Annotated in this window: 214 protein-coding genes, 3 tRNA genes and 6 pseudogenes (2 of these 223 only partly in view); 102 read left to right on the top strand and 121 right to left on the bottom strand. The window is 44.0% G+C overall.

Annotated features, from left to right (window positions below):
- The 12 genes and pseudogenes from BMX02_RS03085 to BMX02_RS03030 form a co-directional block, all read left to right on the top strand.
- Positions 1-569: the 3' end of an adenosylcobinamide amidohydrolase gene (locus BMX02_RS03085; RefSeq protein ID WP_091688945.1), read on the top strand. The gene continues 628 nt to the left of window position 1, outside the view; the window shows 569 of its 1,197 coding nt (coding positions 629-1,197); its start codon lies off the left edge, out of view; the stop codon is at positions 567-569.
- Positions 566-1,606: a magnesium chelatase ATPase subunit I gene (locus BMX02_RS03080; RefSeq protein WP_091688943.1), complete on the top strand. Its 1,041-nt coding sequence runs from the start codon at positions 566-568 to the stop codon at positions 1,604-1,606. The genes BMX02_RS03085 and BMX02_RS03080 overlap by 4 nt, the downstream gene beginning before the upstream one ends.
- Positions 1,579-3,543, top strand: a complete 1,965-nt coding sequence (locus BMX02_RS03075) for a VWA domain-containing protein (RefSeq protein WP_091688941.1) — start codon at positions 1,579-1,581, stop codon at positions 3,541-3,543. The genes BMX02_RS03080 and BMX02_RS03075 overlap by 28 nt, the downstream gene beginning before the upstream one ends.
- A gap of 35 nt (positions 3,544-3,578) precedes the next feature.
- Positions 3,579-4,589 carry an apurinic/apyrimidinic endonuclease family protein gene (locus BMX02_RS03070; RefSeq protein WP_135643996.1) on the top strand — a complete coding sequence of 337 codons (1,011 nt, stop codon included), beginning with the start codon at positions 3,579-3,581 and terminating at the stop codon, positions 4,587-4,589.
- A gap of 86 nt (positions 4,590-4,675) precedes the next feature.
- Complete coding sequence (locus BMX02_RS03065; RefSeq protein ID WP_091688937.1) at positions 4,676-5,896, top strand: ABC transporter substrate-binding protein; 1,221 nt, start codon at positions 4,676-4,678, stop codon at positions 5,894-5,896.
- Entirely contained in the window at positions 5,893-6,966 is a 1,074-nt protein-coding gene (locus tag BMX02_RS03060) for a FecCD family ABC transporter permease (RefSeq protein ID WP_210409167.1), read from the top strand. Before BMX02_RS03065 ends, BMX02_RS03060 begins: the two co-directional genes overlap by 4 nt.
- Positions 6,963-8,033, top strand: coding sequence for an ABC transporter ATP-binding protein (locus tag BMX02_RS03055; protein ID WP_091688935.1), 1,071 nt, complete (start codon positions 6,963-6,965; stop codon positions 8,031-8,033). The genes BMX02_RS03060 and BMX02_RS03055 overlap by 4 nt, the downstream gene beginning before the upstream one ends.
- A gap of 84 nt (positions 8,034-8,117) precedes the next feature.
- A complete protein-coding gene (locus BMX02_RS03050; RefSeq protein ID WP_091688933.1) occupies positions 8,118-10,313 on the top strand; it encodes a nitrogenase component 1 in 2,196 nt (731 codons plus the stop codon).
- A complete protein-coding gene (locus BMX02_RS03045) occupies positions 10,310-11,590 on the top strand; it encodes a nitrogenase component 1 (RefSeq protein ID WP_091688931.1) in 1,281 nt (426 codons plus the stop codon). Before BMX02_RS03050 ends, BMX02_RS03045 begins: the two co-directional genes overlap by 4 nt.
- 140 nt (positions 11,591-11,730) lie before the next feature.
- Positions 11,731-12,567 (top strand): sirohydrochlorin cobaltochelatase, encoded by an 837-nt coding sequence (locus BMX02_RS03040; protein WP_167879285.1) that lies wholly within the window; start codon positions 11,731-11,733, stop codon positions 12,565-12,567.
- A 238-nt stretch (positions 12,568-12,805) separates the two neighbouring features.
- Positions 12,806-16,552: pseudogene (gene cobN, locus BMX02_RS03035) on the top strand (cobaltochelatase subunit CobN).
- A 98-nt stretch (positions 16,553-16,650) separates the two neighbouring features.
- Positions 16,651-17,514 (top strand): HD domain-containing protein, encoded by an 864-nt coding sequence (locus tag BMX02_RS03030; RefSeq protein WP_091688927.1) that lies wholly within the window; start codon positions 16,651-16,653, stop codon positions 17,512-17,514.
- 50 nt (positions 17,515-17,564) lie between these two features.
- Here the strand turns inward: BMX02_RS03030 and BMX02_RS03025 are convergent, their stop codons facing one another.
- Positions 17,565-18,074: a DUF6141 family protein gene (locus tag BMX02_RS03025; protein WP_091688925.1), complete on the bottom strand. Its 510-nt coding sequence runs from the start codon at positions 18,072-18,074 to the stop codon at positions 17,565-17,567.
- A 252-nt stretch (positions 18,075-18,326) separates the two neighbouring features.
- Here BMX02_RS03025 and BMX02_RS03020 point away from each other — a divergent pair, with 252 nt between their 5' ends.
- Positions 18,327-19,757 (top strand): tripartite tricarboxylate transporter permease, encoded by a 1,431-nt coding sequence (locus BMX02_RS03020; RefSeq protein WP_167879284.1) that lies wholly within the window; start codon positions 18,327-18,329, stop codon positions 19,755-19,757.
- A gap of 194 nt (positions 19,758-19,951) precedes the next feature.
- On the opposite strand, the gene BMX02_RS03015 is transcribed toward BMX02_RS03020, so the two are convergent.
- Entirely contained in the window at positions 19,952-20,293 is a 342-nt protein-coding gene (locus BMX02_RS03015) for a PRC-barrel domain-containing protein (RefSeq protein ID WP_091688923.1), read from the bottom strand.
- A gap of 117 nt (positions 20,294-20,410) precedes the next feature.
- Between BMX02_RS03015 and BMX02_RS03010 the strand changes: the two genes are divergently transcribed.
- Positions 20,411-20,686: a metal-sulfur cluster assembly factor gene (locus BMX02_RS03010; RefSeq protein ID WP_091688921.1), complete on the top strand. Its 276-nt coding sequence runs from the start codon at positions 20,411-20,413 to the stop codon at positions 20,684-20,686.
- 537 nt (positions 20,687-21,223) lie between these two features.
- Here BMX02_RS03010 and BMX02_RS03005 read toward each other — a convergent pair.
- Positions 21,224-21,586 (bottom strand): hypothetical protein, encoded by a 363-nt coding sequence (locus BMX02_RS03005; RefSeq protein ID WP_135643993.1) that lies wholly within the window; start codon positions 21,584-21,586, stop codon positions 21,224-21,226.
- An 880-nt stretch (positions 21,587-22,466) separates the two neighbouring features.
- Here BMX02_RS03005 and BMX02_RS03000 point away from each other — a divergent pair.
- On the top strand, positions 22,467-22,829 hold the full coding sequence (locus BMX02_RS03000; RefSeq protein ID WP_091688917.1) for a class II SORL domain-containing protein: 363 nt from the start codon (positions 22,467-22,469) through the stop codon (positions 22,827-22,829).
- A gap of 53 nt (positions 22,830-22,882) precedes the next feature.
- On the opposite strand, the gene BMX02_RS02995 is transcribed toward BMX02_RS03000, so the two are convergent.
- Entirely contained in the window at positions 22,883-23,563 is a 681-nt protein-coding gene (locus BMX02_RS02995; protein WP_091688915.1) for a 4Fe-4S binding protein, read from the bottom strand.
- A 108-nt stretch (positions 23,564-23,671) separates the two neighbouring features.
- On the opposite strand from BMX02_RS02995, the gene BMX02_RS02990 reads away from it, so the two are divergent.
- On the top strand, positions 23,672-24,232 hold the full coding sequence (locus tag BMX02_RS02990) for a YbhB/YbcL family Raf kinase inhibitor-like protein (RefSeq protein ID WP_091688913.1): 561 nt from the start codon (positions 23,672-23,674) through the stop codon (positions 24,230-24,232).
- 59 nt (positions 24,233-24,291) lie between these two features.
- On the opposite strand, the gene BMX02_RS02985 is transcribed toward BMX02_RS02990, so the two are convergent.
- Together BMX02_RS02985 and BMX02_RS02980 are read right to left on the bottom strand one after the other, a co-directional pair.
- Complete coding sequence (locus tag BMX02_RS02985; RefSeq protein ID WP_091688911.1) at positions 24,292-24,654, bottom strand: cupin domain-containing protein; 363 nt, start codon at positions 24,652-24,654, stop codon at positions 24,292-24,294.
- The gene (locus BMX02_RS02980) at positions 24,641-25,417 is read right to left on the bottom strand and encodes an ATP-binding protein (RefSeq protein ID WP_091688909.1); all 777 of its coding nucleotides are present in this window, start codon (positions 25,415-25,417) and stop codon (positions 24,641-24,643) included. The genes BMX02_RS02985 and BMX02_RS02980 overlap by 14 nt, the downstream gene beginning before the upstream one ends.
- Positions 25,418-25,586: 169 nt before the next feature.
- Here BMX02_RS02980 and BMX02_RS02975 point away from each other — a divergent pair, with 169 nt between their 5' ends.
- Both BMX02_RS02975 and aroC read left to right on the top strand, forming a co-directional pair.
- Entirely contained in the window at positions 25,587-26,456 is an 870-nt protein-coding gene (locus BMX02_RS02975) for a cation diffusion facilitator family transporter (protein ID WP_091688907.1), read from the top strand.
- Between the two features lie 27 nt (positions 26,457-26,483).
- On the top strand, positions 26,484-27,581 hold the full coding sequence (aroC, locus tag BMX02_RS02970; RefSeq protein ID WP_091688905.1) for a chorismate synthase: 1,098 nt from the start codon (positions 26,484-26,486) through the stop codon (positions 27,579-27,581).
- Between the two features lie 129 nt (positions 27,582-27,710).
- Here aroC and BMX02_RS02965 read toward each other — a convergent pair whose 3' ends face one another.
- The 3 genes from BMX02_RS02965 to budA all read right to left on the bottom strand — a co-directional run bounded on the left by BMX02_RS02965 (position 27,711) and on the right by budA (position 31,120).
- On the bottom strand, positions 27,711-28,868 hold the full coding sequence (locus BMX02_RS02965; RefSeq protein WP_091688903.1) for an LL-diaminopimelate aminotransferase: 1,158 nt from the start codon (positions 28,866-28,868) through the stop codon (positions 27,711-27,713).
- Between the two features lie 161 nt (positions 28,869-29,029).
- Positions 29,030-30,148 (bottom strand): IS200/IS605 family element RNA-guided endonuclease TnpB, encoded by a 1,119-nt coding sequence (tnpB, locus tag BMX02_RS02960; RefSeq protein ID WP_091689120.1) that lies wholly within the window; start codon positions 30,146-30,148, stop codon positions 29,030-29,032.
- 141 nt (positions 30,149-30,289) lie between these two features.
- Positions 30,290-31,120: an acetolactate decarboxylase gene (budA, locus tag BMX02_RS02955; protein ID WP_091688901.1), complete on the bottom strand. Its 831-nt coding sequence runs from the start codon at positions 31,118-31,120 to the stop codon at positions 30,290-30,292.
- A 406-nt stretch (positions 31,121-31,526) separates the two neighbouring features.
- On the opposite strand from budA, the gene BMX02_RS02950 reads away from it, so the two are divergent.
- The 7 genes from BMX02_RS02950 to gatD all read left to right on the top strand — a co-directional run bounded on the left by BMX02_RS02950 (position 31,527) and on the right by gatD (position 41,563).
- Positions 31,527-32,399, top strand: coding sequence for a metal ABC transporter solute-binding protein, Zn/Mn family (locus BMX02_RS02950; RefSeq protein WP_244625049.1), 873 nt, complete (start codon positions 31,527-31,529; stop codon positions 32,397-32,399).
- An 8-nt stretch (positions 32,400-32,407) separates the two neighbouring features.
- Positions 32,408-33,157: a metal ABC transporter ATP-binding protein gene (locus tag BMX02_RS02945; protein ID WP_091688897.1), complete on the top strand. Its 750-nt coding sequence runs from the start codon at positions 32,408-32,410 to the stop codon at positions 33,155-33,157.
- Positions 33,158-33,168: 11 nt separating this feature from the next.
- A complete protein-coding gene (locus BMX02_RS02940) occupies positions 33,169-33,996 on the top strand; it encodes a metal ABC transporter permease (RefSeq protein ID WP_091688895.1) in 828 nt (275 codons plus the stop codon).
- A gap of 393 nt (positions 33,997-34,389) precedes the next feature.
- The gene (locus BMX02_RS02935; protein WP_167879282.1) at positions 34,390-36,570 is read left to right on the top strand and encodes an ATP-binding protein; all 2,181 of its coding nucleotides are present in this window, start codon (positions 34,390-34,392) and stop codon (positions 36,568-36,570) included.
- 146 nt (positions 36,571-36,716) lie between these two features.
- Positions 36,717-38,612, top strand: a complete 1,896-nt coding sequence (locus BMX02_RS02930) for a PAS domain S-box protein (protein ID WP_091688891.1) — start codon at positions 36,717-36,719, stop codon at positions 38,610-38,612.
- Positions 38,613-38,791: 179 nt separating this feature from the next.
- Positions 38,792-40,267: an argininosuccinate lyase gene (gene argH / locus BMX02_RS02925; RefSeq protein WP_091688889.1), complete on the top strand. Its 1,476-nt coding sequence runs from the start codon at positions 38,792-38,794 to the stop codon at positions 40,265-40,267.
- 45 nt (positions 40,268-40,312) lie between these two features.
- Positions 40,313-41,563, top strand: a complete 1,251-nt coding sequence (gatD, locus tag BMX02_RS02920; protein ID WP_091688887.1) for a Glu-tRNA(Gln) amidotransferase subunit GatD — start codon at positions 40,313-40,315, stop codon at positions 41,561-41,563.
- Between the two features lie 563 nt (positions 41,564-42,126).
- On the opposite strand, the gene BMX02_RS02915 is transcribed toward gatD, so the two are convergent.
- From BMX02_RS02915 to BMX02_RS02895, 5 genes are all read right to left on the bottom strand, one after another.
- Positions 42,127-42,507: a type IV pilin domain-containing protein gene (locus BMX02_RS02915; protein WP_091688885.1), complete on the bottom strand. Its 381-nt coding sequence runs from the start codon at positions 42,505-42,507 to the stop codon at positions 42,127-42,129.
- Between the two features lie 41 nt (positions 42,508-42,548).
- The gene (locus BMX02_RS02910) at positions 42,549-42,755 is read right to left on the bottom strand and encodes a DUF5371 family protein (protein WP_091688883.1); all 207 of its coding nucleotides are present in this window, start codon (positions 42,753-42,755) and stop codon (positions 42,549-42,551) included.
- A 318-nt stretch (positions 42,756-43,073) separates the two neighbouring features.
- Positions 43,074-44,231 carry a formate--phosphoribosylaminoimidazolecarboxamide ligase family protein gene (locus BMX02_RS02905; protein WP_091688882.1) on the bottom strand — a complete coding sequence of 386 codons (1,158 nt, stop codon included), beginning with the start codon at positions 44,229-44,231 and terminating at the stop codon, positions 43,074-43,076.
- Between the two features lie 140 nt (positions 44,232-44,371).
- Positions 44,372-45,061, bottom strand: a complete 690-nt coding sequence (locus tag BMX02_RS02900) for a stage II sporulation protein M (protein ID WP_244625047.1) — start codon at positions 45,059-45,061, stop codon at positions 44,372-44,374.
- A 5-nt stretch (positions 45,062-45,066) separates the two neighbouring features.
- Complete coding sequence (locus BMX02_RS02895) at positions 45,067-45,918, bottom strand: DUF63 family protein (RefSeq protein ID WP_091688880.1); 852 nt, start codon at positions 45,916-45,918, stop codon at positions 45,067-45,069.
- 109 nt (positions 45,919-46,027) lie between these two features.
- Here BMX02_RS02895 and BMX02_RS02890 point away from each other — a divergent pair, with 109 nt between their 5' ends.
- From BMX02_RS02890 to alaXM, 10 genes are all read left to right on the top strand, one after another.
- Positions 46,028-47,083 (top strand): NAD(P)-dependent glycerol-1-phosphate dehydrogenase, encoded by a 1,056-nt coding sequence (locus tag BMX02_RS02890; RefSeq protein WP_394328879.1) that lies wholly within the window; start codon positions 46,028-46,030, stop codon positions 47,081-47,083.
- Positions 47,084-47,201: 118 nt separating this feature from the next.
- The gene (locus BMX02_RS02885) at positions 47,202-47,654 is read left to right on the top strand and encodes a UPF0179 family protein (protein ID WP_091688876.1); all 453 of its coding nucleotides are present in this window, start codon (positions 47,202-47,204) and stop codon (positions 47,652-47,654) included.
- A gap of 81 nt (positions 47,655-47,735) precedes the next feature.
- A complete protein-coding gene (locus BMX02_RS02880) occupies positions 47,736-48,356 on the top strand; it encodes a DUF2150 family protein (RefSeq protein WP_091688874.1) in 621 nt (206 codons plus the stop codon).
- 251 nt (positions 48,357-48,607) lie between these two features.
- Positions 48,608-49,003: a sirohydrochlorin nickelochelatase gene (gene cfbA / locus BMX02_RS02875; RefSeq protein ID WP_091689116.1), complete on the top strand. Its 396-nt coding sequence runs from the start codon at positions 48,608-48,610 to the stop codon at positions 49,001-49,003.
- A 17-nt stretch (positions 49,004-49,020) separates the two neighbouring features.
- Complete coding sequence (gene cfbE / locus BMX02_RS02870) at positions 49,021-50,415, top strand: coenzyme F430 synthase (protein ID WP_091688872.1); 1,395 nt, start codon at positions 49,021-49,023, stop codon at positions 50,413-50,415.
- 29 nt (positions 50,416-50,444) lie between these two features.
- Positions 50,445-51,560 carry a Ni-sirohydrochlorin a,c-diamide reductive cyclase catalytic subunit gene (gene cfbD / locus BMX02_RS02865; protein WP_091688870.1) on the top strand — a complete coding sequence of 372 codons (1,116 nt, stop codon included), beginning with the start codon at positions 50,445-50,447 and terminating at the stop codon, positions 51,558-51,560.
- A 15-nt stretch (positions 51,561-51,575) separates the two neighbouring features.
- On the top strand, positions 51,576-52,370 hold the full coding sequence (gene cfbC / locus BMX02_RS02860; protein ID WP_091688868.1) for a Ni-sirohydrochlorin a,c-diamide reductive cyclase ATP-dependent reductase subunit: 795 nt from the start codon (positions 51,576-51,578) through the stop codon (positions 52,368-52,370).
- Between the two features lie 14 nt (positions 52,371-52,384).
- A complete protein-coding gene (gene cfbB / locus BMX02_RS02855; protein WP_091688866.1) occupies positions 52,385-53,857 on the top strand; it encodes a Ni-sirohydrochlorin a,c-diamide synthase in 1,473 nt (490 codons plus the stop codon).
- The gene (gene endA, locus BMX02_RS02850; RefSeq protein WP_091688864.1) at positions 53,854-54,909 is read left to right on the top strand and encodes a tRNA-intron lyase; all 1,056 of its coding nucleotides are present in this window, start codon (positions 53,854-53,856) and stop codon (positions 54,907-54,909) included. The genes cfbB and endA overlap by 4 nt, the downstream gene beginning before the upstream one ends.
- A gap of 61 nt (positions 54,910-54,970) precedes the next feature.
- The gene (gene alaXM / locus BMX02_RS02845; RefSeq protein WP_091688862.1) at positions 54,971-55,675 is read left to right on the top strand and encodes an alanyl-tRNA editing protein AlaXM; all 705 of its coding nucleotides are present in this window, start codon (positions 54,971-54,973) and stop codon (positions 55,673-55,675) included.
- A 65-nt stretch (positions 55,676-55,740) separates the two neighbouring features.
- On the opposite strand, the gene ccsA is transcribed toward alaXM, so the two are convergent.
- From ccsA to BMX02_RS02830, 4 genes are all read right to left on the bottom strand, one after another.
- The gene (ccsA, locus tag BMX02_RS02840; protein WP_091688860.1) at positions 55,741-56,814 is read right to left on the bottom strand and encodes a cytochrome c biogenesis protein CcsA; all 1,074 of its coding nucleotides are present in this window, start codon (positions 56,812-56,814) and stop codon (positions 55,741-55,743) included.
- The gene (locus tag BMX02_RS12100; protein WP_244625045.1) at positions 56,811-57,245 is read right to left on the bottom strand and encodes a hypothetical protein; all 435 of its coding nucleotides are present in this window, start codon (positions 57,243-57,245) and stop codon (positions 56,811-56,813) included. The genes ccsA and BMX02_RS12100 overlap by 4 nt, the downstream gene beginning before the upstream one ends.
- An 18-nt stretch (positions 57,246-57,263) precedes the next feature.
- On the bottom strand, positions 57,264-57,797 hold the full coding sequence (locus tag BMX02_RS12095; RefSeq protein ID WP_244625036.1) for a hypothetical protein: 534 nt from the start codon (positions 57,795-57,797) through the stop codon (positions 57,264-57,266).
- 204 nt (positions 57,798-58,001) lie between these two features.
- On the bottom strand, positions 58,002-58,493 hold the full coding sequence (locus BMX02_RS02830; protein WP_091688858.1) for a rubrerythrin family protein: 492 nt from the start codon (positions 58,491-58,493) through the stop codon (positions 58,002-58,004).
- 250 nt (positions 58,494-58,743) lie between these two features.
- Between BMX02_RS02830 and BMX02_RS02825 the strand changes: the two genes are divergently transcribed.
- From BMX02_RS02825 to BMX02_RS02790, 8 genes are all read left to right on the top strand, one after another.
- The gene (locus BMX02_RS02825; RefSeq protein ID WP_244625034.1) at positions 58,744-59,271 is read left to right on the top strand and encodes a CDP-2,3-bis-(O-geranylgeranyl)-sn-glycerol synthase; all 528 of its coding nucleotides are present in this window, start codon (positions 58,744-58,746) and stop codon (positions 59,269-59,271) included.
- 28 nt (positions 59,272-59,299) lie between these two features.
- Positions 59,300-59,845: an orotate phosphoribosyltransferase gene (gene pyrE, locus BMX02_RS02820; protein WP_091689114.1), complete on the top strand. Its 546-nt coding sequence runs from the start codon at positions 59,300-59,302 to the stop codon at positions 59,843-59,845.
- 268 nt (positions 59,846-60,113) lie between these two features.
- Positions 60,114-61,733 (top strand): hydroxylamine reductase, encoded by a 1,620-nt coding sequence (gene hcp / locus BMX02_RS02815; protein ID WP_091688854.1) that lies wholly within the window; start codon positions 60,114-60,116, stop codon positions 61,731-61,733.
- 27 nt (positions 61,734-61,760) lie between these two features.
- Positions 61,761-62,075 carry a cupin domain-containing protein gene (locus BMX02_RS02810; protein WP_091688852.1) on the top strand — a complete coding sequence of 105 codons (315 nt, stop codon included), beginning with the start codon at positions 61,761-61,763 and terminating at the stop codon, positions 62,073-62,075.
- A 586-nt stretch (positions 62,076-62,661) separates the two neighbouring features.
- On the top strand, positions 62,662-63,963 hold the full coding sequence (purD, locus tag BMX02_RS02805; RefSeq protein WP_091688850.1) for a phosphoribosylamine--glycine ligase: 1,302 nt from the start codon (positions 62,662-62,664) through the stop codon (positions 63,961-63,963).
- A gap of 22 nt (positions 63,964-63,985) precedes the next feature.
- Positions 63,986-64,891 carry an ornithine carbamoyltransferase gene (gene argF, locus BMX02_RS02800; protein WP_091688848.1) on the top strand — a complete coding sequence of 302 codons (906 nt, stop codon included), beginning with the start codon at positions 63,986-63,988 and terminating at the stop codon, positions 64,889-64,891.
- Between the two features lie 388 nt (positions 64,892-65,279).
- Complete coding sequence (locus BMX02_RS02795; RefSeq protein WP_091688846.1) at positions 65,280-65,474, top strand: hypothetical protein; 195 nt, start codon at positions 65,280-65,282, stop codon at positions 65,472-65,474.
- 214 nt (positions 65,475-65,688) lie between these two features.
- Positions 65,689-65,776: transfer RNA gene (locus BMX02_RS02790), tRNA-Leu, on the top strand.
- Positions 65,777-65,973: 197 nt separating this feature from the next.
- On the opposite strand, the gene BMX02_RS02785 is transcribed toward BMX02_RS02790, so the two are convergent.
- Positions 65,974-66,246 (bottom strand): hypothetical protein, encoded by a 273-nt coding sequence (locus tag BMX02_RS02785; protein WP_091688844.1) that lies wholly within the window; start codon positions 66,244-66,246, stop codon positions 65,974-65,976.
- A gap of 128 nt (positions 66,247-66,374) precedes the next feature.
- On the opposite strand from BMX02_RS02785, the gene BMX02_RS02780 reads away from it, so the two are divergent.
- The 5 genes from BMX02_RS02780 (at position 66,375) to BMX02_RS02760 (ending at position 70,847) form a co-directional block, all read left to right on the top strand.
- On the top strand, positions 66,375-66,908 hold the full coding sequence (locus BMX02_RS02780; RefSeq protein WP_091688842.1) for a DnaJ domain-containing protein: 534 nt from the start codon (positions 66,375-66,377) through the stop codon (positions 66,906-66,908).
- A 422-nt stretch (positions 66,909-67,330) separates the two neighbouring features.
- On the top strand, positions 67,331-67,672 hold the full coding sequence (locus BMX02_RS02775) for a hypothetical protein (protein WP_091688840.1): 342 nt from the start codon (positions 67,331-67,333) through the stop codon (positions 67,670-67,672).
- Between the two features lie 133 nt (positions 67,673-67,805).
- Complete coding sequence (locus BMX02_RS02770) at positions 67,806-68,381, top strand: flavodoxin family protein (protein WP_091688838.1); 576 nt, start codon at positions 67,806-67,808, stop codon at positions 68,379-68,381.
- A 331-nt stretch (positions 68,382-68,712) separates the two neighbouring features.
- A complete protein-coding gene (locus BMX02_RS02765; protein ID WP_091688836.1) occupies positions 68,713-70,479 on the top strand; it encodes a hypothetical protein in 1,767 nt (588 codons plus the stop codon).
- A gap of 92 nt (positions 70,480-70,571) precedes the next feature.
- Positions 70,572-70,847 (top strand): hypothetical protein, encoded by a 276-nt coding sequence (locus BMX02_RS02760; protein ID WP_091688834.1) that lies wholly within the window; start codon positions 70,572-70,574, stop codon positions 70,845-70,847.
- Positions 70,848-70,884: 37 nt separating this feature from the next.
- On the opposite strand, the gene BMX02_RS11780 is transcribed toward BMX02_RS02760, so the two are convergent.
- Complete coding sequence (locus BMX02_RS11780; RefSeq protein ID WP_167879281.1) at positions 70,885-72,183, bottom strand: DUF5667 domain-containing protein; 1,299 nt, start codon at positions 72,181-72,183, stop codon at positions 70,885-70,887.
- A 354-nt stretch (positions 72,184-72,537) separates the two neighbouring features.
- Here BMX02_RS11780 and BMX02_RS02750 point away from each other — a divergent pair, with 354 nt between their 5' ends.
- Both BMX02_RS02750 and BMX02_RS02745 read left to right on the top strand, forming a co-directional pair.
- Complete coding sequence (locus BMX02_RS02750; RefSeq protein WP_245725350.1) at positions 72,538-73,029, top strand: DUF134 domain-containing protein; 492 nt, start codon at positions 72,538-72,540, stop codon at positions 73,027-73,029.
- A gap of 67 nt (positions 73,030-73,096) precedes the next feature.
- Positions 73,097-74,077: a radical SAM protein gene (locus tag BMX02_RS02745; protein WP_091689112.1), complete on the top strand. Its 981-nt coding sequence runs from the start codon at positions 73,097-73,099 to the stop codon at positions 74,075-74,077.
- 28 nt (positions 74,078-74,105) lie between these two features.
- Here the strand turns inward: BMX02_RS02745 and BMX02_RS02740 are convergent, their stop codons facing one another.
- On the bottom strand, positions 74,106-74,357 hold the full coding sequence (locus BMX02_RS02740) for a DUF2769 domain-containing protein (protein WP_244625032.1): 252 nt from the start codon (positions 74,355-74,357) through the stop codon (positions 74,106-74,108).
- A 394-nt stretch (positions 74,358-74,751) separates the two neighbouring features.
- Here BMX02_RS02740 and BMX02_RS02735 point away from each other — a divergent pair, with 394 nt between their 5' ends.
- Both BMX02_RS02735 and BMX02_RS02730 read left to right on the top strand, forming a co-directional pair.
- Positions 74,752-75,267 (top strand): gamma carbonic anhydrase family protein, encoded by a 516-nt coding sequence (locus tag BMX02_RS02735; protein ID WP_091688827.1) that lies wholly within the window; start codon positions 74,752-74,754, stop codon positions 75,265-75,267.
- Positions 75,268-75,327: 60 nt separating this feature from the next.
- Entirely contained in the window at positions 75,328-76,131 is an 804-nt protein-coding gene (locus BMX02_RS02730; RefSeq protein ID WP_091688825.1) for a 4Fe-4S binding protein, read from the top strand.
- A 74-nt stretch (positions 76,132-76,205) separates the two neighbouring features.
- On the opposite strand, the gene BMX02_RS02725 is transcribed toward BMX02_RS02730, so the two are convergent.
- Positions 76,206-76,505 (bottom strand): carboxymuconolactone decarboxylase family protein, encoded by a 300-nt coding sequence (locus BMX02_RS02725; RefSeq protein ID WP_091688823.1) that lies wholly within the window; start codon positions 76,503-76,505, stop codon positions 76,206-76,208.
- A 66-nt stretch (positions 76,506-76,571) separates the two neighbouring features.
- On the opposite strand from BMX02_RS02725, the gene BMX02_RS02720 reads away from it, so the two are divergent.
- Positions 76,572-77,114, top strand: a complete 543-nt coding sequence (locus tag BMX02_RS02720) for a M23 family metallopeptidase (RefSeq protein ID WP_091689109.1) — start codon at positions 76,572-76,574, stop codon at positions 77,112-77,114.
- Positions 77,115-77,129: 15 nt separating this feature from the next.
- Here the strand turns inward: BMX02_RS02720 and BMX02_RS02715 are convergent, their stop codons facing one another.
- The 5 genes from BMX02_RS02715 to BMX02_RS02695 form a co-directional block, all read right to left on the bottom strand.
- Positions 77,130-78,644 (bottom strand): protease inhibitor I42 family protein, encoded by a 1,515-nt coding sequence (locus BMX02_RS02715; protein ID WP_167879280.1) that lies wholly within the window; start codon positions 78,642-78,644, stop codon positions 77,130-77,132.
- A gap of 20 nt (positions 78,645-78,664) precedes the next feature.
- Entirely contained in the window at positions 78,665-78,994 is a 330-nt protein-coding gene (locus tag BMX02_RS02710) for a hypothetical protein (protein WP_091688819.1), read from the bottom strand.
- Positions 78,995-79,028: 34 nt separating this feature from the next.
- On the bottom strand, positions 79,029-79,556 hold the full coding sequence (locus BMX02_RS02705) for a YbaY family lipoprotein (protein ID WP_167879279.1): 528 nt from the start codon (positions 79,554-79,556) through the stop codon (positions 79,029-79,031).
- 135 nt (positions 79,557-79,691) lie between these two features.
- On the bottom strand, positions 79,692-80,489 hold the full coding sequence (locus BMX02_RS02700) for an ABC transporter permease (RefSeq protein ID WP_091688815.1): 798 nt from the start codon (positions 80,487-80,489) through the stop codon (positions 79,692-79,694).
- Positions 80,490-81,119 (bottom strand): ABC transporter ATP-binding protein, encoded by a 630-nt coding sequence (locus BMX02_RS02695; protein ID WP_091688813.1) that lies wholly within the window; start codon positions 81,117-81,119, stop codon positions 80,490-80,492.
- Positions 81,120-81,360: 241 nt separating this feature from the next.
- Here BMX02_RS02695 and BMX02_RS11775 point away from each other — a divergent pair, with 241 nt between their 5' ends.
- The 3 genes from BMX02_RS11775 (at position 81,361) to BMX02_RS11770 (ending at position 82,009) form a co-directional block, all read left to right on the top strand.
- Entirely contained in the window at positions 81,361-81,531 is a 171-nt protein-coding gene (locus BMX02_RS11775; protein ID WP_394328873.1) for a hypothetical protein, read from the top strand.
- Between the two features lie 79 nt (positions 81,532-81,610).
- Positions 81,611-81,790 carry a TfoX/Sxy family protein gene (locus BMX02_RS02690; RefSeq protein ID WP_091688811.1) on the top strand — a complete coding sequence of 60 codons (180 nt, stop codon included), beginning with the start codon at positions 81,611-81,613 and terminating at the stop codon, positions 81,788-81,790.
- Positions 81,791-81,844: 54 nt separating this feature from the next.
- On the top strand, positions 81,845-82,009 hold the full coding sequence (locus BMX02_RS11770) for a hypothetical protein (RefSeq protein WP_167879277.1): 165 nt from the start codon (positions 81,845-81,847) through the stop codon (positions 82,007-82,009).
- A gap of 29 nt (positions 82,010-82,038) precedes the next feature.
- Here the strand turns inward: BMX02_RS11770 and BMX02_RS02685 are convergent, their stop codons facing one another.
- The 3 genes from BMX02_RS02685 to BMX02_RS02675 all read right to left on the bottom strand — a co-directional run bounded on the left by BMX02_RS02685 (position 82,039) and on the right by BMX02_RS02675 (position 86,160).
- A complete protein-coding gene (locus BMX02_RS02685) occupies positions 82,039-85,086 on the bottom strand; it encodes an FAD-binding and (Fe-S)-binding domain-containing protein (RefSeq protein ID WP_091688809.1) in 3,048 nt (1,015 codons plus the stop codon).
- A gap of 108 nt (positions 85,087-85,194) precedes the next feature.
- Entirely contained in the window at positions 85,195-85,812 is a 618-nt protein-coding gene (locus tag BMX02_RS02680; protein ID WP_177165238.1) for a 4Fe-4S binding protein, read from the bottom strand.
- Positions 85,813-86,160 (bottom strand): MarR family transcriptional regulator, encoded by a 348-nt coding sequence (locus BMX02_RS02675; protein WP_091688807.1) that lies wholly within the window; start codon positions 86,158-86,160, stop codon positions 85,813-85,815.
- A 303-nt stretch (positions 86,161-86,463) separates the two neighbouring features.
- Here BMX02_RS02675 and BMX02_RS02670 point away from each other — a divergent pair.
- Positions 86,464-86,733, top strand: a pseudogene (locus BMX02_RS02670) (transposase); the annotation flags it as partial.
- A 79-nt stretch (positions 86,734-86,812) separates the two neighbouring features.
- Positions 86,813-87,112: pseudogene (locus BMX02_RS02665) on the top strand (transposase); the annotation flags it as partial.
- Between the two features lie 44 nt (positions 87,113-87,156).
- Here the strand turns inward: BMX02_RS02665 and BMX02_RS02660 are convergent.
- The 9 genes from BMX02_RS02660 to BMX02_RS02620 are packed head-to-tail and all read right to left on the bottom strand — an operon-like array spanning position 87,157 to position 100,363.
- Positions 87,157-87,882 (bottom strand): ABC transporter permease, encoded by a 726-nt coding sequence (locus tag BMX02_RS02660; protein ID WP_091688805.1) that lies wholly within the window; start codon positions 87,880-87,882, stop codon positions 87,157-87,159.
- Positions 87,879-88,655 carry an ABC transporter ATP-binding protein gene (locus BMX02_RS02655; protein ID WP_177165237.1) on the bottom strand — a complete coding sequence of 259 codons (777 nt, stop codon included), beginning with the start codon at positions 88,653-88,655 and terminating at the stop codon, positions 87,879-87,881. Before BMX02_RS02655 ends, BMX02_RS02660 begins: the two co-directional genes overlap by 4 nt.
- Positions 88,643-89,536 carry an energy-coupling factor transporter transmembrane component T family protein gene (locus BMX02_RS02650; protein WP_091688803.1) on the bottom strand — a complete coding sequence of 298 codons (894 nt, stop codon included), beginning with the start codon at positions 89,534-89,536 and terminating at the stop codon, positions 88,643-88,645. The genes BMX02_RS02655 and BMX02_RS02650 overlap by 13 nt, the downstream gene beginning before the upstream one ends.
- Positions 89,533-91,188 (bottom strand): ABC transporter ATP-binding protein, encoded by a 1,656-nt coding sequence (locus BMX02_RS02645; protein ID WP_091688801.1) that lies wholly within the window; start codon positions 91,186-91,188, stop codon positions 89,533-89,535. The genes BMX02_RS02650 and BMX02_RS02645 overlap by 4 nt, the downstream gene beginning before the upstream one ends.
- Positions 91,185-92,747 carry a hypothetical protein gene (locus tag BMX02_RS02640; RefSeq protein WP_091688799.1) on the bottom strand — a complete coding sequence of 521 codons (1,563 nt, stop codon included), beginning with the start codon at positions 92,745-92,747 and terminating at the stop codon, positions 91,185-91,187. Before BMX02_RS02640 ends, BMX02_RS02645 begins: the two co-directional genes overlap by 4 nt.
- On the bottom strand, positions 92,747-96,565 hold the full coding sequence (cobN, locus tag BMX02_RS02635; RefSeq protein WP_091688796.1) for a cobaltochelatase subunit CobN: 3,819 nt from the start codon (positions 96,563-96,565) through the stop codon (positions 92,747-92,749). The genes BMX02_RS02640 and cobN (BMX02_RS02635) overlap by 1 nt, the downstream gene beginning before the upstream one ends.
- 10 nt (positions 96,566-96,575) lie before the next feature.
- A complete protein-coding gene (locus BMX02_RS02630) occupies positions 96,576-98,258 on the bottom strand; it encodes a WD40 repeat domain-containing protein (RefSeq protein ID WP_091688794.1) in 1,683 nt (560 codons plus the stop codon).
- Between the two features lie 4 nt (positions 98,259-98,262).
- A complete protein-coding gene (locus tag BMX02_RS02625) occupies positions 98,263-99,759 on the bottom strand; it encodes an outer membrane protein assembly factor BamB family protein (RefSeq protein WP_091688792.1) in 1,497 nt (498 codons plus the stop codon).
- Between the two features lie 13 nt (positions 99,760-99,772).
- Positions 99,773-100,363, bottom strand: coding sequence for a hypothetical protein (locus BMX02_RS02620; RefSeq protein ID WP_244625024.1), 591 nt, complete (start codon positions 100,361-100,363; stop codon positions 99,773-99,775).
- A gap of 239 nt (positions 100,364-100,602) precedes the next feature.
- Between BMX02_RS02620 and BMX02_RS02615 the strand changes: the two genes are divergently transcribed.
- From BMX02_RS02615 to BMX02_RS02595, 5 genes are all read left to right on the top strand, one after another.
- Positions 100,603-102,276, top strand: coding sequence for an S-layer protein domain-containing protein (locus tag BMX02_RS02615; protein WP_218138493.1), 1,674 nt, complete (start codon positions 100,603-100,605; stop codon positions 102,274-102,276).
- 2 nt (positions 102,277-102,278) lie between these two features.
- Positions 102,279-104,288, top strand: a complete 2,010-nt coding sequence (locus BMX02_RS02610; protein ID WP_091688788.1) for a putative cobaltochelatase — start codon at positions 102,279-102,281, stop codon at positions 104,286-104,288.
- An 882-nt stretch (positions 104,289-105,170) separates the two neighbouring features.
- Positions 105,171-106,976, top strand: coding sequence for an indolepyruvate ferredoxin oxidoreductase subunit alpha (gene iorA / locus BMX02_RS02605; protein WP_091688786.1), 1,806 nt, complete (start codon positions 105,171-105,173; stop codon positions 106,974-106,976).
- The gene (locus BMX02_RS02600; protein WP_091688784.1) at positions 106,973-107,563 is read left to right on the top strand and encodes an indolepyruvate oxidoreductase subunit beta; all 591 of its coding nucleotides are present in this window, start codon (positions 106,973-106,975) and stop codon (positions 107,561-107,563) included. Before iorA ends, BMX02_RS02600 begins: the two co-directional genes overlap by 4 nt.
- A 35-nt stretch (positions 107,564-107,598) precedes the next feature.
- On the top strand, positions 107,599-108,438 hold the full coding sequence (locus tag BMX02_RS02595; RefSeq protein WP_091688782.1) for a DNA-3-methyladenine glycosylase family protein: 840 nt from the start codon (positions 107,599-107,601) through the stop codon (positions 108,436-108,438).
- A 6-nt stretch (positions 108,439-108,444) separates the two neighbouring features.
- Here the strand turns inward: BMX02_RS02595 and cca are convergent, their stop codons facing one another.
- Complete coding sequence (gene cca, locus BMX02_RS02590; RefSeq protein WP_091688779.1) at positions 108,445-109,785, bottom strand: CCA tRNA nucleotidyltransferase; 1,341 nt, start codon at positions 109,783-109,785, stop codon at positions 108,445-108,447.
- Between the two features lie 265 nt (positions 109,786-110,050).
- Between cca and BMX02_RS02585 the strand changes: the two genes are divergently transcribed.
- From BMX02_RS02585 to BMX02_RS02550, 7 genes are all read left to right on the top strand, one after another.
- Entirely contained in the window at positions 110,051-110,581 is a 531-nt protein-coding gene (locus tag BMX02_RS02585) for a ferritin (protein ID WP_091688777.1), read from the top strand.
- A 5-nt stretch (positions 110,582-110,586) separates the two neighbouring features.
- Positions 110,587-110,946, top strand: a complete 360-nt coding sequence (locus BMX02_RS02580) for a carboxymuconolactone decarboxylase family protein (RefSeq protein WP_091688775.1) — start codon at positions 110,587-110,589, stop codon at positions 110,944-110,946.
- A gap of 306 nt (positions 110,947-111,252) precedes the next feature.
- The gene (locus BMX02_RS02575; protein ID WP_091688773.1) at positions 111,253-111,444 is read left to right on the top strand and encodes a hypothetical protein; all 192 of its coding nucleotides are present in this window, start codon (positions 111,253-111,255) and stop codon (positions 111,442-111,444) included.
- A gap of 3 nt (positions 111,445-111,447) precedes the next feature.
- On the top strand, positions 111,448-111,879 hold the full coding sequence (locus BMX02_RS02570; protein WP_091688771.1) for a hypothetical protein: 432 nt from the start codon (positions 111,448-111,450) through the stop codon (positions 111,877-111,879).
- Positions 111,880-112,911: 1,032 nt separating this feature from the next.
- Positions 112,912-114,000, top strand: coding sequence for a hypothetical protein (locus BMX02_RS02560; RefSeq protein WP_091688768.1), 1,089 nt, complete (start codon positions 112,912-112,914; stop codon positions 113,998-114,000).
- A gap of 174 nt (positions 114,001-114,174) precedes the next feature.
- Positions 114,175-115,788 (top strand): HEAT repeat domain-containing protein, encoded by a 1,614-nt coding sequence (locus BMX02_RS02555; RefSeq protein WP_091688766.1) that lies wholly within the window; start codon positions 114,175-114,177, stop codon positions 115,786-115,788.
- 235 nt (positions 115,789-116,023) lie between these two features.
- Positions 116,024-116,416 (top strand): hypothetical protein, encoded by a 393-nt coding sequence (locus BMX02_RS02550; RefSeq protein WP_091688764.1) that lies wholly within the window; start codon positions 116,024-116,026, stop codon positions 116,414-116,416.
- Between the two features lie 74 nt (positions 116,417-116,490).
- On the opposite strand, the gene ahbC is transcribed toward BMX02_RS02550, so the two are convergent.
- The 6 genes from ahbC to BMX02_RS02520 form a co-directional block, all read right to left on the bottom strand.
- Positions 116,491-117,693: a 12,18-didecarboxysiroheme deacetylase gene (gene ahbC / locus BMX02_RS02545; protein WP_091688762.1), complete on the bottom strand. Its 1,203-nt coding sequence runs from the start codon at positions 117,691-117,693 to the stop codon at positions 116,491-116,493.
- A gap of 42 nt (positions 117,694-117,735) precedes the next feature.
- On the bottom strand, positions 117,736-118,539 hold the full coding sequence (locus BMX02_RS02540; protein WP_091688760.1) for a uroporphyrinogen-III synthase: 804 nt from the start codon (positions 118,537-118,539) through the stop codon (positions 117,736-117,738).
- 142 nt (positions 118,540-118,681) lie between these two features.
- On the bottom strand, positions 118,682-119,434 hold the full coding sequence (gene cobA / locus BMX02_RS02535; protein ID WP_091688758.1) for a uroporphyrinogen-III C-methyltransferase: 753 nt from the start codon (positions 119,432-119,434) through the stop codon (positions 118,682-118,684).
- A gap of 200 nt (positions 119,435-119,634) precedes the next feature.
- Positions 119,635-120,033, bottom strand: a complete 399-nt coding sequence (locus tag BMX02_RS02530) for a DUF1699 family protein (protein WP_091688756.1) — start codon at positions 120,031-120,033, stop codon at positions 119,635-119,637.
- A gap of 104 nt (positions 120,034-120,137) precedes the next feature.
- Positions 120,138-121,418: a histidinol dehydrogenase gene (hisD, locus tag BMX02_RS02525; protein WP_091688754.1), complete on the bottom strand. Its 1,281-nt coding sequence runs from the start codon at positions 121,416-121,418 to the stop codon at positions 120,138-120,140.
- Positions 121,419-121,501: 83 nt separating this feature from the next.
- The gene (locus BMX02_RS02520) at positions 121,502-123,721 is read right to left on the bottom strand and encodes an ATP-dependent DNA helicase (RefSeq protein WP_091688752.1); all 2,220 of its coding nucleotides are present in this window, start codon (positions 123,719-123,721) and stop codon (positions 121,502-121,504) included.
- Between the two features lie 116 nt (positions 123,722-123,837).
- On the opposite strand from BMX02_RS02520, the gene nth reads away from it, so the two are divergent.
- Positions 123,838-124,449: an endonuclease III gene (nth, locus tag BMX02_RS02515; protein ID WP_091688750.1), complete on the top strand. Its 612-nt coding sequence runs from the start codon at positions 123,838-123,840 to the stop codon at positions 124,447-124,449.
- Positions 124,450-124,481: 32 nt separating this feature from the next.
- Here the strand turns inward: nth and BMX02_RS02510 are convergent, their stop codons facing one another.
- The 4 genes from BMX02_RS02510 to BMX02_RS02495 form a co-directional block, all read right to left on the bottom strand.
- The gene (locus BMX02_RS02510) at positions 124,482-125,003 is read right to left on the bottom strand and encodes a GDYXXLXY domain-containing protein (RefSeq protein WP_091688748.1); all 522 of its coding nucleotides are present in this window, start codon (positions 125,001-125,003) and stop codon (positions 124,482-124,484) included.
- Positions 125,000-126,286 (bottom strand): DUF2157 domain-containing protein, encoded by a 1,287-nt coding sequence (locus BMX02_RS02505; protein WP_091688746.1) that lies wholly within the window; start codon positions 126,284-126,286, stop codon positions 125,000-125,002. The genes BMX02_RS02510 and BMX02_RS02505 overlap by 4 nt, the downstream gene beginning before the upstream one ends.
- Before the next feature lie 195 nt (positions 126,287-126,481).
- The gene (locus BMX02_RS02500) at positions 126,482-127,786 is read right to left on the bottom strand and encodes a TrpB-like pyridoxal phosphate-dependent enzyme (RefSeq protein ID WP_091688744.1); all 1,305 of its coding nucleotides are present in this window, start codon (positions 127,784-127,786) and stop codon (positions 126,482-126,484) included.
- A 253-nt stretch (positions 127,787-128,039) separates the two neighbouring features.
- On the bottom strand, positions 128,040-128,606 hold the full coding sequence (locus BMX02_RS02495) for a hypothetical protein (RefSeq protein ID WP_091688742.1): 567 nt from the start codon (positions 128,604-128,606) through the stop codon (positions 128,040-128,042).
- 442 nt (positions 128,607-129,048) lie between these two features.
- Between BMX02_RS02495 and hmgA the strand changes: the two genes are divergently transcribed.
- Entirely contained in the window at positions 129,049-130,293 is a 1,245-nt protein-coding gene (gene hmgA, locus BMX02_RS02490) for a hydroxymethylglutaryl-CoA reductase (NADPH) (protein ID WP_091688740.1), read from the top strand.
- A 66-nt stretch (positions 130,294-130,359) separates the two neighbouring features.
- Here hmgA and BMX02_RS02485 read toward each other — a convergent pair whose 3' ends face one another.
- From BMX02_RS02485 to BMX02_RS02470, 4 genes are all read right to left on the bottom strand, one after another.
- Positions 130,360-132,045 (bottom strand): ATP-dependent DNA ligase, encoded by a 1,686-nt coding sequence (locus tag BMX02_RS02485; RefSeq protein WP_091688738.1) that lies wholly within the window; start codon positions 132,043-132,045, stop codon positions 130,360-130,362.
- A gap of 51 nt (positions 132,046-132,096) precedes the next feature.
- A complete protein-coding gene (locus BMX02_RS02480) occupies positions 132,097-133,092 on the bottom strand; it encodes a homoserine dehydrogenase (RefSeq protein ID WP_091688736.1) in 996 nt (331 codons plus the stop codon).
- Between the two features lie 13 nt (positions 133,093-133,105).
- Positions 133,106-133,612: an amino acid-binding protein gene (locus tag BMX02_RS02475; RefSeq protein WP_091688734.1), complete on the bottom strand. Its 507-nt coding sequence runs from the start codon at positions 133,610-133,612 to the stop codon at positions 133,106-133,108.
- A 123-nt stretch (positions 133,613-133,735) separates the two neighbouring features.
- Positions 133,736-134,662 carry a helix-turn-helix transcriptional regulator gene (locus tag BMX02_RS02470; RefSeq protein ID WP_091688733.1) on the bottom strand — a complete coding sequence of 309 codons (927 nt, stop codon included), beginning with the start codon at positions 134,660-134,662 and terminating at the stop codon, positions 133,736-133,738.
- 359 nt (positions 134,663-135,021) lie between these two features.
- Here BMX02_RS02470 and BMX02_RS02465 point away from each other — a divergent pair, with 359 nt between their 5' ends.
- From BMX02_RS02465 to htpX, 3 genes are all read left to right on the top strand, one after another.
- Positions 135,022-136,392, top strand: a complete 1,371-nt coding sequence (locus tag BMX02_RS02465; RefSeq protein ID WP_091688732.1) for a hypothetical protein — start codon at positions 135,022-135,024, stop codon at positions 136,390-136,392.
- Complete coding sequence (locus BMX02_RS02460) at positions 136,392-136,643, top strand: hypothetical protein (protein ID WP_091688730.1); 252 nt, start codon at positions 136,392-136,394, stop codon at positions 136,641-136,643. Before BMX02_RS02465 ends, BMX02_RS02460 begins: the two co-directional genes overlap by 1 nt.
- 377 nt (positions 136,644-137,020) lie before the next feature.
- Entirely contained in the window at positions 137,021-137,878 is an 858-nt protein-coding gene (gene htpX / locus BMX02_RS02455; RefSeq protein WP_091688729.1) for a zinc metalloprotease HtpX, read from the top strand.
- 5 nt (positions 137,879-137,883) lie between these two features.
- Here htpX and BMX02_RS02450 read toward each other — a convergent pair whose 3' ends face one another.
- A complete protein-coding gene (locus BMX02_RS02450; protein WP_091688728.1) occupies positions 137,884-138,330 on the bottom strand; it encodes a DUF488 domain-containing protein in 447 nt (148 codons plus the stop codon).
- A 179-nt stretch (positions 138,331-138,509) separates the two neighbouring features.
- Between BMX02_RS02450 and BMX02_RS02445 the strand changes: the two genes are divergently transcribed.
- Genes BMX02_RS02445 through BMX02_RS02435 form a run of 3 tightly spaced genes read left to right on the top strand, consistent with a single transcriptional unit; the run spans position 138,510 to position 141,694 of the window.
- A complete protein-coding gene (locus tag BMX02_RS02445) occupies positions 138,510-139,163 on the top strand; it encodes a thymidylate synthase (RefSeq protein ID WP_091688726.1) in 654 nt (217 codons plus the stop codon).
- The gene (aroA, locus tag BMX02_RS02440) at positions 139,164-140,447 is read left to right on the top strand and encodes a 3-phosphoshikimate 1-carboxyvinyltransferase (RefSeq protein WP_091688725.1); all 1,284 of its coding nucleotides are present in this window, start codon (positions 139,164-139,166) and stop codon (positions 140,445-140,447) included.
- Between the two features lie 47 nt (positions 140,448-140,494).
- Positions 140,495-141,694, top strand: coding sequence for a geranylgeranyl reductase family protein (locus tag BMX02_RS02435; protein WP_091688723.1), 1,200 nt, complete (start codon positions 140,495-140,497; stop codon positions 141,692-141,694).
- A gap of 29 nt (positions 141,695-141,723) precedes the next feature.
- Here the strand turns inward: BMX02_RS02435 and BMX02_RS02430 are convergent, their stop codons facing one another.
- Positions 141,724-142,227 carry a TrpY family transcription regulator gene (locus BMX02_RS02430; protein WP_091689101.1) on the bottom strand — a complete coding sequence of 168 codons (504 nt, stop codon included), beginning with the start codon at positions 142,225-142,227 and terminating at the stop codon, positions 141,724-141,726.
- Positions 142,228-142,562: 335 nt separating this feature from the next.
- On the opposite strand from BMX02_RS02430, the gene BMX02_RS02425 reads away from it, so the two are divergent.
- Entirely contained in the window at positions 142,563-143,840 is a 1,278-nt protein-coding gene (locus BMX02_RS02425) for a homocitrate synthase/isopropylmalate synthase family protein (protein ID WP_091688721.1), read from the top strand.
- Positions 143,841-143,977: 137 nt separating this feature from the next.
- On the opposite strand, the gene BMX02_RS02420 is transcribed toward BMX02_RS02425, so the two are convergent.
- Positions 143,978-145,417, bottom strand: coding sequence for a dicarboxylate/amino acid:cation symporter (locus BMX02_RS02420; RefSeq protein WP_091688720.1), 1,440 nt, complete (start codon positions 145,415-145,417; stop codon positions 143,978-143,980).
- A gap of 396 nt (positions 145,418-145,813) precedes the next feature.
- Between BMX02_RS02420 and BMX02_RS02415 the strand changes: the two genes are divergently transcribed.
- A complete protein-coding gene (locus tag BMX02_RS02415; RefSeq protein ID WP_091688718.1) occupies positions 145,814-149,395 on the top strand; it encodes a NosD domain-containing protein in 3,582 nt (1,193 codons plus the stop codon).
- Positions 149,396-149,915: 520 nt separating this feature from the next.
- Here the strand turns inward: BMX02_RS02415 and cas1 are convergent.
- Entirely contained in the window at positions 149,916-150,926 is a 1,011-nt protein-coding gene (cas1, locus tag BMX02_RS02410; protein ID WP_091688717.1) for a CRISPR-associated endonuclease Cas1, read from the bottom strand.
- A gap of 5 nt (positions 150,927-150,931) precedes the next feature.
- Between cas1 and BMX02_RS02405 the strand changes: the two genes are divergently transcribed.
- Together BMX02_RS02405 and BMX02_RS02400 are read left to right on the top strand one after the other, a co-directional pair.
- A complete protein-coding gene (locus tag BMX02_RS02405; protein ID WP_167879276.1) occupies positions 150,932-151,348 on the top strand; it encodes an HNH endonuclease in 417 nt (138 codons plus the stop codon).
- Positions 151,349-151,715: 367 nt separating this feature from the next.
- Positions 151,716-153,215 carry a right-handed parallel beta-helix repeat-containing protein gene (locus BMX02_RS02400; protein ID WP_177165236.1) on the top strand — a complete coding sequence of 500 codons (1,500 nt, stop codon included), beginning with the start codon at positions 151,716-151,718 and terminating at the stop codon, positions 153,213-153,215.
- Between the two features lie 39 nt (positions 153,216-153,254).
- Here the strand turns inward: BMX02_RS02400 and BMX02_RS12355 are convergent.
- The 5 genes and pseudogenes from BMX02_RS12355 to BMX02_RS02385 form a co-directional block, all read right to left on the bottom strand.
- Positions 153,255-153,391, bottom strand: a pseudogene (locus tag BMX02_RS12355) (CRISPR-associated endonuclease Cas1); the annotation flags it as partial.
- A 30-nt stretch (positions 153,392-153,421) separates the two neighbouring features.
- The gene (locus BMX02_RS02395; RefSeq protein WP_091688713.1) at positions 153,422-153,724 is read right to left on the bottom strand and encodes a DUF3303 domain-containing protein; all 303 of its coding nucleotides are present in this window, start codon (positions 153,722-153,724) and stop codon (positions 153,422-153,424) included.
- Positions 153,725-153,944: 220 nt separating this feature from the next.
- Positions 153,945-154,070: a DUF2099 family protein gene (locus BMX02_RS11985; protein ID WP_135643982.1), complete on the bottom strand. Its 126-nt coding sequence runs from the start codon at positions 154,068-154,070 to the stop codon at positions 153,945-153,947.
- 495 nt (positions 154,071-154,565) lie between these two features.
- Positions 154,566-156,791: an NADP-dependent isocitrate dehydrogenase gene (locus BMX02_RS02390; RefSeq protein ID WP_091688711.1), complete on the bottom strand. Its 2,226-nt coding sequence runs from the start codon at positions 156,789-156,791 to the stop codon at positions 154,566-154,568.
- A 55-nt stretch (positions 156,792-156,846) separates the two neighbouring features.
- Positions 156,847-157,029: a hypothetical protein gene (locus BMX02_RS02385; protein ID WP_091688710.1), complete on the bottom strand. Its 183-nt coding sequence runs from the start codon at positions 157,027-157,029 to the stop codon at positions 156,847-156,849.
- 198 nt (positions 157,030-157,227) lie between these two features.
- Here BMX02_RS02385 and BMX02_RS02380 point away from each other — a divergent pair, with 198 nt between their 5' ends.
- On the top strand, positions 157,228-158,076 hold the full coding sequence (locus BMX02_RS02380; protein ID WP_091688709.1) for a TatD family hydrolase: 849 nt from the start codon (positions 157,228-157,230) through the stop codon (positions 158,074-158,076).
- Positions 158,077-158,121: 45 nt separating this feature from the next.
- Here the strand turns inward: BMX02_RS02380 and BMX02_RS02375 are convergent, their stop codons facing one another.
- Positions 158,122-158,550 carry a desulfoferrodoxin family protein gene (locus BMX02_RS02375; protein ID WP_091688707.1) on the bottom strand — a complete coding sequence of 143 codons (429 nt, stop codon included), beginning with the start codon at positions 158,548-158,550 and terminating at the stop codon, positions 158,122-158,124.
- Between the two features lie 161 nt (positions 158,551-158,711).
- On the opposite strand from BMX02_RS02375, the gene BMX02_RS02370 reads away from it, so the two are divergent.
- Both BMX02_RS02370 and uvrA read left to right on the top strand, forming a co-directional pair.
- Positions 158,712-159,803, top strand: a complete 1,092-nt coding sequence (locus tag BMX02_RS02370) for a hypothetical protein (RefSeq protein WP_091688706.1) — start codon at positions 158,712-158,714, stop codon at positions 159,801-159,803.
- 265 nt (positions 159,804-160,068) lie between these two features.
- Positions 160,069-162,894 (top strand): excinuclease ABC subunit UvrA, encoded by a 2,826-nt coding sequence (uvrA, locus tag BMX02_RS02365; RefSeq protein WP_091688705.1) that lies wholly within the window; start codon positions 160,069-160,071, stop codon positions 162,892-162,894.
- Positions 162,895-162,957: 63 nt separating this feature from the next.
- Here the strand turns inward: uvrA and BMX02_RS02360 are convergent, their stop codons facing one another.
- On the bottom strand, positions 162,958-163,542 hold the full coding sequence (locus BMX02_RS02360; RefSeq protein WP_091688703.1) for an FmdE family protein: 585 nt from the start codon (positions 163,540-163,542) through the stop codon (positions 162,958-162,960).
- 9 nt (positions 163,543-163,551) lie between these two features.
- On the bottom strand, positions 163,552-164,892 hold the full coding sequence (gene purB, locus BMX02_RS02355; protein WP_091688702.1) for an adenylosuccinate lyase: 1,341 nt from the start codon (positions 164,890-164,892) through the stop codon (positions 163,552-163,554).
- A gap of 197 nt (positions 164,893-165,089) precedes the next feature.
- On the opposite strand from purB, the gene BMX02_RS02350 reads away from it, so the two are divergent.
- A complete protein-coding gene (locus tag BMX02_RS02350; protein ID WP_091688701.1) occupies positions 165,090-165,497 on the top strand; it encodes a hypothetical protein in 408 nt (135 codons plus the stop codon).
- A gap of 39 nt (positions 165,498-165,536) precedes the next feature.
- Here the strand turns inward: BMX02_RS02350 and BMX02_RS02345 are convergent.
- Positions 165,537-165,608: transfer RNA gene (locus BMX02_RS02345), tRNA-Arg, on the bottom strand.
- 347 nt (positions 165,609-165,955) lie between these two features.
- Between BMX02_RS02345 and BMX02_RS02340 the strand changes: the two genes are divergently transcribed.
- On the top strand, positions 165,956-167,575 hold the full coding sequence (locus BMX02_RS02340; RefSeq protein ID WP_091688699.1) for a PAS domain-containing sensor histidine kinase: 1,620 nt from the start codon (positions 165,956-165,958) through the stop codon (positions 167,573-167,575).
- A 12-nt stretch (positions 167,576-167,587) separates the two neighbouring features.
- Here BMX02_RS02340 and BMX02_RS02335 read toward each other — a convergent pair whose 3' ends face one another.
- From BMX02_RS02335 to coaBC, 21 genes are all read right to left on the bottom strand, one after another.
- Positions 167,588-167,788 carry a MarR family transcriptional regulator gene (locus BMX02_RS02335; RefSeq protein WP_048195084.1) on the bottom strand — a complete coding sequence of 67 codons (201 nt, stop codon included), beginning with the start codon at positions 167,786-167,788 and terminating at the stop codon, positions 167,588-167,590.
- 199 nt (positions 167,789-167,987) lie between these two features.
- The gene (gene rpsJ / locus BMX02_RS02330) at positions 167,988-168,299 is read right to left on the bottom strand and encodes a 30S ribosomal protein S10 (protein ID WP_048195085.1); all 312 of its coding nucleotides are present in this window, start codon (positions 168,297-168,299) and stop codon (positions 167,988-167,990) included.
- Positions 168,300-168,331: 32 nt separating this feature from the next.
- Complete coding sequence (tuf, locus tag BMX02_RS02325; protein WP_091689099.1) at positions 168,332-169,603, bottom strand: translation elongation factor EF-1 subunit alpha; 1,272 nt, start codon at positions 169,601-169,603, stop codon at positions 168,332-168,334.
- 128 nt (positions 169,604-169,731) lie between these two features.
- Entirely contained in the window at positions 169,732-171,924 is a 2,193-nt protein-coding gene (locus BMX02_RS02320; RefSeq protein ID WP_091688697.1) for an elongation factor EF-2, read from the bottom strand.
- Between the two features lie 47 nt (positions 171,925-171,971).
- On the bottom strand, positions 171,972-172,532 hold the full coding sequence (locus BMX02_RS02315; RefSeq protein WP_091688695.1) for a 30S ribosomal protein S7: 561 nt from the start codon (positions 172,530-172,532) through the stop codon (positions 171,972-171,974).
- A 4-nt stretch (positions 172,533-172,536) separates the two neighbouring features.
- Positions 172,537-172,965 carry a 30S ribosomal protein S12 gene (locus tag BMX02_RS02310; protein ID WP_091688693.1) on the bottom strand — a complete coding sequence of 143 codons (429 nt, stop codon included), beginning with the start codon at positions 172,963-172,965 and terminating at the stop codon, positions 172,537-172,539.
- Positions 172,966-173,033: 68 nt separating this feature from the next.
- Positions 173,034-173,459, bottom strand: coding sequence for a NusA-like transcription termination signal-binding factor (locus BMX02_RS02305; protein ID WP_091688691.1), 426 nt, complete (start codon positions 173,457-173,459; stop codon positions 173,034-173,036).
- Positions 173,460-173,477: 18 nt separating this feature from the next.
- Positions 173,478-173,765: a 50S ribosomal protein L30e gene (locus BMX02_RS02300; protein WP_091688689.1), complete on the bottom strand. Its 288-nt coding sequence runs from the start codon at positions 173,763-173,765 to the stop codon at positions 173,478-173,480.
- Between the two features lie 80 nt (positions 173,766-173,845).
- Entirely contained in the window at positions 173,846-174,961 is a 1,116-nt protein-coding gene (rpoA2, locus tag BMX02_RS02295) for a DNA-directed RNA polymerase subunit A'' (RefSeq protein WP_394328878.1), read from the bottom strand.
- 53 nt (positions 174,962-175,014) lie between these two features.
- Entirely contained in the window at positions 175,015-177,660 is a 2,646-nt protein-coding gene (locus BMX02_RS02290; RefSeq protein WP_091689097.1) for a DNA-directed RNA polymerase subunit A', read from the bottom strand.
- Between the two features lie 11 nt (positions 177,661-177,671).
- Positions 177,672-179,486, bottom strand: a complete 1,815-nt coding sequence (gene rpoB / locus BMX02_RS02285) for a DNA-directed RNA polymerase subunit B (protein WP_091688685.1) — start codon at positions 179,484-179,486, stop codon at positions 177,672-177,674.
- The gene (locus BMX02_RS02280; protein ID WP_244625019.1) at positions 179,483-181,075 is read right to left on the bottom strand and encodes a DNA-directed RNA polymerase subunit B''; all 1,593 of its coding nucleotides are present in this window, start codon (positions 181,073-181,075) and stop codon (positions 179,483-179,485) included. The genes rpoB and BMX02_RS02280 overlap by 4 nt, the downstream gene beginning before the upstream one ends.
- Before the next feature lie 242 nt (positions 181,076-181,317).
- A complete protein-coding gene (locus tag BMX02_RS02275) occupies positions 181,318-181,554 on the bottom strand; it encodes a DNA-directed RNA polymerase subunit H (RefSeq protein WP_091688682.1) in 237 nt (78 codons plus the stop codon).
- A gap of 45 nt (positions 181,555-181,599) precedes the next feature.
- Positions 181,600-181,676, bottom strand: a tRNA-Lys gene (locus BMX02_RS02270).
- A 395-nt stretch (positions 181,677-182,071) separates the two neighbouring features.
- The gene (locus BMX02_RS02265; RefSeq protein WP_091688680.1) at positions 182,072-183,307 is read right to left on the bottom strand and encodes an adenosylhomocysteinase; all 1,236 of its coding nucleotides are present in this window, start codon (positions 183,305-183,307) and stop codon (positions 182,072-182,074) included.
- A 69-nt stretch (positions 183,308-183,376) separates the two neighbouring features.
- Positions 183,377-184,681 (bottom strand): amidohydrolase family protein, encoded by a 1,305-nt coding sequence (locus BMX02_RS02260; protein WP_091688678.1) that lies wholly within the window; start codon positions 184,679-184,681, stop codon positions 183,377-183,379.
- 17 nt (positions 184,682-184,698) lie between these two features.
- Entirely contained in the window at positions 184,699-185,337 is a 639-nt protein-coding gene (locus BMX02_RS02255) for an HD domain-containing protein (RefSeq protein WP_091689095.1), read from the bottom strand.
- A gap of 8 nt (positions 185,338-185,345) precedes the next feature.
- Positions 185,346-186,098: a 4-phosphopantoate--beta-alanine ligase gene (locus tag BMX02_RS02250; protein WP_091688676.1), complete on the bottom strand. Its 753-nt coding sequence runs from the start codon at positions 186,096-186,098 to the stop codon at positions 185,346-185,348.
- A 14-nt stretch (positions 186,099-186,112) separates the two neighbouring features.
- On the bottom strand, positions 186,113-187,063 hold the full coding sequence (locus BMX02_RS02245; protein ID WP_091688674.1) for a prohibitin family protein: 951 nt from the start codon (positions 187,061-187,063) through the stop codon (positions 186,113-186,115).
- 103 nt (positions 187,064-187,166) lie between these two features.
- Positions 187,167-188,048 carry a pantoate kinase gene (locus BMX02_RS02240; protein ID WP_091688672.1) on the bottom strand — a complete coding sequence of 294 codons (882 nt, stop codon included), beginning with the start codon at positions 188,046-188,048 and terminating at the stop codon, positions 187,167-187,169.
- The gene (gene coaBC, locus BMX02_RS02235) at positions 188,038-189,213 is read right to left on the bottom strand and encodes a bifunctional phosphopantothenoylcysteine decarboxylase/phosphopantothenate--cysteine ligase CoaBC (protein ID WP_244625052.1); all 1,176 of its coding nucleotides are present in this window, start codon (positions 189,211-189,213) and stop codon (positions 188,038-188,040) included. Before coaBC ends, BMX02_RS02240 begins: the two co-directional genes overlap by 11 nt.
- A gap of 163 nt (positions 189,214-189,376) precedes the next feature.
- On the opposite strand from coaBC, the gene BMX02_RS11555 reads away from it, so the two are divergent.
- Genes BMX02_RS11555 through BMX02_RS02220 form a run of 3 tightly spaced genes read left to right on the top strand, consistent with a single transcriptional unit; the run spans position 189,377 to position 191,788 of the window.
- On the top strand, positions 189,377-190,390 hold the full coding sequence (locus BMX02_RS11555; protein ID WP_135643979.1) for a Vms1/Ankzf1 family peptidyl-tRNA hydrolase: 1,014 nt from the start codon (positions 189,377-189,379) through the stop codon (positions 190,388-190,390).
- 11 nt (positions 190,391-190,401) lie between these two features.
- A complete protein-coding gene (locus BMX02_RS02225) occupies positions 190,402-190,977 on the top strand; it encodes a DUF7109 family protein (RefSeq protein ID WP_091688671.1) in 576 nt (191 codons plus the stop codon).
- Positions 190,978-191,008: 31 nt separating this feature from the next.
- The gene (locus BMX02_RS02220) at positions 191,009-191,788 is read left to right on the top strand and encodes a 23S rRNA (uridine(2552)-2'-O)-methyltransferase (RefSeq protein WP_091688670.1); all 780 of its coding nucleotides are present in this window, start codon (positions 191,009-191,011) and stop codon (positions 191,786-191,788) included.
- 51 nt (positions 191,789-191,839) lie between these two features.
- On the opposite strand, the gene BMX02_RS02215 is transcribed toward BMX02_RS02220, so the two are convergent.
- Positions 191,840-192,139 carry a DUF211 domain-containing protein gene (locus BMX02_RS02215; protein WP_167879274.1) on the bottom strand — a complete coding sequence of 100 codons (300 nt, stop codon included), beginning with the start codon at positions 192,137-192,139 and terminating at the stop codon, positions 191,840-191,842.
- A 189-nt stretch (positions 192,140-192,328) separates the two neighbouring features.
- Between BMX02_RS02215 and BMX02_RS02210 the strand changes: the two genes are divergently transcribed.
- The gene (locus BMX02_RS02210) at positions 192,329-192,967 is read left to right on the top strand and encodes a histidinol phosphate phosphatase domain-containing protein (RefSeq protein WP_091688668.1); all 639 of its coding nucleotides are present in this window, start codon (positions 192,329-192,331) and stop codon (positions 192,965-192,967) included.
- Positions 192,968-193,168: 201 nt separating this feature from the next.
- On the opposite strand, the gene BMX02_RS02205 is transcribed toward BMX02_RS02210, so the two are convergent.
- Genes BMX02_RS02205 through BMX02_RS02190 form a run of 4 tightly spaced genes read right to left on the bottom strand, consistent with a single transcriptional unit; the run spans position 193,169 to position 195,917 of the window.
- Entirely contained in the window at positions 193,169-193,759 is a 591-nt protein-coding gene (locus BMX02_RS02205) for a hypothetical protein (RefSeq protein ID WP_244625018.1), read from the bottom strand.
- A 37-nt stretch (positions 193,760-193,796) separates the two neighbouring features.
- Positions 193,797-194,342: an XTP/dITP diphosphatase gene (locus BMX02_RS02200; protein ID WP_091688666.1), complete on the bottom strand. Its 546-nt coding sequence runs from the start codon at positions 194,340-194,342 to the stop codon at positions 193,797-193,799.
- Positions 194,335-194,907 carry a Kae1-associated kinase Bud32 gene (locus BMX02_RS02195; RefSeq protein WP_091688664.1) on the bottom strand — a complete coding sequence of 191 codons (573 nt, stop codon included), beginning with the start codon at positions 194,905-194,907 and terminating at the stop codon, positions 194,335-194,337. The genes BMX02_RS02200 and BMX02_RS02195 overlap by 8 nt, the downstream gene beginning before the upstream one ends.
- The gene (locus BMX02_RS02190; protein ID WP_091688662.1) at positions 194,907-195,917 is read right to left on the bottom strand and encodes a bifunctional N(6)-L-threonylcarbamoyladenine synthase/serine/threonine protein kinase; all 1,011 of its coding nucleotides are present in this window, start codon (positions 195,915-195,917) and stop codon (positions 194,907-194,909) included. The genes BMX02_RS02195 and BMX02_RS02190 overlap by 1 nt, the downstream gene beginning before the upstream one ends.
- Positions 195,918-196,031: 114 nt before the next feature.
- On the opposite strand from BMX02_RS02190, the gene BMX02_RS02185 reads away from it, so the two are divergent.
- Positions 196,032-196,295, top strand: a complete 264-nt coding sequence (locus BMX02_RS02185; RefSeq protein ID WP_091688660.1) for a hypothetical protein — start codon at positions 196,032-196,034, stop codon at positions 196,293-196,295.
- A gap of 96 nt (positions 196,296-196,391) precedes the next feature.
- Here BMX02_RS02185 and BMX02_RS02180 read toward each other — a convergent pair whose 3' ends face one another.
- The 6 genes from BMX02_RS02180 to BMX02_RS02155 form a co-directional block, all read right to left on the bottom strand.
- Positions 196,392-197,513, bottom strand: a complete 1,122-nt coding sequence (locus BMX02_RS02180; RefSeq protein WP_091688658.1) for a DNA topoisomerase IV subunit A — start codon at positions 197,511-197,513, stop codon at positions 196,392-196,394.
- A gap of 1 nt (position 197,514) precedes the next feature.
- Complete coding sequence (locus BMX02_RS02175; protein WP_091688656.1) at positions 197,515-199,383, bottom strand: DNA topoisomerase VI subunit B; 1,869 nt, start codon at positions 199,381-199,383, stop codon at positions 197,515-197,517.
- A 281-nt stretch (positions 199,384-199,664) separates the two neighbouring features.
- Entirely contained in the window at positions 199,665-200,084 is a 420-nt protein-coding gene (locus BMX02_RS02170) for a nucleoside deaminase (protein ID WP_244625017.1), read from the bottom strand.
- A 76-nt stretch (positions 200,085-200,160) separates the two neighbouring features.
- A complete protein-coding gene (locus BMX02_RS02165; protein WP_091688652.1) occupies positions 200,161-201,381 on the bottom strand; it encodes a peptidase U32 family protein in 1,221 nt (406 codons plus the stop codon).
- Between the two features lie 78 nt (positions 201,382-201,459).
- Entirely contained in the window at positions 201,460-201,930 is a 471-nt protein-coding gene (locus BMX02_RS02160) for a GyrI-like domain-containing protein (RefSeq protein WP_091688650.1), read from the bottom strand.
- 76 nt (positions 201,931-202,006) lie between these two features.
- Positions 202,007-202,345: a hypothetical protein gene (locus BMX02_RS02155; RefSeq protein ID WP_091688648.1), complete on the bottom strand. Its 339-nt coding sequence runs from the start codon at positions 202,343-202,345 to the stop codon at positions 202,007-202,009.
- 208 nt (positions 202,346-202,553) lie between these two features.
- Between BMX02_RS02155 and BMX02_RS02150 the strand changes: the two genes are divergently transcribed.
- Positions 202,554-202,916, top strand: coding sequence for a hypothetical protein (locus BMX02_RS02150; protein ID WP_091688647.1), 363 nt, complete (start codon positions 202,554-202,556; stop codon positions 202,914-202,916).
- Positions 202,917-202,937: 21 nt separating this feature from the next.
- Here BMX02_RS02150 and BMX02_RS02145 read toward each other — a convergent pair whose 3' ends face one another.
- The 15 genes and pseudogenes from BMX02_RS02145 to BMX02_RS12080 form a co-directional block, all read right to left on the bottom strand.
- The gene (locus tag BMX02_RS02145; RefSeq protein WP_091688645.1) at positions 202,938-203,717 is read right to left on the bottom strand and encodes a dihydroorotate dehydrogenase electron transfer subunit; all 780 of its coding nucleotides are present in this window, start codon (positions 203,715-203,717) and stop codon (positions 202,938-202,940) included.
- The gene (locus BMX02_RS02140) at positions 203,717-204,619 is read right to left on the bottom strand and encodes a dihydroorotate dehydrogenase (protein WP_091688643.1); all 903 of its coding nucleotides are present in this window, start codon (positions 204,617-204,619) and stop codon (positions 203,717-203,719) included. The genes BMX02_RS02145 and BMX02_RS02140 overlap by 1 nt, the downstream gene beginning before the upstream one ends.
- A gap of 22 nt (positions 204,620-204,641) precedes the next feature.
- A complete protein-coding gene (gene hemC, locus BMX02_RS02135; protein WP_091688641.1) occupies positions 204,642-205,571 on the bottom strand; it encodes a hydroxymethylbilane synthase in 930 nt (309 codons plus the stop codon).
- A 20-nt stretch (positions 205,572-205,591) separates the two neighbouring features.
- Entirely contained in the window at positions 205,592-206,860 is a 1,269-nt protein-coding gene (hemL, locus tag BMX02_RS02130) for a glutamate-1-semialdehyde 2,1-aminomutase (RefSeq protein WP_091688639.1), read from the bottom strand.
- Between the two features lie 78 nt (positions 206,861-206,938).
- Positions 206,939-207,913: a porphobilinogen synthase gene (gene hemB, locus BMX02_RS02125; protein WP_091688637.1), complete on the bottom strand. Its 975-nt coding sequence runs from the start codon at positions 207,911-207,913 to the stop codon at positions 206,939-206,941.
- Positions 207,914-207,924: 11 nt separating this feature from the next.
- Positions 207,925-209,193, bottom strand: a complete 1,269-nt coding sequence (gene hemA, locus BMX02_RS02120; protein ID WP_091688635.1) for a glutamyl-tRNA reductase — start codon at positions 209,191-209,193, stop codon at positions 207,925-207,927.
- A 92-nt stretch (positions 209,194-209,285) separates the two neighbouring features.
- Complete coding sequence (locus BMX02_RS02115; RefSeq protein ID WP_091688633.1) at positions 209,286-209,966, bottom strand: precorrin-2 dehydrogenase/sirohydrochlorin ferrochelatase family protein; 681 nt, start codon at positions 209,964-209,966, stop codon at positions 209,286-209,288.
- On the bottom strand, positions 209,967-210,446 hold the full coding sequence (gene ahbB / locus BMX02_RS02110) for a siroheme decarboxylase subunit beta (RefSeq protein WP_244625015.1): 480 nt from the start codon (positions 210,444-210,446) through the stop codon (positions 209,967-209,969).
- On the bottom strand, positions 210,436-210,891 hold the full coding sequence (ahbA, locus tag BMX02_RS02105; protein ID WP_091688631.1) for a siroheme decarboxylase subunit alpha: 456 nt from the start codon (positions 210,889-210,891) through the stop codon (positions 210,436-210,438). The genes ahbB and ahbA overlap by 11 nt, the downstream gene beginning before the upstream one ends.
- 455 nt (positions 210,892-211,346) lie before the next feature.
- Positions 211,347-211,466 (bottom strand): annotated as a pseudogene (locus BMX02_RS12085) (IS5 family transposase); the annotation flags it as partial.
- Positions 211,454-213,730: a carbamoyltransferase HypF gene (gene hypF, locus BMX02_RS02100; RefSeq protein WP_091688629.1), complete on the bottom strand. Its 2,277-nt coding sequence runs from the start codon at positions 213,728-213,730 to the stop codon at positions 211,454-211,456. The gene hypF and the pseudogene BMX02_RS12085, both read right to left, overlap by 13 nt.
- A gap of 59 nt (positions 213,731-213,789) precedes the next feature.
- Positions 213,790-214,284, bottom strand: a complete 495-nt coding sequence (locus BMX02_RS02095) for a hydrogenase maturation protease (protein WP_091688627.1) — start codon at positions 214,282-214,284, stop codon at positions 213,790-213,792.
- 47 nt (positions 214,285-214,331) lie between these two features.
- Positions 214,332-216,119 carry a nickel-dependent hydrogenase large subunit gene (locus tag BMX02_RS02090; RefSeq protein ID WP_091688625.1) on the bottom strand — a complete coding sequence of 596 codons (1,788 nt, stop codon included), beginning with the start codon at positions 216,117-216,119 and terminating at the stop codon, positions 214,332-214,334.
- 2 nt (positions 216,120-216,121) lie between these two features.
- Positions 216,122-217,009 carry a hydrogenase small subunit gene (locus BMX02_RS02085; protein ID WP_280176513.1) on the bottom strand — a complete coding sequence of 296 codons (888 nt, stop codon included), beginning with the start codon at positions 217,007-217,009 and terminating at the stop codon, positions 216,122-216,124.
- A gap of 33 nt (positions 217,010-217,042) precedes the next feature.
- Positions 217,043-217,183: a hypothetical protein gene (locus BMX02_RS12080; RefSeq protein WP_244625011.1), complete on the bottom strand. Its 141-nt coding sequence runs from the start codon at positions 217,181-217,183 to the stop codon at positions 217,043-217,045.
- Positions 217,184-217,357: 174 nt separating this feature from the next.
- On the opposite strand from BMX02_RS12080, the gene BMX02_RS02080 reads away from it, so the two are divergent.
- From BMX02_RS02080 to BMX02_RS02055, 7 genes and pseudogenes are all read left to right on the top strand, one after another.
- Complete coding sequence (locus BMX02_RS02080; RefSeq protein ID WP_091689087.1) at positions 217,358-217,588, top strand: HypC/HybG/HupF family hydrogenase formation chaperone; 231 nt, start codon at positions 217,358-217,360, stop codon at positions 217,586-217,588.
- 4 nt (positions 217,589-217,592) lie between these two features.
- The gene (hypD, locus tag BMX02_RS02075; protein ID WP_091688623.1) at positions 217,593-218,681 is read left to right on the top strand and encodes a hydrogenase formation protein HypD; all 1,089 of its coding nucleotides are present in this window, start codon (positions 217,593-217,595) and stop codon (positions 218,679-218,681) included.
- A 1-nt stretch (position 218,682) separates the two neighbouring features.
- Entirely contained in the window at positions 218,683-219,066 is a 384-nt protein-coding gene (locus BMX02_RS02070; RefSeq protein WP_091688621.1) for a hydrogenase/urease maturation nickel metallochaperone HypA, read from the top strand.
- 21 nt (positions 219,067-219,087) lie between these two features.
- On the top strand, positions 219,088-219,741 hold the full coding sequence (hypB, locus tag BMX02_RS02065) for a hydrogenase nickel incorporation protein HypB (protein ID WP_210409165.1): 654 nt from the start codon (positions 219,088-219,090) through the stop codon (positions 219,739-219,741).
- A gap of 29 nt (positions 219,742-219,770) precedes the next feature.
- Positions 219,771-220,832: a hydrogenase expression/formation protein HypE gene (gene hypE / locus BMX02_RS02060; RefSeq protein WP_091688619.1), complete on the top strand. Its 1,062-nt coding sequence runs from the start codon at positions 219,771-219,773 to the stop codon at positions 220,830-220,832.
- A 481-nt stretch (positions 220,833-221,313) separates the two neighbouring features.
- A pseudogene (locus BMX02_RS12350) lies at positions 221,314-221,526 on the top strand (ISH3 family transposase); the annotation flags it as partial.
- A 149-nt stretch (positions 221,527-221,675) separates the two neighbouring features.
- Positions 221,676-222,317: a class I SAM-dependent methyltransferase gene (locus tag BMX02_RS02055; RefSeq protein ID WP_210409164.1), complete on the top strand. Its 642-nt coding sequence runs from the start codon at positions 221,676-221,678 to the stop codon at positions 222,315-222,317.
- Between the two features lie 692 nt (positions 222,318-223,009).
- On the opposite strand, the gene BMX02_RS02050 is transcribed toward BMX02_RS02055, so the two are convergent.
- The 6 genes from BMX02_RS02050 to BMX02_RS02030 form a co-directional block, all read right to left on the bottom strand.
- Positions 223,010-223,720: a radical SAM protein gene (locus BMX02_RS02050; protein ID WP_244625007.1), complete on the bottom strand. Its 711-nt coding sequence runs from the start codon at positions 223,718-223,720 to the stop codon at positions 223,010-223,012.
- 44 nt (positions 223,721-223,764) lie between these two features.
- Positions 223,765-223,977, bottom strand: a complete 213-nt coding sequence (locus BMX02_RS12075; RefSeq protein WP_244625005.1) for a radical SAM protein — start codon at positions 223,975-223,977, stop codon at positions 223,765-223,767.
- Between the two features lie 50 nt (positions 223,978-224,027).
- Positions 224,028-224,846: an Mrp/NBP35 family ATP-binding protein gene (locus tag BMX02_RS02045; protein ID WP_091688617.1), complete on the bottom strand. Its 819-nt coding sequence runs from the start codon at positions 224,844-224,846 to the stop codon at positions 224,028-224,030.
- A 263-nt stretch (positions 224,847-225,109) separates the two neighbouring features.
- Positions 225,110-225,889, bottom strand: coding sequence for a zinc transporter ZupT (gene zupT, locus BMX02_RS02040; RefSeq protein WP_091688615.1), 780 nt, complete (start codon positions 225,887-225,889; stop codon positions 225,110-225,112).
- A gap of 271 nt (positions 225,890-226,160) precedes the next feature.
- Positions 226,161-226,913, bottom strand: coding sequence for a metal ABC transporter ATP-binding protein (locus BMX02_RS02035; protein WP_091688612.1), 753 nt, complete (start codon positions 226,911-226,913; stop codon positions 226,161-226,163).
- A gap of 264 nt (positions 226,914-227,177) precedes the next feature.
- Positions 227,178-227,852, bottom strand: coding sequence for a NifB/NifX family molybdenum-iron cluster-binding protein (locus tag BMX02_RS02030; protein ID WP_091688610.1), 675 nt, complete (start codon positions 227,850-227,852; stop codon positions 227,178-227,180).
- Between the two features lie 773 nt (positions 227,853-228,625).
- Between BMX02_RS02030 and BMX02_RS02020 the strand changes: the two genes are divergently transcribed.
- Positions 228,626-229,546, top strand: coding sequence for an ATP-binding cassette domain-containing protein (locus BMX02_RS02020; protein WP_091688608.1), 921 nt, complete (start codon positions 228,626-228,628; stop codon positions 229,544-229,546).
- A gap of 287 nt (positions 229,547-229,833) precedes the next feature.
- Entirely contained in the window at positions 229,834-230,289 is a 456-nt protein-coding gene (locus tag BMX02_RS12345) for an ABC transporter permease (protein ID WP_210409163.1), read from the top strand.
- 136 nt (positions 230,290-230,425) lie between these two features.
- Here the strand turns inward: BMX02_RS12345 and BMX02_RS02010 are convergent, their stop codons facing one another.
- Positions 230,426-230,686, bottom strand: partial view of an MBL fold metallo-hydrolase gene (locus tag BMX02_RS02010; protein ID WP_342210521.1) — the 3' end only. 390 nt of this gene lie beyond the right edge of the window; only the last 261 of its 651 coding nucleotides appear in the window; the start codon falls outside the window, past its right edge — the gene reads right to left on this strand; its stop codon occupies positions 230,426-230,428.

Raw genomic sequence — 230,686 nt, 5'->3', positions numbered from 1 at the left:
CCAATGGTGTTGCCACGGGTTCAGGAACAGATATGATAGCCGTGGTCGTGGATAGCACAAGTTCCATGACACTAACAGATGCAGGAAAGCATTCTAAACTCGGAGAGATGATCGGCAAGTGTGTGCTGGAAGGAGTGCAGGAAGCAGTAGGGCTCCAGTCAGAACTAACTCCCCTAACACAGCGGGACATGCTGGTAAGACTTGATCGTTTCGGCGTGGATGAGAGCAATTACTGGAAAGTTGCATCCGCAATGGATGGAGATAACAAGAAAGCACGTTTTCTCAAAGATCTTCGGGAAATTTCCTGCAATCCATCCCTTGTAGGATATGTTGCATCCGTGCTCCACATAATTGATGAGATCTCGTGGGGGCTCATTCCAGAAAATGCCGGAAGGAAAGCTGCTCTTGCAATGATGCGTGAACTCCCACAGCTTTTGGGAGCACAGGAAGATGTTCCAATGGATGTGCTTCTGAATGAACGTGAATCCATTATGGACAATTGGATCTCCATAACAGCATGGATAGTCAAGAATGGAAAATGCCCCAATTTATATGGTGATAGGCAATGAGCATGGAAAGACCTGTTTACCCGTTCAGTGCGATCGTGGGTCAGGAAGCCATGAAAGAAGCACTACTGATGAACGTGATCGATCCATCTATCGGTGGCGTACTTATACGCGGGGAAAAAGGAACTGCAAAATCAACTGCAGTCAGAGCTCTTGCAGATCTCCTCCCGGAAAGAAAGGCAGTTCATGGCTGTGTTTATGGTTGTATATCATCTGATCATGAACACCTCTGCGCAGATTGCAGGCAACGTGTTGAGAGAGGGGAGCAGATCGTATTTGAATCGCGCCCCATGAGAGTCGTAGAACTTCCCCTGAGTGCTACAGAAGACAGAGTTGCCGGAACCCTTGACATCGAGCATGCACTTACTAGTGGGAAAAAACGTTTTGAGCCAGGAGTTCTTGCCCGGGCAAATGGCAACATACTTTACGTTGATGAGATCAACCTCCTTGATGATCACCTGGTAGACCTGCTTCTCGATGCAGCAGCGATGGGTGTCAATTTCGTAGAAAGGGAAGGTGTTTCCTTTTCACATCCTTCACGTTTTGTTATGGTCGGGACCATGAACCCGGAAGAAGGAGACCTGAGACCTCAGCTTCTGGACCGTTTTGGTCTGGCTGTTGATGTAGCCGGTGAACAGGACACGAATCGGCGCATGGAAGTGATCCGGCGAAGACTTGCATTCGAAGCAGACCCACATACGTTCATATCCGAATATATGGATGAGCAAGAACAAATTACACAAGCCATCATCAGCGCCCGTGAGAGATTAGCTCAAATCAAACCTGATGAAGATCTTCTCCGCACAGCGGTGGAGATATCACTTCATCTTGGAGTGGATGGTCACAGGGCAGACCTGACATTGGTAAAAGCAGCAATTTCTGCAGCTGCACTGGATGGTTCAGATACAATTGGATTAGAACATATTCTAAAAGCAGCACGCTTGGCTTTACCTCACAGGATGAGACGCCGTCCATTTGAAGAAGGCTATCTTGACATGGAGGAGCTTGAAACTTGGCTTGTAAAAAGACTGGACGATTGAACTGGCAAAGTTATCCATTTACTGCCATAGTAAGGCAGGAAAATGCCAAAAAGGCCCTTATCTCTGCATTGATATGCCCGGAAATAAATAACGTACTCCTAATGGGAAGAAGGGGGACAGGGAAATCCACGCTTGTCCGTTCAATAGATCGCCTTCTACCTGAGATGCCTTTTGTGAACCTTCCCCTTAATGCTACGGAAGAGCGTGTGTTAGGTTCTGTGGATATTGAGTCAAGCATTATCGAAGGACGAAAAAATGTGCTTCCTGGTCTTCTGCATGAAGCACATGACGGAATTATCTGTATCGATGAAATAAATCTGCTGGACGAACGTATTGTAGGATCTGTCCTCGATGCTGCAGAAAGAGGCCAGAACATCGTGGAAAGGGAAGGAATCTCATGGAAACATGACTGCAGGTTCCTGCTGGTCGGTACCATGGACCCTTCTGGAGGCATGCTTTCAGCTCATGTCATGGATCGTTTCGACCTTTGTGTGCAAATGGACTCCCTCGATAATATAGATGATCGAATTGAAGTTATCAGGAAACGTCTGGCCTATGAAGCTAATTCAACTGCTTTAGTGATCGACTCCCAACAGGATATCCTATCCCTACGTGAAAAGCTGATAAAAGCAAAACAAAGAATTAGCTATGTGATCCTTCCTGAAGGGCATATGGAACTGATAGCGCGCCTTGCCACCGAAATGGGTGTACAAGGTCATAGGGGTGATATCGCAGTTGCCAGGACTGCCAGGGCTATTGCAGCTCTTGAAGGAAGGGATCAGGTCATTTTTGAAGACCTTAAAGAAGCTGCTTTACTCTGTCTGGAACACAGGCGCAACGAGCCACAGCCTTCAAACGCCACTAACAAGAACGAGTCTGAAAAACAGAATGAAACTGATAAAACCGATGATGAAAACCAAAACGAAGCTGATGGTCCGGACAATGGAAACCAAAATAATGAGAGCCGTGAAGAAGAGGGAAATGAGAATGACATATCTTCAGAATTAACTGACGATGGATCTTCAGGAACAGAAGATGACGAACCTCCCACTTCAGAACCACAGACATTTGGTTCCCTTGATGATAGTGTCGCCGATGTCGGAGATCCTTTTGTGGTCATCGATTATCTTGCAAACATAGACAACTCCCATTTGAAAGAATCGCTTTCAAGAGGTAGAAGAGATAATGTGATCTCAAAAAGTGGTTCGGGAAGGTACGTTGCATTTCGGTATCCTCGTGACAGAGTGCATGATCTGGCATTTGATGCAACATTAAGGGCAGCTGCACCGTACCAGCATTTGAGAGAAAAAAAAGGTCTTGCTGTGGCTCTTGAACGATGTGACCTGCGGGAGAAGGTACGGGTAAGTAAGAAGGGGACGAACCTCCTGTTCCTGGTGGACGGTAGCGGTTCCATGGGTGCGAGGAAAAGGATGATAGCGGTCAAAGGTGCCATCCTATCGTTGCTCGAAGATGCATACCGCAAACGTGATGCTGTGGGCATGATGGTATTCAGGGACCAAAGCGCCGAACTTCTTTTGCCACCAACACGAAGTGTCGATCTTGCCTACAGGAAGCTTCAAACCCTGCCAACCGGCGGCAAGACACCTCTTGCAGAAGGCCTGACCCGGGCTGTGACATTAATGACAGGCAGCAGTATGTCCTCGGAAAATGATTCTGTTATTGTTCTGGTCTCCGACGGCAGGGCAAATGTTTCAGCGGGTGGATCCGATGCCTTTGAGGAAGCTCTTGACATAGCAAACAAAGCTGCAGACCTGCCAGTTCGTTTTGTGGTCGTCGATACCGAATCAGGATTCCCACGCCTGGGTCTTGCAGCAAAATTATGTTCGACTCTCCAGGGAACCTATTTCCGCCTGGAAGATCTGAATTCAGCAGCTCTGGCAGGTTCTATCAGACATCTGGTCCATAGGGATCATTGATCCCAGCAATACTGAATATAAAAGGAAATGCCAATATGATAAAGCAGAAGGAAATAAAGGAACTGGTGAATTTTTCCATCTATCCCTGTGATATCGAAAGGTTTGGAGGGGACTGGAGCTCACTGGAACAATTCGTTTCAGGACATGGACTTAATGGGCTGGAACTTCTGGTAGGAAATGAACCTCTACCGGAGATACCTGCACACCTTGTACATGGAGTTCACCTTCCAAGTCCCTTTGCTTATTTCAAGCTGCTAACAGGCGACCCTGATCTTGAGGGTCTGGAGGAATGGGAGATCAATATCATATATGGTGGCCGCAACAGGGAAGAATTGATCTCAAGGTTTTGTAACACCATGGAAAATGTTTCAGCGTTTGATCCTGCATACGCAGTTTTCCATGTTAGCTATGTTGAAACGGACCAGGTCTTCACACGCAACCACGGTTGCACAGATGAAGATGTCCTGTGTGCTACCGCTGACCTCCTTAATGAAGCAGTCTCACATTTTCCTGATGGGGAACCTCCGGTAAGACTCTTCTTCGAGAATCTCTGGTGGCCAGGTCTTACCTTGCTTGATCCCGAACTGACCCTTCGTTTTAGTGACATGCTTGATTTTAACAACTGGGCGTTCCTGTTGGATACAGGTCATTTTATGAATGCCACTATGTGCTGTAATGAGGAAAATTGTGCTGTAGGTACTGTGCTGGACAGGCTTGATAAACTTCCACGTGAGATCATCGAAAAGATCGAAGGAATGCACTTTCATTACAGTCTTTCAGGAGATTACCAGAAAGAGAGCATACTGCCACAGCACCCCCCTCATCTTCAGGAAAAGAACTTTTCTGAAAGCTATATGGACATAATGGAACATGTGGGGAAGATCGATCAACATATGCCTTTTAGCATAACTAAATGTAAAGATATCGTGGATATTGTATCACCGAATTACCTTACTCATGAATTCGTAACCAAGGGACTGGATGAACTTGATCGGAAGTTAAGATTACAATGTGGATCACTAAATGGCAATCAGTGGACTCGTTAAAGATAAAATTATTTTAATTTAAATCCATCTATTTTTATATCATGAGCTTCTTTGCTAAGAAAGATTATTTACAGAGGTAATGGTTTATGATGAAACATCTGGTATTGGTTGCCATCCTGCTAGCTGTCATAGCAGCAGGTTGCATTTCGGATCGATCCTCCCCGAATGATGAACAGGCTTTCGGCAGTGAAGTAAATATAGATAGTAATATAGTTAAAGAAGGAGACCTGTTCCCTGAAAAGGTAGAGGTTGAATATTCCAGCCGTTTTTCAGTGGAATATTACGATTCATACAAAGTAGTAACTGTCAACCAGCCCTGGCGCGGAGCCGAAGAATCCTTAGTATATCTTCTGGTCCAGAGAGGAACCAGCATACCGGATGGATATGAAGAAGCTACTGTTTTTGAGATACCCGTTGAAGGCATAGTGACCATATCCACAACTTACCTGCCACATCTGGAGATACTTGGTGTCACAGACCATCTCAAAGGGCATAAGGATATTCGATACGTGAACAGTCCGTATGTACTTGAAATGGTAGAGGATGGCAGTGTTGTGGAAGTTGGCGGAGCCGATTCAATCAATCTCGAAGTGATCATGGACATTGACCCTGATGTTGTCATGACATATGCAACAGGCAATCCTGCCTATGATGTTCATCCAAAACTGGAAGAGGTTGGGCTTGATGTTGTCATTAACGCAGATTATATGGAGGAACATCCTCTCGGCAGAACTGAATGGGTCAAGTTCACATCCCTTTTTTTCAACAAAGAACATGAAGCAAACCTCTACTTTGATGAAGTTGTCACAGAATATGAATACATTTCATCCCTTGCAGATCAGGTGGAAGACAAACCTACAGTATTTTCCGGAGTATCATGGCAAGGCACCTGGTACACCCCGGGTGGAAAAAGCTATGCTGCCCGCCTGATGGAGGATGCTGGTGCTTCATACCTGTGGTCTGAGGACAATTCAAGCGGAAGCATGACCCTTGGTTTTGAATCAGTATATGACAGGTCACTGGATGCGGACTACTGGATAGATACAGGAATCTGGTCCAGTCTTGACGAAGCAAAGGCAGATGATGAACGCTATTTTGATTTTGTAGCCGCCAAATCCGGGAACGTCTACAATAACAACCGCAGGGTAAACGAATGGGGAGGCAATGATTACCATGAATCGGGTATTGTCCACCCTGAAGATATCCTTGCAGATATGGTAAAGATCTTCCATCCGGAACTTTTGCCTGAACACGAATTTGTCTATTACCAGCAGCTTGCACCTTTAACCGGAGGTACACAGAATTGAACTATGATGACCGGGGTCCTGAGACAAAAAGGAAGATCTTTCCTCTAATGACGCTGTTCATAGTACTCTTAAGTACATTTTTCGTACTGGATCTTGTACTGGGATCTGTAAAGATTCCTGTTGATGCGGTCATCTCAATACTCTTAGGACAGGATGTGCAGAAAGAAAGCTGGGAGGGGATCATATTGAATTTCCGCCTCCCTCGCGCCTGCGCTGCTGTCTTTGGCGGCTCTGCACTTGCGGTAGCCGGTCTACAGATGCAAACCCTTTTCAGGAATCCACTTGCAGGACCATATATATTGGGAATTAGCTCCGGAGCCAGTCTGGGTGTTGCCCTGATAGTTCTTTCTGCAGGTGCTTCAACTGCCTCAGCACTGGTATCCGGCATGGGACTCATGGGGGATGCAGGGGTTGCCATGGCAGCTTTCATCGGGTCCTCTACAGTAATGCTCATTGTGCTGTTCGTTTCCCGGCGTGTGGAGAACAGCATGACCATTCTCATCCTTGGCCTTATGTTCGGATACGTGACATCTTCTGTTGTGACAGTACTTATGCATTTTAGCGCTGCAGAACGTGTCCAGGCTTTCATCATATGGACATTCGGAAGCTTTGCAGGAGTCACATGGCAACAGGTATACATAATGACATTATTTTCAATTACAGGACTGGTTACATCTTTTCTTCTGGCAAAGCCTTTGAACGCCCTCCTACTGGGTGAGCGATATGCTACAAGTATGGGTATGAACTTCTCAAGGACACGTAGTCTAATAATAATAAGCACAGCACTGCTGGCTGGAACAGTGACAGCTTTCTGCGGCCCCATAGCTTTTTTGGGTGTTGCTGTACCACACCTGTGCAGAGGCATATTTGTAACAGCTGATCATCGGACCCTTGTGCCTGCATGTGCTCTGGTTGGCGCATTCCTTGCACTTGCTTCCGACCTTCTGGCCCAGATGCCCGGAAGTGATCTTATGCTTCCCCTAAACTCGATAACATCACTGCTAGGTGCCCCGGTCGTCATCTGGGTCGTCATTCGTGGAAGCAAGAGTGGCAGAGGTGTTTCCATATGAACCATCGCCTTCTCATGACCAATGGTCTTTCCACAGGTTATATTTCCGGAAAACAAAAACCTACTATTATATCCAGCGGGTTGGATATCCAGCTTAACGAAGGAGAGCTGGTATGCCTTGTAGGTCCCAACGGAGCAGGCAAATCAACACTTCTGCGAACTCTTATAGGTTTACAACCCCCTGTAGCAGGGGATGTTTTTCTCAAAGGAAAGAACATAGCAGACCTGACAACTTCTGAAAAATCCAGATTATTAAGCATAGTCATGACAAGTCCTGTAAGTGCCGGTCACCTGACAGCTTATGATGTAGCTGCACTGGGAAGATACCCCTATACCGGATGGTCCGGTTCCTTATCCAAAGAAGATAGGTTCATGGTCAGCAGTTCTCTTGATGCAGTTGGAGCTACCAACCTCTCCCATCGGTTCATCCATGAGCTAAGTGACGGTGAAAAGCAGAAGGTAATGATCGCAAGGGGACTTGCACAGGATCCATCGTTATTGATACTTGATGAACCTACAGCTTTCCTTGACCTGCCACACAGAGTGGAGGTCATGAGAATACTCAGATCACTTTCCAGACATCCGGGAAGAGCGGTCCTTCTATCAACACATGACCTGGATCTGGCCATAAGGTCTGCAGACAGGTTGTGGCTGATCGATGGAAATAATAATTTTATTTCCGGTGCACCTGAAGATCTCGTACTAAGAGGAGTCTTTGGATCTGCATTTGATGTGAAAGGTGTGCACTTTGACAGGGAAAAGGGCGTATTTGTCATATCTCCTGAAGAAAAAGGACATGCCTGCCTTAGTGGTGCTAAAGGAATGGAGCATATGTGGACCACAAGAGCCCTTGAGAGAGCAGGTTATAAAATAGTAGGCCCGGAAAACGCAGAACTACACATTGAAGTGGGTATTGATAGTGATATTGCATTCTGGGATTGCAGGTTCGAAGATAATACAAATCGGTTCAACTCCATAGGAGATATGGTCCATTTCCTCAGGAAGCTCACGGCAACAGAACAACAGACTGAAGGTCTGGATCCAGTTCACCATAGAAGAGGAGAATGAGGATCTCTTTGTAAATTGACCAGTTTTGCAATTCCAAGGTTATTAAATAATAAGACATAAAACGAATATCAATTCAGGGAAAATATGATACAAATAGCACTTTATGGTAAAGGTGGAATTGGGAAATCCACTGTTTCATCAAATCTGTCGGCTGCCCTGGCAGAATCCGGAAAAAAAGTACTCCAAATAGGCTGTGATCCAAAGCACGACTCCACCCGTCTTCTTACGAACGGGAACAGCATAACCACCGTTATGGAATATATACGCGATACCCTTCCAGAAGACCGCCTCCTTGGAGATATCCTTTTCGATGGCTACAAGGGAGTGTCCTGTGTTGAAGCAGGTGGTCCTGAACCCGGTGTCGGATGTGCAGGAAGAGGTATCCTTAGCATGTTCGAATTGCTGGACCGGCTGGGCATACATGAAATACCATTTGACCTGTCACTATATGATGTACTGGGTGATGTTGTATGTGGAGGTTTTGCAGTACCCTTACGAAGGGAATATGCTGATGCTGTATTCCTTGTAACTTCCGGGGAATACATGGCTTTGTATGCTGCCAATAATATCCTGCGCGGGATACTTAATTTTGATGGGAGTTCACCCAGGGTGGCAGGTATAATCCACAATGGCAGGGGATTGGAACACGAAGATGAACGAGTTGATGCTTTTGCCAAAGCTGTCAAATTACCTGTGGTAGCATCAATACCCAGAAGCGAGCTTTTTGCAGAGGCAGAAAAACAGGGAAAAACCACATTAGAAGCATTCCCTGATTCCGATGTTGCAACCGTCTTTCGGGATCTTTCCGAATATATATCCCATCTTGTCACAGGTTCTAACCGACTGTATCCTTCTAAACCTCTGGAAAATAGTGAAATGGAAACACTTGTGCTTGGAAGGAATATACCTGTTATTAAGCCGGACCAGATAAGCTCTACTCATATACCTAAAGGACCAACAGATGGAAAAGATACTCTGCCAGTCCGAAAGAACCTGTATTCCAAAAGTGTGCGGAACAAAGAACCACTGCATGGTTGTGCTTTTGCCGGTGCGGTAACCACTACATCCCAGGTGAACGGGTCATTGACAATAATACACGGTCCCCGAAGTTGTGGTCATATAGTGACCCACTTCCTTTCATCCAACGTGCTTGCAGCAAGATCGCGACATGGAACTGATCTTCCTTGCAAAGGTGAGATCGCATCAACTGACATGGGTGAGACTTCATTCATATTCGGTGGACTGGAAGAGCTCAGGAATAAACTTGAAGAAGCCGCATCCCAGGGTTGGGAAATTGTATTTCTGGTAACGACATGCCCTGCAGGCCTTATAGGAGATGATCTTGAGACAGCCGTATCAATGGTGCAGGAGCAATATCCGAGAACTAAGATAATCCCGGTACCTGTGGACGGGAATCTTGCAGGTGATTTTGCACAGGGCCTTGTAGAAGGGTGGAAAAAGGTATCAGAACTGATAGATAATAGCGTATCTCCTGAAAAAGGGTTTGTCAATATCGTAGCCGAGAAAAATCTATCTGACAATGTTGAAGTTAATTTCCAGACCATCGAATCCCTCCTTGATGACATCGGATTGAAAGTGAACTGCCGTTTCCTGAACAGTACCACTATTGATTCCATCCGTCAGTTCAAAAAAGGTGAGATCAATATCCTTGCAAAGAAAGATGATTCAAGCCAGCTTGTCAGGGACCACCTTGAGAACTGCTTTAATGCCTCTTTTACAGATATGAACTTCCCGATAGGATTTAATGAGACATCAAAATGGCTGGAGGAACTTTCTCACCTGAGTGGCAGGAAAAATGATGCAGAGATGATCATTGAGAAAGAAAAGCAGATATACGATGCTGAAATGACGCGCTTGCGTCCCTTCCTTCAAGGTAAAAAAGTACTGATAAATACATACAGCCGGAGCATTGACTGGTTACTTGACATTATCTTCGACCTGGGCATGGACGTTCTTAAGATCGGACTCCTTCATTCATCAGCAGAGGAAGGGTTTTCCAGTAAATATGCAGGGAAGGTCCATGTGGAAGATAATTATACTGCACAACAGAGAGAGAAGGATATATTGGACCATCGACCCCATCTTGTTCTTTCAAATTATCCGCCAATGTTTGCCTCGGATGGCGTACACTATGACTCGATCCCCTTCTGTCCGGAAGTGGGTTTCAGGAATGATATATTCATGGCACAAAGATGGAGTCGCTTGTTGAGGCTCCCTGAGATCGAAGGATGGAAAATTGACGGAGAGGTGATAAGATGACATTTATCCCGGATGCATTGACAGGTTCCATTTTTGCAGCGGAAAGTATTGAAGATTGCTGTGTAGTACTGAACAGCCCGACAGGATGCAAATTCTACCATGCCCACATATCGAACCAGCAATATCCAAGGGAGTCTTCGCTTGATCCGCTCTCTTTTGCTGAGGAATTCTATTTTGGACAACCACGCATCCCCTGCACCTATCTTGACGAGGATGATTATGTGGCAGGTTCATCGGAGAAACTGTTAAGCATTCTTCCAAACGTGGCACCCAGACAAAAAGGAGCCATCGTGGTGATCAACTCACCGGGTGCAACATTGATCGGGGATGACCTCAAATACACATTCAAGGAAACGGGACTTGAAGATCAATGTGTGGCCATTGAAAGTGTGGATTTCTCACGCTCGGCACCTGAAGGTTTTGAAAAAACATTGCTGGAGATATTGAAGAAATATGTACGTGAACCCGGCAAAAGTTCATCGGAAAAAGTGAACATTTTAGGACTTTCCATATCCCATAAGCACTGGGAGGGGACGATCAAAGAAATAAAGAGACTTCTGGACCTTATGGGAGTGGAAGTCGGTTCTGTTATACCGGCCGGCTGTAGCATGGATGAAATAAAAGCTTCAGGTCAGGCTTCATTTAATATCGTCCTGTGTGCAGAATATGGACTTCAGGTCGCAAAATGGTATGAAAATAAGTTTGGGATTCCCTATATATATTGTCCGGAAGGAGCGCCTGTAGGATTTGATGCCACTGTATCATTCTTAAATTCAATAGCTGAAGCAATGGATATTGATGCATCCAGAGCATTGGAAGATATATCCCAAGCCAGAAAGACCGCTTACAGGAAGATAGCAAGATATAATTCACTTACAGGTCTGCCGAAAGGTGCTACATTTTCAATTCAGGCAGACAGTTCCCTGGCACTCCCACTGACCAAATGGCTTTATTATTATCTTGGGATGGCACCCATGGCAGTAAAGACGCTTCCCGGAGGGGATCCTGAATATGAACGGGCTCTTTGCGAGTTTATGAAGGAGATCGGTTTTACTGATGAGTGGGATATTTTCCCCGGTGATCAGCCGGTAGATATTGCAATCGCAGACGGTCATACCGTAGGATCTTTGCGTAACCAGAATATGTGCAGGAATGGAATTGAGATAGCCCTTCCAGCCGGAGAATATCTGGACATGGTCCAAAAAACATACATGGGTACAACCGGTGCCCTCATGATCCTTGAAGAAGTTCTCAACGGCATACGCATGTTATCTTAAAAGAATAAACTTTTCATGCATAGCCTTACTTATAATATAATAAAAGATTTCATATAGTATGTTCCCTAGACAAATAGATGAAATTAGAATCTATTGATAGGCATTTTAATTTTTCAAAAGTAAGTATGGAGATCAGTAAAATGACAGAGAATATTCCAGGACATGGTGCTCCTAAAGAGGATAAAGGAGCAGTTGTTGCAGTAATTGAAGGGACAACATCACCAGAGTGTGATGAATTTGTGAACAAATGTGTCTCAAAAATGAAGGAAGCCTATCCGGATGTAGAGTTTAGACTTGCAGTTACTTCTGATGTCATAAGAAAAGTTCTTGCAGAGCAGGGTGAAAGAAAAAACAGTGTTCTTGGTGCACTGGCAGGTTTGATCGATGATGGTTATTCACAGATAGTAGTACAACCATTGTATATTACACCAGGTAATGCTTTGCATTCGATCTACCCAGTCGTTTCCGGAATTAACAATCTTGTTGGTCCACACGGAATGCTGGACATCGATGGAATACTTATCAGCAACCCACTTCTTCTGAAAGCAGAAGATTATAGCAATGTTGCAGAGGCATTAGCTTCCATATTCAATGATGGGACTGTTGTGCTTGTGGCATCCAATGAAGAAGGTAACGCTGACCCAACACTATGTCAGTTACAGATGGTTCTGGATGAGATTACCGGAGGACGCATAGTTATTGCCACAAACAATGGCTATCCGGGTATTGAACAGGTCAAGAACCGCCTTGCACATATCAATGCCGAAAAGGTCATACTTGCACCTTTCACCATGGTAGCCGGCTATCATGCAAAGATGGACGTCTATGGGGACAAGGAATCTTCATGGAAGAACGTACTGGAATCAGCAGGTCATGATGTAAAGGTAGATGAAAGGGTCCTTGGAAAAGAAGATGCGATCCTCGACCTTTTTGTTGAGCGTCTAAAACAGACAGCACAAAGCCACAATTTCCTTTGAGATAAATGAAAGGGTATCCAGCGCATACAAACTTATGCATTCGTTTCTGGATACCCTTCTATGAACACTATGATATGCAAAATTGATGTATTTCCCACATTGATGTAGGAGATAGATTTAATATTGCATATTTATTCAGTTTTTCTACCAATTTTTAGGACTTTTATTGATGAAAAGGAAGTCTCCCAATATAATTTGAAAAACTTCTGATTTTAAAAAATATTCTGTGAATGATAACATGAAGATCGTAAGTATTGGATCAGGAACAGGCGGTAATCCATCCCTTTCAAGAGCTGCTGTGACCCTTCAAAATGAAGGTATTGATATTGAACTTTTCAGTTATACATCTGAAGATGTTGATGGAGACGAAAGGTCCTTTCAACAAATGCTGAAACATGTTAAAGACGCCGATCTTATTTTGCTGGTACTTCACGGTGGAGTTCCATATTTTAAGAAATTCCCACGTTTAAGAGAACATATTGAGCAGACAGAATCTCCGGTTTTCGTTCACAGTGAAATACTTGAAGAATCTCTCGAACTACGACCATATTTCAGACTTCCGGATAAAGAATACGAACTGGTCGATAGGTTTATCCAGCTTGGTGGTGAAACGAATTCCAGAGGTCTGATACTCTGGGCTTGCAACCACATTGCAAAGATGGATGTTGAAACAATTGAACCCGTTCGTCCAAGGATCGAGGGGATCTATCACCCGGACCATCCCGACATACTGGACCTTGAGGATCATCTTGCAAGGATGGATCCAGATAGACCAAAAGCAGGAATTCTTTTCTGGCAGGGGCAATGGCTCACCGGTGACTTGAAAGCCATAGATGCACTTATAAGGGGGCTTGAAGACAAAGGAATGGAAGTACTGGCCATATTTACACAATCTGCTCCGAATCCCATAACAGGGGCTGTGGGAGTGAAAAATGTAATTGAACGGTACTTCATGGATCAATGTAATTCACTGATCGAGATCCTTGTTCTAAATATGGGCTTTTCCCAGCTATCACTTTCATCACCGGGAGACGGGACTACAAAAGAAATTACGTACAATTTCTTTGATGCACTGGATGTACCGGTGCTACAGGCTATGACAACCTACTATTCTTATGAACAATGGCAGGAGGACATACAGGGGATTGGAACCATGGAACTATCATCCAATGTCGTCTGGCCGGAGTATGATGGACAAATAATAACAGTGCCTATAGCAACTACCGAGACCAGTGGAGATCAGGGCTCCCGGGAAGCGGTTCCCATCTAGGAAAGGGTCAATAAGGTAGTTTCCCTTGCAAGGAATTGGGCAGACCTGCGCCGAACACCTCCTTCGGACAGGAAAATCGCAGTTATCCTTCACCAGAACCCTCCACGTAGTGATGGTATAGGAGGTGCTTTTGGACTTGATGCCCCGGAAAGTGTGGTAAATCTTCTTGCGGAAATGAAAAAGAACGGATATCATGTTGAACGGATCCCGTCCTCAGGTAATGAAGTCGTAGAAGAACTACTTGCAGGCGTTAGCAATGATACTGAATGGCTGTCAGCTGAACAGATGGTCGAACAGGCATCCGGTCTTGTAGAGAAGGACATATACAGGCAATGGTTCGAAAAAATACCTGCCACATGTCAGGAAGTCATGTGTCGTGATTGGGGAACCCCTCCGGGCGAAATGTTCGAGGTTGACGGCAAGCTTGTGATCCCGGGTGTAAAGAATGGAAATGTCTTTATCGGGATACAACCGCCAAGAGGGTTCCTTGAACAGGTCGAGACATTGTATCACAATACTGACCTTGTGATGCCACATCATTATCTTGCTTATTATCGATACCTTGCTGAAGATCTTGGAGTTCAGGCCGTCATTCATATGGGTACCCATGGTACACTCGAATGGCTACCCGGAAAAGCTGTGGGATTGTCCGGAGAATGTTTCCCGGATGTAGTACTTGGAGAGATCCCACACCTCTATCCTTATATCATTGATAATCCAGGAGAAGGGATACAGGCCAAGCGGCGAAGTTGTGCAGTTATACTGGACCATCTGGTCCCTGCAATGAACCGTGCAGATAGCTATGCAGAAGTTGCAGACCTTGATATGAACCTTCAGGAATACTTCCGATCTTCAAGGAGTGGTGAGACCGGTAAAGCAGAACAGGTACTGGAGAGCATCTATGAGATCGTTAAAGAGCATAATTACCTGAACGACCTTGGCCTGCCGGAAGAAGCTGATATACAGATGCTGGCAAAGCGCGTTGAGGACCTGTACGATTATATCTGTGAGTTCAGAGACAACCTGATCAAGGACGGACTTCATATTTTCGGTCGCCCTCCGACAGACGAACGTTTTGCAGAGATGGTGTATTCCCTGTCAAGATTATGCAATGGACTGGTTCCTTCTCTCAGGGAAAGTATTGCATCATACAAAGGTCTTGATCTGCGTGACCTTCAGGATGATCCATCGGGATCGCATGAAGGAACGGGTGTGCTCAAAGGTACCCTGCTTGAAGATGTGGATGAAAGATCAAGACTCCTTATACATGAGATGGATATCCAAAATTATGAACACGAGGAGTGTGTCCAATATACACGATCCCTTTATCCAAACGGATCAGAAATTGAAATGGCGGTGTCCCATATTTGTGAAGTGATAGCGCCCAATCTAAGGCTTACGACCGATGAGGTCATGAACTGCCTGCGGGGTATGGATGGCGGATATGTACCACCTGGCCCGTCCGGCTCTCCATCACGAGGGAACTCACACCTGCTTCCCACAGGAAGAAACTTTTATTCCATAGACCCTTCACTGATCCCTACACCTGCTGCATGGGAGGTTGGCCACAAGCTTGCAGACCAGATGGTCAACAGGCATATCGATGAAGAGGGAGGCTATCCTGAAAATGTAGGGATTATCGTGTTCGCCACGGATACCATGAAAACAGGTGGAGATGATATCGCATACATACTCTGGCTCATGGGATTAAGACCGGTATGGTCTTCGGCCGGAGGACGGATCACAAAACTTGAGGTCATACCCATTGAGGAACTTGGTCGCCCGAGGATCGACGTGACGCTTCGCATTAGCGGTCTTTTCAGGGACGCTTTCCCAAACCTTGTGGAAATGATCGATGAAGGAGTGGAAATGGTGGCATCACTTGATGAATCGGAAGATGAGAACTACTATGTGCGCCACCTTCTGGAAGAACTGCTTGAATCCATAAAGTCCGGGATGAGTGAAGAAGAAGCCCGTGAGAAAGCACTTATACGCATATTCGGATGCCCGCCCGGAACATACGGCGCAGGTGTGGACCAGCTGGTCGAATCTTCCCGCTGGACAGAAAGAGAGGAACTGGCAGAAATGTATGTCCAATGGGGAGGACATGCTTATGGACGTAAGTTAAAAGGAAAGAAGATGCCGGAACTTTTCACACAGAGACTCGCAGATCTTGATGTGACGATCAAGAACCACAATTCCAGGGAGATCGACATACTTGACAACGATGATGATTACATCTATCATGGCGGCATGGTGGCTGCAGTGAAATCATTTGGAGAAAAGGATCCCCTGTCAGTGGTAGGAGACAGTTCCGATCCCGACCGCCCGAAAACCCGGACAACACAGGAAGAAGGGCGTTTTATTTTCAGAAGCCGTATCTTGAACCCGAAATGGCTGAACGGGCTTAAGGAACACGGTTATCGCGGCGCCCAGGAACTTTCAATACTTGTTGATTACGCTTTTGGATGGGATGCAACATCTGATATGTTAGATCCCTGGATGTACCAGTCATTGGCAGATCATTTCCTCTTTGATGAAGAGACACGGAAATGGATAGAAGAGAACAATCCATATGCGATGCGCCAGATGGCAGGGCGTCTGCTTGAAGCGATACAACGTGGTATGTGGGATGCAGATGATGACACCATCGAGAAGTTGCAATCCATTTATCTGGATGCAGAGGATATTCTGGAAGGATTTACAGAAGATTGAACCAGAACGTATCCGGAATTGGAGCGGACGAAACCTTTATCCGTAGAATACCATCCAGTATAACAAAAAACAGACAATTAAAATATGGAGTCCTTATCATGAAAATACGCGAGCTTATCATCCAGAACTGTGACAACACTGAAAATAAAGGAAATGGACTTATCATCCATACCGGTAATGTTTCCGAGCCTGTAGAAACCCCTGAACTTTTCAGCTATCTGGATTTCCTGTCCGAGGAACCTTCCAGGAGGATCTGGAACAGTGATGATTACAGGATGATACTAACAGAGATAGATGGGAAGATCACCGTCTACGAACATGTGAGGTTGGCAAACTACAGGATACAGTTACTTGATCTCCAGGAAGAATACGGAGAAAAGCAGGAGAGCGACCTGAACGAGCTTGCAGACGTATTCGCTTTCGTCAGCTATGAGCACAGAAATAATACAAGGAAGTCAGGAGTGCCATATATATCCCATCCAATGGACGTAGCATCCATACTGATTAAAGAAGATGCACCATCGGAACTTATTTTTGCAGGATTGCTCCATGATATCGTTGAGGATACGGACGTTGACCTTGTGACCATAAGAAGAAGATATGGACCGGCAGTCGGTGATTATGTGGAAGCTGTTACCGAACCTGCTGAGCTCAGACAGGCTGCAGAGGGCGATAAGGCACAGACCTGGAAAGAACGAAAGCAGTACACCATCAAAAGGATAGGCAGGGCAAGTAGCGAGATCAGACTCCTGGCATGTGCGGACAAGCTTGCCAACATCAGGGACCTTATCAGCGATATAAAGCAGGATGGTGATGATTTCTGGAGCAAGTTCAATGCACCAAAGGATGAGCAGGAATGGTATTATCGCTCAATGCTCGAAGCTTTTACCACCGGTCCACAGAATATCGCAGACACCCGTGCATACCGTGATTACAAGGATTGTGTAGATGAGCTGTTTTGAACAGCATCCATACACAAAATAAGACTTTTTTTGAATTTCAGGCTGCCATTTCAGGCAGCTCTGGTACTTTGATCCATTGCCATCAGCAATTCGTGGACCTTTTGTGAACCGATGAGCAGATGCATTCCGTTCCTGAATTCCACCATGATCCCATCGTTGCCGCTTATGTTGTAAGCCTTACCATTTTTTCCATAGCGTATACCCCAGCCACCATAATCCCGAAGTGCACTGTAATGCACTGCTTTATAGCCGGCAATGTCTGTGTAGCCGATCTTCTTGAAGGACAGGTGGAATGGGAAGAAACGAACATAAAGCCCATCGCTGCGCACCTCGGTCACCAGTTTCATCGAAAAGATGAATAACGGGAACAGGAAACCAAAGATGATCGTCAGAATTATCATTGTGGTATCCGAGGCAGGGTTGTCGCCAAAAGGCTGACCTAGCACCAGTTGCTGGTAAGCTCCATAGAGTGTCACAACCGCAGGAATAAGTACCAATGAACTTACCCAGAATTGCCTGAATTTCTGCACTTCCCTGAATGAAGGACTTTTGTTGAACATATTGATTCTCAAGTAGGACTATATTTCGTGTATAATTTCCATATATCGTCAATTGCATAAATATTTGTTGTATGACTGGTAAAAAGACCAGAATACAGGAGAGCTACAGGAAAGCCCAACTAAAATATTTCAACCCCAATAAAAACAGGAAATTCTTATATCGTAACACACCGACTAAGAGCAAAAACCTTCGAGCTGCCGGATGCAAGAAATTGCACCTATTCTAAAAAACGATACTTAGAAGGAACTCAAATGCCCTCCGACATCACCATCCCGATGTTGCTACTGTCAGTGCTCATCGGATATGCCCTCGGGATATTCTCGGGACTGATCCCGGGAATACACACGAACAACTTTGCCCTGATGCTGGTAGCACTCTCCCCCATGCTCATGGACAGCGGCATCCCGCCAACCTACATAGCCATAGCCATTCTGGCAAACTCACTGTCGCACACCTTCCACGACATTATCCCCGCTGTGTATCTTGGAGCACCAAATGACGACATGGCTCTGGCAGTCCTTCCAGGACACCGGCTGCTGCTCGAGGGCTTCGGGTCGGAGGCCATACGCCTATCAGCGCTGGGAAGCGCAGGTTCAGTGGCATTCTCATTAATAATTGCAGTCCCCCTCGCGTTTGCTTTCAGCAACATCTACCCGATACTCCAGAACTATCTCGGATTGCTCCTCCTGCTGATATCCGTAAGCCTGATACTGAGCGAGAAAGGTGAATATATCATCAACCAAGGTTCCCTTGTAAAGTACAAGTACAAAGCCTACGCGCTCATCCTCTTCGTTCTGACCGGATTCCTCGGCCTGTTCGCGTTCAGGATGGAAACCTCAATGCACCCATTGATCGACTTCGGATCTCCATCAATACTCCTCCCGCTTCTCAGCGGACTTTTTGGTGCATCCCAATTGCTCATCAGCCTGTTCTCAGGCTCCCACATTCCACCCCAGAAATATTCAAAGATCGAGCTGCCTGCAAAAAGGATCATCAGAGGAGTTATCACCGGCAGTGCAGCTGGCTCCATCGTAGCCTGGCTCCCGGGGATATCTTCATCCATTGCAGCAGTACTTGCAAGACTGTTCATCAAAAGCGATTTTGACAGGAAAGGGAGCACCAAGAATAGAGAAGAAGACAAACAGGATTACGGATGCGGATCCGAATGTGAATACGATAATGAAAATGGAAATTATTATCGCTACGAAGATGACGAGTTCTACATTGATGAGACCATGGAAAGCTCCAAAGAGTTCATCGTCTCGGTTTCCGGCGTCAACACAGCCAATGCGATCTTCGGCCTGTTCGCCCTCGCAGTGATAGGAAAAACAAGAAGTGGCGCAATGGTTGCCGTAGACGAACTTCTGGAAGCCGCCAGCCTGACCGCCCAGGACATCATCCTGTTCCTGCTGGTCATTGCCATCACAGCACTACTCTCATATCTCTCAACAATAGCCATCGGAAACAACATCCACAGGATGCTCGCAAAGCTCGATTACTCAATGATCTGCATCACAGTCCTCCTGGGCCTCGCACTGATGAGCCTGCTGTTCACCGGCTTCTTTGGTCTGCTCATCTTTGTGATCGCAATCCCCCTTGGCATGTCTGCCTCATTTATGAAGATCAGGAAGTCGCATGCAATGGGAGTGATACTGTTGCCGGTGATCTTGTATTTTTTGTGATTTAATGAGTAACTATTGAGGTTCAATGGCGGACCTCACAATTGGCAGTGTGACAGATTTGTCTTCAATGAGTGGTTTTTCAGAGTGGATAGTGGATTGAATTTATGACATGAAGTAGGCTGTCACTTTGGGTTATAAAAAGGAAAGTTCAGGAAACGTCACATGACGTCACTGTAATACAAAATTGATGTGATTTAGCAGCTCACACACAACGGACAGCCAAAGTGCTTGTAAATCTTTTCTTCGTATTCGCGAGTAGATATATCAGGCCATTTATCTTCTGAAAAACCCGGTGCATTATCAAGCGTGGAGCTAGCAACATCCAGAATAAAACTGTGTTTTTCCCCTAATTTGAAAAGTCCCCAGGGAATGCCAACGTATCCATCTCTACTTTTAAGCGACACAATGACGTATGGAATACAATTTTGCTCCAAGTCTATCATAAAGTCTACGAAATTCCCAATTTCTTTTCCTTCTGCATCCTTTATAGGATCTCTGGCTATGGTTTCTATAGATAACATCTTAGGTTTTGCCATACTCGAATTACCCCCATTTAACGAATTAAATAGGCATTTATCATGCCCGTAATAATTATTCAGGATTAAACTATTTAGTCATTACCATAATATGCAAAAGATAAGGAGTGAGTGCCGATGGTAACTAAAGAAGACGTGATGGAAGTTCTTAAGAAATGCTACGATCCCGAGATTCCGATCAATATCGTGGACCTTGGGTTAGTGTACGATGTAGATGTTGAAGGCGACCGAGCCCATATCAAAATGACCTTGACAACGCCCGGCTGCCCGATGGCTGCAATGATCGTGGATAATGTCAAGCAGAAGGTTGAATCGATTGACGGTATAAAGAAGGCAGAAGTCGAGTTGGTCTGGGATCCTCCATGGACACCTGATCGGATATCAAAAAAGTAAAAAACGACTGAGAATGAAATAATGGAAAATATGACTTAGTTGCTCCATGATGTGATTTCCGGCTTGTATCATTTTCTTGAAGCAGCTGCTCCGCCGTAGAAGCAGATGTCAGCAGTTGATTCCACGATTTGATATTGTGATCCGGGCTGTGCTCTATTTCAATCACTAATATATTCCTCTTCGATTACTCCATGTGGAAATGTTTATATAGTTGTGTAATGTTTAGTGAATTCAGCGAGTTCTTTAAGGGCTGTACCCCCACCCCCCATAACTAACTTTTTTGCCCTTTTAGAACTCATTTCAACATTCTGTTTCTTCATAATTTTGTGTCCTTATTCCAATCATTGACATCCCAGTTCTGTTTTTTGTAAAACAAATCTGGATTCTTATTAATGACAACTATTGCCTTTGGCATCAACAATTAAAATGAAGCACATAGTGGTCTTCCTTGTTGACGACCAATTCTGAGTACACCGATTTCAATTTCCATCCAGTTGGTTCTTTGAATAATTCAATTTCTCGAGTTTCCAGAAAGTCCTAGATTGATCCAGATTCATTCAATTCAGACTCATGGAAAGCTGAAATGTTTGACTGCTCTATAAAATGAATTCGTACAGTTGAATAATTACCCACAATCACTTCAGTTTCATTAAAATATTCGACTAATGCGTAATTATCGAGAGTTTTGTCATTAATTTTCAATTGATCCATGAATACTTCAAAATCATGATCATTTTGATAATCTTCAGACATCAAATCGTAGCATTCCTGATACTTCCCCATCTTTTGAAAATTGACAAACTGCTCAACGACATCAGATGGTGTTTCTTCTGTAGTACTCACACATCCAGATATAATCACCATAGAGAGTATGAATGAAAATAAAATAATTTTTGACATTTTTTATTATTTTTAATATTGATATTAAAACTTATGCAAAACGTGATAACTATCACTACAGCACAACATATGGACACAATTATGCAAAGAATGGTCAAGGTATTGATATGTGTGAACAAATGATATAATAAATCAAGGAGGAATAATATCATGACAGGGGCAAACATAAACAAACAGAATCTAGTAGACGGTTCCATATGTGCCATCATAATCATGTTCACAGTATGGGCCGAATGGATGATCGTGCGTGTGTAAAGATGTGTCTTTCCAAAACTCACCTCAACCTTCTGTTTCCTAATAACTTTGCATCAATATTCCAATCATTAACATTCCATATCTGATTTTTTAAAATGCTCACATATAAATAAAAAAACAGACATCGAATTTAATGAGTTCTTTAAGAAGATTTCCTCTTAATATACCACGCCTTGGTGTACTATTCTTAAAGAACTCAGTGGTAGTATCCTGTTTTTTCGCAATCAACTAATAGTATGCCCAACATTTTCAAAGTGTTTCTTAAATAACCGTTTATTTTCGAATTAATACGGTTTTAATAGCAGATATAATTAGGAACATTGTAAGTGCAGTAATCGGAATTTCAATATGACCAATAGCTACAGAAATCACCAGCAACAATAATAGAAAGGGAACAAAAACGATTACCCGATTGCGAGTAAAACCAGCATATCTACACCGCCTTCTCAGTTCAGATTGCCATCTTGCATTCATAATGTTAACCCATACATAATCAATTTTTTACTATTTCGTGGTTTCGGCAAGTTTCCAGTGACCTCAAGTTTGCATCCCACAACAACCATAAAAAGCATATACCTCAACCAATGATAAATAATGAAGAATAAACCATAAAGGAGTGAAATCTTTGAATTTTGGAGAGTTAGTCAAAGGAAAGGACATTGAAGCAGAAAGCGCAATGAAGGAGAAACATGTACCTACCATTGAGATCCTCAAAGGACATGGGGGGACAGATGCTGACCTGATTCGGGTAATCGTAGGCAAGGAGACAGCACATCCAAATACCGTTGAGCATCACATTGCATGGGTAGAGCTTTATGGCAAGAAAGATGGCGGCGAAGTCGTTAACCTCGGAAGAGTGAACTTCAGCCCGGGTAATACAAAACCTGACTGCTGGTTCAAGCTTGAGAACATTGGTGAATACAAGGCATTCTGTGCTCTTGGGTACTGCAACATCCACGGCCTGTGGGAAAACTGCATTGAAGCATGATCGGGTTTAATGCCTGATCACTTTTTTTCCTTAAATTTTCAGCTTCATTTAATTCATTCAACTTTAAGCGCATCTACAGGACATTTTTGAACACACTTCATGCAACTGATACAGACAGTGTCCCTGACAACATCCTTTTTTGAAACATCGATCCACATCGGACACACCCTGTCACATATACCACACGAATTACAGATCGAAGGGTCACGCCTGATCATCCTGATCTTAACAAGGTTTGTCAGCGAAGCAGCTGCACCTTCCTTACAGAAGTACCTGCATGCGGCCCGGTCCACGAAGAAGGACAGAAGTATCGAGACTACCATCACCACGATCAGGCCATCTGTTACCACCGATTCCATGATGATATCGTCAATGACCTGGAGCTCATGCAGCACCATGACGGTCAGCAGGAAGAGCAATACTACATAGCGGAAATATAGCAACGGCTTATGGATCCTTTTTGGGACCAGTTTGTTGTATCTTTTACCGAGGACCCTTTTTCCCATAGAACCAATGATGTTCTGGAACATGCCCCTTGGGCACATCCAGCCACAATAGACCGGACCGAATAGCAGGGCAACAGGAACGGACAGGAGAACAACATAGAATGTTGACTGCGAACCAAAATATATGAAGATAGCAAGGCCAACGAGCTGAAGGGACAGCCTGAACCTCTCAACCTTTTCGGTCTTTTGCAACCTTGATATGATATTTCCTGCCGCTTTCAACAGCATTGCCCCCCAATGATCGTTAGGAATGTATCGAACAATATAGTTGAAAACCACCTATTCGATATATAGTTTATTAAAGGTACAGGCAAATGTAGGATTGGGGTAATTGAAATGCATACACTTACGAAGATCGTTACATTAGCTGCAATAATACTGATCATATCAATATCGGGCTGTACAACCACAGATACTGACCCGGAACCGATACCTGATATAATTGAGAACGATAAGCAGAATACATTCACAGTCTCTACCAGCGCCTTTGAGAACAACGGAGAGATCCCCTCACGCTACACCTGCGATGGGGATAACGTTAATCCGGAACTCATTCCCGGCATCCTGTCTGAAGATACCGAAAGCCTTGTGCTGATAGTTGATGATCCCGATGCTCCGAGAGGGACGTTCACCCACTGGATAGTATGGAACATCGAGCCGGGATCTGTAATCAGGGAAAACACAATTCCGGGAGTACAGGGACTTAACGATTTTAAGACCACAGACTACGCCGGACCATGTCCACCTTCCGGAACTCATAGGTACTTTTTCAGAATCTATGCTCTGAACACCATGATTGATATTGAATCAGGATCCACAAGAACAACTCTGGAACAGGCAATGCAAGATCACATAATTGCAGAGGCCGAGCTAATGGGAACTTACTCCAGAGAGTAAAGAGAAGGAGGAAAAAGAATAGAAAGAGAAGAAAGAGCAAGAACAAAACGAAGACGTGTTCATTCCAGCAGTTCAGTATCTTCATGTGAATACGCCGGAGAGCAGCAACACAGGATCTTCAGCTCTTCGCCCTCGGTATTTTCTATCTTGTGTCTGACACCCAGATCGATCAGCACAGTGTCACCGGCACTCACCTCGAAAACCTCATTTCCCAAGGTCATGACACCGCTTCCAGTTGTTATATAATAGATCTCTTCTGATCCATGATGCCGGTGCTCAAGGGTCTTGCATCCCACAGGCACGGTGGCTTCTGCAAAGCTTTGACTGTTGCTGCCACCAACGTTTGGATGCATCAATTCACGGATTGTCGAGCCATCCTTTGTGGTGAATGGTTCGACCTGTGAGTACTCAGTTATCTTCATCCTTACTGAAGCTCTCGATCATTTCGAGCATCTTTTCCTTAATTTCCACAAAGGAAGCAATGCTCTCGCTGCCTGCATCGATCGGGGATTTCCCTTCAAAATCAGCATTCATAAGATCAGGAGAGAATGGGATCTCGCCAAGAACGGGAATACCAAGCTCAGCAAGTTTTGGCTTGACATCAGCAGAGGTCCCCTTGTTGACAACCGCAGCAAGGTTCTTCACACCGATCCCGCCTGCAAGTTCCTTGATCCTTCCGGCGGTCTCAATGGAGCGCATTCCCGGTTCCACTACAATGATCATGAGATCGATACCACGGGTCGTTCCGCGACCAAGGTGCTCGATCCCGGCTTCCATGTCCATGATCAGTGCACTGGTATCCTTTAGCACCACATGGCGAAGCAGTGCTCTCAAAAATGCAGATGCAGGACACATGCAACCGCTTCCTCCACGCTCAACGGTACCCATTACCAGCATCTTAACACCATCAGGACCGACAACGCCGAACTTGTCCACGATATCGTCCACTTTCGGGTTATACTTGAACATGCCACCAACCTCGCCGGCACGCTCGTCGATCATCTCCTTGTACTCCGTGAGCGGACGTGGTGGTTCAGCTATACCCAGTGAAGATGCAAGGTTCATATCCGAATCAGCATCAATGGCAAGTACTTCGTAACCGTCCCTGGCAAGCAGCCTTGCCAGAGTTCCGGACAGGGTGGTCTTGCCAACACCCCCTTTGCCTGTAACTGCGATTTTTACCATTAATAAGACCTCATTGGTTTCTATGATGTTACTGTATATCGTCTTTGTATCTTCTTTTTTTGTCGGCATATTGTATTAATGACATATAAGTAATATAATTATTTAAACAGGTCTGGAATTTCAACATAACTATATATGTCACGTCAAAGATATTGTTGGAAAGATTTCCATGGATGAGCGTTCGAAGAAGATACAGCAGATACTGGTAATTATATTAGTCCTGAATCTGATAGTAGCTTTTGCAAAGATAATCTATGGTACAATTACAGACACCCTCAGCATGAAATCCGATGGTTACCATTCCCTTTTTGACGGAATATCGAACATCGTCGGGATCGTAGCCATCTTTGTTGCAGCAAAACCTCCTGACAGGACACATCCTTATGGACACCAGAAGTTCGAGACCCTTGCATCCATCGTCATTGCAGTACTGATCATCTTCGTCGGGTTCGAGATAATCCATAATTCCATCACAAGGTTCACATCGGACATACAGCCCACCGTAACCGGCCTGAGCTTTATCGTCATGATAAGCACAATGGCTGTTAACCTGATGGTAACCGAATATGAAAGAAGAAAGGGTGAAAAGCTTAACAGCGAGATACTGCTGGCCGATTCCATCCACACCAGAAGTGACATATTCGTTTCACTTTCAGTCCTCGTGGCACTTGTAGCAATAGAAGCAGGATATCCAATAATAGATCCTTTAATATCACTGATAATAGCAGCCGTAATTGTCAGGGCAGGTATCAAAATAATAATGGCAAGTTCCAATACATTATGTGATGCAGCCCAGCTTGAAGAGGAAGTTATCTGTTCACTTGTCTATGAGATAGACGGGGTTCGTGACTGCCACAAGATCAGGACCAGAGGATGTAAAGGCAACATACATATCGACCTTCATATTATGGTAGAACCTGACATGACCATTTCCGAAGCTCATGCGATCTCACATCAGGTTATGGACCATCTTAAAGAAAAACTGGAAGGTGTAGCCGAAGTATTGGTTCACATCGACCCATTGAATAAAAAAAAATAAAATAATATCAAATGGAATTAGATCAACATGCCAGGAAATACCTTTGGACACTCTTTCAGGATCACAACCTGGGGAGAATCACATGGAAAAGCATTGGGAGTCGTGGTAGATGGAGTTCCGGCAGGACTTCCTCTTGAGCCGCAGATGATCCAGAAAGAACTGGACAGGCGACGCCCCGGACAGAGCCAGGTTTCCACCCCGCGCTCCGAAGCAGACAGCGTAGAGATACTTTCAGGTATTTTTGAAGGCAAGACAACCGGCACACCAATTTCCATGATGGTATGGAACAAGGATGCAAGATCAAGTTCTTACGACAACATCAAAGACCTTGCAAGGCCGGGACATGCCGATTACCCATACATGAAAAAGTATGGCATCCGCGACTACCGTGGTGGCGGACGTTCATCGGCTCGTGAGACCATTGGCAGGGTAGCCGCCGGAGCGATCGCAAAAGAGATACTTGCCAGATTCGGTATCGAGATCGTTGCCCACGTAATAGCACTTGGCACAGTAAGTGCAAGACCAATGCCCCTGGATGCTATCAGGGAAAACCTGGAAAAGACACCTGTCAGATGTGCAGACCTTGAAGCCGCAGAGAAGATGCTCAAAGAGGTCGAAGCAGCAAGAGAAGAGCATGACAGCATCGGAGGCGTGGTTGAGATCATTGCAACCGGTGTTCCGGCAGGCATCGGTGAACCGGTCTTTGATAAACTGGATGCTGATATTGCAAAGGCCATGATGAGCATCGGTGCGGTCAAAGCTGTGGAGATAGGTGCAGGTTATGAGGCCTCACGGATGAAAGGCAGCCAGATGAACGATCCTTTTGTCATGGAAGATGCAATGGTAGCAACCCGGACCAACAATGCAGGCGGAATACTCGGTGGCTTATCCACGGGAATGCCCATAATCTGCCGCACTACTGTCAAGCCAACCCCATCCATTTCACAACCGCAGCAAACCGTGGACATGAAAGAGATGAAGGAGACTGAGATCAACATCAAAGGCCGCCACGATCCGACGATCCCACCAAGAATGGTCCCTGTGGCAGAAGCCATGATGGCACTGGTGATCGTTGACCATATGATCAGAAGTGGTCACATCCATCCGGATTCGCTTTTGAAGTGATTAAAAAAATCAATCAATCAACCAACCAAACCTGCGGCTGGTCCAAAGTTCACAAACAAGTAAAAAAGAAGAGATGATGCCACCGAACATTGGTGGCATTACTCATTTTGATATAACTTTGATCTGATCTTAAATGGTCAGTTTTTCCATTCTTGCAACAGCTTCATCGAGGCGGTCAACGGACTGTGTAAGAGCAAATCTCACATAACCTTCTCCGTATTCACCGAAGCCGACACCTGGTGTTGCTACAATTCCTGCTTCCTCGAGCAAGAGCTTGGAGAATCCGATGGAGTCATAGCCATCAGGTATTGGTACCCACATGTAGAAAGTTGCCTTTGGTGCTTTGGCATCAAGACCAATGCTCCTGAGACCTTTAAGAAGCACGTCTCGCCTCTCCTCATACATAGAGTTCATATCTGCAACACACTGCTGTGAGCTTGAGAGAGCTGTGATACCTGCCCTCTGGATAGCATCAAATGCACCGGAATCGATGTTGGACTTAGCCTTTCCGAATCCTGTTATGAGGTCCTTGTTACCCACAGCGAATGCAAGTCTCCAGCCGGTCATATTGTAGGTCTTGGACATGGAATAAAGCTCCATTCCGACATCCATTGCACCATCTACGCTGAGGAAGCTTGGTGCCTTGTAATCATCATAGACCATCTCAGAGTAAGCATTGTCATGAACTACAACAACATCGTTCTCTTTCGCGAATTCCACGACCTCTTCAAAGAACTTGACATCAGCAGTTGCAGATGTTGGGTTGTTAGGGTAGTTCAGGAACATGAGCTTGGCCTTTGCAAGCTTGTCTGCAGGGATAGCTTCAAGGTCAGGAAGGAAGCCGTTCTCCTCAAGAAGAGGCATGATGTAGGGCTCCCCACCGGCGAACTGTGTTCCGATCTTGTAAACAGGATATGCTGGATCCGGGACCAATGCCACATCACCAGGATTGATGAATGCAAGAGGAATGTGTGCAACACCTTCCTTTGAGCCGATAAGTGTAAGGGTCTCTGTTGCAGCATCAAGCTCAAGACCGCGGGATTCCTTGCACCAGTCTGCTACTGCTTCCCTGAACTCCATCATGCCGGTGTAGGAAGGGTACCTGTGGGTGCCAGGGTCCCTTACCGCTTCACACATGGCATCAACAATATGAGATGGGGTTGGCTGGTCCGGGTCACCCACACCGAGGTCGATAACATCGACACCTTTTGCCTTCTGGGCTGCCTTTGCTTCATCGATTGTTGCAAATAAATAAGGAGGTAATGCGTTGATTCTGTCTGCGTACATATGTTCACCTTGGTTTAAATTAAAAAGATCTCTTAGGTATTGTAGCGCTTCTATTGCTACAAACCTATGTGAACTACTCGTCCTTACGGACGGAGCTTCCTGCTTCATTCTTTGAACCATCGTTCACAAGTCCACAGGCTCTTCCCCTCGTTCCGAGGGTGTCAAATGTTTAGTAAATTTTGATTTTGAAGTGCAAACTTCTTGACGTTAATTGCAGCATTGATGTCCCTATCATGTTTTGTACTACAATCCGGACATTCCCATTTTCGATCTGCAAGTGTCATTTCACCGTTATAGTGTCCACAAATATTGCATAATTTCGAAGATGGTTCAAACTGACCGATCTTTAACAATGTTTTCCCATACCACTGTGCTTTGTATTCAAGTTGTCGGAAAAACTCACTCCATGAAACATCACTGATCGATTGTGCAAGACAATGACTTTTCAGCATACCAGATACATCCAGAGATTCCACTGCTATTGCTTGGTTCTCGCTTACCAGTTTAGAAGAGGTATTGTGCAGGAAATCTATCCTCTGGTTTCGTATCCTTTCATGAAGTTTTGCCACTTTTAGCTTTGCTTTGTCACAGTTCTGTGAGCCTTTTTGTTTTTTACTCAACCTTTTTTGCAGGACTTTCAATCTTTTAATGCTATTTTTGAGATGTTTGGGGTTGTCGATCTTTTTGCCGCTGGAGAGTGTAGCAAAATGGGTTACACCCACATCTATTCCCAATGTTGAATTATTATCAAATTTTTGTGTTTCAGGAAGTTCCTTTCCATCATCTACAAGGACACTGATATAGAACTTCCTCGTCTTTGTAATTGATACCGTTGCGGTTTTCAGTTTCCCTTCAAACTTCCTATGCAGTTTTGCCCTGATCGGTTGTTTTATTTTCGGGAGTTTGATCGTATTGTTCTCAAAATCCACGACATAGTGCTGTGGAATCTGGAACGATTGGAAAGGGACCTTCCTTGACTTGAATCTTGGAAATCCTTTCTTTTCCCTGAAAAATCGGGTGAAAGCGGATTCAAGGTTGATTAGTGTATTCAACAACGCTTGTGAATTAACTTCCTTGAGCCATGTGTTCTCTGGCTTCAGCTCATGAACAAGACAGCTCTGCAATTCGAACCTTGACAAATGCTTCTTATCAGTTTCGTATGCTTTGATCTTCTGTTCTAATGCCCAATTATATGTAAACCTACATGCACCGATATGTTTCAGAAGGATCTCTTTTTGAGATCCAGTAGGGTATAATCGATATTTGTAAGCTTTTAGCATTATTATGTCAATGGTTTTAACAATGTATATACATTTCGCATAAAAATTTAGGAGTGGTACGGCTTTCATCCTCCAACTCACACAAGGGGATTTCTCGCCTTAGAATTAAAAATCATGGGTGACCGGAAAACAGGCCCACCTTCATTTATCATCCTTTTCCACAGTGTGCAGCTCATCACCTTTGTCACGTGAAATATCCCCATTCATAAACTCAGCAGACTCTGGAAGTACTAATTCAAAACCTGCTGTCTGATCTATATATATAGTACCATTCCGGATCACATACTCAAGTACATGACCGCCTTTTTCCCTGCCAGTGTCAATGAAATGGAAATGGTAACCCGGCACATTTATGCCTTCAACATAGTAAGGCAGCCAGAAACCTACAATACTGCCCTCAACGTCCTCAAGCTCAAACACAGCCTGCTCATCAGCGATCACATCGACCAGCAGAGGATATGGCTCTTCCTGAACAGGGACACTGCGTACTTTCATATGCTCAAACGTACCGTCAATTCGTATAGCGTACATCAAGTTCTTTGAAGGAAACAATTCCCCTATCAATAAAGCAACTTCAGAGGAGTAGGATGGTTCTTTCAATACAATGGACTCATCCGTCTCAAAATAAGTTACAGCGGCAAAGGGCGTAGTGACGGTATCGTCCACAGAATAGGCATATCCATCGGTTTTCATCTGGTAGACCTCACCATCAATAACGATCATCTCGCCATCTAAAGCATCGAATGTCCCAAGACCAAGATCTCCTTGCTCTTTCAGTTCACCCATGCTCAACTGCCCATCATACAAACCCTCAAGCAAGGCATCAATGGTCGATACCTGATACAGGACATCATTCTGCAACCCGCTTTGCGTAACATCCGGCATATCCGGAGAATCATCAACACAACCGGACAGTGTCAATATTCCAGAAACGATCAATAAACAGATAAATAATTGAAATTCTTTTTTCATTTTCTACCTCATTCATTATAACATAATTAATATGTTTATAAATAATTAATCAAATGGTACTAGTTATTTGGATCTTGAAGCCTGGAAAATAAACGTGAAACATATGAAAGCGCATCTAAAAAATAATGTACGTTCCTAATAAAAGAGGCTTGCAATATCAAAAACAGTCATAAATACCAAATTTGGGGTATGGCAAAATTATTGAATGAAATGTGAACAATTCGTTTTGAAGGCGGAATACATATATAAGTAATATGTTTTAACTATAAAGTGAAAATATGAAATTGGTTTTTTTTGGTATAATGCCAAAAATGTGTAAAAAAGGAAAAGCCGAAACTAAAACCGCTGCAAGATGGATAGCATGAACAGAAATATTAAACTCATATTGAGCCTCTTCACTTTACTGATGGCAGTATTCATATCCGGTTGCATTGACCAGACAGAAGAGAACACCAATCAGGATGAAAGTATCGTTGTTGCGGTAAGCATACTGCCACAACAGGAATTTGTAGAAAAAATAGCTGGCGACAGAGTTAATGTCGTTGTCCTGATACCGCCCGGAGCAAGTCCTGCCACTCATGAACCAACAGCCGGTCAACTGAGGAATGTAGCAGATGCAAAAGCATATTTTACAGTGGGATCAGGATTGCCTTTTGAGAACGTCTGGCTTGAGAAGATAGAAACGGTAAATGAAGACATGCTGATAGTGGATTGCTCAGAAGGAATCACGATAATTGAAATGCATGAAGAAGAGCATGAAGGTGAGGAAGAAGCTGGTCACGACCATGGAGGAGTTGACCCTCATATCTGGACATCCCCGATGAATGCTAAGATCATGGTCGAGAACACATGCCTTGGCCTTATCGAGATCGATCCCGATAACATCGAGCTCTACTTGCAGAACAAAGAGGCTTACCTGAAAGAACTGGACGAAGCTGATGCCAGAATAAGAGCCACTCTTGGTGAAGAAGGCGGCAGTTTCATGACATACCATCCTTCCTGGAACTATTTTGCAACTGAATATGGACTCGATATGATAACTATCGAGGAAGAAGGAAAGGAGCCAAGCCCAAGGGATATGCAAAGGCTTATTGATGAAGCCGAAGAGAAAAATATCAAAGTGATATTTGTGCAGGCACAGTTCAGCACACAGAGCGCTGGGGCGATCGCATCTGAAATTGGTGGGGAAATCGTAACTGTGGACCCGCTTGCAAAAGATTACATAGACAATCTTGACATTATCACCGAAGCATTTTCGCAGGGCATTACAAAGGAATGAGGGGTGGAATGGCAGAAGTGATCAGTCTTAAGGACGTATGGGTAAAATATGACAAACTCGCCGTACTGGAAGCTGTGAACCTGACAGTTAACGAAGGGGACTTCCTGGGAATTATAGGACCTAACGGTGGTGGGAAGAGTACCTTACTAAAGGTCATCCTGGGATTGATAAAACCACAAAAAGGGGAAGTGAAAGTTCTCGGAAAAATTCCGGAGAAGGCACATCAGGTAATAGGATATGTGCCACAGTACGGCCCCTCGAACATTGATTTCCCCATAAGCGTATGGGAAGTCGTGCTTATGGGACGCCTGGGAACAAAAGGATTGTTCCAGCATTACACTGATGAGGATCGGGAAGCAACACATAAAGCACTCGAAATTGTTGACATGCTCGAGTTTCGTGACAGGCAGATAGGAGAACTTTCAGGGGGTCAGCGCCAGAGGGTATTCATTGCGCGTTCTCTCGTAAGCGATCCAAAGGTCCTCCTTTTAGACGAACCGGTAACGGGTATTGATACCAGGATGCAGAAAGAATTCTATGAACTTCTGGAGAAGCTTAAGTCAGAGGTGACCATTATCATGGTATCCCACGACCTGAGCGCAGTATCGGTCCTTGTTGACAAGATCGCATGCCTTAACGGGAAACTACACTACCACGGCTCAAAAGAGCTGATCCCCGAAGATATTGAAGAGTCATACGGATGTCCTGTGGAGCTTATCGCTCACGGAGTCCCGCACAGGGTATTACATAAACATTGAGAGGAACTTCAATGATAGAGCTTTTACAATACGAGTTCATGACAAATGCCCTTGTTGCAGGATTACTGGCAAGTATCGCATGTGGCATAATCGGTGTTTATGTTGTGGTAAAGAAGATCGTATTCATCAGTGGCGGTATCGCACACGCTTCCTTCGGAGGTATTGGTATCAGCTACTTCCTCGGGATCAACCCGATGTTCGGAGTTCTCCCCTTCAGCCTTTTCTCAGCCCTGACAATGGGAACCATCAGTAAAAGATCGGATGTTCCGGAAGACACCATCATTGGAATTCTCTGGTCCCTTGGAATGGCAATCGGGATCATATTCATCGGATGGACACCCGGGTATGCCCCTGACCTTATGACATACCTGTTCGGGAACATATTGACCGTGCCCGGTTCGGATATCTACCTGATGCTGGCACTCGATGCAGTGATCATGGGGACTGTATACGTACTTTACAAAGAGTTCATGGCACTGTGCTATGATGAGGAATTCTCCAAAGTGGCAGGAGTTCCTACAGAAAAGTTATACATTCTACTACTATGCCTTATTGCACTGACAGTCGTAGTGATGATACGCGTGGTCGGACTGATACTTGTAATAGCCCTTCTTACAATTCCTGCAGCATTGAGCCGTCAGTACACCAGCAACATGAAGATCATGATGTATCTCTCCATACTTTTCGGTGCTATATTCACCACAACCGGATTGATACTATCATACTATTTTGATATCGCATCCGGAGCCACCATAATTATTGTAATGGCTACTGCATACCTTTTAAACATAGTATTACAGAAGTGGAAAAGCGTTTCAGGAAATCGAGTTGATAGCTGAAATCAATATCAATAGATATAATGACCAGCAATATCGGACATGGAAATAGATGAGCTTGTGAATATTGCCGATACCTTCGCAACAGATGTGTCAAGCTTTATGGAATTGAGATCGAAAAGCTTGAAGCACATAATCCCACAGGCATTTACACCATCATTAAGATGGTTACTTACAATTTCAGCATGCTCCTAACAAATTATTAGTTTCGGAGTAACTCTTTTTGCATAATATGCATCGAATTTGACAAATTCATGTGATTTGAAATATAAACAGATGTGACAGAATTAAGTGCAATAATGCGAGAATTTGGCATAAAAATGTAAAAATATAAAAATTGTTCAGAAACGTTAATATCGCATTATCCGCTTTTAAGAATGGAGTCACATGAATTGGATGCAGATCCCATTAAGATCTAAACTTGTTCTTGCTGCTGTTACAGGAGTTCTTCTTGTAATGGTACTGACAACTACTATCACGATAACAACTCAGATCTCAGTGCAGGAAGAGCTTGCCCACCAGCAAGCTTTTGAGATCACAAAGAGCAACGCGAACAAGTTCGATGGAGATATGCGTTCCGACCTTGCGATCGCCCGCTCTATCAGCTCCACATTGAGTGAATATGATTCATCTGACAGGGATGAGATAAACAGGGTCCTATCTGCGATCCTGGAAGACAATCCACATCTTTTGGGAACGTATGTATCCTATGAGCCAAATGCTTTTGATGGCAAGGATAATGAATTTGCAAACATTGAAGGTTACGACAGCACCGGCAGGTTCGCACCATACTGGCACAGGATCAGTGAGAATATTGAAAGAGATCACTTGCAGGATTGCGAAAGTTATGATTACTACCTTTATCCAAAGGTCTTCAAAGAGGATATAATCACCGACCCATACTTCTACGATGGTATATTCATGGTCAGCTATGCTTCACCGATCATAAGAGACGGAGAATTCATCGGTGTCGGAGGAGTTGATGTCTCGTTGGACTATATGGATGAGATTGTAAGCCAGATCACAGCATTCGATACAGGATATGCCATCATGACCGGCAGTTCCGGACTGATACTCTCCCAACCTTATAACAAGGACTGGATAGGAAATAAGACGATCTATGATTATGGGAATGATGAATTCTCCAAAGCTGCAGAGGATATCAAACATAAGAAAAGTGGTTATGTCAATACGATAGACCCGGACACAGGGAAAGAGGTCGTCGTGTTCTACGAGCCCATAGAGTCAAAGAACTATGGATTCTTCCTCGTAATACCAAAAGAGGAAATGCTTGAAGGTACTTTTGCATTAAGGGATAAGCTGATCGCGATCGGAATCCTTTCTATTTTCTTTACCAGTATTGCAGCATACCTTGCTTCACGAACTGTAACCGGGTCTATAGACGATATTGTAAACGATTTCAAGGAAATGGCGGATTCTGTAGCTGATGGAGAATTGAACATCAGGGCTAACACATATATCGATGAGGATTTTAAAAAGATACCGGAAGGTCTCAACCACATCCTTGACGGAGTAGTAGTCCCGATACATGAAACTACAAGAGTCGCAGTTGAACTTTCAAAAGGTCATTTAGATACCCGATTCGAAGGTAACACCGAAGGGGAATTCAAGCAACTTGCCCAATCGATCAATTATTTTGCCAAGCTTTTGGATGTCATTATCAATGAGTCAAATGAAGTCCTTTCAGCAATGGAAAAAGAGGATTTCTCCCGGAGAGTACATTTCCATGGCCATGGTGACCTGAAATTACTTACAGAAGGTATCGAACAGACACGCCTGTCACTACAGCAGGCAAGTATCGATCGCCAGAAAGCAGAACAGGAACTTAAAGAATATGCCAGGAAGCTGGAGCAATCCAATGAACTTAAAGACATGTTCACCGATATTATGCGCCACGACCTGTTAAATCCTGCAAGCGTTATAAAAGGCTTTACTGAACTGCTTCTTATGACCGAGAAGGATGACCAGACAAAGCTGTTCCTTGAAAGGATCCTGAAGAACAACAATAATCTCATCGAAATGATCCACTCTGCAGCAGAATTTGGCAAACTGGAAAGCTCCGACGAACTCGAACTCAAGATACAGGACATTACCATTATCATCGAGCATTCAATCGAGATACTTACCACACAGGCCAGCAGCAAGGAGATAATGATAACTTTCAACGACGAAGAGCCACATTATGTGCTGGCCAACCCGATCATTGAAACTGTGTTCACTAACCTGATCTCAAATGCGATCAAGTACAGTCCTGAAAAAAGCGAAGTGGTCATCGAGATAAAGGAAGGCAGTGATTTCGCAGAAATTACGATCACTGACTTTGGTGAGGGGATCAAGGATGAACATAAAACAACTGTCTTTGACCGCTTTAAGAGGGTGAACAAAACAGGAGTGAAGGGATCCGGACTTGGGCTTGCCATCGTCAAGAGGACCATTGAGCTCCATGATGGAGATGTTGGTGTGAGGGACAATCCTTCCGGAAAAGGTTCTGTCTTCTTTGTGAAGTTAAAGAGATACACCGATGAGCTCGAAGAGCAAACTGCCAAAACTTATTAATTCGAGCAAGATCAATTTAATAATGGGATTAGTTGTAGCTATTTAAGCGGACCTCCACATGAAATGATCGTTCCCTACGAAGATCGATGTCCAGTGCCCACTAGCATTAGCTTCAACAAGTAACCGACTATGTGCGGGGAGATGTTATGAAAGGTTTGCCAGACAAATTGCTCAACAACCTGTGTAAAGGGATATGGGCTGTTGATATCAACAATAAATTCATCTATTTCAATGAAGGAATGGAAGAAATAATTGGCCTTTCCCGAAATAAGATCATTGGAAAAGATCTTAAGTACTTCATGGAGCTGGCACACCTCAGTGTAGGGGATGAAGGACATTTCAGGGAACTGGCACTTCGTGTAAAAGATACGCTGAAACCTTCCAGTTACCACTCATTACAATTTCTGACACCCGAAGGGAAGCTTAGTATCCAGAGCGGGCATATTTACCCGATGATAAACGGAGATGACAAGTACTCCGGAATAATATGTACTGTGGAAAGCTTTTCAGAGCAGAAGATACGCGAAAAGACCTTCAAGGATATGTTAAGTTCAAAGAAAAAACTTGAAGATATCTACAAGAATAGTCCCGTGGTCGCATTCCTCTGGACAGCAGAAAAGGACTGGCCGGTAGAGTTCGTTTCAGATAACATATCCCAGTTCGGATACACAACTGAGGATTTTACATCCGGAAAACTGATATATGGAGATATAATCCATCCGGATGATCTTGATTTTGTGCGCAATGACGTAACACAGCTTGAAGTTGAAGGAAGGCAGTTCTTTTCTAAGGAATATCGTATACTGACCAAATCCGGCGAGATAAGATGGGTAGCTGAAAGATCATTACTTGGATTTGATGAGGATAATAAGCCATCCTATTATCAGGGTATAATGATAGACATTACCGAACGTAAACTCGCCGAGGAAGCACTTCTTCAAAGTGAGAAAAAGTACAGGTTCATTTTTGAGAACTCACCGCTTGGAATATTCAATTTCGATGAAGATGCAACCATAACCCACTGTAATGATAATATTGCAAAGATCATGGGTGTGCCAAAGGACAAGATCGTTGGCATGAACATGCTAAGCGACATCGATGACAGGGAGATGAAAGAAGCTGTCAAGGCGATCTTCTCGAGAAAGTCCGGGCATTACGAGGGAAAATACAGCCACCCGTTAAGCGATAAGATCACACCCCTAAAAGCTGATTACAGCCCGAACATCTCGGATGATGGAAAACTTCTGGGTGGTATCGGGATCGTTGAGGATATCACAGCCCGCATAGAAGCAGAAGAAGCACTGAAGAAGTATGCAGAGGAACTTGCAGCTGCCAATGAGGAACTCAAGACCCTCGACAGGATGAAGGACCAGTTCCTGTCCAACGTAAGCCATGAGCTGAAAACGCCCCTTACATCGATCAAAGGTTATACCGAACTTATCTCTGAAGAATCCCTGGGACCACTGACCGATAAGCAGAAAGAGGTGGAAACCACCGTACTTCGAAATGCTGAAAGACTGAAGAGACTTGTGGAGTCCCTGTTATTCATAAGCAGGGTGCAGTCCGGCAATGTGAAATACCTGTTCGAGCCAACCTCCATTGCAGAGATCATCGACATGACACTCCTTGACCTTAAGATACAGATAGAACAGAAAATGCTCAATGTGGAGAGGAAGATCCCGGATAATCTACCGTTGATAAACGGCGATAAGGACAAGCTCACAGATATGTTCACTAACATCGTGGACAATTCCATCAAATTTACGCCAGAAGGCGGAACGCTTACCTTCACTGTTGAAGAGGAGGATGAATACCTCCATCTCATCCTGAAGGATACAGGCATAGGTATCCCGCCAGACCTTATTCCAATGCTCTTCCAGCGATTCTACCAGATAGATGCTACCAGAACACGCAAATATGGCGGTACCGGTCTGGGCTTATATATCTGTAAGGAGATCGTCACAGCTCACAAAGGCAAGATCCGGGCAGAAAGCGAAGGAGAGAACAAGGGAACAGAGATCCACATCCAGCTTCCTAAATAACCACCATCCCCGCCTCCTGATTCTGCTTTTCCTTTTTTCAGTTATTCTCCATTTTTCTGTATTTTCATCAATGAACGTCGGGATGTATAAGGGAAACCGATTCGTTTTTAAGTCTTTGTGGCATACCACGCTACATAACCTGACAAATTTATAGATATTAGATCATCCCGAGGTATTTAATGAGCGATATTTTAAGAAGAGGGCGACTGGCGTCCGTCCCTGATGAAGAGATCATAGAGTACACCTCATCAATGAGCGCTGACAAGTGGATATTCAATTCGGATATCCTCGTAGACCTTGCACACACGGTCATGCTCAAAGAGAGAAATGTGATAAGGGCAGAGGACTGCCAGAAGATACTGGAAGGTCTCCTGACGATCAGAGAGGAAGGCATCGAGAAGCTCGACCACACTTATGAGGATATTCACATCTCACTTGAATCAAGGCTTATTGACATAGTAGGCGAGGATGTCGGCGGACGTATGCATTCCGGAAGGTCACGCAACGACGAGGTCGCTACCTGCATCAGGCTTACGCTCAGGGATGAACTGTTATTGGTCATGGAAGACCTGATCGGACTTCGCAACACGCTGATAGATGTAGCTTCGGAAAATGTTGACACGCTTATGCCGGGATTCACACACCTGCAGCACGCACAACCAACAACGCTGGCACACCACCTGACAGCGCATGCAAATGCCATCGGTCGTGACTTCGAGCGTACAAGGGACTGCTACTCACGTGTGAACATGAGCCCGCTTGGTGCTGCTGCTTTTGCATCCACAGGTTTTGATCTTGACAGGGAAAGGACAAGAACACTCCTCGGTTTTGACGGAATTGTTGAGAACTCCATGGATGCCGTAAGCTCACGGGATTTCCTGATAGAGACAGCATCGGTTTTCGCAAATCTTATGATAAACCTGAGCAAGATGGCCGAGGAGCTCGTTATCTGGTCTACATCCGAATTCGCGTTCATTGAACTGGATGACAGGTATGCTTCCACTTCATCCATCATGCCGCAGAAAAAGAACCCCGACACTGCCGAACTGCTGAGAGGAAAGAGCGGTGTTGCCATCGGTTCACTGATGTCGCTGATATCCATCTGCAAGGCATTGCCGTTAAGCTATAACCGTGACCTTCAGGAAGCAACACCAAACATCTGGCGCTCCCTCAGGACAACAAGGGCATCTGTCAGGATCATGAGCGGAATGATAGCAACGATGAAGATCAACAAGGAGAACATGGCAGGTCTGGCAACAGCAGGCTTTACAACTGCAACCGAACTTGCAGACACCATGGTTCGTGTCTGTGACATCCCGTTCAGGACAGCACATCAGATAGTTGGAGTGCTTGCACGTGGAAATGGCGAGCCTACCCTTGGCGAGATCGATGCGGTCGCCCACAATGTTATCGGGGAGAGCTTAAGCGGAAGAGGACTTACCGAGGAGATGGTCAACGAGGCACTAGATCCGATACTGAATGTCAGGAAGCGAACTGTGACCGGTGGACCATCCCCGGACACCATGCAGCAGTTGATCAGCAATTGCAGGGCAAGATCAACAGAGGATGAGAACAGCCTCAGGGAACTGAAGGCTAACGTTGACAGCGCTATGGAAGCACTGTTCGGCGTCGTAGATGACTGCATGAGTACCTGAGAAATGGCTGAAAATAACGAAAGATCATATTGATGAGGGATGATGATGGAATTTGAACTTGGTGACAGGATTAGGATAGAGAAGGACGGAAATGTTTACGAGGGCATTGTGATGCCAACCACCACCGATCATGTTGTGTTCAAGATGGTCAGTGGCTACAATGCGGGTATTGACCCTGAAGGCGCAACCATAACGCTGCTTGAGAAAGCTCAACCGAAAAGCGCAGCGAAGAAAGAAAAAGCTGAAAAAGCAAAACCATCAAAGAAGCTCCCAAAGGTCACCATCCTTTCCACCGGCGGCACCATTGCCAGTAAAGTGGACTACCGCACAGGCGCTGTCACCGCACAGTTCTCTGCTGACGATATCGTGGATGCCATCCCGGAGATCACAGAGATCGCAAACATCAGCGGAAGGGTTGTGTACAACATCCTGTCCGAGAACATGAAGACCGAATACTGGACAGAACTTGCCCGCGCTGTTGCTGAAGAGATCGAGAATGGCGCTGACGGCATCATCGTTGCCCACGGAACAGACACCATGATGTACTCCGCAGCAGCCCTTTCATTCATGCTCAAAACCCCGGTACCCATCGTCTTCGTGGGTTCCCAGCGCAGTGCTGACAGGCCCAGCAGTGATAATGCCATGAACGCTATCTGTGCCACAAAGGTCGCGGTCAGTGACATTGCAGAAGTATGCGTGGTCATGCACGATACCACCTGCGATGACAGGTGTGCCATCCATTACGGCACAAAGGTCAGAAAGATGCACACATCCAGAAGGGATGCGTTCCAGTCCATCAATTGCAACCCGATCGGCTATGTGGACTATTCCACAAAAAGAATCGAGACGATCCTGCCATACACAAAACGCGGCACCCACGAACTGGAAGTTAAAGCCACCCTTGAACCAAAATGCGCCCTGGTAAAATTCGTACCCGGTGCCGACCCGGACATCCTCTCATACTACATCGACTCCGGCTACAAAGGCATCGTCATCGAAGGAACCGGACTTGGCCACGTTTCCACCGACTGGATCCCGAATATCAGGCGTGCCACAGAAGCAGGCATCCCGGTGGTCATGACATCACAGTGCCTCAACGGACGTATCTGTGACCGCGTTTACGATACTGGAAGGGATATCCTGAAAGCCGGCGCAATAGAAGGTGAAGATATGCTGCCAGAGGTTGCTCTGGTGAAGTTTATGTGGGCACTTGGACAGGGCGGGGATGTGAGTGAGATCGCTGCGGTTATGAGTACAAGTGTTGAGAACGAAATAACGGAATGCACGTTGAAGTGAGAGGATCGCTTCAACAGCTTTTTTTAATGTAAATTGAATTTAAAATGAATAGTTGGTGCAGTTATTGCACCATTCATTTCTTAATTTTAGAATATTCGACTGTGGTGCTACATCGGGAGCTCACATCCCAAGTGCGTACGCTGCAAGAACAGCAGCAATAATTATACCAATCGCAAGCATCGTAATCTCAGCGATGGCCAGAGATGCTGCATTTTCGTTATTAATTATCTTAAACATTTTAGATTCTCCAATATGTGTACAATGTGCAATTCCCATTTAAATATTGGTATGTCCTCAGAACTTAATAATTCATTTCTAATTATCAGTAGATGTAATCTAAGAACAAATCGTGTAAATTATAAATCCAGACATATGATTGGGCAAAAATAGAAATTATTGCAGTTATTAGACATCAGATTATGAATCTCAAAGAACCGATCCAATGGTTTGCGAGTAGAGGTAAGGCACCGCACAAAAGCTCATCAATAAATGTATTGCGGCATTAATTAGAAAAGAAAAAAAGAATGGTGCTAATTTAAGCACCATGTTGCAAATATTTAAATTTAAATATTTACAGTAAAGTCTGAAATCAACTGCTGGCTGTTTATATCAACGATCTTGACAGCATCAAGATTAGCTACAGTAGTTGATATGTATATAGTTTCACCAGCACTCAGAGTACCTGTAGAACCATTGATTGCACCGATATCGGAACCATCGACAGTAATGTTAATACCATCATATTTGATTATATCTCCACCCTGATGTTCCAGTGAGAAACCGGATGTGGATACGTTACTCATCCTAAGACTTGACTGTGGTGCCATCTCGGATGGTCCCATTCCAAACACGAATGCTGCAATAACAGCAGCAAGGATCACAGTGATTGCGACCATCAGGATTACACCGATGACCGGAGATACTGCGTCTTCATTTCTGTTCATTTTAAACAAATTATATTCCTCCACTTTTATATAGGTTAGGTTTAATTAATACTTTTCTGTTGCTTCTTCTGTACTACTTTCTCTAGCTTGTGAGTCCACATCTCATCACTCATTTCAGTGTACTCGCACTCAAGATAGTGCTGAACCGCTGTACTCAGGGCATCCTTTGTAGAGGGTTCTTTGCTCTTTTTCTTAAGTGCTTCAAGCTGGTCCTCAGTAAGTACAGTTTGTGCATGTACAATTTTCATGAGAACCTTCTCCTGATAAGAACATCATGTGAACATACACACAACCAGTCTCATCATAATAATAATTATTATAATAATTGGTATAAAACCATTTCGGCAAAAATATCAGACAAATATAATCCTATTAAGAGATATGAGGAATGAAATATAATAACTATTGCATACTGTTAAAACTGATCAATAACCGGGATCAAGGATTAAGGAATAAAATCAAGAGCAAGCTCCGGTTATAAAGAGAAGTGCAAATAACTAATGTACAACAAAATAAAAAAATAAAAACTCCTTTTGAAAGGAGCTTTTCAACTGATGTGGATTGACTTATGTGATGATCTTGTCGAGCTGACCGGACTCGATGGCACGGCGGACCTCGAGTGCCACACGCCTTCCGGTGCTCATAGGCTTGCGCCAGAGGGTGTTGCCATATGGATGACCTACGGACATGTGGACGTTGGTACCGCCACCTACCCTTGGGGCAACATCATAGATGTAGAAGTTCAGGTCCTTGTCAATGCAGGTCTGGAGACAGAACGGACCGATAACTCCGGGGTCGTAGTATTCCTTGGATGCTTTTATGTATGCCTCTGAGAGCTTAAAGACTTCCTCGAGGAGAGATTCACGAAGTGTTGCGGAATTGTGTCCACAGACAGTGTACTCAGGAGTAAGCTGGTGCTCTGCGAGGGTCATCTGCTGTGGTGCAGGAAGCCTTACATGACCGTCAAGGCTTGTCTCGAACCTCCAGTCGATTCCGAGCAGCTCGGTCTTGTTCATCTCTTCCTCTATCGGAGAGTAGAACAGGTCGAAGTTGAACACAGGACCAATGATGTAACGCTCGATCCTTGCATCCTTGAGAGCTTCTCTTGTGATAACGCCCTGCTTGATCAGGGACTCGGATTTCTCCACGTATTCGCTGTATGTTCCTGCGGTGAAGAAACCGCGTTCGAGCTTTTTGACTGCGTGAGGGAGTTTTACCATCACAAGCTCATCGATGTCTTCCGGATCGTTGATACGCTCAGGGAAGGGGAGACCTGCCTTTTCCAGAAGCCAGTAGTAGTCCTGGTCAAGACCTCTTTCCTCACTGCGGAGCATGTTCCTGCTACCGACCATAGGGACACGGAAATCGTTCTCGACCGCATCGATGTCGCAGTATGAGGTGAAGGACCTGTTAGGGACGAAAAGAATGTTGTCGTCCACGAGCTTCTGCTGGTTCTCAGGACGCAGGATCTCATCGAACCTGTCATAGACAGCATAGTCATCAACGATACCGCGTACAACATTGTTATCGGCATCCCTCTTGGACTTGAAATACTCGGTGTATGTCTTCTCACGTCCGGACTGGCATATCGCGAAGGTCTCAAAACCTTCCTCGATAGCGCCGTCATAAACATCCAGCCCTGAATGGGAAGCAACTGCTCCGATCTTGATATTATCAGTGTAATAGCTCTCAGCAATCTCAATAATCTCTTTCCTGTCGATCATCCTTTGTTCTCCGGGTTTTTGTGATAGAATAGTTCAGTGGTTATAAAAGACTTATTATCGCATATCAGATAAAATCCTGCATTCCAATGACAAAGCAATAACAGAAAAACAATAACAAAAAATGACCACTCACAATGTGATCATATAGTACCTGTGAACAGACCGATCACCACAGGCGTTATAAATGTTTCAATTCCGGCTGCCAGCAAAAGCATAGGCGCAATAAAGCGGAAGAACACACTTATCCCCTGCTTAAATTCCCCTTTTATGTCAACATCATTTCCTGCCATTGCGTTCAGGACATTAATCCCCATCCGCAGACCCATAGCTGCAGAGATCAGGATCATCGGAAGCTCAATGATGCCATGAGGCAGGATACCCAGGAATATGTAAGTGAAGCCGTTCTCCTGAGATTCAAGGTAGGTCACAACACCAAGGATATAACCATTGGAGATCACGAACAACAGAGGAATAAGACCAAAACCCAGCCCCAGGACAAAGGCCATCAGGCTCTTAATGGCATTGTTGAAGAATATGAACAGCAGGATCTCTATGGGCGTCATGTTCATGATAAGTTCAATTAGATCTTCCAGACCCTCCAGCGCAATATCAGACGATGCAGGATTCAATGCCGTGTAGAAATAGCCGGCAATACCGGATAGTACGAACAGCACGACCACTGCTGAGATCTCAGGCATCAATCCGGAAATGTAGTTGCGTACATCGCACAACCCTCTTTTACAGATCTGCCTATCCTCAAAGGCCAAATTATCAACATCTTCCACTGCAGCATCGTCCATCGCAGTCTCGTCAATTGCAGTATCATCCATTGCTATCAGATCCCAAAAGCCATACGAATAGTGTTCCTGCATGCAGGGGACAGGCCCAGTATTATGATCACCATCTTCACGAATGTCCTCAGATTCCTTGACTCTTCATCTGCCGTGAACTGTGTGTCCAGGAGATATATCACCGGCAGGAATATGGCCAGTTTCAGAGGATACATCACCAACGCTGTACCTGTCAGATCAATAAGATAGGCAGGTACGACATGTTTCTCATAATAACCAAGGGTATCAACTCCGATAAAGGTTGAGGATGCATCCAAGAGATGTGCCCAGATGATCATCAGATTGAGATGGTCATTTATGTAAGGCCAGCCGACCTTTTCCAGCAGGAAATACATTGCACCTGCAAACAGTGTCCCGGAAGAAAGTATTGCAATAAGGCTGAAAGGGCGCTCTATATCTTCCACAACGAGAAGGACTATGATGTTCAGTGCGAACCAGCCAAGTCCCAGTAATGCAAAGGACCTGTTCCAGTCAGTGACCCTGCCTGAGGAATAAAGCCATCTTGAAAAAAGAAGGCATATGACAGTAGCAATGAACACGACGAAATAGATGTTCGGGGTTATGAACAGGTAACTAAGAGGTGGTTCAAATATACCGGCATCCTCCATGACCCTCAGGGAAGAACCTGCGAGAATAAAAGGAACAATGGAGAATACAAACCTTTCATCCACCTTAACATCCCATTTGTCGAGCAGTTTTGCCACTGCAAATACACAGATCCCCAGAATCAGTGCCCACGTAAGGGTATTCACGGGATTATATCCACTATCCTGAAAAATGGGATCGAGATAGTACTCGTTAACAAATTGCATAATTTTATCTACGAACGGACACATTGATTATCACTTGACAGAGCTATAGGAACAACCTAATAGCACTAATACTTATTAATATATGGTTTCGAGAATACCAGAAAACCATACACATATGGACGTGACGCAGGATATGAACGCACAGAAGAAATGGATGCAACTCCCAAGGGATGTCGTGGTCGGACATGGCGTCATCGATGATGTCAAGAATGTCTGCGCAGACCTGAAACTTGTTGACAATGCATTGATAGTCACAGGCAAGAGCACAAGAAAGATAGCCGGCGACATTGTCCATGATTCATTGGTGGACAGCGGACAGAACGTGGAAATGATCGTTTCTGAATCAGCATCCCTGAAAGAGGTTGACAGGGTAAGAAGACAGGCGGTCGATTCAGGCGTGGAATACCTGCTTGGGGTCGGCAGCGGCAAATCCATAGATGTTGCAAAACTTGCAGCAACCGAGATCGAAGTACCATTCATAAGTGTGCCAACAGCTGCATCACATGATGGTATCGTCTCATCCAGAGCGTCCATAAAAGATGGCACAAAAACAGCATCGATCCAGGCAAATGCACCCATGGCGGTGGTTGCTGATACAGAGATCATTGCAAATGCCCCTTACCGGCTTCTTGCATCAGGCTGCGGAGACATAATTTCCAACTGCACGGCAGTCCTGGACTGGCAACTTGCAAATCGCCTCCAGAATGTTCCTTTCAGCGAATATGCTGCAGCACTCTCAAGCATGACAGCACAGATACTGATCGATTCCGCTGATACCATAAAACCGGAACTGGAAAGTTCTGTGCGTATGGTGGTCAAGGCACTTGTATCAAGTGGTGTTGCAATGAGCATTGCAGGCTCCTCAAGACCTGCATCAGGATCCGAGCACATGTTCAGCCATGCACTTGACAAGGTAGCACCCATACCGGCACTTCACGGTGAACAGTGTGGTGTTGGAACGATAATGATGATGTACCTGCACGGCGGTGACTGGAAGAGGATACGTGATGCACTGAAGATCATCAATGCTCCGGTAACCGCAGAGGAGATGGGAATTGAAGATAAGTATATATTAGAAGCACTTGTACTCTCACATACCATCCGTCCCGAAAGATATACGATACTTGCCACAGGCCTGACACCTGATGCTGCCGAGATAGTTGCGAGGAAAACAAAGGTAATATCCTAATAAAGCTATTATAAGCAGATAGGATAAGCAATATTATCGGAACATGGGAACATAATACTCACGATAAACATCATACTCACATACATTATTACAGTTTCATAATACACAAGGTGATTAAATGGAGGACATGGATACCGCTATAACACTCATTGGAACCAGGCTTGCAAAGGAGGGCGAAGAGTTCTTTTTCGAAGGTGAGACACCTGAATGCCAACATTGCAAGTTGAAGAACACCTGCATGGGTCTTGAAAAAGGAAGAAGGTACAGGATAGTCAAGGTAAGGAACCAGACCACCCGTGAGTGCTTTGTCCATGATACCGGCGCATTGGTAGTGGACGTTATAAAAGCACCCATAATTGCAGCTATCGACTCCAAAAAGGCGATCAAGGGCGCAACTATTCGATACCAGGCACCAAATTGCGATGGTGAACTGGATGCTGAGACATATGACCTGTGCTATCCAAAAGGCCTGCGTAATGGGGACAAATGCACCATCAATAAAGTGATGGAGAGTGTGGATCTCGAATCAGAACAACCAGTTTCACTTAAAAAAGTAGAACTATTGCTCTGAAACGGTTCGAATGTCTTTTATATGAATACTGGAAACATGTCCTACATAAACCTATAAGTGACAATAAAACGAGGTATCAAGATGCCAGAATCTCATGAAAAGATCGATCATGAATTTTATACGACGGACCGCTGGAACAACTGGCTTGGACAGGTAAAGGAAAGCGGATTCGAATTTAAGGAAGAAGAAAGCTCTGAGAAGGAAGGTGCTGTATTTGTGAACATGGCGGATGATGTCATTCTCTCATGTCTCAAAGTAATTGCAAAATATGAAAGCAATGCACTTCCTGCAGAAGATGCCATGGCAATACTTGATGATATCAGGGAAATTGCGCTGACAGAGGTCGAACCAATGTCCGAAGATATTGACCTTATGATCGAATCACTCCAGACATCCCTTATGGGAAGCTTTGCTGCATGTGAATGCTACATTGGCAAAGGCTTCGACAAGAAAGCAAAGCTCGATGAACTTATCAGTGCAGCAGTGGAAGCTGAAGAAGCAGAAGACATTGATTCCGCAATTGGTTACGTAGCTCAGGTAGGAGCACTTGTGCTTGACGGTAAGACACTCCCAGAATCTTCAATGGAGGAACTACCATACGGACTTGTTGCAGAATGGCTTGACGGCATTGATTCCATCGAAGCTGCCATGATGGGAGCTGACAGTTATAAGGAGGATGATGGCAAATACGACGCCGTCTGATCATTTTTAATTCTTTTGTGGGCTTTTTTTATTGAGCCTTACTGTCATTCTTTTCTTTTTCGTTCTTTAGTTCTTTTTTTTCATATTTAACAATCAGTCAATCAGTCAATAGTTACTCAGTCAGTTCTCCAGATGTCCAGCGGATAAAATCCGAATTGTTTTTATGTAATCACATTATCTAGTGAGTAACACAAATGGTGTGCAAACGTATGAACACCATGGACATAAAAATTAATATCAGAGGTATAAAAATGAGCGAAAAGATAGGAATCTTAGCTATTGGACACGGAAGCAGACTGCCTTACAACAAGGAAGTTGTTACAGAGATCGCAGACACCATTGCAAAGAAGCACCCCGAATATATTATCAAAACAGGCTTCATGGAGAACTGCGGCCCATCCGTAGAAGAGGGACTCGCATCTTTTGAAGGCACAGGTGTTACAAAGATCGCAGCAGTACCAGTATTCCTCGCATCAGGCGTACACATCACAGAAGATATCCCTGAGATCCTCAAACTTGACCCTGAAACAAACGAAGGTAAATTTGCAGTAGATGGAAAGGAAGTTCCTGTCGTCTATGGTAAACCACTGGGTCACCACGAACTCCTCGCAGACCTTGTGTTCGACAGAGCATCAGAAGTACTATAATTTACAACATACAGAATATGACTGCAGGCCAGAGGGACGCTATTGTGCTCGATCTGACGCACGCCGGCATACCAATTGCAAAAGAAATGGTGCGACTTGGATACAATGTTCGTGCCATTGATGTCTATGATACACTGGACAAAAATACAATTTATGGTCTGCAGCAGATATTCCCTGTTCTTTCTTCAAATGAAATTTTTGAACTTAAACCTGCAGAAATAATTGTTTCACCTGTGCATCTGAATCCCGAATACCATGTACTGAAAAGTGCAAAGGAAAAGGGGAACACTGTCATTACCCATCATACGATGGTTGGAAAACTTATTCTGGAAAGTGGCAGGCTTTCGGGTTCAAAGGTCATCGAGCTGACCGGTACAAAAGCCAAGACCAGTACAGCTTCGATCCTTGCAGACATCCTTTCACGAAGTATGGATGTCGTGCTCCACACATCAAGAGGACTTGAACACTGGAAGGACGGTGTTGCGACCATCATTCACAAAGGTCTCAGCATAGCTCCCGGAAGTATCCTTTCTGCTATCGGAAAGATAGAAGAGGAAAATATCAGGCCTGACGTGTTCATCTTTGAAACATCCATAGGCGGCACAGGATGTGCTGATATCGGTGTCATAACATCTCTTGAACAGGATTACGGGATAGCAAATAATACTGCCCTTGCAAGCGATGCAAAACTGCAAATGCTGGACAACGCAAAGGATGGAAGCCTTGCCGTAATTAACCTCAGTGCTGAAAAAGCACTACAAAGAGCCGCAGAGAAAAATCTTAAGATGACCACATTTAGTGATGGAAATCAGTCCAGTGATGCTAACAAGAGCACTGCAGATGTAAATCTTGAGAGATATGGCGATCGTATTGTCATCTCCACAATTGATCGAACAATGGAAGCGATCATGGAGGATGGATTCGACCTCTCCGCCTATAGAACTGCATTTTCCGCTGCTACTGCCATCTCACTTGCCATGGGAATTGAAGAAGAACATATCATTGATACATTCCGGAATTTCAGAGGCCTTACAGGCAGGATGGTAAGAGGAGAACTCGAAGGCAGGATACTGATAGATAATTCCAATTCGGGCATGGACATCCGATCTGTAAAAAGAGCTCTTGATTATGCATCCGGGATGACCTCAGACACTAACGATGGGAAACTCGTCATGGTTCTGGGAGAGGAAGCTGAACAGGTATGTGAAGGCCTTCCGCCTGAAGATGTATCTGACTTCTTGCTGAAAAATGGCAGATCTCTGGACAGAGTTGCACTGGTAGGAAGCCGGATGCGTGATATAAAATATGATGACGCATATTATGCGGGATCATTTGAGGACGGACTATCCGCAGCTTTGCAATATACCAGTATTGGCGATATAATTATATTATGTGTTAAATGTTTCAGATAAAACGGATCAATGAAAAATGAGGAACTGTCATGGACAACAAGAATATTTCGATCATACACCCACGACCAAGCTCCATCGTGGCCGCATTGTATACTTTGAGGGACCTGAACGTTGATGTTGCAATACTTCACGGCCCACCTGGATGCTCTTTCAAGCATGCAAGATTGCTGGAAGAGGACGGGATACATGTTGTAACAACAGCCCTTGATGAAAGTGGTTTCGTTTTCGGAGGACATGATGCACTTGTCAATATACTCCATAAGGTAAACGATATGTTCCACCCAAAGCTCATCGGAGTTGTGGGAACCTGTGCAAGCATGATCATTGGCGAGGAAATGCATGAACCTGTAATGGAAGCCAATCTTGATGTACCTGTAATTGAAGTGGAAGTTCATGCAGGATACAGGAACAACACTAAAGGTGTGCTCTTTGCACTGGAATCCGCCCTTGATGCAGGGATCATCGACAGAGAGGAATTCAAGAGACAGCAGCACCTTCTGGAAGAAGCGACCAATGTCGAACTGCGTCACGGTGCTGCAAGTAAGGAATACCTTGCACCATCCCGCGGTGATGTGAAGTACAAGGTAGCACAGAGGATCATCGAGCTGCTTAAAGAAGGAAAACGTGGAATTACCATCATGAACGCCAAGAAAGAGACCGGATACATGTTCGCAGATATCACACTTGCTGTGAACGAGGTCGCTGAGCAACTTGGCAAAGCTGATAATATCATTAACATGGCTAACATCGACCAGAACCTGGGACTTCCAAGGGTACGCCATCATGCAGAGTGCATTATGAAGGACTTTGAGGAAAAAGGTCTGAAGGTCCATGAGATCATTGGCGGCCTGGACGAGTATCCAATAACAGGAACTACCATAGACCAACTGATACAGGAGAAATACAGCGACTATGACTTTGCTGTTATCACCGGAGTTCCACACGCCATACCAATGGACCATCTCTCTGACATGGAGATCATCTCTGTCACCAACGGACCAAGACAGGTACTGCCTCTCAAGGAACTTGGACATGAACATGTACTCGTGGAGATCGACCTCCATCCAAAGACACTTGGTGTTAACCATATCGTCGAGTCAGAGTTCGGTGCCACATTAAGGGAAGTTGCAAAGGAATCACTTTAAACGGAGCATTCACAGATGAACGTACACAAAAGAATAGCCATCTATGGAAAAGGCGGTATCGGCAAATCCAGCACCGCGTCCAACGTTGCAGCTGCCTGTGCAGATGAAGGATACAAGGTAATGATCATCGGCTGTGACCCTAAGAGCGACTCATCCATCACATTGCTTGGAGGCAAGCGCATACCAACCATTCTTGACCTTCTGCGTGACGGGGTCGATGTGAAAGAAGAAGATGTGATCTTTAAAGGCTACAAAGGCGTACAATGCGTCGAGGTCGGCGGTCCAGAACCTGGTATCGGATGCGCAGGACGTGGTATTATCGTTGCCATCCAGACCCTTAAGAAGATCTCAAAATCACTTAATGAAATGGACCTCATCATCTATGACGTCCCCGGAGATATCGTATGTGGCGGCTTTGTCGCACCTATACGCAAGGGACTTGTGAAGGAAGCCTACGTGCTGACCTCCGGTGAATACATGCCCCTCTATGCAGCGAACAACATATGCAGAGGACTTGCAAAGATCAACACGCCACTTAGCGGCATCATCTGCAACTCCCGCAGTGTCAGCCGTGAAGAGGAGATAGTCACAAAGTTCGCAGCAGAGATCGGAAGCGAGCTTATGGCATTCATTCCAAAGGAACAGATTGTGCAGGACTGTGAGAGGGATGGTTTCTCTGTTATAGAAAAAGCACCGGATTCCAATATAGCACAGATCTATCGCAAACTTGCAAGGGCCATCATGGAAAGGGATACTTCGGTCATGCCAAAAGCCCTTGACGATGAACGCCTTAGAGAACTTACAAGGTAAAAAGAGAACATCTCATGCCAGCAGAAACAGCGGACAGAAAAATGGACATGCCAAGAATTCTCCTGGCAGCCGACAGGTCATCTTCAGGCAAGACCACCATCACAGCAGGACTTCTTGCAGCCCTCACTTCAAGAGGTTACAGTGTGCAGCCATTCAAGGTCGCCCTTGACTACATCGATCCAAGCTACCATTCCGAGATCACCGGTCGACGGGCACGCAACATTGACGGGTACCTCATGGAAGAGGAAGGGGTACTTGATGTGTTCACACATGCATGCGAGGTCGATGGGAAAGCCGATATCGCTGTTATCGAAGGTGTGAGAGGACTTTTCGAAGGACTGGAAAGCCTTGGTGAGATCGGGAGCACTGCCCAGATAGCCAAGATGCTCAACTGCCCGGTAATACTGATAATCAATGCCCGCAGTATCACACGTTCTGCCGCCGCCCTTGTCAACGGCTACAATAACTTCGATCCTGATGTCAACATCGTCGGGGTGATACTGAACAACATCGGTGGCATGAGACATGCCAGCAAAGCAAAGGAAGCTGTGGAACACTTCACAGGCCTCCCTGTGCTGGGAATAATCCCAAGGGACAATGCAATGCAGATATCCATGCGTCATCTGGGACTTGTTCCGGCCATTGAAGAGAGACGCCGGATAAATGATCTTGATGAGCGTATCGCTGCCATTGAAAAGAGGGTATCTGAAGGCATAGACATCGATAAAGTACTGGAGCTTGCAAGACAGGCTGAAGCCGTGGAAATACCGAAAACTTCCGTGTTCACATCACGCAAACCAGAAGGTGAAGAACCGGTTATCGGAATTGCACTTGATGAGGCATTCAACTTCTACTATCACAATAATCTTGAACTTCTTGAGCTTGCAGGAGCCAGGATCGAGTATTTCAGCCCTATTCATGACAGCCATCTGCCGGATGTAGACGCCCTTTATCTTGGAGGCGGGTATCCTGAACTTTTCGCATCCGAGCTGGAAGCCAACGAGAGCATGAGGCAGGATATCAAACAGGCATCCGAGAACGGACTTCCCATATATGGGGAATGCGGTGGCCTGATGTATCTTACAGAGCGTATTACCACAGGTGTGAAAGGAGAGGGAACATACCATATGGCAGAAATGCCTGAGTCCACACATGAGATGGTGGGAGCACTTCCCGGCCATTCACTTATGGGTCACAAACGTGTGGTCAGCTACAATATCGGAGCACTTGATGTGGATACGATCATTGGCAAATCCGGAAATTCTTTCATTGGACATGAGTTCCACCATTCCGAGATAACTGAGATACCATCCGACGCAAAGTTCGCGATAAAACTTTCACGGGGAACCGGGATAAAAGACGGATGGGATGGCCTGATCACAAATAATACACTTGGAGCATATGCCCATCTGGAAGCAGTTTCATACAGGGAATTTGCCACATCTTTTGTAGACGCAGCAGCAAAATACAGGAGTGAAAAAGCTTGAGAGCAGAGATAATCAAAGACCGTGTACTTGTAGAGAAGAAAGCAATAAACGAACTTTACAATACAGGTTATTACGGCAGGCCCAAGGACAACGGGCTGGAACTTACACTTATTGAAGCTGCCTATCTTGCATACCGCGGGAAGATCGAAGTGGAGAATGAGGGCAAAGTGCTTGATTTTGCCGGATTTTTCAAAAAGGCTTCAACCCTGCAGCCAGCATTCGAGCTAAAGTACATTGTTTACAAGGACATCAGGGAAAGAGGATTCTACGTCCAGCCCGGAGTTACTGATTTCCGGGTCTACCCACGTGGAAGCCATCCTGGAAAAGGTGCTGCAAAACAGTTCGTCTATGTCAGGTCTGAAAGGATACCAATGCCACTCAGGGATCTCCTTCGATCGCTGAATGCGGCGGAAAATGTCCGCAAACAGATGATACTTGCGATCGTGGATGAAGAGAGTGACATCACGTTCTACGAGGTAAAGAGACCGAGGATAAAAGGAGGAATGGGAGATTCGCTTTACCCGGACATCACTGCCGATGCCACGTTCCTCGAGGACAGGGTCATAATCTGGGATGAGGATGCATCCACCACGCTCTTTGAAAATGGTTTCTATGGCAAACCACTTGATAAGCAAAGGCTACAGCTTTCACTTGTGGAATCACGCTACCTGATGGAGAACAACGTGATCAATATCATGGACCGTCAGGATAATGCACTGGATAGCGAGTCGTTCACAGAGATCGCATCGAAGATCGAGCCGGAGTTTCTCCTGAAGAACAGTGTATACACAGACCTTCGTGAGAAGGGAGTCGTGCCGAAAACAGGATTTAAGTTCGGCAGTCATTTCCGTGTTTATGCACAGGTGGAATCACCTACAAAGATACCTCACTCGGAATATCTGGTACATTCAATTCCGTCAGACCATGAATTTGCACTTCCTGTAATGTCAAGGGCCATCCGCCTTGCGAACAGTGTCAGGAAAAGCATGCTATATGCGATCCCTACAGAAGCTGGTATCGACTACATCGATATCGGAAGAGTGAAGATGTGATCATGTCCATGATCACTTTTCCAAAATAACATTTATTAAGTACCTTTTTGAATTATTTAGTATGGAAGCACTTTATCTGAAAGACTGTTACGTCAAAGAATTCGAAGCTACTGTGACGAGTGTGAAGGACGACAAATTCGTTGTCCTTGACAGGACTGCCTTTTATCCGAAATCCGGTGGTCAGCCACATGATACCGGCGTTCTGATCAATGAAGGAAAAGAGTACAAGGTTGTCTTCACGGGGAAGTTCGACGGACATATCAGCCATGAGGTCAGTGAGCCGGGGCTGAAAGAAGGAGACAAGGTAAAGGGGATCATTGACTGGGACAAGCGTACCCTGTTCATGAACTACCATACTGCATCCCACATCCTCAGTGCCATCATACACAATGAGACCGGCGCGAAGATATCCGGAAACCAGATCGCAGAGGAAAAAACACGTGTGGATTTCAATCTGGAGAACTTTGACAGGGATCAGATCAGCTCATACGAAGCAAAGGTCAACAACGTGATCGACAGAGCACTGGATGTGAAAATTGATATCCTTCCAAGAGAAGAAGCACTTACAATACCTTCCGTGATCAAGCTCAAGGATGCTTTCCCTCCGGAGATAGAAGAAATACGTGTGATCAGAATTCCTGATGTTGATGATCAGGCATGTGGCGGAACACATGTAAGAAATACCGGGGAGATCCCACACATAGAGATATTCAAGGCAGAGAATAAAGGAAAGAACAACAGGAGAATCTATTTCAGATTCACCTGATCATCTTTTTTGGGAAGACTATTTTCATTGCCCTTGATTTTCCCTCAGTGCTCTTCGTCATTATACTAACATCGATCTTCATTTTCCTCGAAGTATCTTCTCACAAGCAGTACAAGACTTGAACCAAGCAGTACCAGCAGGAAAATTGCGATAATCATGCCTTCGAGAGTAAAGTCCTGCCACGAATGAACCGACACCCACATCCCACTGCGGGTAACAAATGTCGCGAATATGACCAGTATAAAAGACACCACTGCAAGCATCGGTGCAAGGAATCTGTATTCCCCTTGCTGGACCCTTGTCTGGGAATGCAGATAAGCAGTCGCAGTTATCCATGGGATCAATGATGAGGTCTCCACAGGGTCCCATGTCCAGTACCATGCACCCCATCCAAGAACCTCGTATGCCCAGAACCCGCCAAGACCAATACCTGCTGTAAGGAAAAGCCATGCTAGACGCATCCAGTCCCTTGATATCTTGATCCACCTTTCATCATCGATGAGCAGTGTAGCAAGGGCAGCTGCAAATGGAAGGGTGAAAGCTGCATAGCCAAGGAACAGCACGGGAGGATGCACTGCCATCCAGGGATTTCTCAGAAGAGGGTTCATACCCTGTCCGTCCACAAGCGGGTATGCTGATACAAATGGGTTCCAGTTGGAAATGTCGACGTATGCACCTACACCCCCGTAATACATGGAAAACGGATTCTTCAATACCAGCAACATAAGGAAAACTGTAACGATGCACAGGCATATTGCACGTGTGATGTTCATTAGCCTGGTATCGGACAGCTCTTTTGTGTGGCCTGTATACTGCATTGCCAGAAGCATCAGCAGGGTGAACCATGTCCAGAGCAGGAATGAACCTTCCTGGCCTGCCCACAATGCGGAAAGGCGATAGACAAATTCAAGGTCGATACTTGAATGCATGTAAACATAAACATAGGATGCTGATACCGTGAGCAGGTAGTAGATAAGCATCAGGATGGCGAGTGTAATGAGCACTGTGCAGCCCAACTCAAGCTTTCTGGAAAGTGAAACTGCATGAGCATTATTTGTACGCAGGTGGATGATGGAATATATCACTGAGCCGGCACCCAGAATGAAGGCTATCCATATGAGGATCATTCCAAAGTTCATTTCTTCCCCCCCTTCCGGCTTTCTGAAGCCTTTTTCCTTGTTCCTTTTATCTTAGCCATAGGAGTTGTTACCTTTCCGTCAGCTGAATAATCGATCACTCCAAGAACTATCATACCGGCGAGCATCAGGAACAAACCACCCCAGATGAATGTTATGAACGGTACGGTCCTCACATATATGCTGACCTCCCCACTGGTCTCGTTAAGTGCTTTAGGTGCGATGAACAGTTCTTCGAATATACCGCGATGTACGTAGGTGGTTGTGTACGTCTGACCCCATTTGAAATCGGTGATGTATTTGACCTGTCCGCTATCAAAATAAATGCCTTTTTTGTAGACATCGAAGTCCACATAGGTTGCATAGGAAGAACCTGGATACTGCTTATATTGGGAGCCTTCGAAAGTGGAATCCATTCCGGTCATCGAAACCATGTAGTTCTGCCCTTCGAACTAGCCGGCAGAATCCATGGAAACCACAGCAGAACCATCTACTTTCAAATTACTGCTGGCAACGATCCCGATCAGGATAAGGATTATCCCGAGATGGATCACATGTGCACTGACACCGCGCAGTTTCATTGCACGGGAATCCCTTTGCAGAGACATATATATCTTATAGGATGTAGCGACCAGAGCCATGCTCACCACAGGCACGGTCACATCAAGAGGAAGGTTTCCAAAAGGGGATAGAAAAGCAAATGCTATGGAGATCGCCACAGTGAGACCGCCAACGAACAACGTTCTCTTCGCACCAAAATAACCATAAAGCAAACCCATCGTAAGCAGTATTACCAGCGCTGCTGTTGGAAGAGCGCTCCTGTTGTTAAAATACTCAGCAGTCATGCCCATCTCAACACCTGTGGTCAGCCTGACTATAAGTGGAGTCAGCATGCCCACAGTTATAAGGGCAGCAAGGAGCAGCATGGTCAATACCGCTACCAGCATGATGTTACTGCTGTTTACGAGGTCTTTGCTTTCTTTCATGGAATTCACAATTGTTATTTCTATTAAAATATGTATCGGTACTATCCTGAAACTGCTGATATGAATAACATCTGCAAACTAATTAAATGCAAGTAAAGGATATTAAAATCATCCCGAGTCAGTACGTTTCTCTGGAAAAGAAAAGATAAAATGAAATAAAATAAAGGACGGTAATACCCGCCTTTAAAGAAAAGTCATTTTGATTCAGTCTACCTTCGTGAACTTTGAATGTACAGCTCCGCATACCGGACACCTTTCAGGTGCTTCACCTTCTACAGTATACCCGCAGACCTCACAGACATAGTAGTCAACTTCTTCATTGTCATCCATATTGTCAAGTGCTTTCTGGTAAAGTTCAGCGTGGACCTTCTCGACCTTATTTGCCAGATCAAAGCTACGGACAGCTTTCTTGTTGCCTTCTTTCTCTGCTTCTTCGATAAAGGCAGGATACATTTCGCTGAATTCCATAGTCTCGCCAGCTATTGCTTCCTGAAGATTTTCCTCAGTGCTCTTTACTTCTCCCAGAACCCTCAGATGATTGTGAGCATGTACTGTTTCTGCAGCGGCTGCAGCCCTGAACAATTTGGCGATCTTTGTGAAACCTTCTTTATCAGCCATTTTTGCAAAAGCAAGGTACTTCCTGTTTGCCATTGATTCACCGGCAAACGCTTCTTTCAGATTTTCTATTATGCTCATGATATACCTCCATTTTTTACTGTATTGCAAGATAACTGGGTACATATCAAATATATGATTAATTGAAGGAAGAATCTAAAGAAGAATGGGTGAATGAAAGAAAGGAAGGGAAGAAGAGAGGAAGAGAAGCAGGTAGAGAAAGAAATAGAAGTGGATATTAGAGTTGGTTTTATATATCAATGAAGCAGATTATAGCAAAATCTACTGAGTTGATAACACGATCGAGCTAATTGTTCTTGCAATATGGTTAATGCTTCCTGCATATCTTCCGAATCCTTTTGCAGCTGTCTTTGGAGGCGGCAGGCCCATCGATGGAGGAAAAACAATGTCCGACGGCAGGCGCATCCTTGGTGATGGCAAGACCTTCCGCGGCTTCTTTGGAGGGCTTATATGCGGTACTCTCGCAGGACTATTACAGATGAGGCTGATCGAAAGCTATCCGGTAATACTGGGAGCGCAACTCCCCACATTCGGAACAGGTGGACTGAACTCTACCATCCTTGTATTCGCACTTGCCTTTGGTTCCCTTTTCGGGGATATGTTCATGAGCTTCTTCAAGCGTCGTATGGGATTAAAACGTGGAGCTCCGCTACCTGTTGTAGACCAGCTTGATTTCGTCTTGGGAGCATGGTTATTTGCTTACCTTGCATCACCCTACTGGTTCTCCGAACAGTTCACATTCAAGATCATATTAGTTATACTGATCATCACGCCCCTGCTTCACCTTGTGACGAATGTCATAGGATATTTCATGGGTGTCAAGAAAGAGCCATGGTGAAAACACCAGAAAAAAGGAAAGGATCACAATGACAACATCATCAAACGATAAGGAAGAGCTTATAGATGCACTCAAAGCCTGCGGGGCTGTCAAGTTCGGGGACTTCACACTCGCATCAGGAAAGAAGAGCAAGTATTATATCGACATCAAAAAAGCCAGTTCCGACCCGGGCACATTGAAGATAATTGCAAAGCAGGCTGCTGCAAAGATCAAAGAAATGGACATCGATATTGTTGGTGGTGTGGCATTGGGTGGCGTTCCAGTAGCCACAGCCGTATCTCTTGAGACGAACATGCCACTCCTGCTAATACGCAAATCTGCCAAAGAGTATGGTACCGGCGGCAGGTTCGTAGGTGATGTTACAGAAGGTGACAGGATCATACTGCTTGAAGATGTGACCACCAGTGGCGGTTCTGTTCTGGAGGCCATCGGTGCTATACGTGAAGCCGGATGTATCATTGATAAAGTGATCACTGTTGTGGACCGTGAAGATGGTGCAACAGAGAACCTCAATGAGATCAATGTTAAGCTGATCCCCCTTGTACGTGCCAGTGATCTGCTTGCTGACAACTGAAAATATGCATGCAGCAGTGAATTTGTACTGCTGCAACAGACTTTTTTGACTTGATTTAACATTATGAATTTTTGCTGTTCGCATTATAAATAGATGCAGCTACATAGCCTATACCGGAGTGGGCTTAGAAGTATTCGTTTTGAAGTATCAAAGTGGAAACTACCTTTATAAATACCAGTATCTCAAATATACCGGTACTGACCATAATTTTGAGCTAATGAGTCCCCCTACCTACTGACCGACCGACCTGCAAAATAAAGGTGATAAAATGTTCTGTTACCAGTGTGAAGAAACAATGAACGGAGAAGGCTGCACAAAGAACGGAATGTGCGGTAAGAAAGGTGAGGTCGCAGACCTTCAGGACGATCTCATCTATGTGCTTAAGAGCATTGCATTCTACAACCAGAAAGCAAGAAAGGCAGACATTTCTGAAGAGAGCACTGATGATTTTATGCTCGATGCACTGTTCTCAACCATAACGAATACCGATTTCAGAGCGACCGGAATTCAGGACCGCATTGACAGAGGATTCAAGCTTCAGGATGAGATCAAGCAGAAACTTCTGGATAACAATGCACTTGATGAGAACGATCTGCCCGAGATCGCAACTTTGAACCCTGAAAACCTCAAGGACAGGAATACCGGCATACTTGCAACAGAGAACGAAGATATCCGATCATTAAGAGAACTGTTGATCTTTGGTATCAAAGGAATTGCAGCATATGCACATCATGCTATGATGCTTGGGCATACCAATAAAAAAGTTAATTCATTTATAGAAGAAGGCCTTGTGGCAACCACGGATGACGGCCTAAATGATAAGAACCTCATGTCACTGGTCCTAAGATGTGGGGAAAAAGGTTTTGATGTAATGGCAACACTTGACATGGCAAATACCACTACATTCGGACATCCAGAACCTACGCAGGTCAATATTGGAACAAGAGGCAATCCCGGAATTCTCGTAAGCGGTCATGATCTAAAGGACCTGAAACAACTATTGGATCAGACTGAGGGAACCGGTGTCGATGTTTATACTCACGGTGAGATGCTGCCTGCAAACTCATATCCTGAACTTAAAAAGTACGAACACCTTGTCGGGAACTACGGCGGATCATGGTGGCATCAGAAGCAGGAGTTCGAGAGCTTCAACGGACCTATACTGATGACAACTAACTGTATCGTACCTCCAAAGAATACATATCTTGACAGAATATACACTACCGGTTCTGTTGGTTTTGATGGGGTTGCACATCTTACCGGAAAGGACGGACAAAAAGATTTCTCAGCGATAATCGAACAGGCTAAGAAATGCGAACCCCCTGTCCAACTTGAAGAAGGTACCATCATGGGCGGTTTTGCTTACAACTCCGTACTCTCTGTTGCAGACAAGGTCGTTGATGCCGTCAAAGCAGGCAAGATAAAGAAGTTCATTGTCATGGCAGGATGTGACGGTCGCCACAAGGACAGGCAGTATTATACGGATTTTGCAGAAGCACTGCCAAAGGATACTGTCATACTTACCGCCGGATGTGCAAAATATCGCTACAATAAACTTAACCTTGGGGACATTGATGGAATTCCAAGGGTACTGGATGCAGGACAGTGTAATGATTCATTTTCACTGGTCATCATTGCACAAGGACTTATGTCTAGACTTGGATTTACAGATGTTAACGAAGCACCGATCTCGTACAATATCGCATGGTACGAACAAAAGGCAGTCCTTGTGTTGCTTGCCCTGTTAAGACTTGGAATACAGGATATTACCCTCGGACCAAAGCTTCCGGCCTTTGTGTCACCGAATGTCCTCAACGTGCTGGTCGATGAGTTCAACATAACTTTGAACACCACCGTAGAAGAGGATATGGAGAGACTCTTAAAATAAACATTGATTAATGGAGACGAGGAAATTATGAAAATTGTAGATTTGGAGAAAGCACCTGAGAAAGAAAACCCTCACAAAGTACTTGCCAAAGGACTCTTTGATACCGATCAGGTACAGGTCGTACACCTTGAGCTTAAACCCGGAGAAGCCCTTAAGTTACACAAGACACCAATGAACGTGTTCTTCTATGTGCTCGAAGGGACCGGGATTGTTGTGATCGGAGATGAGGAAGAAACGGTCTCAAAGGATATGCTTATCGAAAGCCCGAAAGCAATACCTCATTTATTGAGGAATGAAAGTGATAGCCTGTTCCGTTTCCTCGTTGTAAAACTGAAAGAGTGAAGAAATCATATGTAGAGGTCAGTCTTAAATCTAAGAAGACCTCTAGATCTTTTTTTATTGTTGAATTTACGATCTGATTCTTTTGTAATTAGTTAATATCAGACAGTTATCTCGCCTACGCTTATATTGCCATTATATACTATTATACGAGGATTGTTCCATAGATGATAATTTATGGTCATATTTTTGGTGGTATTGTTGTCCAACGTAGCACAGACCGTGTATCTGTATTCTCCTCAAGAGAAAACAGATCTTGGCACCATATACAGCGGCTTTGAGTATGAACAGTTTTTGCGGGAAACCATTTCGTGTTCACTCCAGATTTAATTAGAAAGCTATTGGACTTCATTCGATAGAAATGTACGATAATTCGATTGTTTTTTATAATGAAGCGGAGATATCAGCCCAAATTAACGAAATGCAGACATTAACAAAGCAACCATGTCGGAAACTATTTATTTAATACAAAGAAAACTAGCTCCCTTAATAGATTTAAATAAACAGATCAACGTTATTTTTCAATAATATAATAAAATAAATTTATTATTAATATCGATACATTTTTTGATCAAATGAGGTTATACAGATGAATGTTCTAATCGTTGGTGGCGGCGGCAGAGAAAATGCTATTGCAGATGCTGTTGCAAGAAGTGAACGCAAACCCACTATGTTCTCAGTTATGGCAAAGAAGAATCCGGGAATTGCCAGCTTGTGCGAAGATGTCCTTTTGATTAAAGAGACAGAAGTGGAAAAGGTAGTCGAGTACGCAAGATCAAAGAACATAGAGATCGCTTTTATCGGACCGGAAGCACCTCTTGCAGCCGGTCTTGCAGATGCCCTTGAGGATGTCGGGATCGGAGCAGTGGGACCCAGGAAAGATGTTGCACGTATCGAGTTCGACAAGGCATGGGCACGCAATTTCATGAAGGACAACAACATCGAAGGCTGTCCTGCATTCAAGGTATTCTCCAGTGAGGAAGGACTTGAAGAATATATTGAGGAATTAGGCAACGTTGCGATCAAGCCTGCAGGACTTACCGGTGGCAAAGGTGTCAAGGTCATGGGTGACCAGTTGCCTGACACAAAGGCTGCTTTTGAATATTCAAGATCACTCCTTGATGGTGACAATGTCGTTGTGGAAGAGAACCTGATCGGTGAGGAGTTCACATTACAGGCATTTGTTGATGGAAAGAACCTTGCATTCACACCATGTGTGCAGGACCACAAACGTGCCTTTGAGAACGACCTTGGACCAAACACCGGTGGAATGGGATCATATTCCAATTCCGACGAGCTTCTTCCTTTCATGAATGTTGATGATATCGAACCTGCAAGGGAGATAATGAAGGCAACCGTGAAAGCCCTCCATGAAGCAACAGGCACACCATTTAAGGGAATCCTTTACGGGCAGTTCATCCTTACAAAGGAAGGACCAAAGGTCATCGAGTTCAATGCAAGATTCGGTGATCCGGAGGCAATGAACGTACTACCACTCCTCGATACCGACATGGTGGATGTCATGTCCGCAGTTGCCAATGGAACACTTGATGAACTTGAAGTGAAGTTCGCTCACAAGGCAACTGTTTGTAAGTATGCAGTACCTGCAGGATATCCTGACGAACCGACAAAGGACAAAGAAGTCATCGTTGGCGATATCGGTGATGCGATATTATTCTATTCAAGTGTATATGAGAAAGATGGAAAAGTCTATACTACCGGTTCCAGGGCTGTAGCTGTTGTGGGTATCGAGAACACCATCGATGAAGCTGAGAAGATCGCCCAGAATGCACTTGAGAACATTATTGGAGACCTCCATTTCAGAAGTGATATTGGAAAGCCTGAGCTTATCCAGAGAAGAATAGACCACATGGAAGAGATCCGTGGTTAACTCTCAAACCTGAGTTGATAACATGAAACATCTACTATCAATAACCGACCTTACATCCGATGAGATCATCGAGATCCTTGATATGGCAGAAGACCTCAAGGAGAAGAGAGTACGCGGAAAGGTCACAGACCTGCTTAAGAACAAAAGCCTTGCGATGATATTCGAAAAATCATCCACAAGAACAAGGGTTTCATTCGAGGTTGCGATGAGCGATCTTGGTGGACACTCCATTTATCTTAATTCAAGGGATATACAGATCGGACGCGGTGAAACCGTTTCAGACACTGCCCAAGTGCTCTCCCGCTATGTTGCAGGGATCACTGCAAGGGTGAACAGCCACAAGACCGTAGAGGACCTGGCTGAACATTCACAGGTACCGGTCATTAATGCACTTTCCGACCTTGAACACCCATGCCAGATCCTGTCGGATTTCCTGACCATCCGCGAATACAAGAACCGCCTTAAAGGATTGAAGTTCGCATGGATAGGTGACGGTAACAACGTCTGTAATTCACTTATCCTCGGTTGTGCTCTCGTTGGCATGGAGATCGCTGTTGCATGCCCTGAAGGTTATGAACCAAATGCCGATATCGTGGCAAAGGGCAGGGAACTGGGCGGAAATATCAACGTCACGAACGACCCACAGGAAGCCGCAAGGGATGCAGATGTACTGTATACCGATGTATGGGTATCCATGGGTGATGAGGAAGAGAGAGAGAAAAGGCTAAGCGACCTTGCAGACTATCAGATCAATTCCGAACTGGTCGGTCTATCAAAACACAATGTGATCGTAATGCACTGCCTGCCTGCACATCGAGGCGAGGAGATCTCAGCAGAGGTCATGGAAGGTCCTCATTCCGTAGTATTTGACCAGGCAGAGAACCGCCTGCACGCACAGAAGGCCCTTATCCTGAAACTGATGGCATGATATGCCATCCACCTTCTTTTTTTAGGCCATTCAAAAGGCTTTGTACTATTTTAAAGCCGTTGTCCATTTTGATACCACATTCCATTTTACGCATCAGTCGCCGATTCGAAATGGATTATACTATATATGAACGACAACAATCTATAAATTAGATCAAGAGTCCTGTTTCTTCTTCTCTTGATCGACTCCTTTATTGACTCTTTTGAAGACCGGGGTATTCAAGACAACCTCCAAACCTCTTTTGAATACGCCCCCGGATCTTTTTTCAGTATTGAAAGCTTTTAGTTGTAACTTTTCTAATTATAAGATAATAGATAACACTGACAACTTCCTAAACTTAGGATAAAGTATATTACCCAGAAAGTATAATGTAATACTGGTGATAGATATGTGGACATTCTCAAAATTAAGTAAAGAAAATATGGACGCTATTGGTGCTGCAGAAGGAAAGCTGGGTGTAACCCTTATTGCTTTTTCAGAAGAGGGTACCAAATATGCAGCTCTCGGCGATGACGCTGTCAAAGAAGTAAAAGAGCTTGAAAAGAAATTAGGCCTTTCTCTTGTAGCTCTTGAAACAAACTAAAAGTGGATGTAACACCTTACATCCCTCTCTTTTTCTTATTTTCCTCAATATCAAAGGTCTAGTTCTCTAAAAATAACTATATTCCCCTAGATCATAAAGAAAAGAACGGATTTTCTACTTTCTATAATTGGTTCCAGGCAATCGAATTAAGCCAACAGATTCCCATAACCACAACGCTTAATAATGAAAAACGCTACTATTGGCTAACCGCGTTGCGAGGGTTGCCCAGCCAGGCCAAAGGCGCTAGGTTCAGAGCCTAGTCTCGTAGGAGTACAAGGGTTCGAATCCCTTCTCTCGCACCAATTCTTTTGGATATAGGTAACAGCAAAAAACGAACTCTTATAATAATTTCTTAATCTTTGTGAAAATAAAAAAGTAAAATAATGAGCTTATCCAAAACACCAATACGCAATTATGTTATTACTTAAATAAAATTGCCAATACGTATTTTGTATTAGGCAAGAAATATGGGATAGCTCAAAAAGTTATCAATTGCAGATTATTCGTCATGTTCCTCGTGGTATTTCTTAATCTCCTCAGGAGTAAACTTGTTTAACGCGATTGCCCGTGCTTTACTACGCAGGAAACTGGGAACAACTTTTAAAGCTTCTGATTCATTTTCAGCATCTAAAATAACCCAGCCTGTGTGTACACCAGCCATGCAACCGAAATCATACTGTTTCAATACGTCAGTTCCCATTGCGAGCACTTCATCCACCGCTTTTGGACATTCCTCCGAAGTGTGTGGCGATTCTACAAAATATTTTACCATGATTTTTGCCCCCACTATCTTTAAATTTTATTGGTTTTAAGCACCAATAATACCCCAGAATATGCATATGATTTTATAAAGGAGCATAGTACTAGTGCAGTCTTCAAAAACGAAAATGAGTGAATTAAATGGTAAAAATAAAAGGACACGAAATCGATTCGATCATTATTAAGGATGCTGGCAATCGAAGAGCTATGCAATTTAAGAATAATATTGTTACGGTTTTAAGAAGGATCGGTGTTAACGAAAATGACATTGATATCCCTCTTGAACGTATAGCAATGAAAAAAGCTAAAGCTTCTGCAACCTGGTACCTATCAGACCATCGAATGCATTACAGCCATAACCTGCAAAGTAAATATGTCGAAAATCTTCATGTCCTATCCAAAGTAATTGAGATCGAAGTAAATCGGGTCCTTTCTGAAGAAAAAACATTATCCGATTTTATTTCAGAGTTCAAAGAGGATTCAGATGTTTATAATCGGCGCAAAGAGGCGCGAGAGTTTTTTGACTGTGACCATGATGAGACCGATTTTGAGATCATTAATAAAAAATACAAGTCGATGGCAAAAAAGTTGCACCCGGATATGCCAACTGGAGACACTGAGAAATTCAAGAAGCTAAATATTGCACATAAGATACTGAAGAGAGAATTAACATAAGATCTCTTCAGCCCTCAATGCATTGAAAATTATTTCAATGCTTATCGTTTAATTATGCGGTGATTTCGAGTTTTGCTGTTTCAACGGGTACAAAGTAGATCAATAACCATCTTCCCCAACAGATCTACCTTGAGATCTTCCAATAAATATATATTAAATTGAACACATTTTTTATTCTAACGGGGAAATGCAATTAGGGGTATTGTAGATTTTTTGGATCAATACAGTATTGACGTTCATATTTATGCTGAAATATTGAAGAATGGACATGATACAGAGATCAGTGTCTGGCAGAACAGTTGTGGCCACCATATGTGTTACAACCAACCTATTGCACCCTGCAAGAACCCGATAAGCAGCTTTAATAAAATAAAAAGTAAGCTCAAAAGTATATTATAAATAAACAGTGGGAGTGAAAATAAATGGACAAGATGAAGAAAATGGGTCTGTTAGGGGCAACAGCTTTGATTGGTGCAGGACTGGCAGCACTATCTGAAGAAAGAATTAAGGATTTCGTCAAGGAAAAGATCGAACAGGGTGCAATGAGCAAAGAAGAAGGAAAGATCCTTGTTGAAGACCTTGTGAGTGAAACTAAGAAGCAGAGGCTTAATCTGGAGAAGAACATCATTGAAAAGCTCCACGGTACGATCAAAATGGCTGATAAGGAACTGGAAAGCCTTTCAGATAAGATCGATGAAATGAAGATCCAGGAACTTGAGGCTGAGCTTGACAAGATGAAAAGTATGAGGAAGGCTAACGATTAAATTATTAGTCTACTGATAGTATATTGATAATAAAGCCACTTACTTTTTCTTTTTTTAATTGATCCTATTTCGTATCAATAATGTTCGTATCATATTGTTAATTCTATTTGTTTCGGAAAAGGGGAGGACAATAATGAAAGTTGTAGCATTCAATGGAAGTCCCAGAAAAGAAGGGAATACATCACGCCTTGTCGGACATGTACTGGAAGAACTTGAGAAGGAAGGAATTGAGACCGAAATTGTCCAGCTTGGTGGTAATGCCGTTCGTGGCTGTACCGCCTGCATGAAATGTTTTGATAAAAAGGACAAGCGTTGTGTCATTGAGAATGACATTATCAATGAATGTATTGAAAAGATGATCGAAGCCGATGGCATCATAATTGCAACCCCGACATATTTTGCAGACCTGAGTGCAGAAACAAAAGCCCTGATCGAAAGGGCTGGATTCGTTGGTAAAGCAAATGGAGAGCTTTTCAAACGCAAGGTCGGAGCAGCTGTAGTGGCTGTAAGAAGAGCAGGGGGAATCCATGCTTTCGACTCCATCAACCATTTCTTCACGATATCTGAAATGATAATCCCGGGCTCAAGCTACTGGAACGTGGGACTGGGGCTCATGCCTGGCGATGTGGATTCAGATGGAGAAGGCGTCCAGACCATGGAAACTCTTGGTCAGAACATGGCATGGCTCCTGAATAAGATCACTGATTGATGGCTGAACTTGACCATACTCGGTCATTCAGCTTTACTTTTTTTGCCTATACCTTAAGAGGAATGAAAAAACATATCAGTTATTCTCAGTCTTTTGATCATTATGAGAAAAGAATTCCTCAAACATTTTTTTAAAAATTTTATAAAAATTATATTAACTGTCGGCAATGTTTATATCCGACGAGGCATATAAAAGTAAACTGGTCACCATGTTGACCGGGGAGCAACAAACAGGATACTTGCAGATACTGTAATGTATTATTTTATTTTGTATTTAGACAGAGAATTTGTGTTGTATTCTGTAGATCGATCTTAAGATAGGAGGCAATGTTATGGGATGGTTTGATGTCGTTGCGGGTGTTTGTACAGGCGGTCTATACACTGCCGGGAAAGCTATTTACCAGGCAGGTAATGCGGCAGAGTCTGCCGGAAATGCAGCAGAAGAGGCAGGACTGGCACTTGCGGTCATTGGTTCGACCATTGAAGCTGTCGGGGAACAGCTCGAATCAACACTTAAGGAAGCAGAAGAGCTGCTGACAATAAGAAGAATGACACCAAGGGATGAAGATGATCTCTGGGATGAGGAAAAGGACAGGCTGAATGCACTTCGACAGGAAGAGACACGTCTTAAGAACAAGCTTGCTGAAATGGGAGTTGAAGACGTAACCGATTTCAGCTTTGATTTCTGGGACATGTTGTCCAATATGCAGGATGTCATTAAGAAGTTCCAGATAATGGCAAGACTTGCATCTGTCAGAAAAGAGATCCATGATATATTCTATCAGGAACCGGGTGTCCTTGCCAATGGTATCTACAATGCAAAAGAAGCACTTGAACGCTTCAATACCATTGAACAGCCAATGATCGAGGATATACTTGATTCCCTTGATGATAATCTGGAAGTTAGCGAAGAAGTGCTTAAGGAAATCAAGAAACTTTTTGTGACGAAAAGAAAAGTGCCGGTTTCAATAGCCGATCTCAGCCCCAGCGTACAGGGTCAGCTGGAGATGATCCGGAAGGACAAGCAATATTATGAAGGACTGATTGCAAGAAAGGATACGGTCACTTCCCAGCTTGCAAATGTCATTGAGCTTTTCCCGGAGAAGAAATTCGACATAAACATGGGATCCATATCCATTGCCGGAGCAAATATTCATGCAGGTGATATCGTAAAGGAAGGACCCTATGTCGAAGACATTGCAACGGAAAGACCTCACCGGGACGATTTTGTAAGGGAAGGAACACGTGCCGAGGATATTGCAAGGGAACGAGTTCATGCAGAAGACATCAGAGAGGAAGAAACACACCGAACCGATATTGAAAGAGCAAATACGGCGATAAGGCATGAAAGAATAACTGACAATGGTTTCATCGAAGAGGAAGAACCACACCGAGCCGAGATCGAAAGGACAGGTACAGCGATCAGGCATGAAAAGATAACTGACGATCATTTCATCAGGAGAGCAGAGAGAACCTCCGGAACGGACATTGACAGGGAAATTTCAAGAGATATGGCCGTTGAAGAACGTGAAATGCGTACAGCAGCAGCCACTTACACTCCCGAAATAGCAAAACCCAGCATGGAAGCCATTTCAAAAATGAAAATGGCTGTTGCGAAGGGGCCTAAATACTCAATGATGTCGATGCAGCCACACGGTGCCATAATATCTGCTTCACTCAGCACAAAGTTCGATGGCTACCAGAGGAACTACGACCTGCTCAAAGCTCAGAAGACCTTCTACTACAGGCAGTCCCTGAAGCTCGAAAGGAAGTACGAACTCCTATCAAACAAGTGGGTGGAAGAGCCCGGAATAATCCCAAAGACACTGGATGAACTTCACGGAGTGCTGAAGAACGTCAGGACAGAAGAGCAGCCACGCATAGACCAGCTACTTGACAACCTGAATGCGAATCTGACGGAATCCCAGGAAACACTTTCAAAAGCAAATGACACAATGGATTCCATCCAGAATGCCCTTTCCATCCTTGACATGGATACCGGAAAGATCAAGATGGGTGCCATGGTGATCGGTGGATTGATCGTGCTCAACCTGTTCGTTGGACTGATAGTGCTTATTCGGATGGCACTTGGGTACTAAGGGCTTTTTTGGTGAATTAATGCTGAATGGCGCTTTTTGGTCATCCGGTTTCTTTTTTTAGTGGCGCTGGATAGCAATAAGAAATTAGACAGATGAAACGCAGGTATATCCATACTGATGGCGTTGTTTACATTGGGAAGGAAGCCAACAATATTGATATGCAGGAGCTTGAAGGAAATGCGGTTGAGACCTATCTTGATATCAAGAACTTTCATGAATGGGTACTTGGTCTGACTCCTGATGATGTGCGGGAGATAGGTATTGAACACAGGAGTACATTGAAGAGGATCAAGGATAAAATAAAGAATGGGAAGAAATTAAATTATGGGAAAGGTACGGTGAAGGTGTTGGTGAGGTATTTTGAATAAAAGTGAAAAAGGTTAGGTTTTTGATAAACATAAACCTTTAGTCTTTCTCTTCCTCGTCCTTTACCTCATCACCCTCTTCATGTAGTTCCTCAGTTTCGACCTCATCCGACTCTTCCCCATCTTCATCGTCTTCTTCTATCTCAAACTCCATATACTGATCGATCTGTTCATCTGTCAATGAGGTTCTGTTCTTGATCTCGGATATGATCTCTTCCATATTAGTAGTATTGAGAATAAATTCATCCTTACTCTTATTGATCTTTATTTTTACTTCTGCCTTGTCATCCTTTACTTCTACCTCGATGTCAATCTCTTCCTCATCCTCATCTTCGTCGGATTCCTCTTCTGCAGCAGGACACTCTTCATTATTGCTCCAGAATCCGATTCCCCTTCCATATTTCTGGTTTACCTTGTCCGCAAGGTCCTTTGCCAGTTCTGCTGTGTCTTTTGCATCCTCCCAGTTATCCTTTGTTTCGGAGTCATTTAAGATATCCCATGCAAGCTGGAGCGTTTCATTTGGGGAAAGTTCGGTTTCTTCAGAATACTCTGAAACATCAACTGGAATGACGACAGAAGATGGCAACAAGCCACAGTTGACGTTCTTCTCCAGAGCAGAGATATGTTCCTGCGCTTTGCTTTGCATGTCATTCATCCTTCTGTCGTGGAGTTCGAAAACCCCTACATCACTTTCGATCCTCTGGATCTCATCATCTATTTCTTCGTCACTCTTCTGGGTTTCTTCTTTCAATTTTATTTTTGTCTTTTCCTTCTCATTTTCAATTTCGATCTCCACCTCTGCGGCACTTCTCCTCATATCAGCTAGAAGGGAATTGATGAGTTCCTGTTGTTGAGATGTCAAGTCGCCTTTTATCTCGATCTTGATCTTTGTTTCTTCAATTACATCTTCTATCTCTGTGATATGCTCCTCAACTTCCTTGTCGATTATGATCTCATCCTCTATCTCTTCCATTGAATCATCCTGTTCAATTTCACCAACGGAAGACTGAACTGCATTCATCACATCTTCATGACCAGATCTGGCAATTTGTGCCCCTTCCACATTATTTTCATTGATCATTTCCCTGGTTTCCAGCAACCGCTCCCTTGCAATGTTCAGTCCCTTCTTTGCCTTTTCGTCCTGGTCGAAGGTCAGTGCAAGATTGATGTTATCTGTTGCTTTGTCAAGAAAATACAATTGGGAATTCGGTGTGATCCCCGCATCAATAGAAGTATCATCAGTCTCTATTGTATTTTCAGTAACAGGGTAACAACTCGCAGTACTTACCGCTGCTACGGTCAGAAGCATAAATATAAAAAATCGAATAATTGTTCTCATTCTGTATCCCCCTTTGTGAAATGGAATTTATTATATATGGTGTATTTATGTTAAAGCACTTATTTATTTGCAACCCACATACTATTTAAAAAATAATAGAATGTACTATTTAGATTTAATAATTCATTTTAGAGGGCATATTCTATTGTGCGAATTATATGCAAAACCCCGTTGCCATATTTTTCTTTGTATATATCCCCAACGTGCTGTGCGGGGGGTAAGATCTGCACCTCCCCTACCCCACCCACATTAAACATTCTCCCATTAACCGTTACATCCATAGAATAAATCCAAAAGCTTTATCTATATTATGCATTATAATGCATAACTATGGGACGCCCGAGAAAAAGAAGAATGGTTAATTTTGACCACAATGTAAGGCATTTCAAACCATCAGGTGTTTACCTGAAAGATCTGGAAGAGGTCAACATAACCATTGACGAACTGGAAACCCTTAGGCTGAGCTATCTTGAAAAGATGAAGCAGGACAATGCAGCTCAAACAATGGAAATACACCAGTCGACCTTTCAAAGGACGCTCCAGAGAACACTGCAGAAGATTGCAGATGCTCTCGTACATGGAAAATCAATTCGAGTAGAAGGAGGAGATTATACAATGCCAGGAAAGGACGGAACAGGACCGATGGGTCAGGGACCAGTTGGAGGACAGAATCAGGGTCAGGGAAGGGGACAAAGAGGATTCCGCGGAGGTAAAGGCGCCGGAACTGCCGGACCCGGAGGAGAATGTAAATGCCCGAGCTGTGGTTATGAACAAGTTCACCAGCCAGGGGTTCCCTGTGCCCAGATGACCTGTCCGGAATGCGGGAAGCCTATGATCAGGAAATGATCAGGCAGAGAAGTAAACTGCAGAATCGCACAGAAAAACCGGAATGCCATCAACAGATGTGATAAAAATGAAATCAAGGATCATCTACGGACCAATCCTTTCAAGAAGGCTTGGAAGGTCGCTTGGAATTGATGTGATCAAAAAGGGCGAGTTCAGGAAGAACTGCAATTTCGACTGTGTCTACTGCCAGCTCGGACATGTGGACTGGAAAATATCAACCCCTTCAGAAGCTACAGGTCTTGTAACAACTGAAGAAGTGATCGATGGCATCACAAACTATCACAAGAAAGTGGATGACCTTGATTACATAACATTTTCAGGAACATGTGAACCTACACTGAACCTGGAACTGGGTAACATGATCGAACAGATAAGAAAGATCAGCGATGTTCCAATTTGTGTAATTACGAATTCATCCCTCATGAACAGAGAGGATGTCAGGAAGAACCTTTCAAAAGCAGATCTTGTGGTTGCTACGCTGGTATCAGGAAATGAAGATACTTTCCAGGCCATCAACAGACCTGCACCCGGGATCGAACTTCAGGATATCATCGAAGGCCTGAGAGAACTGCAGAAAATGAAAGGTCCGAAGGTTGCCATAGAGGTCATGCTACTTGACTCGAGTAATGACTATCCTACAAATTCAAGCGAGCAGGAGATCGAGAAGCTGGCCGAAGTTCTCAGGTACATCGATCCGGATGAGATCGAGGTACTGACCACAAGCCGACCACCTGCTGAGGATTTTATTGTCCCGGTATCTGAAACACGGCTCAAGGAGATCGCACAGAAGTTCGATGAAGAACTGGGAAGGGAAAGAGTAAGACTGGTACTGAAAGGCCTGAAAAGAAAGAGATCGAACATAAAACATGAGAACCTTGTGGACGAGGTCTATGACCTCATACTTCGAAGACCCTGTACATTTGAGCAGGTCGTTCAATCTCTGGATATTGATAAAGAAGACCTTTCCCCGATAATTGAAGGACTTGTCGAAGAACAGAAGATCATTGAGATCCTATCCGAGAATGGAATGTACTACCGGGCAGCATAACTAAAAAAGAATTCAAAAGGGATGAACATTACATCCCAAGCTGTTCTTTTTCAGAACCACGTGTGCAGTAGTATACGTTCTTAAGACCCATTTTTTCAGTAACAGGGCAGCCTCCACAGATACAACCCTTTTCCTCGGTTATACAGCCACTTTTAGCAATCGTAGGGAAACAATATCCGCCCTCTTCCCCACATTCCTCCCACGAGGGACAGTTGGCGCAAACACACATCGATAATACCATTTCCTTTTTCTTCTGCATTTCTTCCGGGCTCATTTCCATAGATATATCCTCCCATTTCTCCCAATTTAGTCTTTCATACGATCTTTGGACCACTCATAGGAATATCCTCAGGTCCTGCTACACTACAATGCTGTGGAAAACTGCAGCCCATCCGGTCAATATCTGATAAATATCCGGTAGTGATCCGCCACAATGTACCTTCCCCAATATGACTTTTCAGATCATCATATAAACAGATAATGGAAATTGAACATTGGATATCGTTCAGGAGAAACTCAGGCTAGTATCTGACCATTATGGAACATATGTGAACAGACAGGAAATGGTTTCATAGAGATAAGTTCATATAATAGCTACAAGACGAATTTGCTACAATTCTGAGAAAGAAAGACCATTCCCAGATAAAAATAAACAATCTAATCAGGTGATACACATGCTGTCAAAATTCAAAGACAAGGAACCTCTTGTCGCTGAAACTGCTTTTGTTGCGGATTCTGCAGAGATCATCGGAGATGTTGTTGTCGGTGATCACTCAAGCATCTGGTTCAATGCAGTTATTCGAGGAGACATGGACAGGATACAGATCGGAAACCGTACAAGCATCCAGGACAATTCAGTGATCCATACCGACCCTCCCCTGAAGGTCGAGATCGGGGACGACGTAACTGTGGGTCATGGTGCAGTCCTGCATAGCTGCAGGATCGGGAACAATGTCCTCATAGGCATGAATTCCACAGTGCTTGACGGGGTCGAGATCGGAGAGAATTCGATCGTTGGTGCCAATGCCTTAGTTCCCCCCGGAAAGAAATTCCCGGCTAATAGCGTGATCACAGGAGTTCCCGGAAAGGTCAGAAGGGAAGCCAACCCTGAGGATGTTAGTATGATCAAAGAAAACGCTGCAGCATATGTGGAGCTTGCAGCTGAATATAAGAAACAGCAGAAGAGCTGATAGCTTTTCACATACCTACTAATTAATTCAAGGGAATGCAATTCAAAGGAATGAGGTCCTATGGAACAGCAACTGAAGGAAGCCCTTCTGGATAAGTGCAGGGAAATGGAAATACCTGTGGTAGGGGTAGCCAATGTTGAACGCTGGGAAAAGCCCCTGTTCCAACCATGGATACCGGAAGAGTTCTACCCACATTCCATCTACCCTGAAGCAAGGTCTGTGATCGTCATCGGACTGCCGGTCACCCTCCCGGTACTGGAGACCTCCCCGTCGATATATTACAGGGAACTCTACAAAACCATGAACAGCCTGCTGGACCAGTACACTTACCGCCTGTCCAGCTTCCTTACTGAGAAAGGATACCCCTCAGTCTTCGTTCCAAGGGACGGATACGGCTCTATCAAGGTACTTCTGGATAATCCCGTTGCTTTCTTTTCACATAGACATGCTGCATTCCTTGCCGGGCTTGGGAACTTTGGAGTGAACAACACGATTCTTACTCCTGAATACGGCCCAAGGATACGCTTTGGGACTATTTTCACCACTGCTGAGCTCGAATCGGACAACACCATGGAAGAGCAGCTATGCAACCATTGTATGCGTTGCGTTAGAATGTGTCCATCGAATGCACTTGAGGAAAAGAATTATCCTCAGGGAATAACCGACAAGAAAGCCTGTGCTTCCTTTAGCGATGAATTGAACAAACGCTATGTATCGCCCTGCGGGATCTGCATAAAGGTCTGTCCGATAGGAGAGGATCGCAGGACCTACAGAAGGGAAGATGCTTCAATGTATGAAAATAAGGACGATTTTAAAGAATACCACAATACATGGGAACATGTCCGTCCTTATGGCGGAAGATGAGTGAAAATGAACGGATCAAGAACAACTGACCTGCACTGACTGATAAGATCAGGAAAGGAAAATAGAAAAAAGGATCAAAGGACATCCTTTAAAGCATTTGCAGCAACATAGACACTTCCGACACCGCAGATGTAATGGGTGACCTTTACTGCCTGCATGACCTCTTCCTTTGTTGCACCTGCTTCCATGGCCTGTACTGCAAGAGAGGTTACACCGTTCACGGCACCTTTTGATGCATCAAGGGCCATTGCCATAAGAAGCTTGTATTTCAGGGGGATGCCATCTTCCGGGAAAGAAGTCTCGCGTGTTTCCTCAAGAAGCTGGAAAAATTCTGCATCGGAATCGATAATTACCTGAAGTGGATTTTCTGACATATTATGATCGACCTCATGTTAAGACTGACAGGAATATATATGAATTTGTTCATAATCAACAAATACATGAGAACATTTCCCTTACCTGACAAGACAGAGAACATTCTCCGGGAAAACGGAGAAAGCGGGAGCTTCTGGGAAGACAGAAAAGACCGGCATCATTGTGGTATCGATCTTTATGCACCTGAAGGTGAACCTGTCATTGCTATTGAGAACGGGGAAGTTACCGACATTGGGATAATGACATCTCCTGAAATGATCTCTTACTGGAATGAGACCTACTACATCATCATCAGGAACCATTCCGGACTTTTCTGCAAATACGGCGAGCTTGGTTCCTCGAACATAAAGGTCGGGGATACAGTTGAAGCCGGCCAGGTGATCGGTCACGTCGGGACTGTGCTGAACAGTGACAAGATCGATGGGAATGCTCCCGAATATATCCAAAAATTAAAAAATAAGAATCCCAGCATGCTCCACTTTGAGCTATGGGAAGCTGATCCTGTCGTTGAAGACAGCGATTATCTCGGAGGCAATTGGTTCGGGGACAAAATGCCTCAAAAACTACTGGACCCTACTGAATACTTGAGGTCCATTGAAATTAATTAAAGTTTAAGAAATAGATCACAGGACCCTGACCGTAAGGTCAAGGGTCTGTTCGTATCCTGTAAGGTTCACCTCTGGCTGCATGTAGACAGCAGAGACATTCTGCCCACCTACTGCAATTGCCTCAATTTCCCATTCATGCTGCCCATAAAGGGACCCCTCTGATTGCGGGATGAATTCATCCCCTCTTACCTGGAGACCATCCGTCAATGTCATATTCCAGGTATATGTATCGGCTGTGGATTCGAACAGCCGGATAAGCATCCATTCACCTTCTTTGATCTCGATCGCATTACCGAAATAGTAGCCATCCACGATGAATGAAGGATAAAGTTCATGATCCCCTTCCACGACCAGGGTCATTTCGAAATCTTCCGGAACAGAGGACTGGCCGTTCCAGGAATTGTATTCCACCATAATGGATTTCTCACCAATGGACAGGGCCTCAAAGGTCCATCCATAGACTGAATCATCATCCACAGGGCTATATGATGATGAATATCCATATCCCTCTTCCTTTATGGACAGGTCATCACGTCCTGAAAGATCCCAGTAGCCATCCGAAGGTGCATCAAGATCGATACGTACAATACTTCCAGCTTTTACTGATACTGTACTGCCATTGTCCTCTTCCGTGAAAACATAGTCCGCGGGCATCTTCTCGACCTCAGGGAAAACGAATTGGTCATCTTCTGCCGGAACCATTCCCACAGAAAGTGCAGCCATCACCACACCAACAAGCATCACCGGCAGTAGATAGCGTTTTACGGACCTCTTTGTAGAACTGCTGGCATTGTCATAATAGCGCCCTTTTATTACCATTAGCAGGACCGCAAAAAGACATCCCAGGAAGAACCAGAGACCGATGTTATCGGAAAGGTCCGAAAAGAACGTATGAACGCTGTCCATAAGTTGAGGAGCCGCTTCTTCAGGAACTGCCTTTGCAACTTCTTCTACGACCTCACCGGCTTCAGGTGAAGCCAGCATATCCATAGGTGCTTCACGGAGGACTTCCTCTTCCATATCATACGCCATCATTGCAGGTGCTGTGAAGGCATCTCCATTCCCTATAGCAACCGGTCTTGACAGATACTGAAGCCCTGCAGCACCAAGGAATGCAGCACCGATAACACCGATATACTGTTGTAGCATGCTGATTATGGAAGCCCTGTTGACATTCATGTTCCCCGGAGCTACTATGATCAGTTTCTGTACCGGCTCGTATATCTTGACCTCACGACCTTTGGAACTCCATTTTATCCTGTGTACCTTGATAAGATCGGCTTCCAGCAAACTGTCAATGTTGTACTTGATAGTGGTAATGGAAAGACCGAGCTTTTTTGAAATGTCCGTTGCAGACATGGGCTCTTCGGAAAGAAGGTCCAGGATCTTCAGGGACTTCTCATTGGAAAGCGTCTGGGTGATCTTCTTTGAATCTTCGTTGAGCGGAAGCACAACTACATTGTCCGAACTTTCCTGATCTGCATCTTCAGTTTCAGCCTTGTTCTTATTTTCAACGTTTTTAGTGACCATGTTCGCACCAGAGGTTGATCTCATACAACCATACTATTGTCTTCAGAAGAGAATGCAACAAACCTTTTAGCAGGTCCGTAGATATCTTCTTTCCCCTCCAGACCGGAGGATGTGCTCTTTATCTCTACAAGATCGGACTCCATCAAAGCCAGTACCTTATTTTCAACCTCCACAAAAGGAAGACCGGTCTTCCGGGAAATTTCCCTGACAGAAAGCGGATATTCCGAAAGCACTTCCAGTATCCTGAAAGAACCTTCTCTTGAAAGCACTTCAGTTACAGTCCTTGACCCTTCAGCAATAGGAAGGATCAGGAACTTATCAACGTTTACGGGATTTGATACACAGTCCATAATGATAGTCCCCTTTTTTCTTTAGACGTTATTATCAGATCATTTCCACATGAACATCAAGATCATGTACCCCGGGATCTGTAGGTACAGAGTTGTGCCAGGTACTGTAATAGTCACCATTTGAAAGGCTTCCATCCCCATCCACGTCCACATGTACTGACAGTGAATATGTCATTCTTTCGTCAAGTTCCGGGTGATTGATCAGGTATGATACCGGCTCAATATTATCACTATCCATGGAAACACCAGTAATAGTATCCTCTGAGATCACAACTGATGCAACATCCTGAAGGCTTACATCCTCAACTTTCAGGTAGATAGTCGCATTAGAGAAGGACTCCACAGGTTCATCGAAGATAATCATTCCCTGAACAGCATTTTCTTCTGATCGCTGATCTTCAGCATCTTCATCGGCTTCATGGTCTGTTCCTTCATCTGCTACTTCATCAGCTCCAATTACCTCATCTGCCGGCCCATCGGAGGCGGTTTCCGTGCAGCCCATTGAAAATGCAACGACCATTACTAACAAAAGTGTCAGGCCTAATGCAAAATATCTATTCATTTTTATCATTTCCTTAATGTTAACTAAATGAACAAATGGCTCGTAGATATATATCATTTATTTAAGCTACAAAATAATTCGTAGTCTTAGAAGCAGGAAATTCAACAAAAGAACAAAAAGAAGAGAATGGTATGATCAGGCATTTGTTGACTTGAAGACATCTTGCTTAAGGATACCATACTCGTCAAAACTTGAACGGATCGTCATAAATATGCCAATGGCTACCGTCATCACAGTGGATACATATATCCCGACCATTATAGCCATCTGGTACTTGATAGCAAGGATCGGACTGGAACCTGCAATGATCTGACCGGTCATCATTCCCGGCAATGCAACTATACCGATGGTGGACATATTTGCAATGGAGGGTTTCAATGCCAGATCGAGACTTTTTCTTGCATAGGGAAGAATTGCTTCATGCTTCTTCGCACCCAGCGACAAACTGTACAGATAACGATTCTCGTTCCTTTTTATAGCATCATAAAAGCTGCTAATGCTTATGATATTGCCACGAAGGGAATTTCCAAGGAACATTCCGAATATGGGTATCAAAAATCGGGCATCAAAAAGGTTCTCGAGGTTCACCACAAACATATTGAAGTAAAGAAGTACCAGGAAATTACCTATTATAAACGAAAATATAGTTGGTACCAGCAACTTCTTCAGATCAAGCCCGACATCGCTTATTGTAGTATGGGTTGCCATGATGAGCATGACCAATAACCACAAAAGGTTCACAATTGAGTTGTTCAGATCAAAGAGCACTGTCAGGAAAACACCCACAAAAGCAAGTTGTACGACCATCCTTGAAACCGAAACAACTGTATCCTGTATGATCCCGAGTTTAAGGTACTGACTTACAAAAACAGGTATTACAAGCAAAAGAAAACATGCTACCAGAGACAGATAGCTAATATCATAGATTTCCATTCAAACACCCACCGGTACGACCTTTACATTTTCCTTTTCCCATACATCATCGTGGGAAATTATCACCAGGGTCCATTCCTTGCGTTCCAGGAAATAATTAGCGACCTTTTCCTTTAATGCAGCATCAAGGGAGGAAGTGATCTCATCAAGCAGGTAGATGTCCTTTCCTATGAGCACTGACATTATAATGCCGATCCTCTGCTTTTCACCACCAGAGAGCTCTTCGAAATTCATATCAAGAACATCCTTCTCAAAACCCAGATAAACAAGAAGTCTTCTGAGCTTGGTCCGGTCAAGTTTTCCTTCATTGAACGAATAAGAAAATACTTCCTCGATAAATTCATCAACGGAACCTTCATAGATGTCAAGGTCCTGAGATACATAAGCGATCCTTTTCCTTGCATCCCATACAGTATTGCTATCAAGCAAACTGTTGTTAAAATATAGGTTTCCACTTGTTTGATGGGCAAAGCCCATTGGCATCTTTAAAAGTGTGGACTTGCCTGCACCGGACCTGCCTTTCAACAGGATCCGATCCCCTTGTTTAATATCAAGATCGAAATGCGATAATACTTTTTTCTCACCATAACTGATGGAGATATCTTTATAATTCAAAAGTTCTGAACTCATGAGCTTTTGGTCACCTTATGATGTTGAGATAGGTTTATAGGAAAATCCTTATGACCCAGCAGGATAATACACCAGTCACTGCCAGTAAATGATTTTAAACACTACTGCACACGAATGTTATATGAAAGTAGTTATCCAAAAATAACATGTTTTGCATATTCATTCATACAGAGTTATTATTTTGTGTTATTTTCGTTGAATGAAAATAACACTTGTAATATATGACTAATTAAATAACGATATGATTGGAATGAAAGCAGAGAAGCTGCGCTTAACTCTACTGAAAGACAGACTTGGAATTTCTCGGCTGGAAAAAACCATCCCTACACCAGTCCGGGCAGAAAAGAAAGGATTTTGCTCCATCAGAAGAGCAACAGAGGAGCTATCGATCGTCTGTCCACAGAAAATATGAGATGCCGGATGAGAACGAGAACTGACATTACACATTTCTGACGTTACTTATATATCCCATCTTCCCAATCTTTTTTATTATGACAGCGTGGAAGAAAGCTTCAGAGGAACTTGGGGAATTGATCGGAGAAGCAGTTTCCGAATATGATGTTGAGTTTCGGAAGATGTTCGGCAGTCCTGTCTATTTTGTAAATGGTAACATGTTCATCGGCGTTCATGGCGATGGCATCATGCTGCGCCTGCAAGAGGAAGACCAGTAAAAGCTCTATGAAGAGTACGATGAAGCAGCTCCTTTTACACCAAACGGCAGGCGCATGAGAGAATATGCACTGATACCACCGGCAGTATACGATGATGAGATCGAGTTCCGTAAATGGCTTGACATATCGTACAGTTACGTAAGTTCCCTTCCGAAGAAAGAGAAAAAGGAAAAGAAGAAAAAAACAGCTTCCAAGAATACAAAAAAGAACGAGAAATGATGCTAAGAAGCATCTTTCCCATTCCTGTTTTACATATCTTCCTTGATATACTTGATCATCCTCGGCGTCAGCAGTGGGATGATCTGCGGAAGCATGTTCGGCATCAGGTTCTCCATTGACTGTGGCATGAGATCAGGCATCTGTTCCTTCATGTCATCGGACATCTGAACACGTTTCTCGACAGCTTTGAGCATGTCAGGCATCACCTTTGGCATTATGGATGGCAAAAGCATTGGCATCATGACAGGCATCATTGGCTTCATCATGAGGTCCATGCCCGGCACGTACTTGACCATCTTCATCATACCACGCAGCGGAGCAGGCATTGCAGCCATCATCTGAGGCAAGAGTTCCACCATCAGGTCGGTCATGTTCTCAGGTTTGAGGAGCGCGATCATCTGGTCGAATGTCACCCATGCTGTAAGTGCGGTGTTCGTCGTATCGGGAATATCATATCCCATACTTCGGGCAACGGTTGCTGAAAGGTCCTGGACATCCACCGGACTGCCACTCTTCTCTGCAGCTATTCTCAGCTGTACCTGACAGCATGGACAGGCAGCTACCATAATGTCAGCACCGATATCCTCAGCCTCCTTCAGCCTCATGTTACCGACTACGTTGGCAATATCCGGATCTGCAACCAGTGTCAGCACTGAACCACAGCAGTGACCTTCTGCCCTGTTGTGCTCCATTTCACGCAGTTCGACGCCTGGAACCGATTTGATCAGGTCCCTTGGTGGCTCATAGATACCACCGGCACGACCCATGTGACATGCATCGTGGATTGTGACGACCTTGTCAAGAGGTGTTACGAACTTCTCAGAAAGGACGTCAAGCTTGTCCTGAAGCACCTGTGAATAGTGCTTTGCCTCGAAATCATACTCGATGCCGAGCTTCTCCGCCCACTGGCGATAGAAAGTGTCCCAGACCAGCCAGCATGCAGGACAGGATGTGATAACGGTCTTTACACCCTTCTTCTTCATGTTCTCGATGTTCATTCTCATGATCTTCTCGAAAACATCCCACTTACCGGCAGCAAGCATTGGGATACCACAGCAGGATTCTTCCTTGCCAAGATATGTTATCTCCATACCTGCATCTGTCAGCAGACGCACTGAAGCTTCAGCAATATCCTTCTCCACAAAGGAAGCGGTACAGCCTGCAAAGTAAGCATATTCGGCCTTGTCCTTGATCTTGGGCTTAAGGTCCTCAGGCAGCCATTCTTCCCTGTTCTTGAGGTATTCTCCCCAGATGTTACGCTCTTTAAGCAGGCTGGAAGCCATGATCTCGAACGGCGGGATGGTCATCATGCCACGTTCTACGACCAGTTCTTCCCTCATGGTCATCCAGGAATCATTGATTGGAAGGTCAAGCTGGCATCTGTGGTCACAAAGCTCACAGGTCGTACAGGCAAGGAAAGTGTCGACCTGCTCCTGTATCATCTTGTCCCTGCCGGCAAGGTATTCCTTGATGAAGAACCACTTACCCCTCGGGGACTGGGATTCCCAACCGCGACCGTAGTACTGGTCACATTCCTCAACACAGTAACCACACTGTGCACAGGTGTATGCATGGGACACGATGTCTGCAGGGATATCCTTCTGTTTTTTGAACGTCTCGTTCCCTACACCGCTTCTGTTTCCGACGAATCTCATGATCGGTTCGAAAGCCTTGGAGAATGCAATTCCGGTCTTAAGGATGCCTTTACCGGAGATGGTCTCCGGGTTCATGATATCATCCGGATCTACCTGCTGCTTCAGTGCCAGCATCTTCTTAAGACGGTCACCATAGACCTTTTCTGCCTCCTTAGCAAAGTAAAGTCCTGAAGCATAGATCCTACCACCATTCTCCTCGGCGATCTTGATAATGCTGATACCAAGTGGGAATGCAAGGTTGAACTTGAACGATCTCTCGGAATGGGGAATAAAACAGAGGAGGATCACATTCCCGTCCTTTGCGACCATACCTTCCATAAGTACAGGAAGATCGATCTTAGCTTTGATCTCATTGAAGACCTTACCGACCTTTTCAACAGGTACGATGATCTCCGCAGGGATGAACGAAGGTCCAAGCCTCTTGACCTTCATGGAACGGAACCATTCACTGGCTTCATGTTTGGAAATATCTTCAGAAAGGATCTTGCCACCATTGCGGGTTATGATATTTTCAAGGGCACTAACATCCCTTGATCCAGGATAAATGAAGTTACAAATATATGACGCAGGCAATTCCGGCCTGTCCTCGACAACCGTTTCGCCGTGGTGGGTAGAAAATGGCATTTCATTCTTCATGCCTGCCCAATCGGGATTTATAAATGAGATAGACCACAGTGGCACTTTTTCTTCAGCTACTTCCAGGAGAGCCTTCTGCATGGACCCTGGATCAGCAAAATCCGCAGAGATAGATGCAGTATCTTCCTCATTGCGTATCTTCAGGGTGATCTGGGTAATGATACCAACAGTACCCATACTTCCGATGAGGCTGTCCATTTCATCGCCTGTGAAATCCCTGACCTCGCCGTTTGGAAGCACTGCTCTTGCAGAGACCATGGTGTCCTGTGACCAGCCGTATTCATAGCTACCATAACCGATACCGTTCTGTGCAAGCCAGCCACCTACTGTTGCAGCCGGGGCACTTGAAGGCATGGCACAGACCGAAAGGTCCTTTTCATTGAGCTTTCTCTCAAGGCGTTCCCATACGATACCTGCTCCGACAGTTACGGTCATATTCTCAGGATCGATGGATATGATGTCGTTCATCAGGTTGACATCTGCAATGATACCGCCTTTTGTAGGAATAACACCACCATAACCGGATGATGCTCCGGCACGGGGGACAATAGGAATAGAATATTTTCGTGAGAAATCCATGAGCTTGACAATGTCGTCCTCTGTACGCAATTTTACTATCGCGGCCGGATCAGTGTTGCCTAGCATCATCTTTGCCATTGACGGAAGTGCTCCGACATCATGACAGTAGAAGTGTCTTTCACGTTTGCTGAAATTCACGCGGTCGCCAAATATACCGCCGAGTTCCTCCTCCTGGGAGGAGGTGAGGTTTGCTGTGCTTTTTGCCATATGATCTTCCCCCTTACAATGTGGGTCGTTTTTCAATATAAACTTTATAGATTATTTTTGAGTTTTATCCAACTTAAAAAAGGAAAAATTGGAAACAATGTTCTCCATTTAGAATGACAGTGAATCCTTCGGACATTTGTCAACACATCGTCCGCATTTGATGCAGTCCGGGTTGTTGCCGATATCACGAACTTCAAGTTCCATCGGGCAGACCTTCTCACAAAGCTTGCAGTCAACACATGACTCATGATCCATCTTAAGCTGGTGTTTGTTACCGCCGATGACCCTCTGCATTGTTCCCATTGGACAGGCGTTACACCAGGACCTTGTGTTGAAGTAGCCTCCAAGCATGGTACCGATGATGGTTGTCATAAGACACATTGAGACAAGGATGGTACCGATGAGCTCAAAGGTGTTCTGTGCAGCAAATGTTACCGAGATACGGTACATCATGAGAGCCATCATGAGCGTGAATGCAGGAACCCTGACCCACATGCTTGACAGGATCTTCGGGATCTTCCTTTTCTTTGAGATCTTGATTATACCGTAATCGAAGTAGCTTCCACGCGGACAGAGATTCCCACAGAACCAACGCCCTCTGAAGAGGCTGGTTATGAACAGTGTTCCCATAACAAGGAACATGAAGTAACCAAGGATCGGATACCAAAGACCCCCGAGAGAGACTATGACCACCAAAGAACCAAGATAAGGTGTTATCTTAAGCATTTACCAGTCCTCCAGTTCCTGTTCGACCTTCGTTACCCATTTGCTGACAATGTCCATGATCAGCTCTTTGATCTCTGTTTTGCTGTTTATCCTGTAGATGAATGAATATCCGCCTCCGTCGAGGTTGTTCTGTGATTTTGTCAGTATGCCTTTCTCATGCAGCTTCTTGACAGACCTCTGGACGGTTGAAAGATCGAGTTCTGTAAGAATTGCGATCTGCTCCGTTTTGCTCCAGATATCAGGCTCTTCAAAGAAGTACTCCAATACTTTCATGTCAGCCCGCGTCAGGTTCAGAGCACATTTTATCACATCTTTAATTTTGAATTCCTTACATGCGAAATCGATCATTGAATCACCTTCATTTATTGTCAGTACTGCTACATTATTACAGTTCTATATAAACATGGTTAAGTACTGGAGGAAGATGGATGGTTTTGGCAGTACCGTGGGAATTGAATGTTAATCGATGTATTTTTACATTATCACATATCCTAATTCGAAAAAATATTATAATATAAGAACCATGAAAATTTAATCTGTTGGGAATAAAATCAAATTTTAAACCACATGGTAAGATTTAAAAATATAGAGATTTCGATAAACCGCTCCAACAGAAGCAAAATTTATAACCTATTATGATAATTTTATATTATATCCTTAACGAATTTTGCTTTTAACGAAGAGTACAAGCGTCTTGAAAATCTCGGAGACAAGCTCTCTGAAATCGAATCTCTCATAGATTGGAAATCATTTCGTCCAATTATAGCAGAGATGTATAACAACAAAACAGAGTTAGGTGGCAGACCAAACATCGATGAAATGGTCATGCTTAAGGTGCTAGTACTACAACAATAGCATGGTTTATCTGATTCTGAACTTGAAAAGCAAGCTACTGATAGAATTTCCTTTAGGAAATTACTGGAAATAAAGAGAAATGCTCAAAAAATTAGCCAAAAAAATTTGCTTTGAAAAAATCAGCAGTTAATCGCAATTCTCTGGACTTCAACGATTGTGGGAAATCAAAAATGTAGAAGTAATAAGAGAATATCTTGAAAAATGGCATTATTGGGGAACACACAGCAACATCAAGGAAATTATCACATTAGCAAAGATGATAAAAAGGATTTCTTATGGGATACTGGAATCAATTAAGGAAAATATCAGTAATGGTGTTGTTGAAGGATCGAACAACAAGATAAAGACTGCTTTTAAGAGATTGTACGGGTTAAAGACTGAGACGTATAGGAATACAATGATATTCTTAATGGCAGGTAAACTGAGTTTACCCACACGATGTTAAAGAGAAACAATAAAAATATGGAAGTTGGTTTTCTGCAGAGTTCTTCACACAGTGGCTTTCCTGAATTGATAGATACCAATAATCAACATTATTGCTGCAGCAACTGCAAGTCCTGCTATTCCTTCAAACGGTATTCCTCCTGTGAACAGTTCCCGTGTGCTGTCTATAGCATAGCTTACAGGATTCAGGTGTGCCATAAACCTTAACCATTCAGGCATGACATCATAAGGCATGAGCGCACTGCTTGTGAAGAAGAGCGGCATACTCACCATGCTGCTTACTGCCGCATATCCATCGTGGTCGCTAAGATGAAGGGCTACCGTTGTGGAAAGGGACGAAAATAGCACTCCGAATAGGAACAGTGTAATATAGATTAGAACAATGTTCATCGGATTTTCCAACCTCACCCCAAGCAGTGTGGCAATTATGAGTATCACGGTTGTCTGGAGCAGGCCGCGGGTGGTGATGAACATGATCTTTCCAAAGAGAATGCTCTCCCGGGGTGCAGGCATTGCAAGGAATTTGTTCAGAAAACCCAGCATTTTCTCAAATATCATAAGCGACCCTCCTTGAAGTGAGGAGAAGAGCATGGTCATTACCAGTATTCCTGGTGTTATGAATTCAAGATAGTTATCCGTGAACTTTGTGGGAAGAGTAAGCCCTACCAGTATAAGCCATGCAGCCGGCATCATAAGTGAACTGAAAACATTTATCCTACCGCGTGTCCATTTCTTAAAGTCCCTCTCAAAGTAATGTATAATTGCCCTCATGTCCTCCTCCTCAACATACTTCTAAACCTGAATGCATCAAAACCTTCCTCTTCTGCAGTTTTGATATTTTCAAGGAAAACATCGTTCATTGAAGCACCAGTCCCAAGACGTTGTTTCAGGTTCTTTGGCGAATCCACAGTTACAATGTTACCTTTATCGATGATAGCAACCCTGTCACAATACTCATCCGCCTCTTCCATATAGTGCGTGGTCATGAAAATAGTCATGCCTCGCTCTCGTAGCATGGATATATGTTCCCATATCTTTTTGCGTGCAGCCACATCCAGTCCCAAGGTAGGCTCATCCAGGAACAATACATTAGGTTTGTGCACAAGGGCCTGTGCCAGTTCCAGTCTTCTTCGCATACCGCCGGAATATGTTCTTACAAGGTCATCTGCACGCTCGGTAAGTTCCATCAGTTCAAGTACATTATCCACCTGATTTTCCCTGTCAGGCACACGGTATATCTTGGCATAGAGCCGTACATTCTCACGTCCGGTCAGTTTTATGTCAACTGCCATATCCTGAGGCACATAACTTATGGACTCCCGTACCTTGTTGGGTTCTTTTACAACATCATATCCACAGACCCGTGCTGAGCCGCTATTGGGTGTTAGCAGTGTGGTGAGCAACCTGACAGTGGTACTTTTTCCTGCACCGTTTGGACCAAGAAGACCAAATATCTCATTTCCAACTTCAAGATCTATATGGTCAACAGCACATAGATCCCCGAAATACTTTGTTAAACCGTTAATTTCTATCAAAGGTACCATCTCGCGAATGCATAAATCTCTCTTAAATACGTGGAATAATAAACCTCACTTGTGTACAGGTTAAAGAGTATCTTGACACTTATGATGGCTATTGCAAGTGAAACTGTGATCGTTATGATTGCAATGTCAAAATTGGAACATCTAAGTTCCTTAAGATATGTGCGTGTCGGGTTAGCACGGAACGCCCTGCTTTCAATCGATACCGCAAGGACACCTGCCCGCCTCACACAATTGGCAAGAGTGGGGGTAAGTATTCCCAAAGCTGTCTTGATCATGCCATATCCGAATTTTGTAGGTTTAAAGCCCTTGAGCCGCTGGACCGCTACCACAGTTGCCACCTCTGCAATAACGATTGGCAGGAAACGTACGGCTGTGACCACCATAAAAGCCACGCTGTATGGGATCTTAAGTCTCACAAGACCGTTTAACATATCTCTTGGATCGGTTGTCCAGCCCATCAATAATCCAAGTGACAGTACGGTAGCTGACCGCAGGGCTTGTACGGCTCCGTAATGGATTCCTTCTTTGTATATGAACAATCCACCATGCGTGAACCAGCCAAGGAACGGGAGGTCCGGGCTTATTATCGTGAAGATCACAGTTCTTGGAAGCTGGGAATAGAACAGGGCCTGGGAATACATAGTACCCCAGATCAAAAGTAACAATAAGAAACCCAGGGTTTTCAGCTTTATGAGCGGCATTTTTGCAGGTATGAACCCACCAAGAACTGTCAGGAACAGGATCAACATGGTTTCAGGATTATCCAGGGCTACAACAATAAATGAAACCGCCACCAACATTATGATCTTTGCTCTGGGATCCATCCGATGGATTATTGTATCCTTGATCGTGGGTTCTGAAATAGATCTTGCACGTATCATAATATCTCCACCAGTTCATCCACACAAAATGCATCCAGCCCAAGACTTCGAGCTATCTGCATAGCACAAGGCTGTTTCAAGGATGCCCGCTCAAGCACTTCTACATCCTTAAAGACACCTCTACTGTCACCATCCGCTAACACGGTTCCCTCGTTCATAACAACGATCCGGGTTGCATAACGTATAGCGGTCTCAACATCATGTGTACAGAAAACCAAGGTGTTGTCATTTTTCACAAAGTGTTCCATCATCTGTTCGATATGAAGCTTATCCTGTCCGGTAGTTGGCTCATCAAGAAGCATGAGCTTTGGCTGGACGGATAATACAGAAGCCACAGCCGTTCTCAGCCTCTGCCCCCTGCTCAATGCCTGGGGAGGGTCTAATCGCAGATCAAGGATCGACATGGATTCAAGAGCGTTCCCGGCCATCTGTACCGGGTCCTCCAATCCCAGATTTGAAGGTGCAAACCTTACTTCTTCCTCAACGCTGTCACAAAAGAGCATAAGGTCAGGATTCTGGAAAACCAGTCCCACTTTACTTGCAAAGGAATAGGGACCTTTAGATCCGGTATCAATTCCCATGATCTCAACACTTCCTTTATCGGGCTTTAACATCGCTGAGAGATGTAGCAGCAGAGTGGACTTTCCCGAACCGTTGGTTCCCATCAATGCAACGCGTTCTCCTTCATGGATATCAAGGTCTATACCTTTTAGCACCATTGTATCCTTTTCATATCCAAACCATACGTCTGTTATGGATATCACAGGATCTCCCCTGTTGCATTGTTCATTGGGGTAGTCGCTGCTTTCGTAGAGTGGAACCGTATTACATCCTGACTGTTTGCCAAGCATGTCCAATGCATCATCGACCAGAAGCGGCAACCTGTCATATCCAAGCCTGTGGAAGAGTTCTACAGTTTCAGGGATCCTGAGTCCAAGACTGTGGAATAGCCCTATGTGTTCAAATGCTTTTGAAATGGGCGCATCGAGCACGATCTTGCCTTCATCCATTACAACTATGCGGTCGACAAGATGTGCAATCTCATGGAGACGGTGCTCCACAAGAACAATGGTCAGGTCCAGTTTCCTGTTGAGCTCCCGGATCGTGTGCATGACATCGGCAGCACCCTTTGGATCCAGCTGGCTGATCGGCTCATCCAGAACCAGAATTCCCGGCATCATTGCCAGCATGCTTGCAATACATATACGTTGTTTCTGGCCACCTGAGAGTTTGCTGGTCTGTGCATATCTGTGATCAGACATACCTACCATCTCAAGCGAATCCAAAACCCTTCTGTCAATCTCGCTTTTTGAGAAACAGAGATTCTCAGGTCCAAAAGCAATCTCATCTTCAACAACAGTCGAGAATATCTGGTCATCAGGATTCTGGAAGACCAGTCCCGTAAGCTGGGCAAGGTCCATCATACAGGAATCAGCAGTATTCACATCATTGATGTTGACCTTTCCCGTCATTTCCCCGCCCGACTCATGCGGGATGATACCGTTGAGCATTTTTAGCAGTGTACTTTTTCCACATCCCGTTGGACCTGTTATTAGCACGAACTCCCCTTCCTCGATGGTGAGATCAATCCCTCTTAGTGTGGGTTCGTTTCTTCCTGGATAAGTGTACCATAGATCTTCAATAACAATCATTCAACCACCTTCTTGAGTTTGCTACCAAGTTTTATCCCTAGCCATGCCCCGATGAAAGTGTAGATAAAACCGTCAATGAGGATATTGGCTTTGAGGTACCAATCACTGTAGAACAGTCTGTACAAAACCATCCAGAGACTGAAGGAGACATACTGGGATATCGCATCTGCAACTCCACATGCCAGCCCTGTCTTGAGCTTGTCCATATTTCCTCTGGTTGTACCTGCTGCATACAGCATGATTTCCAGAATAATTGCATTGACAGAATAGGATAACAGGAATACCGGATTAAAATGTCCAAGCACTATACCATTTAACAGGTAACGGACCATCAGCAGCAGGAACACAACACCCGGTTTTGGTATCAGCACCACAGCTGCAACAATCAGCATGTACAGGATCACTTCATAAAAGATGCCCGTGAAAAGGAAACTGAAGGGTCCAAATACAGCATGGGATATCTCCCATAGGAAGGTCATGGGGATATTTACCGCCGCAAAGGAGGCAGTACCAAAGAGGGATATCATCACAAGATGACGAGTTTTAAAGCTGTTCATGATTTCGTTTGAACGTGACACAAATATCCCGATGGTAGTAATGCTCAAGAAAAAGGCAACTAAACTGACAACTACTGAAGTCCAGTTTCTGGAGATAGCAGTGATCTTATTATCAGACGTTGCGGCATCCCAGTTACTTCCAGTGACCGTTACCCGGGCACGAAGCAGATACTCGCCGCCCATTACCGAATCTGTGGTGTAGATAGGCAGGCCAACGACCTTACTTGATCGTGCAGGCAGTATGATGTTAGAATAGCTGAATGTTTTGCTTGACATGCCCATAAGGGTTGGTTTGAACTCTCCGATCTCCTGCATGGTCTTGATATCAAGGATCTCATAGGACACAATCAGTGGTACTGCTTCATCACCATTGTTTTCGATCTCAACTCCAACATAGCTTACCCTGACATCCTCATTGCTATCACCCATACCAGCTATCTTTTTAATTTTGTTGATGAATGGGGAGGCTTCCTGCAGAATGATGGAGTTTTCCGGTCTGCTTGGATCGCCCACTCCATCTTCATCAGATGGTATCACCACACTGACTATGGAGATCATGTCAGAAATTTCATTCTTTGATGCGACCCTGAGCGTGGTCTTGCGCTCGATTATCTCATGCTGGTCCCCAAAATCAATGTATGCTGTTGTGTTAATGGTATATATCCCGCAAGGTACATCAGGCGGAACATGAAAATCGATGAACCGATACCAATCATCATACTCGGTGTGAAGCCTGAACATCTGCACGGTTTCGTCTTTTACCTCGAACTCATCAGGAAGGTCCAGATGTACTCTGACATCCATGTCCCCGTGTTGGAAGCTCTCCACAAAAAGATATGCTGAGAGGTTGCTGCCCTGTACTGCAAGTCCACCCTCTTTAGCACCATAGGGGACCTGCACCGAAAAGGAGAACATCTCCTCTGGTGCAAATCCTACGTCCTGTGCTGTGCTCAGGGGAAGAGTGAGAAGTACCAGAACCAGAGCTAACAGTATCGGTTTCATCAGTCTGCCTTGATCTTCATTCTGATCTCTTGCATTTTCTCATTCCAGTCGGGAACATCTTCCGTCGTCATGATATCCACGGCTCCGCCCTGGAACTCCCCTTCCCCTGCTAGGTCTTCCATCCAGCCTTCTATTTCAAGGTAAGCATTTTTAAGCCCATCAAGCACATCCGGATCAGCATCCCATAATCCCCTTGACTCGGCTTCCAGTAACCTGCGGCCGATCTCTTCCAGAGCATACGGGTTATTTTCTTCAAAGAACTGCCGCGTCTCATCATCCAGCACAAAGGTCTTTGTTATGTCATCAAAGATCCAGTCATCGACCTCCTGAGTGGATGCCTCCCAGCCATATACCCTTCCAATCCTCTTGGAAATATCGCCTGCCCCTTTGTATCCGTGCTCCTTCATCCCCTCTATCCACTTGGGATTCAGAAGTTTTGTCCTGACCACACGCCTGATCTCGTCGGCCAGGTCTCTGACCTCAACATGTCCGGGCTCTCTGGTATCACCATAGTATGTTTTCACCTCCTTTCCTGAAAGATGTCTTGCAGCCGCGGTCATCCCGCCATGGGCGCCAAAATAACAACAACATCCGCACAGATCATATTCATCAGTTACAACTTTGTTGAAGGTGGCGTCAACCGTTTTCAGATTATTAGCAAGATGCTGGTGAGCCTCTGTCCCATTTACGTCCTTTCCATAGGCATAGCCGTTCCAGTAAAGGAATATTTCAGCAAGGTCCTTTTCATCTTTCCACGCACTGGCATACACCGCAAGCTGTACACCAGCGGAATATGTCCCGGGTTTGCTTGAAAATATCCTCAGGGTCGCATCCCGCCAGCTTGTACCCTCCTTTGCCATCTCAAGGGAATGCTTGCGTACATAGTTCATGTCCAGTGGTTCATCCAGTGATGCGACAGCCTGTATGGCTTCATCTATAAGTTCGATACAGTTGGGGAAGTTATCACGAAGGATGCCCGATACCCTGAGAGTAACGTCTATTCTGGGTCTTCCAAGCTTGTCCTGCGGGATGATCTTAAAACTCTTGACCCTGCCGTTGCCCTGCCAGACAGGTTCAACACCCAACAAGCTCATTATCTGTGCCATCCCTTCACCATCTGCCCACATGATGTCGCTTGCCATCCAGTAGAATGCCAGATTTTCGGGAAGCTTGCTTTCTTCGTTTACATATTTATCAACCACAGCCTGTGACAATTTCTTCCCAACTCGCCAGGCGGCTTTGGTAGGAACCTTATACGGATCAAGAGAATAGAAATTCCTGCCTGTGGGCAATATGTCATCCCTGCCCCGTGTAATAAGGCCTGAAGGACCCGCAGGAATATAACCTCCATCGAACCCATGCAACAGGCTTTCAATCTCTTTTGAATCTTCTATCCGCAGGTTAAGGTCAGCGATGCGTTCACTGATTGCTGCAAGCCCTGTCTCTGTACCTAGCAAGCGGTCGCCGAGTATCTCTCCCACAATTGCAGATACATCCGTTGTGTTGTCCTCCAGACATTTCCTGATGAAATCTTTGCATAAGGCATCTATTTCCTCAAGGATCTGACCTGTGGACCTGCCGTCTGGCAATACCGCACCCTTATCAATAATGAGTTTGTCAAAATCCAGTTCCATCAGACCTGCCATGATCCTGCGAAGTGAAGCACCTCCATCAGCATCATCATATCGCAAAATGGAGTTTATGAACTCGACACGTCTTTCCCCCTTTGGCAGTTGGCCAAAGATGTGCATTCCACTCTGTATTTGTGTGTTTCGTATTTTTCCGAGGGCCTCATGTGTCCGGGTTACAACATCGCCGAAGGGCATATTATCCTCAAGACGTATTTCAGACCGGAGATTGGATTTGTCGATCTCATCATAGATCAGGTGCTCAAGTGCATGTGCACGCCCGGGATCATGTTTAGCCTGCTCGTATTCCCCAAGCAACCGATCAAGTTCTTCCAGTTCATCATAAAGTCCGCTACCAGTCATAACGGTCTGCATATGGTCAACGAGTGTGGCAAGCCCCCTCCGCTTGGCAATTGCCCCCTCCGGCGGATTATCAGCGTTGTAGATATACAGATGCGGAATACTGCCTATTGCAATGTCAGGGTAGCATTCACCAGAGAGACCCACACCTTTGCCCGGCAGGAACTCCATGTTCCCATGTGTGCCCACATGAACCAGCACATCTGCCCCAAAGGTGTTCTCAAGATATCGGTAAGTCGCCAAATACTGGTGCGTTGGCGGAAGATCAGGATCATGTAATATCTTGCATACTTCTCCATCACATCTGGTACCGGCACATCCGCGTTTTGGCTGCACACAGACTACCGCATTACCAAAACCCACGCCCGTCACAACTATCTTACATTCATGGACCATTGCAGCGGGCACACCGTCCTTTGCCTCACCGGGAGGATTACCCCATGCATCGATCATTCTGTCTTTGACCTTCGGACTAAGTGTATTGAAAAAAACCTCATATTGTTCTTTATCCACAAGGTCCAGATAACCGCCGTTTTTAACAATCTCTCCCACTGTCGTCCATCTGAACTCTGAGATCGCCTTCTTTTTCATGATGGTGTCGATGAGCTCCTTGCCATCTACAGGCGGATTGATCTGATACCCCTCATCTTGCATCCGGTTCAATATCCGTGCCGTGCTTTCAATGGAATCGAGGTGAGCAGCACCACCGACAGTGGCTTCGACACTTGCACATGGATTGTTATGAAGGATGAAAGCAACCCTGCGCTCTGAGATCGGCTTATTCCTTAGCTGCACCCATTTTTCCACCCTTGATGCCAGTTTGGAGCAACGTTCCACTATGGGAATGCGTTCTATATAGTTATCCTGCACTCGGCCTGCACCTATTATTATAGGCTCAATAACGCCTTCGAACTCAGGCATGGCCACGCTCCAGCCAATGTCACTGCTAAGACCATTGGACTCTTCCCACTGTTCCGTTGTCGTATGGTATGAAATAATGGGCTGGAACACAGGGACATCAAGTTCCGTTAACAGGCCAATACCATTTCTGGCATTTGCCTCATCATGTGTCTTGTTGATGCTACTTGTGATAAAGAAAGGTGAAAGTTTCACAAGAGCATCAATAAGGGGTTTTCCGTCTTTGACAAAGTACTCGTTGATGACCTCGTCCATCCCCCTGGCACCCAGCTCATCATCTTTAACAGAATAGGTAAAGACAGGTATCACGCCCAAACCCCTACTTTCAAGCTCTTTTATTAAGGTATTCTCGATATCCAGAGCATTGTTTACCCATGAGGTTCTCGAAAACAGGATTCCGACAGTCCTCCTGCTATCAGGCTTATACCACTGGAGATACTTGTCTACGTTTGGGAATTGGTACGATGCGTCCGGATGGTACAGCCCATCCCATAGTACCTTTTTAGGGGGCCCGGCCTCAAGTTCCAGTCCCAAAGCTTCTTTTCCGAGATAAAGCAAGAGGTTGGTGAGGTTCTCCTCACCATTAAAGGTGATATAGGAATAACAATTGGCTACAATCTCCGGTCCCACTGTCGAAAGCTTCCAATACGCCGGGTCATGTCCAAGACATACAACAGGAACCCTGTCCTTTATAGACTCTAGTTTTTCCTCAAGTTCTTCCCAAAAAAAATTATCCGTATGATAGAGGAGGATCACATCCGCCTCATCACACGCCTTAACTGCCTCCTCCATCTTTTGGGGATCGTCTTCAAGAACTCCGGTGGCATATGCAGCTAGTTCGAACCCGAGTTTCTCGCTCGCCCTTGCAAGCACCGGAATATAAGAGTTCCACATTATAGATGCTATTTTCATGATCAACCTCTTAATTTAAAATATGAACCTTGTAATCTCCGATCACGCTGCCGTCCTCCAGTCTTGCAGGAGCCTCGAAAGCTGCAATATACCTGCCATCGGGGGAGATATCGGCTGCTATGGTGATACCCTCTGTCCGGTACACATTGACAAGCTTTGATGTGGCACCACCATTCTTGGACATGTCAAATACGTAGACTCCGTGGACATCCAGGTTGTTTGTCACCAGATTCTGGGATATGGGTGCAACAAGGTAGGGGTCTGCAATCCCCAGCTCTCCTGTATAGCCTTCAACTCTCCACTTCCAGAGGAGATTGCCATCCAGATCATAGACATACAGGCTGTTTCCTCCGGGGTGCTCGATCGGAGCATCCTTATCTTTAGCTTTTGAGAAAGTACTTCCTACCGAGAATATGATGCTGTCATTGACGTTGTAGCCGTAATTGGCACTACCATAGATTGGAATGCCGCTCACGGTAATAGGTGTGGATATGTTCTTTTGCCACACAGGTTCTGAATTTCCGGTCTGCAGGATCTCTTTGTTGTTGAATAGATAACCGCGTCCATCACTTGCAAGTGAGGTCACATAATTTCCATCAGGTGTGATGGTCGTGCTGTACCAGACGGATACCGATTTAAAATAAGGCTCCAGAGGTGGGATCTTATAGTTCCACAGTTCCTCTCCAGATTCTCCATTTAAGACATGAACTGTTCCATCTTTCCATTTTTCAGACTTCCCGAAATTTGCAGTGCTGAAGACCACATATTCGCCATCCGGTGTTGCATCAATCCATGACACCCCAGAGTCCATGTTCTCCGAATCCGGGAACTTCCAGAGAAGATTACCTTCGGGATCAAGTGAGTATACCCTTGCACTGTATTTGAACGTCCCTGAGACCCAGCCACAATAACGGCTGCCTGCAGCATAGACATTCCCATCAGAATCGAAAACTACCTTTCTTACAGAAGGCATGTATTTGAGGTCGGATCCCAGATCATCCGCAATCCTGAACTTCCAGCGCTGTGTTCCATTGATATCGAAACAGTAGATAAATCCATCAATACTCTTTTCTGTTACGTATAGGGAGCTGCTGTCAGGAGAGAACTCCATACACATAATATTTCCTTCGGATATTTTTTCATCAAATATCTCATTCCCCTCAACCACATTAATAATACGCAGATGACCGTTATGGGTCCCAATACAAAGATACCTGCCATCAGGAGAGAACTTCAAGACACCTTCCACATTATTTGTGGTCTTGCATATCTCGCCGGGTTCCACATCTTCAAGCTCGATCGTATCCACATTAAGTAGCGCAGGCTTGGCAGGGGCATATACGTCCAATGTGCTAACCGCATTGTTGTCTGCTACGACCTCGAATCTGTATTTCACGTTCTGGTCCCAGTCAAAACCTGCAAAGACCTCTTTCACACGCTCCCCCACACTTTGTGAGACCAGCTGTTTCCCGCCATCATATACATTAATGGTGGAAACCTCTTCGTCATTCCCCATACTTATGAGGGCACCAGTCCGCATAAAGAGAATCGAGTCGATGGGGACTCCAGCCTCTGCCGTATTTTCAACATCCCCTGAAATTGATGCTGACGTGCTGTTTGTATCAGGGTTTTCAGAAACACATCCTGCGATCATTGAAACCGCAAGTAAGATCATTATAATTTTCCATTTCATCTTTTCACCTCAGAAGTATCAACCTGTGTTCCCCCATCACATCCCCATTTTCCAATTCTACAGGCACCTCGATGGCTACCTGGTATCCTTCAGCTGAGATGTCCGAATCCACAACTATGCCCTCTGTGTTAAACATCCAGTACATCTTGGAAGAAGCGCTTCCAGGGATCTGGTTGTCAAAGACATATAATCCATGGGCGTATGTATCTCCGGTGACGATGTTCTTACCGACAAGCAGGGAGAACTGCTGTTTATCCTTTGAGAAAGAAATGCCACTGCTGTGTCCTTCCATTCCATACTTCCATGAAAGGTTCCCATCAAAATCATATACTAAAAGGGAATTTCCATCGGGATGTTCCATTGGCACGCTGTCAGGGTAGTATGCCGGGAATGTGGACCCGGTAACATAGATGATTCCATCTGCGGCGACATATGCACTGTCACCATAGGCATATATGGCACTTCCAGCCACCTCCTGTGGAGTGGAGACCTCTATTTGCCACTCTGGCTTAGCTATCCTTCCTATATTCGAGTCATTGAACAGATATGCCCGCCCGTCACCTGTAAGGACGGTTATAAGATCCCCATCATCCGAGACATCCAGCCCATGCCAGACTGCAGCCGAAGTAAAATAAGGTTTAAGCGGTTCAATTTCAAAATCCCATCTCAGATTACCGTTCTTATCAACAGAGTGGACGACTGCATCAACTCCAAGCGAGTTCGTCCAGTCACCTGCTACAAAGACCACATTGTCTCCATCAAGGCTTGAATCAATCCAATTAATGCTGCGGTCATAGTTCCCTGAAGCGGGGAGTTTCCATACAAGAGTTCCGTCCGGATTGAATCTGTACACCCTGGATGCCAGACTGTACGTATCGTCCTTCCAGTATCTGCTTGCAGCAACGTATACGGAATCATTGGTGGTGATTATCCTGTACACAGCAGGTTGATATTTTGCAACTGAATGTGTTCCAAGGTCATCAGCAGTCCTGTACCTGTGCACTTCTTCCCCGGAATGGGCATTTAGTGAGTATATATAACCCTCCTGGCTTTTTTCACCCACCATCAGGTACATTCCATCCTTTGAAAATGACATGTCATAAATGGCTCCAGCGACGGTTTTCTCCCAGGATACCTCTCCACTTATCACATCAATAGCCTGGATATGGCCATTTGCTGTACCCACCACCACGGTTTTGCCATCGGGTGAGAATTTTGTACATTCCCTGACATTTGTCCACCCCTGTGAAATGTTCTCTGCCGGGACGTTTTCAAGTTCCAGCTCCCACACCATATATGGAGACTGGAATTCATCGCCAACAGGCATAGTTTTAGATGCAGTGTTTGGTTCTGCATTTTCATCGTATGACTGTTCTTCTTCAATTACCTGAGCAATACTATCGGTTTCGATCACATCCATGTTTTCGCTTTGGGCTATGCACCCTGAAAATAATACAACAGCTAGTAATGTGATCAACACGGCCATTATTGTTTTTTGCATATTTATCACCTTTTTATGTATATATCATGATATCCGAGATATTGAGCATGTTTCGATATTCCGGGCTTTCATCTTTCATGCCTACACTTATCCGGACAATCTCCACATCGCCAAAGGAGCCACAGTATTTTTCATAGTCCTCCCTGACATCTCTTTTTACCGAATTCATTGGAATTCCTGATATTACTACGGACGGCGAGAACCTCATCCTATTCTCCTCGTCCCGGTAAAATTCTCCCTGTGATAGCGGATTCATACTACCACTTGCCACATAACAGATGGACTTGTGATTGTTGAAAGTAAGTTTCATCCAGAGCTGGAAACCGCTCAGGTCTTCTCCAGACCAATGCCATGATATTTTTGCAGGTTGCAGTGTTACATTTTTACTCCATTCTCCCCCATTCATGTTCATCGGTTCGCCTGTATCCAGACACAACGTACCGTCTGCATGGGTGAGCATGGGACTGTCTGCTATGCCATAATCTTCTTCGAACCCTTCATGATACAGTACTTTCTCGGAGAGTACTGGATTCAAAAGCGTAACTGCAATAACAATCATTCCAGCAGTAAAGGCGGCAATTAGAGCAATTTTCCTGTGTTTCATCCGGTGTGCCCAATGGAATCATAGTTAATAAATATTTCTATTTTAGTAACATTAGATATGGCAATAATCTATTTTTGTAACATTAAATGTTATTATTATATCAAAAGATTTAACTAATATCGCAGTTTAGCAAAAACATGTTATGAATAGATATTGTAAAGGAGGTATAGGATATTACAATTTCAGCAAAAAATATGTTAGGAAAAAACCCTTTCAAAGGAAGAATCGGCTCAGGAATAATGTCCCTAATGATACTACTTTCACTTGTTTCGGTGGGTGCGGCCATGGAGGAGAGAGGACCAATTTCAAGTATTGAAAGTGGTGAAAGCGTTATCATAGATGCTGCCGGTTTCCCGGGATTTTACTATTCCACATCTTCTGGCACGTACTACGAAACACTGATGCTGAACTTTTCTGAAGATGGCAGGGTTGATGTTGGGGACGCGACCTATACGCTGAAGATAAGCTACGGTTCAACTGCACTGCTGGGTGATAAATACAAGGTCCTAAATGCCGGCAACCAAGACCTGCTGCTTAGCAAGAGTCTTGTTAGTTATGGTAAAAGAACGCTGGAAATTGGCCAGGATTACGCCCTTGGTGAAGAGTATAAACTCGTTCTCAAGGACATGAACAAAGACGGGGGCTTATTCGAATTACAGAAGAACTCAGTGCCGGTTTCAACACAGGTTCTCAAGGAAGGGGAAAAATTCGAATACAAAACCAAGATCAACGGCACAGAATACAAAACCATCACTGCAACCGTTGAGTGGATAATGTTCGGAGAATCTCCTACAGCCCGTCTCAAGAGCGTGACCCAGTATTCCGAGAATCCGATTGAGATTAAGGTCGGAGATATGTATGGTGAGTTCAAAGTCACAAACATCGAAAAAAAGAAGATCGAACTGAAGAATACTGTCCCTATTGATCTCCAGCCTGGCAGAGAAGTTTCGATCCTTGACGATTTCATCAAGTTCAAGGTTGCAAAAAATGTCTATAGGGCATACCCATACACCCAAAATGATGACGTTAAAAAATATGATGTCAGAGGCACGGCTTTTAATCCGAAATACGCAACATCATTTAGCTGGACTGCAGACAACTTTGGATCCTTTTTCTATGATCTTGAACATGACCTGAGCACCGAACAAATGGACCTTACTGTAAATACAGCAACCGAAAATGTTGAAAAAGGAGATCTTGTGTATGAGTCAACACCTGTAAAGATCCCATACAAAAATCCGGAGATGATGAACTGCCAGAAAGAGTATTTTAAAAACGGATATTATGTGATGGGCTGGCAGGGAGACAAATTTGCTGCTCTTGGAAGTGCAGGCAGGCTTTCGAAAATAATAATGGACAGCGATGAAGATAAAATCTTGAAAGTAGGGGAAGAATGGGACCTTGGTGAAGGGTATACCTTAACAATAAAAGACATATCAGCCAATTCGGTCTACACATGTTTATCCAAAAATAATATTCCGGTCCATTCAACCGTGATAAAACCAGGTGAATCCGCAGACATCGGTACTCACACACTTATATACACTCGAAATATCGATGATGTAGATGTCCCAATCGTTTCTGTATACTTCAAGAACGTGTTTAGAGCAGATACAAATCTGGTGGAGTTAAAGTATCCTCTGCATTTCTCGGATAGCCCACTGGAAATTGACATCGGTGACGAGATAGGGGAACTAAAAGTTACTCATAACGATGAGAAGCTTAGACTTGAAAATAAAAGAAAACTGCATTTGGACGGCAAAGTGGAAATAACCGATGATATGTGGCTTAGAGTGCTGAGCAGCAAGTTCATACTCTACCCGTATATATCCAGAGTGGAGTGTGGTGAATTGATTATTCATGAACAGTCCCTGCCCGTGATAACTTTGGAAGAATACCTGATGGGTGCTTAAATATGAAAAGCAATTCCAAAACAACCTACCCTTTCACTGCCATTGTAGGGCAGGATAGGATGAAGAAAACACTGATATTGAATGCCATTAACCCAAAGATCGGCGGAGTTCTGATCCGTGGGGAAAAGGGGACTGCAAAATCCACGGCTGTGCGTGCACTTGCAAATCTTCTTCCCCGGATCGAAGTTGTGGATGGGTGTATGTTCTGTTGCAACCCCCATGATAAAAATGAGATGTGTGAGGAGTGTATCAAAAAAACAAATAATGGCGAACCTGAGACATCTCATCGGAATATGCGGGTTGTTGACCTGCCGGTCAGTGCCACTGAGGACAGAGTGGTCGGAACCCTTGACATAGAGCATGCCATCAAGAAGGGAGAGAAGCGCTTTGAAGCCGGTGTGCTGGCAAAGGCTCACCGCAGCATCCTGTATGTGGACGAGATCAACCTTTTAGATGACCACATCGTAGATGTGCTCCTTGATTCGGCCGCAATGGGTGTGAACACCGTGGAACGCGAAGGTGTGTCATATTCTCATCCTGCTTCTTTTATCCTGATAGGTACCATGAATCCCGAGGAAGGAGAACTGCGACCTCAGCTTCTTGACCGTTTTGGATTATGCGTTGATATCGAAGGGATACATGAAGCGTCTGCAAGGGTTGACGTTATTAAGCGAAGGGTTGCATATGAAAGCGATCCTGAAGGATTTGCCTGCCAGTGGAAGGGATCGGAGGCCGATCTGCGCAGCAGTATCATGAATGCAAAGGAATTGCTGCCAGATGTCCGGATATCAGATGATATGCTCGAATTAATAGCACAGATATGCATCGACATGAACGTAGACGGTCACCGTGCTGATATTACCATGATGAAGACGGCCAGCACCATCTCAGCCCTTAACGGTCGCATAGCGGTCAGCGAGGAAGATATAAGAGAGGCTGCAGAACTTGTTCTTTCTCATCGGATGCGCAGAAAGCCTTTTGAGGAACAGTCCGACAACCGGGATAAACTGGATGAGACCTTTGAAAAACACAAGGAAAAGCAGCAAGAAAATAAAGAACACAAGGATAATCCGCAAGAAGATGAAGAGCAGACGGAACGGTCCGAACATAACGGACAAAATGACGATGGTAGCTCAGATGATGGAGGGGGTATACCTGATAGCCCCTCCGAGACTACTTTTGAAACGGGTGAAACATTCCAGCTGAAACCCATGTCTGCGGAGCATGAGCTAAAGAACAGGGATGGTTCGGGCCGGCGTAGTAAAACACGTACCAATTCAAAGTCGGGGAGGTATGTAAAAAGTGCAATACCGCATGAGAAAACAACGGATATTGCCTTTGATGCAACTTTCAGGGCAGCAGCTCCAAACCAGCTCGGGCGGGAGAAGGATGGCAAAGCTATTGCCCTGCATCAATCAGATATTAGGGAAAAAGTGCGCGAAAAAAAGATAGGCAATACGATTCTGTTTGTGGTGGATGCCAGCGGTTCAATGGGTGCCCAGGAACGTATGAGGAGTACAAAAGGTGCAGTTCTGTCCCTGCTCATAGATGCATATCAGAAGAGAGATAGGGTAGGACTTGTAGCATTCAAGGGTCAGAATGCTGAACTCCTGCTCCCACCAACATCGAGTGTTGAACTTGCAAATAAGTACCTTAAGGACCTTCCAACCGGAGGCAAGACCCCTTTGCCGCATGGTCTCTCAAAAGGGTATGAAATCATACAATCTGAAATCAAGCGTGAACCGGACACATGTCCATTCATCATCCTGATATCAGATGGTAAGGCAAACGTTAGCATGCAAGGGGGATCAGCCATGGAAGAAACAAAGAGAATTGCTTCTCAATTTAAAATGGATGGAATACAATCTACCGTAATTGACACAGAAACAGGTGCCATCAAATTCGGTTTTGCGCGACAGATATCAGATGCCCTTGGAGCCAAATATTTAAAACTTGAAGAGCTAAAATCAGATTCGATTGTGGATGCAGTAAAATATTCTATTGTAGGGTAAGGATTTGTGTGAAAAACTTAATCAGAAGTTTTGAAACCAGCTCATAATCATATCACCAGAACTAGCATTGTTTATGTTATCTGCCGATACAATGCTTGCAGTTATCATCAGGAAAATCATGGATATGCACCTATTCCCGAAAGTCACAAATAATAAAAATTTGATTTTAATTATCAATCCCAAGTTTGACAGTTTTATTTTTAATCAACTGAATATCTATCTTTCTTCGTTTTCGCCACAATCTAAGTATTTCTGTATTCTTCTAGTCGATTGATAATCTCTACTTTCGCTCATATTCGTTTTTATAATTTTGTCCATTTTTCCGCATACCCATTTGACAGTATCACCTTTGTCATTCGAATGCGTTTTTTTGGATTTCTATCCATTTTTGGGACTGAGAATTTGACAGTCCAGTCAGATCTTCTAAAACGGCTCCTAGTTCTACTTCATATTGTTTTCAAGCATAAAATATCCAAAAAAAGCTTAATGGAATTTGACAGTTGAACACTATTCCGACGAAAATGAGGGTTAATGAATAAATTCAGGTCCAACTTGTTGTAAATTACATCAATTTTAAGGCAAAAAAGGCTTAATTCGCGACATTTTGCATGAATAAATGCAAACTGTCAAATAGGTTTTCCTGACAAAAAATGGACAATCTTGAGAAATATGAAGACATTAGCTTCAGGAAATAGTGAAAACTGTCAAACTTAGGTTGTATTAATTTTGCTTCTGTTTGAGACGTTTATCGGAATTCTCCAGAAATAAACAATACCTATACACCAACGTACAACAACCTACATCCCAAAGAACGATCGCCTGCTGGATCTCACCTACATATTTATCAATGATGGACTATTATCAAAACGGCAGGAGATTAACATGAGCACACGCGAGTATATGCTTGGAAACGTGGCGATCGCACGCGGTATTGTGGAAGGAGGAGGTAAAGTCATCTCCGGGTATCCCGGTACGCCTTCTTCTGAGATCGTTGATACGTTATCTGCAATGAAAGAACGTGACTTCTACGTTGAATGGTCAGTTAATGAAAAAGTTGCTATGGAGGTTGCTGCAGGAGCTGCCATGACAGGTGTGCGTTCTGTGGTGACAATGAAACACGTCGGTCTCAACGTTGCAGCAGACCCCCTTATGACACTTTCTTACATGGGTGTCAAAGGTGGAATGATCATCATTGTCGCTGATGACCCTGCATGTCATTCATCACAGAATGAACAGGACACACGTAAGTATTCCGAATTCTCACTTATGCCATGTCTTGACCCTTCCACACCACAGGAAGCAAAGGACATGATCCCATACGCATTCGAACTTTCCGAGAGGTTCGGGCTCCCTGTGATATTCAGGCCAACAACGAGGATATCACACGGCAAATCCAACATCGAGCTTGGGCCAATAACCGAACACAGTGTAGAGGCAAAGTTCGAAAAGGACACCTCACGCTGGGTAATGATCCCAAGCAATGCAAGACTCAGGCACCCACACCTCCTTGAGATACAGGACGATATCAGGGAAGAGCTTGAGAATTCACCATGGAACGAGCTCACCATCAACGAGAACTCAAAGATCGGCATCATCGCATCCGGCTTGGGTTCAGTATATGCTAAGGAAGCCATGGAGAACCTCGGTCTTGAAGCATCCTTCCTGAAGGTCGGTGCATACCCTGTACCTGAAGGTCTTATCAGGAAGATGTACGAACAGGCTGAAACAGTGCTTGTCATCGAGGAACTTGAACCTATAGTGGAAGACCGCTGCAAGATCATAGCAAAGGACATCGAAAGCCCCGTGAAGATACTCGGTAAGACAGGCGGCCTTATCCCAAGGGTCAGCGAACTCACAGTCGATATCTGTGTAAAGGCCATCGGAGAAGCTTTCGGTATTGAAACAAATGTTCCGGAAATAGCTGAAATTGATATGGAACTGCCACCAAGGCCACCTGCAATGTGTCCCGGATGTTCACACCGTGCGGCCTATCATGCAATGAAGAAGGTCTTCGGCAAGAAAGCGGTGTTCCCAAGTGACATCGGTTGCTATACCCTTGGTATCCAGAACGGAACCGTCGATACAACACTATGTATGGGTGGAAGTATCACCGTTGCATCAGGTATCTACGATGCAGGTGAGAAACAGCCCATCTGCTGTTCCATTGGAGATTCCACATTCTTCCATACAGGTATCAACGGATTGCTCAATGCTGTCTACAACAAGGCCAACATCACAATAACTATCCTTGACAACCGTATCACTGCAATGACAGGCCACCAGCCAAACCCCGGCATGGGACTGACATCCACAGGCGAGCCTACAAAGGAGATCGATATGGAACAGCTCTGCCGCGGACTTGGTGCGGAATTCGTGGAAACCGTCGATCCGTATGATGTCAAAGCCACCGAAGAAGTGTTCAAACGTGCAAAGGACTTTGAAGGTCCTTCTGTGGTCATCACAAGACAGGCATGTGTCATCTCAGCACGCAGAGCCGGTGTCAGACGCATACCTTTCAAAGTTGATACCGAGAAATGTATCGGATGCAGAATGTGTGTCAACCTCGGATGTCCTGCTATCGAGTTCGATAAAGAATCAAAGAAAGCACATATCAATGCAATGTGCACAGGTTGTGGACTCTGTAGTGTAGTCTGCAAGTTCGATGCTATCGTGGAGGTGCAGAAATGAGCAGCAAAGCTTCTGAATTTGATCTTGTTATCTCAGGTGTCGGTGGGCAGGGAGCGATCCTTGCATCAGACATCATCGGCAGGTCAGCAGTCCTTGAAGGAAAAAGCGTAAGGGCAGCAGAAACACATGGAATGGCACAGCGTGGCGGTTCAGTTGTCAACCACATCCGTATCGGCTGTGATCTTGGCTCCATGATCCCGCTCAAAGGTGCAGATTGTCTGCTCGCGCTCGAACCCGTGGAAGCCCTGCGCTACATTGAATTCCTTGCAGATGACGGTGTCATCATCATGAACACCGAATCAGTTTACCCGGTCACGGTCAGTACAGGAAAGGCAACTTACCCGCCTGTTGACAGCATCGTGGAAAAGCTGAAGGAAACACACCGCGTCATCGCTTTCAATGCAGCTGAAAAAGCAGCAGAGGCCGGAAGCAGGCAGGCAACGAACGTTGTTCTGGTTGGAGCCTTATCCAACTTCCTGCCGATCAAGATGGAAACACTGCTTGACCGTGTTAAGGAGATGGTACCTCCAAAGACCATTGACACGAACGTAAAAGCCTTTGAAATGGGAAGAAGCATGGTCGAATAAGACCATAGCTTCAATTTTTTGTTTTTTAACCAGAGATGTATGCCATCAGGACAGAAGATCTCGACCTGGATTTTACGCTTGACTGTGGTCAGGTGTTCCGCTGGGACAAGGACGGTGACTGGTGGACAGGCGTGGTCAACGGTGCTGTTGCCCGCATAAGCCAGGACCCTGAAACCGGTGACCTGTTGGTCGATTCATCTCTTGATGAAGACTTTTTTTATCATTATTTCAGGCTCGACGACGACCTGCCGGCAATATTCGAGCAGATCGACAAGGACGAGCATATGGATATTGCGATCCGTAAATATCACGGATTACGTTTGATACGTCAGGATCCCTGGGAATGCCTGATATCCTACATGCTTGCCACAGCCTCGAACATCCCGAGGATAAAGAAGAACATATCCATGCTTTCAGCAATGTTCGGGGAAGAACTGGAAGACGGACTCTACAGCTTCCCGAAAGCAGAAGACCTCGCAGCCACCTGCTGTGACGAACTTTGTGAATGTAAGATGGGATTTCGCACATCCCGTATAATCAAGGCAGCAAATGTTGTTGTCACCGGGGACATTGTTCTTGAAGACCTGTTCAGGCTTGACTATCAGACTGCAAAGAAGGAGCTGATGTCACTGGAGGGTATCGGTGAGAAGGTCGCTGACTGTATCCTGCTGTTCGCCTTTGATAAAATGGAAGGTTTCCCTGTGGATACCCATGTGGAGAAGATCGTCAGGACCTACTACGGCAATGACCCTTTCTTTGAAGGCAAGATTACCAAGACAAAAATAGGAAATTGGGGCAGACACTATTTTGGGAAGTACTGCGGCTATGCCCAGCAATACCTGTTCTACCAGAAACGTCTCGAAGGGCTTATCTAAAGCCACTCAGAACCAGCTATTGATGAAACTTCGAAGTCCCTCGTTTTTCAACTTAAGGATCTGATCGCCTTCAAGAACTGTGAAACCTTCTTTTACACTCTTTGAGATGTGCTTTCCGAGTGAACATCCGGCAACCTCGGATTTCAGCAGCTCAACTGCATCAGTATATTTTCGGGGGATCTCAGCAACATAGAAACCATCCTTAATGGTCAGCGAGTAAGCATCCGGGTTGTCTACATATTTTGCCCTGAACGCTTCAGCATGAGCTCGCACCCATACCGGCGGCCCTCTGTGCATTTTTACGTCAGGAAGAGTTCTTGACAACAGCTCCAGGAATACGATCGAATCCTCACCACTCCATTTACCGGCCTTCAAAACGGTAAACTCGTTCTTCTCAAGCAATGGTACGATGGAATGTTCCATCTTCGCGAACTGCGGATAGAAAATATCATCCACAACATCAGGTGTCTTGAAAACAATGGCTACCAATGATGTACCACGGCGGTTCATCCTGTCCAGCAACTCATCGTCCGAGATTGGAGGTTTTGCAGAAGGGAAGAACATGCTTTCATCAGGAGTATCAAGGAAGCTTCTGGAAACATCGATGAACGTGCAGAACTTGTCCAGGGACAATGCTGCAGCCACATTCCTTCGAGGATCTGTGGGATCAATAACAACAAGAGGATCCTCGAATTTCAGGCAGCCGTGTTCCATGAGGTCCAGAAGCAGACCCGGCCGCCAGTCAGAGGCAGCTTCCAGCACCTTTTCAAAAGAACCGTAGTTGATCACCAGAAGTTCTGTGAGATAGCCAGAGAATCCTTCGGTCTTAAGCTCGGAGCCATAGACACCTGTGCCTTTCATGAACTGCTTGAGCAAGAGTACATCGTCTTCGCGACCATGGAGATGAGCCTTTATGAACTCATTGTGAAAAGGAGTCCTGTCCACTGCAGAAAGGATGCATGATGCACTGGAAACACTGTAACATGGGACAAGATCAACGTCAAAGCCGCCGTATTTCATCTTGACATAAGGATGCTCAGCATAATGTTCGTCCCACTCCTGGGCCTCTTTTGCTATCTGCCGGCCAATGGACAGACCGTAGCTTTCAAGGTCCTCACGGCTTGTCGTATCAGGGAACATGATGAATATATCAAGATCGTGAGTTCCGGATATCCATGTGCCTCTGGCAGCTGAGCCTACAAGTTGTGTCTTTACACCCGTTAAGCCAACTTTAAAGCTCATGCAATCGATCTTGTACATCAGTTCATCGGCCACTTTTGCCAGATGTACCCTTTCTTCATCTGATGGCTTGATCTTATCCAGAATTCTGTTTTTGATATCTTCCATGTTCACTCTCTCAATGATAGTCCTTGTACATACTATTCCTCAAAGGTATAAAACAATTTGAGCCAGATTCATTTTTGTGCACAGGCTTTTGTGTAAAACTGCCATATTTACCAAAACAGATAATCATTTATACGGATTGAAACTATATTTCACTGTCAACTTTAAGATGAAAATACCATTCAGAGGCTCAGGGGGAACGACCGTAATAGCGGGGAGCCTATATCCGAATGGAACCATAATACATCACTACGGAGGAGTTTATAATATGATAAGTGAAAAGATGGCAGATGCGTTGAACTCACAGATCAACAAGGAAATGTATTCCGCATACCTTTACATGGCAATGTCAGCTTACAGTTCGAACATCGGACTTAACGGGTTTGCGAACTGGTTCATGGTCCAGTATCAGGAAGAGATGGTACACGCCATGAAGCTCTATAATTATATTAGCGATGTGGGGGCACCGGTCGAACTTATGGAGATCGAGAAACCACCACAGGACTTCGGCACTGCACTTGACATGTTCTATGCAACCCTTGAACATGAACAGTTCATCACACGCTCCATCAATGACCTTGTTGACCTTGCAATCGAAGAAAAGGACCATGCAACCCACATATTCCTCCAGTGGTACATCACCGAGCAGATCGAGGAAGAAGGAAATGACAATGAGATCATCGACAAGCTCAAACTTGCAGGCGAGGAAGGTAACGGCCTGTTCATGATCGACAAGGAACTCGCAGTAAGGATATTCAACCCACCTGCAGCAGTAACTGACTGGACACAGGTCAGGTGATATTTATGACAGGAAACACAGAAGAAGTAAAGCAGGTCAAAGGCTCTATGCCGAAAGCTATCAGAATGGCTAAAGAGATGGACGATGACTTCGGACAGGGACTTGCAGGGTTCTACAAGGCTATCTGGAAGGACAGGGAAGACGGACTTTCAATGAAGAACAAACACCTCATTGTCTTCGCCATAGCCTGCTCCAGGAACAACACCAACAGTGCCAAGAAGATCCTTGTGAAGCTCAAGAAGCACGGTGCTACAAGAGCTGAGATCAATGATGCAATGATGATGGCCTCATGGGCTGGCGGAATCCAGAACTTTACTGACATCAGCACCGATGTGCTGCCGGAAATGGATAAACTTGGATTCTAAGGCTTTATCAAAGCCTTAACTTCTTTTTTTGTGGTCACAATAACTTTGTGCTTCAATGTTGCATATGATGCAATACCTGAGGCCATTGGATTTGCAAAACCCCACGATCTTTTTGTTTGCTGTAAATTTTATCACTGAAGCTACAAAGAACATTACAAAATATGTCCTAAAATTGCCTTGCTCCGGACATTAATCAGAATAAAGGATATTCTTCGGGCTGATTAATATCAATCGGATCGATGAAAGATTGTCACAGCAATTAATATATATGATAACAGTTATAGATTTTTACAATGTTGAGCTCAATTGGGTCTTGCAGGAACAATTACAGTTGCAGGATTTGCGGGTCTAATAGGTCTACTTATATCACCTGCTGCTTCAGTAACACTGAATACATTAGTTACTATAAGAGTGAAAAACTTTTATTGGAAGGAACAAAGTTGGGAATTTATTAAGGAGGATTTTGCTAAATCTCTGTTTTCAAACATTGAAGGGTAATAAATGGACATCAAAAAATTAATACTCTCAATTATCATATCTTCAGTGATCATCGTTATTACAACTGGAGTAAACCATCTAGAGCACGCATTGCGCACAACAATTGGTGACTTATTGACATTTCCTATTGTGTTTTTCAGCATGTTTCTTTTACCGATAGCTCCTATTATGTATGGATTGATTACAAGGGATAAAATCGGATCCGTTATAATTGGAGTTATACCTGTAATCGGACTTTTTCTTAATATATATTTGAGCTTAATCATATCAGGAGACTTTACCAGTATGGATACTCTTGCTTATTTTGGGATCCTGGCTGTCCTCGGTGGTTTGGAAGGCTATTTTGCATCAATAAAAGAAATACAGTACAATATTCTTGCGATATGTTGTTTTCTGTTCTGGGTAGTATTTTTTATAAGAGGGTTTGTTGATTGAACTCAGAGGCATGCTGTTTACCTGAAAATTCAGTACATTTGGTGGGGAGTGCATGCACTGTCAAATTATATAGGGTTAAAAAATAGAACTGTCAAAGTGGGGGTATAATTATTAAAAAAAATACTAAACTACTCATTAGCTTAGAAATTTTGGTGCTAATTCTGCTGAGTTACTTTATTGTTTATCCTCTTTTATTGGTCGGATCTCCAACACCTCTATTTTATATAAATAACAATGATCTCCAAAGCCATGAAGTAATCGTTGAAGTATTTGACTCACATAATAAATCCATATTCAAAGAAACGTATGAATTGGCTCCCGAAGAGCACGTATCGCAACCTAAATCATTATGGCTACTGTTTCGATGGTCAATGCCATGGTCTAAGGGAAAATATATGTATTGGGCAGAGGGAGAGTATGAATTTAAAGTTAGTTTAGACAGAAAAATAACGGACGCTTGTAGAACACTGCCACATGCCTGGAGTTCTGTAGATATAGATATAAATAAAGCGAATACTTCCAGCTCTCCCATGGATATAGGAGTAATAACTGTATAACCTATTGAATCCCGAAACACATCACTGTTGATCTATTAGGCAATTTTGAAATTTTTCCTATCGAAGTGTTGACGACAAGGGTTGTGTGGCCGTCCTGGCTTCACATCGCCCCTGCAGAGACATCGGCTTTAAGGCAGGTAAATTCCAATGCAGTGACCCATTTTAGTGGAAATGACCATTGCAGACACCAAAAACACAAGCAACATCATGAAAATATCCCGGAATTATCCTGTTTCCGACATTAATCAGAATGGTGAATATTAATCGGACTGATTAATATTAACCGGATCGATGAATATTCATCACAGTAATTAATGTATAAGATGGAAGTAATAGATTTTTCTGGAGTGGGGGCTCAACCGGATTTGGGTAGAAGCTGAACCCCACGTGCCCGGAGGCATGATTAGGTTTTAACCGTTGTACTATATAAGCGTAGCTTTGCCTCCTGAAATGAATAAAGCAGGAGATAAAATAAATGAAAACAAACATGAAATTTGGAATCGGTGTGATACTTGCCGCAATGTTGCTGGTAAGCATGGCATTTGTACCGGCTGTGAGTGCGACTCCAGAAGAGAATATGTCGAAACTTCCAGCATTGCAATTTAATGATTCGTCTGAAAAGAAAATCATTAATGCTGAATTGAGTACCATGAAAGGTGATAATTTACATAGCATCCCAATAGGATCGATCATTCACCATTCAGCTGACGGAATAACTACAGTATTTACTTCAGATGGAAAACAATATTTATCCGCCGTTGATGCGAAAGCAAAAATGATTGCTACTCCTTCTGGATTAAAACCTGCAACACGTATACATCAAGTCCCATCTGGTTCTGATATCCGCACAAATGAAAACATAACCAACATCTATTACAATGGAACTTGTATAATGTCGATTGTAAATGAAGATTATGCTGATAATCTGGAGAAAATTGACGAGGTCCCGGACTTTAAAGGATGGTTAAAATCAACTGTTGATAAGGACGTTGCTGGGGTCCGGCGTTTCGTAGCCTATTGGAACGTACCCACAACTCCGCCTCATCCAAATAACGATGCAGTAGATTTCCTTTTTAATGCTATCAAACCAAATGGGGAAAGTGGAATTATGCAACCTGTGTTAGAATGGAATCAGTTGCAAAGCGGGAGATGGACCGGTGCGGCATGGTATGGTATAAACGATGTTTATTATCACAGTGCAAGAATCAATGTAGATCAAGGTGATAAGATTGAAGGATTGTTATCGTGGGATAATACTTATAGCAGATGGTTAATAGCCTTTGAGGACGTAACTGCAGGACATCAAGTATATTTCCATACAAATGATTTTGACAATACTCATCTTGATGTCTATACTGCTTTGGAAGGAAGTCATGTGGTAGATAATGGTGATGTGCCGGGTGATACGTTGTTCTATGACATGGAATTTAAAGACTTAAACCTGAACACCTTCAATGTAATATGGGGGGAAGTGAATTACGCTGGTATACCTGTTGGCATAACTAACCTTGATGCTAACATCATTTCATCTTCTAAGGTGGAATTGCTTACTGCAAATGATTAAAAAAGGAAATATTATCTTCAAGTTTGTGTGAGTAAATCAACTAAATATCAGGTGTGAAACTCCTGCATACAATCTTGAAGATTCTGATTTTTAAAATTTGCATCACTAGATTTTGATAGAAAAGATTGAGCCAATCCCAAACATTAATCCACTAGAAATTATCAGAGGATTTCGATGAAAGCTAACAAATCAAACCGTTTTTTTTTAATTATTTTATTAATATTTATCCTATATATTGGATGTATTGGTATACAGCAACAGGGATATTGTTCAAACACCTCCAATAATGATCAATCAAATATGCTTAACAACAACCAATCAGACATGCCTAATAAGAACTGCTCTGACAGACCTGTTCCCTCATCGTATAACACATCTAAATTTCAAACGAATGCATCATTTGTTACTCAAGTTGTAATGAATTATGAGCCTGCTCAACAAATACTTCAGGAAGGGGGTGAAATTGTGGGTGTGGTTTATACTTGTCATCCAACCCCCGAAGGATATTCTGATCCAAGTTGTGGCCCAGCCTTGCGCATTCAAAACGATGAAATAACTACTGATTTTTTAGTTGACGAATTTTTAGAAATGGTTGTGGGAAGTGTAACTGCAGTTCCATCTGGGTACCATGTTAACAACACTGAAAATGAAAGGGCATTAGAAGCTCTTATCCAAGATCTGAATGATGATAAATGGCAAGTTCGAGCTTATGCAGCACGTGATCTTGGTTACATTGAAGATAAACAAGTAGTAGGAGCAGTAGAAGCTCTTATTCAAAATCTAAATGATGATAAATGGCAGGTCCGAATGTACTCAGCATATGCGCTTGGTGAGATTGGAGATGAAAGAGCAGTCGAACCACTTGTCCAGTCGTTGAGTGATGAAAATCAGGATGTTCGGATGCGTGCAGCAAAATCTCTTGGCAATATCGGTGACAAAAGAGCAGTCGAGCCTCTTATTCAAGCATTGAACGATGAAAATAAAGATGTTAGGCGAGATACAGCAATTGCTCTTGGTCAAATTGGTGATGAAAGAGCAGTCGAACCTCTTAATCGAGCACTGAAGGACGAATATAGGGATGTTCAAGTAGAGGCAACGTCTGCCCTTGGTGAGATCGGTGATGAAAGAGCAGTTGAACCTCTTAATCAAATGCTAAAAAGTGAAGATTGGGGTGTTCGGATGTGTGCAGCAATTGCTCTTGGTAAGATCGGCGATGAAAGAGCAGTCGAACCTCTTATCCAGGCATTGAACGATGAGGAAATTAGTGTCCGAGACGCTACAACAATTGCTCTTGGTGAGATCGGTAATGAAAGAGCAGTCGAGCCTCTTATTCAGAAGCTGAATGATAAAAATAGTGGTATTCAAGTAGAGGCAGCATCTGCCCTTGGGGATATCGGGGATGAAAGAGCAGTTGAACCTCTTATTCAAGTATTGAGTAATGAAAAAGAAACTCCGTACATTAGAGGGAATGCAGCAATTTCTCTTGGTGAGATCGGTAATGAAAGAGCAGTCGAGCCTCTTATTCAAATGCTGAAGGTTGAAGATATATATGTTCGATGGATGGTAGCAAGTGCACTTGGTGAGATTAGAGATGAAAGAGCAGTCGAGCCTCTCATTCAGACTTTGAAAGATGAATCTTGGCAAGTTCGATATAGCTCATCAGAGGCTCTTGGTAAAATTGAAGATAAAAGAGCAATAGTACCCCTCACTGAGGCATTGAATGATGAAAACGAAGAAGTACGAGAAGCAGCAGCAAATGCGCTCGCTAATTTGGAAAAATCCGGTTGAAGCTGTTGTAATACGTTGGACGGAATTCAATGAACCTTCCAGAGTAGATTTGAGTTCCGTGTCCTGATTGCATGACAATGTTGACTTTAACAATACTTAAAGCTTGTCTGATTCTGCTTCTGGAATAGATACCGAGGTAAGAAGAAATGAAAACAAACATGAAATTTGGAAATATGGAAACAAATCAAGATATAATTGAATCAACAAAAAACTGCTTCCATCGATAATAGTCATATTGACCATACCACTTATCTTTGCAATAATATGGGTTGTGTATGAGTTGCATTTTGTCCCTATCTTCAGCATCCCTGTTGCATTAATAATATGTTATGGTTACCTTTCCGCAAACAAGCACACTTCAACACTGGCAGGTTTGCTCCTCCTCCCCCTCATGTTCACTTATGCTGAAATCATAGACAAACTTATTGAGCCATACGACGGCAGGATGGAAATGTTGGAAATGGTGTTACAACCCTCCAGCCTGCTAAATTTAGTAATTGATTTGTTACCATTCATGCTGCTTCATGGGGCGATCGGATACCTTGCTTCAAAAAGAACAAAAGCACACATTCTGGGAGCCATAGTTCTTACCATCGTCTTTCTGGCAATAATCAGTGCAGTCCACTAAAAAAAGTGGAATGAAGAAGGAACACAAAAAATAGAAATGCAAAACAATAAAAACAAAATCCGAAGAGCGAAAGCTCACTCTTCGTCGTAATAACCGATCTCTTCTTTTGTCAGGTAGCATGCAGGGTCATCTGCCCAGACATTGCCATAAACGGCCTCGGCCCGTACACGGAAATTGCCGTTGCAGACATCGAACCATTTGCACTTTGCACACCTGTCAGCATTTTCCTTGATGCGGGGCTTCCTGTCCTTAAGACCTGCCATAAGATCATCATCAAGATCCCTCCAGATCTCACTGAACTTCCTATCTTTCACATTACCAAAAGTGTAATGCCTCCAGAACTGGTCAGGATGAACCGAACCGTCCCATGAAACGCAGCCAAAGCCGATACCTGTGGAATTACCGCGGTTCATCTGCAAGAGCTCGTAAACTTCCTCTGCACGTTCGGGGTTCTCCTTTGCCAGTCGCATGTAAATGTATGGACCATCACAGTGATTGTCCACTGTCAGGACCTCGACAGGCATGCCCTTCTCATGAAGCTGCTTTGTGCGGTCCATGATCAGGTCAACGGTCTTACGGCTGTCTTCCAGTGAGAGGTCCTCATCGATGATCTTGGTACCCCTACCGGCATAGACCAGATGGTAGAAACAGATACGAGGAATGTTCTCTTCCTCGATCATATCGAATATCGCAGGAATATCAGCCACGTTCTGCTTGTTAATGGTAAAACGTAATCCCACCTTGATGCCCTCTTTCCTGCAATTGCGAAGACCTTCCATTGCAGCATCAAAGGCACCTTTCATGCCACGGAACTTGTCATTGGTCTCGCGAACGCCGTCAATGGAAATACCCACATATGAAAGACCGATCTCCTTGAGTGTCTTTGCTATTTCCTCGTCGATAAGCGTACCGTTGGTGGAGATCACCGCACGCATTCCCTTGGAGATCGCATACTCGGCAAGCTCAGGTAGGTCCTTGCGCATCAGCGGTTCGCCGCCTGAGAAAAGCATCACAGGAGAACCGAATTCTGCAAGGTCGTCGATCAGTTCCTTGCCCTGCTCAGTGGTAAGTTCGTCCTTGAACTCGATGTCCTTTGCATGTGCATAACAGTGAACACAGCGAAGATTGCAGCGTCTGGTCATGTTCCAGACGACAACAGGTTTCTTGTCCTTTGAGAATTGCAGTAGGTGTGACGGAAGCCTTTTTGAATCACGGCCGTAACGAAGGGCGTCCGATGGTTCAACGGTCCCGCAATAGAGTTTTGAGATTCCTATCATTGTGATCCTCCTGCAATATTAGTCAATTATTCCATTTTTCATTTACTTGTTCTCAAGTGCTGCTTTTGCAACCCTGAGTATCTCTTTGAAAGTGTATTCATCAGGTGTAACGTTCACTTCAACATCATATTCCTTCAATGTATTGGCTGTAGGAATACCAATCGCAGCCACTAGGGATTCGGCAAGGACTTCCCTTATCTGTTCACCTGCACCCATTGATCCTGCCTGGTCGAAGAAACTTCGCACCATCATGGAACTCGTGAATGCAAAGACATCGATCTCTTTCCTGAGGCTTCTGGTAATAAGCTCCTCCTGTAATGGTCCTTTTGGCATGGTCAGGGTATAGACCTTTGTCTCAAGAACATTCGCACCACATTCCCGAAGTCCTGATATCAACAGTATTGAACCGTAAGCGCTCCTTGCAGTATCTATGTTCTTATCCTTAACATCAGGACAGAGGAATTCCACCAGTCCTTCAGAGCTGTAGACACCGGGCATTCCCATTACATCGATACCAAGCTTTTCCAGTTGCTTGCGAGTGGTTGGTCCGATAGCGATCACTTTGGTGCTGTTGAGCGCTTCGATAAATTCATCACGCCTTTCCTCAGCGATCTTCTCCAGAGTGAAATCAATGCCATTAGCACTTGTAAATATCACATAATCGGACCTGCCGGAGAATACGTTCTCTGTGAAAGTATCGAAGTACTCGTCCTTCATAGCCTCAAGCTCGATCATTGGAATTGCCACTACCTCGAAACCAAAGGATTCCGCAAGTTTTCGGGAACCTTCCATATATCCCTGAGGTCTCATGATTGCAATTACAGGCTTACGATCAGTTGGATCCATATGAACATCTCTTAATTATTAGATATCAATTATCAATTATCAGTATACCATCGTCAATATACCATCGTCAATATACCATCGTCAATATACCATCGTCAATATACCATCGTCAATATACCATCAACTGGCAATTAACGAACTTTCAGATCTGGCATCCCAGTATCTCATGAAGTTTGACAACATCACCGACAATAGTAAGAGCCGGAGCTTTTACATCCTGGTCCTTCGCGATCTGTGCGATGGACTCAACTGTGCCGATGGTCACACGCTGGTCAGGACGTGTTCCCCTTTCCACCATTGCAACAGGGGTCTTTGGATCCTTTCCGAATTTCATGAGCTCGTTCATGTTGCGTTCAAGCATCTTGACTCCCATGAAGATAACGATCGTGCCACCAAAAGCTGCAAGTGTTTCCCAGTCCAGAGCTGTTTCTTCCTTGGTAGGGTCCTCATGTCCGGTGATGAAGGTCACCATTGAAGCATAGTCCCTGTGTGTTACCGGAATACCTGCATAAGCAGTAGCTGCCAGTGCGGATGTGATGCCGGGCACTATTTCGAACTCAATACCTGCCTCGACAAGCTCTTCAGCTTCTTCCCCACCGCGACCGAACATATACGGATCTCCGCCTTTAAGACGGACTACCATCTTGCCTTCCTTTGCCTTCTCAACGATCACATCGTTGATCTCGCTCTGCGTAAGTGTGTGATCACCTGCATACTTACCGGCATCTACTTTCTCAGCTGCCTCCGGCATGGAATCCAGGATCTGCTTTCCCGGAAGCTGGTCATACACTATGACATCAGCTGTATCCATAAGCCTGCGAGCCTTCACGGTCATCAGTTCAGGGTCACCGGGACCTGAGCCTACAAGATATACTTTTCCGTATTTTTGAGCCATATTACCAGATATCCTCAATTTCTATTTTGCTGATGGTAGAACCTGATACAATAAATAGATTGATATGCTGTTCTTCCGGGATTGCAAAGAGATACTCAGAACAAAAGCTCATTGTATCTTGAAAATAGCATAATGTGTAGAAAAAGACTATCGAAAAAAAAGAAGAGGTTACCCAATGAAAATTGAGTAACATGAAACGATCAACTTTTGCCCAGAATATATAGAAGCATTTCCTTGTTCAGTTTCCCTTCACGTGAAAGCTTTGCAGCAATATCATCATCTGCAATTCCTTCAGACTTCATATCCTTGATCTTCTCAATGATCGCAGGTGAGATGCTGTAGTACTCATTGATATCCTTTCTGTGTCCCCACACGTCGCCTTCGACGAGCTTTATTTTTTGCATATCCAGGAACATTTCTATGGATTTAGAAACAGTTCGGCGGTATGATGTCGGTATCTGGATAACTTCTACATTCTTGCATCTCTTTATGAGATTGAAAATATCCTCATTTGATGGCCTGAATGCAAGATGGATCACTTTTTCGCCGGTGTCAAGATTTTGAATTTCATCTCTTTTGCTTACGACTCTAATTTTCATAGGAACACCCCATTATATTCAAACAGTTCAACGTAACTTGTCAAATTAATTATTAATCAGGGACCTATTAAATAATTAACGACTGAAAAGTTCTTTAGGAACTATCAATCATTGAGGCGAAGTTTCACAGAATCAGCATGTGCCTGAAGTCCTTCTTTTTCAGCAAGGGAGATGATCGTATCCCCGATCGAGCTTAAGCCTTCCTTTGTTATCTTTTGTATGGTCGAATATTTCAGGAAGTGGTGGATGTTCAGACCGGAGTATATCTTAGGATAGCCGGCTGTCGGAAGCACGTGGTTCGTACCTGATGCATAATCACCTGCTGCTACCGGAGCATAGTTCCCGACAAAGATGGAACCTGCATTCTCGATCCTTTCAAGAACTGAATCCTCATCGTTGACCATGATCTCAAGGTGCTCAGGTGCAAAACCATTGGAGATCTCTATACACTCATCCATGGTATCGGTCACAATAATAGCAGCATTCTCAAGAGATGAATCCACGATCTCTTTCCGGACAGCTGCATCTGCCTGCTTTTTGACCTCATCGTTCGTCTGCTCTGCAAGCTCAGAAGATGTTGTCACAAGCACTGAAACAGACTTTGGATCATGCTCTGCCTGTGCAAGAATATCGGATGCTATCATACCAGCATCAGCAGATTCATCGGCAATGATAAGTACTTCACTTGGACCTGCCGGGAAATCGATCTCGGCTTTATCACGTACCATCATCTTGGCAACAGTAACAAAGACATTTCCGGGTCCTACGATCTTGTCAACGCTCAATACCGTTTCTGTCCCATATGCCATCGCTGCAATTGCCTGGACCCCGCCAACCTTGTAGATATGATCTGCACCTGCAACTTTACCTGCTACAAGTGTAAGAGGGTTGATCTTGCCATCCGGACCCGGTGGTGTGCACATAACAACGCTCTTCACTCCTGCCACCTTTGCAGGAATTATTGTCATCAGTGCAGTGGAAGGATAGGAAGCCCTACCTCCAGGCACATAAGCACCAACCGATGCAAGGGGATTGGCCATCTGACCAAGCTTGATGCCGGGAGAAGGTTCGATGAACCATGTCTTCTGCGGGAGTTGTGCTGTATGGAAATTCCTGATGTTCTCTGCTGCGATCTTAAGATGCCTGAGAAGTTCAGCATCAACAAGTTCCATTGCCTCTTCGATCTCTTCAGATGTCACTTCTATGTCCTGAATATCTGCCCTGTCGAACTTCTTCGTGTACTCACGCAGGCCATCGTCACCTTTTTCCTGCACATCTTTGAGTATCGATGAGACGGTTTCTGCAACGTCCATCAGCTCTCCTGTGCGGTTAAGAAGCTTATCCATCTCTTCTTCGGTGACATCGGATAGGTGTTTATACAGCATGTGATCATCTCGTTATCTGATTTTAGAAAGGACAGAAACTGCATCACAGATCGCAGCTTTGTCCGCATCAAATTATTTTAACATTACTGGAAATCACTGAATGTTTTCTGGTCTTTGTCCAGTAATGTATCTAGAGTATTTGAATTTATAGGTGTGCTCTTATCCACCTGTTTTTTGACACGAACACCGATGTTCGAAAGGATATTTGCAGCCACGTTCGGCCCAACAAGCTTCGATAATATTGAATAATCGGCCTTTTTAAGTTCTGCAAGGGACACGAATCCCGCTTTGTAAAGCTTACGTGCACGAACACGTCCAACACCCCGGATACCAACAAGCTCCATGAGCTCCGGGCTGGCACCGTAATGTATCCGTTTCTCAAGTCCGCGTGCATAGGAAGAATATTTCACTCCGATAAGTTCCGCCAGTTTCGTGGTCGCATGCATGAGCCACTCTGCCGTGTCCGCAAGAGCATGAATGTCACCTTCTCCAACATTGAAGTGCTGCGTGATGTCGTCTGCAGGGATCTCACTTATCCATTCGTCCAGCAGCATTGCAGTCTTCACTTCTCCAAGGAACCACTCATAATCGGTCTGCTTGAACTGGCTTGGGATCTCGATGAAATCATCACTATGCGACATCACAAAATCATTTATCATTATATAATCACTGCTACGCATGTACAATTGCCTCATATCAGGTGTACTGCAGATCAAATGAAGAAGCGTAAGATCAGTAATATTAATTGCCTTTTTCAGCCCGTCCACGATCTTTGCCCCTGACATCGGATCGATATACAACATAGAGACAAGCTTCCCTAGCTGGGTCGAGCTTAAAGAAATTGATTCCGGAGTTTCATCTTTTACGATCATAGCATTGTCAGCCAAAAATCCGATGCAATCGTCGATAACATCCTCAAGGCTCCAGGTATCCTGCTGGAACGCAAAGAACGTCGCACCCATAAATTCCATCAACTCTGCCCGATCAGATGCAAATCCGTTCACGATCGTCGACAGAACGTGCGTCCTCAGGGCATTTTCAGTACCAAGTTTCGACCAGATATCCTCTGGATCAGCTTCCACATAGTTTTCCAGCAACTGTTCAAATTCCGCATACTCCTTAGCAAGCAGCACAGATTCCCCGTAAGGATCGAGATGAGGACGCCCTGCCCTTCCTGCCATCTGCTTATATTCAAGCACAGGGATCGGCTGCATCCCGAAATTTGAATCGAACCTGCGATAGTTCCTGATGATGACCCTCCTTGCAGGAAGGTTCAGACCGGCTGCCAGCGTCGGGGTGCTGGAGATTACCTTGATAAGGTTCTGTCTGAAACCGTCTTCCACGATCTTCCTGTGAGATGAGTTAAGTCCTGCGTGATGGAAAGCCACGCCTTTCCTTATGCAATTTGCAAGCACCTTAGCGGTGTCAGTCTCACCAGTGGATTCCACCCCATCTGCCATCTGCACAAGTTTCCCGCGAACATCACGGTCAAGTAATTTCACGACCTTGTTCGATGCACTTTTTGCAAATCCCGCACAATTGCGGCGACTGCTCTCAAAAACAAGGCATTGTCCGCCTTCAATGAGGGTATCAAGCACAAGGTTTGTGGCATTGTCCTTATCCCGGCGTTCTATCTTCTTCTGGTTTCCCAAGAAATTGATCGCCTCGCCAAAGAAAATACCCTCATGCAGATCAGTGGGCCTCCATTCGCTCAGGACAAGTTCTGCATCAAGCCAGTCTGCCATCTCACGGGCATTGCCTACTGTCGCTGACAGCGCGATGATCTGGGACTCCGGGTTCAGACGCATAAGTTTGGTCATCGTAACCTCAAGGGTCGGACCCCTGTTCTTTGAATCCAGCAGGTGAACCTCATCCACAACAATTGTGTTGACCTCTTCCATCCAGGAAGTACCATTGCGAAGCAGGGAATCGGTCTTTTCCGATGTTGCCACAATAATATCATTCGCACCAAGCCATTCATCCCTAGAATCAAAATCACCCGTCGATATGCCAACCTTGATACCAAAAGGTGCAAGCTCCCTGAACCGGTCGAACTTCTCAGAAGCGAGCGCCCGAAGCGGAACTATATAAAGCGCTTTTCCACCATTACGAATAGCCTTCAGCATTGCAAGCTCTGCCAGAAGTGTCTTTCCTGAAGCTGTGGGTATCGCAGCAAGAAGGTTCTTTCTTTCAAGTAGGCCCTTATCGACAGCTTCAGCCTGTGGAGGATACAACTCCTTTATACCGGAATCCTCATAGAAACGGATTATATCATCGGGAATGTCAAGCTCTCTTATCAGCATGGGAATTACACATCACTTTACAGCGATTGCTCCAGTATCGTATAAGTAATTTCTTAAGACTTGTGAGTGAATATCTACTACAAAAGGTTAAATAATCCGGGATTTTACACTATTTGATGTATGTCGAAGAGATCATGTCCCGCCTTAAGAAGTTGTACCCGAAAGGCTATTTCCAGATCAACCGGGACCCTTATTATCTTCTTATTTCCACAGTATTGTCCCAGCGTACCCGCGATGAAGTAACGATCCCGACAACCCAGAAGCTCTTTTCTGTTTTCGACACTCCCCAAAAAATGGCAAATGCGGATGTGGATGAGATACAGGAACTAATAAGGGATGTTGGATTCTATAGGGTCAAGTCACAGCGCTTGATCGAAATATCCCATATGCTTCTTGATGAATACGACGGTATCGTCCCTGATGATATCAACGAGCTTGTAAAGCTCCCGGGAGTTGGCAGGAAAACTGCCAATTGCGTACTGACCTATGCTTTTGACAAGGATGCCATTGCTGTGGATACTCATGTACATCGCATCTCCAACAGGATGGGACTTGTTAAGACCGCTACTCCTGAAGAAACGGAGATCGAACTTGAAAAAGTGACCGAGAAGGGAATGTGGAAAGATATCAACGGGTTGATGGTACTATTCGGTAAAAGCATATGTCGACCAGTATCACCGAAATGTGAAAAATGCATAATGAATGACATTTGTCCGAAGTTGATCTGAAGATAATGAATTTGCTTCAGTACGAACAACAATTATTCAAATGTAACAGGTTCACCGTCTATCAAAAGCTGTTTTAGCACAGGAGAACAACCCGGACCAACTGAAACTATTACTGATGTGTTTTCCATCTGCATCTGTATTGGAATACCCTCTCCTTCAGGTACAAAGTAGCTTTCAATACCCCATCTAACGTTCAGCGTATCATCATAGCTACCTGTGACCGCTCCTTTCATGCAGACCTCCTCATTACTAACATCAGGTTTTATATGGCTTACAGAATCTATCGTCCAGTATTTTTCTTTTTCAGAGAGGGTGGCATATACTGGCTCACCAGTCAGAAAATCGTGATCATAAGGAGTTATACCCATATCTATTGTTGAAATTTCATACCTCAGGGTAACATAGTCCCCCCGGAATACATCTCTCGGGTCCACAGGTTCGGTCTTTAGTAAAATATCCTTGCCCAGACTTAATGTGACCATTTTTGGCAGGAATATCAATGTAATGATGATCAGTGAATAGACCATAAGCAAAAGAAATCTTTTCGAATTCATATGCCAACACCTTCCTTGATCTCGTTTATGATCGAACGCCTCTTGTTTTCCAGATACCAGCCAAGTGTAATCAAGATCAGACCTCCGGCAATGAAAGCAAGGGACCTTGGCAAAAGCTCGTAAAGTGTCGTAAAGTACAGATGTAGCACACCCAACACAAAAAAGAGCATCCCTATATTAACAAACGGTACTGTAGATTTATAGTATCCGATCAGGATGCTGCCAATGGATAGTACAAAGAATGTCAGGTTGAACAATATGAATAATATTGTAGCTATTTGTGGATCAATTCGCGTGTAGGTATAGCCATACTCTGTTACCGATGTTGTAAATGAATCTATGAAAAAGGTTAGCAACCATGCGCCTACCCAGCCTGAAAATGCCAGTAAAAGTACGATAAGTTCGTATTTTGTATTTTTGACCTTTCTGTACATTGAAAAGTTCGATACCAAAAAGAGAACTGACGTTACCGTGAACAACAGGAAGAATAACTGGACCTGCCAGCTTATTGGGATAAATCGGGTTAAGCTCTCCCTGTAGGGTGTTTCTAAACTGAAGTAGAAGTATGAGATAAGGATGAAGAACAGACCAAAGCCCTGATGAACAAGCCTGAAATGGGCATATTTTTCAAATTTCAGATGTAGTTGCCCAAGACCATAGAGATTGATACCAAACAGCAGGTAGAGCATGAATATTTCGAAACTGCTATGTATCAAGTATCTGCTCTGCGATATGTAGAACATTGTCCAGAGAGCAAATGTGATTATATTCAATGACAGGATGCTTGAAGACCTGAAAGCGTAACCGAAAGGAAGTATAGCCAGGAACCACACCAGTAGAAGCCAATGAGCATTTGCGTTCACGTTGAATATCTGGGCAGTCAGGAATATTGTTGCACCAACGAACAACGAAGCAAGGAAAAGCAATGCTTCACCCATTACAGGGTGTGTTCTCCTGTTAAATTTTAATTCCCAGCCAACAAAGTAGGTCCCATACGTTGTGCCAAGTAGAAGCACCATTTTTGCAATATTAGGAATCCTTTGCCAGTTCGATGCAACAAATAGTATTGCCCCGATACCGATCAGGAAGGCACCCAATATTGAAACCACTGTGACAAGCTGTGAAGTATCCTTCTTCGGACTTACCTTTTCAATTCCGGAAGGTGTCTCAGCCAGCCCATATCTTGATAGGATCAGCTTTACCTGATGATCGTCAACGATCCCTTCCCGACTCCAGTCATCGACCTCTTCTTGAAGCCAGGCTTTATGCTCATTTTCCCCCATTGCAATACTATTGAAGAATTTATGAATACTTAATGTTTTTGTTATGATGTTGTGGTGGATAAAGAAAATCAATCAAAATCAAGAATTTTGGCAATTATAAACCGATATGAGAAACATAAAGTAAATAAAAAAAGCAGGATCGAGTAAAATAAAAAAGAAAGTAAAGGAACACGGCTGTTAAGCCGCTTTCCCGGATCATTCGTTGCTTAGTTCACCACTGAAATACTTGTCGTAAGAGTACATATCGAAGTGACCGTGTCCGCTAAGGCAGAACAGAATGGTCTTCTCTTCTCCGGTCTGCTTGCACTTGAGAGCCTCATCGATAGCGCATTTGATAGCGTGGGTGGACTCTGGTGCAGGTGGAATACCTTCACTGCGGGCGAACATAACGCCTGCTTCGAATACCTCTACCTGATGATAGGTGGTAGCTTCCATAAGTTTATCTGCGGTCAACTGGCTGATTATCGGTGAGCAGCCGTGGTATCTCAGACCGCCTGCATGGATGGCAGGTGGCATGAAATCATATCCGAGTGAATACATCTTAAGGAGTGGGGTCAGTTTTGCCATGTCACCATAGTCATACTGGAACTTGCCGTCACAAAGGGTCGGACAGGCAGAAGGCTCGACAGCGATGATACGTGGATCATGGGTTCCTTCGATCTTATCCTTCATGTATGGAAGGCTGATGCCTGCAAGGTTACTTCCGCCACCACAGCAACCGATAACGATATCAGGATATTCCTCTACCTTATCGAGCTGCTTCTGGGCTTCAAGGCCTATAACTGTCTGATGTAACATGACGTGGTTGAGCACACTGCCAAGAGCATATTTGGTATTATCGTGCTTCACAGCATCCTCTACAGCCTCTCCGATAGCGATACCAAGACTGCCTGATGTGTCCGGATATTTCTCAAGCATGTGACGTCCGAACTCTGTATCAGGGCTTGGTGAAGGTACGACCTTTGCACCCCAGAGATTGATAAGGGATTTACGGTATGGTTTCTGCTCGAAGCTTGAACGTACCATATAGACCTTACATTCGATATCAAAATAATTACAGCTAAGTGAAAGTGCACTGCCCCACTGACCAGCTCCGGTCTCGGTGGTTATCCTCTCTGTGCCTTCTTTCATATTATAGTAAGCCTGTGCCACAGAAGTATTTGGTTTGTGACTGCCTGCAGGACTGACCCCTTCATATTTGTAGTAGATCTTTGCAGGAGTGTCAAGCATTTTTTCAAGCCTGTGTGCACGGAACAGAGGAGCAGGTCTCCAGAGCTTGTAGATCTCGAGAACCTCATCAGGGATATCAATATATCTCTCACTGCTCATTTCCTGTTTGATGAGCTCCATCGGGAAAAGAGGAGCAAGGTCCTCTGGTGCCAGTGGCTCATTATTTGCAGGATTAAGTGGAGGAGCCAACGGGGTGGGCATATCCGGAAGGATATTATACCATTTTTTTGGCATCTCGTTCTCATCAAGTAGGATCTTAGTCTGTTCCATAGATATTCCTCATATAATGCACAAATAAGTACTATGACGTAGATTAAATTATGATATATAGATGTTGTGTTCTAAAATGATCAGATATTCCAAAAGTCGCCTGCTGGAGATCTAAAAAATACCCCAGGAAAGATAGCACAAGAGGCATTAGCCGAAACAGTAAGAAAAAGTAAATTGTTTACCTGAAGTTATCTATCTGAAACCGCATCATGATACTGTCGTCATGATTCATGGTTGGATATGTGGTTGGATATTATGGTTTACATCCAAGAGAAATCCGTTCTTCAGGAGAAAGTGACAGATAAAAATCAATTATCTGAAAATCATTGAATTCATTTTCATGCAATGAGTCAAAGAACCTGTCAAGAGTGTGAATGGTCTTTTTATCCATTGGTTCCGTCGAAGCAAGTTTTTGAGCCTCTCTTTCCAGACCGATCTTGCTCAGGCTTGAGGTTATGCGTTCGATTGCCTCGTTGTCATGTTTGATGAAATCCTGTCTGATCCTGTCAAGGTCGCCATATCCGGGATAGATGCTGAAACCTGAACCATTGGAATCACTAAGTTCCAGTTCCCTGCAGTCCTTTGCAGTTATATCAGAATAAAGATTATTATACCTACGGGTCAGATCATTATGCTTTTCAAGATACCAGGCCCAAAAACCATTGGTATTATTGTGGTCAGTCATCTCCTGATAGACTTCTAACTGCCTAGACTTCGCATTTTCAACGATCCATTCCTTGCGCCATTTATTGAACTCCTCTTTAGAGCCGGAGTCTAACCTGGCAACATGATCCCCTATAAGACTGTTCGAATTAATCATTCAATACCACCTATGTAACCACATGTCCAGAATCCTCTATAAAGATCTCACAGACAAGTGCAATTAAACCTTGAATGACACCAACCAAACCGCCGATGAACGGTCTGTTTCATCCCTCTCTTGTGAACCCATACCAGAGATATGGCTTCCTTAAAAACATTAGCAGTTTCATATTTAAACTTATCTGCACTCAAGTTAATAGTAATCATCATCATAATGGCTACTGGAAGCTTTTCAACCAATCTACAAAAAAATAGAAAATTGATAAATAAGTTGCTTGATACTGATTTATCGAATATGAACCTATAAATATCATCAAATACTATAATCAGCGACCAATAACAGGAATAAGTTGAACATATTTTTATCGGACCACGGAAAAGTTATTCATTCTGAGATCATCTGACATTAACCATCTAACATCATACAACAGGGGAATATCATGGCATCAAACACCGAACCCACATTTAACGAAGAGGAATTGATTGAGAAGGTCGTATCAGGAGAGATCCCTCTAAGGAAGATCGATGCATACACGGATAAAGACACTGCGATCAGGTTGAGGAAATGTGCGATCGAGAAGATGGAAGGTGTCCAATTCGAACATATTCAGAACTATACAATTGATGCCGAATCAGTTACAAAGCGCAATATCGAAAATATGATAGGTGCTATACAGATCCCTCTTGGAATTGCAGGCGCCATCAAAGTGAACGGCGAATATGCTAACGATGAATTCATGCTTCCACTTGCCACGACCGAAGGAGCCCTTGTTGCAAGTACCAACCGCGGATGCTCTGCCATTACAGCATCCGGTGGTGCCAATGTCAGGATCTTCCAGGACCAGATGACACGTGCACCTGTTTTCAAAATGGATAATGTTGCACACTCAAGAAAATTCGTTGACTGGGTAAGAAGGCCTGAGACCTTTGAACAGATGAAGGAAAAGGCCAGTGGAACAACACGCTTCGGCGAACTTCTCAGCGTTGAACCATACGTTACAGGAAACACCGTTTTCTTAAGGTTCGCCTATGACACAAAGGATGCAATGGGAATGAACATGGTCACCATTGCCACCGATGCAATACTCAACCTCATCTCCGATGAGTTCGGAGCTTATCCCATATCCCTTTCAGGGAACATGTGCACTGACAAGAAACCTGCAGCCATCAATAATATACTTGGCAGAGGAAAGACAGTTGCAGCGGATGTAACAATTCCAAAAGAACTTGTCAAGAAGAAACTGAAGACCACTCCAGAGATGATGGAAGAGGTAAACTACAGGAAGAACCTCCTTGGTTCTGCAAGAGCAGGAGCACTTGGGTTCAATGCACATGCGGCCAACATCGTGGCAGCACTATACATTGCATGCGGACAGGATGCAGCTCACGTTGTGGAAGGCAGTACCGCCATCACAACAATGGAAGTGAATGAATATGGAGACCTCTATTGTGCAGTTACCATGCCATCAGTGCAGGTGGGTACAGTGGGAGGGGGAACAAGTATCGGCACCCAGAGAGATTGTCTGAACCTGCTGGGAGTTGCAGGTGCCGGCAAGGTTCCGGGTGAGAACTCAAAGAAACTGGCAGAAATAGTAGCAGCAGCAGTCCTTGCAGGTGAGATATCACTGATAGGAGCACAGGCTGCCGGACATCTGGCAAGAGCTCATGCAGAGCTCGGCCGTTGATCTTTATTAATTTTAATTTTTTAATTAAGAAATAAATTGATTTGATTAAATTTAGTTAAATTAAGATCAAGTCCTTTGAGCAAGGTAGATACTCTCGATACGCTCAAGGGTCTCGGCTTCTTCAGGGGATTTATCTTCCCTGACATTCACAAGTCTTGGGAACCTGAGTGCATATCCGGATTTATAATTCGTGCTTTTCTGGATCTCCTCGAAGGCGACCTCGAACACTACCTCGGGTTTTAGCTCGATCTCTCTTCCGGATTCAACAACGATCTGATCGGACAGAAGCTCTGTAAGTTCTGCAAGTTGTTCATCTGAAAAACCGGTAGCTACCTTTCCTATTGGAAGGAAAGTACCTGCATCCGGATCAAAACATGCCAGTGCATAGGAACCAATAAGGTTTGCACGCCTTCCATAACCCCATTCTGCACCAATGACCACAAGGTCGAGGGTTTCCATGAGAGGTTTCTTCTTCAACCAGTTCTTACCCCTTTTGCCGGGTGAATATGATGCATTCGGATTCTTGAGCATGACACCTTCATGACCTGCGGCCAGTGCTTCAGAGTATATCTCGTTCACCTTTTCTGGATCATCGGTAAGTACCTGAATATCAACTTTGATGCGAGAGGTGTTCTCCACACAATCAACCAAAACGGTTCTCCTGTCAGTAAGTGGTGTGTCTATCAAAACTTCACCATTAAGATAGAGAATATCAAAAAGATTCAATATAAGTGGTATCTCTCGCACGGTAGTTTCAACATCATACTTCCTCCTGAAACGCTTGAGTATATCCTGGAATGCACGCGGGTTACCATGCTCATCAACAGCAACGGCCTCACCCTCAATAATTGCAGAATCTGCCTTTACGTTTTCTTTCACGGCTTCAACGATATCGGGAAGGGAACCTGTTACGTTCTCAAGGCGTCTTGAGAAGATATTGATGTTATCCCCATCCTTGTGTATCTGCACCCTGGCACCATCGAACTTCCACTCGACAGCCACAACACCAAGATCATTAATAGCAGTTTCAATACTTGGCGTGACCTGTGCCAGCATCATCTTAATCGGGCGGTTCAGTTCCATACCAAGCTTTGAAACTGCCTCCAAGCCACCTTCTTTTGCAGCAATTGCCACAAGGCCGAGATCATTCGTTAGCATAAAGCTACGTTCAATATCCCCCACAGGCACCTCGAATGCTTTGGAAATGGCATCCCTTACGATACCTTCACCTACCCCAATTCGAAGATCTTCTATTGCCAGCCTCGCAAGATAGCGGGCTTCCTCCGGCGTTGCTGAATTAAAAAGATACTGCAGGTTCTTTATCTTGGTTGTCTGTGAACCTTTGCCTGTCGTCCTGGAGATGTTGTTGAACCTCTCAAACACTTCCATAATGGAAAGCGATGGAGTATCATCCATAAAGGAAGAGAATGTTGCCTGGTTCCTGGTTTCCTTTTTCAATGCTGCAATAGCGGTCTCTCCGATATCACCTGTATTTCGCACGAGGTTCTCTATCTCTTTCTGCGAGAGACCTGACGATCTGGAAAGAGCTGTGTAAAGAAGACTCGGACCAACTCCAAGCTGTTCGGTGCTCCATGCAGGGAAAACATCGCCCATAACAAAATGGACAACAACCGGAAGTTCTTCACTGGAAACTGAATGTAACATCTCAGAGACGATGTCCGTCATATCCAGTGAGCCTGCAGTATGTTCTATTTTTTTACATACGTCAGCGAATTCTTTGAAATCGGTCATGCAGATAACTTCCTGTAAATATTCTCCAATAGCGGCATGGAAAGAGAGATCTTATTCCCTGTAAATGGATATGACGTCACCCAGTATCGCACTTGCAGTTTCAATTGAACCTGCACCCCTTCCGGCAACCGTGACAGTGCCTGCAAGATCGGTGCGTACTGATGCAACATTAAGTGTCCCACCAACTGCCAGTGGATGGGAAGCCGGTACAAGACGTGGCGACACCCGGAGGCGATCCTTCCTGACCTCTCCAATGAGCTTGATCACGTAGCCCTCGTCATACGCAAGAGCAAGTGATTCAGGTGTGATCTTGGTAATACCAGTGACCTCGACATCCTGGAAAGTGGCATTCTGCCCGAAGATGGAATTTGAAAGAATTACCAGCTTGCAGGCGGCATCAATGCCCTCTACGTCGTAGGTAGGATCGGTCTCAGCAATACCCAATTCCTTGGATTCAGCAAGCATCTGCTCATATGATGCTTTTTCCTCCATCATACGTGTCAGTATGTAATTGCAGGTACCATTAAGGATTCCTTCAATGCTCATGATCTCGTTACCGGCAAGTGTGCCTTTTACAAGATTGATGATAGGCATTGCACCGCCTACGGTAGCCTCGAACATGAACTTGCAGTCTGCTTCACTGGCAGCCTTCATAAGCTCCTGATATTTTAGTGTAAGAGGGCCTTTGTTAGAGGTTACGACATCTCTGCCATTCTCAAAAGCTGCAAGCATATTGACCAGTCCGGTACCACCGGTCTCAATATCAGTAGGTGTCGTCTCGATGACAAGATCATGATCGACGTTCCTGATGACGTATTCACCGGTGAGGTCTTCAATGGCCACAGTACCGGTTTCGCTTTTCCTTGCAAGAGAAGCATTAAGATCAATACCTTCGGTGTTGATCTCGGCTCCCCTTGAATCGGCTATTGCCACCACATCAAGATCGATACCAAGAGACTTCAGTTCATCATCCTTTTGCAGTATGACCTCTGCAACACCCCGTCCCACTGAACCAAATCCAATAATGGATGCGCGTACTTTTCTCATTGAAATATCACCTTTATGCAACTTCAGCCTCTATCGGCTCTATGACCAGAAGGTCTTTCTTTTCTGCTACTTCCTTTAAGACAGCCATTGCCTCATGAAGCTCTTTCCTGCCAACAGCATCTATCTTCAGAGAAGCAGATGAGCGCTTATCGATGTGAGGCATTGAAAGGCAAATATCCACAACTTCTGCAAAGCCGGTCTTGTCAATAGTATCGATCGTGTCCTGTATGTCAGTATGTACAATGTGACCTATCAGGATTACCGCACCATGTTCCATAAAGCGCTTTTCATCTACCCTGGCAACACCGATACCGTTCTCTTCAAGACGTGAAATAATAAGATCGAGGTTCTCAGGTTCCACCTCGAACACAAGCTGAACAGGAATAGTACTTCTTGGTGTTCGTTCTTCATGGTGGTGTACGATGGACTTCAGGTTACCTTTTAGCTCGGAGATCGGATTCAGAGCCAGAAGCAACTGTCCGGGAGCATCTTTTAGTTCGATATCCATTGAAACTCTCATGTGTTCCCTCTTAGTTATTTCTCATATAAATGTATTGATAAGAAAGGACCCTAGCTTTAGAATCGTAGAAAGAAGTGTTCAGGGAAACATTCTGATAATGATCAAAGGAACTTATGTCCGTTATCACCTATGATCATCAGGAATTATAATAATATTACCTCTTCCCTTCTTGAACTTCTCCACAAGTCCCCGGTTCTCAAGGTCTGAAACGATCAGGCTTACCTTTGCTTCAGAATAGCTCAGTTTTGCACGCAGGTCCTTCTGGGTGATCCGACCACCACTCGAACGTATAATATCAAGAACTTCCTGCAGGTCCGAAGGCAATGGGACCTTCCCCTCCACTTCAGAAACTTTAGGTGCTTCAGGCATATCGGAAACTTCAGAAACTTCCGGTTTCGATCCTTCTGCACCTTCCGATTCTTCTGTTTCATCAGTTTCATCTGATACAACTACTGGGGGTTCAACTTTAGTTTCCATATCTGCCAGTTTTGCCACATCATCAGCCACAGGAGGAATTTGCCCCCCTTCATCCGCCTCATTCTTTCCGTTCTTCTTTGAGAACAGGTAAAGACCGGTTCCGGCCATTAAAAGAATAATAAGACCTGCAACATAGTATAGTGTACTATCATCTGCTCCATTTTCAATTGCTTCTGAATCAGCTTCCAATGAAGTGGTAATGTTCAAAAGATCAGAGTCTTCGGTAAGATCACTATCATATGAAGGAAGAAGGATCAGGTCTATAATATAATCGCCATCATCGTTGATGGTTATAGTCTCCTGCGTAGAAGCTGTGAGCGTGTTGTTCTCATAATAACTTGCTGTTATCATGTATTCACCCGGTGCCAGGTTCATGGAATACACACCATATTTCGCCACTATGGACTGTGGCGGCGTGGTGTTCACTTCAATGATCACATTCTCCATCAGCTGGAAAGTATCCCACTCATAGATGGCACCATGAATGGTAGCTGTTCCTTCGGCACTTACCGGAACTGCTGAAAAGAGGCATGCTAAAATACATACGCTGAAAACAAATAAGGTTCTGATCATCACAGTCCAACAATATCGGACTCAACTAATATAGTTTATTGTTGTTCTCGAACCTATTTTCAGATCATTTTCATTAAAGGTCGCAATACAGAGCGCATATCGCCGGGGACCGGATATGGGAACAACAGTAAAATCGGTAGAAAAACCGACTTTAAAGTATTAATTCACAATAAAAAGCTTATTTAAGCTTAGTTTTAGTAAATAAACCATCATCACGTTTTATTACAAATATAATGCTTGAATGTGCCTGCAAATTATAAGTGGTGATTATCTGAAAGATAATATATAAAGTAAACTTATATTTAAAGATACCAAATATTGGTTTGTAAGTTAATTTGATAATAATGGAGGAATCCAGAATGAAGAGAGGAACGATGAAAGGTTTTGCAATTATTGCTGCTGTGCTGATGGTAGTCAGCTTACTTCCTATGACAGCACTTGCAGATAATGGAAATGGATTTGAGAATGCACCCGGGCAGATGAAAAAGAATGCTACCGGTGAGACGGTAGGCCTACAGGATCAGGACAGAATAAGGACACAGGACAGGACAAATATTCAGGATGCCAAGAACGACTACAACAAGATGACATCTGAGTTCCAGATGATAAAGAGAAATCAGGCAAGAGGTCAACTTACAACTGATCAAATGGTCAACGAATCTAAAGATTACCTCAATGGCACTATCGACTACATGGTACTTCGTCTTGAGAATATCAAAGATGAAGCTGAGTACACGCCAGAAGTAAACGCTACAATTAATGCGTACATCGCAGAACTCGAAGATATCAGAACAGATGTTGAGGAAGCTGAAACAAGAAAGGACCTCTCAGATGCGATGAAGGATATTAGGAAGCTCTGGAAAGATGCAATAAAGGACATTAGAAAAAGCACAAGAGAGAAAGTGAACGATGGACTTGAAAATTACCTTGAGAAATCCGATGATGTTTCCGAACGTCTACAAGAAGAAGTCGACCAAATGGAAGATGGAGAGGAAGCTGCTGAACTCCAGGAACTTCTCGATGAATACAACACTCTGATAGCTGAAGCTAAGGCACTACTGGAAGAAGGAAACCTTGAGGATGCAATCGATAAAACCAAAGACGCCAACGAGGTTCTTAAAGAGATCTTGGGTGATATGAAGGAGTCCAGAGATGGGTATGTAAGCATGACAGGCGAGGGTGCCCTCAATGCAAAGGGTGACGGCACCATCGTTCTTTCCGGTCAGCTTAACGTCACCATCAATGCAACAGATGCAATGCTTGTGATCAAGCACCTTGCAGGGGATGCAGAAATTGATGTCACCGGAGCAGAATATGATCTCGTGAATGAAGAGACAGAAGACGGATGCTGTGCCTATGTATATGATAACTTCACAGGTGACGCCCTCATTAACGGAACAAGGCTTACCGTCATGGTAAGTGGAGAAGATCTTACAGTCTTCGCAGAAGGAACCGGAAGTGCTTCACTCTCAGGAGAAGGAACATATCAGGTCGGTGAAGGTGACGAAGCAGTCGAGATGGAGTTTGCAAGTGAAGATGTAGAAATGCAAACTGAAGAGAGCGACGATGACGAAAACGGTGCAGATGACGACACCGCCGATGACGGAAACAATACAGACAACAACAGCACCGTTGATGGAAACAATACAGACAACAACAGCACCGTTGATGGAAACAATACAGACAACAACAGCACCGTTGATGGAAACAATACGGATGGGGTGCAATAATGGTCAGCTTTAAGCACATTGGAATAATCGCCGTACTTCTCATCGGACTTGCCTTCTCTGGTTGTGTAGGAGATCAGGCTGCAGACGATGAGGTTGATGCTGAGGCACCAACTGCAGACGAGATACTTGCAGAGGAAGGGGTCGGACTGACCGATTCAGAGATAGAGGATCTCGAAAGTGACCTTGACGAACTGGAAGCCACACTTTCAGAGCTTGATGAGGACGAGAACCTGACCATCGAAGAGGTCTGAACTGATTGCAGTTCAGTCTTCTTTTCTTTTCTTTCCTTTTTTTATCGTACACAAACCAATCCTGCTAGTAACATTGTCAAAAGGAACAATATTGCAAAACCCATAATTGTATAGATAGTTTTTACACCATTTCCAGAACTTCTTTTAATCATGTACATACCACCGTAATTATTTTGTTTTTGAACGAAGTGAAACTTTATAAATTTAATCCATGTATGAGAAATATATTAGGCGATGTTGAGAAGGGAGGATCACTCGATCGTACCAAACTATTTATATAGAATTATAATTCAATGGATTACAGGGTATGTGTGGATATATTAATGGTAGTTGATCCAATCAACTAAATAAACATCCACCCCAAAATGAGGTAGAAAATGAAGAATATGTTTAAGACCACATTATTGCTGGCATCCCTGACAGGACTCCTGATCGTTGTGGGTCGTCTTATTGGCGGCACTACCGGTATGTTCATAGCTTTTGCTTTTGCGATCGTCCTGAACTTCGGTAGTTACTGGTACAGTGACAAGATCGTCCTGAAGATGTATCATGCAAAAGAGGTCACAGAATCTGAAAGTCCGAAACTGTATGAGATCGTCCGCAACCTTGCAATGCGTGCAGACCTCCCAATGCCTAAAGTGTACATTGTGGAGACATCCATGCCAAATGCATTTGCAACCGGAAGAGATCCTAAACATGCAGCAGTTGCAGCCACCACAGGTATCATGAACCTGTTGACACCGGAAGAGATCGAGGGTGTACTGGCACACGAGCTTGCACATGTAAAGAACCGTGACACACTTATCAGTGCAGTTGCAGCAACTGTTGCAGGTGTAATCACAATGCTTGCAACATGGGCAAGATGGGCTGCTATCTTCGGCGGCATCGGAGGCAGGGACGACAATGGAGGAAGCAATATCGTAGGATTCATTGCACTTGCAATTGTGGCACCAATAGCTGCGACCATAATCCAGCTTGCGATCTCCCGATCACGTGAATTCGCAGCAGATGCAGAAGGAGCACGCATATCACAGAAACCATGGGCACTTGCCAGCGCGCTCTCCAAACTGGAATCCGGTACACAGAACTACCACCCACGCAGGAACGACGTACAGCCTTCCGAGAACACGGCACATATGTTCATCGTCAACCCTCTGAGAGGTAGCTCACTGATGAAACTTTTCAGGACACACCCACCCACAGAAGAAAGGATCCGTCGTTTGAACGCAATGTAAGATAATTAGAACATGAAAATATCTGCCTGGCCGGGATCGGTCAGGTGGATAACTCTTATTCCACTGGCTTCCAGCTCATTTGACAGCTTATACCTGTGACAGTTTTTCGGATTTTTCTCAGCACACATAAGGACGATATCAGAGCCGTTGCTATTGATCTCTTTCATCTTGCCGGTCAATTTTGCGAAATAGCCCCTGAACTCATTCGTTCTCATATAATCGGTATAGCTTTCTTCCCGCAAGCCTCCAAGCCCGGGACAATGAGAATAAGCAATATTATATTTCGGCAGCACGATCTCGAGGTTCTCTTTATTGAACTCTTCACGTACCGAATGCGGATAGCTGCGAATATCAACCAGGCAGGAGAGGTCATACTGTTGTAGAATATCGATAAATTCTTCCAGTGACCTGTTTCCGTAGCCAATGGTATAGCATCGGGCATCTTCATCCATCGGGATGACTGAAGGTATGTGAAGTTTATTACCTTTTCTGTATTACATTATCAGCAAAGCTTAGTTCATCGATAGAGCAAAGTGCTATTCCCCTTCGTGACGATTCCCGGATTATTTTTAAATAGATAGCTATATTAGAGGATAATGCTTATTTTAGTACATTATAGGGAGAATTTGTCATGACGCAGGATGCGGCAATTGGAAGGATCATAAAAGCTCAGACCATCAGTGATGCATGGTACCGCGGGCTCAATGTACTATGGAATCACGGTAAGGTCATTACAGATGAGAGAGGAAGCCAGATACGAGAGTTCATGAACCTGATGGTCGTGATAGATGATCCGTACAGGGACGAGATCCCTGCAGATATCGCATGGAACCATGAAAGGCTGGAAGAGTATGCAAAGCAGCTTATCACTGGTGAAAATGCACAGGATTTCGAATATACATATGGCCAGAGGCTTCGCAACTGGGACGATAAAGTCGACCAGATCGCTTATGTTATTGAAAAACTGAAAAACAACAGGACGACCCGAAGAGCTACAGCAGTCACATGGATCCCGACCGTGGACACCCATGTTGATGAAGTACCCTGTATGATAATTGATGATTTTAAGATAAGGGATGAAAAGGTCCACCTCACAACAGTATTCCGCAGCCACGACTTTGCAGGGGCTTATCCCGCTAATCTCTATGGCCTTTCAAAGCTTCTTGAATACGTTGCCGAACATGTAGGACTAGCAGCAGGAACCATCACCACCGTGAGCATCTCTGCACATATATATGACCATGACTGGGACAAGATCGAGAACATTGTAAAAGGGGTGCAGTAAATGAAAGTAACAGTTGGAAGATCCAGTGTGCATGGCGAGGTATTCGCACCACCTTCAAAGAGCTACACTCACAGGGCTATCGCCATAGCTGCCCTTTCAAGAGATGCAATCGTCCACAGACCACTGCTATCTGCAGATACACAATCCACTATCCGCGCCAGTGAGATGTTCGGTGCATACATCGAAAAGGAGGGAGAAGACCTCCTGATCAGCGGTGTGGATGGTGTTCCGGAAGTCCCCGAGGATGTAATAGATGTAGCAAATTCAGGAACCACACTTCGGTTCATGACCGCCATCTCTGCACTTACCGAGGGAACTACTGTGCTTACAGGCGATAATTCCATAAGGTCAAGACCTAATGACCCTCTTCTCAGGGTCCTGAACGACCTTGGGGTTGATGCCTATTCTACCCGTAACAATGGGTGTGCACCAATTGTGGTCACCGGCGGCCTTACAGGCGCTATTGTCAAGATTGACGGGTCCATCAGTTCACAGTTCATATCAGCATTACTGCTCGCATGCCCGCTTACAAAGAACAGTACGACCCTCTCTATCAAGGGCGAACTAAAATCCAAACCTTATATCGATGTCACACTGGATGTTATTGAAAAAGCAGGTGTTGAGATCCTCGTTGAAGACAATCACAACCCTAAGTTCATCATTCCCGGAAACCAGAGATATAACCTTCAGGAATACACCGTACCTGGTGACTTCTCATCTGCATCATATCTTCTTGCAGCCGCTGCAATGACAAACTCCAGCGTGACCGTCAAGAACCTGTTCCCTTCGATGCAGGGCGATATAGCCATCATAAACATACTGAAAGAGATGGGTGCAAATATCTACTGGGACATGGAAGCAGGAACGGTAACTGCAAGAGGTGGAGAGCTTCATGGTATCACCATGGATGCAGGTGCCACCCCGGATCTTGTGCCCACAGTTGCGGTCCTTGGTGCCATGGCAAAGGGTGAGACCATAATCGCCAATGCTGAGCATGTACGCTACAAGGAGACGGACAGGCTTCATGCAATGGCTGTGGAACTTGAGAAGATGGGAATCTTTTGCAGGGAAGAAAAGGATACCCTGACCATAAGAGGAGGGGAATTCACAGGTGCAGAAGTACATGGATGGCACGACCATCGTATCGTAATGGCCTTGACACTTGCAGGCATGGTTGCCGGTAATACCATTATCGATACCGCAGAATCCATCTTCATCTCATACCCGAACTTCTTTGATGCAATGCGTTCAATAGGCGCTGACGTTATTCTTAGTGAGCAATGAGAACGAACCATTGTTCATTTTATTCTTTTACTTTTTGAGTTGTTCCCATGATCTATGATGTTGTTGTGGTCGGAGCCGGACCTACAGGATCCACAGCTGCACGTTATGCTGCCAGATACGGTGCAAAGGTGCTCATGATCGAGGAACACTCATCTATTGGCACACCCGTGGAGTGCACCGGACTATTAAGTACACGTGCTGTAGCTGAATGTGATATTGCACCTGATGACGATTTCGTATTGAACAGTGTACGTGGTGCTTTTGTCCATTCGCCAAATGGGACCTGTCTTCCCATAGACGGCAGGAAGACAAAGGCATATGTCGTTTCCAGAAAGATGTTTGACCGAACCCTTGTTTCAATGGCAGTGGATTCCGGTGCAGAACTGATGCTAAAGGGACGTGTGACCGGGCTTCAGGAGAAGGACGGCATGCAGGTCCTTTCAGTAATGCATATGGGAAGAACCATAAACATAAAAGTGAGGGTTGTCATCGGAGCAGACGGCGTAAAGAGCAATGTCGCCAGATATGCAGGCCTGGGAAGAGTTGACAGGATCCTGTCAGGAGTACAGATAGAAGCACCCTACCGATCAAAAGACGATGATTTTGTAGAGCTGTTCGTTGGATCGAATGCACCTGGTTTTTTTGCATGGACCGTACCTGTCAGTGAGGATATATCAAGAATAGGACTTGCTGTTGAACCTGGAAATGAGCAAAATGCAATAAACTACCTCAAAGGAGTTATTTCTTCGAACCCTCAGCTTTCCACTGGCCACTCCAGATGTATGCTTGACCTTGTGGTGGGTGGAATACCTATCGGCCCTCTTAAACGAACCTACAAGGATGGCATACTCATTGCAGGAGATGCTGCAGGACAGGTAAAACCAACTTCAGGAGGCGGCATCTACACAGGAGCTGCCTGTGCGAAGATCGCAGGTGAAGTTGCAGCAAAAGCAGTACTTGATGGCGATGTTTCCGGAGAGAGGCTCAGTTCATACGAAAAACGATGGCAGGCCGAACTTGGCCGTGAACTTGGTATCGGAATGAAGATACATGATTTCGTCGGCGGACTAACCGATGATCAGCTGGATGACCTGATAACATCGATGAACAATCCTGCGATACTTGAAATGATCACAAAATATGGGGATATGGATCATCCCTCAATATTGATCAGAAAGTTGTTGAATCCAATGAATTCAAGGCATTTGATAGGCGTGTGCAGAGCTTTTGCAAAAGCAGTACTATGACCTTTTTTGTGTAGTGACTTTTTTACTTTTCAGTATATGCTGACACCTTTGACACCTTGAAGATTCAGGATGTCACTAACAAGTTCACCGGGGATCTTTGAGTCGGTGATGATGGTCAGTTTTGCTTCATTATTAAAATGCGGATCATCCGATACTGCCTGCCTGATGCTGAGACCGTGATCGGAAATTACCTTCGAAACATTAGAAAGGATACCTATATTTGCAGCATCTTCCGGCGTGATTATAATAACACCAAGGCCCAGGGACGGAGCAACATCACGAAGGAATGGTATTGATTTTACATTCTGGAAAATATTAGTCAGAAGTTCGTCTGTGAGAATGGTATCTGTAGTAGCATCGACCACCCTGCGATCTACGCCTGCTTCTTTTGCCAGTTGTGTATGAGGGATCTCAATTGAACCGGATGTCACTTTTCCTTCATCATTCACCTGAAATCCACGTTCAAAAAGGATCTTTATGACCTTTTGCTGTGCAGGATGCTTTTCGAACTTTTTGAGTACTGTGCTCCACATGTTTACCATCTTGTTTCCCAAATTATAAAGATTTAAGCTCTGATTCATACAAAAAAGCAGTTAATAAATGTTCCGTTGCTACATGGACTCCAAAAACTATAGAATATTCCTTCCAAATTATTTTGAGGGTAAAAAAGAAAGACATTTTAAGGATAAAGTATTACAGGAATAAAATCAAAGAGAAAACTCAATCAGATGATGATGTTTTTTACAGGCAGGTTCCTATTCAAAAAACGGACTGTTCTTAAACCGTTTTGTCACTAAGAAATATAAAGGACCTGTAAATGGCTTAAACTACAAAGTTTCACAGTCGATTACGTTCAAGGAGGTATTTTATGAATATATACAAAACTTATGAGGATCTTCCAAAGGTCAAGCTCCCAAAGGGGCAGGAAGTAAGCATAAGTGACAGTACCATTCGTGATGGGGCACAGATGCCAGGTATTGTCTTAAAGGCAGATCACAAATTCAGGATATACGAGTTTCTGCATCAGATAGGAATTGAAAAACTGGAAACATTCGTCTACAATGAGCGTGACAGGAACGCTATTAAGATGATGTTCGACAGGGGCTATGAATCACCTGAGATCACCGGATGGGCAAGAGCCGTACCTGCAGATATAGACATGGTCCTGGATATTGAGGATATCGAAGAGACAGGAATATTGATGTCAGTCTCTGATGCACATATCCTGGATAAGATGGGACTCCCCAGCAGGGAAGCAGCAGAAGAGAAGTACCTGAACACACTACAGTATGCAGTGGATCATGGTCTTCGTACCCGTGCACATATTGAGGATATGACACGAGCTGACAATACTCATTTTGTATATCCGCTTATCGAAAAGATACTTGAGATCGATCCGGATTGTACGATCCGTCTTTGTGATACAATTGGTTTTGGAGTTCCATTTATAGATGTGGATGAACCATTCGGCATACCTGAGATGGTGAAACACTTAAAAGAAGACCTTAATGCAAAGAACATTGAGACACATTGCCACGATGATTTTGGTCTGGCAGTTGCCAACTCTATCGCAGGATACTGGCACGGTGCAAACTGGTCCAATGTAACTTTCCTCGGTATTGGTGAAAGGGCCGGAAATGCGGAGATGGAGAAGTTGTTGCTGTTCCTTAGCCGTCGTGTTGAAGGTTTTGACAAATATAACCTTGAATGCCTTGCAGAGTTTGGAAAGTTCATGCAGACGGAAATCGGGATCAGGATCCCAAGGAACAAGTCTGTCGTAGGGAAAAATGTTTTTGCTCACGAATCAGGCATCCACACTGCAGGCGTCATCAAGAACCCATTCACCTACGAACCATATCCACCGGAGATCGTAGGTGGAAAGAGGGCTTTCCTTATAGGCGATTCATCAGGTATCGAAGTACTTCGTTTCAAAGTACAGGACACACTGAACGACCTTATGGGAGTTCAGATAACCGTCGAAAAGAACGACCCACGTCTGAGGTCTATCCAGAGCGACATACATGAACTGTATGACAAGGAAAAGCGTGTTTCCTGTATCTCTGATGAAGAGATACAGGCATACGTCGAGAAGTATTTCCTCTTCGAGCCTATCGTCGAAAAGAACATGGGAAGAAAAACGATCTAAAGCTTGTCCGCTTTTTAGCGGATAAGTATACCTTTTTTTTAAGATCGGCAATATTGAATTTTTAGGTAATCTCAGTATTGAATTGCTCTTTTTTTCACAGGAACCTTATCAAGAAAGAGCTTTGTTGAAGAACAAGATCACCCATCGTTCGAATTGACAATAACATCTTCCCCCAGGATCTTTCTTTGTGTTTCACGTTTTGAGCTTTCAAAGCGCTCTTGCATTGCGGGTTTCTTGCTGCCGACCCATTTATCCATTATCACACAAGTTACGAGATCACCTGTGACGTTCACGGATGTGCGACTCATATCAAGGATCCTGTCCACCCCGATAATAAGTGCTATACCTGCAGTTGGTATCCCAACACTGCTCAGTATCATGGCAAGTATCACTATCCCAACTCCCGGTGTAGAAGGAGTACCGATCGAAGCACCTACTACGGTGATCATGACCAGCAGAAGAGCACCAAAACCAAGTTCCACACCAAACACCTGCGCGAGGAAAACTGCTGCTATACTCTGGTAAAGAGCTGTACCATTCATGTTTATAGTTGCACCCAGTGGAATGACAAATTGGGAAATGGAAGGTCTTACACCTAACTTTTCCTCGGCGGTCTTGATGGACAAAGGCATGACTACAGCAGAACTGGATGTTGAGAATGCAAGTAATAATACATCCCTTACAGATCCCAGGAAATCAATAGGACCTTTTCTTAAAATTATGAAAACTGTCAGCAGGTAAACGGCAAGTAGCGATAAAAGCCCTAAAAATACAGTTCCCACATAGACCAGCATTCCCAGAAGTGCATCGATCCCGAGATTCAACGTGAACTTGCTTATAAGACCAAAAACAGCTAGCGGTGCAAGCAACATGCTCCATCGCACAACTGTCATGCTAACTTCCTGAAGTGAACCCAGAAGGTCAAGCAGGGGTTTTGATTGTGTGGGAGACATCGAAACCAGGGCCAGACCTATTATAATTGAGAAGACCACCACCTGAAGCATTTGTCCGGTAGCTAGTGATCCAAGCGGATTAGTAGGCAGGATGGTAGTGACCATTCCAGGAACATCTGCAATACCAGGAGTTGTGACAGCACCTTCGTTGACCTCAGGGATTTCCGACCCCATTGTCCCCTGAACCAGGTCGCTGCTGATATAATTACCCGGACCTATCACTAAAGCAAGGCTAAGACCGATCAGTATGGCAATTGCTGTGGTTGCGAGAAAATATCCAACCGTACGCAACCCGATCATTTTGAGTTGCTCCATGTCCTCACCGGCAGCAATACCCCGGATAATAGATGCAAAAACAAGAGGAACAACTATCATCTGCAACAGTGCCAGAAAAATATAACCCGGTAATGCCAGCCATTCGCCGATGGTATATGAAACATCCTGACCCACCAATCCGGTCGATGGTCCAAGTACCAGACCGGTGATGATTCCAAGGAACATTCCAAGAAGTATCTTGAGCCATAGCCTGCCTTTAACCAATGATTGCAGCTGGAAGCTCAGATATTTCAATGAACGAGGATGAATGAGGGAAAGTGGCTCGGGAATACGATATCTGTTTGGCATGATCACGAATTGAATTACGAGTTCTTTGGATTGAAGTGATAATTAGATGTACAAACAGCGACCTGTCTTTTTACAGGTCCCTATAATAATAGTCGTTCTGTACGATTTAAAGTCTTTGAACGAAACTTATATTGGATTTTCTTCGAAGGAATTCGAGGGTTCGAATCCGACCCCCCGCATAGTAAGTCGGGGATATAGGTAAGTCTATTTTTTTGTACGCTAGATTTTTGTAAAGCTAGAATTCTTGTGTAAAATAAATATAATCTATGCCTAAAATTAGTAACAATTGTTACTAATCCAGTTTCCAAAAAAAAAATATAAGTACTTTGAAAAACCACATTTAAATATAGAATAAATTTTGTAGATATCTTCTTAATTATTTGATGGTGGGAAATAATGAGAATTAGACAAAGTCTACTGATTTGTTTTGCAATGGTTTTTGTTTTTTTGGTAATGGCCGTAGGTACAGTAGCAGCAATTGAGATACATGTGTACCCTGGGGATTCTATCCAGAGTGCCATAAACGCGGCAACTGACGGGAATACAATCATTGTTTATCCAGGAACCTATACAGAGAACGTAGATGTGGACAAGGAGTTGACCATAAAATCACAATCTGGGAATCCTAGTGATACTATTGTTCAGGCTGCCTCTTCAACTGATCATGTATTCCATGTGACTGCGGATTATGTGACTATTAGTGGCTTTAATGTAACAGGTGCTAATTTTGGTTGGCCATATTCTGGAATATATCTTGCCGGGTTGTTTGAGAACTGTAATATTAGTAATAACGATGCATCGTACAACTATTACGGCATCTATCTGACGGGTTCCTACTACAACGAGCTGAACAATAACAATGCATCGTACAACTATTACGGCATCCATCTGGAGGATTCCTACGTCAACGAGCTGAGCAATAATATAGCTTCGGATAACAAGTACGGCATCCGTCTGTCTCATTCCAGCAACAACAACCTGACCAGCAACACGGTGTTGAACAACGACGACGGCATCTATCTGTACCATTCCAACGCCAACGAGCTGAACAACAACAATGCAAACTCGAACAAAGATAGCGGCATCCATCTGGAGGGTACATTCTACAATACGCTGAATAATAATATTGCATCGTACAACGACGGGAACGGCATCCTTCTGCAGGAATCCAACTACGATAACATCATCTACAACAACACCGCATCGAACAACGACGCAAACGGCATCCTTCTGCAGTATTCCAACGCCAACGAGCTGAACAATAACAATGCATCGAACAACTATTGCGGCATCTATCTAGATGAATCCTGCAGCGAAAACACGCTGATCAATAATATTGCATCGTACAACGATGATTACGGCATCTATCTGAGGAGATACAACTACTATAACATCATCTACAACAATTATTTCAATAATACAAACAACGCTTATATTTCTACTCACAGGTTCGGAAACGTCTGGAACACCACCAATTCCTCAGGTCCAAACATCATTGGCGGTCCTTTCCTTGGTGGGAACTGCTGGGCAAAACCGGATGGTAGAGGGTTCAGCCAGCTTGTTGTTAATTTAGATGGAGATGGATTCTGTGATTGGCCATACGTACTACTCGATGCGAACAATATAGACTACTTGCCGCTTTATATGCCAAAGACAATCACTGTGGACGATCTCAGAGATGATTGCCCAGATGCAGATTACACCACGATACAGGCTGCTATAGATAATGTAATTACAACTGATGGGGATACTATCATTGTCTACCCGGGAACGTATACAGAAAACGTGGACGTGTACAAGCGACTGAACATCACCTCAACAGGTGGCGCTGCCGTCACGCATGTCACTGCCGCATCCCCCGGTGATCATGTCTTCGAGGTTACCGCTGACTGGGTGACCATCACCGGTTTCAATGTGAGCAGCGCTACAGATACTAATAAAGCAGGCATCTGGCTGTCTTGGTATTCCACCAACAACAACCTGACCAGCAACACGGCGTCGGACAACTATTACGGCATCCTTCTGGTATCTTCCAGCAACAACACGCTGACCAGCAACACGGCATCGGGCAATTACCGCGGCATCTATCTGGAGGCATCCAGCAACAACAACCTGACCAGCAACAAGGTGTTGAACAATACCGGCAGCGGCATCCGTCTGTCTTCTTCCAGCAACAATTTCATCTACAACAACCACTTCAACAACACTGCCAATACTTTTTTTACCGGGACCAATACTAACAATGTCTGGAATACCACCAATTCCTCAGGTCCAAACATTGTTGAAGGACCTTATCTGGGTGGGAACTACTGGGCAACACCTTACAACGATGGGTTCAGCCAGACCTGTGTTGATGTTGATGTGGGAGGTAATGATATATGCGACGTACCCTATTGGATTGCATCGGGTCACGTGGACTATCTGCCTCTGGCTGCACCAGCAGCCACCATCACAGTCGCTGACGATTTAATACAATATCCGGACGCAGATTATACATCAATACAGGATGCTGTGGAAGCTCCAACTACATTTAATGGGTATACCATCCTTGTGTATCCAGGCACGTACTATGAGAATGTGAACGTGAACAAGCAACTGAACATCACTTCAACCGATGGCGCTGCCGTCACGCATGTCACCGCCGCATCCTCCAGCGATCATGTCTTCGAGGTTACCGCTGACTGGGTGACCATCAGCGGGTTCAAGGTGAGCGGCGCTTCAGGTAGTGGTAAAACAGGCATCTATCTGTGGTCTTCCAGCAACAGCACGCTGACCAGCAACATGGTGTCGAACAATGATAACGGCATCGTTCTGAATGATTCCAGCAACAACAACCTGACCAGCAACACGGTGTCGGACAATCTCTTCGGCATCAATCTGCGTAGTTCCAGCAACAACAACAACCTGACCAGCAACACGGTGTTGAACAACTACAACGGCATCTATCTGAGAGATTCCAGCAACAACAACCTGACCAGCAACACGGTGTTGAACAACGACGACGGCATCTATCTGTACCATTCCAATGATAATCTCATCTACAACAACCACTTCAACAACACTGACAATACTGACTTTAGGGGGACCAACACAGGCAATGACTGGAACACCATAGAGACCGAAGGCACGAATATCATGGGTGGTCATAATCTTGGCGGCAACTTCTGGGCAACTCCTTACAACGACGGATTCAGCCAGACAAATGTAGATACGAATGATGATGGTTTCTGTGATTCACCCCTAAATAAATATGCTATTCATTCAAACAATATCGACTTCCTGCCACTTGCAGATACACTAACAATCACTGGCACATGTCCTGTAGATCTAGAAGTCGTGGATCCAGAAGGATTAATAATCAATAAACAAACAAATCAGATCCCTGGAGCAACTTATACGGAAACCGACATAAATGGGGATGGTGATTCAGATGACCGCATATTAATTCCAGCTCCAAAACCAGGGAATTACCAAATAAAAATAATTCCAGAGCCAGATGCAGAGCCCACAGATACCTATACCCTTGAGGTCTCGACAAGAGGCACTAGCATAATCTTATGCAAAGAGGTCACTGTTGGTGATATACCAGACCAGCCTTATACCGTTGAGGTAACAGATGAAGGAGTATATTCGTTTTTACTGCCTCCTGTGGCTGATTTCACTGCCAATGTTACTTCAGGCAAAGCTCCAATGACAGTTCAGTTTACAGATTTCTCAAGCAATGCAACCTCATGGGAATGGGATGTGAATGGAGATGGCATAGTTGATTACACTACTCGGAATCCGATTCACACCTACGATATGCCTGGAATCTATGATGTATCATTGAATGCCAGTAATCTGAATGGAAGTCACACTGAGACAAAGATAGGTTACATTTCAGTCGAAGAATATCCGGTGCTAACCACCCTTCTTTTACTGACAGTAGTTGTGCTTGGAATTGCGATTGTGCTTTTCCTGAGAAGAAAGCGGGATTGAGTTAAGTGGAATCACTTCAGATTCCACATACTCAAAAACGATTATGTGCTGTTTGGATGGGATTGTTTGTATTCTTCAATTTCTTCCCACTTTAACTGTAAGTCTTATTTTAGCCAATTTTTATATTTGTATTGTAACACCACTTAATGATTATGCTGCAACAAACCAAGGTCTAATTCTAATAATTGGAATACTTGCTGCAGGAGTTCTCTCAAATCTTGGTAAAATTAAAAATTTGTTTGAGTATCTGTTTGAATCATTGAGAAATTTGTAAATCCAAACTTTAATTTTGCTAAATTTTATGGGCAGTCTGGTTGTGTGAGACGTGTACACAAAAATCAAGAATTTAAGATTAAATGTTATCAAACTCAATTTTTTTTAATGAGAACTTGTCATGTACAACCATATTTTTTTTGATGTGTCTGCTGTCCAAGGAGTAAATATTCCAACACAATTCCTCAATTATTGTACTACTCTTGATGTCTTTAGAGGGTGTACATGTTGTAGTGGGGATCAAACATTAAAAGGGTAAATGATGTAAGGTGGAAGTCTTAAAATGAGATTGATAGACACGATTATTACAACAATTCGAAGTTTTATAGTAAGATCGATGAAGAAGATTCTTGATATGCCTTTCAACATAAACAAGCTTCATGAACTCAACCACTTTCCTCTTTCCAACAAGATGATGGCTAAGCTCTCTTGCCTTCAGCAACAGTACAGATCCCCAAGAACTATTCTTCTTCCTGTACTCAACTTTCCCATTCATCATAGCATTGAACTCTTCAGTAACCTTCCTTGCTCCTGTTGGTTTAAGTCTCAATGAAAAACTTTCAGTCCTGATAAAGTCCTTGTTATCCATAGCTCCTTTTTCAATCAGGTTCATAACAGCAAGATCCACAATGAACCTGAAAGGTTCTTGGAGATCATAAGCAAGACTGTACTTGCTCTGATTCATCTCATGAAGGAAACCAACATGAGCATCAAGACCAACTGAATTTATGGCTCTCAGGCATTCAGATTCAAGCAGAGCATAGCCATAATTGAGCATGACATTGACTTGATCTCCTGCTCCATTTGCCCTTCTGAAATTATCTGTTCTTACCTTGAAATCGTATTGTTCAGGAATAGCTTTTGCGTATTCATTCCAGTACTTCCATGCAATTCCACCTTCAACACCAAGTATTTCCCTTATGGATGTGGCATTCTCAAGTCTGGCCTTATCATCAGTAAAATCGTATTCGACTTCAGGATACCTTTGTTTAAGGTAATCAAGGACAGCTTCCGATTTGGCTATTTTGGCTTCAATGAACTTTTTAGCAAGGTTTACCCTTGTATCCTGATCTTCATAAACATGGTACTGTGCGAACTTTGTCTTAACATTGGTACTTTCAGAAGGAAGCATTGTCGTCAGTAACTTGCCGTTCCAGTCCAACATAGTGATTTGTACATTGTGCTTAATCAGCCATCTGATAGCTTCAAGGCTCAAAGATCCACTTCTTCCATATACAACAATGCTATCAACATCCATCCTTTTTGGAGAGAACTAATTCAAATAATAAATCATGGTACAAACAAAGAAAGTTGGCATTAGAAAGGGATCTCAATAAATGCAAGATTTGTGAATCTACTGAAAAATTGCATGTCCATCATATAACGCCCTTTAAAGAATCAAAATCACACGAAATTAATAATTTAATTACTTTGTGTGGTCAATGTCATGTGATTGTAGGCAAAAATAAACTTTGGATTTCTGCTCATTGGGTAGACTATGATCCAAAAAAGGTTTTCCATAACGTCATCTCAAAATATTTGCACATAGTTTCTGAAATGGGATACGAAGTTGCTGTTGGTAAAGGAGCCTCCTCATATAATGGCCCATTTGTAGTATGGAAATTTGGGGAAAAGGGAACTTTAGACATTAAACGCGATGAAAAGCTTGAGGAAAAATAACAAGGTAAATCGATTTACTCTTTTTTACAAACTTTTCTTATTTAATGGAAGAGTGGCATTTTTACGACTTACCTATATCCCCGCACATTAAGTCAGGGATATAGGTAACTGTAAAAAACCGAACTCTCAAAATTTAATTATGTATGTGCAATTCAAAATATTATATTCCTAGCTAAAATTTGGAAAGCAATTTTATTACTACTATTCAGTTTTGACAAATTATTGTAATAGACATAACTTATTCAATAGATGCCCGTTAACGCCGTTAACTTTCAAACAGTTCCAAACACATTTAACTGAAAAAGTCGAACACTTATATACATAATAAAAATTCGGTATGTATATTCTTAATTATTTGGTGGTGAAAATGATGAGAATTAAACAAAGTATACTGATCTGTTTTGGAATGGCTTTAGCTTTAATGACCGTAGGAACTGCATCAGCAGATGTGTGGAATGTGTACCCTGGAGATTCTATCCAGGATGCCATAGATGCTGCAAGCAACGGTGACACGATTATTGTCCATACAGGAGATTCCATTCTGGATGCTATATATGTAGAACATGTGGTTGTGGACAAGGAGATAACAATCAAATCTTCGAGTCATGCTATTGTTTTGGCTGACGCTCCGGACGTTGATACCTTCAACGTGACTGCAAACAATGTAACTATCGATGGTTTTTGTGTACTTGGTACCACAACTGCTGCTGGAATATATCTTGACGGAGTTGAAGGATGTACAGTCACTAACAACGTCTTATTAAACAACAACTACGGCATCCATCTGGATGATTCCAGCAACAACACGCTGACCAGCAACACGGCGACGGACAACGACTTCGGCATCCATCTGGATGATTCCAGCAACAACACGCTGACCAGCAACACGGCGTCGGACAACGGTAACGGCATCAAATTGGGGAACTCCAACAGCAACAACCTGACCAGCAACACGGCATCGAACAATACCGGACACGGCATCTATCTGCGTAATGCCAGCAACAGCACGCTGATCAGCAACACGGCGTCGAACAATGGCTGGGGCGGTATCTACCTGGATTCTTTGAACAATAACAACACGCTGACAAATAACACTGCATCGGACAATGACCGTGGCATCTATCTGTACTTGTCCAGCAACAACAACACGCTGACCAGCAACACTGCAAACTCGAACAACAGAGACGGCATCTTTCTTGTGGAATCCAGCAACAACACACTGACCAGCAACACGGCATTGAACAACGGTAACGGCATCAATCTGTATTCTTCCAGCAACAACAACCTGACCAGCAACACGATGTCGGACAATTATTATGGCATCTCTCTGTACTTGTCCAGCAACAACATCATCTACAACAACTGCTTCAACAACACGAATAACGTTGCTGAAGATGGTACCAACATCTGGAACTCAACTGAGATGGTGACCTATACCTACAATGGTAGCAACTACGTGAACTACACAGGTAACTATTACGCCAACGACTACGCCAACAACTCGAGCAACGACGTCGATGGTGACGGTATTGGTGACACGCCATATGGTAATGACAGCTATCCACTGATGTTCTGTCCGGTTATTATTGAAACACCTACCCCAACTGAGGAACTAGAAACTCTCAAAGAGTATGTGAATGGTCTGGATGTATCCAGTTCTACCACAAAGATTCTTAATGCAAAACTCGATGCCGTAATCAACAAACTCGACAAAGGCGACAATGAGGAAGCTATCGAAAACCTTGAAGAATTTATTGAAGTTGTTGAGAAAATGGTGGAAAAAGGAAGTCTAACCGATGAGGAGGCTAACTACATAATCAATGAGGCAGAAAGTATCATTGAACTGATACAGAATTCAGAAGGGTAATCTAACCCTTCTTTGATCTTTTTTGAAATATTTTATCCATCATTCAACAACAGAAGCTTTTTCTCCCCAACTCTCCAATCTCTCCCTAACAGAGCATTGAGAGTAAACGGCTTCTCATTCTTGGCATTCTGCTTCATGTAGTGCAAAGTACCTTTAGAGAACCCTATTTTCCCCCATAGCATCCTCTAACCTTTGTAAACTAAAGTTTATTTTTCTAGCAATGAAGTCCCTTCTGTTGCCTCCTCTATTGTCATTATAGGAGAGATCTTTCCGGTATGATGCGTTAACATCGGTGGTTTGAAGAATTCAGAAATTGCCTTCAAACTATCTGATTCGAGGATGAAATAGAAAATATGCTCGTTAGGGCAAACGTATGCTCCATTTATTTTTATGCCCAGTTTTTCTGCTGAGCTTCTCATTTCCCCAGCCCATTGCTTCATTTCTTCCTTGTATTCTTCTCTTCCAAAACACTGTTCAGGTGTATGCTCAAGGCTAATCATAAATAACATTCTTTATAACCCCCATTAACATCAAGCAGGATTAGTATTTAAAATATTGGTAATAGTGGTCTCTGCAAGAATATACTTCTAAATTTAACTTTACAGAATACCTGATTCTGATCTCAGAAATGACAACTGATAGGGGGATGGACAAAGTTTATTGTTGATTTTTTAGGTTAAATTGTCTCAACAAAAACCTTCCCACACCTTTTTATTAAGTCAATGTTAATTATTTTAGTGGAATGTATCTAGTACCAACCTGTGCAAGAGGCTTGATAACATCTCTTATAGTCTTTGATGCACAGCTTATGGTGATATCAACATAATCAATTAGCTCAAGTAAATCTTCTTCCATTCGTTATAGGACATTTCAATAATCTTCTTTCTCAACAGATGAGTATCATCCCTCTCAACCACATAAACAAGGTTCATGAACTATGCTTGATCAGAAAACAGCATGACCTAAAAATAAGGTCTTTTCGTCAAATTCGAAACTCAAATAACGGTGCAATCCGCTAAAGAAGTGTAAAAGAAAAGAATAGTGTAAAGGATCCGCAGACCCCATACACCTCAAGTCCCATTCTCGCCAGAGTCGGACTTACTTACGTATAATATTGTTTTACAGTTTTGCAATGATAGCATCGGTCATTCCGCTAAGGGATGCATCTCCACCCATATCGTAGGTAAGATACTTGCCTTCTCCAATGACATCCTCTGTTGCCTTGAAGATAGCATCTGTCTTCCCAACCCAAGCAGAAGCGGAAGCTTTAGCTCCCTAATCACATTGCTTATTTAGATACTAAAAAGCCCCGGCCGAAACCGGGGCTTTCCTTTTGTTTCCACAATAAAATTAAATAGAATCGATAATCCCATTCAAAGTCGCACTAGGTCTCATGGCCTGGGATTTCAACTCCTCATCTGGAGCGTAGTATCCTTTGATATCCATAGCTTTGCCCTGAGCTTCTAACAACTCATTGGCAATCTTCTCTTCATTTTCCATCAGAGCTTTAGCTACAGGTTCAAAAATCGCTTTTAATTCGCTATCTTTCTCCTGATCAGCCAGAGCCTGAGCCCAATACATTGCCAGATAAAAATGAGATCCTCTGTTATCAATCTCATTCACTTTTCGGGAAGGTGATTTTCTGTTTTCCAGAACCAGCTCTGTCGCTTTATCCAATGTTTCTGCTAAAACCAGAGCTTTAGGATTATCAAAACTGTTGCCCAGATGCTCCAGAGAAACAGCTAAGGCCAGGAATTCTCCTAGAGAGTCCCAACGCAGGTGACCTTCCGATTCAAATTGCTGTACGTGTTTGGGTGCCGAACCGCCGGCACCTGTCTCGAAAAGTCCACCGCCATTCATTAGGGGAACGATTGATAGCATTTTCGCACTGGTTCCCACTTCCAAAATGGGAAAGAGGTCTGTCAGATAATCTCTCAAAGCATTTCCAGTCACAGAGATTGTATCTTTGCCCTCTTTAATTCTCTCCAATGAAAACTTGGTCGCTTCAACGGGAGCTTTGATCAATAGTTCCAGGCCATCAGTATCATAATCTTTCAAGTATTTGTTCACTTTTTTAATGAGCTGTGAATCGTGAGCTCTTTTCTCATCGAGCCAGAAGACTGCAGGATTGCCTGTCGCTTTGGCTCGTTTAACGGCCAGCTTGATCCAGTCCTGAACGGGTGCGTCTTTCACCTGACACATGCGGAAGATATCTCCTTCCTCTACCGGCTGTTCAATGAGTACATTATTGTTGTCATCGATAACTTGAACTTTTCCTGTACCAGTCATCTCAAAGGTCTTGTCATGTGAGCCATATTCTTCAGCTTTTTGCGCCATAAGCCCCACATTGGAAACGCTTCCCATTTTTGATGGATCAAAGGCACCGTGTTTTTGACAGAACTCAATAGTTTCCTGATACACTCCCGAATAAGAGCGGTCTGGAATTATGGCTTTCATATCTTTCAGTTTCCCGTCTGGTCCCCACATGCCGCCTGATGAGCGGATTGCTGCAGGCATGGAAGCGTCGACGATAACATCGCTGGGAACATGGAGATTGGTAATTCCCTTATCGGAGTTAACCATAGCCAATGCCGGTCTCTTGGCATACACAGCTTCTATATCTGCTTTGATTTCAGCCTGTTTGTCTTCAGGCAGATTCTGGATTTTTGTATAGAGATCTCCCAGTCCTTGGTTGGGATCTACACCCAATTCTGAAAGCAGATCACCATATTTATCAAATATCTCTTTAAAGAAGACCTTAACCACATGACCGAAGATAATAGGGTCGGAAACTTTCATCATTGTCGCTTTCAAATGAACGGAGAATAAGACATCTTTAGCTTTGGCATCTTCTATCTGTTCAGCCAGAAATGCCTGAAGCGCTTTTTTGTTCATAACAGCTGCATCAATGATTTCTCCGGTCTGAAGAGGGGCTTTGTCTTTTAATAGTGTTTTATTACCAGCGTCATCTGTAAAGAAAATTCTGAAATTGGTAGCCTCTTCAATTTCAACAGATTTCTCACTGCCGTAAAAATCTCCGCCGGTCATGCTGGCTACATGGGATTTGGAATCGGACTTCCATTCTCCCATGGAATGGGGATGTTTTTTCGCATAATTTTTTACAGCTTTAGGAGCTCTGCGGTCAGAATTCCCTTCTCTCAATACAGGGTTAACAGCACTGCCCTTGGCAATATCGAATTTCGCTTTGATCGCCTTTTCTTCATCATTAGAAGGATCTTCGGGATAATCGGGCAGATCATATCCCTGAGCCTGGAGTTCTGCGACTGTCGCTTTAATCTGGGGAACTGAAGCGCTGATATTGGGTAGTTTGATAATGTTGGCTTCCGGAGTTAAGACCATCTCTCCCAATTCGGAAAGGGCATCGGAAATCTTCTGGTCCTCTGTCAGTCTTTCGGGAAACTGGGCAATGATTCTTCCCGCCAGGGAGATATCCCTCGTTTCCATAGTGATTCCGGCGTTTTTCACATAAGCCTGTACAATAGGCAGGAGCGAACTGGTTGCCAAAGCCGGAGCTTCATCGGTTTTCGTATAAATGATTGTCGATTTCTGTGCCATGTTAATCCTTTTCTCTGTAAATTAATAACATTTTATCGAAGCGAAGCGCTTTATTCTATATAAAGAGACCCCATCCCTTTTTACCCAGGAATTCGTCATTTTGCACAATGATCTCTCCGCGGCTCATTGTCATCTCCGGCCAACCTGTTATTTTCTGGTTTTTATAGGGTGTCCATTGAGCTTTTTCATGAAGTGTCTCTTCGGTAAGTAATTTCTCATTGATCCTGAGCCTTAGCATTATCTTTCCATTTACAGCCTAGATGTATTTCATAAGGAAAGGTCGGGATGAATTCAAGACAACAATCTCACTGCTCATACTGATCTCAACCCTGATAGTATCGCTGGTTCAGGCATACCTCACCATCAACCTCCTTCTAAAATGACAATGTCGCGAAAAGACAGTAACATTATCTGCCATCCCCACATCTAGTAACACATGAACCCGTCACCAAAGATCCCCATCACCGATGAGCACATGCACATCGACCCCCGTGCAAAGGGACTGAAAGCTGTCAAAGAGTTCCAGAATGTAGGGGGAACCCACATTATTCTTGTTACCAAACCCACCTGGACCATCGGCGTGGAAGTCACAAAGCCAGAAGATTACAGGATCGTCTTTGATGAGACCATCGACCTTGCCAGGCAGATCAATGAGACCGGCGTGAAGGCATTCCCGGTACTCGGTGTCCATCCAGCTGAGATCACCAAACTCACCGAACGCATGGAACTTGACAGAGCTGTTGAACTTATGAAGAGCGGTCTTGAGATAGCTGCAAAGTACGTCGATGAAGGCCTTGCTGTAGGATTAAAAAGTGGACGCCCACACTACCCGGTCTCAGAAGAGATATGGGATGCATCCAATGCCATCATGGAACACGGTTTCATGCTTGCAAAGGACCAAGGCTGTGCTATCCAGCTGCACACCGAGAGTGTTGAGGAACCGGAACTGGTCGATATCACAGAGAGAGCCAAGAAAACAGGCATCCGGCTAAATAAGGTGGTCAAGCATTACGCGCCCCCTCTTGTAGACGTTTGTGAGAAGCTGGGCATCTTCCCAGGTGTGTTGGCAGGAAAGGGGGCAATCGAGCAGGCCCTTGAAGAGGGAACGCGGTTCATGATGGAGACCGATTATATCGATGACCCTGAAAGACCGGGGGCCGTACTGGGACCAAAAACGATTCCCCGAAGGACATTGAAGCTTGTGGAAGAACATGGTGAAGAACCATTCTGGAAAATTCACAAGGAGAATGTGGAAGAGGTATATGAGGTGGAAATCGAGATTTAAATATTAACTTCTAGACTTTAAACCTTAAACTTCTATTTTTAATATTTATACCCCGAATCCTTCCTGCAAACACTTTTCCCTTCTGCAACCTGCCGTCAGCCTGAGTTCCTCTCGTATCTCTATGCAGTTTTGCCATACCCCATGGACGTTGCAGTATGCGATAGCACAAAATTCCCTGTACTTACCGAAATTCACAAGCCCGAACATAGCATCCGGTTTCACCCCCGGACCGAAGGTTGCTCTTCCGATGGTGACAGTGTCCATCATCTTGGTTCGACCATACAGTTCAATATATTCGACATGGTGCTCAGGGGTGTTTGGATGTTTCACATTTTCCCCCACAACAACATGGATGTAGTCATTCCCTGTATCATCGTGATCCCTGAGTACTTCGATGGTGGGGATGTGCCTTTCTTTTGACCGGTCATCGGCATTATTTGTGTCTTCAGACCCTATGATCTCAGCAAATTCCATGATATTACATTCTGGTTGTGTGTGATATTCTTAACGGGAACCTTGAGATGACAGCACTAAAGATTTAGATTGAGGAGATCTGGAAATCCAAAGCTTTATTGCCAGATAGACATTAAAAGTTCTTTTAGTTTAAAATGGATTTTTAATTGGGGTATAGAATAATGAGAATTATTATAAAGACTGGAGTGAGCATATTGATAATAGGCATTATGCTCGTGGGATTTGCATGGGGAGGATCCTTTGATACTGTAAATAACGATGATAACGAATTAGATGATCCAGAACATACTGATAGGATCACTGATTCAAATAACCCCGATTCCCGTTTTGAAGAGTACAAGAGTGATCCATTGTTCATAGCCAGCAGAGGAACTTTCCCAAAAACAATTGATTGGGAGTGGGAAAATTCAGTTCATGACTGCTGGCTATCTCTTTCCATAAATGCACCGGCATACACAATTGATAGTTCCATAAGAAGCATCGGCACCAATAGTGAATTTTTGATTGTAGGTATAAACTCTGATCAGCAGGGAAAAATGAATGGGTCAAGAATTGATGAGATCTATCGGAAGATCGATGATCACTGTGAGCGGGAAGAGGGGATTAGTGGTATATCCGTGGTATTTATGTGGCCAATGGAAGATGAGAGCATACCCCTTCCTGAGTATGGTCCTGAGATATTTGAGGAAGCCAAAAGCAGCTCATCGTTCATAGCTGCCTATGGGACAATGCCTGTAATTAATCAGGATAGTGAAAAAAGAAGATGGACGGATCAGCTTGGCTATTACATGGATAGAGAACTTGACCCGTTCTTTGCTGAATCTGATGGACCTGTAATAGGTTATGGGGTCAGCATTAATGGATATCTGAGTGTGGGTATGGACTTAGAAAACCCGGAAAAAGTAAACGAATCCGTAATTGATGAAATATATCAGATGATAGACAGGCACTTTGAACAGGAAGCAGGCATAAATGAAGTGCCCGTAGTATTTGAATGGGAGGAGAATGCTGTCGAAGACATAGGGGTCGAAGATACCACACCATCATCAGATGAAGAAGATATCTGCGTGATAGATGATGATGGAAATGTTATAACCTATACCAGAGATGAAGCCTATTTAGATGAAGACGGGAATCTTGTAATAATTGATAATGGAACACAGGAGGAAATCGGGACAGAAAATCAAACACCGGGTTTTACCTCAATAATGCTCATTATCGGACTCTTTTTATCGGCAAGTTTGAGAAAGTGATCGGATTCGCGGATCAGGAAGATCACCCCTGGTCCAGACATATTTGTTCAATTAAAGAGAAATGAGAATTGCTGTCAATTAGCTCAAAAACTACAAAACCAAAGCTTTTGGCAGACCCTATTGAAGAGTATATTTAAGTGTGTGAGTACAAAATTAAGAACAACTAATGAACCACATAAATTTCACCTCAACAGCAAACCTTTAATCCTCTCACCCAAATATCTCAAATCCGAACTTATCCTGAAAACACTCCCTTCCAGAAACCATGTCCCTCAAAAATATAATCGTCAAAGGTGCTAAAGAGCACAACCTCAAGAATGTCGACCTAGTCCTACCCCGTGATAAACTGATAGTCATCACAGGTCTCAGCGGATCAGGAAAATCATCCCTTGCTTTTGATACCATATATGCAGAAGGGCAGAGGCGATATGTTGAATCCCTTTCAGCTTATGCAAGGCAGTTCCTGGGGCTGATGGAAAAACCGGATGTTGAGTACATAGAGGGACTTTCTCCTGCGATCTCCATCGAGCAGAAGACCACCAGCAAGAATCCCCGTTCCACGGTGGGAACAGTGACAGAGATATATGATTACCTGAGGCTGCTCTATGCAAGGATAGGCATCAGGCATTGCCCTAAATGTGGGAAGGTAATCGAGCCCCAGAGTGTTGACCAGATCGTTGACAGCATCATGAAAATAGAGGAAGGTTCAAAGGTTCACATCCTTGCACCTCTTGTGCGTGAACGTAAAGGAGAGTACAAGAAGCTGCTCACAGACCTGAGGGGAGAAGGCTTTGCACGTGCAAGGGTAGATGGAGAGATCGTTGCACTGGATGATGCCGAATCCATCGAACTGGGACGCTACTACAAACACAACATCGAGGTGGTAGTAGACCGGCTTGTCATCAAGAAAGGGATGGAAGAAAGATTGTCGGATTCCGTGGAAACCGCACTTGAGAAAAGTGGCGGGACATTGATGGTCCATGTGCTTGACGGCGAAGAGATGGTATTCAGTGAAAACCTGGCATGTACGGATTGCGGAATTGGTTTTGAGGAAATGGAACCTTCTGCATTCTCTTTCAACAGCCCCCAGGGTGCCTGTGAAGAATGCCATGGGCTTGGCACTTCAATGGAGTTCGACCCCGAACTTATCGTTCCTGACCCCACCCTTACGTTGAGAGAAGGGGCGGTCGAGACCTGGAACAAGAAAGACGGTTACTACATGCAGGCACTGGAGTCTGTGGGACAGCGTTTCGGGTTCTCACTGGACGTTCCCTTCGAGGAACTTGACCAGAAACACAAGGACATTATCTTCAACGGCACCACCGAAATGATCGATTTCGTGCATATCGGCAAGAATGGTGGGATGTGGAAGCACAAGGGACGCTTCCGGGGAGTGATCTCCAACATATCAAAGACATATGATAATACAGAGTCCGAGAACACGAAGGACAGGCTCAGGAAATATATCACCACAAAACCCTGTACAGTTTGTAATGGCAACAGGCTAAAACCTGCCAGCCTTGCTGTGAGCATCAATGACAGTAACATCATTGAGGTCACACAAATGTCCGTAGAGACTGCGTTGCATTTCTTTGAAGAACTGGAGCCAACTCTTACCCCTCGTGAATATTCCATTGCAAGGCTGATCCTCAAGGAAATAAAGGCAAGACTTGGTTTCCTCATGGACGTAGGGCTTGATTATCTTACACTGAGCCGCTCGGCAGCGACCCTTTCAGGAGGAGAAGCCCAGCGTATCAGGCTTGCAACACAGATCGGATCCAGTCTCATGGGCGTGCTGTATATTCTGGATGAGCCAAGCATAGGGCTGCACCAGAGGGATAATCTCAGGCTTATTAATACATTGAAACATCTTCGTGACATCGGCAACACGGTAGTGGTCGTGGAACACGATGAAGAGACAATTCTCAATTCCGATCATGTGGTTGACATGGGACCAGGAGCCGGTATCCACGGAGGAGAGGTTGTAGCAGAAGGCACGCCTGAAGAGATAATGGCACACCCGGATTCACTTACCGGCCAGTACATGAGCGGAAAACTTGAGATAGCAGTGCCAAAGAAGAGGCGCAAGCCCATTGGCAAACTGCTCCTCAAGGGTGCATCACAGAACAACCTCAAAGGCATAGATGTGGAATTCCCGCTCGGTGTCATGGCCTGTGTCACAGGTGTATCAGGTTCAGGAAAAAGTACCCTCATCAATGAGACCCTCAATAAGGTGCTTGCCCAGAAATTGCATCGTGCAAGGGACAGACCCGGGAGATACAAGGATATCAAGGGTCTTGACCAGATCGACAAGGTCATCACCATCGACCAGTCACCTATCGGAAGGACACCGCGCTCCAATCCGGCCACATATACTAACCTGTTCACACCCATACGGGAACTCTTTGCACAGACAAAGATATCAAAAGCACGCGGATACAAGCCTGGAAGGTTCAGCTTCAATGTACGCGGAGGCAGGTGTGAGACCTGTTCAGGCGACGGTATAATCACAATTGAAATGCACTTCCTGCCTGACGTTTATGTGCCCTGTGAGGTCTGCCACGGGAAGCGATACAACCGTGAGACACTTGAGGTCACCTACAAGGACAGGACCATCGCTGATGTACTTGACATGACCGTAGAGGAAGCACTGGAGTTCTTTGAGAACATTCCAAAGATAAAGAACAAGCTGCAGACGCTCTACGATGTTGGTCTTGGCTACATCAAGCTTGGACAGTCATCGACAACCCTGTCAGGAGGAGAAGCCCAGCGTGTGAAGCTCGCAACAGAACTTAGTAGGCGTTCTACCGGAAAGACAGTTTACATTCTTGACGAGCCCACAACCGGGCTGCACTTTGACGATGTGAACAAGTTACTTGATGTGCTCCAGCGACTTGTGGATGCAGGCAATACAGTCATTGTGATAGAACACAACCTTGATGTTATCAAGACAGCAGACTGGGTGATCGACCTGGGTCCTGAAGGTGGAGAACGTGGTGGCAGGATCATTGCTGAAGGTACACCCGAGAAAATAACAAAGAGCAAAGCATCCTATACAGGCGAATTCCTGAAAAGAGTGCTCAAAAAATAAGTTGAAAAACTTAAAGATCGTTAAAAAAATTAAAGGGTTAAAAAAAGATATCTGACCTGAACGTCAGATATCATGGCCTTCAAAACAGGAAAGACAGACTATCTTTCCATCTTTTACGCGAAGACGTGTTTCCATTGTCTCCTCATCACATTCTGCACATGCTATGGAACGATATACCATCGCTTTTTCAGGCGGCTCTATGTCAACTTTTGTTGCAGTGAACAGTTCATCGGCCGGAATGTCAAGAATTGCAAGACCCCTTTCAGCATGTCTTTTCTTGAACTCTTCCATTTCTTCATCCGTAGCAGTGCCATTTCTTACTTTGGGGAAGAGCTCATTGTAACGTGGATCTTCCCGACGCTGACGAGGATTTATTGATATTCGTAGTGCTTCGCGCTCTCCCCTTTTGAAGAAAGTATAAACATGCTTTCCAAGATCTTTGAAGACAAGGTTTCCTTTTCCAAAGGTGCAGCCATTAATTACCTGAATGGCATCCACGCTGCATGACTTGTTCTCAACGACAGCCACAAGTTCCTCGTCCTCTGAGCGATCCTTGAACTGCTCAGCTGCATAGGTTGCAACCCTGTAACCAATAACAAGTCCGGGGCAAAGGTGCCCATGGAACTTTACTGCATCTTCCAGTTCCATGATCTCACCTTAGAACTGGTTTCTGATCTTTGCAGCTACGTTCTCGACCTGTTCCACAGCAGTACCGATATACCTGTCAGGGTTCACGAGATCTGTGATATCGGATTCACTAAGGTATTGTGTAACTTCCGGCTTGCCAAGAAGAACATCCTTAAGGTGCATTCCTGATTCATGTGCTTCCATTGCAGAGCTTCGGACGATCTCATGAGCTTCCTGCCTGCCGACACCACGCTTTGCAAGCTCGATCATGACAGACTCACCCATGTTAAGACCACGGAGGAGATCAAGGTTCTTGCGGATGTTCTCAGGATAGAACCTGAGGTTCTCGATAACACCAATAGCCAGTTTGAGAAGGTGATCTGTCAGCACACAGCTTTCAGGGAAAACGACCCTTTCGCATGAGGAGTTTGTAAGATCACGTTCGTCCCAGAGAGTATTGTTCAGCAGTTCAGGCTCGACCATTGAGCGAACGATACGTGCCAGACCACTGATCTGCTCTGACTTGATAGGATTCCTCTTGTGAGGCATTGTGGAAGAACCCACCTGTTTCTTCCTGAAGCTCTCCTCGACCTCTGCGATCTCGCTTCTCTGGAGGGAGCGGATCTCCACAGCGATCTTGTCCAGGGTTGTTACTGTGTTCGCCATCCACATAACGAATTCTGCATGGCGGTCACGCTGGATGATCTGGTTTGAAACATCAACGCTGCCAAGGCCAAGATATTCCATCGCATACTTCTGTATCTCAATACCATCTTTTCCGAATGCTGCCTGTGTACCTACAGCCCCGGTCATCTGACCTACCAGAAGACGTGGTGTAAGCTGGCCCAGACGCTCAAGGTGCCTTGCCATCTCGCTTGCCCAGATAGCAAACCTGAGACCATATGTTGTTGGTACACCGATCTGACCATGTGTCCTTCCTGCACAGACAGTGTTCTTGTGCTCTTCTGCTTTTGTAAGCAAGACGTCCATAAGTGTACGTACCTTATCCTCAAGGATAGCAACCGCATCCATCATCTGAAGAGCAGTAGCTGTATCCAGGATGTCGTTAGATGTTGCACCAAAGTGCACCCATTTGGCAGCGTCCTCTGTGCACTGCTCGGAGATCGCAAGAACGATGGCCATCATGTCATGGTGGATCTCATCTTCTATCTCTGTGACCCTTTCCAGTTTGACAGAAGCTATGCTTTTCTCTATTGCTTCTGCAGCTTCGGCAGGTACGATGCCTACCTTTGCTTCAGCCTTTGCAAGAGCAGCTTCTGTCCTGAGGAGCTTGTCAAGGCGGTTTGCCTCACTCCAGACATACTTCATTTCCTCGGTACCGTAGCGGTATTCAATAGGATGGATTGCCATATTTGTTAATCTCCTTGCTATTGTAAAACATAATTGATGATCTTATATCAGGGGTAGATAAACAATATAACCATAAATAAGCTTTGAGCATGGAATCCCATTCTGCCGGAGGATGAGATACTTAAGGATCATTAAGAAGGCAACGTTTATCTATTGATGGACACCATAAATTATATTGAACATAGGGGGAAGCGATTGTGGAAAAATTACATGTGTTTCTTGAAAAACTCGACAACAATGAGTTTACGAGTAAGGATATAGACCTGCTTTTAAAGCAGATGGCAGAAGATGCGAAACAGGGTATCATTGCAATGACAAAAGATGACAGGCAATGGTTCGAAACATATGCATTCGGTCTGCAGCAATTTGAAGTGCTGTGTAGCAAGAACCCATCTAAAATGAGAGCCGGTGACTGGAGACAATCTGTTGATGATTTCAGCAAGGTCAGATTCTTCGTAGATGACATGGAAGAAAGAGATATCGTTAAAAATGTATTCTGGAACGTGGAAGGAATAGTTACGTTCGACATTCCTGATACAATCGGCTACAGGAATTTCATTTATTGCAGGATAAAAAGCTATCTTGAAAAACTCTACAAATTGTAAAAAATAAGTCCGGACAATTTGATATAAATTATAATAGAACGGGCCTGCCGGGAATCGAACCCGGGTTCTAAGCTCCGGAGGCTAAAGTGATATCCACTACACTACAGGCCCATTGTATAAAGATATGCCAATATCAGGTTAGTAACAACGATAACTGACTGTACGATAACCCGATTATTATATTATTGTTTTGGAGAGAGAATTAAGAGATAGACACACTCACATAATGCATAATATTAAAGGCACTTCAAACAACACATAATAAACATTATAGAATGTAGTAGAAGGTTTTCCACATATAACCGAAGTCTTTGCAATGCATTCATCTAATGTTAGTTCATCAATACAACATTATTTTTCAAAACATATTAATACACATTTAAATACATTAAAGCACAGGTATAATTTGAATTAACTTCAACAATATTTACAAAAATGACCTCAATTAACACAAGAAAATGACAATGAAAAACGAAGATAAGACCTCTGAAAAGATAGAAGTGTTGGAAAAGACTATCAAAGAACTCAGAGACGAACTCGAACTTGTTAACAAAGAAGCCAGGGAAAAAGAAGAGTTCTACAAACTTCATCTTGATAACCTTAATGATGTTATCTTTAGTGTCGACAAGGAAGGTAACTTTACATACATAAGCTCGGCTATTGAAAATTTTACCGGCTATATGCCAGAAGAAGTGATAGGTACAGCTTTTATCAAATACATACACCCTGAAGATCTTTCCGGTCTTCTTGACGATATGGACCTGACCCTTAAAGGAGAACACAAACCCTATATGTTCAGAGTTATTGCAAAATCTGGCAAGATAACACATGTACACACGTCTTCCAAAGGGATTGTCAGGAACGGAGAAGTTATTGGTCTTAACGGGATCATGGTAAATATTGACCAGCTCAAAAAAGTAGAGTTAGAGCTGATGAAAGAAAAGGAAAAAGCACAACATTATCTTAATGTTTCCAATGTGATTTTCGTTGCTCTTGACAGGAACCAAAAGATATCTCTTGTGAACAGGAAAGCTGTAGAGATCCTTGGTTATTCTGAGAAGGAACTACTTGGCAGCAACTGGTTAAACATGTTCATACCTGAGAACATCTATGATAATGTAGAGGGTATGTTCAACACAATTATGTCAGGTGATATCGAACAATTTAAATATTACGACAATCCGATCATCACAAGATCCGGTGAAGAAAGGATAATTTCATGGAATAATTCGATACTTTATGATAATAATGGAAACATCAGTGGATTACTTGCTTCCGGAATCGATGTTACTGAAAAGAAAGCTGCAGAAAGAGCGCTATTATCTGCAAAACTTGAGGCTGAAACTGCAAATCAGGCAAAGACCATCTTTATTGCAAACATGAGCCATGAACTGCGTACACCCCTTAACTCAGTGATAGGATTCTCTGAAATTCTTCTTGAAAAGAAGTTTGGAGATATTAATGAAAAACAGGAAAAATACATTAACAATATATATACCAGTGGAAGACGCCTTCTTGGTGTTTTTAATTTAATGCTGGAAGTTTCAAATATCGAGTCCGAAGTGGCTAAACTTGATTATAAAACGATAGAACTAAGAGAGTTGATCGATACACTCAGGAAATATTTTATTACAATTGTTCTGGAAAAAGAGCAAGCACTATCATTTAACATCAACACAGATATCAAATATATTATAGCAGATATCGAAAAGGTGGAACAAAGTCTCATTAATCTCATCGATAATGCCAGTAAGTTTTCAAAAAATGGCAGCCTCATCAAAGTTGATATTCAGAATACTGACAAAGATATAGTCTTCAAAGTATCAGACAAAGGAATCGGCATATCAGAAGAAAATATGGATCAACTCTTCAACCCTTTCACTCAGATCGATCCTTCTTCAACAAGAGCTCATGGAGGAATGGGACTTGGACTTAGTCTTGCAAAAAAATACTCAGAATTGCATGGAGGATCCCTGAATGTTCGCAGTGAACTCAACAAAGGTAGCAGTTTTACCTTTACAATACCCCTAAAACCTGAGATAAACACAACTGATCTATCTGAAAAAGATAAAATGTAAAAAATGAAAGGATCATTCCTTTGAAACATCGTAGTAGCATCTTTTAGGAGAGTAAACAAGACCCTTTTTCTTCAGTGATGCAATTGTTTTACTAACCAGTTTACTGTCCAGACCAGTAGACTCTGCAATATCACCAGGTCTTAAGGATTTGTCAGAGCCTTCCAGAGCATTTAGTACTGTTGATTCATTTTCAGTTAATGTTTCTTCACTCATGATACAACCTCATATTGATATGAAATGTGTACGATATAAACATTATCTATAGATAAATAGAGTACTGACCAATAAGCAACAGTATTAAATGTCAGCTTAGATAAAAAATTCAAAAATAATTAAAGAAATAGGGAGGAGAACTGTTACAGATTAAAATCTGTAACGTAGTCCCAGGTCATTTTGACCAATATCGAAGTACTTAATTCTGAAGTACGATCTCGATATTGATGTCTTTTGGAACCTGAATCCTCATGAGCTGCCTTAATGCGCGCTCATCAGCTGCAATGTCAATAAGTCTTTTGTGGACACGCATCTCCCAGTGGTCCCATGATGCTGTACCGTCGCCACTAGGGCTCTTCCTTACAGGAACTACCAATTTCTTAGTAGGTAGTGGTACTGGACCGGATATGCTTACTCCAGTGCGGTTTGCGATGGCTTTCACCTGATCACAAACACCATCCAGATTCACAGGGCTTGTGCCTGATAATCGTATTCTTGCTTTCTGTGCCATGTTCAACTCCTCTAAAAAGAAAGAGAAGAGTGTTACTGCTTCTGTTTAACACTCATGCACAGACCGGCAGCGATTGTCATACCCATATCACGGATAGCAAATCTGCCGAGCTGTGGAATCTCTTTTACAGGCTCAATGCACATTGGCCTGGTTGGTTTGATTGTAACGATTGCTGCATCTCCAGCCTTGATGAAGGTTGGATTCTCTTCCTTGACCTGACCGGACTTTGGATCCAGCTTCTTGTCGAGGGACATGAGAGTACATGCAGTCTGGGTGGTGTGGCAGTGGAATACAGGTGTGTATCCGACTGTAATAGCGGATGGGTGCTGAAGGACAACGATCTGTCCGGTGAACTCCTCAGCTACCGATGGTGGCTTGTCTGCAGGACCACATACGTCACCTCTCCTGACATCGTTCTTTCCGATACCCCTTACGTTCCAACCGATGTTGTCACCAGGTACAGCCTGCTCAGCTTCTTCGTGGTGCATTTCAATTGACTTGACCTCACCAGTTGCGCCACTTGGCATGAATGTGACCTTCTGGCCTTTCTTCATGACACCGGTCTCGACCCTACCTACTGGAACGGTACCGATACCGGAAATAGTGTATGCATCCTGTACTGGGATACGGAGTGGAAGTGTGTCTGGCTTTTCAGGTGTAACAAGAGCGTTAAGAGACTCAAGAATCGATGGACCCTTATACCATGGAGTGTTGGCACTTGGTTCTTTCATGTTGTCGCCTTCGAATGCAGATGTTGGAATGAATGGAATCTCATCTGCCTTGAAACCGACCATACCGAGAAGCTGTGATACTTCCTTCTTGACCTCGTTGTACCTTTCCTCGCTGTAATCTGCAGCGTCCATCTTGTTAACAGCAATGATAAGCTGGTTGATACCAAGTGTTCTGGAAAGGAAGACGTGTTCTCTTGTCTGGTCCATTACACCATCAGGTGCTGCGACCACAAGGATAGCTGCATCAGCCTGGGATGCACCGGTGATCATGTTCTTGACAAAGTCTCTGTGGCCTGGACAGTCCACAATGGTGAAGTAGTACTTGTCGGTATCGAATCTCTTGTGTGCGATATCGATGGTAATACCCCTTTCACGCTCTTCTTTGAGTGTGTCCATAACCCATGCAAATGCAAAGGATTCCTTACCCTTCTCTTTTGCTTCTGCCTTGTATTTCTCGATAAGGTGTGCAGGTACTGCACCGGTCTCGAACATCAATCTACCGACGAGTGTTGATTTCCCGTGGTCAATGTGTCCGATAACTGCTAAGTTCATGTGTGGTTTCTCAGCCATAATACATTCTCCTTTATTATTGATTGTTAGATAGTAATATTTATAATTTTGACCTAAATTGTTGTTTCTACTTTTAAACCTTTCCAACGGATGGGATACTTCATAACAAAAAGATGGATAAAATATCCATCTTACATGCTCATGAAGTCCTGTGCCTGTGGAAGGTCTTTCTTGAGTCCTTTGCGCTCACGGATACCTGTAACGACTTCAGTGATCATGTTGGTTGGAAGTGGTTCAAAGCCTGCAAACTCTGTGCTCCACATAGCACGACCCTCTGTTGCGGATCTGATATCACCGGCAAATCCGAACAATTCGGATACTGGTGCCTTGGATTCGATGATCGTTGTGTCACCCTCTGATGTCATATCAATAATGACACCGCGGCGACCCTGGATCTCCTTTGTGGCTCCGCCCATCTGTTCCTGTGGGGTCTGGATGAATACCTTCTGGTATGGCTCGAAGAGCGTATCATCTGCCATGAGCATTGCTGCCTGGATAGCCTGCCTGGATGCAGGAATGACCTGTGCAGGACCTCTGTGGACAGCATCCTCGTGGAGCTTTGCGTCCATGAGCTTTACCTTTACACCCATGCATGGTTCTTTTGAAAGTGGACCGGCTTTCATAACTTCGACGAAACCTTCAAGGACCAGCTCCATCGTCTCGTTCAGGTGCTGGATACCTTTGGTCATATCATAGTAAACATTGCTCTCAAAGATGTCCGCGATCTTCTTTGCTTCATCCTTGCCGACACCTGCTGCCATAAGCTTCTCCCTTCTCTCAAGCTCAGGCATCCTCATGGAGATCTCACCCTCACGGATAAGCTCACGTACTTCAGGCTCAAGTGGCTCGACAACAACATAGAATCTGTTGTGCCTGTTAGGGGATTTACCTTCAACAGGACCTGCTACACCGGTGATGGTCTCACGGTATACCACAAGAGGCGGTGTTGTTGTGATCTCTACGCCCTTATCACGCTCGATCCTGTGAGCAATGACCTCGAGGTGAAGTTCACCCATGCCTGCCATGAGGTGTTCACCGGTCTCTTCATCAAGTGTGATCTTAAGTGTTGGGTCTTCCTTTGCGACCTGACGCAGTACCTCAACGAGCTTTGGAAGGTCTTTCATGTGCTTTGCTTCCACAGCTACGGTCACTACAGGCTCACTTGCGTGTTTGATGCTTTCGAATGGAGACATGCCTTCAAGGGAGGTTACAGTAGAACCTACAATGGCGTCCCTAAGACCTGTAACTGCAGCAATGTTACCTGCAGGGATCTCATCCACTTCAAGTCTCTCCGGTCCCATGAAAACACCAACCTGCTGGATCCTGTTCTTCTTTGATGCACCTGATACGAAAACTTCCATACCACGTGAAAGTGAACCACTGAAAAGCCTGCCTGTTGAAACTTCTCCTGCATGTGGGTCCATGGAAATATCAGTTACCATGAATGCAAGGTCGCCCTTTGCATCAGCATCAGCCATCTGCTTTCCAATACCAGTCTCAAGGTCGCCGTGCCAGATGACACCGACCCTGTCTTCCTGGGCATCGATAGGACTTGGAAGGAACCGGATGACCATGTCGTTGACAGCTTCATGGAGCGGACATTTCTCTCCCAGTGATTTCATATCTTCAGCACGGCAGTAGTTAAATACCTCATCAAAGCTGACACCGGTCTTCTGCATCATAGGAACACTGATAGCCCAGTTGTAAAGAGCTGAACCGAATGCTACTGTACCTTCTGCAGCGTCAACCCTCCAACCTTCGTTGTAACGCTCTTCGTTCATACCTTTGATAAGCTTGTTGACGTGATCAATGAGCTTACCGAGCCTGATCTGCATTTCCTGTGCATCGACCTGCAACTCGTTGATAAGACGGTCAACTTTGTTAATGAAAAGTACTGGCCTTACATGCTCTTTCAGTGCCTGTCTCAGAACGGTCTCGGTCTGAGGCATGGTACCTTCCACAGCATCAATAACTACAACAGCACCATCTACTGCACGCATTGCACGTGTGACGTCACCACCAAAGTCAACGTGACCTGGTGTGTCGATAAGGTTGATAAGGTACTCTTCATCCTCGTACTCGTGCACCATTGACACGTTTGCGGAGTCGATCGTAATACCTCTTTCCTGTTCCTCTTCATCAGAGTCCATGAACAACTGGCGACCTGCAAGCTCCTTGGAGATCATACCAGCGCCTGCAAGAAGATTATCTGAAAGGGTAGTTTTCCCGTGATCGATGTGAGCGATGATTGCGATGTTCCTGATCATTTCTGGGTTGCTCATCAGCGCTGTTACACGCTCAACCATTTTTTTCCTTCGTCCCATAATAAAACCTACAATTGAATCTTATGAAAAAATAAAGAACAACACGATTAACGTGCTGCCTTTGCGACTCTTTCCTTTCCGTCCTTTCTGTTAATAGAGAAACACTTTGCATCACGGTTGGAAGCTGCGATCAGCTCGGATGCAAGGCATTCGGATGCAGAGCGCTTTGATTTGAATGCTGCCTGGTTTGCACCTATTGAGATATGCCTCAATGCAGTGTCAATACGCCTCTGTGGTGCAGTATCTACTGCTTTTGGTACAGAGATACCACCGTATTTGAGTCTTACAACCTCTTCCCTTGGACCAGCGTTAGCAATAGCTTCCACAAGTACCTGAACAGGGTTCTTCTGTGTCCTCTTATTGATCACATCAAAAGCATCGTCCACAATACGCATCGCGATCTGCTTCTTACCGGTGTTCTGCGCATTGCGCATCACATTGTTGACAAGACGTTCAACAATGCATAGATCGGACTTGTTGAACTGCTGTCTTGCGTGCTTACCTGATGTGTGTGGTATGATCACAGGATCAAGATTCACGTATCTCTTGATACCAGCATCATTAACCTCTACCTCTGAAAGGTCCCATTTTCCGAATAACTTATACATGGAATTATCTCCTTGGCTTTTCCTTTCTTCCAATGACCATTTCTCTCAGACAGACATTGTTAACTGCAGTGACCTTGAAGCGCACTCCGGGAATATCACCCATTGCACCACCCATACGGCCACCGATCCTTTCCACGGTCACTTCATCGTGCTCATCAATGAAGTTGATAGCACCGTCACCTGGACAGAATGCTGTTGCCTGACGACCATTCTTGATCAACTGGACCCTTACACATTTCCTGATAGCAGAGTTAGGCTGTTTTGCCTCGACACCTACCTTTTCAAGCACAATTCCACGACCCTGTGGCGCGCCACCGAGCGGGTCAGATTTAACGTCCAGACCTAAGGCACGTCTACTGTAGTGGCTGTCTTTCCACCTGGCATCCTTGCGGACCTGTTGAAGTCTGTGAGCTGCATATTTTCCATTTGGCATATATTATCCTCCCAATAGTGTTCCGTACATAGTGAGTTGAAATTATTAATCATTTGGTGAACGAAAGTTCACTCTAAGATCACATCATCGATATCGTGATGGCGACTAACTACCATTTTTACTTTTTCAATGTTGCTTCCATTACGTCCGATAGCAAGCCCTTTCTCACTTGCAGATACATCCACATAGGCGACCTTTTTGTCATCTTTATTGGATATCTTGACGGACTTGATAGACACTGTACCGAAAGCATTCTTTATAAATGTAACCGGCTCATCCGAGAATTCGATGAGTTCTATGTGTTTATCAACGGATCTTTTGACCCGATTAATGTTGTCTCCACGTTTCCCAATAGCAGCACCCATGTCACCAGTATTCACGACATAGATGACCCTGCCATCATCGATAATACAATCCTTAATTGAAGCGTCGGTCATACTTTCAAACAAGGCAATATACCTTACACATTCTGTTGAAAGTCTGATCTCGCTCAAATAATACAACTCCTGATCTTAAGCTACTACAAGTATATCAGATTCTCCTGCATCCATTATAGCCATTGCAGCGATCGTGAATGGCTTACCACATGCAGGACCAAGATCTACACTTGTTCCAGTATAGTTCAGGACCGGCACGTTTGTTGCTTCGATCTGTTTCCTTACTTCTGCAGGACAATTGGATGCAAGAACTACCATCTTTGCCTCGTTCTTGACAGCTGCCTCAATGGTGCGATTTGCCCCCATGATAACAGAGCCTGTCCTGATAACTTTGATCAGTGCTTTATCAACATTAATATCCATTTTACATCAACTCATATATATTGTCAATTTGAGATTTGTATTCTAATAACTGATTCATTATATCTACTTTCTGGTTGTACTTACTGCTCCCCAGAATCTTTAAGAGGATTTCTGGCCACCAGATGAACATCACCTGTACCAAGTTTTATAGGCTGACCAACAATAATATTTTCAGTAACACCATTGAGTTCATCAATGTCACCGCGCATTCCTGCATCAAGCAAGTGGTTCACAGTAACCTCGAATGCAGCACGGGCGAAGACACTGGCCTTCTCTCCGGAAATACCATGACGACCGATCTGTTTTACTTCACCATCACAGGTCATGATATCTGATACAAGCATTATGTGACGAATATCCACAGTAAGACCCTGCTCACGCAGAGTATCACTTGCTTCTTTTATGATGGAATTACGAGCAGCTTCGATGCCAAATACCTCATATATCTCACCAATGTTGTTGGTGGAAGTCCTTGTAATATCCACACCTTCAATGTGGAGGACTTCCTTGAGCACGGAGCCTTCTGTGTAAAGGGTATATTCCTCACCATCTTTCCTGATAACTACCCTCTTGATACCTTCAATACCTTTGAGAGTAATAGTATGGATCTTCTTGGCAAGCTGAAGCAGTTCCCTGTATGATGGCTCGTTGGGCTGGACAATTATCTGATTGTTCACAGCACTTGAGACCTTAACAGAAACTCCAAGCTCCTCCCCGAGCTTCTCTGCAACATCATCCACAGCGACATCCCTCTGGATGAGCATCTTCTCGTTCAGGTCAACAACAAGGTTCATGTTGGCAAGATCAGTAGTCACATCTGCAAGATGTGCGATGTGAGTTGCTTCGATCTCCCATGCAATCTTCCTTGCAAGATCCCTGTCAGTTGCATAACCTTCTTCGAGTGCAACTGTCATCATAGGAGTACTTGGCGTCTTTCTTGCATCCACGATCTCGATAAGACGTGGCAGACCCAATGTAACGTTGATCTCAGCAACACCAGCGTAGTGGAAAGTACGCATGGTCATCTGAGTACCCGGTTCACCAATGGACTGAGCAGACACCACACCCACGGCTTCACAAGGTTCAACACATGCATACTCATAATCCGCCATGACGCGTTCGATGATCTCTTCCAGCTCTTTCTTGGTCACACCGACCTTCATTACATCATCCTTGAGGGTCGCAAGTGTGGTCATTGGAAGTGAAAGACCACCTATCATAGAATCAATAGTAGCTTCACTGATGGACATTATGCCACCTCCTTTCCCGTAACAGCCCTGACAACACGGTGTATTGCCTCAGGCTTACTGTAATCACTCTTAGTGGAATCAATACCATCTTCCCCATATTTGAACTGTACAATGACACCTCTGGTCTCGCGCACAGATCTGTCATACTGGACCTCAAGATCCTGAAGTGCATTCACAAGACGCCTCTGCAGGTAACCTGACTGGGAAGTACGTACTGCAGTATCCACAAGACCTTCACGACCTCCAATTGCGTGGAAGAAGTACTCGGTCGGATTCAGTCCGCTCTTGTAACTTGCTTTGACGAAACCGTGTGCATCCGCAGCAAGGTCACCCTTATAGAAGTGAGGTAATGTCCTTCCGGCATAGCCTCTTCTTATACGCTCACCACGAACAGCCTGCTGTCCGACACAAGCGGCCATCTGAGTCAGGTTCAATATAGAACCACGAGCACCAGACCTTGCCATAATAACCGCAGAGTTCTCCAGACCAAGCTGGTTATCGGCGATCCTACCAGTATCATCTCTGGCCTTACCCAACGTCTGCATGATCCTCATCTCAATGGTCTCTGCAAGGGTCCTACCTGGCAATGGTTCAAGTTCCTTGGCCTCATATGCACTGATAAGTTTAGAGACCTCTTCCTCAGCATCCTTGAGCCTTGCTGCGATCTCCACCTTAGCATTTCGGGGAATATCCTCATCACTGATACCGAAGCTCAGTCCTGTGTACATTACACCCCTGATCGCAAGCCTTGTGAAATCATCTACGAACTTGGCACCAGCTGCAGCACCGAATTCCTTGACCACCTTGTCAAGGACAAGACCTTTGAAAGCACCAATGGACTGTTCATCAATGGTACCCTGAAGCAGTTCACCATCTTCGATAACAACATAAGCATCATATTCACAGTCTGCCTTTTTACAAACGTCACACTTGAAACATACCTGTGCAGGGAAATCCACATAAAGACCCTTGGGAAGGATCTGACTGAAGATCTGTTTACCGTTCCAGTAAGGGGCACCATCTTCAAGATGTCCTGCAGGTTCTGGCAACTCACGTAGCTCTGACTTGCGGAGAAGTTCCAGAGCATCATTCTTACTGATGAAATTCTCATTCCTTGTCAAAAGGAACAGACCTGAAATGTGGTCGTGAATACCACCTATGATCGGACCACCAAAACGTGGAGATAGAATGTTCTCCTGTACCTGCATGAGGATGCTTGCCTCTGCACGGGACTCCTCTGTCTGGAGCACGTGCATGTTCATCTCATCACCGTCAAAATCAGCATTGTATGGAGGACATACTGCCGGATTTAGCTTGAAGGTCTTGCCAGGAAGTACCTTTATACGGTGTGCCATGATACTCATCTTGTGAAGTGAAGGCTGCCTGTTGAACAGAACAATATCTCCATCCTGCAGTTGCCTTTCAACGGTCCACCCTGGTTCAAGTTTCTCCAGAAGTTCCTCAGTGTTGATATCTGTTACCTTGATACGGCGACCATCCTCACGGATAACATAGTTCGCACCCGGATGGACCTTCTTCCCACGACGGACATATTCCTTCATGAGCTCGAGGTTCCTTGAGATAACCCTCACCGGGATCGTCATATGCTTTGCAATTTCAAAAGGTACGCCCACCTCATTTATACTAAGGTTGGGGTCCGGGGAAACTACCGTACGTGCAGAGAAGTTAACACGCTTACCAGACAGACTTCCCCTGAAACGTCCTTCTTTACCCTTAAGACGCTGGGTCAGTGTCTTCAGAGGTCTTCCGGACCTGTGTCTTGCAGGAGGTACACCTGAAACTTCATTATCGAAATATGTTGTAACATGGTATTGCAACAGTTCCCACAGATCCTCAATGATAAGCTGTGGAGCACCAGCATCCCTGTTCTCCTGGAAACGCTGGTTGATACGGATGATATCTACGAGCTTATGCGTCAGGTCATCCTCACTTCGCTGACCGGACTCAAGTGTAATGGAAGGTCTCACCGTGACCGGAGGAACCGGAAGTACGGTCAGTATCATCCATTCAGGCCGGGCAGTATCAGGGTTCATTCCCATGACACGAATATCGTCATCTGAGATGTTCTCGAACCTGTCACGGATCTCAGTAGGGGTCAGTTTGTGACCATCTTCAATATACTCGCTTGGTTTCTCGAACTTGATATCGAGTTGTGCTTCGCCACAATACGGACAGACCTTTGGCTTTCTTGCCTCTTTGAAAACATCATTGATGACATCATCAGGAAGATGTCCCATGTCCTTATACTTGGAAAGCTGTTCGAGATAATCCCTCTTCTTGCTATCCTCAAGCATCAGAGAACTGCATTTGCAACAAACTGAACGTAAGATCTTACGAATGGTCTTGTTAAAGCCTACATGTATCACAGGGGCCACAAGTTCAATGTGACCGAAGTGACCGGGACATTCTCCGGCACGACTTCCACAGCTCTTACATTTAAGACCCGGGTCAATAACACCAAGACGCAGGTCCATAAGTCCCATATCAATAGGGTACCCGTCATCATCATAAGTGTCCGCAGTTATGATCGATGTGACACTCATCTTCCTAACTTCACGAGGAGAGATCAGACCGAATTTGATCGCACCGATCCTTTTTGGTATTGAAGGTATCATATTATCCATCTGTATCACCATCACACTGCATCATCAAGTCTAAGTCTTGGAGCAACTCCCAGAGATTTGATCTCATCAAGGAGCAACTTGAAAGCATAGCTCATTTCTACCGGGTGAATATCTGTTTCTGCACCACAGTTCGAACAGTACCTTATATTACGTGTCCTGTCAAAGGTAGCAACCATTCCACAGTGTCCACATACAAGCTCGACCACCTTGTCAGATTCATCAAGCAACCTCTCCTTCAGGGTCATTGCAGCACCGTGTCCGATCAGGACATCTCTTTCCATTTCACCAAACCTCAGACCACCCTCACGAGCACGTCCTTCTGTTGGCTGGCGGGTCAATACCTGTACAGGACCTCTGGACCTGGCGTGTATCTTTGATGCGACCATGTGATGCAGCTTCTGGTAAAGGATCACACCTACGAACACATCGGCCTGGATCTTCTTTCCTGTTACACCATCGGAGAATACTTCCTTTCCGGTATGTGAGAAACCATGCTTCTTCAGACCATCACGGATGTCATCTTCGGTCTCACCTGAGAAAGCAGTTGCGTTGATGCGGCGACCTTCGATAGAACCAACCTTTCCTCCGATCATTTCGAGAACGTGAGCAACGGTCATACGTGAAGGGATCGCGTGTGGATTAATAACAAGATCAGGAACCATACCGGATTCAGTGAATGGCATATCCTGATATGGAACTATCAAACCGATAACTCCTTTCTGACCGTGCCTTGATGCGAATTTGTCACCGATCTCAGGGATCCTCTGATCCCTTATCTTAACCTTTGTAAGACGGGTTCCGTTAATAGATTCTGTAAGGATGACAGTGTCAACGATACCTTTCTCGTTGGAACGCATGGTAATTGCACTTTCTCTGCGCTGCTCAACCGTTATACCGAAATCAGACTGTTCCTCAAGGAACCTTGGAGGACTTGTCTTTCCGATAAGCACAGCATTTGGACCTACGATGGTCTCAGGGTTTACAAGACCATCAATGTCAAGGTTTGCATATGCTTCTGCACTACGGGCACCTCTGAACTCAGAGTCAGGGATCTCGAACTTGTCTTCCTGACCACCAGGATAGCGGCGTTCTTCTCCCTCGAATGTTCTCAGGAAGTGGCTTCTTCCGAGACCTCTCTGAATAGAACCTTTGTTGAAGACAAGTGCATCCTCAATATTGTGACCTTCGTAGGACATAACAGCAACTACGAAGTTCTGCCCTGCAGGACGGTCATCAAAGTGAATTGACTCACATGTGTGAGTGTGTGTAAGTGCCTTTTGAGGATAGTGAAGAACGTGTGCGCGTGTGTCCGGCCTAAGCTTGATGTTAGAGGTGGAGACACCAATACACTGCTTGATCATCGCTGCACCCATTGTGTTCCTTGGAGAAGCGTTGTGTTCCGGATATGGAACCATACCGGTACAGATACCAAGGATCAGTGAAGGATCGATCTCAAGGTGAGTGTGATTTGGAGTAAGGTCCTCTTCGTAAAGACCAATGAAAACATTCTCCTCTTCCTCAGCATCCAGATATTCGACACAGCCCTGCTCTACAAGGTCAAGGAAGGATATTTCACCAGCATTCAGTTTCTCTATATGTTCACCTGTGACCAGAGGAACACCGTCTTCTACGACGATAGCCGGCCTTCTGGCACGACCCATGTCCGAACTGATGATAACTTCATGAATGTCCTCGTAAAGAGTTACGTTCAGCTGACTGGATAGCATGCCATTGCGGCGCTGCTTCCTGATGTCTGCGACCAGCTCTACCGGATTGTTATGTGTTCCGATAAGTTCCCCGTCAAGGAAGACCTTTGCTTCAGTCATTCAGTAACCCCCTCTGGTTTATCATCGCCGATAGGATCAGCGTTCTCATCCATAATATCATGATATTCAACCTCTGGTTTCTTCGTCTCTTCAGGTGCTACATCAAGCTCTTCTGCATAGATCGCATCACCTGAGTAATCAAGCACCTTCTCAGGGACATATAGTTCAACAGGACTAACTCCAACCCCATACATGATGTTCTTGATAGCATCAATGTCTTCAGCGCCTGTGGAGAGTTCGACCATCTGGGCAAAGTTCTTCACAAGACCACAGTTTGGACCTTCAGGAGTCTCTGACGGACAAAGACGACCCCACTGTGTTGGGTGCAGATCACGGGCCTCGAAGTGAGGCTGTGCCCTTGACAATGGTGATATCACACGTCTTAAGTGGGACAGAGTTGAAATGTAGTCTGTACGGTCAAGCAACTGTGAAACACCACTTCTTCCACCTACCCAGTTACCTGTAGCAAGCGGATGCTGCAGACGGTCAGTAAGCACATCTGCACGCACAAGAGTGGCTACGTTCAGTTCCCTGTTCCTCATGTTAGCTCTCTCGAGCTGGTATTTTACATCGCGTGCAAGACGGTTGAATGCTACCCTGAACAGATCTTCCATCAGGTCACCCGTAAGTTTCAACCTCTTGTTAGAATAGTGATCCTTGTCATCGCCGGCTCGCCTTCCAAGGGCAAGCTCGAAGCATGATTCTGCCATCCTTCCAAGGAAGTGGGCTTTTGCGATCCTGTCTGCCGGATCGTTACCAAGGTGTGGGAGCAGATAACGGTCAATGACATAATTTGCGCGCTTCATCTGGTATTCCCTTGCCTGACCTGAAGCAACACGACCACCGATCTTCTCGATGGCATCCTCGATTGTGTCCACTTCGGCTTCCTCAAGGTTCTCGAACATGAACTTCATGATCTCCTGGTCGGTAGAAACCACCTTCACAACATCCTCATCGGTCTCAATTCCAAGAGCACGTATCAATGTGATGAAGTTGATACGACCGGATATAGATGGGAAAGAAATTTCCAGCAGGGATTTACGCCCCCTTTCCACAACTACCAGAGCCCTGTAACCTCTCCTCTGAGAGAATACTTTTGCAACCTCGATAGTATCACCGTAACGCTCACCGAACTCGGCAAGTATCTTGTTAGGTGCAAGGTCCTCGAGGGTCATTACAACACGCTCGGTACCATTTACTATGAAATATCCTCCCGGATCGAGCGGATCTTCACCATGCTGTATCATTTCAGCGTCGTTTATGCCAACAAGGTTACAGATATCCGATTTAATCATTACAGGAAGTTGTCCGACCTTGGCTTCCCTTGGTTCCTGTTCCTCACCATTCTGTACAACAGACATCTCCAGGAAAAGGGGAGCTGAATAAGAAAGATTACGTAATCTTCCTTCATTTGGATACAATTTCTCAATTGCACCGTCAGCTTCCTTAACTACTGGATTTTCCACCCTTATCTTACCAAGCTTTACATAGATATCTTCAAGATCTGTCTCGATTATACCCTGCTCATCAATGATCTTCTGGAGACCAGATCTGGTGAACTTGTTGTAAGAGTCAATGTGATGCTGCACAATCTTGTCCTTTGTGAAATAGGCCTCTGATAGTATGCTTGTATCTAATGCGATGATGGCACCCTCTTTTTAGTTAATTGGATATTTAAGAGTAATAAAGCGATTATGATTAGTAGTAGCGTTCAATGGAATGAACGCAGTATTGACTAGACCGGCCGTAATATGGAAAATATGCATTATACTGCGGCCAAAAAAAGTACATAAAAAATAAGCGAAACACCTCAAATTTGAAAACCTCGTGTTCACTCCATTACATATCTGTAATACAGTGCTTCACCTGCAGTCTGACTTTTGCGAGTGATCTTAACAACATCACCAGGCATCGCATCGATCTCCTGTGCAATAGGATCCGTTACTTTTATTTTAGGCAACTGCTCCCTCTCCACATTAAAGTGCTTCAGGACAGTCCTTAATTCATCATCATCCATAATCTCATGATTGGGGATCAATTCGTGGTCAAGCAGGCTGAACTTACTCAAATTTACTCCTCCTTAAAAACATGCAAGCAATTATTCCAGGATTGCTGGCGGGCTCGTAGGGATTTGAACCCTAGGCCGTCTGGTTAAAAGCCAGACGCTCTGCCTGACTAAGCTACGAGCCCATGACGATACATTGTACGAGTGCCACATATTGCAAGCCTCGTACGACGGGTCAACAAGGGAATGATACTATATAAAGATTCCTATGGAAGCGCCTTTGAATTTTGTAATTGCCCCATAAACAGGCAAGACATATAAAAAATATAGGATTGTATCAATGATCGGACATGAAACAATTCAATACATATATATAATATAATTTATGACTTTTACAAAGTTGCAGGCCTGAATTCAGTAAGCAAAATTCTCCGACACCTTTTTTTGCAATTTAGCAGCTTCTCCCACCAATGAATCCATAAGTTTCTTTATTCTAATCATTATTTTAAAGATTTTAAAGACATATGAGCCAATTCAAAAAAGAAGGGAAACACTATCATAAAAAAATAATGCAGGACAATTATGTCCCACATTCCCAGCCTTCCAGGTATTCGGTCTGATGGGATTCAAGTTCATCGATCTCTATTCCAAGTGACTTTAATTTCAGCTCGGCAACATGGATATCAAGATCACGAGGAACCGGATGTACACCCGCCTCCAGCTTGTTCTCAGCAATGTACTTAACACACTGCGCCTGGTTTGCAAAGCTCATATCCATGACCTCTGCAGGATGACCATCACCTGCTGCAAGGTTCACAAGCCTTCCATCAGCAAGTACGTTTATTCTCCTGCCGGCAACATTGTACTCCTTGATGTTCTTCCTGACGATATTGATAGAACCTGCCATTGCAGTGAGCTCTTCAAGATTAATCTCCACATTGAAGTGACCGGAGTTTGCAAGAATTGCACCATCCTTCATAACTTCAAAGTGCTTCCTTGTAAGGACGTCCACGTTACCAGTAGTTGTCACAAATATATCACCATACTTTGCAGCCTCTGTCATTGACATTACACGGTGTCCATCCATACGTGCCTCGAGTGCCCTTATAGGATCGATCTCCGTCACAACGACATCTGCACCGAGCCCGGATGCGCGCATTGCTGCACCCTTCCCACACCAGCCATATCCACCAATGACAACGGTCTTTCCTGCAACAAGCAGATTGGTTGTCCTCATGATACCATCCCATGAAGACTGACCGGTACCATAGCGGTTATCGAAAAGGAACTTGGTCATTGCATCATTGACAGCAATTACCGGCATCTTCAGTGCACCATCCTTTTCCATTGCCTTGAGCCTGTGGATACCAGTAGTGGTCTCCTCACAGCCACCAAGGATCTCAGGAAGCATGTCCTGACGCTCGGTGTGAAGCTTGAAAATAAGATCTGCACCATCATCGATGGTGATATCAGGCTTCATATCAAGCACTTTGTCAATAGCTTCATAATATTCATCGCCGCAACAATCATACTTAGCATAACAATCAATATTATCCCTTGTATTGAGGGCAGCTGAGACATCATCCTGTGTGCTCAGTGGATTGCAACCAGTAATAGCTACCTCTGCACCGCCTATTGCAAGGGTCTCTACAAGAGCAGCGGTCTTTGCTTCAACATGAAGCGCCATTGCGATCTTATGCCCTTTAAGAGGCTGCTCGCGCTCAAAGTTATCCCTGATGATAGATAGCACAGGCATGTGATTACGCACCCAGCCGATCTTCATATCGCCGGATTCTATCAGTTCTTTTTCACTCATATTCGAATCTCCAATTTAAAGCGTAATATATAATGTAATGGGAACAATGTAATGTAACGAATTATCGCATCATTTCTTCGCATCCACGCGGGATATCAGTTCCTCTGCTGCATCCCGGCCCTCATCGATGACATTCTGCTCATCCATGCAAATGACCCTGTAATCATCCATAAGCACTTTACCATTTACAATCGTAGTTCTCACATCACTGCTACCAGCCGAGTACACCAGGTGAGAAGGAACATCATATAAGGGGCTCAAATGTGCTTTGTTCATGTCAACAATAATAACATCTGCATTATAGCCATTCCTTATCATTCCGCTGTTAATGTCAAGTGCCTTTGCGCCGTTGACCGTAGCCATCTCAAGCACCTGCCTTGCAGGGAGTGCCATCGGATCCATAGTATCAACTTTCTGGAGCAACGCTGCAGCCTTCATTTCCTCGAACATACCAAGATTATTGTTGGAAGCACAACCATCCGTACCAAGACAGACATTAGCCCCACGATCGAGCAACTTTGTAACAGGAGCAATACCAGATGCCAGCTTCATATTACTTACAGGATTATGTGAAATATTGACATTATTGTTGCGCAGAATATCCATGTCACCATCAGAGAGCCACACACAATGTGCAGCAAGGACATCAGGACCAAAGAAATCAATGCTATCCAGCATATTCACAGAGCACATACCATACTGCTCTTTCATCTGGTTCAGTTCCGCTTCAGTCTCAAGGACATGGATGTGGATCTTCGCATTGTCCACAGTCGCCTGCTCCCTTACCTTCATAAGGAACTCCTTTGAACATGTGTTTGGAGCATGTGGACCATACATGGCGGATATTCTGCCACCTGCTTTCCCGTTCCACTCATTAACGAACGCTTTACCTTTCTTCAGTTCGGTTTTGCCTTTCTCCTCATCCCATAGCTCGATCATGCCATAGGACAGAGCTGCACGAAGACCTGAACTTTCAACTACTTTTCCAACCTCTTCCATGAAGAAGTACATATCTGCAAACGCGATGGTCCCGCTTTTGACCATTTCAAGGCATGCAAGACGAGTACCTGCATAAACATCAGAAGCTGTCAGTTCAGCCTCTGCCGGCCAGATATGGTTCTCGAGCCAGTCAGAGAGAGCGAGGTCGTCAGCGTATCCCCTGAAAAGTGTCATTCCTGCATGGGTGTGAGTGTTCACAAAACCAGGCATCACAACGTTGCCCTGTGCATCTATTACAGTATCAGCCGTCTCTTCTGTATTTTCACATACATCTGCGATCCTGCCATCCTCTATAACAACAACACCATTCTTGATGTTCTCCAACGACGGGTCCATCGTCAAAATATAACCGTTCTTTATTATGATATCAGCCATTATGACACCTATACACGTTATCGGAAGGACGTCTCGTCCTCCAATGCATCAAGATATTGATGCATTATCTTAAGCCTATCCTCTGCGATCTCTCTTGCAGCGGCAGTATTTAATCTATTCATTATTTTAAAAGGTTTCATTTCCATATACTCGGCAAACCCATCCAGAGGATCTTCTGCATATGCATTCTTTGAAGAGGTTTTCTCCACCCCACTTGCATGCTTCAAACATCGCAATGCACCCATGGACATCACTGCCCTGAATATCCCGATAGCACCAAGAGCATCGATACGGTCTGCATCCTGCAATATCCGGCCTTCAAGAGATTCCGCTTTATACCCGCGGCTGAACCTGTGAGTCCTTATGCAGGAAACGACGTGATCGATTGTAGGAGCATCCATACCTTCGCTTAAAAGAAAATCTCGTGCGATCTCTGCACTGTAGTCAGCATGATCGCCACCTTCCCGATGCTCCCTGACAACACCCACATCATGAAGCAAAGCTGCAAGTCTGATGACCCGAAGATCACCACCTTCCTCAGCCTGTATATTCATGCAGGTGGACTCCACACGTTCGATGTGTGACATCTCATGAGAACTTGGCTCATCGGCGAGCACGCCTGCAACAAATTCCCGAGTCCTGTCGATCAGATCCATGAGACACATCACGTATCTGAAAGTTCTTCAAGCTTTCTTATCATCTGCCGGACTGCATCAGAAAGTGTACGGGAGTTGTCATACTCTTCGACCAATTTGCGTAGTTCAGCCTCATCAAGCTCTTTCATCCCATAGGACAGATCGATCATGTTATCCATAGCACGGACCACGTTGTCCACAATGGTCACATTCGCAGTACGGGATGTCCGTGATAGTGGATTCAGGTCGATCGTTATCACACTTTTACCCATACCCACAAGCGCCTGACATCGGTCACCGTCCTCAAGCGGGACAAGTACCACATCTGCATTGTAGATGCCTTCACTGTCCACGATCGCCCTGCTGTGCTGTAATGCAAGACGGGCATCTGCTTTGCTTCCAAGGACTTCCAATGCACCGTGATCTTTAAGATGGTTGATTATCCGGTTGACACGCTCCTCACTCCTGTGGAACAGGTTCACCTCAAGAGGGACACCTGTAACTTCAGAGAGCTTTACAAGAGAATCAGGAACGAGTGCAGCAGCATTGCCATTCACCGATAGTACCGGTCGCTCCGCAAGGAGCAGCATGGCTACACCCACCTTCTCTGCTATAAGAGCAGAGTCAGTTGTCTGTTCACCGGTCAGGTAATCGAAACATTCACCCCGACCCTGTGCGACCAGACCCTGCTGACTCGTGATCCCCAGTTCAACACCTTCGACTATCTTCTCCCTTGTCATAAGGGAAACATATCGAGGGTGATCCTTAGGAATATCACTCATAGATACCACTGATCTTACGTAGTAGCATCAAGAATGATTCCCTGATCGGAAGGCACTATTATAGTCTGCACTTCCTGTCCGTCGAGCATCTGGATGTACTTGTAGTTGATAAGCTTCGGGTTCTTTGCAAGCTCCTGATTAATTAGACGCAGAGCCTCTGCCTCACCCGTTGCCTGAACGATCGTAGCGTTGGCGATACCATTAGCTTCGATGATCCTCCTTTCAGCTTCGAGCTGCTCTTTCTGTTTCACGAAGATCATCCTCTGGGCATCCTGATCCGCCTGAAGCTTGGATTCAATAGCATCAGCGATCTTTGCTGGAAGTTGGACATTCCTGAGCAGAACCTCTTCAACGATTATACCATCGCCAACGAGAGACTTTTCCATCTCTACCTGCATTTCAGTAGCTACAAGCTCTCTTTGCTCACCATATATTGCCATGGCCGTATGGCCGGAAACAACTTCTCTGATAACGGACTTTATCGTAGGTCTGATGATCTTCTCTGCATAAGCAGTACCAAGTTTTGTATGAACAACGCTTGCATCTTCCGAAACAAGCCTGTACCTGACAGAGATATCAAGCCCTAGCGTCAAGCCCTCATTGGTCAATGCGTTTATCTGGTCATCACCGGAAACTTCACCTTCTGCAGCTTTGGCACTCATTGTATACATCTCGCTTCTGACAGAATACTTGGTGACACTTACCCACGGAGGTACAATATGCAGACCTTCACCAAGCTCATCTTCCTGAACACCGCCGAACTGGCTGAACTTCACACCAACTTCACCAGCACCTATAGATACGAAGATCGATCCGAACAATACAGAAAAGATGATCAGTATCGTTAGAACAATAGCTGCACCACGAAGAACCACTCCTGCCATTGGAGGGATCTTAATTTCAGGCATAGGGGATTCCTTACCCTCTTTGGGATCTTTAATATCCCAGTCATCTTCCATTACCATAGTATTTTACTCCTTATTTGAGATATGATCTAACTGAATTGAAGACTACATCCTTTTTATTGATATATGTTTCGTGACGTTACGAACAGTAGTACGAGTACACTTAAAATTTTACAGGATGTTCATAACACGACGTTACATTATAAGTAGTAACCTCAGCAAAAGTTGAAAGTGCATCGAACACATCCTTTTTTGTCTCTTCGACCGAGCAGGCAAAAACGGTATCTCCCAACATTGCCTGGGAAGCCATACCACCTGCTGCACCTACTGCCTCGATAGCATCCATTACACGATCGCTCGCAAGACCACATTTTAACGTGAACTGCTTTGAGATCTCCATGAAATTCGTAACTGTGGGACGTGCCAGCAAAGAACGCAATGCTGACCTGCCTGCAGAATTGATATCCCTCATCAGTCCAGCATCATTTAGCACCGAACCGGTGGAAAGTTCACCAAGTACTATACAATGAACCTCAAAAGATGGCGAAGGTACACGATCAAGAACACCGTAAGGAGGACAACCCGGCACTTTTCTAATAGGGACACCTCCGAAATACTGACCTTCGACATCCCCCATGCCACTGCCGTTGCTCACCTCTGCGATATGAACAGCTTCCACAAGCTGATTGGAAGTCAGGCCCAGTGAAAAGGCATCATTGAGCGCATAAGCAGTACTTAGAGAACCGGCAGCTGATGCACCGAACCCGCAACCGATAGGAATTGATGAGGTGCAATTTACATGAACAGGAAAATCCACTAGTTGTTCTATCAATGAGCAGGTAGTATCTGCTTTAACAGAGGCACCATCAAGATATACCTCCGTTTTTCCCACACCCCTGGTGACAATAGTATCTATGCCTCCATCAATGACAACACCACACCCAGTTGATCCTTTCCTACGTGGATCCGGATCATCATGCATCTCGAAAAAACCTGTAATGTGGCCAGGAGCAAAGGCCCTGCCAGCAGAACTTTCAATTGACATCGGATTCTCTGTTCCCAAAAATAGCTTCTACATTATCTGCCAGTGTTTCAGCGATCAGCCGCTTATTTCCACTGACATGGGTGATCTCATCATTCCTTGCAGATATTATATGAACGTCATTTTCCACAGTACCCATTCCAGTGATGCTGACCTCATTTGCAACCACCATATCAAGTTCAGTAGCTCTCAAAGCTTCCTTTGCACGTAAGATCAGTTCATCCTCTGTGATACCGGCCTCTGCCTTAAATCCAACAATGGAAATATCAGGGTAAGCATCACGCACTTCCCTTATCAGTTTACGGGTGCTTCTGAATTTGAGGGTCAGGTCGCCACCTGATTTGATCTTATTATCCTGGGCATCAAGAGTATAGTCGGAGATAGCTGCCGCACTTATCAGCATGTCATATCCATGTTCAAGTTCCCTGAGAGTTGCATCGATCATCTCCCCTGCACTTTCGACAAGGATCTCGTTCACACCTTCACAATCGAGCCTGCCATTGTGGACTACAGTAACTTCCGCACCCCTGCGGTAGAATTCCAGAGCTATCTCCCTGCCGGTACGACCTGATGAACGATTGGTGATCACCCTGATAGGATCAATGGCTTCTGCAGTTGCACCACTTGTTATGAGCACTTTTTTCCCTGCAAGTGTACTGCTGCCAAGGGAACGTTCTACTGCAAGTGTGATCTGGTCATTGGATGCTATCTTTGCAATTCCTTCATTAAGATGTGGACCCACAAAAGTGATATCCCAGTCTTTGAGCTTGTTAATATTCTCCATCACAGCAGGGTGCTCATACATAGAATTGTGCATTGCAGGAACAACGATCACAGGAGCGCCGGAGCCCATTGCTGTGGTCGCGAACGTCGTAACAGGAGTATCATCTATACCATATGCCATCTTGCCGATAGTATTAGCAGTTGCAGGTGCCACCAGAAGAAGATCTGCACAACCTTCTGAACCGAAGAACTTCACATGCTCAACTTCACCGGTGATCTCAGTGATAACATCGTGACCAGTGGCGTAATGCAATGCATAAGGATGAAGGATATGTTGTGCCTCTTTGCTCATTACAGCATAAACCTCTGCACCGTTGCGTATAAGTTCACGTGCAAGTTCAACAACACGTACTGCAGCTATACTGCCAGTAACAGCAATAACGATGACTTTTCCGGAAAGGGAAGCACTGCCCTACCCTTTTATCCACATAGTAGGATGACGTGACATTTTCATCAAATCCACATTGTGTTCTAATGATAAGTAGCTTACTGAAAGTTTTTTCAAAAATGGCATTCTTTTTATTCCTGAAACACTTAACTTGTGATGAATGGCTGGAAAAAAGAAAGTCACAGGAAACCTGAACACATTGTTCAACAAGTATTCAGGAAAGGAAAAACTGGAGGATGAGATCGACAAGCTCCAGTCACATCTCCTTGAGCTGGAGATCGACAGGAAGAGATTTGAGAAGAACGAGACCACTGCCAAACGTGCCCTTGCTGCAAAACAGGAAGCCGAGGAAAAACTCAAAGCTGCTAACGTAAAGATCGAAACACTCACACACCAGCTTGAAGAGAAGAGAACGGAAGTCTCAGAAGAGATCTCATTTGCCCTTATTGAAGAGGTCACACCGTCACAGATAACATCCTATATTGACCAGCTGGCATCCATAAGATCTGACCGCGATTCACTGATAAGTGCATACATTACTGAAAAAGAGATGAATTTGAATGTCGGAATCTTAAAAGATGGTATGAGGGAGATAGACCAGAATAGCCAGTACCTGATACAGAAGATCAAAAGCGACACCGGATATGCACTATTCTATGACAGGATGCAGATGGTCAAAGAGGTAGTAGTTCCTGCACTTCCATTTGAAAGAAGTTCTGTAGAGATGTCCAGTTCGTTTGGAACCGGGACGCTAAAGAACACTCTCATGAAGGACATAAACGTATGTATCCTCGCGGCCCACGCCGGAGAATCACTTATCGGCATATCTTCCGATAAGACCGAATTTGAGGAAGATATGATCATCCGGAGCAGTGTAAAAGCTAAACATACAAAGGGTGGCTTCAGCCAGAGGCGCTTTGAAAGACTCAGGGATGAAGATATTGACCATCATGTGGAAAAGGTCAGGAACGCACTGAAGAACATGCTTGAGCATGCTACAGTTGATATTGACATGATGATAATATGCGGGGACACTGTGCTGGCACATTACATCCTTGAAAATATCGATACTGACATACCCATCATGGAAAGGAACATTGATGCAAAGATCGAAAAACATGATATTGACAGCATAATAAGAAGTATCTTCAGCTGCCGCCGATATAAACTATAACAGGAGCAAATATGGTAGAACCGGAAGAGATCGAAGGCATGGTAGACGCACTTAGGGCTGTCACACATGAAGAACTTGTAAAACTCGTCCAGGAACTTGCCTACACAAGGGAGGAGGACATACCTGATGAGGAGGAGATCACGAAGTTGCTGGAAAAAGCAGTCTCCGAGCACCTGCTTGAGACGATATCCTCGGAAGAGCTTAGCGAAGTTGATGCTAAGGACAGTGAAGATGTTCACTATTATATTGTAGGGCCACATGCATTCCCGGACTTCCCATTCGATCTGAGCGAGGTCATTGACATCCTGAAACTGGACAGACGTGAGATAGATCCACACAAACTGACACAGAGATTCTCCAGAAGATTGAAGGCAAGGATCACAAAGCTCAGGCATAACATAGAGACATTTGCTAAAGGAGAAGACGATAGTATTGATGTCCCTGTGCTTGAACACAGATACAGCGACCTGTTAAATCTCTACTATGACTATGATTCGTGGCTTGAAGGTGAGATCACAGAGATGGAGACTGAGATACTGGATATTAGCAAACAGATCGATGCCCTGGGAACAGCACAAGATATTTGATGTTTGTATGCGATGAGAGGTGAAGATAGATATGGCAAGGCATAGAAAAGATACCTATTACTGGCGTGCAAAAGAAGAAGGATATCGTTCGAGGGCAGCCTATAAGCTTTTCCAGATCAACGAGAAATATAAAGTCATAAAGGAAGGGGACACCATTGTAGATCTTGGAGCTGCACCTGGCGGATGGCTTGAGGTTGCAAAGAAGCTCTCAGAAGGAAAGGTCGTCGGAGTCGACCTTCGACGCATCAAAGAGATCGAAGGCGTGGACACCATAAAAGGAGATATTACATCCGATGTGACTATCAGGAAGATCATAGACATGGTCGGTGAAGATGGAGCCGATGTTGTCATCTGTGATGCCGCACCAAACCTTTCAGGTAACTGGAGCCTTGACCATGCACGGTCCATAGACCTTACGACATCTGCACTGGAATGCGCAAAGAAGATACTCAAACCCAATGGACACTTTGTTGTGAAGGTATTTCAGGGAGATATGTTCAAAGACTTCATTGACAAGGTTCGCGACAGTTTCACATTTACCAAGGCATACTCACCACAGGCATCAAGGTCTGAAAGCGCAGAGATATATGTGATCGGTAAGAAGTTCCTCACCGCACCTTTGCACAAGAACGATGAGTTCGATGTAGTGGTCAAGGAAATGGGAGCCTCTGGAGATGGCATTGCCTATATTGAGGACTTCGTGGTTTTTGTTAAAGAGGCAGAAAAAGGAGACTCTGTGAAGATCCAGATCACAGATGTCAAACCGAACTTTGCTTTTGCAAAGGTCATTGAACGTTATGAAGAGCAATGACTCCAATAAAAAGGTTAAATTCGTTGAATTAATAACAAAAAAATCATCCCTTCAGCGATCCTGAAGGGTTTCCACTTCTTCTACAAGCCGATTGCCTGCAGCCACTTCATCTATGCTGTGCACAACTGCACCAAGATTTTCGATGGATTGCCTTATCACATTATAGTCGATCTGATCACCTTCAATAGTGATCTTGATGTTCTCTGTTTTTTGGTCAACTTCATACAAACCGATGTTCACACCAGTAACACCATCAATAACACTCAAATTTTCTGCCAGTTCAATGGTAGAGGGATGGTGAGGTTTCAACACATCCAGAACCAATCTTCTTATTCCTGTCAATTTGTTCATCCTTCCCAAAGTTTCCGATATTTACGGAGAATTATAGAAATACAGACAACATAATATGATGATCATATCTTAGATTTTGTCAGCAAACTTTATATAAATATTGATTATAATACTGTTCGTACATAAACGATTTATATTGGAATGACATTTAAGAGACCATTCATTATATAGAATTTTGCAGGTGAGCAAATGATAGACCTACACACACACACCGTTTTCAGTGACGGAGAACTCATCCCAAGCGAACTCGTCCGTCGGGCGGTCACCTTCGGATACCGGGCTATAGGAATAACGGACCACGTTGATTATACTAACATAGAACATGTACTCTCATGCGTAAAGAAAGCAGAATACATGGAGGAGGTCATGGACATCAGGATACTGCCGGGAGTTGAGCTCACACACGTCCCCCCTGCAAAGATCGCACCTCTTGCAAAGATGGCAAAGGAGCTGGGAGCAGAGATCGTAGTAGTTCACGGAGAATCACCGGTAGAACCCGTTGCACCTGGAACCAATGCCGCATCTGTTGTCTGTGAAGATGTCGACATCCTTGCACACCCGGGATTCCTCACCATCGAGGAAGCACAGATGGCAGTGGATAACGATATCTGCATTGAGATCACCGCAAGGAACGGACACAACAGAACTAACGGACACGTTGCCAGGATCGGTACTGAGGTCGGTGCCACCATGGTCGTCAATACCGACGCCCACAGTCCCGAAAATCTCATCACAAAAGAGACAGCTTTGAAAGTAGCCATGGGAGCCGGACTGACCGAAGACCAGGCAAAGAAAGTCCTTGAGAACTCTGTCCGCTTCATCGAATAATGCCGGGACGATCGAATTGCCGGCTGTAAGAACAACATACATTCGTGTCGGCTTATATTCCGACAATAATTCATTTAATTCTACCTTTTTTCAAGTGGAACCAGCTTAAGATAATAGCGGGTCTTTATCAAAATTGGCATTCTGCGAATAGTACATTTTTACAAAGCAGAAATTGCCATTTCTTTTGGAAAGCTGCTGAAATTAAAAATGGCTGAGAGTATATTTCCCTTCATCAAAAACGAGTTCGAAGGTGAAATCTCCGTTTATCGGACCTTCTATCACTACACCCTCGCTCAGGCTGCCATCAGGATAGAAATCTTCATGGAATATCCATTTGCCATCTTCATCCTGAATACCTTTCCTGAACTCCACCGGATCACCACCGATAAGAATGCGTGTTTTTACTCCACTGGAATAGCTGCAAATAATTGTATTCTCTTCTACAGACCATTCTAAATTCGTAAGATCCCCATCTGAATCAGGGTCAGGATCAACTCCGAAAGCAACATAATTCACATGTTCCGGCAGGGAAAATTCCACAGTGCACATCGAACCATCCGTGCCCTTTGAAGTAATATCTCTTGCATAACCGTGCTGAATGGAGGAGATCTTCAAGGCAGCATCTTCCAGCTGCCTGTCAACATCCGCATCATCCATTACAGGAGAAATGTTGTTCCATGAAACGGCTGCAAGCACGACCACAAGAGCAGTAATTGTAAGATAGACCACCATTTTCAGTGGGATGGTATCCACACCACGCGTATCTGCGAGAAAACGTTGAAGGTAGTCCACAATTACTCACCTAATAAAACAAACACATCGAGAAGGATCAATCCAGCCACTCGAAGAACTTATCAAGCGCCCTGCGCCTGTGGGAGATAGTGTTCTTGACCTCAGTTCCAAGTTCACCGAATGTCTTACCCTCGTACTCAAATATCGGATCATAACCAAACCCACCGGTGCCGCGCTCCTCAAAAGCAATCTTGCCTTCCACAGTACCCGTGAATACAGAAGATTCTCCCCCAGGTTCACAATAGCCGATCACCGATTTGAAAACGGCACTTCTGTCCTTCTCGCCTTCCATTAGTTTAAGGACCTTCTGGTTTCCAAGATTGTCCTCCACAAATGCGGAATATGGACCTGGAAAACCATTCAGTGTATTGATGAACAGACCGGAATCATCCACCATGACAGGATGTTTCAGCTTTTCAGCAGCCCATTTTGCACCGTATGCAGCAATAGGTTCAAGGTCATCCTCCTGAAGTTCGGGATAGCCATCAGTGTTCTGTATCAGCTCAATCTCCTTTGCAGCCAGTATTTCCTTTGCTTCTCCAAACTTTCCCTTATTTCCAGTAACGAATACCATTTTACGCATAGCGACCCCTCTTCTCGATCTCTTTTATCCGAAGCAGAACATCATCTGCTTTGTCAAGTTTCCTTCTGTAACCGCGACAGAATGCTTCTATCAGATCTTCATAATTTGTATGTGTACTTTCAAATGTCTGGAACAGCACATGGACATCCACGCCTCTGGATTCCACTGAACTGTCAACGAATGCCAGACCAAAATCTATCAGGTAGATACGATCATCCTTTACGATCATATTGGAAGTGGTAAGGTCGCCATGAATGATCCCCCCGCTGTGAAGTCTTCCGATAACCTCACCCACAAGTTCACACCGGTCAGCATCCACCATATACTTCAATGGTTTGCCATCAATAAATTCCATCTCAATGGTAAAATCATAGATATCATGTATTATAGGGGTCGCAACACCACATCGCCTTGCTTCTGACATCAGGCGTGCTTCTGCTCGCGTCCTTTCCTTACGGATCCGTTCATCCAGTTCCTGAACCCTGTACCGTTTAGGTATGCGTTCCTTGACCACGAAGCCACCTTTAAGGCTTACATTTGCCTCAGCACCACTTCTCAGGTACATCAAAGCACCTCCTGATGCTTATCCGCGATCCAGGTTACATCCACAGTATCCGGTCTGAAGCTTGGATCAACATGTGAATTTTCGATTGGAGTGGTGGTTCCGGACTTGAACATAAGGAGCCCAGTATATGCGATCATTGCCCCGTTGTCACCCATAAATCTCTTTTCCGGAACATAAAATTGGGCACCACGGTCATCACACATCACATCCAGCATCTCCCTGAGTCTCATATTCGCACCCACCCCACCTGCAAGGAGCACCTCGTTCTTGCCGGTATGTGCAAGTGCACGTTCTGTGACTTCCACAAGCATTGCAAAGGCATTCTCCTGGAAAGAATAACAGACATCCTCAAGGGACGAGGACTTTAACGCATCTTTAGCAGCTGTTGAAAGTCCGGAAAAGGAGAAATCCATACCTTTGACGACATAAGGTAGCCTGACATAGCCTGTAGCTTCCTTTGCATATTCCTCGATCTTTGGTCCTCCGGGATGGCTTAAGCCCGCACCCCTTGCAAACTTATCCAGTGCATTCCCGATGCCAATATCAAGGGTCTCACCGAATATCCGGTATTTTCCAGCCCTGTGTGCAAGGACCTGGGAATTGCCCCCGCTTACATATAGTACGACCGGGTCATTTGCAGGTGTTTTCCACCTTCCGATCTCAATGTGAGCAATGCAATGATTCACCCCTACCAGAGGAACATCAAGTGACATTGCAAGTGCCCTTGCAGATGTGGCAACCGTTCTGAGACATGCACCAAGGCCCGGGCCCTGTGAGAATGCAATTGCATCAATATCCTGTGGATGATGACCTTTTCCCCTGAATTCCTTCAGGAGCCTTTCGATAACAGCAGATGCATACATCGCATGATGCTGGGCAGCTTCCCTGGGATGAATTCCCCCGGTCGCCGGACGATATGTTTCCGTGACCTCTGCGATAACATCATCTTCGTTAACAATAGCTGCACTCAGGTTCCATGCAGTGCCTTCTATACCAAGAACTGTGGTCAATAAATAAGTCTCCTTGAAAAGTAATGTCGTTTTTTGTGTGTATTAACCTTGCTTCCTTACATATAACTTACCAGTTGAGAAACGTTTTAGTAGTTAGCAAACCAATCCACCATCATGGAAGAGAAGAGCAAAACAACCAGTAAACCAGAGATCACTACCGAGGAACTGTTGAAAAACATCGGTCAGCCACATCTTGGAACACACATACCACCATCACTAAGTGATGAACTTCCTGCCCTTGATGGAATTGAGTTCATGCCGCATAAGACAGCCGGATTACAGTCACCAGCAGATATGTGGATCGACAAAGCAAGGATCAGTGGTAACCTTCACAAAAAAGCTGTTGTGGAAAAGATCCTGAAAGGTAAAACACTCTAAATTCAGACAATCTGAAGTGAGACGATCTGAAGCAAACCTATCATGATTATTTCATCAAAAAACTAATTAAAAAAGGGATAAAAAGTGAAGGATGGATCAAATTATATCCATCTCACTCAACCTGTTCGGAAGATAAGTATCCGTCACAAAATCAAGTCCTTTTCCTGCAAAAGCTTGTTGTTCAGCCTTTTTCTTAATGCTAAGTTGCAGGCTTATCTGTTCTTTCCAGTAGTCGTTTGCAAACCTCGGATCTGTCAGCTCACTTCTCAATGCATCAATATCCTTATCGGTAAGCTTGTCCGTGGAAAGTTCATATTCCACGATATCGGATGGCTGTACACCAATGAACTTGGCTGCAGGTGTTGCCATGAATTCTGAAAGGTGAGCACTTTTGATAGCACCGTAAGCGACCGATGCAAATATCCTGTAGGACCACGGATCGCCATCAGTAAAGACCACTACAGGGATGCCCAGCTCTTCGTTCATCCTCTTGATAAGACGGCGTGTTGACCTTGCAGGCTGTCCTTTAAGGTGTACAAGGATGGCATTGTACTTCTCATCAAAGCCATTCTCAATAAGCCTCGCGTACATACCACCAGTCTCGATCGCAATAATGAACTTGGCATCGTGATCAAGGAATTCTATATTCTCAACATTGAATGGTATCTGGTAACCACTTTCGCCAATATCTTCCTGGCAATGTATGACACGTGCACCACGCTTTGTTTCTTCCCGTATCCTGATAGGACCGAACATGGTAGCACCATCCTCCTCAGGACGCATGTGGAAATATTCCCTCTGGAGTGCTGTTATGATCTCAAGGTCTTCGATCAGCCTGTTACTCTCAGCCTGTTCACGGAACTTGGCAATGTCCCAGTTCTCTGAGATGTAATATAACTCCCTCAAGGTCGAACCACGGTCCTGTGCCAGATGGTTCTTTACCAGGAAATCGATCGAATGCACGGTCTTGAGAAGCTGGAAAGCACCCTTGACGGTCTTGGCGGTCCTCTGGGTCTCACGATCACCATAGACCCATACATCACTTTTCTCACTATACTCGATGTTGTTCTTGGTACGACTTGAAATACTGACGTTCGGGACGATCTCGTCCACGAACTGGTCATACAAATTCTCGGTCAGCCCGAGCAAGCGGTTCTTTGCCAGCAGATCATGCTGTTTTTTCTGTTGTGAATATTTGGAAGCTACATCATCTGCCATTTCAGATCACCCCTTTGATAGCTTTTGCACCTGTAACCAGTTCTTCCTCAAGACCCTCAACGATCAATTGTGGAAGCCTTGCGATCTCAGCTTCGGTAATGGTTTCAAGATCGTAGGTCACTGCTTTGGAAGCTTCAGGAGAAAGTTTCATGGCCCACACATAATCAAAATCACTTCCCATTGAGATGATCTTAGGTTCGGGCACAACATCCTTGATCTCGTAGGGAAGCATGTCGTGCAACTTGAATTCAGCAAGCTTATTACCATAGTTCTTAACCGTTACGGAAACATTCGCCCCTCCATCACCATTCTGCACAACCTTTCGCATCACAAGGAGATTACCCATGACCTTTGCAACCACAGGATTGATGTCAGGAACTTCGCGCTCAAGGGTATCAGCAAGTTTTTGTGCCATCTTTGGAAGCACTTTGGTAATTATGACCTCTTTCTCCCGCCTCTTCTCCAATGTACCCTGGCGGTTCAGGTAACGGTTCAACTTCCTTGACACTTCCTTGATAGCAAGCTCCACCTCATCCCTTATCTCAGGGATCTCCGCAATAGCATCCTTGGACTCGGAAGTGAAAGGAACATTGGTGGATGCAACATGAATAAGAAGTACCACAGGGCCGGTAGGCATCCCGCCTCCGGGCTGGTTCAGTCCATACTGTTTCCACTTGATACCCTCCACTGCATGGGTTGTTACGCAACCACCCTGCTGGTAGAGAAGGGGAACACGGTTAGCAAACCTCATTATATCGATACGATCATCCTTCTGGAGATCACCGCCATATGCAATACCCACTTCCACAACGAAAGGATTTCCTGAGAACACGGAAGCTGATCGGGTGGTGGTTGCGATAAAGTCAACACTGAATTCTTTCTCAAGACCTTTGTAAATCAGGCCTTCACCGATAGGAGACAGGCAATCGGTAGGAGGAGACATTATCTTTACTTTCTTGAATGCATCCAGCAGTTTCTTAGACATATCCCTTGATATTTCCGAAGGAGGAAGCTCGGGATCAAGTCCGGCTGCTTTGCAGATCTCCTCAGCAGTGAGCAAACCGATCTTGGAAAAAGAATATCGCAAAAATGGTGCAAGCTTCTGACGCTCCGTATAGCGAAGCATCTTCATAAGTGTACCAAGTTCGATACCATGGGGATGTGGCAGGATCTCCTTTGCAGGCACAGGAAGTTTGTCTGTTGCCCTTTCAAAGACCACTTCATTACCGTCCGGCTCTATCAATGTGAGCCTGGCATGAGGGTTAACAATGGCAGTAGCCTTCAGGTATTCATAGATGGACTGCCTGCGTCCTTTGACATAGGATGCTTCCATTTCCAGTTCCACACGTGTACCATGAGGACGGTCCCAGTCAATGACCTCATCACGAAGGATCTCAGGATCATTGGTACTGGTATTGATCATGAGCTCATAATAGTGAGCAGGGGAACCACTACCTATCTTGGAGATGATCTTGGTAGGATGACCTGCTGTCAGCTGGGCATAAAGAACAGAAGCAGATATTCCGATACCCTGCTGTCCACGGCTCTGCTTCAGTGCATGGAATCGTGAACCATAAAGCAGTTTTGCGAATACCTTCGGGATCTGGTCTTTAACGATACCCGGACCATTGTCCTCCACTATCACAGAAACATTATCTTTTCCCACACGTTCAATATGAAGCAGGATATCCGGGAGGATCTCCGCTTCTTCACATGCATCAAGGGAGTTATCCACTGCTTCTTTTACGGTTGTGATCAAACTGCGAGGAGCTGAATCAAAACCAAGGATCTGCCTGTTCTTTTCAAAAAATTCCGCAACACTTATCGCTTGTTGCTTTTTTGCAAGTTCTTCTGCAATTGGGGCTGCCATAAAATATTCATCCTGCTCTGGTAAAAACTGATCGGAATAACGACTGTACATGTCCTGAGAAATTTCAGGACCTACTGCTGTAATCAGTAAAAAAAGGAATACAAGATATTTATTAGTTTGCAGCCATCACAACTTTCGGTGTGAGTACTACAAAACGATTTCTTCAAAATATTTCCACAAAAAGGTTAGATCGATGAAGACTGTACCGATCACTACATTAGACCATAATGTCAGATCAGATCAGATCATGTCATATCATATCAGACCATGTCATGCCAGGATCACACACCAATATCTTCGTTCCAGAGTTTCGGATTCTTAGTAATGAAATCTTCCATCATGGATACACATTCATCGGCATCAAGGTCGACCACTTCAACCCCATGGGATTCCATGAACGCCCTTGCACCCGGGAAGGTTCTGGATTCGCCAACAATGACCTTTTTTATTCCAAATTGAACGACAGCGCCAGCACAAAGATAGCATGGCATCAAAGTGGAATAAAGAATTGAATCCCGGTAGTGTCCGATCCTTCCTGCATCCCTGAGGCATGAAATTTCAGCGTGTGCCATTGGATCACCCTGCTGAACACGTAAATTATGACCCTGACCAATGATACTATCATCCCTGACAAGAACTGAACCAATCGGAATTCCGCCATCCTTAAGTCCTGATCTTGCCTCATCTATTGCTACTTGCATAAATTTATCCATAGCTTCACATCCAGATACTTCAAACAAAAATACGTTAATATTAGAAATAATGTATCAATTGGATTTAATCCGGGACTTCCAACCTGTAAACCCTGTCATTCTCGCGTACCTTGTCCTCGACAGCAAGACCTACCTCATCCCCAGGTTCAGCTCTCCGGGCAGGACCATCATCATTCCTTAACTCTGTGACCTTCTGTTCAAGATAGGTATTCTTGCCTTCAATGATAATATCATCACCCACCTCAAGACCAGACTCCATAAGTCTTATTTCTGCAGCACCCTGTTTCCTGTAGTAGTTGGTCACTACACCTACAGCCTGTCTTTTAACAACGGAGACATTCATATCCTGCTCGACATACATGCCATCGGGACCTGGAACACCAAAATAGAAGCCCGTAGAAAAGCCCCGGTTAAACACCGATGCCATCTCTTCTTTCCAGCCAGCGGCTTTCTCGCGACCATACGTTCCATCCCTGTATGCATCAAGTGCTTCACGATAACATCGGGAAACTGTTGAAGTATATCTCGTATCCCTTAAACGCCCTTCAACCTTGAAAGCATCCACACCTGCATCGATGAGTTCAGGAATATGTTCTATCATGCAGAGATCCCTTGCACTCAGCAGGTACTTACCTTCAACATCAACTTCACTTCCATCCTCACCTACCAGTTTCCAGCCCCAGCGACATGGCTGGGAGCATTCTCCGCAATTGCCGGACTTGCCAAGTATGTAGGCTGAAAGGTAGCATCTGCCCGATATTGCCTGACACATGGCACCATGTATGAAAACCTCCAGTTCCGTATCGGTATTCTGTCGGATGGTCTTAATCTGCTCAAGACTGAGTTCCCTTGCAAGCACCACACGGGAAGCCCCAAGAGATGCATAGAAATTGGCCGCCTGCCAGTTGGACACGTTCGCCTGTGTGGAAATATGAACCCGCAAACCCGCATCCACAGCTTTTGTGATCACCGCAGGATCCCAGGCAATGACAGCATCCACATCAGATGATGCCACTGCTTCGATCACATCCTCAAGTTCAGGAAGATCATCAGGATAGATCACAGTGTTCAGTGCAAGGTAAGCATTCATGCCCTGCTCTTTAACATCAGTAACAAATGAGTTCAGGTCATCAAGAGTAATATCACAGGCCCTTGCCCTCAGGCTGAACCTGTCAATAGAAAAATAAACACCATCTGCATGATCCTTACATGCAGAAAGGGCTGCACGGTTCTTTACACCCATCATAAGTTCAGGGATCTTGACGGATTTATCAGGCTGGTCCATGGGTTAGCATCGTAAGTGATGATTTAAATCAGTTATCGTAAAGAAAATTAAACCCATAGAACGAAAAAAGAAGGTGGATCAGTCCACCGGTGCATATATCTCGGTAAGGATCTCCTCAGGTGGAACCTCTGCCGGATCGTTCAGGTAGACTTCCCTTGTGGGTCCTGTAATATTCAATCCTTTTTCAGCTATCCAGGCGAAAAGTTCCTGGTACGTTGGACCACACTCCTCATAAGGACCTTTGTGGATGGTCTTTACCATCTTCCCACCGGGAAGTTCATAGCACTTCACAATTTCAGTATCTTCCACCCTGTTCGCTATCGGAATCGCAACCTCTATGTCAGCAGTCCCTTCACGATCAGCTTTCATGGCCTCCTCTTCACCTGCTTCATGGCAGACGAATATCGGACCACCTGTGATCTCAATTCCCTTATCAAATGTATACTGGAAAAGTTCAGGAAGCATCACTGCGATCTGTTCATACTTTCCGGTCTTCCTCATACCAATAACCAGCTGTGGCTCTACTTCAACGATACCTATGTCAGACATTTTAATACCCCACAAAATAATTGTGCTGAACTTATTTATAGGCATCCAAATTGAATTGATTCAACTTTTTACGGGATCAGGATTCAATAAATGGAAGCGATACCCTGATAATAATCACAGATACCAGACCCCATGCAAAGGGAAGCCAGAGAGGAATGTTCAAAAATAAAGGTGCTGAGTAGGTCCAGACACCAAGATAGGTTCCGATAAATTCGGCAGTACAGCCAAGAAGGATACCTGAAATATAGATGATATTGTCACCTTTTGCAGACCACTGGTACTGCCTTGTAAGATAAAGAAGAACCAGCAATGATGTAAGAAGAATGTTGTTCTCCCAGAACATTACTGCAAGCAATAATGCAATGGCAAAGATCACTAATTCCCTCAATAAATCTTTATTCACGATCTCGTTCATGTTCTGCCCTAATGTCTATCTCTATATAAGTAATGTACGAAAAGACAAAATCGCAACAGAATAAATATATGGAGGAGGTGTCCAATATATTTCCATAAAGAAAGGATTTATCTCCGATCAGAGTAATATATAAATATTGAAATACTGCAACCCAGAATTTCAAATTTCAAGATATGTATATCCGGATATGTTCGGAATGGTGGGGAACATGACCAGTATTGAGGATATCGAAATCAGTGACAGTGCAAAGACCCATGCAGTAACTTACCTGCAGAATGTCGAAATTACTGAAAGGTACAGAACACAACTTTTCCAGTGGGTGGGAACCTATCTTGATGAGAATACACTGGAAAATATTATCGCCTACAAGAGATCCGCAGACTGGGATCATCCTTTTGAATCGATCAGGTCAGAAGCTGAAAAGGACCTGGAACTGACCACACTTTACGCTTCCAGAGGAGAACAGTATAACATCGACCTGATGGTCTTTGAAGGAAATCTTCTGGTACTTTTCAACGAATTGCTTTCAAAAGCAATGGAACATCTTGAAGAGAAGATCGTAGCACATTAAAAATGGTCAAAGGGTTTGTGGTCAGACCTTAACCCTCTGACTGCTGGAACTCCTTTTGTAGTTCCCAAACTCGGAATCCAATAGAAGGGAACCGTTCAGCACAGGACCGTCCTTGCATACCCTTAGACCTTCATGGTCCATACAGCAGGCACCACACACACCAATTGCGCATTTGAAATACCTGTGGAGACTGAACTCTGCACGATCATGCGCACCTTTTTTCTGTAGCATCTTAAGGACATTGAACATCATGATCTCAGGGCCGCAGACACATATGCGATCATAAGCAGACACATCCATATCTGCCAGCACAGTTGTAACAAAACCGCATGTACCGGCAGAACCGTCATCTGTTGTCAGGTGTATATCTCCGGCCTCAGAGAACCTTTGTTCGAAAACAAGCTCTGATGCAGTCCTTGCACCGAGTATCGTTGTTACCTTTGCACCGACAGAAGCAGCACTGTCAGCAAGCGGACCCAGAGGGGCGACACCCACACCGCCAGCAATTATCAATATGTTCTCATCCTTTGCAGGTAATGTGAAGCCTTTTCCAAAAGGACCACGAAGTCCGACGGAATCGCCTTCCTTAAGCTCAAAAAGGCGGGATGTGGCATCACCTACTTTCTGTACAGTAATACCATTCTTGAAAGAGCATCCCATAGGAACTTCATCCACTCCACGTAGCCATACCATTACGAACTGGCCCGGCTGGGCATCATTAAGAGATGTATCGAACCTAAATGTCCTGATAGAAGGAGTTTCTTCTATGATCTGTATTATTTTTGCATTTATCGGACGCATCATATCACCTCATGGGCAAGGCCTGTAATATCTTCGACACCAGCATATCCGTTGTCCTGCAGGAATTGCTCTATACCTGTTGCAATGTTTCCAAAGACCTCTATACCTTCATGGACAGCAGAACCGATCTGAACAGCACTTGCACCTGCCATTATCATTTCCACTGCATCTTCCCATGAAGATACTCCACCGACACCTATGACAGGAATTTCCAGTGTTTCATAAAGGTCATAGACACATTTGATAGCAACGGGCCTGACCGCTGGGCCGGAAAGTCCACCGAACCTGTTGCCAAGTATAGGATAACCGGAATTGATGTCAATTGCCATTCCACGCAGGGTATTAATAGCGACAACTGCATCAGCACCGCCATTCTCGGCGGCCTTGCCTATGGACCTTATATCAGTGACATTGGGGGTCAGCTTTACCCAGACCGGCGCATCCACTGCATCACATACAGCAGCAGTGATCGCTTCCACCATGCAGGAATCGGTCCCGATAGTAGCACCGTAACCTTCCGCATGGGGACAGCTGACATTAAGTTCAAATGCATCAGGTTTGGCCTCTGTCAGACCTTCCGCAACTCTGACGAATTCCTCGGCATTGCCACCGAAGATGCTTGCGATCACAGGAACGTCAGCGCCTTCTTTTGCGATCTTAATCTCATTATCGAAATCTGCATAGGAAGGATTTGGCAGACCCATGGCATTCAAAAAGCCACAGTCCAGCTTGACCATACTGGGATTTGGGTGTCCTGTCTTCGGCTCCGGTCCGATCGATTTGGTCACGACCGCGCCTGCGCCGGAATTAGCCATACGTACAAGAGAGGCACCTGTTGTCCCCATGATACCTGATGCAAGTATTGTGGGATTCCTGAATTCAATGCCTGTGATCTTTACCATAACATTTCACTTCCGATCCGGATCACTCATCGCCACAGCCAGACAGCTGACACACAGCATCACTGACGAGTTCCTTACCGCCCATTTCCACCAGCAATCTTCCAATGCTTGCAGCATGTTCACGGTAGTTCTTCATAGGTATCATCTCGTCGATACGTACTTCATTTGTACCATCAAGGGACAGCACTTCAACAAGCACATGGATCTCATCCCCGTCTTCGCTCACACGTGCGAACGAACCGATCGGGACAACACAACCACCTTCCACATCCGTTATCATTATACGTTCAACTTCAGTTTCGATCCTTGATATCTCGTGGTTCAGAACAGAACATGCTTTTTCAGCTTCTCCCCCGGTCCTTGTGACAACAACGATAGTTCCCTGATTTGCAGAAGGACAGAACGCCTCAGGAGGAAGGCGATAAACATCCATTTCCCATCCCATGCGCTGCAAGCCTGCCTCGGCAAGCAATATTCCGTCATACAATCCATCTTCAAGTTTCTTTATACGAGTATTGATATTGCCTCGCAGGTCCTGTATATTGAGGTCCGGACGAAAACGTAGAAGCTGTGCACGCCTGCGCATCGAGCTCGTGCCGATCACTGCACCATCCGGAAGGTCATCCAGTGTCGAACCATCCATGGTAAGGAGCACATCATAAGGAGAATCGCGCTTCAGAACTGCTGCAATAGCAAGCTCAGGAGGTCTTATTGTTGGAAGGTCTTTCATTGAGTGGACTGCGATGTCCACTTCACCCTCGATCATCCTGTCATCAAGTTCACGGACAAAAGCACCCACACCGGCAACCTCATGGAGCGGGCGATCTGTGAAAACATCCCCTGATGTCTTAATGATCTCTCTTGTCAGATCACAGCCGCGTTCTTCAAGCATTTTGGTCACAAGGTCTGCCTGGGCAAGGGCAAGAGCACTTCCACGGGTTCCTAGTATCATCTTGTATTGCTCCTCTAGTATCATTTCAGGTTAGCTGCATATGCATCGAGGGTCTTCTCAATATCCGTTTCTGTGTGTGCCATTGAAAGGAAGTTCGTCTCGAACTGGGATGGTGGCAAGAACACACCGCTGTCCAGCATTTTGTGGAAGAACTGCAAGTAACCTTCCTTATCACATTTGAGAACGTCCTGATAGTTAAGAGGCATGTCACCGAAGAATACCTTGAACATTGAAGCAATACCACCAACATTATAATCAAGTCCCTTATCAGCAATGATGTCAGAAAGGTTGGAGCGCATCATATCACCGGTTGCTGCAAGCTTTTCATGGACATTTTCCTTCTCCAGTACATCAAGGGCTGCAATACCAGCTGCAACTGATGCAGGACTTCCACTGAAAGTACCTGCCTGATAAACTGAACCTGATGGAGAGATCATGTCAATTATCTCGCGCTTACCACCGAAAACACCGATCGGAAGTCCGCCACCCACGATCTTTCCAAGGGTCGTCATATCAGGTGTGACACCAAAGTACTCCTGTGCGCCACCCATAGCAAGCCTGAAACCGGTGATAACCTCGTCAAAGATAAGAACAACATCATTCTCTTCTGTGACCTTTCGGACCTCCTTAAGGTAATTACCTTCAGGAAGTATCGGGCCTATGTTACCCAGTACCGGTTCCATAATAACCGCAGCCATATCATCCTGGTTAGACTCGATAACCTCAGTCATTGCCTCGATATCATTGTAAGGGACCTGGAGAGTGTTCTTTGTAAAGTCCTCAGGGATCCCAAGGGAATCAGGCTCACCATGTGTGGTAGCTCCTGAGCCTGCTTTTACAAGCACAGCATCGTGTGCGCCATGGAAACCGCCCTCGATCTTGATGAACTTGTCCTTGCCTGTAAATCCACGGGCAGCCCTTAGAGCACTCATGGTTGCTTCCGTACCGGTCGAGATAAATCTCAGCATGTCGATGCTTGGATAGAGAGAAGCGATCTTCTCTGCAAGGGTCACCTCAAGCTGAGTTGGGGTTCCATATAGCCAGCCTTTATCGAGCTGGTCAATGATTGCCTGCCTGATTATCGGATTTGCATGTCCCAGAATCTTGGGACCATATGCAAGACAGTAATCTATGTACTCATTACCATCAACATCAGTGATATGGGAGCCATTAGCTGACTCTGTGTAGAAGGGGTAAGGCTTGATAGCACGTACCGGACTGCTCACGCCGCCTGGAAGAAGCGTTTTTGCCTTGTCGAATATATCCTTGGATTTGTCTAAAGTAACCATAGTAACACCATTTGATATTTGATCTGTAGATTAATATTAAGCTGAATAACTGAATTATAGTGATCCTGTTCTCTTGCCTTACTTCAACATCCTTGCAAGGTCCTTTGCAAAATACGTCAGTATCATGTCAGCACCTGCACGCTTGATGGACATTAATGATTCGTACATCACTTTCTTCTCGTCCAGCCAGCCTTTTTCTGCTGCGGCCTTGAGCATTGAGTATTCACCACTGACATTGTATGCAGCAGTGGGCATCTTGAACTCGTGCTTGATACGATAGATAATATCAAGATAAGGCAGTGCAGGCTTGACCATCACAATATCAGCACCTTCCAGTATGTCAAGTTCAACTTCGCGGATCGCCTCATCGGAATTTGCAGGGTCCATCTGGTATGTTGAGCGATCACCGAACTGGAATCCGGAATCTGCTGCATCCCTGAAAGGACCATAGAATGCTGAAGAATATTTGGCTGCATAGGACATTATAGGAGTGTTCTTGAAGTTGTCCTCATCCAGTGCTGTACGGATAGCACCGATCATACCATCCATCATACCTGAAGGTGCCACAATATCAGCACCTGCCTTTGCATGACTTACAGCGATCTTGCCCAGTATGTCAAGGGTCGGGTCATTGAGAACATCCTCGGTCTCAAAATCCACAATACCGCAATGACCATGACTTGTGTATTCACACATGCAAACATCAGTGATGACCACCATATCCTCACCAAGGTCTTCCTTGATAGCACGGACAGCCTGCTGGACGATGTCCTCATCGCCATAAGAGGAGGTACCAGTCTCATCCTTGTGTTCCGGGATGCCGAAAAGGACCACTGCAGGAATTCCAAGATCTGCTGCATCCTTTGCATCATCAACAACCTTATCCAGAGGCAAGCGCTGGACACCGGGCATAGATGATATATCCACAATAGAATCAGTGGCCTCATCCACGAACATAGGATATATCAAGTCGTTCGCGCTAAGTTCGGTCTCCCGAACCAGATCACGTATCTTACCACTTCTTAACCTTCGCATTCTAACCTGTGGGAACATAGTATCAACTCTTATTTTGTAGCATCATTGCTCTTCTTGATCGGACTAATATCAAATAAACGGGATACAGAATCTAAAAAATCCTCATCATCATATTCAGCGGCATTACGTAATTTTTTGGTCGGCTCTGCCAGGATCTTGTTAGTAATAGCACGCGTAAGGTCCACAAGCACCTTGCGCTCAAAGTCACCCATCGTATGATAGGCACTCAACCTGTTAATGGCGTGCTCCATCTCGGTTCCTCTCAAAGTATAGGAATTGCTATAAAGCTCTGAAATAATAACATCTGCTTTCTGACGCTTATACTGGGCCTGAAGAAGTTCGAGCTCCTGTCCAACTATGACCTCTGCCTTCTTGGCCTCTACCATCCTCATCTGAAGGTTCTTCTCATTGATAACACGCAGACCGTCAATATTGCGAAGAATTACATGCGGAATCTCTTCTACTGAAGGATCAATATCCCTCGGACTTGCAATATCAATAAGCAGAAGTTCGTTCGTACGACCATCCATTACCTTTTCCACAATATCCTTCTTCAGAACATAATGAGGAGCAGAAGTAGCACTTATTACCACATCAGCTGCGGAAACATATTTCTCAAGCTGGTCGAACATGACAGCTTCGCCACCAAGCTCTACTGCAAGATCTTTCGCTTTCTCGTAGGTACGATTTGCAATATAGATCACATTCATATCCCTGTGTGCAAGAGCCCTTGTGACCAGAGTTCCCATTTCTCCGGTACCAATGACAAGGATATTCTTGTCATTCAGACCATGCAGGATATCATCAGCAAGATCAACAGCTGCAGAAGCAATGGAAACCGCCCCCCTGTTGATGAAGGTCTCAGTGCGTACTCTCTTGCCAACCTGGATAGCCTTGCTGAAAGCAGTATCCAGGATCTTTCCTACAGTACCGGCTTCTTTTGCTACCAGGAACAGGTCCTTTATCTGACCCAGGATCTGAGCTTCTCCAATTATCATGGACTCAAGACCAGAAGCAAGTCTGAGCAGATGTCTTAAAGATTCATCGTGGTCATAGAACTCCACGATCTTTGCCGACACGCCCATCTCCTTTGCAAAATGGAACAGAACACTGCTACCCTTTGAGGAAACAACATATATTTCCACACGGTTGCATGTCTTGAGGACCGCGCACTCATAAACAAGTTCATTTGAGTATAGCTGATTCAGAACAAGATCAAGGTCCCCATGCCAGGAATCCTCCATTTCCTCAACAGTAGCCTTGGCATGCGTAATGACCATACTGGATATCTCTGTCAAAGTGAACCTCCACAATGAACGTGCATTAGATGTAGCATACCTTCATGAACACGAACATCGGACTTAAATTTAATGTAATGTCCCATATAACATCAACCTTTCTTGCTTATGTGCTCCTGAAATATATCATATGCTATTTTATACCCTTTTTCATATGAAACTTCAAGAGCTTCCCATACGGACCTATCTTCAAGGATCTCCCAGAGAATAGCCTTTCTTGTCTTTTGCTCTGCAACTTTGCCCTTTAGCAGATTTCGCATCTCATCCTGCAGTTTGATCATATCCCCATACTGAGGAGTGATAAAAGTTTCTATTTTCTTGCGAGTGTATTTGGATACTGCCGGACTTGAGCCAAGTGTGGATATTCCAATGGTCAGACCACCCCTCTTTATTACAGAAGGAATTACCACACCATCCGCCATATCAACACGATTGACCAATGCACCTGACCTTCGGGCAAATTCCTTTATTCGATCGTTCAATTCAACAATATTGGTTGCGGGAATGACAAGGAACGCATCCATGACAAGCTCTTCAAGCTTTTCATCTGATACGGACAAAAGGTCCATGGAAACCAGCTCCACAGAAGCTGAGGACGAAAGGTCCTTAAGCCCAGGAACAAAGTCCGCACTTACAACAATTGTATGTGCATAGTCCGAAAATAGCGATGCTTTGCGAAGACCAACCGAGCCTCCACCAAAGATCACCACTTTCCTGTCACTCAGATCAATGAAAAGTGGCAGATACCTGTGACTATCGGTCTGCTCTGCCATTCACAACCTCACACCTGTCTTTTTGAACTCGCGAACACTGTACAACAACTTATAATCAGTAATTCCGGTGGCCCTGGATATCTCCTGGGCAACGTATTCACAATCCTTCCTTGTATAGGAATGTACCATGGTGAAAAGGTTATAAGGCCAATCAGGATAACGTGGCCTTTCATAACAATGGGTCACCTCTGTAAAGCCTGCCATAACGGCACCTACTTCTTCAACACGCTCGTCAGGAACATTCCAGGTACACATTGCATTTGCAGTAATCCCAATTGCACGATGACCGATGGATGCACCAAATCTGCGAATAAAGCCATTTTTCTGAAGTTGTTCTATCCGATGAACAACCTCCTCCTCGGTCATCCCAAGTTCTTCTGAGATCATAGCAAATGGCGAATGGACAAATGGTATACCATCCTGAGTAAGCTTGAGAAGACGGGTATCAGCTTCATCCATGACGACATTATCATTTGACATCGAATTTCACCCCGATCTTAAAAAGTCGTTTTGTAGGCAGATCGATCAACGGGCAGCCGGTCTCTTCCTGAAGGTCATTTATGATCTGCTCCAGACGTTCCTTGTTAGCAGCAGACACTGTGAACCATATATTATAATCTGCCTGGCGCAAATAATTATGGGAAACTTCCTGATGTTGATTGATAAGCTCTGCAATCTCATCTATCTTTGATCCAGGAGCTTTCAATGCGACAAGAGTACTGATCCCACCTACCCTTTTTGTGTTGATAACAGGACCAATTCGGCGCACTGCACCTTCTTCTTTCAAACGGTCCATGCGCTCCAGCAGTTCCTCTTCAGAGATGCCCAGTTGAAAGCTCATTTTTTCAAATGGATGAACATCAAGTGGAAAATCCAGCTGGATCAGATTAAGGATATTCTTATCAATATCATCAAGTTGTATCATGTAAATGAACACCAAATGTTTTTTTAGCAGGCTCCTGCATGCTATGCAGACTTCATGCGATCATTAGATTATTGTGTGATATGGTTGGGCTAATACCCAAACTTTGTTTACACAGTAAACGTTTTTCACAATTATATAATATCAATAATCTTTGCATCCATCCTCTTGATGTATGTGTTTATATTTGTTTCCTTTCGCGTAAGCATTAAAATTAAAAAATAATTCCATAGGACTTTATCTTCGATGGTAAAAATGCCCCATCAATCAATATTTGGTAATTGACTGTTGCAAATGGATATAAAATCAGATTCATTCTCAAATCTGGCAATCATTTTTTTATTAATGAGAATTCCGATAAACCCCTACAACAGAAGCAAAATTTATAATATATTGCTTCGGTTGAATAGGTTTATCGGAATTCTCTATGAAATAATAATCAGTCTTCTTTATCCAATACATTGTTTTAGTAATGTTTCAGCATGTTTGATGTCATGCACAGGACTTTGAGTGATTTTAAATGCAAGAATTACCTGTTTTTCAGTATCTAATGCTATTGATGTTTTCAAGAAATTCCTTCAGAATCCCCTGCAACCATCACTTGTCCCAAAGATACCCCGCCATCGCCACAGGGAATTTTCTTATGTGTAATAAATTCAAATCCTGCATCTTTAACAGCTTCACTGATGCGTCCTGTTATATGTTCATTGTATGCAACTCCCCCACTAAGTCCTATAACATCAATATTCCGTTTTTTGGCAGATGAAATGGCAAGTTCTGCAACCCCACGTGCAAGTGCATCTTCTATAGAGTATGCCAGATCACAAACTGCATGTGTATCAATCCTTTCATAAAGTTCATATAGTAAACTAGTGGTGTCAAGCACGCCTCGTTTACATACAACAGGTAAATCTATATTATGAATACTCTTTTTTGCAACAGATTCCAACTTCATTGCGGGCTCACCCTGGTAACTGCGATAATGTGAGATCCAAAGAAGTGCTGCTGCACTATCAAGTACACGCGCGGCACTACTTGTTTTAACCAGGTTTATACCTTTTTCCAGTTGATCCAATACAATGTCACGTTCTGATTCACCATACTTAAAATAAAGAGGTAGTTCTCTCAATTCTTTCGGCTCAAGAGCATCATGTAGCATTCCCAGAAGCATACGTGACGGATAAGTTGCAGCCATATCCCCACCAGGCATAGGTTGTTCCATAAGATGGGCAGTTCTTTCATAACCAGAATATGTAGCTTCCAGGACCTCCCCTCCCCATATGGTTCCATTTTCCCCGTAACCTGATCCGTCAAGAGCAATTCCGATTATCCTCGAATCAACTGGCAAAAAGTTGTCCACCATAAGCGATACGATGTGTGCATGATGATGTTGCACGAAAACCGTGCCCTCTCCACCTATATCCTGTGCGAAACGGGTGGTATTAAATTCTGGATGCAAGTCACAACCCCATAACCTGGGCGTAATTTTTGTCAATTGTTCTAAATTCAAAACAACCTGCTTGTGATACTGATCTGTTTCAAAGTGCCGTGTGTTCCCAATATATTGTGAAATATATGCACTGTTCTTTTTTGCAATCGTTACAGTAGTATTTAGTTCAGGACCCACACCAATCGCCGGCTCTATTGAAAATGGAAGTTCTATCCTCTCAGGCACAAACCCGCGTGAGCGCCTTATAAAAGCCATTCTTCCATTAACGATTCTGATTACCGTGTCATCGATCCTATTCTTGATCGCATAGTTATGGAGTAGATAATAATCTGCTATCTTATCAAGATGTGACAATGCTTCCTCATTATCAATCACCATTGGCAGACCTGGAAGATTTGCAGATGTCATTACGTAAACATCTGCATCACTATTGTCAAAAAGAAGGTGGTGTGTACCTGAATATGGTATCATTACCCCTATATTATGAAGATCCGGAGTTATCTGCTCAGATAGAGGAAACTCATCACTCTTGTCCAGAACAACTATTGGACGCTGCCTGCTGAGCAATAGGGAACTTTCATCTGCATTGATACTGGCAAAAGAACATACCGTTTCAACATCTTTTGCCATCACTGCAAAAGGCTGTGCAGGACGGTTAAGGGCATTCCTGAGTTTTAGGGTCGCTCTGTCTGAAGTAGCATTACATACAAGATGGAATCCACTATATCCTTTGACTGCAACAATTGATTCCCCATCTATGAGTTCAGCACATTTGATAATGGCATCATGTCCGGATGCAAGAACATCACAGTTTCCATTGGTAAGTGAAAGGACAGGGCCACAATTTGGACAACACATGGTCTGTGCATGAAATCTTTTATCAGAAGACATTTTGTAGTCAAGGCTGCATTCCGAGCACATCGGGAATTCAAGCATACTAGTATTTTCCCGATCAAAAGGAAGAGAGCTTACCAGAGAATATCTCGGACCACAGTTCGTACAGGATGTAAAAGGGTAATGATAGTGCCTGTCTTTGCTATCGTACATGTCCCGAAGGCAATCGGAACAGATTGCACTGTCAGGTGGGATAATGGAGTTGGCAGTTTCATCCTGTTCACTGGTAAGTATCGAGAAATCGGAAAAGCCTGATACACGAAAAACGTTTGTTTTGATTTGATCGATAAGTGATAGCGGTGGCTTTTTAAAATAAAGGTCGTGGAGAAATCGGTCGATATCTTCTTTTTCCCCTTCTGTGACTATTTCTACGTCATTCCCTGCATTTTTCACGTAACCGCAGAGTCCATTCTCTATCGCAATATGATATATGAATGGGCGAAAGCCAACACCCTGTACTACCCCGCTAACATTGATCATTCTGCATTGAATTTGCATATTTAATGTACCTGGTTCAAAATAATATAAATGGGCCTCGTAGAAACACGTTCAGTGTTTTAGTCTTGAGATGTTCCGACTATTTCCTCAATAATATACGGAATTACCCTATCCACTGCAGCAAGAGTCTCCAGACTAAGATCCATTGATAGCTCTTCCTTTATGCCACCAATCTCTATCCCAAAAACGAGGATCTCAGGAAGGTCCTGTACATGTTTTCCAATGACCAAGACATCAGATATACATATATCATGAGCGGAAAATATTCCACCATGTTCATAGTCTTTATTCAAAAGATCCTCACCCTCAAAACGAAGAATTGAACCTTTTTTCGTATTACCAATTATTGAATCAACAATAATGACCTTATCAACACCTTCCAGCAGGTTCAGGATATCCAGTCCACATACACCAGCATCCAGAATATCAATACCCTCCAAAGGTTCAAGTTCCATTTTTTTGAGAGCCTCGACAATCCTTACGCCAACAGCATCGTCCCCCATTAAAGTATTTCCACATCCGATTATGCGAACAGATGGATTTAATTCAGGCATTTAGGTCCCCGGCAAATATTCGGATTATTTGATGAATTCTAATATTCTTACACAAGTCTTATTGTACCAGGGGAATTTTTCCCTGTTAGATCTATGGTGTGAACAGCACATGTAACACAGGGATCATAAGACCTTCCCACATGTAAAATACCAGTCGGATTACTGAAATCAACCCCAAGCCAGTTTTCAACTGCGGATATTCTGGACCCCACAAGTGCCTGTTCAAGAGGACCTGGCACTCCTTCACTATCCCTTGGACTCAGATTCCAGGAACTTGGTGTAACTATCTGGTAATTGGCAACTTTAGAATTGCTATCGGTTATAACCCAATGTCCCAATGCACCGCGAGGAGCTTCCCAAAGACCAATTCCTCTGGAATCCTTAGCCATTGACAGATCAATATCCACATGGAATTTTCCATTTGGATCAAGGTCTATTTTGATCCACTTGATCAGTTCATTAGTAATAACAAACATTTCCTGCATGCGTGCTATCATTCTGGTAAAACTGTTAAAAGGAGAATATCCATTGTCCTGGAACATGTTTACAAGACCCATAACCAGTGGCTCTTTCATTATAAGTAAACGAGATAGTGGACCCACTTCACATGGGATACCACCATAACGTGGAGCTTTAGACCATGTATATTTATCATCAGGTGAATCCTGATAATTGATCAAATTGGGATCACTGTAAGGTTCGGTAACTCCATCGTATGGGTGCTTGTTACTATCATCACCTTTATAGAAAGCATGTTTAACGCTTTCTGTGACCTTATTTGCATCGAATTTATGATACTCAAATGAACTGCTCATAAAACCAGAGGTCTGGAAGCGATCACCAGAAGGGCTTGTTGGATCATAACCTTCATGCTCCACATTATAGAATCCACCATATGAAAGGAATCCTATTTTTGAAAGATCACGGTAGCCGCCCATTTTATCGTGTTTGAGACTAATAGGAAGTCCTAGCAATCTTTCACCAATCAGTTCTGAACCAAACGCGGCATAGAGCTCTACATCCCCCCATCCGCTTGAACGTGAAAGATCATTTGTCTTAAGCGACTTTTCAGTTATTTCATTAAGATGTTCAATAAAGAAGTTTACTGCCTTCTTTGGCGAAGTTGCCATGTAAGTATTCTCAACCCAAAACTCAAAAGGTACGCCTATGGTATGGCTATTAAAGAAATTGATGACATCTGATATGATCGATGACAGGCTATTAATGTCTGAAGCTGTTGGCTTGTTTGTAACTCCCCCAGGATAGGTTACAGTCTGATGGGGCATTTTACCACCAATTACAGCACAGGCGTCATGTATTTTTTTCTTCACCGGAATGACATCAACATATGAGCTCCCCGGCGGAATAGCTGCGCCATCGATTTTATAGCTGATTGGTGCAAATCTTCCCAGCAATTCTTTCCATATCGCACCTCCCATATCACCAAAAGTTGATAATACATTACCGTATGCAGGATTTGCAAGGTCTGGACCCCATAGAATATTGACATGAAGCATATGGTTTGCAATCGTATTCAAGCCCTGATTAATATTTCTTGAAACAAGTGCATCTTTTGGAACAGACTGCGCAACACCAAATAACTCGTCAAGTGCATTAACTGAAGCCATAGAGTGTGCTACCGGGCATACGCCACAGATCCTCTGAGAGAGTAGTACGGAATCTCTTGGGTCCTGATTTTGAAATATACGTTCAAACCCCCTAAAGATCATATTGGAACTTCTGGCTTGCGTTATAATACCTTCTTCATTCACCTCAGTATCCAACCTTAAGGGTCCTACGACTCTTGTAAGGGGATCAACTGTTACGCGAACCATTTTCAATCCTCCTCTTTCTTTTTTATACTAATTGAATACAGAGGTCTTGCGTTGTCAGGAAAATCCGGTTCTATACATGCAATACATGGAGAACCCGCCTGAACACAATAACTATGTCCGTCATTCCATTTACGCAGTGTGCAATCAGCATGTGCAGATGGAGCCCTGCAGCCTAGTTTCAACAGGCATTTATCTCCCCCCAAATGACTGTCAAATTCCCCTTTTTTGAAAAATACATAACGAGGGCAGTCTTTATGAACTGTATAATTTGGCGGATAGAACACCTTTGGCCTGCCAAATTCATCCAGTACTTCAGGCAGATCTTCTGGTACCTTGATATTACCGGATATCAATGCACTTAATGTAAATATTATCCAGTCAGGATGGGCCGGACAGCCTGGAATATTGATCACAGGTTTATCTATCCCAAGAACCTTTAGCATTCCTTTAGATGGATCTTTCTTCGTAAAAGCAACACCCCTGAAGTCCAGCAGATCAACTATATCGCTACTGGCTGAGTTAATACCGCCGTATGCAGCGCACGTGCCTACAGCTATTATCAAATTAGCATTTTGAGCTGCTTTTTTGAACATTTCCTTGCAGGTACAGCCTCCAGCCATGCAATATCTTCCCGAACCTTCAGGACCGTTTGCAATTGCCCCCTCAACAACCAGAATATAGTCGCCCTTTTCACTTATCTCATCGATCAAGATCTCTGAATTAAGTTCTGATGTGTTGACAGATTCCCCATCGACAAATAGACCTTGCTGTGCAAGGAATGCTTCGTGACATTCCAGATCGATGTTGAGTATTTCAAATGCTTTAATGATCGCCGGATTGGCAGCATTCAATAAAGATTCAGAACATCCTGTACATTGGGCACCCTGGATCCAGAAGACCCGGGTCTTCGGAAAGTCATGAGCCTACAGTGTATCTTTCTTGTAGGACTCCAGAAGATCGAACACCCCGGTTGATCTTGTAGCCTCAAGGAACTTGTGCCAGTCCATCCTGAGAAAATCAAAATCTTTGACACTATTACTTGAATTTGTATTTCCTGAAATCAAATGACCATCTCAGTTTGAATGATTGTGAAAATGGATCCTGATAGTCTCCCATAAAATTAATCGATAAAACCCATCCCATAATTGTAGTTATTTTGCTTCCAGATATAAATATCGACCCACATGATTAGAAGCAGACAACATACATTAAATACAAAAAAATCCCTCTTTTATAGTATGTGCATAGCCATTCCTGGGAAAATAATTTCAATCCTGAATGAAAATACGGCTACTGTGGATATCGGGGGTATAAAGAGAAAGGTCAACCTGGATCTTATAGGAGGGGCTGATAGATCGCTTATAGGCAAGTATGCACTTGTTCATGTCGGGTACGCTATCTCATTGATCTCTGATGAAGAAAGCGAAGAAATACTTAAGTTACTAAGAGATTTGATGGACCCCAGTTGATATAATGGAAAATATTGAACAAAAGCTTATATCAAGAATTAATGAACATGCAGCCCCTATTCGAATAATGCATGTATGTGGCACCCATGAAAGAACAATATCAAAATATGCAATACGCGATATAATTTCTAAAGATGTTCAGTTGTTAAGCGGCCCTGGATGTCCTGTTTGTGTAACGCCTGCAGAGGACATCGATTTTGCAATTTCATTAGCAAAATCCGGAAAGGTGATAGCATCCTTTGGAGATATGATGAGGGTCCCGGGCACTAGGGGAAGTTTATTTGATGCTAGATCGGATGGATATGATATTCGTATGGTCTACAGTATCGATGATGCTGTAAAGATCGCAAAAGATAATCCGACCCTGGATATTGTATTTTTTGGAATTGGATTTGAAACTACTGCACCTGCCAATGCTGCTGCATTATTGAGGGAAGTTCCTGAAAACTTCAGCATGTTAACATCCCATAAACTTATGCCTCCTGCAATGGAAATCCTCACAGAAGATACCATTGTGGACGGATTTCTGGCACCAGGGCATGTGTCAACAATTATTGGCACATATCCATACAATTCCGTTTCAGAAAGGGGGTTTCCAATAGTTGTAACAGGGTTTGAAGTTCTAGATGTTCTACTCGGTATAGCCATGGTTCAGAACCAGATCGAATCCGGCAGGTCTTGTGTGGAAAACGCATATTCACGCTGTGTGAATGTTGAGGGCAATCTCAAGGCTCAGGAAATGATGTATCTGGTCTTTAAAAAGATCGATAGCAAATGGCGAGGAATTGGCATGATCGAAAAATCCGGCCTTGCTTTAAAAAAAGAGTTTGAGCAATTCGATGCTGTGAATGTTTATGCCGATATATACGAAAAAGCTCAGCATGAGAAAAAAGTATCAGATATTGACAATAATCAAAACGAGATGTGGGAGGGCTGTATATGTGCTGAAATATTAACAGCCCGTGCCCAACCTGCTCAATGTCCACTCTTTGGCAAAAGATGCTCGCCAAAAAATCCAGTCGGACCCTGCATGGTAAGCCTGGAAGGCACATGCTATAACTGGTACAAATATACACATAATAAAGGAATATAATATGCATGAATATTCACTTGCTTGTGAGATATTTGAAAATGTTATTTCCATAGCACATACAAATAAAGCATTGGCAGTAAATTCCATAACACTGGAAATAGGCAGGCTTACACATGTGAATCCGGACCAGCTATTATTCTGCTTTGATGTTTTATCTCAAGATAGTATTGCCGAAGGTGCAAAGATCAATGTGAATTTCATTTCACCATGTGGGGAGTGTGAATGCGGATACCGGGGAGATGCCGAAATTTCAGATAACGCTCGTTGTAAAGATTATCCACCCCTTTATGAATATACAAGACTTGCCTGTCCTGTATGCGGCAAGTTGCTTCAGCTGGTCGGTGGTAATGATCTCATTATTCATACGATAGATATAGAAATATGAAATTAGAAAGGGGTAGAATCAATGCTTATGCACGTAATAAACGTCAACAAAGATGTTCTAAAAGCCAATAATGAACTTGCATATAGCAACAGGAAGCTTTTAGTTAAACACGGAATTTTTACTATGAATATCATGGGAGCCATAGGTTCCGGGAAAACAACGCTTATTGAAGAGGCTATCAATGCACTCAAAGAGCGGTACAGAATAGCGGTTATTGCAGGTGATGTTGTGGCACAGATGGATGCATCCCGTTTTGAAAAACTTGGTGTGAAAACTGTAGCTGCAAACACCGGACGTGAATGTCATCTGGATGCAAAACTTATCGAAAGATCATTAGCAAATATAGATCTTAAAGATATTGATATCTTGTTCATTGAAAACGTAGGGAATCTCATTTGTCCTGTGGACTATAAACTTGGTGAACACGTACGTGTTGTAATTGTAAGTGTAAGTGAGGGGGAAGATACTGTTTTGAAGCATCCAATGATATTCAGGACCTCTGACCTTGCCATCGTGAATAAAGTGGACATCAGTGAAGCTGTGTCTGCCGATCCTTCAAAAATGAGAGGTGACATAAATCAGTTAAATCCATCAATACCCGTACTGCTAACTTCTAAAAATGATGCGATAAGCATTGATAGATGGATAGAGTACATCGAATCGCATCTTGAATAAATATATTGTTATTTCTGGTAGTGAGAATCATGTCAAAAGATAAAGTCATAAGGATGGAACACGGAGCTGGAGGAGAGCCGATGCAAGCATTGATACGTGATCTGATCCTCAACAATATAACTAACAAATCTGCAGGACCTGTGGGACTTGATGATCTCGATGATGGTGCAACAATAAACATCGCAAATACTATGGATGGCAGCAAAAAATGTGATGAAATCGTTATCACCACCGACAGTCACGTCATTAAACCACCTTTTTTTCCGGATTCCAACATTGGCAGGCTTGCTGTTTCAGGTACTGTTAATGACCTTGCAGTAATGGGAGCTGCTCCTCTTGCTCTTACATGTGCAATAGTGGTGCCGGAGGGATTTGAGCTTGAGTCTTTTGAGAAAATAATAAAGTCCATGAATGCAGCTGCAGAAGAGGTTGGTGTCCCCATCATAGCAGGTGATACAAAAACGGTCGAGAGAAACGGACTTGATTCAATTATAATCAATACTACAGGTATCGGCATTGCGGGTGATGTGATCCGCGACTCTGGATTGTGCCCAGGTGACAAGATAATCCTTACAGGTACCATAGGTGACCATGGGATATCACTTCTGGCTCATAGAGAAGGATTCGATTTTAGTACGGATCTGGTATCTGATGTAGCACCTTTATGGAATATGATAAGAGCAGTTATTCCAATACGAAATGTCGAAGGCAAACCTGCCATATCAGCTATGAAAGACCCTACCCGAGGTGGACTTGCTGGTGCACTAAACGAAATGGCACAAAAAAGCGGAACAGGAATTATCATTCATCAAAGGGATTTACCTATAAAAGAATCAGTCTCATCTGCCTGTGAAATGCTTGGTATCGACCCTCTTGAAGTAGCAAATGAGGGTAAAGCGATCATTTGTGTCAAGGCTGAACATGCAGAGGAAGCGCTATCAATAATTCGTAACCATAAGTATGGTAGAGATGCTGCTATCATAGGTGAAGCAACAGACGGTCATTCAGGTAAAGTCTTGATGAAAACAATAATTGGAAGTATGAGGTACGTGGATATACCTACAGGTGATCTGATACCAAGGATCTGCTAAAATCAGAATTTAATTATACTAATTTTTACAACATTTCCAGGCTCTTTAATTACAACACTCACAGCATTTCTTAAACGTTGCTCATTCATGATCATCATATCATCTGAAACGTACTTGTTCAATTCATTTCATAAAAAAGTTACAAAATACGGCGTTCTTACAATAATAATCTTTATTGAGAATTCCGATAAACCTCTCCAACATAAGCAAAGTTTGTTAAAGACATAATATCAAATAATTACAATGGGTTATAAAATTTGCTTTTCTTGTGGAGGTTTATCGGAATTCTCAATACATATTTCATTTTGGCAGGGGGAGTGCTAATGAACCAGAGGTTTCAATTAATCAGAAGGTTTCGCAATATTTCTGGAAAGACACTATCAGTAGTTCGCTAATTTCAGTTTAAACTCATATAAACGACATCATACGATACATTTATATGCGGTAAAATTCCCTCCGCATGCATTTCCAATCGCAAAAGAAAGCCTCTACAATTCGATATTTCTATGCTTTGGTTTCATTTCTTCTTAAAAACGTCTGGTTAGCATTGCAAAGAAAACATTTTATAATTGATAAAAGAGGGTCTTATACTATCGAAAGTGACTTGTTCAGATTTGATATATTCATCCATTTTGTTGCGGAATGGGTGAGACGGAAGCTAAAACCGATGTTAACAGTTGAATGTTGTAGATAAATGAGGATTAATATGGAAGGGGTCAAATATTAGTGAACTGCTGGAATTAGTTATGGGGGTTACTACAAAGCCGAATTTTGAAATGGGCTTACAATAAAATTTATCACCACTCTATTCTATTCTTAACAAGAACATCATTACGAGGTTGAATGTCTTCCATGCCAAGGATCGAAACCTTTGAAAGGTACACATCTAGATATGAAAACTGGTTCGAGGAGAACAGACCTGTCTATGAATCAGAGCTTGGGGCACTGAGGGCTAATATGCCACCATATGCAAGAGGACTCGAGATCGGTGTTGGATCAGGCAGGTTTGCAGTTCCATTGGGCATTCTTTTTGGTGTGGACCCATCTCCCAGAATGGCAAATATCGCCCGCAACAGGGGCATCCAAGCGGTCTATGGTGTGGCTGAACAACTACCTTTTGCAGATTCCAGTTTCGACCTTGCACTGATAATCACAACTATCTGTTTTCTGGATGATATTAAATCTGCATTCAGGGAAGTGAAGAGGATCCTGGATCCTGGTGGTTCTTTTATTATAGGGTTTATAGATAAGAACAGCTCTGTTGGCAGATCATATCAGGAGAAAAAGAAGAAAAGTGTATTCTATGAAATTGCCACTTTCTATTCTGTGGAGGAGGTCGTGAAGCTGCTTAAAAGTTCGGGTTTTGATGACCTTTTTTTCACCCAGACCCTCTTCAGGGATCTGAAGGATGTACAGTATTTAGAACCTGTAGTGTCAGGCCATGGGAAAGGGTCCTTTGTGGTTGTCAGAGCTGTAAAACAATAACTACTTTTTGAAATGGCCTGACTTAGAAGGCCCTGTGCATTTGAACAGATAATTTTCTCTCTTGATATTGATAAGAGAGATTAACCTCCAATAATCAAGAAATTGGTTGGTGAGGGAGGATAATCGAGATCAAATCTGAAAATGGTAGGTATTACAGGGTAGCATACTTTTTAGAAAAGTTCTATGAAAATTTTTAGCTATCAGGCGATATGGCTAACAATATTGAGAGTTTAAAATAATAGTGGGTCTAGATATTGAACATTGAAAAGATGTTTTAAATGTAATTCGGAATTGAAAGTGAACAGTGAATGCATACAGTTTTGTACTGTTTGCAAATACTGGACAAAACAAGGTATTGCAAGGCTTGATTCGATACTAATTTTTACATGAGGTGGGACTGTGGGAAATATTAATCCACAATTACGTAATAAGTGCATTTTCTGTCAAATGTAAGCCACATACACCTCTGCCGATATGAAAATGTTTGTAATGTGGATGTAGATTTGGAGTCATTGGCTCTGTAGAAATCCTACTTAAATCAACCACATGAGAATCAAGATTATGTTATAACATGCAGTATAAACATGTTCATTAGAATTATTATTTGCTATTTTATAGCCTTTCTACAAAGGCCAATATTCCAATCTTTTCAAGTGTGGGTAGAAGAGCACAAGAACTTGATTTGAATTGAGTTAACTAACTGCACGGTAATATTTTTCATTCTCCGCGGTTATCTCCACAATATTTTTATCCCTAAGCAACTCTTTGATAATAACTGCAAGATCTTTTGCATCGATTCCAAGTGTTGAACTGATTTGGCTTGTAGTGGAAGGTCTTCTAAGTATTAGATCGTAAACATCCTCTTTCAAATCCCCATGTTTGACATCAATGCTTTTTCTTCGAAGTCCTTTTAAAACAAGTCTAATCTTCTCTCTACCTAACGCATCATCGAATTTTTGTGCCATCTCTGTAAGCTTTTGTTCTGAAACCGGAATGATAAAATCCTCTGCTGGAGGCCTGCTCAAAGTATGAACCTGAATTTCATCAGGATCGATGACTTTCAATGCTTTGATCAATCCACTTATAGCCTGGTCGCTGATATTGGTCGGGTATTCCCTTTTGGAATCCACAAAAAGGATTTCGATTGCAAGTCTTGGATCTAAATTATTCAGTGCTGTCAGTCCCTGAATAATATCCTCAAGTTCTATTCCTGATGCTGGACGGTTGATAGACCTGAATATCTTTTCATCCCCCGCTTCTAAAGTCGCGATTACCAGATCAGCTTCTGTTAAGTTATCTCTCACATCTGTTCTATTTACAAGAGATGAATTGGTGATAACACAAACCGGAATATCACTGAGCTTTTTTACCTCGCGTATCATCTCACCTAGTCTAAGGTTCAATGTAGGTTCTCCGGTGCCTGAAAAAGTGATGTAGTCAATCTGGCTTACTTTTTTAGATAACTTTTCAATCCTTGCACAACATCTTCTGTCGAGACTCCGCAAATATCCTCAGGCCTTTGTACTTTATTCTTTGTACGCCCCAGCTGACAATACACACAATCAAAATTGCAGGTCTTTTCAGGACCAATGATGTCGATTCCAAGTGAGCGCCCAAGCCTTCTTGAAAGGACTGGGCCATAGATAATTTTCGGCTTCATGATGTTGATTCCTTGGTGTTAGATGATTATTAATTTTCTTTTTTCCTTGTTTACATCTTTAAAATTTTACTAACTATTCTTTCAAAAGTCTTCTTTGCAGGTGAATCGCTCTCCTCAAAAGCCAGCGGTCTACCGCTATCGCTCCCTTCTCGAATGCTCTGCTCCAGCGGAATCTCTCCCAGAAACGGAACCCCTTCCTCCCTAGCTAAATCTTCGCCCCCTCCCTGACCAAAGATATACGCTTTTTCGCCACATTTTCGGCAAATAAAATAGGACATGTTTTCAATAACACCCAGTATTTTGAGGTTTGTCTTCTTTGCCATCCTCAGGGCTCTGCATGCAACTTTTGAGGAAACGTCCTGAGGTGTTGTGACGATAATTATACTCATATTGGGAAGGAGCATTCCCGAAGTGATCGCAACATCTCCCGTGCCTGGAGGTAGGTCGATTATCAGATAGTCAAGGTCTCCCCACAAAGTTTGGGTCAAAATCTGTTTGATTGCTTTATGGATCATCGGACCCCGCCAGATAACCGGCTGATTTTCCTTGACGATAAACCCCATTGACATTACTTTTATTCCATGTTTTTCAAGGGGCAGGATCTGATCCTCAGCAATTGCTTTAGGCTGTCCGGTGATGCCCAGCATTTTTGGGATGGTGAACCCATAGACATCAGCATCGAAAATACCCACCTTAAAACCCTTTCTGGCAATGGCTGCAGCTATATTTACCGCTACCGTGGATTTTCCAACTCCTCCTTTCCCACTGGCGACAGCGATAAACTTAGCAGATGATTTTATATGTATCTTAACTTCTTCTTTTGATGATGTATTATGCCTTTTCTTATTCTCTGGAATTCCCTCTGCCATTCCAATTCTCCCTTTAAATTGTATCAAGTGCAGCTCCTGCAAAGCATTAGCACTTCATGAGTTGCGTCCTGTTGTGATATCATTCTAGACCTCAGCATCTTTGTTAACATAGATATCTCATATTTCTTCAACTCTTTTTGGATTATCCTTAAGAGTTTTCTCATATGCTAATCTAGAAGCTATTATATATTGGGCTAATCAATTCCCAATTCCCCCTTTAATCTCAATCTTATTTTCTTAAATAAATAAGTTTGTTAATAACATCAACCTAATAGATGGAGGCTTAGAGCCATTACTGCCATCCCTGAAAGTAAACCCGAAAGCATCAAATGCTCATCCCCATATTTTATGGCAATGGGTAATAGTTCATCAAAACATATGAAAACCATAATTCCACCAACAAAGGCAAGAATTATGCCCAGTAGGGTTGCAGTTAAGAATTGAAAGATCAATAAATAGCCAAAAGCTGCCCCAACAGGCTCAAATAGTCCAGATATGAAAGAGTAAGCAAAAGCTTTTTTCCGATCTTGGGTGGCGTAATAGATAGGCACTGAAACTGTGATCCCTTCTGGGATATTATGGATTGCTATGGCAACAGCTACTGACATGCCAAGGTATGGAGAACTCAAGGATGTTGCCATTACTGCCATACCTTCTGGAAAATTGTGCATAGCAATCCCGATTGCTGTAAATATACCTGCTTTTTGGAGTCTCTTCTGGCGGCTGTCAGGTAAAGTATCTAAATGAACATGGCTGTCCGGCAAAGTATCTAAATGAACATGCTGAATTGCACGATCCAAGAAATAGATCACAACCATTCCAAGGAAAAAGGCGGCATTTGCCACGAGAAACCCCACATTTTCTATGGAAGTTGATAAAAGTTCTACAAATGAGATATATAACATTGCACCTGCTGCAAATCCAAGTAGGATAGATAAGTACGTCATTTTTGGTTTTGGAATAAAGAAGGCTATCAGACTTCCTATACCCGTTGAAAGTCCTGCGAATGTTGTAAGGATAAAAGCAGCAGTTACAGTTTCCATGTTGTTTCACCTTATAATGCAATTATGTTGTGTGCTCGGCTGCCAATACCGTTTACCAACGAAAATTGTGTAGGCACTGCAGACATAACAAAAATCATGGCCTGAGACTACATTAAACAATACGAGAGCCATGTCCTGCCACCGATAAAAATTATCTTTTGAACCATTGCATAAACTCCGATGATGCAGCAGGTGATATTGGCAAGTATTCCAGCAATGGTGGCATTTCTTACAAATTCATATTTCAATAGCTCCATCATGCAAAAACCCTTCAATGTTTTTTCAAAACCCTGTGTGGAATACCGTGAGCAATCAAATCTATCGGGTATTGATAAGCAGCTTCCAGATCCTCTGGGAGTAATTCTTTTGAGTTGTGGTAATACAACTTACGGTTTAAACAGGCAATCTTATCAACATGGACAGAAACGGCACTGATATCATGTGATACTATAACAATAGCCATTTTTTCTTTGAGTTTTTCTAACAATTCATAGAATTCTTCTTGTCTTATAATATCTACACCTGCTGCAGGTTCATCCAGCAGAAGTAATTTTGGATCAGCTGCCAGCGCCCTGGCTATGAAAACCCTCTGCCGCTGTCCACCTGATAAACTCCCAATCTGCCGATCCTTATAATCGAACATGTCCACTATCTTAAGAGCATCAAGAGCCTTTTCTTTGTCGTCCTCGTCATATCTTTTTAGCAATCCGATGTGACTTAAGCAACCCATCAACACAACTTCCCAAACACTTATCGGAAAATTCAGGTCGATAAGGCTGTATTGAGGGACATATCCAATAAGCTTCCTTGCTTTTCGAGGAGTTTCTCCAAAAACTGTAACAGTTCCTCTGCTAGGCTTTATCAATCCTAAAATAACCTTAAGTAGAGTACTTTTCCCTCCTCCATTAGGGCCTATGATAGCAAGAAAATCGTGCTCTTTTACAACAAGATTTACCTCTTCAAGTATTGGTGTGCCATTATAATGGAACCAAATGTCCTTAAGAACGATAGCTTCACCATTCATATTCATATCAAAGTTGAATAAATTTGTTTGAAACTTGAATTAGATCATTATATCTTCTGTCAGAAGCTCTATCGGTGCAACATAACTTCCAATCTCTTTTGCTATATCTCTGCACTTTTATGATTGAATCGAGACAGACAAAATAACCTGATGTTCTTTTCTTTAGCAGCTTCAATCAATAGACTACAATATGTATACCTATCATTTATCCCCTTAAGCATCCTCCGATCTTTGACCGAAAAATAGATTGGATAAACCAATCTATTATTTAGCTTCTTTAGATAGTTCTTTCAACCTTTCCTTCACATCTTTTAGCTCGTCTTCCAAGGATTCGAGCATTTCTTTAATATGAGCAATTTCCTCTTCCCTAGAAGGCTCTGTATAAGGAACTTCATAAGGAACTTCGTAAGGAATGTATGGTTCAGGCATATGGTAGGGTACTGGCATATGGTAGGGTACTGGCATATGGTAGGGTACTGGCATATGGTAGGGTACTGGCATATGGTAGGGTACTGGATGTGGATACCATCTGCACCAAAAACCTCTGCCACGCCCCATTCCTCGCCCTCTACCTCTACCCATTCCAAAGTAAGCAGGCGTAGTCGGAACAGTAGTTGGTTTCAGTGCACCTTTTTTATACTGTTCGATTGCGTCTTTAACCGAACCACTGGTGCCTGTTACCACTTTTATGCCAGCATTGGAGAGGATTGGTAATGCATTGGGACCAATGTCTCCTGTTAGCAATACATCAATGCCTTTGTTCACTATAGCCTGTGCCGCCTGAATCCCCGCACCACCTGGCGCCGAGGCACTCGGGTTTTCAAGCGCTTCGAATTCCATTGTCTCAGAATCGACAATAATAAAATATCGGCATCTCCCAAAGAATGGATCCACAGAAGCGTCTAAACTCCTGTCTGTAGCTGTTACACATATTTTCACTGATTTTCCCCCAATATATTGTTAAAATGCTTTGTACAGGTTAAATTGACAAACATTAGCATCAAATCTTTATTATCATTTTTCTTCGGTTTTAAGTTTTTCTAGATATTATTTAATTTCTTCAATCTGACCTTCTAAAGTTTTTCCCTCTTCTAACATCCGTCGCTCTTCTGCCGCTGTCATCCGGGGATAAAAACCGTGCCATGGACTATACCTAAATCGTATCCATTCTGGAAGACCCGTTGCCCGATACCACCATCTATATCCACGCCCGTATCCGTATGCTATATTTTATCACTCCCTTTATTCTACCCAAAGAGAGACGCTGTCGTTTGCTTTTCAAGCCGTTGGCTAAATATTGGTATTTGAAATGTAGCCCCCTGTTAGTTCTCCCCTTGGTATTCAACAAGACTGTAAAATATTGTAGATTAATTTGAAATAGCGTGTTTCCCTTTACAGCCCCATATATAATGTAGATGGCTTTATTATAAGAAGTTTCTGTTACGTTAGAATATCATATATATTTTCAAAAATATTCGGTTCCAACGATATAAATAATGATTTTTGTTTTTTAAACTCTATAAAAACCTACTATTGACTCTCTTTTTTCTATTAAATTTCGATTCAAATAAAACGATAGCAATAGAAAAGACCACTTTTGATCAAATGTCTGTGGAAAGTATCATATAATGCAACGATACCAAATAACATGTTTCATCTAAATCCATTCATAATCTCTACTATTAGTTGATTATTCCAGGATGCTTAGGCACATGTTTGCAATCCAAGTAAAAAATATTAAAAAGACATTTGAAAATATCATTGCTGTTGATAATGTCAATTTTAATGTTGAAAAAGGAGAAATTTTCGGTTTTTTAGGACCTAACGGAGCTGGAAAAACCACTGCCATACGGCTACTTACAGGAATCTTGATGCCAGATTTTGGCAATGTGTTTATTGAGGGGATTGATCTGGTAAAGAATCCGATCAAGGCAAAGATGATGATGGGTGTGATACCTGAAATTGGAAATGTCTATGCGGATTTAACGGCTAAACAGAATCTGTATCTGGCAGGTAAGTACTATGGCTTGTCAAAAAATACACTTGAGAAAAAGTCTGAGGAACTTCTTTCAACTCTTGGACTTTATGAGAGAAGAAACGATCCTGTTAGAACCTTTTCAAAAGGGATGAAACAACGAGTTAGCATCGCATGTGCAATAATTCATGATCCACATATACTTATCTTGGATGAACCTACAGAAGGATTAGATGTTCAAAGTCGAAGACTGGTAATTGAAACGATAAAACATATGAATGGAAAAGGGAGCACTATCTTTCTAACAACCCATAATATTGAAGAAGCAAATAAATTATGTCAGAGGGTCTGTATCATCAATAAAGGAAAGATTGTAGCCATAGATAAACCTGAGATATTAAAAAGTACCTTTGAAAAGACCCAATCCATAGAGATATCCTTTGACCAAAAAATAAATAGAAATTTGTTCGTGTCCGATTTCATATCTAAGATCGATCTTTATGGGGATAAATGGCGATTATACACAAATGATCTAGATAAAACAATCAAACATGTTGTAACTTTGGCGCAAAAGAATGACTTAAAAATAATCTCTATGAAGACATATGGACCGAGTCTTGAAGAAGTGTTTGTCAGACTTACTGAGGTGGATAGATGAATTATTCTGTTTTTATACGAGGTGTCGTAGTCACCACTGAAAAAAACATCAAAATATATTATAATAAAGCTCCAGTAATAATATATGGTTTATTGTTACCTCTTTTTCTATTCTTTGCTTTTTATATAGGGAGAAAAATCGACATGTCTATCTTCTTCCCTGGATTTCTTGCTATGGCTTTGTTTTTTACTGCTTCATCCGTAGGGCCGCTGATCACCCCATGGGAAAAGCAAGCAGGAACTTATGAAAGGTTATTATCTTAGCCAGTAACCATCAATACTATAATTTTGGGAGATGTTGTTGCAGGCTCAATCTTTGGATTGATTATTACCTCCATAGCTATAGTAGTCAGCGCTATTTTCCTGAATATTGTGATTACCAGTATTACATTATTATTGATTGCTATAATTTTAGGATCTCTGTGTTTTGCATCATTAGGTGTTCTTTTGGCATCTCCATCTACTCATTCGCCTTCTCACATAATGATGTTTTCTAGTTTGGTGCGTTTTCCATTAATTTTTATTAGTGGTATTTTCATTCCTCTACCTGAGCTATCAGGATCCGGAAAGGTTTTATCATACATTTCTCCCCTTACATATCTTGTAGATATATTTCATGCAAGCTTAAATGGAACATCGTTTTTCCCCTTGACAATTGATTTACTAGTTTTAATCGTCTTTACTTGTAGTTTCTTGTTTATAGCAAGCTTATTCCACAAAAGGAATATGAGAAAGGGATTATGATAAAAGAGATTCACCAAACAACGATCTCCAAAAAGTTACCATGCCTATCATAACACAAAAATTAATCCATTACGTCTTGATTCTCATTTGAAATGGGAATTCTACAGAGCCTTCTTTTGTCATTCTTATTAGTTTCTCACAATTCCAGACTAAGACCTGCCCCAATCTCTAAAAATGCATCTGGAAACTTCCTGGCAATCTCTTTTTTATGAGCAGTGCAGTGACCTGCCCCAATCAGGTTCAACCCTTTGAGCAGATCGTACTCCGTGCTTCCATGCAACCCTCCGATTATACCCACTACTGTACCAAATTTTGATGCCGTGCCCATGATTTCAGTGAGTCCCGGGTGAGAACATCCGGTAATGACGTATAAACCGCTGCCTGAATCCACAATGAG

Origin of the sequence: Methanococcoides vulcani (assembly GCF_900111645.1) — an archaeon.
Lineage (GTDB): Archaea > Halobacteriota > Methanosarcinia > Methanosarcinales > Methanosarcinaceae > Methanococcoides > Methanococcoides vulcani.
This window is presented reverse-complemented; position numbering and strand designations above follow the sequence as displayed.

What these genes read in the sequence shown, in the direction of transcription:
- BMX02_RS02150 (WP_091688647.1), top strand. Translation starts at nt 202,554, where the DNA reads ATGACCAGTATTGAGGATATCGAAATCAGTGACAGTGCAAAGACCCAT.
- aroC (WP_091688905.1), top strand. Translation starts at nt 26,484, where the DNA reads ATGCCAGGAAATACCTTTGGACACTCTTTCAGGATCACAACCTGGGGA.
- rpoB (WP_091688685.1), bottom strand. Translation starts at nt 179,486, where the DNA reads ATGACTGAAGCAAAGGTCTTCCTTGACGGGGAACTTATCGGAACACAT.
- BMX02_RS02045 (WP_091688617.1), bottom strand. Translation starts at nt 224,846, where the DNA reads ATGGCAGAGGGAATTCCAGAGAATAAGAAAAGGCATAATACATCATCA.
- hypF (WP_091688629.1), bottom strand. Translation starts at nt 213,730, where the DNA reads ATGCAAATTCAATGCAGAATGATCAATGTTAGCGGGGTAGTACAGGGT.
- BMX02_RS02625 (WP_091688792.1), bottom strand. Translation starts at nt 99,759, where the DNA reads ATGCAAAAAACAATAATGGCCGTGTTGATCACATTACTAGCTGTTGTA.
- BMX02_RS03025 (WP_091688925.1), bottom strand. Translation starts at nt 18,074, where the DNA reads ATGTTCAACAAAAGTCCTTCATTCAGGGAAGTGCAGAAATTCAGGCAA.
- BMX02_RS02745 (WP_091689112.1), top strand. Translation starts at nt 73,097, where the DNA reads ATGAAATCAAGGATCATCTACGGACCAATCCTTTCAAGAAGGCTTGGA.
- nth (WP_091688750.1), top strand. Translation starts at nt 123,838, where the DNA reads ATGTATGTCGAAGAGATCATGTCCCGCCTTAAGAAGTTGTACCCGAAA.
- BMX02_RS02720 (WP_091689109.1), top strand. Translation starts at nt 76,572, where the DNA reads ATGAGAACATTTCCCTTACCTGACAAGACAGAGAACATTCTCCGGGAA.
- BMX02_RS02795 (WP_091688846.1), top strand. Translation starts at nt 65,280, where the DNA reads ATGTGGACATTCTCAAAATTAAGTAAAGAAAATATGGACGCTATTGGT.
- BMX02_RS02910 (WP_091688883.1), bottom strand. Translation starts at nt 42,755, where the DNA reads ATGAAAATTGTACATGCACAAACTGTACTTACTGAGGACCAGCTTGAA.
- BMX02_RS02760 (WP_091688834.1), top strand. Translation starts at nt 70,572, where the DNA reads ATGAAACGCAGGTATATCCATACTGATGGCGTTGTTTACATTGGGAAG.
- cca (WP_091688779.1), bottom strand. Translation starts at nt 109,785, where the DNA reads ATGGAAGATATCAAAAACAGAATTCTGGATAAGATCAAGCCATCAGAT.
- BMX02_RS02895 (WP_091688880.1), bottom strand. Translation starts at nt 45,918, where the DNA reads ATGTGTCCGTTCGTAGATAAAATTATGCAATTTGTTAACGAGTACTAT.
- BMX02_RS02225 (WP_091688671.1), top strand. Translation starts at nt 190,402, where the DNA reads ATGGTAGAACCGGAAGAGATCGAAGGCATGGTAGACGCACTTAGGGCT.
- BMX02_RS02460 (WP_091688730.1), top strand. Translation starts at nt 136,392, where the DNA reads ATGGTCAGCTTTAAGCACATTGGAATAATCGCCGTACTTCTCATCGGA.
- BMX02_RS02570 (WP_091688771.1), top strand. Translation starts at nt 111,448, where the DNA reads ATGGACATCAAAAAATTAATACTCTCAATTATCATATCTTCAGTGATC.
- ahbA (WP_091688631.1), bottom strand. Translation starts at nt 210,891, where the DNA reads ATGATACAACTTGATGATATTGATAAGAATATCCTTAATCTGATCCAG.
- purD (WP_091688850.1), top strand. Translation starts at nt 62,662, where the DNA reads ATGAATGTTCTAATCGTTGGTGGCGGCGGCAGAGAAAATGCTATTGCA.
- BMX02_RS02580 (WP_091688775.1), top strand. Translation starts at nt 110,587, where the DNA reads ATGACAGGAAACACAGAAGAAGTAAAGCAGGTCAAAGGCTCTATGCCG.
- BMX02_RS02685 (WP_091688809.1), bottom strand. Translation starts at nt 85,086, where the DNA reads ATGGCAAAAAGCACAGCAAACCTCACCTCCTCCCAGGAGGAGGAACTC.
- BMX02_RS02375 (WP_091688707.1), bottom strand. Translation starts at nt 158,550, where the DNA reads ATGGAATTTGCTGAGATCATAGGGTCTGAAGACACAAATAATGCCGAT.
- BMX02_RS02890 (WP_394328879.1), top strand. Translation starts at nt 46,028, where the DNA reads ATGAACGCACAGAAGAAATGGATGCAACTCCCAAGGGATGTCGTGGTC.
- BMX02_RS02690 (WP_091688811.1), top strand. Translation starts at nt 81,611, where the DNA reads ATGACAGCGTGGAAGAAAGCTTCAGAGGAACTTGGGGAATTGATCGGA.
- BMX02_RS02265 (WP_091688680.1), bottom strand. Translation starts at nt 183,307, where the DNA reads ATGAGTGAAAAAGAACTGATAGAATCCGGCGATATGAAGATCGGCTGG.
- BMX02_RS02290 (WP_091689097.1), bottom strand. Translation starts at nt 177,660, where the DNA reads ATGGATAATATGATACCTTCAATACCAAAAAGGATCGGTGCGATCAAA.
- BMX02_RS03010 (WP_091688921.1), top strand. Translation starts at nt 20,411, where the DNA reads ATGGTAACTAAAGAAGACGTGATGGAAGTTCTTAAGAAATGCTACGAT.
- BMX02_RS02880 (WP_091688874.1), top strand. Translation starts at nt 47,736, where the DNA reads ATGCCAGAATCTCATGAAAAGATCGATCATGAATTTTATACGACGGAC.
- iorA (WP_091688786.1), top strand. Translation starts at nt 105,171, where the DNA reads ATGAGCACACGCGAGTATATGCTTGGAAACGTGGCGATCGCACGCGGT.
- uvrA (WP_091688705.1), top strand. Translation starts at nt 160,069, where the DNA reads ATGTCCCTCAAAAATATAATCGTCAAAGGTGCTAAAGAGCACAACCTC.
- hmgA (WP_091688740.1), top strand. Translation starts at nt 129,049, where the DNA reads ATGGCATCAAACACCGAACCCACATTTAACGAAGAGGAATTGATTGAG.
- BMX02_RS02380 (WP_091688709.1), top strand. Translation starts at nt 157,228, where the DNA reads ATGAACCCGTCACCAAAGATCCCCATCACCGATGAGCACATGCACATC.
- BMX02_RS02445 (WP_091688726.1), top strand. Translation starts at nt 138,510, where the DNA reads ATGACGCAGGATGCGGCAATTGGAAGGATCATAAAAGCTCAGACCATC.
- BMX02_RS02035 (WP_091688612.1), bottom strand. Translation starts at nt 226,913, where the DNA reads ATGAATGGTGAAGCTATCGTTCTTAAGGACATTTGGTTCCATTATAAT.
- BMX02_RS02935 (WP_167879282.1), top strand. Translation starts at nt 34,390, where the DNA reads ATGCAGATCCCATTAAGATCTAAACTTGTTCTTGCTGCTGTTACAGGA.
- BMX02_RS02485 (WP_091688738.1), bottom strand. Translation starts at nt 132,045, where the DNA reads ATGACCGATTTCAAAGAATTCGCTGACGTATGTAAAAAAATAGAACAT.
- BMX02_RS02415 (WP_091688718.1), top strand. Translation starts at nt 145,814, where the DNA reads ATGAGAATTAGACAAAGTCTACTGATTTGTTTTGCAATGGTTTTTGTT.
- zupT (WP_091688615.1), bottom strand. Translation starts at nt 225,889, where the DNA reads ATGGAAACTGTAACTGCTGCTTTTATCCTTACAACATTCGCAGGACTT.
- cobN (WP_091688796.1), bottom strand. Translation starts at nt 96,565, where the DNA reads ATGAAAATAGCATCTATAATGTGGAACTCTTATATTCCGGTGCTTGCA.
- BMX02_RS02600 (WP_091688784.1), top strand. Translation starts at nt 106,973, where the DNA reads ATGAGCAGCAAAGCTTCTGAATTTGATCTTGTTATCTCAGGTGTCGGT.
- BMX02_RS02750 (WP_245725350.1), top strand. Translation starts at nt 72,538, where the DNA reads ATGGTTAATTTTGACCACAATGTAAGGCATTTCAAACCATCAGGTGTT.
- BMX02_RS03070 (WP_135643996.1), top strand. Translation starts at nt 3,579, where the DNA reads ATGATAAAGCAGAAGGAAATAAAGGAACTGGTGAATTTTTCCATCTAT.
- BMX02_RS02070 (WP_091688621.1), top strand. Translation starts at nt 218,683, where the DNA reads ATGCATGAATATTCACTTGCTTGTGAGATATTTGAAAATGTTATTTCC.
- alaXM (WP_091688862.1), top strand. Translation starts at nt 54,971, where the DNA reads ATGGAAGCACTTTATCTGAAAGACTGTTACGTCAAAGAATTCGAAGCT.
- ahbC (WP_091688762.1), bottom strand. Translation starts at nt 117,693, where the DNA reads ATGATAGGAATCTCAAAACTCTATTGCGGGACCGTTGAACCATCGGAC.
- BMX02_RS02950 (WP_244625049.1), top strand. Translation starts at nt 31,527, where the DNA reads ATGGCAGTATTCATATCCGGTTGCATTGACCAGACAGAAGAGAACACC.
- BMX02_RS02475 (WP_091688734.1), bottom strand. Translation starts at nt 133,612, where the DNA reads ATGAGAGTTTCAATGGATATCGAACTAAAAGATGCTCCCGGACAGTTG.
- BMX02_RS02260 (WP_091688678.1), bottom strand. Translation starts at nt 184,681, where the DNA reads ATGGCTGATATCATAATAAAGAACGGTTATATTTTGACGATGGACCCG.
- BMX02_RS02715 (WP_167879280.1), bottom strand. Translation starts at nt 78,644, where the DNA reads ATGGTCACTAAAAACGTTGAAAATAAGAACAAGGCTGAAACTGAAGAT.
- purB (WP_091688702.1), bottom strand. Translation starts at nt 164,892, where the DNA reads ATGGCAATCCATCCTATTGAATACCGCTACGGTACCGAGGAAATGAAG.
- BMX02_RS02360 (WP_091688703.1), bottom strand. Translation starts at nt 163,542, where the DNA reads ATGGAACTGGAAGATGCAGTAAAGTTCCATGGGCACCTTTGCCCCGGA.
- hcp (WP_091688854.1), top strand. Translation starts at nt 60,114, where the DNA reads ATGTTCTGTTACCAGTGTGAAGAAACAATGAACGGAGAAGGCTGCACA.
- BMX02_RS02255 (WP_091689095.1), bottom strand. Translation starts at nt 185,337, where the DNA reads ATGGATCTGATCGACAGGACTCGGGAATTTGTTGCAGGCGTGCTCGCC.
- cfbB (WP_091688866.1), top strand. Translation starts at nt 52,385, where the DNA reads ATGCCAGCAGAAACAGCGGACAGAAAAATGGACATGCCAAGAATTCTC.
- BMX02_RS12075 (WP_244625005.1), bottom strand. Translation starts at nt 223,977, where the DNA reads ATGAAGCCGAAAATTATCTATGGCCCAGTCCTTTCAAGAAGGCTTGGG.
- argF (WP_091688848.1), top strand. Translation starts at nt 63,986, where the DNA reads ATGAAACATCTACTATCAATAACCGACCTTACATCCGATGAGATCATC.
- BMX02_RS11985 (WP_135643982.1), bottom strand. Translation starts at nt 154,070, where the DNA reads ATGGAAGAAGATTTACTTGAGCTAATTGATTATGTTGATATCACCATA.
- BMX02_RS02185 (WP_091688660.1), top strand. Translation starts at nt 196,032, where the DNA reads ATGGAAGAGAAGAGCAAAACAACCAGTAAACCAGAGATCACTACCGAG.
- BMX02_RS02585 (WP_091688777.1), top strand. Translation starts at nt 110,051, where the DNA reads ATGATAAGTGAAAAGATGGCAGATGCGTTGAACTCACAGATCAACAAG.
- BMX02_RS02385 (WP_091688710.1), bottom strand. Translation starts at nt 157,029, where the DNA reads ATGCTAAGGCTCAGGATCAATGAGAAATTACTTACCGAAGAGACACTT.
- BMX02_RS02915 (WP_091688885.1), bottom strand. Translation starts at nt 42,507, where the DNA reads ATGAACAGAAATGAAGACGCAGTATCTCCGGTCATCGGTGTAATCCTG.
- gatD (WP_091688887.1), top strand. Translation starts at nt 40,313, where the DNA reads ATGGAATTTGAACTTGGTGACAGGATTAGGATAGAGAAGGACGGAAAT.
- BMX02_RS02730 (WP_091688825.1), top strand. Translation starts at nt 75,328, where the DNA reads ATGGAACAGCAACTGAAGGAAGCCCTTCTGGATAAGTGCAGGGAAATG.
- BMX02_RS02215 (WP_167879274.1), bottom strand. Translation starts at nt 192,139, where the DNA reads ATGAACAAATTGACAGGAATAAGAAGATTGGTTCTGGATGTGTTGAAA.
- BMX02_RS02165 (WP_091688652.1), bottom strand. Translation starts at nt 201,381, where the DNA reads ATGGACCAGCCTGATAAATCCGTCAAGATCCCTGAACTTATGATGGGT.
- BMX02_RS02740 (WP_244625032.1), bottom strand. Translation starts at nt 74,357, where the DNA reads ATGGAAATGAGCCCGGAAGAAATGCAGAAGAAAAAGGAAATGGTATTA.
- BMX02_RS02245 (WP_091688674.1), bottom strand. Translation starts at nt 187,063, where the DNA reads ATGGTAATGGAAGATGACTGGGATATTAAAGATCCCAAAGAGGGTAAG.
- BMX02_RS02510 (WP_091688748.1), bottom strand. Translation starts at nt 125,003, where the DNA reads ATGAATTCGAAAAGATTTCTTTTGCTTATGGTCTATTCACTGATCATC.
- BMX02_RS02220 (WP_091688670.1), top strand. Translation starts at nt 191,009, where the DNA reads ATGGCAAGGCATAGAAAAGATACCTATTACTGGCGTGCAAAAGAAGAA.
- BMX02_RS02370 (WP_091688706.1), top strand. Translation starts at nt 158,712, where the DNA reads ATGAGAATTATTATAAAGACTGGAGTGAGCATATTGATAATAGGCATT.
- BMX02_RS02315 (WP_091688695.1), bottom strand. Translation starts at nt 172,532, where the DNA reads ATGTATAAGTTATTCGGAAAATGGGACCTTTCAGAGGTAGAGGTTAAT.
- BMX02_RS02425 (WP_091688721.1), top strand. Translation starts at nt 142,563, where the DNA reads ATGAATATATACAAAACTTATGAGGATCTTCCAAAGGTCAAGCTCCCA.
- BMX02_RS02155 (WP_091688648.1), bottom strand. Translation starts at nt 202,345, where the DNA reads ATGAACGAGATCGTGAATAAAGATTTATTGAGGGAATTAGTGATCTTT.
- BMX02_RS03055 (WP_091688935.1), top strand. Translation starts at nt 6,963, where the DNA reads ATGAACCATCGCCTTCTCATGACCAATGGTCTTTCCACAGGTTATATT.
- BMX02_RS12095 (WP_244625036.1), bottom strand. Translation starts at nt 57,797, where the DNA reads ATGAAAGAAAGCAAAGACCTCGTAAACAGCAGTAACATCATGCTGGTA.
- BMX02_RS02905 (WP_091688882.1), bottom strand. Translation starts at nt 44,231, where the DNA reads ATGATCGACAGGAAAGAGATTATTGAGATTGCTGAGAGCTATTACACT.
- BMX02_RS03080 (WP_091688943.1), top strand. Translation starts at nt 566, where the DNA reads ATGAGCATGGAAAGACCTGTTTACCCGTTCAGTGCGATCGTGGGTCAG.
- hisD (WP_091688754.1), bottom strand. Translation starts at nt 121,418, where the DNA reads ATGCTGTATAAACACCTATCCGATGTCACCGAAGAAGAGATGGATAAG.
- hemL (WP_091688639.1), bottom strand. Translation starts at nt 206,860, where the DNA reads ATGGTTACTTTAGACAAATCCAAGGATATATTCGACAAGGCAAAAACG.
- BMX02_RS02175 (WP_091688656.1), bottom strand. Translation starts at nt 199,383, where the DNA reads ATGGCAGCCCCAATTGCAGAAGAACTTGCAAAAAAGCAACAAGCGATA.
- BMX02_RS02945 (WP_091688897.1), top strand. Translation starts at nt 32,408, where the DNA reads ATGGCAGAAGTGATCAGTCTTAAGGACGTATGGGTAAAATATGACAAA.
- cfbC (WP_091688868.1), top strand. Translation starts at nt 51,576, where the DNA reads ATGAACGTACACAAAAGAATAGCCATCTATGGAAAAGGCGGTATCGGC.
- BMX02_RS03030 (WP_091688927.1), top strand. Translation starts at nt 16,651, where the DNA reads ATGAAAATACGCGAGCTTATCATCCAGAACTGTGACAACACTGAAAAT.
- BMX02_RS02530 (WP_091688756.1), bottom strand. Translation starts at nt 120,033, where the DNA reads ATGAAAATTAGAGTCGTAAGCAAAAGAGATGAAATTCAAAATCTTGAC.
- BMX02_RS02560 (WP_091688768.1), top strand. Translation starts at nt 112,912, where the DNA reads ATGAAAACAAACATGAAATTTGGAATCGGTGTGATACTTGCCGCAATG.
- BMX02_RS11555 (WP_135643979.1), top strand. Translation starts at nt 189,377, where the DNA reads ATGGCTGGAAAAAAGAAAGTCACAGGAAACCTGAACACATTGTTCAAC.
- BMX02_RS02140 (WP_091688643.1), bottom strand. Translation starts at nt 204,619, where the DNA reads ATGGTAAAGATCACAGGCATTGAATTCAGGAATCCCACAATACTTGCA.
- BMX02_RS02710 (WP_091688819.1), bottom strand. Translation starts at nt 78,994, where the DNA reads ATGGACTGTGTATCAAATCCCGTAAACGTTGATAAGTTCCTGATCCTT.
- BMX02_RS02480 (WP_091688736.1), bottom strand. Translation starts at nt 133,092, where the DNA reads ATGAGAAAAGTACGCGCATCCATTATTGGATTTGGTTCAGTGGGACGG.
- BMX02_RS02240 (WP_091688672.1), bottom strand. Translation starts at nt 188,048, where the DNA reads ATGTCAATTGAAAGTTCTGCTGGCAGGGCCTTTGCTCCTGGCCACATT.
- BMX02_RS11770 (WP_167879277.1), top strand. Translation starts at nt 81,845, where the DNA reads ATGAGAGAATATGCACTGATACCACCGGCAGTATACGATGATGAGATC.
- BMX02_RS02930 (WP_091688891.1), top strand. Translation starts at nt 36,717, where the DNA reads ATGAAAGGTTTGCCAGACAAATTGCTCAACAACCTGTGTAAAGGGATA.
- BMX02_RS02620 (WP_244625024.1), bottom strand. Translation starts at nt 100,363, where the DNA reads ATGAAACACAGGAAAATTGCTCTAATTGCCGCCTTTACTGCTGGAATG.
- BMX02_RS02645 (WP_091688801.1), bottom strand. Translation starts at nt 91,188, where the DNA reads ATGATTGTTATTGAAGATCTATGGTACACTTATCCAGGAAGAAACGAA.
- BMX02_RS02680 (WP_177165238.1), bottom strand. Translation starts at nt 85,812, where the DNA reads ATGCTTAAGATAACACCTTATCTTGGTTCTTTGGTGGTCATAGTCTCT.
- BMX02_RS02640 (WP_091688799.1), bottom strand. Translation starts at nt 92,747, where the DNA reads ATGAAACCGATACTGTTAGCTCTGGTTCTGGTACTTCTCACTCTTCCC.
- BMX02_RS02390 (WP_091688711.1), bottom strand. Translation starts at nt 156,791, where the DNA reads ATGGCACAGAAATCGACAATCATTTATACGAAAACCGATGAAGCTCCG.
- hypE (WP_091688619.1), top strand. Translation starts at nt 219,771, where the DNA reads ATGTCAAAAGATAAAGTCATAAGGATGGAACACGGAGCTGGAGGAGAG.
- BMX02_RS02160 (WP_091688650.1), bottom strand. Translation starts at nt 201,930, where the DNA reads ATGTCTGACATAGGTATCGTTGAAGTAGAGCCACAGCTGGTTATTGGT.
- BMX02_RS02250 (WP_091688676.1), bottom strand. Translation starts at nt 186,098, where the DNA reads ATGAGTGATATTCCTAAGGATCACCCTCGATATGTTTCCCTTATGACA.
- BMX02_RS02900 (WP_244625047.1), bottom strand. Translation starts at nt 45,061, where the DNA reads ATGGATGATACTGCAATTGACGAGACTGCGATGGACGATGCTGCAGTG.
- BMX02_RS02825 (WP_244625034.1), top strand. Translation starts at nt 58,744, where the DNA reads ATGCTTCCTGCATATCTTCCGAATCCTTTTGCAGCTGTCTTTGGAGGC.
- BMX02_RS03005 (WP_135643993.1), bottom strand. Translation starts at nt 21,586, where the DNA reads ATGTCAAAAATTATTTTATTTTCATTCATACTCTCTATGGTGATTATA.
- rpsJ (WP_048195085.1), bottom strand. Translation starts at nt 168,299, where the DNA reads ATGGCACAGAAAGCAAGAATACGATTATCAGGCACAAGCCCTGTGAAT.
- cobA (WP_091688758.1), bottom strand. Translation starts at nt 119,434, where the DNA reads ATGGCTCAAAAATACGGAAAAGTATATCTTGTAGGCTCAGGTCCCGGT.
- BMX02_RS02080 (WP_091689087.1), top strand. Translation starts at nt 217,358, where the DNA reads ATGTGCATAGCCATTCCTGGGAAAATAATTTCAATCCTGAATGAAAAT.
- BMX02_RS02500 (WP_091688744.1), bottom strand. Translation starts at nt 127,786, where the DNA reads ATGGAACAGACTAAGATCCTACTTGATGAGAACGAGATGCCAAAAAAA.
- BMX02_RS02555 (WP_091688766.1), top strand. Translation starts at nt 114,175, where the DNA reads ATGAAAGCTAACAAATCAAACCGTTTTTTTTTAATTATTTTATTAATA.
- BMX02_RS03015 (WP_091688923.1), bottom strand. Translation starts at nt 20,293, where the DNA reads ATGGCAAAACCTAAGATGTTATCTATAGAAACCATAGCCAGAGATCCT.
- BMX02_RS02310 (WP_091688693.1), bottom strand. Translation starts at nt 172,965, where the DNA reads ATGCCAAATGGAAAATATGCAGCTCACAGACTTCAACAGGTCCGCAAG.
- BMX02_RS02615 (WP_218138493.1), top strand. Translation starts at nt 100,603, where the DNA reads ATGTCCCTAATGATACTACTTTCACTTGTTTCGGTGGGTGCGGCCATG.
- BMX02_RS03045 (WP_091688931.1), top strand. Translation starts at nt 10,310, where the DNA reads ATGACATTTATCCCGGATGCATTGACAGGTTCCATTTTTGCAGCGGAA.
- BMX02_RS02995 (WP_091688915.1), bottom strand. Translation starts at nt 23,563, where the DNA reads ATGCTGTTGAAAGCGGCAGGAAATATCATATCAAGGTTGCAAAAGACC.
- BMX02_RS11775 (WP_394328873.1), top strand. Translation starts at nt 81,361, where the DNA reads ATGATTGGAATGAAAGCAGAGAAGCTGCGCTTAACTCTACTGAAAGAC.
- BMX02_RS02700 (WP_091688815.1), bottom strand. Translation starts at nt 80,489, where the DNA reads ATGGAAATCTATGATATTAGCTATCTGTCTCTGGTAGCATGTTTTCTT.
- cfbE (WP_091688872.1), top strand. Translation starts at nt 49,021, where the DNA reads ATGACTGCAGGCCAGAGGGACGCTATTGTGCTCGATCTGACGCACGCC.
- BMX02_RS02540 (WP_091688760.1), bottom strand. Translation starts at nt 118,539, where the DNA reads ATGGATCCAACTGATCGTAAGCCTGTAATTGCAATCATGAGACCTCAG.
- BMX02_RS02985 (WP_091688911.1), bottom strand. Translation starts at nt 24,654, where the DNA reads ATGAAGATAACTGAGTACTCACAGGTCGAACCATTCACCACAAAGGAT.
- BMX02_RS03020 (WP_167879284.1), top strand. Translation starts at nt 18,327, where the DNA reads ATGCCCTCCGACATCACCATCCCGATGTTGCTACTGTCAGTGCTCATC.
- BMX02_RS02990 (WP_091688913.1), top strand. Translation starts at nt 23,672, where the DNA reads ATGCATACACTTACGAAGATCGTTACATTAGCTGCAATAATACTGATC.
- BMX02_RS02770 (WP_091688838.1), top strand. Translation starts at nt 67,806, where the DNA reads ATGAAAGTTGTAGCATTCAATGGAAGTCCCAGAAAAGAAGGGAATACA.
- BMX02_RS02320 (WP_091688697.1), bottom strand. Translation starts at nt 171,924, where the DNA reads ATGGGACGAAGGAAAAAAATGGTTGAGCGTGTAACAGCGCTGATGAGC.
- BMX02_RS02705 (WP_167879279.1), bottom strand. Translation starts at nt 79,556, where the DNA reads ATGAATAGATATTTTGCATTAGGCCTGACACTTTTGTTAGTAATGGTC.
- BMX02_RS02940 (WP_091688895.1), top strand. Translation starts at nt 33,169, where the DNA reads ATGATAGAGCTTTTACAATACGAGTTCATGACAAATGCCCTTGTTGCA.
- BMX02_RS02340 (WP_091688699.1), top strand. Translation starts at nt 165,956, where the DNA reads ATGACAATGAAAAACGAAGATAAGACCTCTGAAAAGATAGAAGTGTTG.
- BMX02_RS02435 (WP_091688723.1), top strand. Translation starts at nt 140,495, where the DNA reads ATGATCTATGATGTTGTTGTGGTCGGAGCCGGACCTACAGGATCCACA.
- BMX02_RS02095 (WP_091688627.1), bottom strand. Translation starts at nt 214,284, where the DNA reads ATGCCTGAATTAAATCCATCTGTTCGCATAATCGGATGTGGAAATACT.
- BMX02_RS02965 (WP_091688903.1), bottom strand. Translation starts at nt 28,868, where the DNA reads ATGTACGCAGACAGAATCAACGCATTACCTCCTTATTTATTTGCAACA.
- BMX02_RS02145 (WP_091688645.1), bottom strand. Translation starts at nt 203,717, where the DNA reads ATGCGTCCGATAAATGCAAAAATAATACAGATCATAGAAGAAACTCCT.
- BMX02_RS02735 (WP_091688827.1), top strand. Translation starts at nt 74,752, where the DNA reads ATGCTGTCAAAATTCAAAGACAAGGAACCTCTTGTCGCTGAAACTGCT.
- BMX02_RS12100 (WP_244625045.1), bottom strand. Translation starts at nt 57,245, where the DNA reads ATGGTTTCGATGACCGGAATGGATTCCACTTTCGAAGGCTCCCAATAT.
- budA (WP_091688901.1), bottom strand. Translation starts at nt 31,120, where the DNA reads ATGAAAAAAGAATTTCAATTATTTATCTGTTTATTGATCGTTTCTGGA.
- BMX02_RS02885 (WP_091688876.1), top strand. Translation starts at nt 47,202, where the DNA reads ATGGAGGACATGGATACCGCTATAACACTCATTGGAACCAGGCTTGCA.
- BMX02_RS02400 (WP_177165236.1), top strand. Translation starts at nt 151,716, where the DNA reads ATGATGAGAATTAAACAAAGTATACTGATCTGTTTTGGAATGGCTTTA.
- BMX02_RS02450 (WP_091688728.1), bottom strand. Translation starts at nt 138,330, where the DNA reads ATGGATGAAGATGCCCGATGCTATACCATTGGCTACGGAAACAGGTCA.
- BMX02_RS03065 (WP_091688937.1), top strand. Translation starts at nt 4,676, where the DNA reads ATGATGAAACATCTGGTATTGGTTGCCATCCTGCTAGCTGTCATAGCA.
- BMX02_RS02210 (WP_091688668.1), top strand. Translation starts at nt 192,329, where the DNA reads ATGATAGACCTACACACACACACCGTTTTCAGTGACGGAGAACTCATC.
- BMX02_RS02810 (WP_091688852.1), top strand. Translation starts at nt 61,761, where the DNA reads ATGAAAATTGTAGATTTGGAGAAAGCACCTGAGAAAGAAAACCCTCAC.
- BMX02_RS02430 (WP_091689101.1), bottom strand. Translation starts at nt 142,227, where the DNA reads ATGTGGAGCACAGTACTCAAAAAGTTCGAAAAGCATCCTGCACAGCAA.
- BMX02_RS02115 (WP_091688633.1), bottom strand. Translation starts at nt 209,966, where the DNA reads ATGGCAGAGCAGACCGATAGTCACAGGTATCTGCCACTTTTCATTGAT.
- BMX02_RS02055 (WP_210409164.1), top strand. Translation starts at nt 221,676, where the DNA reads ATGTCTTCCATGCCAAGGATCGAAACCTTTGAAAGGTACACATCTAGA.
- BMX02_RS03040 (WP_167879285.1), top strand. Translation starts at nt 11,731, where the DNA reads ATGACAGAGAATATTCCAGGACATGGTGCTCCTAAAGAGGATAAAGGA.
- BMX02_RS02725 (WP_091688823.1), bottom strand. Translation starts at nt 76,505, where the DNA reads ATGTCAGAAAATCCACTTCAGGTAATTATCGATTCCGATGCAGAATTT.
- BMX02_RS02335 (WP_048195084.1), bottom strand. Translation starts at nt 167,788, where the DNA reads ATGAGTGAAGAAACATTAACTGAAAATGAATCAACAGTACTAAATGCT.
- BMX02_RS02630 (WP_091688794.1), bottom strand. Translation starts at nt 98,258, where the DNA reads ATGAAATGGAAAATTATAATGATCTTACTTGCGGTTTCAATGATCGCA.
- pyrE (WP_091689114.1), top strand. Translation starts at nt 59,300, where the DNA reads ATGACAACATCATCAAACGATAAGGAAGAGCTTATAGATGCACTCAAA.
- BMX02_RS02420 (WP_091688720.1), bottom strand. Translation starts at nt 145,417, where the DNA reads ATGCCAAACAGATATCGTATTCCCGAGCCACTTTCCCTCATTCATCCT.
- cfbD (WP_091688870.1), top strand. Translation starts at nt 50,445, where the DNA reads ATGGACAACAAGAATATTTCGATCATACACCCACGACCAAGCTCCATC.
- BMX02_RS02170 (WP_244625017.1), bottom strand. Translation starts at nt 200,084, where the DNA reads ATGCAAGTAGCAATAGATGAGGCAAGATCAGGACTTAAGGATGGCGGA.
- BMX02_RS02465 (WP_091688732.1), top strand. Translation starts at nt 135,022, where the DNA reads ATGAAGAGAGGAACGATGAAAGGTTTTGCAATTATTGCTGCTGTGCTG.
- rpoA2 (WP_394328878.1), bottom strand. Translation starts at nt 174,961, where the DNA reads ATGACCACACTTGCGACCCTCAAGGATGATGTAATGAAGGTCGGTGTG.
- BMX02_RS03050 (WP_091688933.1), top strand. Translation starts at nt 8,118, where the DNA reads ATGATACAAATAGCACTTTATGGTAAAGGTGGAATTGGGAAATCCACT.
- BMX02_RS02695 (WP_091688813.1), bottom strand. Translation starts at nt 81,119, where the DNA reads ATGAGTTCAGAACTTTTGAATTATAAAGATATCTCCATCAGTTATGGT.
- BMX02_RS02520 (WP_091688752.1), bottom strand. Translation starts at nt 123,721, where the DNA reads ATGCTGATAAGAGAGCTTGACATTCCCGATGATATAATCCGTTTCTAT.
- hemC (WP_091688641.1), bottom strand. Translation starts at nt 205,571, where the DNA reads ATGATACTAGGAACCCGTGGAAGTGCTCTTGCCCTTGCCCAGGCAGAC.
- BMX02_RS02595 (WP_091688782.1), top strand. Translation starts at nt 107,599, where the DNA reads ATGTATGCCATCAGGACAGAAGATCTCGACCTGGATTTTACGCTTGAC.
- BMX02_RS02650 (WP_091688803.1), bottom strand. Translation starts at nt 89,536, where the DNA reads ATGATACGTGCAAGATCTATTTCAGAACCCACGATCAAGGATACAATA.
- htpX (WP_091688729.1), top strand. Translation starts at nt 137,021, where the DNA reads ATGAAGAATATGTTTAAGACCACATTATTGCTGGCATCCCTGACAGGA.
- BMX02_RS02495 (WP_091688742.1), bottom strand. Translation starts at nt 128,606, where the DNA reads ATGATTAATTCGAACAGTCTTATAGGGGATCATGTTGCCAGGTTAGAC.
- cas1 (WP_091688717.1), bottom strand. Translation starts at nt 150,926, where the DNA reads ATGGATGTTGATAGCATTGTTGTATATGGAAGAAGTGGATCTTTGAGC.
- hemB (WP_091688637.1), bottom strand. Translation starts at nt 207,913, where the DNA reads ATGTTCCCACAGGTTAGAATGCGAAGGTTAAGAAGTGGTAAGATACGT.
- BMX02_RS02660 (WP_091688805.1), bottom strand. Translation starts at nt 87,882, where the DNA reads ATGAGGGCAATTATACATTACTTTGAGAGGGACTTTAAGAAATGGACA.
- BMX02_RS02200 (WP_091688666.1), bottom strand. Translation starts at nt 194,342, where the DNA reads ATGCGTAAAATGGTATTCGTTACTGGAAATAAGGGAAAGTTTGGAGAA.
- BMX02_RS02610 (WP_091688788.1), top strand. Translation starts at nt 102,279, where the DNA reads ATGAAAAGCAATTCCAAAACAACCTACCCTTTCACTGCCATTGTAGGG.
- BMX02_RS02395 (WP_091688713.1), bottom strand. Translation starts at nt 153,724, where the DNA reads ATGTTATTTATGATTAGCCTTGAGCATACACCTGAACAGTGTTTTGGA.
- BMX02_RS02975 (WP_091688907.1), top strand. Translation starts at nt 25,587, where the DNA reads ATGGATGAGCGTTCGAAGAAGATACAGCAGATACTGGTAATTATATTA.
- BMX02_RS02830 (WP_091688858.1), bottom strand. Translation starts at nt 58,493, where the DNA reads ATGAGCATAATAGAAAATCTGAAAGAAGCGTTTGCCGGTGAATCAATG.
- hypD (WP_091688623.1), top strand. Translation starts at nt 217,593, where the DNA reads ATGGAAAATATTGAACAAAAGCTTATATCAAGAATTAATGAACATGCA.
- argH (WP_091688889.1), top strand. Translation starts at nt 38,792, where the DNA reads ATGAGCGATATTTTAAGAAGAGGGCGACTGGCGTCCGTCCCTGATGAA.
- BMX02_RS11780 (WP_167879281.1), bottom strand. Translation starts at nt 72,183, where the DNA reads ATGAGAACAATTATTCGATTTTTTATATTTATGCTTCTGACCGTAGCA.
- BMX02_RS02780 (WP_091688842.1), top strand. Translation starts at nt 66,375, where the DNA reads ATGGTAAAAATAAAAGGACACGAAATCGATTCGATCATTATTAAGGAT.
- tnpB (WP_091689120.1), bottom strand. Translation starts at nt 30,148, where the DNA reads ATGCTAAAAGCTTACAAATATCGATTATACCCTACTGGATCTCAAAAA.
- BMX02_RS02020 (WP_091688608.1), top strand. Translation starts at nt 228,626, where the DNA reads ATGTTTGCAATCCAAGTAAAAAATATTAAAAAGACATTTGAAAATATC.
- BMX02_RS02195 (WP_091688664.1), bottom strand. Translation starts at nt 194,907, where the DNA reads ATGTACCTGAGAAGTGGTGCTGAGGCAAATGTAAGCCTTAAAGGTGGC.
- aroA (WP_091688725.1), top strand. Translation starts at nt 139,164, where the DNA reads ATGAAAGTAACAGTTGGAAGATCCAGTGTGCATGGCGAGGTATTCGCA.
- BMX02_RS02505 (WP_091688746.1), bottom strand. Translation starts at nt 126,286, where the DNA reads ATGGGGGAAAATGAGCATAAAGCCTGGCTTCAAGAAGAGGTCGATGAC.
- ccsA (WP_091688860.1), bottom strand. Translation starts at nt 56,814, where the DNA reads ATGAACTTTGGAATGATCCTCATATGGATAGCCTTCATTCTGGGTGCC.
- cfbA (WP_091689116.1), top strand. Translation starts at nt 48,608, where the DNA reads ATGAGCGAAAAGATAGGAATCTTAGCTATTGGACACGGAAGCAGACTG.
- BMX02_RS02765 (WP_091688836.1), top strand. Translation starts at nt 68,713, where the DNA reads ATGGGATGGTTTGATGTCGTTGCGGGTGTTTGTACAGGCGGTCTATAC.
- BMX02_RS02785 (WP_091688844.1), bottom strand. Translation starts at nt 66,246, where the DNA reads ATGGTAAAATATTTTGTAGAATCGCCACACACTTCGGAGGAATGTCCA.
- BMX02_RS02675 (WP_091688807.1), bottom strand. Translation starts at nt 86,160, where the DNA reads ATGATCGATTTCGCATGTAAGGAATTCAAAATTAAAGATGTGATAAAA.
- BMX02_RS02980 (WP_091688909.1), bottom strand. Translation starts at nt 25,417, where the DNA reads ATGGTAAAAATCGCAGTTACAGGCAAAGGGGGTGTTGGCAAGACCACC.
- BMX02_RS02300 (WP_091688689.1), bottom strand. Translation starts at nt 173,765, where the DNA reads ATGGATATTAATGTTGATAAAGCACTGATCAAAGTTATCAGGACAGGC.
- BMX02_RS02180 (WP_091688658.1), bottom strand. Translation starts at nt 197,513, where the DNA reads ATGGCAGATGATGTAGCTTCCAAATATTCACAACAGAAAAAACAGCAT.
- BMX02_RS02655 (WP_177165237.1), bottom strand. Translation starts at nt 88,655, where the DNA reads ATGGTACCTTTGATAGAAATTAACGGTTTAACAAAGTATTTCGGGGAT.
- ahbB (WP_244625015.1), bottom strand. Translation starts at nt 210,446, where the DNA reads ATGTCAAATGATAATGTCGTCATGGATGAAGCTGATACCCGTCTTCTC.
- hypB (WP_210409165.1), top strand. Translation starts at nt 219,088, where the DNA reads ATGCTTATGCACGTAATAAACGTCAACAAAGATGTTCTAAAAGCCAAT.
- BMX02_RS02775 (WP_091688840.1), top strand. Translation starts at nt 67,331, where the DNA reads ATGGACAAGATGAAGAAAATGGGTCTGTTAGGGGCAACAGCTTTGATT.
- BMX02_RS02090 (WP_091688625.1), bottom strand. Translation starts at nt 216,119, where the DNA reads ATGGTTCGCGTAACAGTTGATCCCCTTACAAGAGTCGTAGGACCCTTA.
- BMX02_RS02470 (WP_091688733.1), bottom strand. Translation starts at nt 134,662, where the DNA reads ATGATCAGAACCTTATTTGTTTTCAGCGTATGTATTTTAGCATGCCTC.